The organism is Variovorax sp. RCC_210 (assembly GCF_041355175.1).
Taxonomy (GTDB): domain Bacteria; phylum Pseudomonadota; class Gammaproteobacteria; order Burkholderiales; family Burkholderiaceae_C; genus Variovorax.
Genome location: NZ_JBFUPJ010000007.1, coordinates 114,170 through 339,263 on the forward strand (window position 1 = coordinate 114,170; position 225,094 = coordinate 339,263).

General features: G+C 68.6%; 208 protein-coding genes and 5 pseudogenes (2 of these 213 cut by a window edge). 113 read left to right on the forward strand and 100 right to left on the reverse strand.

The annotated features are described in order from the left end of the window. The 7 genes from AB6807_RS20370 to AB6807_RS20400 all read left to right on the forward strand — a co-directional run. Positions 1–610, forward strand: the 3' portion of a protein-coding gene (locus AB6807_RS20370; protein WP_371085987.1) for an oxaloacetate decarboxylase. Its footprint begins 290 nt before the window's first position; the window shows 610 of its 900 coding nt (coding positions 291–900); its start codon lies off the left edge, out of view; the stop codon is at positions 608–610. A gap of 273 nt (positions 611–883) precedes the next feature. Beyond that, positions 884–1,843 (forward strand): helix-turn-helix domain-containing protein, encoded by a 960-nt coding sequence (locus AB6807_RS20375; RefSeq protein WP_371085988.1) that lies wholly within the window; start codon positions 884–886, stop codon positions 1,841–1,843. 19 nt (positions 1,844–1,862) lie between these two features. Next, positions 1,863–2,273 carry a RidA family protein gene (locus AB6807_RS20380; protein WP_371085989.1) on the forward strand — a complete coding sequence of 137 codons (411 nt, stop codon included), beginning with the start codon at positions 1,863–1,865 and terminating at the stop codon, positions 2,271–2,273. Beyond that, entirely contained in the window at positions 2,270–2,968 is a 699-nt protein-coding gene (locus AB6807_RS20385) for a DJ-1/PfpI family protein (RefSeq protein WP_116913121.1), read from the forward strand. The genes AB6807_RS20380 and AB6807_RS20385 overlap by 4 nt, the downstream gene beginning before the upstream one ends. Before the next feature lie 128 nt (positions 2,969–3,096). Next, entirely contained in the window at positions 3,097–4,098 is a 1,002-nt protein-coding gene (locus tag AB6807_RS20390; RefSeq protein WP_371085990.1) for a tripartite tricarboxylate transporter substrate-binding protein, read from the forward strand. Positions 4,099–4,106: 8 nt separating this feature from the next. Further along, the gene (locus tag AB6807_RS20395) at positions 4,107–4,916 is read left to right on the forward strand and encodes a creatininase family protein (RefSeq protein WP_371085991.1); all 810 of its coding nucleotides are present in this window, start codon (positions 4,107–4,109) and stop codon (positions 4,914–4,916) included. After that, positions 4,913–5,263: a DUF3817 domain-containing protein gene (locus AB6807_RS20400; RefSeq protein ID WP_371085992.1), complete on the forward strand. Its 351-nt coding sequence runs from the start codon at positions 4,913–4,915 to the stop codon at positions 5,261–5,263. Before AB6807_RS20395 ends, AB6807_RS20400 begins: the two co-directional genes overlap by 4 nt. A 35-nt stretch (positions 5,264–5,298) precedes the next feature. Here the strand turns inward: AB6807_RS20400 and AB6807_RS20405 are convergent, their stop codons facing one another. Together AB6807_RS20405 and AB6807_RS20410 are read right to left on the reverse strand one after the other, a co-directional pair. Beyond that, entirely contained in the window at positions 5,299–6,465 is a 1,167-nt protein-coding gene (locus AB6807_RS20405) for an ABC transporter ATP-binding protein (RefSeq protein WP_371085993.1), read from the reverse strand. A 35-nt stretch (positions 6,466–6,500) separates the two neighbouring features. Then, positions 6,501–7,280 (reverse strand): FadR/GntR family transcriptional regulator, encoded by a 780-nt coding sequence (locus AB6807_RS20410; RefSeq protein ID WP_371085994.1) that lies wholly within the window; start codon positions 7,278–7,280, stop codon positions 6,501–6,503. 143 nt (positions 7,281–7,423) lie between these two features. Between AB6807_RS20410 and AB6807_RS20415 the strand changes: the two genes are divergently transcribed. The 7 genes from AB6807_RS20415 to araD all read left to right on the forward strand — a co-directional run bounded on the left by AB6807_RS20415 (position 7,424) and on the right by araD (position 14,988). Then, positions 7,424–8,791, forward strand: a complete 1,368-nt coding sequence (locus tag AB6807_RS20415) for an extracellular solute-binding protein (RefSeq protein WP_116913127.1) — start codon at positions 7,424–7,426, stop codon at positions 8,789–8,791. An 11-nt stretch (positions 8,792–8,802) separates the two neighbouring features. Then, the gene (locus tag AB6807_RS20420; RefSeq protein ID WP_116913128.1) at positions 8,803–9,699 is read left to right on the forward strand and encodes a carbohydrate ABC transporter permease; all 897 of its coding nucleotides are present in this window, start codon (positions 8,803–8,805) and stop codon (positions 9,697–9,699) included. Then, entirely contained in the window at positions 9,696–10,523 is an 828-nt protein-coding gene (locus AB6807_RS20425; RefSeq protein WP_371085995.1) for a carbohydrate ABC transporter permease, read from the forward strand. The genes AB6807_RS20420 and AB6807_RS20425 overlap by 4 nt, the downstream gene beginning before the upstream one ends. 7 nt (positions 10,524–10,530) lie before the next feature. After that, positions 10,531–11,334 carry a shikimate dehydrogenase gene (locus AB6807_RS20430; RefSeq protein ID WP_371085996.1) on the forward strand — a complete coding sequence of 268 codons (804 nt, stop codon included), beginning with the start codon at positions 10,531–10,533 and terminating at the stop codon, positions 11,332–11,334. Between the two features lie 16 nt (positions 11,335–11,350). Further along, a complete protein-coding gene (locus AB6807_RS20435; RefSeq protein ID WP_371085997.1) occupies positions 11,351–12,346 on the forward strand; it encodes a Bug family tripartite tricarboxylate transporter substrate binding protein in 996 nt (331 codons plus the stop codon). A gap of 15 nt (positions 12,347–12,361) precedes the next feature. Further along, complete coding sequence (locus tag AB6807_RS20440) at positions 12,362–13,171, forward strand: aldolase/citrate lyase family protein (RefSeq protein ID WP_371085998.1); 810 nt, start codon at positions 12,362–12,364, stop codon at positions 13,169–13,171. A 68-nt stretch (positions 13,172–13,239) separates the two neighbouring features. Beyond that, the gene (gene araD / locus AB6807_RS20445) at positions 13,240–14,988 is read left to right on the forward strand and encodes an L-arabinonate dehydratase (RefSeq protein ID WP_371085999.1); all 1,749 of its coding nucleotides are present in this window, start codon (positions 13,240–13,242) and stop codon (positions 14,986–14,988) included. Positions 14,989–14,991: 3 nt separating this feature from the next. On the opposite strand, the gene AB6807_RS20450 is transcribed toward araD, so the two are convergent. Then, positions 14,992–16,041 carry a LacI family DNA-binding transcriptional regulator gene (locus AB6807_RS20450; protein WP_286515507.1) on the reverse strand — a complete coding sequence of 350 codons (1,050 nt, stop codon included), beginning with the start codon at positions 16,039–16,041 and terminating at the stop codon, positions 14,992–14,994. Positions 16,042–16,172: 131 nt separating this feature from the next. Between AB6807_RS20450 and AB6807_RS20455 the strand changes: the two genes are divergently transcribed. Genes AB6807_RS20455 through AB6807_RS20470 form a run of 4 tightly spaced genes read left to right on the forward strand, consistent with a single transcriptional unit; the run spans position 16,173 to position 19,722 of the window. After that, a complete protein-coding gene (locus AB6807_RS20455; RefSeq protein WP_371086000.1) occupies positions 16,173–17,111 on the forward strand; it encodes a 2-hydroxyacid dehydrogenase in 939 nt (312 codons plus the stop codon). 34 nt (positions 17,112–17,145) lie between these two features. Then, complete coding sequence (locus AB6807_RS20460; protein WP_371086001.1) at positions 17,146–18,117, forward strand: Bug family tripartite tricarboxylate transporter substrate binding protein; 972 nt, start codon at positions 17,146–17,148, stop codon at positions 18,115–18,117. Between the two features lie 14 nt (positions 18,118–18,131). Continuing rightward, positions 18,132–18,932, forward strand: coding sequence for an HpcH/HpaI aldolase/citrate lyase family protein (locus AB6807_RS20465; protein ID WP_371086003.1), 801 nt, complete (start codon positions 18,132–18,134; stop codon positions 18,930–18,932). Between the two features lie 10 nt (positions 18,933–18,942). After that, the gene (locus tag AB6807_RS20470) at positions 18,943–19,722 is read left to right on the forward strand and encodes a TSUP family transporter (protein ID WP_371086004.1); all 780 of its coding nucleotides are present in this window, start codon (positions 18,943–18,945) and stop codon (positions 19,720–19,722) included. Position 19,723: 1 nt separating this feature from the next. On the opposite strand, the gene AB6807_RS20475 is transcribed toward AB6807_RS20470, so the two are convergent. From AB6807_RS20475 to AB6807_RS20515, 9 genes are read right to left on the reverse strand one after another with little or no spacing between them, the layout of a single operon-like run. Beyond that, positions 19,724–20,899, reverse strand: a complete 1,176-nt coding sequence (locus AB6807_RS20475) for a mandelate racemase/muconate lactonizing enzyme family protein (RefSeq protein ID WP_371086005.1) — start codon at positions 20,897–20,899, stop codon at positions 19,724–19,726. A 39-nt stretch (positions 20,900–20,938) separates the two neighbouring features. Next, complete coding sequence (locus AB6807_RS20480; protein ID WP_371086006.1) at positions 20,939–21,988, reverse strand: tagatose 1,6-diphosphate aldolase; 1,050 nt, start codon at positions 21,986–21,988, stop codon at positions 20,939–20,941. A 6-nt stretch (positions 21,989–21,994) separates the two neighbouring features. Then, the gene (locus AB6807_RS20485) at positions 21,995–22,918 is read right to left on the reverse strand and encodes a sugar kinase (protein ID WP_371086007.1); all 924 of its coding nucleotides are present in this window, start codon (positions 22,916–22,918) and stop codon (positions 21,995–21,997) included. Between the two features lies 1 nt (position 22,919). Further along, positions 22,920–23,984, reverse strand: coding sequence for an ABC transporter ATP-binding protein (locus tag AB6807_RS20490; protein WP_371086008.1), 1,065 nt, complete (start codon positions 23,982–23,984; stop codon positions 22,920–22,922). Positions 23,985–24,004: 20 nt separating this feature from the next. After that, the gene (locus tag AB6807_RS20495) at positions 24,005–24,979 is read right to left on the reverse strand and encodes an alcohol dehydrogenase catalytic domain-containing protein (RefSeq protein ID WP_371086009.1); all 975 of its coding nucleotides are present in this window, start codon (positions 24,977–24,979) and stop codon (positions 24,005–24,007) included. Positions 24,980–24,990: 11 nt separating this feature from the next. Beyond that, complete coding sequence (locus tag AB6807_RS20500; RefSeq protein WP_286515492.1) at positions 24,991–25,803, reverse strand: carbohydrate ABC transporter permease; 813 nt, start codon at positions 25,801–25,803, stop codon at positions 24,991–24,993. Between the two features lie 11 nt (positions 25,804–25,814). Continuing rightward, complete coding sequence (locus AB6807_RS20505; RefSeq protein ID WP_371086010.1) at positions 25,815–26,684, reverse strand: carbohydrate ABC transporter permease; 870 nt, start codon at positions 26,682–26,684, stop codon at positions 25,815–25,817. 19 nt (positions 26,685–26,703) lie between these two features. Then, positions 26,704–27,435: an SDR family NAD(P)-dependent oxidoreductase gene (locus AB6807_RS20510; RefSeq protein WP_371086011.1), complete on the reverse strand. Its 732-nt coding sequence runs from the start codon at positions 27,433–27,435 to the stop codon at positions 26,704–26,706. A 4-nt stretch (positions 27,436–27,439) separates the two neighbouring features. Further along, positions 27,440–28,720, reverse strand: a complete 1,281-nt coding sequence (locus tag AB6807_RS20515) for a sugar ABC transporter substrate-binding protein (protein ID WP_165840490.1) — start codon at positions 28,718–28,720, stop codon at positions 27,440–27,442. 164 nt (positions 28,721–28,884) lie between these two features. Here AB6807_RS20515 and AB6807_RS20520 point away from each other — a divergent pair, with 164 nt between their 5' ends. After that, positions 28,885–29,907: a LacI family DNA-binding transcriptional regulator gene (locus AB6807_RS20520; RefSeq protein WP_371086012.1), complete on the forward strand. Its 1,023-nt coding sequence runs from the start codon at positions 28,885–28,887 to the stop codon at positions 29,905–29,907. Between the two features lie 119 nt (positions 29,908–30,026). On the opposite strand, the gene AB6807_RS20525 is transcribed toward AB6807_RS20520, so the two are convergent. The 5 genes from AB6807_RS20525 to AB6807_RS20545 all read right to left on the reverse strand — a co-directional run bounded on the left by AB6807_RS20525 (position 30,027) and on the right by AB6807_RS20545 (position 34,919). Beyond that, positions 30,027–30,713 carry a GntR family transcriptional regulator gene (locus tag AB6807_RS20525; RefSeq protein ID WP_116913147.1) on the reverse strand — a complete coding sequence of 229 codons (687 nt, stop codon included), beginning with the start codon at positions 30,711–30,713 and terminating at the stop codon, positions 30,027–30,029. Positions 30,714–30,844: 131 nt separating this feature from the next. Beyond that, positions 30,845–32,299 carry a dihydropyrimidinase gene (hydA, locus tag AB6807_RS20530; protein WP_116913148.1) on the reverse strand — a complete coding sequence of 485 codons (1,455 nt, stop codon included), beginning with the start codon at positions 32,297–32,299 and terminating at the stop codon, positions 30,845–30,847. A 25-nt stretch (positions 32,300–32,324) separates the two neighbouring features. Next, entirely contained in the window at positions 32,325–33,044 is a 720-nt protein-coding gene (locus AB6807_RS20535) for an amino acid ABC transporter permease (RefSeq protein WP_116913149.1), read from the reverse strand. A 52-nt stretch (positions 33,045–33,096) separates the two neighbouring features. After that, positions 33,097–33,927, reverse strand: a complete 831-nt coding sequence (locus AB6807_RS20540; protein WP_371086013.1) for an ABC transporter substrate-binding protein — start codon at positions 33,925–33,927, stop codon at positions 33,097–33,099. 95 nt (positions 33,928–34,022) lie between these two features. After that, complete coding sequence (locus AB6807_RS20545; RefSeq protein WP_286515484.1) at positions 34,023–34,919, reverse strand: dihydrodipicolinate synthase family protein; 897 nt, start codon at positions 34,917–34,919, stop codon at positions 34,023–34,025. A 105-nt stretch (positions 34,920–35,024) separates the two neighbouring features. On the opposite strand from AB6807_RS20545, the gene AB6807_RS20550 reads away from it, so the two are divergent. The 3 genes from AB6807_RS20550 to AB6807_RS20560 are packed head-to-tail and all read left to right on the forward strand — an operon-like array spanning position 35,025 to position 40,028. Continuing rightward, positions 35,025–37,991 (forward strand): FAD-dependent oxidoreductase, encoded by a 2,967-nt coding sequence (locus AB6807_RS20550; protein WP_371086014.1) that lies wholly within the window; start codon positions 35,025–35,027, stop codon positions 37,989–37,991. 5 nt (positions 37,992–37,996) lie between these two features. Further along, a complete protein-coding gene (locus AB6807_RS20555) occupies positions 37,997–39,274 on the forward strand; it encodes a M20/M25/M40 family metallo-hydrolase (RefSeq protein WP_371086015.1) in 1,278 nt (425 codons plus the stop codon). Between the two features lie 19 nt (positions 39,275–39,293). Continuing rightward, positions 39,294–40,028, forward strand: coding sequence for an amino acid ABC transporter ATP-binding protein (locus AB6807_RS20560; RefSeq protein WP_116913153.1), 735 nt, complete (start codon positions 39,294–39,296; stop codon positions 40,026–40,028). A gap of 78 nt (positions 40,029–40,106) precedes the next feature. Here AB6807_RS20560 and AB6807_RS20565 read toward each other — a convergent pair whose 3' ends face one another. Next, positions 40,107–41,492, reverse strand: coding sequence for an FAD-containing oxidoreductase (locus AB6807_RS20565; protein WP_371086016.1), 1,386 nt, complete (start codon positions 41,490–41,492; stop codon positions 40,107–40,109). Positions 41,493–41,606: 114 nt separating this feature from the next. On the opposite strand from AB6807_RS20565, the pseudogene AB6807_RS20570 reads away from it, so the two are divergent. The 6 genes and pseudogenes from AB6807_RS20570 to AB6807_RS20595 all read left to right on the forward strand — a co-directional run. Then, positions 41,607–41,700, forward strand: a pseudogene (locus AB6807_RS20570) (IS5/IS1182 family transposase); the annotation flags it as partial. 74 nt (positions 41,701–41,774) lie between these two features. Further along, entirely contained in the window at positions 41,775–42,464 is a 690-nt protein-coding gene (locus AB6807_RS20575) for a GntR family transcriptional regulator (protein WP_371086017.1), read from the forward strand. A gap of 75 nt (positions 42,465–42,539) precedes the next feature. Then, positions 42,540–43,334 carry a transporter substrate-binding domain-containing protein gene (locus AB6807_RS20580; protein ID WP_371086018.1) on the forward strand — a complete coding sequence of 265 codons (795 nt, stop codon included), beginning with the start codon at positions 42,540–42,542 and terminating at the stop codon, positions 43,332–43,334. Between the two features lie 24 nt (positions 43,335–43,358). After that, positions 43,359–44,771, forward strand: coding sequence for an amidase (locus AB6807_RS20585; RefSeq protein ID WP_371086019.1), 1,413 nt, complete (start codon positions 43,359–43,361; stop codon positions 44,769–44,771). Between the two features lie 68 nt (positions 44,772–44,839). Beyond that, positions 44,840–45,744, forward strand: a pseudogene (locus AB6807_RS20590) (transposase). A gap of 273 nt (positions 45,745–46,017) precedes the next feature. Further along, positions 46,018–47,307 carry an O-antigen ligase family protein gene (locus AB6807_RS20595; protein WP_371086020.1) on the forward strand — a complete coding sequence of 430 codons (1,290 nt, stop codon included), beginning with the start codon at positions 46,018–46,020 and terminating at the stop codon, positions 47,305–47,307. Here AB6807_RS20595 and AB6807_RS20600 read toward each other — a convergent pair. From AB6807_RS20600 to AB6807_RS20620, 5 genes are all read right to left on the reverse strand, one after another. Next, positions 47,304–48,437: a glycosyltransferase family 4 protein gene (locus AB6807_RS20600; protein WP_371086021.1), complete on the reverse strand. Its 1,134-nt coding sequence runs from the start codon at positions 48,435–48,437 to the stop codon at positions 47,304–47,306. The two genes, AB6807_RS20595 and AB6807_RS20600, sit on opposite strands and share 4 nt — an antisense overlap. 12 nt (positions 48,438–48,449) lie before the next feature. Next, positions 48,450–49,256, reverse strand: a complete 807-nt coding sequence (locus tag AB6807_RS20605) for a WecB/TagA/CpsF family glycosyltransferase (protein WP_371086022.1) — start codon at positions 49,254–49,256, stop codon at positions 48,450–48,452. 67 nt (positions 49,257–49,323) lie between these two features. Then, positions 49,324–51,705 carry a hypothetical protein gene (locus AB6807_RS20610; RefSeq protein WP_371086023.1) on the reverse strand — a complete coding sequence of 794 codons (2,382 nt, stop codon included), beginning with the start codon at positions 51,703–51,705 and terminating at the stop codon, positions 49,324–49,326. Positions 51,706–51,716: 11 nt separating this feature from the next. After that, complete coding sequence (locus tag AB6807_RS20615; protein WP_371086024.1) at positions 51,717–53,942, reverse strand: polysaccharide biosynthesis tyrosine autokinase; 2,226 nt, start codon at positions 53,940–53,942, stop codon at positions 51,717–51,719. A gap of 39 nt (positions 53,943–53,981) precedes the next feature. Further along, on the reverse strand, positions 53,982–55,079 hold the full coding sequence (locus tag AB6807_RS20620; protein ID WP_371086025.1) for a polysaccharide biosynthesis/export family protein: 1,098 nt from the start codon (positions 55,077–55,079) through the stop codon (positions 53,982–53,984). A 356-nt stretch (positions 55,080–55,435) separates the two neighbouring features. Between AB6807_RS20620 and AB6807_RS20625 the strand changes: the two genes are divergently transcribed. The 3 genes from AB6807_RS20625 to galE are packed head-to-tail and all read left to right on the forward strand — an operon-like array spanning position 55,436 to position 58,736. After that, positions 55,436–56,725 carry a hypothetical protein gene (locus tag AB6807_RS20625; RefSeq protein WP_371086026.1) on the forward strand — a complete coding sequence of 430 codons (1,290 nt, stop codon included), beginning with the start codon at positions 55,436–55,438 and terminating at the stop codon, positions 56,723–56,725. Further along, positions 56,719–57,711 (forward strand): glycosyltransferase family 2 protein, encoded by a 993-nt coding sequence (locus AB6807_RS20630; RefSeq protein ID WP_371086027.1) that lies wholly within the window; start codon positions 56,719–56,721, stop codon positions 57,709–57,711. The genes AB6807_RS20625 and AB6807_RS20630 overlap by 7 nt, the downstream gene beginning before the upstream one ends. Next, the gene (galE, locus tag AB6807_RS20635; protein WP_371086028.1) at positions 57,708–58,736 is read left to right on the forward strand and encodes a UDP-glucose 4-epimerase GalE; all 1,029 of its coding nucleotides are present in this window, start codon (positions 57,708–57,710) and stop codon (positions 58,734–58,736) included. The genes AB6807_RS20630 and galE overlap by 4 nt, the downstream gene beginning before the upstream one ends. A gap of 1,065 nt (positions 58,737–59,801) precedes the next feature. On the opposite strand, the gene AB6807_RS20640 is transcribed toward galE, so the two are convergent. Continuing rightward, positions 59,802–60,203 carry a DUF3693 domain-containing protein gene (locus AB6807_RS20640; protein ID WP_371086029.1) on the reverse strand — a complete coding sequence of 134 codons (402 nt, stop codon included), beginning with the start codon at positions 60,201–60,203 and terminating at the stop codon, positions 59,802–59,804. Positions 60,204–60,395: 192 nt separating this feature from the next. On the opposite strand from AB6807_RS20640, the gene AB6807_RS20645 reads away from it, so the two are divergent. The 21 genes from AB6807_RS20645 to AB6807_RS20745 all read left to right on the forward strand — a co-directional run bounded on the left by AB6807_RS20645 (position 60,396) and on the right by AB6807_RS20745 (position 70,768). After that, positions 60,396–60,578: a hypothetical protein gene (locus AB6807_RS20645; protein ID WP_371086030.1), complete on the forward strand. Its 183-nt coding sequence runs from the start codon at positions 60,396–60,398 to the stop codon at positions 60,576–60,578. Beyond that, complete coding sequence (locus AB6807_RS20650) at positions 60,575–60,760, forward strand: hypothetical protein (protein WP_371086031.1); 186 nt, start codon at positions 60,575–60,577, stop codon at positions 60,758–60,760. Before AB6807_RS20645 ends, AB6807_RS20650 begins: the two co-directional genes overlap by 4 nt. A gap of 214 nt (positions 60,761–60,974) precedes the next feature. Then, positions 60,975–61,163, forward strand: a complete 189-nt coding sequence (locus AB6807_RS20655; RefSeq protein ID WP_371086032.1) for a hypothetical protein — start codon at positions 60,975–60,977, stop codon at positions 61,161–61,163. Next, on the forward strand, positions 61,160–63,061 hold the full coding sequence (locus AB6807_RS20660; RefSeq protein WP_371086033.1) for a replication endonuclease: 1,902 nt from the start codon (positions 61,160–61,162) through the stop codon (positions 63,059–63,061). Before AB6807_RS20655 ends, AB6807_RS20660 begins: the two co-directional genes overlap by 4 nt. Next, on the forward strand, positions 63,045–63,191 hold the full coding sequence (locus AB6807_RS20665) for a hypothetical protein (RefSeq protein WP_371086034.1): 147 nt from the start codon (positions 63,045–63,047) through the stop codon (positions 63,189–63,191). Before AB6807_RS20660 ends, AB6807_RS20665 begins: the two co-directional genes overlap by 17 nt. 296 nt (positions 63,192–63,487) lie before the next feature. Then, the gene (locus AB6807_RS20670; RefSeq protein ID WP_371086035.1) at positions 63,488–63,982 is read left to right on the forward strand and encodes a hypothetical protein; all 495 of its coding nucleotides are present in this window, start codon (positions 63,488–63,490) and stop codon (positions 63,980–63,982) included. Continuing rightward, complete coding sequence (locus AB6807_RS20675; RefSeq protein ID WP_371086036.1) at positions 63,979–64,182, forward strand: hypothetical protein; 204 nt, start codon at positions 63,979–63,981, stop codon at positions 64,180–64,182. The genes AB6807_RS20670 and AB6807_RS20675 overlap by 4 nt, the downstream gene beginning before the upstream one ends. Further along, positions 64,166–64,810: a hypothetical protein gene (locus AB6807_RS20680; protein WP_371086037.1), complete on the forward strand. Its 645-nt coding sequence runs from the start codon at positions 64,166–64,168 to the stop codon at positions 64,808–64,810. The genes AB6807_RS20675 and AB6807_RS20680 overlap by 17 nt, the downstream gene beginning before the upstream one ends. A 255-nt stretch (positions 64,811–65,065) precedes the next feature. After that, entirely contained in the window at positions 65,066–65,905 is an 840-nt protein-coding gene (locus tag AB6807_RS20685; RefSeq protein WP_371086038.1) for a major capsid protein P2, read from the forward strand. Positions 65,906–65,932: 27 nt separating this feature from the next. Then, positions 65,933–66,409, forward strand: a complete 477-nt coding sequence (locus AB6807_RS20690) for a hypothetical protein (RefSeq protein ID WP_371086039.1) — start codon at positions 65,933–65,935, stop codon at positions 66,407–66,409. Then, positions 66,409–66,864: a hypothetical protein gene (locus AB6807_RS20695; protein WP_371086040.1), complete on the forward strand. Its 456-nt coding sequence runs from the start codon at positions 66,409–66,411 to the stop codon at positions 66,862–66,864. Before AB6807_RS20690 ends, AB6807_RS20695 begins: the two co-directional genes overlap by 1 nt. Then, a complete protein-coding gene (locus tag AB6807_RS20700; protein WP_371086041.1) occupies positions 66,861–67,214 on the forward strand; it encodes a hypothetical protein in 354 nt (117 codons plus the stop codon). Before AB6807_RS20695 ends, AB6807_RS20700 begins: the two co-directional genes overlap by 4 nt. Further along, entirely contained in the window at positions 67,211–67,738 is a 528-nt protein-coding gene (locus AB6807_RS20705) for a hypothetical protein (protein ID WP_371086042.1), read from the forward strand. Before AB6807_RS20700 ends, AB6807_RS20705 begins: the two co-directional genes overlap by 4 nt. Further along, positions 67,735–68,487, forward strand: a complete 753-nt coding sequence (locus tag AB6807_RS20710; RefSeq protein ID WP_371086043.1) for a hypothetical protein — start codon at positions 67,735–67,737, stop codon at positions 68,485–68,487. Before AB6807_RS20705 ends, AB6807_RS20710 begins: the two co-directional genes overlap by 4 nt. Beyond that, the gene (locus AB6807_RS20715) at positions 68,487–69,227 is read left to right on the forward strand and encodes an endolysin (RefSeq protein WP_371086044.1); all 741 of its coding nucleotides are present in this window, start codon (positions 68,487–68,489) and stop codon (positions 69,225–69,227) included. The genes AB6807_RS20710 and AB6807_RS20715 overlap by 1 nt, the downstream gene beginning before the upstream one ends. Continuing rightward, positions 69,224–69,418: a hypothetical protein gene (locus tag AB6807_RS20720; RefSeq protein WP_371086045.1), complete on the forward strand. Its 195-nt coding sequence runs from the start codon at positions 69,224–69,226 to the stop codon at positions 69,416–69,418. The genes AB6807_RS20715 and AB6807_RS20720 overlap by 4 nt, the downstream gene beginning before the upstream one ends. After that, positions 69,415–69,951, forward strand: a complete 537-nt coding sequence (locus AB6807_RS20725) for a hypothetical protein (protein ID WP_371086046.1) — start codon at positions 69,415–69,417, stop codon at positions 69,949–69,951. Before AB6807_RS20720 ends, AB6807_RS20725 begins: the two co-directional genes overlap by 4 nt. Positions 69,952–69,954: 3 nt before the next feature. Then, positions 69,955–70,137 carry a hypothetical protein gene (locus AB6807_RS20730; protein ID WP_371086047.1) on the forward strand — a complete coding sequence of 61 codons (183 nt, stop codon included), beginning with the start codon at positions 69,955–69,957 and terminating at the stop codon, positions 70,135–70,137. Beyond that, positions 70,134–70,301 carry a hypothetical protein gene (locus AB6807_RS20735; protein WP_371086048.1) on the forward strand — a complete coding sequence of 56 codons (168 nt, stop codon included), beginning with the start codon at positions 70,134–70,136 and terminating at the stop codon, positions 70,299–70,301. The genes AB6807_RS20730 and AB6807_RS20735 overlap by 4 nt, the downstream gene beginning before the upstream one ends. Continuing rightward, a complete protein-coding gene (locus AB6807_RS20740) occupies positions 70,298–70,465 on the forward strand; it encodes a hypothetical protein (protein WP_371086049.1) in 168 nt (55 codons plus the stop codon). The genes AB6807_RS20735 and AB6807_RS20740 overlap by 4 nt, the downstream gene beginning before the upstream one ends. Before the next feature lie 18 nt (positions 70,466–70,483). Then, a complete protein-coding gene (locus tag AB6807_RS20745; RefSeq protein ID WP_371086050.1) occupies positions 70,484–70,768 on the forward strand; it encodes a hypothetical protein in 285 nt (94 codons plus the stop codon). Here the strand turns inward: AB6807_RS20745 and AB6807_RS20750 are convergent. The 4 genes from AB6807_RS20750 to AB6807_RS20765 form a co-directional block, all read right to left on the reverse strand. After that, positions 70,765–71,112 (reverse strand): helix-turn-helix transcriptional regulator, encoded by a 348-nt coding sequence (locus AB6807_RS20750; RefSeq protein WP_371086052.1) that lies wholly within the window; start codon positions 71,110–71,112, stop codon positions 70,765–70,767. The genes AB6807_RS20745 and AB6807_RS20750 overlap by 4 nt on opposite strands. Before the next feature lie 178 nt (positions 71,113–71,290). After that, complete coding sequence (locus AB6807_RS20755) at positions 71,291–71,800, reverse strand: hypothetical protein (protein WP_371086053.1); 510 nt, start codon at positions 71,798–71,800, stop codon at positions 71,291–71,293. Beyond that, complete coding sequence (locus AB6807_RS20760; RefSeq protein ID WP_371086054.1) at positions 71,797–73,539, reverse strand: hypothetical protein; 1,743 nt, start codon at positions 73,537–73,539, stop codon at positions 71,797–71,799. Before AB6807_RS20760 ends, AB6807_RS20755 begins: the two co-directional genes overlap by 4 nt. Positions 73,540–73,791: 252 nt before the next feature. Then, a complete protein-coding gene (locus tag AB6807_RS20765; RefSeq protein WP_371086055.1) occupies positions 73,792–74,307 on the reverse strand; it encodes a hypothetical protein in 516 nt (171 codons plus the stop codon). A gap of 633 nt (positions 74,308–74,940) precedes the next feature. Here AB6807_RS20765 and AB6807_RS20770 point away from each other — a divergent pair. The 7 genes from AB6807_RS20770 (at position 74,941) to AB6807_RS20800 (ending at position 83,097) form a co-directional block, all read left to right on the forward strand. Next, positions 74,941–76,293: an EAL domain-containing protein gene (locus AB6807_RS20770; protein WP_371086056.1), complete on the forward strand. Its 1,353-nt coding sequence runs from the start codon at positions 74,941–74,943 to the stop codon at positions 76,291–76,293. 217 nt (positions 76,294–76,510) lie between these two features. After that, the gene (locus tag AB6807_RS20775) at positions 76,511–77,170 is read left to right on the forward strand and encodes a response regulator (RefSeq protein WP_371086057.1); all 660 of its coding nucleotides are present in this window, start codon (positions 76,511–76,513) and stop codon (positions 77,168–77,170) included. A gap of 5 nt (positions 77,171–77,175) precedes the next feature. After that, a complete protein-coding gene (locus AB6807_RS20780) occupies positions 77,176–79,656 on the forward strand; it encodes an ATP-binding protein (RefSeq protein WP_371086058.1) in 2,481 nt (826 codons plus the stop codon). Positions 79,657–79,732: 76 nt separating this feature from the next. Continuing rightward, complete coding sequence (locus tag AB6807_RS20785; protein ID WP_371086059.1) at positions 79,733–80,509, forward strand: helix-turn-helix domain-containing protein; 777 nt, start codon at positions 79,733–79,735, stop codon at positions 80,507–80,509. 128 nt (positions 80,510–80,637) lie between these two features. Then, positions 80,638–81,666 (forward strand): Bug family tripartite tricarboxylate transporter substrate binding protein, encoded by a 1,029-nt coding sequence (locus tag AB6807_RS20790; RefSeq protein ID WP_371086060.1) that lies wholly within the window; start codon positions 80,638–80,640, stop codon positions 81,664–81,666. 19 nt (positions 81,667–81,685) lie between these two features. Further along, entirely contained in the window at positions 81,686–82,606 is a 921-nt protein-coding gene (locus AB6807_RS20795; RefSeq protein WP_371086061.1) for a PhzF family phenazine biosynthesis protein, read from the forward strand. Continuing rightward, positions 82,603–83,097, forward strand: coding sequence for a RidA family protein (locus AB6807_RS20800; RefSeq protein WP_371086062.1), 495 nt, complete (start codon positions 82,603–82,605; stop codon positions 83,095–83,097). Before AB6807_RS20795 ends, AB6807_RS20800 begins: the two co-directional genes overlap by 4 nt. 34 nt (positions 83,098–83,131) lie before the next feature. Here AB6807_RS20800 and AB6807_RS20805 read toward each other — a convergent pair whose 3' ends face one another. Next, positions 83,132–83,404, reverse strand: coding sequence for a hypothetical protein (locus tag AB6807_RS20805; RefSeq protein ID WP_371086063.1), 273 nt, complete (start codon positions 83,402–83,404; stop codon positions 83,132–83,134). Between the two features lie 81 nt (positions 83,405–83,485). Next, the gene (locus tag AB6807_RS20810) at positions 83,486–84,316 is read right to left on the reverse strand and encodes a helix-turn-helix domain-containing protein (protein ID WP_371086064.1); all 831 of its coding nucleotides are present in this window, start codon (positions 84,314–84,316) and stop codon (positions 83,486–83,488) included. A 128-nt stretch (positions 84,317–84,444) separates the two neighbouring features. Between AB6807_RS20810 and AB6807_RS20815 the strand changes: the two genes are divergently transcribed. Further along, complete coding sequence (locus tag AB6807_RS20815; RefSeq protein WP_371086065.1) at positions 84,445–84,813, forward strand: nuclear transport factor 2 family protein; 369 nt, start codon at positions 84,445–84,447, stop codon at positions 84,811–84,813. A 60-nt stretch (positions 84,814–84,873) separates the two neighbouring features. Then, a complete protein-coding gene (locus tag AB6807_RS20820) occupies positions 84,874–85,395 on the forward strand; it encodes an N-acetyltransferase family protein (protein WP_371086066.1) in 522 nt (173 codons plus the stop codon). A 72-nt stretch (positions 85,396–85,467) separates the two neighbouring features. Here AB6807_RS20820 and AB6807_RS20825 read toward each other — a convergent pair whose 3' ends face one another. The 14 genes from AB6807_RS20825 to AB6807_RS20890 all read right to left on the reverse strand — a co-directional run bounded on the left by AB6807_RS20825 (position 85,468) and on the right by AB6807_RS20890 (position 112,267). Next, positions 85,468–86,229 (reverse strand): SDR family NAD(P)-dependent oxidoreductase, encoded by a 762-nt coding sequence (locus AB6807_RS20825; protein WP_371086067.1) that lies wholly within the window; start codon positions 86,227–86,229, stop codon positions 85,468–85,470. Positions 86,230–86,293: 64 nt separating this feature from the next. Continuing rightward, positions 86,294–86,614, reverse strand: coding sequence for a hypothetical protein (locus AB6807_RS20830; protein WP_371086068.1), 321 nt, complete (start codon positions 86,612–86,614; stop codon positions 86,294–86,296). 2 nt (positions 86,615–86,616) lie between these two features. Further along, positions 86,617–87,216, reverse strand: a complete 600-nt coding sequence (locus AB6807_RS20835) for a YbjN domain-containing protein (RefSeq protein ID WP_371086070.1) — start codon at positions 87,214–87,216, stop codon at positions 86,617–86,619. Between the two features lie 42 nt (positions 87,217–87,258). Then, complete coding sequence (locus tag AB6807_RS20840; protein WP_371086071.1) at positions 87,259–88,197, reverse strand: peptidylprolyl isomerase; 939 nt, start codon at positions 88,195–88,197, stop codon at positions 87,259–87,261. Beyond that, a complete protein-coding gene (locus AB6807_RS20845) occupies positions 88,194–88,961 on the reverse strand; it encodes a hypothetical protein (protein WP_371086072.1) in 768 nt (255 codons plus the stop codon). The genes AB6807_RS20840 and AB6807_RS20845 overlap by 4 nt, the downstream gene beginning before the upstream one ends. A gap of 13 nt (positions 88,962–88,974) precedes the next feature. Next, entirely contained in the window at positions 88,975–90,786 is a 1,812-nt protein-coding gene (locus tag AB6807_RS20850) for a putative porin (protein WP_371086073.1), read from the reverse strand. A 71-nt stretch (positions 90,787–90,857) separates the two neighbouring features. Then, positions 90,858–91,595, reverse strand: a complete 738-nt coding sequence (locus AB6807_RS20855; RefSeq protein WP_371086074.1) for an energy transducer TonB — start codon at positions 91,593–91,595, stop codon at positions 90,858–90,860. A 10-nt stretch (positions 91,596–91,605) separates the two neighbouring features. Beyond that, entirely contained in the window at positions 91,606–92,016 is a 411-nt protein-coding gene (locus tag AB6807_RS20860; protein ID WP_116913185.1) for a biopolymer transporter ExbD, read from the reverse strand. A 13-nt stretch (positions 92,017–92,029) separates the two neighbouring features. Then, positions 92,030–93,850 carry a DUF2341 domain-containing protein gene (locus AB6807_RS20865; RefSeq protein ID WP_371086075.1) on the reverse strand — a complete coding sequence of 607 codons (1,821 nt, stop codon included), beginning with the start codon at positions 93,848–93,850 and terminating at the stop codon, positions 92,030–92,032. A 65-nt stretch (positions 93,851–93,915) separates the two neighbouring features. Then, positions 93,916–95,412 (reverse strand): ShlB/FhaC/HecB family hemolysin secretion/activation protein, encoded by a 1,497-nt coding sequence (locus AB6807_RS20870; RefSeq protein WP_371086076.1) that lies wholly within the window; start codon positions 95,410–95,412, stop codon positions 93,916–93,918. Between the two features lie 488 nt (positions 95,413–95,900). Beyond that, complete coding sequence (locus AB6807_RS20875) at positions 95,901–109,685, reverse strand: filamentous haemagglutinin family protein (RefSeq protein ID WP_371086077.1); 13,785 nt, start codon at positions 109,683–109,685, stop codon at positions 95,901–95,903. A 170-nt stretch (positions 109,686–109,855) separates the two neighbouring features. Next, a complete protein-coding gene (locus AB6807_RS20880) occupies positions 109,856–110,857 on the reverse strand; it encodes a FecR domain-containing protein (RefSeq protein WP_371086078.1) in 1,002 nt (333 codons plus the stop codon). Positions 110,858–110,930: 73 nt separating this feature from the next. Further along, positions 110,931–111,491 (reverse strand): RNA polymerase sigma factor, encoded by a 561-nt coding sequence (locus AB6807_RS20885; protein ID WP_286515423.1) that lies wholly within the window; start codon positions 111,489–111,491, stop codon positions 110,931–110,933. Between the two features lie 11 nt (positions 111,492–111,502). Continuing rightward, positions 111,503–112,267: a secretin and TonB N-terminal domain-containing protein gene (locus tag AB6807_RS20890; RefSeq protein ID WP_371086079.1), complete on the reverse strand. Its 765-nt coding sequence runs from the start codon at positions 112,265–112,267 to the stop codon at positions 111,503–111,505. 232 nt (positions 112,268–112,499) lie between these two features. Between AB6807_RS20890 and AB6807_RS20895 the strand changes: the two genes are divergently transcribed. Beyond that, a complete protein-coding gene (locus AB6807_RS20895; RefSeq protein ID WP_371086080.1) occupies positions 112,500–112,916 on the forward strand; it encodes a hypothetical protein in 417 nt (138 codons plus the stop codon). A gap of 24 nt (positions 112,917–112,940) precedes the next feature. Here the strand turns inward: AB6807_RS20895 and AB6807_RS20900 are convergent, their stop codons facing one another. Next, positions 112,941–113,318 (reverse strand): hypothetical protein, encoded by a 378-nt coding sequence (locus AB6807_RS20900; protein WP_132749050.1) that lies wholly within the window; start codon positions 113,316–113,318, stop codon positions 112,941–112,943. Positions 113,319–113,434: 116 nt separating this feature from the next. Next, positions 113,435–114,145, reverse strand: coding sequence for a response regulator transcription factor (locus AB6807_RS20905; RefSeq protein WP_116913193.1), 711 nt, complete (start codon positions 114,143–114,145; stop codon positions 113,435–113,437). A gap of 88 nt (positions 114,146–114,233) precedes the next feature. Here AB6807_RS20905 and AB6807_RS20910 point away from each other — a divergent pair, with 88 nt between their 5' ends. The 4 genes from AB6807_RS20910 (at position 114,234) to AB6807_RS20925 (ending at position 118,472) form a co-directional block, all read left to right on the forward strand. Then, positions 114,234–116,300 carry a 7TM diverse intracellular signaling domain-containing protein gene (locus AB6807_RS20910; protein WP_371086081.1) on the forward strand — a complete coding sequence of 689 codons (2,067 nt, stop codon included), beginning with the start codon at positions 114,234–114,236 and terminating at the stop codon, positions 116,298–116,300. Between the two features lie 172 nt (positions 116,301–116,472). Next, complete coding sequence (locus AB6807_RS20915; protein ID WP_371086082.1) at positions 116,473–117,498, forward strand: tyrosine-type recombinase/integrase; 1,026 nt, start codon at positions 116,473–116,475, stop codon at positions 117,496–117,498. Positions 117,499–117,670: 172 nt separating this feature from the next. Next, positions 117,671–118,132: a hypothetical protein gene (locus tag AB6807_RS20920; protein ID WP_371086083.1), complete on the forward strand. Its 462-nt coding sequence runs from the start codon at positions 117,671–117,673 to the stop codon at positions 118,130–118,132. A 58-nt stretch (positions 118,133–118,190) separates the two neighbouring features. After that, positions 118,191–118,472, forward strand: coding sequence for a hypothetical protein (locus tag AB6807_RS20925; protein WP_371086084.1), 282 nt, complete (start codon positions 118,191–118,193; stop codon positions 118,470–118,472). A gap of 62 nt (positions 118,473–118,534) precedes the next feature. Here the strand turns inward: AB6807_RS20925 and AB6807_RS20930 are convergent, their stop codons facing one another. Beyond that, a complete protein-coding gene (locus AB6807_RS20930) occupies positions 118,535–119,257 on the reverse strand; it encodes an AAA family ATPase (protein ID WP_371086085.1) in 723 nt (240 codons plus the stop codon). Beyond that, positions 119,257–119,604, reverse strand: a complete 348-nt coding sequence (locus AB6807_RS20935; RefSeq protein ID WP_116913198.1) for a type II toxin-antitoxin system prevent-host-death family antitoxin — start codon at positions 119,602–119,604, stop codon at positions 119,257–119,259. The genes AB6807_RS20930 and AB6807_RS20935 overlap by 1 nt, the downstream gene beginning before the upstream one ends. Positions 119,605–119,812: 208 nt before the next feature. On the opposite strand from AB6807_RS20935, the gene AB6807_RS20940 reads away from it, so the two are divergent. Further along, the gene (locus AB6807_RS20940) at positions 119,813–120,043 is read left to right on the forward strand and encodes a hypothetical protein (protein WP_116913199.1); all 231 of its coding nucleotides are present in this window, start codon (positions 119,813–119,815) and stop codon (positions 120,041–120,043) included. Between the two features lie 18 nt (positions 120,044–120,061). Here AB6807_RS20940 and fetB read toward each other — a convergent pair whose 3' ends face one another. The 7 genes from fetB to AB6807_RS20975 form a co-directional block, all read right to left on the reverse strand. After that, on the reverse strand, positions 120,062–120,853 hold the full coding sequence (fetB, locus tag AB6807_RS20945; protein ID WP_371086086.1) for an iron export ABC transporter permease subunit FetB: 792 nt from the start codon (positions 120,851–120,853) through the stop codon (positions 120,062–120,064). Next, positions 120,850–121,509, reverse strand: a complete 660-nt coding sequence (locus AB6807_RS20950) for an ATP-binding cassette domain-containing protein (protein ID WP_371086087.1) — start codon at positions 121,507–121,509, stop codon at positions 120,850–120,852. Before AB6807_RS20950 ends, fetB begins: the two co-directional genes overlap by 4 nt. Positions 121,510–121,635: 126 nt before the next feature. Beyond that, entirely contained in the window at positions 121,636–124,119 is a 2,484-nt protein-coding gene (locus AB6807_RS20955; protein WP_371086088.1) for a PepSY domain-containing protein, read from the reverse strand. A gap of 10 nt (positions 124,120–124,129) precedes the next feature. Continuing rightward, positions 124,130–124,900 carry a hypothetical protein gene (locus AB6807_RS20960; protein WP_371086089.1) on the reverse strand — a complete coding sequence of 257 codons (771 nt, stop codon included), beginning with the start codon at positions 124,898–124,900 and terminating at the stop codon, positions 124,130–124,132. Between the two features lies 1 nt (position 124,901). Next, on the reverse strand, positions 124,902–127,412 hold the full coding sequence (locus AB6807_RS20965) for a TonB-dependent siderophore receptor (protein WP_371086090.1): 2,511 nt from the start codon (positions 127,410–127,412) through the stop codon (positions 124,902–124,904). A gap of 133 nt (positions 127,413–127,545) precedes the next feature. Next, positions 127,546–128,628: a FecR domain-containing protein gene (locus tag AB6807_RS20970; RefSeq protein WP_371086091.1), complete on the reverse strand. Its 1,083-nt coding sequence runs from the start codon at positions 128,626–128,628 to the stop codon at positions 127,546–127,548. After that, positions 128,625–129,131 (reverse strand): sigma-70 family RNA polymerase sigma factor, encoded by a 507-nt coding sequence (locus AB6807_RS20975; protein ID WP_371086092.1) that lies wholly within the window; start codon positions 129,129–129,131, stop codon positions 128,625–128,627. Before AB6807_RS20975 ends, AB6807_RS20970 begins: the two co-directional genes overlap by 4 nt. Before the next feature lie 202 nt (positions 129,132–129,333). Between AB6807_RS20975 and AB6807_RS20980 the strand changes: the two genes are divergently transcribed. Beyond that, positions 129,334–129,555 carry a hypothetical protein gene (locus AB6807_RS20980; protein ID WP_116913206.1) on the forward strand — a complete coding sequence of 74 codons (222 nt, stop codon included), beginning with the start codon at positions 129,334–129,336 and terminating at the stop codon, positions 129,553–129,555. Between the two features lie 32 nt (positions 129,556–129,587). On the opposite strand, the gene AB6807_RS20985 is transcribed toward AB6807_RS20980, so the two are convergent. After that, positions 129,588–130,028 carry a hypothetical protein gene (locus AB6807_RS20985; RefSeq protein ID WP_116913207.1) on the reverse strand — a complete coding sequence of 147 codons (441 nt, stop codon included), beginning with the start codon at positions 130,026–130,028 and terminating at the stop codon, positions 129,588–129,590. Positions 130,029–130,181: 153 nt separating this feature from the next. On the opposite strand from AB6807_RS20985, the gene AB6807_RS20990 reads away from it, so the two are divergent. Beyond that, complete coding sequence (locus AB6807_RS20990) at positions 130,182–131,111, forward strand: SMP-30/gluconolactonase/LRE family protein (protein WP_371086093.1); 930 nt, start codon at positions 130,182–130,184, stop codon at positions 131,109–131,111. A 23-nt stretch (positions 131,112–131,134) separates the two neighbouring features. On the opposite strand, the gene AB6807_RS20995 is transcribed toward AB6807_RS20990, so the two are convergent. Genes AB6807_RS20995 through AB6807_RS21035 form a run of 9 tightly spaced genes read right to left on the reverse strand, consistent with a single transcriptional unit; the run spans position 131,135 to position 140,116 of the window. After that, positions 131,135–131,950, reverse strand: a complete 816-nt coding sequence (locus tag AB6807_RS20995) for a helix-turn-helix transcriptional regulator (RefSeq protein WP_371086094.1) — start codon at positions 131,948–131,950, stop codon at positions 131,135–131,137. Positions 131,951–131,999: 49 nt separating this feature from the next. After that, positions 132,000–133,295: a hydroxymethylglutaryl-CoA reductase, degradative gene (locus AB6807_RS21000; protein WP_371086095.1), complete on the reverse strand. Its 1,296-nt coding sequence runs from the start codon at positions 133,293–133,295 to the stop codon at positions 132,000–132,002. Positions 133,296–133,308: 13 nt separating this feature from the next. Continuing rightward, positions 133,309–134,118, reverse strand: a complete 810-nt coding sequence (locus AB6807_RS21005) for an enoyl-CoA hydratase/isomerase family protein (protein WP_371086096.1) — start codon at positions 134,116–134,118, stop codon at positions 133,309–133,311. After that, positions 134,118–135,350 carry a CaiB/BaiF CoA transferase family protein gene (locus AB6807_RS21010; RefSeq protein WP_371086097.1) on the reverse strand — a complete coding sequence of 411 codons (1,233 nt, stop codon included), beginning with the start codon at positions 135,348–135,350 and terminating at the stop codon, positions 134,118–134,120. The genes AB6807_RS21005 and AB6807_RS21010 overlap by 1 nt, the downstream gene beginning before the upstream one ends. Then, on the reverse strand, positions 135,340–136,080 hold the full coding sequence (locus tag AB6807_RS21015) for an ABC transporter ATP-binding protein (protein WP_371086098.1): 741 nt from the start codon (positions 136,078–136,080) through the stop codon (positions 135,340–135,342). The genes AB6807_RS21010 and AB6807_RS21015 overlap by 11 nt, the downstream gene beginning before the upstream one ends. Continuing rightward, on the reverse strand, positions 136,080–136,838 hold the full coding sequence (locus AB6807_RS21020; protein WP_116913213.1) for an ABC transporter ATP-binding protein: 759 nt from the start codon (positions 136,836–136,838) through the stop codon (positions 136,080–136,082). Before AB6807_RS21020 ends, AB6807_RS21015 begins: the two co-directional genes overlap by 1 nt. Further along, on the reverse strand, positions 136,835–137,857 hold the full coding sequence (locus tag AB6807_RS21025; RefSeq protein WP_371086099.1) for a branched-chain amino acid ABC transporter permease: 1,023 nt from the start codon (positions 137,855–137,857) through the stop codon (positions 136,835–136,837). The genes AB6807_RS21020 and AB6807_RS21025 overlap by 4 nt, the downstream gene beginning before the upstream one ends. Continuing rightward, the gene (locus AB6807_RS21030; RefSeq protein WP_371086100.1) at positions 137,857–138,762 is read right to left on the reverse strand and encodes a branched-chain amino acid ABC transporter permease; all 906 of its coding nucleotides are present in this window, start codon (positions 138,760–138,762) and stop codon (positions 137,857–137,859) included. The genes AB6807_RS21025 and AB6807_RS21030 overlap by 1 nt, the downstream gene beginning before the upstream one ends. A 28-nt stretch (positions 138,763–138,790) precedes the next feature. Further along, positions 138,791–140,116, reverse strand: coding sequence for an ABC transporter substrate-binding protein (locus AB6807_RS21035; protein WP_371086101.1), 1,326 nt, complete (start codon positions 140,114–140,116; stop codon positions 138,791–138,793). Positions 140,117–140,390: 274 nt separating this feature from the next. Between AB6807_RS21035 and AB6807_RS21040 the strand changes: the two genes are divergently transcribed. Continuing rightward, positions 140,391–142,352, forward strand: a complete 1,962-nt coding sequence (locus AB6807_RS21040; protein ID WP_371086102.1) for a helix-turn-helix domain-containing protein — start codon at positions 140,391–140,393, stop codon at positions 142,350–142,352. Between the two features lie 63 nt (positions 142,353–142,415). Here AB6807_RS21040 and AB6807_RS21045 read toward each other — a convergent pair whose 3' ends face one another. Both AB6807_RS21045 and AB6807_RS21050 read right to left on the reverse strand, forming a co-directional pair. After that, entirely contained in the window at positions 142,416–143,630 is a 1,215-nt protein-coding gene (locus AB6807_RS21045) for an acetate/propionate family kinase (RefSeq protein ID WP_371086103.1), read from the reverse strand. Between the two features lie 99 nt (positions 143,631–143,729). Then, positions 143,730–144,602 carry a LysR family transcriptional regulator gene (locus tag AB6807_RS21050; protein ID WP_371086104.1) on the reverse strand — a complete coding sequence of 291 codons (873 nt, stop codon included), beginning with the start codon at positions 144,600–144,602 and terminating at the stop codon, positions 143,730–143,732. A gap of 129 nt (positions 144,603–144,731) precedes the next feature. On the opposite strand from AB6807_RS21050, the gene AB6807_RS21055 reads away from it, so the two are divergent. The 3 genes from AB6807_RS21055 to AB6807_RS21065 all read left to right on the forward strand — a co-directional run bounded on the left by AB6807_RS21055 (position 144,732) and on the right by AB6807_RS21065 (position 147,517). Further along, positions 144,732–145,175 (forward strand): VOC family protein, encoded by a 444-nt coding sequence (locus tag AB6807_RS21055; RefSeq protein ID WP_371086105.1) that lies wholly within the window; start codon positions 144,732–144,734, stop codon positions 145,173–145,175. A 118-nt stretch (positions 145,176–145,293) separates the two neighbouring features. Then, positions 145,294–147,267, forward strand: coding sequence for a diguanylate cyclase domain-containing protein (locus AB6807_RS21060; protein ID WP_371086106.1), 1,974 nt, complete (start codon positions 145,294–145,296; stop codon positions 147,265–147,267). Next, positions 147,245–147,517, forward strand: a complete 273-nt coding sequence (locus AB6807_RS21065; protein ID WP_371086107.1) for a 4Fe-4S dicluster domain-containing protein — start codon at positions 147,245–147,247, stop codon at positions 147,515–147,517. The genes AB6807_RS21060 and AB6807_RS21065 overlap by 23 nt, the downstream gene beginning before the upstream one ends. 35 nt (positions 147,518–147,552) lie before the next feature. Here AB6807_RS21065 and AB6807_RS21070 read toward each other — a convergent pair whose 3' ends face one another. Next, a complete protein-coding gene (locus AB6807_RS21070; protein WP_371086108.1) occupies positions 147,553–148,776 on the reverse strand; it encodes a DUF2252 domain-containing protein in 1,224 nt (407 codons plus the stop codon). Positions 148,777–148,963: 187 nt separating this feature from the next. On the opposite strand from AB6807_RS21070, the gene AB6807_RS21075 reads away from it, so the two are divergent. Further along, positions 148,964–149,293: a hypothetical protein gene (locus AB6807_RS21075; RefSeq protein ID WP_371086109.1), complete on the forward strand. Its 330-nt coding sequence runs from the start codon at positions 148,964–148,966 to the stop codon at positions 149,291–149,293. Positions 149,294–149,306: 13 nt separating this feature from the next. Here the strand turns inward: AB6807_RS21075 and AB6807_RS21080 are convergent, their stop codons facing one another. Then, the gene (locus AB6807_RS21080; protein WP_371086110.1) at positions 149,307–152,012 is read right to left on the reverse strand and encodes an ImpA family metalloprotease; all 2,706 of its coding nucleotides are present in this window, start codon (positions 152,010–152,012) and stop codon (positions 149,307–149,309) included. Between the two features lie 462 nt (positions 152,013–152,474). Next, positions 152,475–153,551 (reverse strand): ATP-dependent DNA ligase, encoded by a 1,077-nt coding sequence (locus AB6807_RS21085; protein WP_371086111.1) that lies wholly within the window; start codon positions 153,549–153,551, stop codon positions 152,475–152,477. A 119-nt stretch (positions 153,552–153,670) separates the two neighbouring features. Between AB6807_RS21085 and AB6807_RS21090 the strand changes: the two genes are divergently transcribed. Further along, complete coding sequence (locus AB6807_RS21090) at positions 153,671–154,453, forward strand: exodeoxyribonuclease III (RefSeq protein ID WP_116911145.1); 783 nt, start codon at positions 153,671–153,673, stop codon at positions 154,451–154,453. A gap of 195 nt (positions 154,454–154,648) precedes the next feature. Then, positions 154,649–155,101 (forward strand): hypothetical protein, encoded by a 453-nt coding sequence (locus AB6807_RS21095; protein ID WP_371086112.1) that lies wholly within the window; start codon positions 154,649–154,651, stop codon positions 155,099–155,101. 7 nt (positions 155,102–155,108) lie between these two features. Here the strand turns inward: AB6807_RS21095 and AB6807_RS21100 are convergent, their stop codons facing one another. From AB6807_RS21100 to AB6807_RS21120, 5 genes are all read right to left on the reverse strand, one after another. Beyond that, complete coding sequence (locus AB6807_RS21100; RefSeq protein WP_371086167.1) at positions 155,109–156,122, reverse strand: alpha/beta fold hydrolase; 1,014 nt, start codon at positions 156,120–156,122, stop codon at positions 155,109–155,111. A gap of 13 nt (positions 156,123–156,135) precedes the next feature. Continuing rightward, positions 156,136–156,591 (reverse strand): hypothetical protein, encoded by a 456-nt coding sequence (locus AB6807_RS21105; RefSeq protein WP_286515362.1) that lies wholly within the window; start codon positions 156,589–156,591, stop codon positions 156,136–156,138. Between the two features lie 157 nt (positions 156,592–156,748). After that, positions 156,749–157,420, reverse strand: coding sequence for a DUF6134 family protein (locus AB6807_RS21110; protein WP_371086113.1), 672 nt, complete (start codon positions 157,418–157,420; stop codon positions 156,749–156,751). Continuing rightward, positions 157,417–158,208, reverse strand: coding sequence for a DUF1295 domain-containing protein (locus tag AB6807_RS21115; RefSeq protein WP_371086114.1), 792 nt, complete (start codon positions 158,206–158,208; stop codon positions 157,417–157,419). The genes AB6807_RS21110 and AB6807_RS21115 overlap by 4 nt, the downstream gene beginning before the upstream one ends. Continuing rightward, complete coding sequence (locus AB6807_RS21120) at positions 158,205–159,251, reverse strand: cyclopropane-fatty-acyl-phospholipid synthase family protein (RefSeq protein ID WP_286515359.1); 1,047 nt, start codon at positions 159,249–159,251, stop codon at positions 158,205–158,207. The genes AB6807_RS21115 and AB6807_RS21120 overlap by 4 nt, the downstream gene beginning before the upstream one ends. Before the next feature lie 225 nt (positions 159,252–159,476). Here AB6807_RS21120 and AB6807_RS21125 point away from each other — a divergent pair, with 225 nt between their 5' ends. The 3 genes from AB6807_RS21125 (at position 159,477) to AB6807_RS21135 (ending at position 161,866) form a co-directional block, all read left to right on the forward strand. After that, the gene (locus tag AB6807_RS21125; protein WP_371086115.1) at positions 159,477–161,021 is read left to right on the forward strand and encodes a cryptochrome/photolyase family protein; all 1,545 of its coding nucleotides are present in this window, start codon (positions 159,477–159,479) and stop codon (positions 161,019–161,021) included. A 10-nt stretch (positions 161,022–161,031) separates the two neighbouring features. Beyond that, positions 161,032–161,409, forward strand: a complete 378-nt coding sequence (locus AB6807_RS21130) for a DUF3253 domain-containing protein (protein WP_371086116.1) — start codon at positions 161,032–161,034, stop codon at positions 161,407–161,409. Between the two features lie 187 nt (positions 161,410–161,596). After that, positions 161,597–161,866 carry a hypothetical protein gene (locus AB6807_RS21135; protein ID WP_371086117.1) on the forward strand — a complete coding sequence of 90 codons (270 nt, stop codon included), beginning with the start codon at positions 161,597–161,599 and terminating at the stop codon, positions 161,864–161,866. Between the two features lie 72 nt (positions 161,867–161,938). Here the strand turns inward: AB6807_RS21135 and AB6807_RS21140 are convergent, their stop codons facing one another. Continuing rightward, positions 161,939–162,850, reverse strand: a complete 912-nt coding sequence (locus AB6807_RS21140; protein ID WP_371086118.1) for a LysR family transcriptional regulator — start codon at positions 162,848–162,850, stop codon at positions 161,939–161,941. Positions 162,851–162,978: 128 nt separating this feature from the next. Here AB6807_RS21140 and msuE point away from each other — a divergent pair, with 128 nt between their 5' ends. The 6 genes and pseudogenes from msuE to AB6807_RS21170 all read left to right on the forward strand — a co-directional run bounded on the left by msuE (position 162,979) and on the right by AB6807_RS21170 (position 168,984). Next, complete coding sequence (msuE, locus tag AB6807_RS21145; RefSeq protein WP_371086119.1) at positions 162,979–163,572, forward strand: FMN reductase; 594 nt, start codon at positions 162,979–162,981, stop codon at positions 163,570–163,572. A gap of 47 nt (positions 163,573–163,619) precedes the next feature. Next, a pseudogene (locus AB6807_RS21150) lies at positions 163,620–164,617 on the forward strand (DUF1852 domain-containing protein). A 94-nt stretch (positions 164,618–164,711) separates the two neighbouring features. Beyond that, on the forward strand, positions 164,712–165,749 hold the full coding sequence (locus AB6807_RS21155; RefSeq protein ID WP_286515349.1) for a methionine synthase: 1,038 nt from the start codon (positions 164,712–164,714) through the stop codon (positions 165,747–165,749). A 158-nt stretch (positions 165,750–165,907) separates the two neighbouring features. Next, a complete protein-coding gene (locus AB6807_RS21160; protein WP_371086120.1) occupies positions 165,908–166,594 on the forward strand; it encodes a response regulator in 687 nt (228 codons plus the stop codon). A 92-nt stretch (positions 166,595–166,686) separates the two neighbouring features. Further along, positions 166,687–168,516 (forward strand): ATP-binding protein, encoded by a 1,830-nt coding sequence (locus tag AB6807_RS21165; RefSeq protein WP_371086121.1) that lies wholly within the window; start codon positions 166,687–166,689, stop codon positions 168,514–168,516. A gap of 144 nt (positions 168,517–168,660) precedes the next feature. After that, complete coding sequence (locus AB6807_RS21170; RefSeq protein WP_116911158.1) at positions 168,661–168,984, forward strand: hypothetical protein; 324 nt, start codon at positions 168,661–168,663, stop codon at positions 168,982–168,984. Here AB6807_RS21170 and AB6807_RS21175 read toward each other — a convergent pair. Further along, positions 168,974–169,276, reverse strand: coding sequence for a hypothetical protein (locus tag AB6807_RS21175; protein ID WP_371086122.1), 303 nt, complete (start codon positions 169,274–169,276; stop codon positions 168,974–168,976). The two genes, AB6807_RS21170 and AB6807_RS21175, sit on opposite strands and share 11 nt — an antisense overlap. Before the next feature lie 344 nt (positions 169,277–169,620). Between AB6807_RS21175 and AB6807_RS21180 the strand changes: the two genes are divergently transcribed. Together AB6807_RS21180 and AB6807_RS21185 are read left to right on the forward strand one after the other, a co-directional pair. After that, entirely contained in the window at positions 169,621–170,628 is a 1,008-nt protein-coding gene (locus AB6807_RS21180) for a LysR family transcriptional regulator (protein WP_116911159.1), read from the forward strand. A 9-nt stretch (positions 170,629–170,637) separates the two neighbouring features. Further along, complete coding sequence (locus tag AB6807_RS21185) at positions 170,638–171,102, forward strand: N-acetyltransferase family protein (protein ID WP_371086123.1); 465 nt, start codon at positions 170,638–170,640, stop codon at positions 171,100–171,102. A 31-nt stretch (positions 171,103–171,133) separates the two neighbouring features. Here AB6807_RS21185 and AB6807_RS21190 read toward each other — a convergent pair whose 3' ends face one another. Next, positions 171,134–171,475 carry a hypothetical protein gene (locus AB6807_RS21190; protein ID WP_116911161.1) on the reverse strand — a complete coding sequence of 114 codons (342 nt, stop codon included), beginning with the start codon at positions 171,473–171,475 and terminating at the stop codon, positions 171,134–171,136. 118 nt (positions 171,476–171,593) lie between these two features. Here AB6807_RS21190 and AB6807_RS21195 point away from each other — a divergent pair, with 118 nt between their 5' ends. From AB6807_RS21195 to AB6807_RS21215, 5 genes are all read left to right on the forward strand, one after another. Further along, positions 171,594–171,977 (forward strand): hypothetical protein, encoded by a 384-nt coding sequence (locus tag AB6807_RS21195; RefSeq protein ID WP_371086124.1) that lies wholly within the window; start codon positions 171,594–171,596, stop codon positions 171,975–171,977. Positions 171,978–172,027: 50 nt separating this feature from the next. Next, positions 172,028–172,561 (forward strand): sigma-70 family RNA polymerase sigma factor, encoded by a 534-nt coding sequence (locus tag AB6807_RS21200; RefSeq protein ID WP_116911163.1) that lies wholly within the window; start codon positions 172,028–172,030, stop codon positions 172,559–172,561. A 25-nt stretch (positions 172,562–172,586) separates the two neighbouring features. After that, positions 172,587–173,675, forward strand: coding sequence for a FecR domain-containing protein (locus AB6807_RS21205; protein ID WP_371086125.1), 1,089 nt, complete (start codon positions 172,587–172,589; stop codon positions 173,673–173,675). Between the two features lie 162 nt (positions 173,676–173,837). Further along, positions 173,838–176,315, forward strand: coding sequence for a TonB-dependent siderophore receptor (locus AB6807_RS21210; protein WP_371086126.1), 2,478 nt, complete (start codon positions 173,838–173,840; stop codon positions 176,313–176,315). 11 nt (positions 176,316–176,326) lie between these two features. After that, positions 176,327–177,493 carry a PepSY-associated TM helix domain-containing protein gene (locus tag AB6807_RS21215; protein ID WP_371086127.1) on the forward strand — a complete coding sequence of 389 codons (1,167 nt, stop codon included), beginning with the start codon at positions 176,327–176,329 and terminating at the stop codon, positions 177,491–177,493. A gap of 24 nt (positions 177,494–177,517) precedes the next feature. Here the strand turns inward: AB6807_RS21215 and AB6807_RS21220 are convergent, their stop codons facing one another. The 3 genes from AB6807_RS21220 to AB6807_RS21230 all read right to left on the reverse strand — a co-directional run bounded on the left by AB6807_RS21220 (position 177,518) and on the right by AB6807_RS21230 (position 180,630). After that, on the reverse strand, positions 177,518–178,573 hold the full coding sequence (locus AB6807_RS21220; RefSeq protein ID WP_371086128.1) for an NAD(P)-dependent alcohol dehydrogenase: 1,056 nt from the start codon (positions 178,571–178,573) through the stop codon (positions 177,518–177,520). A gap of 217 nt (positions 178,574–178,790) precedes the next feature. After that, positions 178,791–179,468, reverse strand: coding sequence for an NAD(P)H-dependent oxidoreductase (locus AB6807_RS21225; RefSeq protein ID WP_116911168.1), 678 nt, complete (start codon positions 179,466–179,468; stop codon positions 178,791–178,793). A 169-nt stretch (positions 179,469–179,637) separates the two neighbouring features. Beyond that, complete coding sequence (locus AB6807_RS21230; RefSeq protein WP_371086129.1) at positions 179,638–180,630, reverse strand: Bug family tripartite tricarboxylate transporter substrate binding protein; 993 nt, start codon at positions 180,628–180,630, stop codon at positions 179,638–179,640. A 148-nt stretch (positions 180,631–180,778) separates the two neighbouring features. Here AB6807_RS21230 and AB6807_RS21235 point away from each other — a divergent pair, with 148 nt between their 5' ends. The 5 genes from AB6807_RS21235 (at position 180,779) to AB6807_RS21255 (ending at position 186,633) form a co-directional block, all read left to right on the forward strand. Continuing rightward, positions 180,779–181,336 (forward strand): VOC family protein, encoded by a 558-nt coding sequence (locus AB6807_RS21235; protein ID WP_371086130.1) that lies wholly within the window; start codon positions 180,779–180,781, stop codon positions 181,334–181,336. Then, positions 181,329–182,864 (forward strand): bifunctional 3-(3-hydroxy-phenyl)propionate/3-hydroxycinnamic acid hydroxylase, encoded by a 1,536-nt coding sequence (locus tag AB6807_RS21240; RefSeq protein ID WP_371086131.1) that lies wholly within the window; start codon positions 181,329–181,331, stop codon positions 182,862–182,864. The genes AB6807_RS21235 and AB6807_RS21240 overlap by 8 nt, the downstream gene beginning before the upstream one ends. 18 nt (positions 182,865–182,882) lie before the next feature. Continuing rightward, positions 182,883–183,635: an IclR family transcriptional regulator gene (locus AB6807_RS21245; protein ID WP_371086132.1), complete on the forward strand. Its 753-nt coding sequence runs from the start codon at positions 182,883–182,885 to the stop codon at positions 183,633–183,635. Between the two features lie 67 nt (positions 183,636–183,702). After that, positions 183,703–184,566: a fumarylacetoacetate hydrolase family protein gene (locus tag AB6807_RS21250; RefSeq protein WP_371086133.1), complete on the forward strand. Its 864-nt coding sequence runs from the start codon at positions 183,703–183,705 to the stop codon at positions 184,564–184,566. 165 nt (positions 184,567–184,731) lie between these two features. Then, the gene (locus tag AB6807_RS21255; RefSeq protein ID WP_371086134.1) at positions 184,732–186,633 is read left to right on the forward strand and encodes a GspE/PulE family protein; all 1,902 of its coding nucleotides are present in this window, start codon (positions 184,732–184,734) and stop codon (positions 186,631–186,633) included. Between the two features lie 16 nt (positions 186,634–186,649). Here the strand turns inward: AB6807_RS21255 and AB6807_RS21260 are convergent, their stop codons facing one another. The 4 genes and pseudogenes from AB6807_RS21260 to AB6807_RS21275 form a co-directional block, all read right to left on the reverse strand. Continuing rightward, complete coding sequence (locus tag AB6807_RS21260; protein WP_371086135.1) at positions 186,650–189,148, reverse strand: DUF6351 family protein; 2,499 nt, start codon at positions 189,146–189,148, stop codon at positions 186,650–186,652. A gap of 146 nt (positions 189,149–189,294) precedes the next feature. Then, positions 189,295–190,107 carry a transporter substrate-binding domain-containing protein gene (locus AB6807_RS21265; RefSeq protein ID WP_371086136.1) on the reverse strand — a complete coding sequence of 271 codons (813 nt, stop codon included), beginning with the start codon at positions 190,105–190,107 and terminating at the stop codon, positions 189,295–189,297. A gap of 94 nt (positions 190,108–190,201) precedes the next feature. Next, positions 190,202–191,887 (reverse strand): annotated as a pseudogene (locus tag AB6807_RS21270) (IlvD/Edd family dehydratase); the annotation flags it as partial. A gap of 71 nt (positions 191,888–191,958) precedes the next feature. Beyond that, a complete protein-coding gene (locus tag AB6807_RS21275) occupies positions 191,959–192,645 on the reverse strand; it encodes an RraA family protein (protein WP_116911175.1) in 687 nt (228 codons plus the stop codon). A 93-nt stretch (positions 192,646–192,738) separates the two neighbouring features. Between AB6807_RS21275 and AB6807_RS21280 the strand changes: the two genes are divergently transcribed. Further along, on the forward strand, positions 192,739–193,455 hold the full coding sequence (locus AB6807_RS21280) for a FadR/GntR family transcriptional regulator (RefSeq protein WP_371086137.1): 717 nt from the start codon (positions 192,739–192,741) through the stop codon (positions 193,453–193,455). A gap of 58 nt (positions 193,456–193,513) precedes the next feature. Here the strand turns inward: AB6807_RS21280 and AB6807_RS21285 are convergent, their stop codons facing one another. Then, on the reverse strand, positions 193,514–195,145 hold the full coding sequence (locus AB6807_RS21285; protein WP_371086138.1) for a phospholipase D family protein: 1,632 nt from the start codon (positions 195,143–195,145) through the stop codon (positions 193,514–193,516). A gap of 238 nt (positions 195,146–195,383) precedes the next feature. Here AB6807_RS21285 and AB6807_RS21290 point away from each other — a divergent pair, with 238 nt between their 5' ends. Together AB6807_RS21290 and AB6807_RS21295 are read left to right on the forward strand one after the other, a co-directional pair. Beyond that, entirely contained in the window at positions 195,384–195,893 is a 510-nt protein-coding gene (locus tag AB6807_RS21290; RefSeq protein ID WP_116911177.1) for a guanylate cyclase, read from the forward strand. Continuing rightward, the gene (locus AB6807_RS21295; RefSeq protein ID WP_371086139.1) at positions 195,890–197,086 is read left to right on the forward strand and encodes an amylo-alpha-1,6-glucosidase; all 1,197 of its coding nucleotides are present in this window, start codon (positions 195,890–195,892) and stop codon (positions 197,084–197,086) included. The genes AB6807_RS21290 and AB6807_RS21295 overlap by 4 nt, the downstream gene beginning before the upstream one ends. A 66-nt stretch (positions 197,087–197,152) precedes the next feature. Here AB6807_RS21295 and AB6807_RS21300 read toward each other — a convergent pair whose 3' ends face one another. Next, the gene (locus AB6807_RS21300; protein WP_371086140.1) at positions 197,153–198,133 is read right to left on the reverse strand and encodes a LysR substrate-binding domain-containing protein; all 981 of its coding nucleotides are present in this window, start codon (positions 198,131–198,133) and stop codon (positions 197,153–197,155) included. A 116-nt stretch (positions 198,134–198,249) separates the two neighbouring features. Here AB6807_RS21300 and AB6807_RS21305 point away from each other — a divergent pair, with 116 nt between their 5' ends. The 3 genes from AB6807_RS21305 to AB6807_RS21315 are packed head-to-tail and all read left to right on the forward strand — an operon-like array spanning position 198,250 to position 200,277. After that, positions 198,250–198,807: a DUF4863 family protein gene (locus AB6807_RS21305; protein WP_371086141.1), complete on the forward strand. Its 558-nt coding sequence runs from the start codon at positions 198,250–198,252 to the stop codon at positions 198,805–198,807. A 2-nt stretch (positions 198,808–198,809) separates the two neighbouring features. Continuing rightward, the gene (locus AB6807_RS21310; protein WP_371086142.1) at positions 198,810–199,520 is read left to right on the forward strand and encodes a nitroreductase; all 711 of its coding nucleotides are present in this window, start codon (positions 198,810–198,812) and stop codon (positions 199,518–199,520) included. Positions 199,521–199,533: 13 nt separating this feature from the next. Beyond that, positions 199,534–200,277 carry an HD domain-containing protein gene (locus AB6807_RS21315; RefSeq protein WP_371086143.1) on the forward strand — a complete coding sequence of 248 codons (744 nt, stop codon included), beginning with the start codon at positions 199,534–199,536 and terminating at the stop codon, positions 200,275–200,277. Positions 200,278–200,286: 9 nt separating this feature from the next. Here the strand turns inward: AB6807_RS21315 and AB6807_RS21320 are convergent, their stop codons facing one another. Then, positions 200,287–201,516 carry a GGDEF domain-containing protein gene (locus tag AB6807_RS21320; RefSeq protein WP_371086144.1) on the reverse strand — a complete coding sequence of 410 codons (1,230 nt, stop codon included), beginning with the start codon at positions 201,514–201,516 and terminating at the stop codon, positions 200,287–200,289. A 149-nt stretch (positions 201,517–201,665) separates the two neighbouring features. Between AB6807_RS21320 and AB6807_RS21325 the strand changes: the two genes are divergently transcribed. Continuing rightward, on the forward strand, positions 201,666–202,094 hold the full coding sequence (locus tag AB6807_RS21325) for a DUF1801 domain-containing protein (RefSeq protein WP_371086145.1): 429 nt from the start codon (positions 201,666–201,668) through the stop codon (positions 202,092–202,094). A gap of 23 nt (positions 202,095–202,117) precedes the next feature. Here AB6807_RS21325 and AB6807_RS21330 read toward each other — a convergent pair whose 3' ends face one another. The 5 genes from AB6807_RS21330 to AB6807_RS21350 are packed head-to-tail and all read right to left on the reverse strand — an operon-like array spanning position 202,118 to position 207,299. Then, complete coding sequence (locus AB6807_RS21330; RefSeq protein WP_371086146.1) at positions 202,118–202,543, reverse strand: hypothetical protein; 426 nt, start codon at positions 202,541–202,543, stop codon at positions 202,118–202,120. Positions 202,544–202,551: 8 nt separating this feature from the next. Next, entirely contained in the window at positions 202,552–203,946 is a 1,395-nt protein-coding gene (locus AB6807_RS21335) for an adenylosuccinate synthetase (protein ID WP_371086147.1), read from the reverse strand. A gap of 7 nt (positions 203,947–203,953) precedes the next feature. Continuing rightward, on the reverse strand, positions 203,954–204,934 hold the full coding sequence (locus AB6807_RS21340; protein ID WP_116911185.1) for a VWA domain-containing protein: 981 nt from the start codon (positions 204,932–204,934) through the stop codon (positions 203,954–203,956). Between the two features lie 50 nt (positions 204,935–204,984). Then, on the reverse strand, positions 204,985–205,929 hold the full coding sequence (locus tag AB6807_RS21345) for a lipopolysaccharide kinase InaA family protein (RefSeq protein WP_371086148.1): 945 nt from the start codon (positions 205,927–205,929) through the stop codon (positions 204,985–204,987). 56 nt (positions 205,930–205,985) lie between these two features. Beyond that, a complete protein-coding gene (locus AB6807_RS21350) occupies positions 205,986–207,299 on the reverse strand; it encodes a hemolysin family protein (protein WP_116911187.1) in 1,314 nt (437 codons plus the stop codon). 23 nt (positions 207,300–207,322) lie between these two features. Between AB6807_RS21350 and AB6807_RS21355 the strand changes: the two genes are divergently transcribed. After that, positions 207,323–208,174: a symmetrical bis(5'-nucleosyl)-tetraphosphatase gene (locus AB6807_RS21355; RefSeq protein ID WP_371086149.1), complete on the forward strand. Its 852-nt coding sequence runs from the start codon at positions 207,323–207,325 to the stop codon at positions 208,172–208,174. Between the two features lie 54 nt (positions 208,175–208,228). Here the strand turns inward: AB6807_RS21355 and AB6807_RS21360 are convergent, their stop codons facing one another. After that, positions 208,229–209,713, reverse strand: a complete 1,485-nt coding sequence (locus AB6807_RS21360; RefSeq protein ID WP_371086168.1) for a M20/M25/M40 family metallo-hydrolase — start codon at positions 209,711–209,713, stop codon at positions 208,229–208,231. 234 nt (positions 209,714–209,947) lie between these two features. Here AB6807_RS21360 and AB6807_RS21365 point away from each other — a divergent pair, with 234 nt between their 5' ends. Next, entirely contained in the window at positions 209,948–210,865 is a 918-nt protein-coding gene (locus tag AB6807_RS21365; RefSeq protein ID WP_371086150.1) for a LysR family transcriptional regulator, read from the forward strand. Positions 210,866–210,881: 16 nt separating this feature from the next. On the opposite strand, the gene AB6807_RS21370 is transcribed toward AB6807_RS21365, so the two are convergent. After that, complete coding sequence (locus AB6807_RS21370) at positions 210,882–211,595, reverse strand: GNAT family N-acetyltransferase (protein ID WP_371086151.1); 714 nt, start codon at positions 211,593–211,595, stop codon at positions 210,882–210,884. 308 nt (positions 211,596–211,903) lie between these two features. On the opposite strand from AB6807_RS21370, the gene AB6807_RS21375 reads away from it, so the two are divergent. From AB6807_RS21375 to AB6807_RS21405, 7 genes and pseudogenes are all read left to right on the forward strand, one after another. Continuing rightward, the gene (locus AB6807_RS21375; protein WP_371086152.1) at positions 211,904–212,896 is read left to right on the forward strand and encodes an AraC family transcriptional regulator; all 993 of its coding nucleotides are present in this window, start codon (positions 211,904–211,906) and stop codon (positions 212,894–212,896) included. Positions 212,897–213,098: 202 nt separating this feature from the next. After that, the gene (gene ilvD, locus AB6807_RS21380) at positions 213,099–214,892 is read left to right on the forward strand and encodes a dihydroxy-acid dehydratase (protein WP_371086153.1); all 1,794 of its coding nucleotides are present in this window, start codon (positions 213,099–213,101) and stop codon (positions 214,890–214,892) included. Further along, on the forward strand, positions 214,889–215,815 hold the full coding sequence (locus tag AB6807_RS21385; RefSeq protein WP_371086154.1) for an NAD(P)-dependent oxidoreductase: 927 nt from the start codon (positions 214,889–214,891) through the stop codon (positions 215,813–215,815). The genes ilvD and AB6807_RS21385 overlap by 4 nt, the downstream gene beginning before the upstream one ends. Positions 215,816–215,827: 12 nt before the next feature. Further along, on the forward strand, positions 215,828–216,595 hold the full coding sequence (locus AB6807_RS21390; protein ID WP_371086155.1) for an SDR family NAD(P)-dependent oxidoreductase: 768 nt from the start codon (positions 215,828–215,830) through the stop codon (positions 216,593–216,595). Continuing rightward, positions 216,588–217,517, forward strand: coding sequence for an alpha/beta fold hydrolase (locus AB6807_RS21395; protein WP_371086156.1), 930 nt, complete (start codon positions 216,588–216,590; stop codon positions 217,515–217,517). Before AB6807_RS21390 ends, AB6807_RS21395 begins: the two co-directional genes overlap by 8 nt. Positions 217,518–217,552: 35 nt before the next feature. Then, the gene (locus tag AB6807_RS21400) at positions 217,553–218,935 is read left to right on the forward strand and encodes an MFS transporter (protein WP_371086157.1); all 1,383 of its coding nucleotides are present in this window, start codon (positions 217,553–217,555) and stop codon (positions 218,933–218,935) included. Between the two features lie 83 nt (positions 218,936–219,018). Next, positions 219,019–220,448, forward strand: a pseudogene (locus tag AB6807_RS21405) (PLP-dependent aminotransferase family protein). A gap of 34 nt (positions 220,449–220,482) precedes the next feature. Here AB6807_RS21405 and AB6807_RS21410 read toward each other — a convergent pair. The 5 genes from AB6807_RS21410 to AB6807_RS21430 all read right to left on the reverse strand — a co-directional run. Beyond that, entirely contained in the window at positions 220,483–221,361 is an 879-nt protein-coding gene (locus tag AB6807_RS21410; RefSeq protein WP_371086169.1) for an AraC family transcriptional regulator, read from the reverse strand. Between the two features lie 137 nt (positions 221,362–221,498). Beyond that, positions 221,499–222,203 carry a fumarylacetoacetate hydrolase family protein gene (locus tag AB6807_RS21415; protein WP_116911193.1) on the reverse strand — a complete coding sequence of 235 codons (705 nt, stop codon included), beginning with the start codon at positions 222,201–222,203 and terminating at the stop codon, positions 221,499–221,501. 144 nt (positions 222,204–222,347) lie between these two features. After that, entirely contained in the window at positions 222,348–223,301 is a 954-nt protein-coding gene (locus AB6807_RS21420; protein ID WP_371086158.1) for an ABC transporter substrate-binding protein, read from the reverse strand. A 14-nt stretch (positions 223,302–223,315) separates the two neighbouring features. After that, positions 223,316–224,326: an ABC transporter substrate-binding protein gene (locus AB6807_RS21425; protein WP_116911194.1), complete on the reverse strand. Its 1,011-nt coding sequence runs from the start codon at positions 224,324–224,326 to the stop codon at positions 223,316–223,318. Further along, positions 224,323–225,094, reverse strand: partial view of a class II aldolase/adducin family protein gene (locus tag AB6807_RS21430; RefSeq protein WP_371086159.1) — the 3' portion only. It continues 53 nt past the right edge of the window; only the last 772 of its 825 coding nucleotides appear in the window; its start codon lies beyond the right edge, outside the window; the stop codon is at positions 224,323–224,325. The genes AB6807_RS21425 and AB6807_RS21430 overlap by 4 nt, the downstream gene beginning before the upstream one ends.

Here is a 225,094-nt window from a genome sequence, read left to right on the forward strand (position 1 = left end):
CACCGGCTTCGGCAACGCGCTGAACGTGCGGCACGCGGTGCGCGTGCTGGAGCGCGCGGGCGCGGATTGCATCCAGCTCGAGGACCAGGTCAGCCCCAAGCGCTGCGGCCATTTCTCGGGCAAGGCCGTGATCGACACCGACGAGATGCTCGGCAAGATCAAGGCCGCCGTCGATGCGCGGCACGACAGCGGCCTGCTCGTGATGGCGCGCACCGATGCCGCGGCCGTGCACGGCTTCGAGGCGGCCATCGAGCGCGCGCAGCGCTTCAGCGAGGCGGGCGCCGACATCCTGTTCGTCGAGGCCGTGACGCGGGCCGAGGAAGTGCGCGCGATGCCCCGCCGGCTGGACAAGCCGCAGCTCATGAACATGGTGATCGGCGGCAAGACGCCGACCTTCGGCGCCGATGAACTGGGGCAGCTCGGCTATGGCTTCGTGCTGTACGCCAACGCCGCGCTGCAGGGCGCGGTGGTGGGCATGCAGAAGGCGCTGGGCGTGCTGCGGGATTCGCGGCAGCTGACGGAAGAAGGCGGGCTTGTCGCTACTTTCGAGGAGCGGCAGCGGTTGGTTGGCAAGCCGGAGTGGGATGCGTTGGAGCGGCTGTACGTGTAGGCGACGCAGGGCGGGAGCGCAAGGGTGAAGGGTGGAAGAGGTGGGCCCTTCAGGTGGCCTAGCTCTTGGTCGACGAGGGGCTCGGGCTCGACGGATCGTGGTTGTTCGCAGAAGATCAGCAATGCCCGCTCGGCAGTTGCGCTGCCGGAATCTGTAGTCGCCTGCCGGAATCCGGCATCGCCCCGCGCCGCATGCCCTAGCCTCCACAGGCCGTGAACCTCTGCGTGGTGCAAGCGGTGATCCAGCGGATTGTTGTCTTCACACGGAGAGACCATGCAAAGCAGAAGCTACCGAAGCGACTCCTTGCCCGAGGGCAACCGGATACTGAACAGCGAGTGGTCGCGCCACCGAGTCAGCGTTCAGCATGGGCAGTCGCTTCGGCTGCGTTTCTCGATCCGATCGATCACCCCGGCCATGTCGGTCAGTTCCCTGTGCTACGGGGCGCAGGCCGTGGTGCGCCCCGAGGAGCGCGCCAACGTGCTGCTGGTGCAGATGCCGCGCGCGGGCTTCGGCCTGGCGAGCTTCGACGACGCGAGCACGCCCATGGACGCGGCCCATTACGCCCTCATCGATGCCCGCAGCGTGGCGCAGGTGGTCTATGGGCGCGAGGCCGACATGCTGGTGCTGCGCGTGGCCATGGAGCGCGTGAACGCCCGGCTGGAAGAAGACCTGGGCTACCGGCCGGCCACGCCGCTGTCGTTCGCGCGCGGCATGGCGCGCGGTTCGCCGGCGTGGGCGGCATGGGAGCCGGTGGCCGCGGCGCTGGCGGCGGTGGAAGCCAGCGCGCTGGCGGATTTTCCGGCGCCGGCGATGTCGGCGCTCGAAGGCATGGTGCTGTCCACGCTGCTGCTCGCGCAGCCGCACAACCACAGCGAGGCGCTGTTGCGCCCGCAGCCCGCCATTGCGCCGCGCCATGTGCGGCGCGCCGAGGAATTCATTCACGCGAACCTGCGCCTGGCGCCGGCCACCGCCGACATTGCCGCCCACGCCGGCGTGAGCACGCGCGCGCTGTTCGACGGCTTTCGCCGCTTCTTGCAGACCACGCCCGCGGCCTACGTGCGCGCGGCGCGGCTGGCCGCGGCACGCGCCGACCTGCAGTGCGGCCACGGGAGCGTGGGCGACGTGGCCGCGCGCTGGGGCTTCCCGCACGCCGGGCACTTCGCGGTGCTGTACCGCCGCCAGTACGGCGAGGCGCCGGCACGCACGGTGCGAGCCCACTCCTGCGATTCCTGACCCTCCGAAAAACCTTGCCATGCACGCAATCACGCACATTCCCTCGCCCGGGCGTTTCAAGACGCCGCCGCTGTCGGGCGCCACGCGCTTCGGCGACCTGTTGTTCGTCTCGGGCACGCCCGGCTACCACGACGACGGCCGCATCGACGAGGGCGATTTCGTCGCCCAGTTCGACCAGGCCATGGCGGTGCTGGCGCAACTGCTGCGTGCGGGCGGCAGCACGCTGGGCGCGGTGCTGAAGGTGAACGTGCTGCTCGTGCGAGCCGAAGACGTGGCCGCCATGAACGCGCGCTATGCCGAAGTCTTCGGCCCGAGGCCATACCCTGCGCGGACCACCAGCGTGGTGCTGTCGCTGCCCGACCCGCGCATGCTGGTGGAGATCGAATGCACCGCGGTGGCCACGGCGTCGGCGGTGGAGGCCGTGCAATGAGCACCGCGCCTTTCCAGATCGGCATGCTGGTCTTTCCCGGCATGACCAGCCTCGACTTCGCCGGCCCGCTCGACGTGTTCGCCCGGCTGCCCGGTTCGCAGGTGCATGTGCTCGCGAAGACGCTGGAACCGGTGGTCACCGACATCGGCATGCGCGAGCTGCCGACGCTGCGCATGAAAGACGCGCCCGCGCTCGACCTGCTCTTCATCGGTGGCGGGCCCGGCGTCAATCCGTTGATGGAAGACGAGGAAACGATCGACTTTCTCGTTCAGCGCGCGCCGCATGCGCGCTGGATCACCTCGGTGTGCACCGGCGCGCTGGTGCTCGGGGCGGCCGGCCTGCTGCGCGGCTACAAGGCGGCCACGCACTGGACGGCCATGGAGGTGCTGCCGTACTTCGGTGCCGAGCCCGTGCACCGGCGCGTGGTGGTCGACCGCAACCGCATCACCGGCGGCGGCGTCACGGCCGGGCTGGACTTCGCGCTCACCGTGGCCGCCGCGTTGCACGGCGATGCCCACGCGCAGGCCATGCAGCTGGGCATGGAGTACGCGCCGCAGCCGCCCTTCGACACGGGCTCGCCGGCCACCGCACCCGCCGAGCTGGTGCAGCGCGTGCGCATGCAGGTGGCGAAGTCGACCGAGGCCCGCATGGCGGCGGCACAGCGCATCGCGCTTCGCCAGGGCTGGGCACGCTGATGCGCGCCTGATGCGCGCCTGAAATCGCTGCCGGCAACCGTCGGCGCCTGCCGGAACGCGGCGGGCCGTGTGCAGGCACCTCCTACGCTTCGAAGCACATGGCGCACGGTGCGCCGAGGAGTGTCTTCATGACGGTTGCATCGGGTGCGTTGCGTGGGTTGCGTGTGTGGTGTGCATGGGGTCGGTGGCGCCGGCTGGCTGCCGCGTGCGTGCTGGGGCTGCTCGCGGGCTCGGCGGCAGCCGAACCCTACAAGGGGCCCATCACGCTGGTGGTGGGCTACCCGGCTGGCGGGTCCGCCGACATCGGCGCGCGCATCCTCGCGGAGAAGCTGCCCGCCTTGCTGGGCCAGCCGGTGATCGTGGAGAACCGCGCGGGCGCGGGCGGGCAGATTGCCGCGCGCTACGTGAAGGCGGCTTCGCCCAACGGCTCGGTGCTGTTCTTCACCAACGGGCACACGGTCGTCACCGTGCCGCTGGTGCTCAAGGCGCCGGGCTTCGACACCCGGGCCGACCTGCAACCGGTGAGCCCCTTCGCCTCCTTCGAGCTGGTGCTGGCCGCGCATGCGAAGACCGGCGCGCACGACGTGAAACAGCTGGCCGCATACTTCGCCGCCAATCCCAGGGAGCGGAACATCGCGGTGCCGGCGCCGGGCAGCGCGCCCGAGTTCCTGGTGGGCCGGCTCGCGCAACTGACCGGCACCGACCTGCAGCCCATCGCCTACAAGGGCAGCGGCCCGGCCGTGCAGGACCTGCTGGGCGGGCAGGTGGCCGCCGCGGTCGTGCCGGTGAGCGACGTGCTGCAGTACCGCGCGTCGTTGCAGCTGCTGGCCGTGACGCGCAAGACCGCGCTGCTGCCCGACGTGCCCTCGTTCGCCGACGCGGGCATGCCCGAGCTCGCGGCTTCCGATTTCCTGGCGGTGTATGCGCCGCACGGCATGGCCGCCGATGAGGTGGCGCGCATCCACGCCGCGGTGCAGAAGGTGGTGGCCATGCCCGACGTGTCGCGGCGCATGCTGTCGTATGCGCTGCAGCCGCAGGTGGGCACGCCAGCCGACCTGGAGCGCACCTTCACAGCCTCGCAAGGCACGGTGCGCAGCCTGATGACGGCCGTGAACTACAAACCGCAATGAATGCCGCAATGAGTGCCGCAGTGGACACCGCAGTGGAGGCCGCACCGTCAGCCGCGCCAGGCCAGGCTCGCCAGACCCGCTGGGAACGGCTGAAGAGCACCGAGTTCGATCGCGCGGCCCTGGCGCGCACCGTGGCGGTCCTGCCCATCGGCTCCACCGAGCAGCATGGCCCGCACCTGCCGGTGGAGGTCGACAGCCTGCTGGTGACGGAGGTTGCGCGCCGCGCCGCCGAGCGCGCCGATGCCCCGGTGCTGGTGCTCCCCACGCTCTGGGTGTCGCTGGCCGAGCACCACATGCACAACCCCGGCAGCCTCACGCTCGACTTTTCCACGCTGCTGGCCTTCGTGCGTTGCGTGGTGCGGTCGTTGCAGCGCCAGGGCTACCGGCGCGTGCTGCTGCTGAACGGCCACGGCGGCAACATGGCGGCGCTGACGGTGATCGTCGACCTGCTGGGCGTCGAGCTGGCGATGCCGCTCGCAACGGCCACCTACTGGATGGTGGCCGCTCCGGCGTTCTCGCGCATTCTCGAGGGGCAGCCCAACCTGCTGCACGCCTGCGAGGCCGAGACCTCGATGGTGATGCACCTGCGCCCCGAGCTCGTCGATGCGGCCGCGGCCTGCAGCGTCGACGCACCGCCCACCGGTTTCCTCCAGGCCGGCGGCATGCACCGCTGGCGCAACATGGCGCACTGGTCGGCGTCGGGCGTCGTCGGCACGCCGCACCTGGCGTCGGCGCGCAAGGGCGCGCTGCTGCTCGAGGCCGCGGCCGACGCGCTGGCCGTGCACCTTGGCGATGAGCGGCTGTGGGCGCCCGAATGACGCATGGTGACGGCGTGGTGCGCGAAGACCGGGCCGGCCGTGTCCGTTGGCTGAAGTTGCTGCGTGGCCTGGGCCTGGCCGAAGGGGTCACGCTGGTCTTCCTGCTCGGCGTTGCCGTGCCCATGAAGCACCTGGCCGGTGCCCCGGGGCTGGTGTCTGCCGCGGGGCCGGTGCACGGGCTGGTGTTCCTGTGCTACCTCTGGCTTTCGGTGCGGGTCGCGCTGGCGGAAGGGTGGGGCTGGCGCTGGACGCTGCGCCTGTGCGGTGTCGCGCTCGTGCCGTTGGGCACCTTCTTCAACGACCCGTTCATTCGGCGCAGGTTGGACGAGATCGCCGACCCGGCTTGACCCGCGCCCTCCGCATGGCCGCGCGGGTCGGTCCGCTAGGCCGGCACTTTCCAGTTCGCTGTGGCGGCAGGAACCGTCGGGGAGCCGTTTTCTAGGACATGGCCGCCGTTTCCGGAATGTCCCTCGGCCACGAGCGCCTGCTCGTTGCCGTCGAAGAAATGCAGGGCCTCCGGCGCGATGGACAGCGTCAGCTGGCGCGGTACGTCTGTCTGGGTGCCCGGCGTAAGCAGCACCAGCTCGCCCAGCGATGAGCGCAGGTAGCAGAAAGCGCGGTCGCCCAGCTGCTCCACGGCCAGGGTCTCGCACCCGTCGAGCGCAATGCTCACCTGCCCCGGCGCCGGCTGGCCGATGCGCAGTTGCTCGGCGCGGAACCCCAGGGTCGCCACTTCGCCGTTCAGCCGCTGCGGCACCTGCAGCGTGACGTTGCCCATGCGCAGCAGCGTGCCGCCTTCATTGCGCTGCGCGGCATCGACCTTGAACAGGTTCATGCGCGGCGTGCCGATGAAACCCGCCACGAACAGGTTGGCCGGCGCGTGGTACAGCGCCAGCGGCGAGCCCACCTGCTCGATGCGGCCCTTGCGCAGCACCACGATCTGGTCGGCCAGCGTCATGGCCTCGGTCTGGTCGTGGGTCACGTACACCGCGGTGGCTTTCAGCGTGCGCTGCATGCGCGCGATTTCCAGGCGCAGCTTCACGCGCAGCTCCAGGTCCAGGTTCGAGAGCGGTTCGTCGTACAGGAACACCTCGGGCCGGCGGATCATCGCGCGGCCCATGGCCACGCGCTGGCGCTGGCCGCCCGAGAGCTGGCGCGGGTAGCGCTCCAGCAGCGGCGTGAGTTCGAGCGTGCGCGCGATGTCGTCCACGCTGCGCGCCTGCTGGGCCGCGTCGACCTTGGCCATGCGCAACGGGAAGGCCAGGTTCTGCCGAACCGTCTTGTGCGGATACAGCGCGTAGTTCTGGAACACCAGCGCGCAGCCCCGGTCTGCCGGCGGCACGTCGTTCATCACGCGCCCGCCGATCAGCACCTCGCCGCCGCTGGGCGTTTCCAGCCCCGCGATGATGCGCAGCAAGGTCGACTTGCCGCAGCCTGAAGGGCCGAGCAGCACCGTCACCTGGCCGTCCGGCATGGTGAGGTCGATGCCGGGAATGACCTCGACATCGCCGAAGCGCTTGCTGATGGATTGCAGTCGTATGTCGGCCATGTCGCGTGTGTCCTTTGGGGGCGTGTCGCCGGAAGTCAGCAAGAAGGGGGAAGGGAGGGCACGGCCGCGGCAGCGGCTTCCGCCGCCTTCGCCACGCCGCGCTGGATGTTCGACTCGGTCAGCCCGAGCAGTGCCTCCATCGCGCGGCGTGCCTCTGCGGGCTTGCGTGCCCAGATCTGGTCTAGCACGTCGCGATGCAGCGGCAGGCTCTTGCGCGGGGCACCGGGCTGGCGCGTCGAGAGTTCGAACGAGGTGCGAAGGGCCGCCTCGATGGTGGCGCCGAATGCCACGAGGAACGGGTTGCCGGTGGCGTTGAGGATGGCGCGATGGAACTCCAGGTCGGGTCCGGCGTAGGCCACTGCGTCCATGCCCGCGGCGTCCATCATCCGGTACGCCCGCTCGATGGCGGCAATGCTGGCGTCGGTCGCCGAAGCGGCCGCGATCTCGCAGGCCGCGGGCTCCACGATGCGCCGCAGCTGCATCAGGTGCCGCGCCATCTGCGCGCGGTCGTTGCCCGACCAGGTCCAGCGCAGCACGTCTTCGTCGAGCATGTTCCATTGGGCGTGCGGAAGCACGCGCGTGCCGGCCTTCTGGCGCGACGCGATCAGGCCCTTGGCCTTGAGCCGCGTCAGCGCTTCGCGCACCGAAGTGCGCGCCACGCCAAGCTGTTCGGCCAGTTCCACCTCGGTCGGCAACGCGGCGCCGTCACCCCATTCGCCCGCCACCACGCGGCGCGCCAGCGCCTCGGTCACGGCCAGGGGGCCGCGCCGCGAAGCGGTGGGTTGGTTTTCAATTTCTTCTTTATGGTCGGACATATTATTTTCGGAAATAAGCTTATCCCACCTGAATTGGCCCTTGGTTTCGGGTTATCCATGAGGAATTAGAATCTATTTGTCTGTCATATTCAACTCAAGCGCCAGCAGGCGATACCGATGATCCGGCAGAAAGAGACAAGACCATGAGCCTCCCGACCTCTCTCGACATCAACCCGCAACGCCGCCGCCTGCTGAAGGTGGCCGCCGCCAGCGTAGCGGCTGGCGCCGGCGGCACGCTGGCGTTTCCTGCCCTTGCGCAGGCCAAGCCGTTCGCGGGCGTGAAGCTGCGCGGCGCGGCCTACCAGCACGGCTTCTTCAACATCCTGCGCAAGTACATCCCCGAGTTCGAGCAACAGACCGGCATGACGGTCGACCTGCAGCTCTCGGCCTTTCCGGTCTACAACCAGCAGGCCGACCTGGAGCTGTCCTCCGGCGGCAATTCCTGGGACTTCTGCAACGTCACTTTCATCCTGGCCGCGCGCTGGGTGGCGGCGGGCCTGCTGGCCAACCTCAGCGACTTCACGGCCGACAGGAAACTCACGCCCGCGAGCTGGAACCCCGACGACTTCGTGAAGGGCGCGCAGCTGCCGTACCAGGACAAGGCCGGCAAGAACTTCGGCTTTGCATGGGAGGGCGGGGCGATGCTCATGGGCATCAGCCGCATGGACCTCATGAAGAAGCGCGGCGTTCAACCGCCCGCGACGTTCGACGAGCTCATGAAAGCGGCCGAGGCCATCCACGGGCAAGAGGGCGTGACAGGTTTCGTCAGCTCCAATCTGCACCATTGGTTCCTGCCGCCCTATGTGCAGGGCTTTGGCGGCGACCTGTTCGTGAACCCGCCGAGCGACATCAAGCCGGCGCTCGACAGCGCCGCCTCGGTCGCGGCGACCGACTTCTATTGCAAGTTGCTGAGCAAATACAGCCCCCAGGGCGTGCTCGGCTACACGGAAGACCAGGCGCGCTCGGCACTGATCGGTGGGCGCTCCAACATCTTCATCCACTCGTCGTCGTGGGTCAGCGCCATGCTCACCTCGCCCGACAGCAAGGTGAAGGACACGGCGCTCGTCACGCGCATGCCGGCCGGCCCGAAGGGTGATTTCCCGGCGTCGAACAGCCAGGGCCTGGGGATTCCCAAGAACGCGAAGAACAAGGAAGCCGCGTGGGAGTTCATCAAGTGGACGCTGAGCCCCGAACTCACCGCGCGCATCGTGAAGGACACGGGCCACCCCTCGATCTGCCGGCGCTCGGTGATCGAGAGTGCCGAATACAAGCGCATCAACACCATCAACGGGCAGGACCTCGGCAAGCTGTACCTCGAGGTGCTGGAGCAACCCGGCAAGACGAAGAACTACATGGCCTACCGCACGGTGAAGGAGTTCCCGCTCGTGGGCGATGTCGTCAACAAGGCCGTCGAGCGCGTGGTGTCGGGCCAGGTGCCGGCCGCCGAATCGATGAAGCAGGCGCAGGAGCAGGCCCTCTCGTCGCTGCGACGCGCTGGCGTGAAAGTCTGAGCCTTTCCACGATGCCAGCCGCTTCCTATGAAGGCCAGCGTCGCCGCTTCGTGCGGATGGCGATTGCGCCCAGCCTGCTTTTTCTGCTGGTGGTGGCCGGGCTGCCCACGCTGTTCCTGCTGGTGACCAGCCTCACGCCGGGGGCGCTGGTCAACCCCGGTTCCCTGGGCGATTTCTCGGAGCCGCTGCGCAACTACCAGCTGCTGCCTGGCGACGAGCGCTTCGTGGGCTCGCTGCTGGTGCAGGCACGGCTGTCTGTCTACACGGTGGTGCTCCAGGTATTGCTGGGCACGGGCCTCGCGTTGCTCGTGCATTCGGGGCAGGAGCGCTGGCAGTCGCTTCGGCACCTGTTCGTCATCCCGATGGTGCTGCCGCCCATCGTGGTGGCGGTGATCTGGAAGCTTATCTACACGCCCGACATCAGCCCCATCTACCAGGCCGCGCGCATGCTGGGGGTGGCGCTGCCGGCCATGACCACGCACGTCGACTTCGCGCTGTGGGCCATCGTGATCGCCGACACCTGGGAATGGGCGCCGTTCACCTTCCTCATGGTGCTGGCCGCGCTGCAGACCTTGCCGGCGGAGTACGTCGAGGCCGCTCGAATGGACGGTGCGGACGCGTGGCGCGTGTTCGGCCACATCGTGCTGCCCTATATCGCGCCCGTGCTGCTGGTGTGCACGTTGTTCCGCCTCATCGACAGCATCAAGGCGTTTCCTCTGATCTTCCTGCTCACCGGCGGCGGGCCCGGCTCGGTGACCGAGGTGACCAACTACTACGCCTACCTGGTGGCCTTCAACTTCGGCGAACTCGGCTATTCGAGCGCCATCACGGTGGTGCTGCTGGTGGCCACGGTGGTCATCAGCTGGGGCGCGATGCGCTTGAGCCAGCGCACGAAAGGTGCCGAATGAGCAAGCCTTCATTCAGGCGGCGCTGGCCGCTGGCGCGCTGGGCCGTGCCGCTGGTCCTGTTCATCATGCTGGTGCCCTTCCTGTGGCTGCTGCAGATGTCGTTCAAGCCGACGCCCATGATCCTGGAGTTTCCGCCGCGCATGTTGTTCATGCCCACGCTGGAGCACTACGTGGGGCTGTGGCAGGCGGGCTTTCCGGAATCCTTCGTCAACAGCCTCGTCACGAGCGTGGTGTCGACCTTGCTGGCACTGGTCCTGGGCATTCCGGCCGCGTACGCGCTGTCGCGATGGACGGGGCGGGGGCGCTTCGGCCTCGGCCTGGGCATCCTGCTCACGCGCATGGCACCGCCCATCGCCTTCACCATCCCGTTCTTCCTGGCCTACCGCTGGCTGGGGCTGCTCGACACGCGCACGGGGTTGATCCTCATCTACATGACCTTCAACCTGCCGCTGGTCATCTGGATGATGCAGCCCTTCTTCGACGCGGTGCCAGCCTCGCTCGAAGAGGCGGCGCTGATGGACGGCGCAGGCTTTGCCACCGTGTTCATGGAAATCGTGATGCCCATGGCCACGGCGGGCATCGCGGCCACGGCCATCCTGTGCTTCCTGTATGCATGGAACGACTTCTTCTTCGCGCTCATCCTGACGCGCACCGACGCGCGAACGGCCCCGGTGGCGGTGGTGAACTTCATGAACTACGAAGGCTGGGAGTGGGGCAAGATCGCCGCGGGCGGCTCGCTGGTGATGGCGCCTGTGCTGGTGTTCTCGATGCTGGTGCGGCGCTACCTGGTCAGCGGGCTCACCGCCGGCGCGGTGAAGGGCTGACGCGGTGGTGCCGGCGAACCTCAGCGGTGCCACGCGCCTCGTGCCCATCCTTGCGCACCCGGTCGATCATGTGCGCGCGCCGCGCTTCTACAACCCGGCCTTCGCGGCCGCCGGCCTCGACTGGTGCCAGGTGCCCATGGGCGTGCACCCCGACGACTTCGCGGCCACCGTGGCGCAGCTCGCGCGCGTGCGCAACCTGCAGGGGCTGAACCTCACGATCCCGCACAAGGCCGCCGCGCATGCGCTGTGCGCGCGGCTCGGCCCCGAGGCACGGCGCACCGGCGTGGTCAACACGATGCGCCTCGACGCAGACGGCCAGTGGTCGGGCGAGAGCTTCGACGGCGTGGGCTTCGTCGAGGCGGCACGCGCGAACGGCGTGCTCCGAACCGATGGCGCCGTGATGCTCGTGGGTGCGGGCGGCGCGGGCACGGCCATCGCGTTCGCGCTGGCGGCCGAGCGTGCGCGCACGATCCACATCGTCGACCGCGAGCCCGGGCGGGCGGAACAGCTGGTGGACGCGCTGCGCAAGGCCTTCCCGGGCATTGCCGCCGATACCGAGGCAAGAGGCATCGGCCAGGCCGCCCTCGCCATCAACGCCACCTCGCTCGGCCTGCACGAGGGCGATGCAATGCCCTTCGATGCCGCGCTGCTGCGCACCGACGCCGCGCTGTTCGACATCGTTGCCGCGCGCGACACCGAGCTCATGGGCGCCTGCGCTGCGCGCGGCCTGAAGGTCGTCGGCGGCAAACCCATGATCGATCACCAGATCGCCGCGCAGATCGCCTTCTGGCGCGGCGACCCCCCGCATTGAAAATCCAGGAGACCCCATGCTGAACAAGACCAACCGCCGGGCCGCCATGGCCCTTTCCGCCTTGGCCGTTGCGGCCATGGCGTTGGCGGCGAACTCCGCGCTGGCGCAGACGTATCCGGCCAAGCCCGTCACGCTGGTCGTGCCGCAGCCGGCGGGCGGCGCCGCCGACCAGTTCGCTCGGCCCTTCGCACAGTTGCTGTCGCAGCGCCTGGGCCAGCCCGTGATCATCGACAACCGGCCCGGCGCCAACGGCAACATCGCCGCCGCCTACGTGGCGCGCAACCAGGCAGCCGACGGCTACACCATCTTCTTCGGCTCGGTCAGCACGCTGGCCGTGAATCCGCATCTCTACAAGGCCACCGGCTTCGATCCGCTGAAGGATTTCCAGCCGATCACCCTCACCAATCAGACGCCCAACGTCCTCGTGGTCGGCGCGGCCACGCCGTACAAGACGGTGGCCGACGTGGTCGCCGCCGCGAAGAAGGCGCCGGGCACGCTGAGCTTCGGCTCGGCCGGCAACGGCAACACCATGCATCTCACGGGACTGCAGTTCGAGGCGAAGACCGGCACGCAACTGATCCACGTGCCTTACAAGGGCGGGCCTGCCGCGCTCAACGACGTGATGGGCGGGCAGATCCCGATGATGTTCCACAACCTCTCGGCCGTGCTCGGCCAGGAAAAGGGTGGCCGCGTGCGCGTGCTGGCCGTGGCCGACACGCAGCGTTCCAGGCTGTTGCCGAACGTGCCGACGATGGCCGAGGCCGGTGCGCCCGGCGTGGTGCAGCTGGCGTGGAGCGGCATGCTGGTGCGCAGCGGCACGCCCGCGCCCGTGGTCGAGCGCCTGCACAAGGAGATGGTCGAGATCCTGAAGGCGCCGGCCTTTCGCAAGTCCCTGGAAGAGCAGGGCTTCGACGTACTCTCATCGACACCCCAGGAATTCACCGACCGGCTGAAAGCCGACTACGCCGCGATGGCCGAGGTCATCAAGGCCGGCAACGTCCAGATCGACTGAAAGAACGAACACACCATGCCTGCACGCAACGCCTTCAAGCACGCACTCGCCGCCAAGATCCCGCAGATCGGCCTGTGGTCCACGCTGCCCGACCCCTACATCTGCGAACTGCTGGCCGGCGCCGGCTTCGACTGGATGCTGCTCGATGCGGAGCACACGCCCGGCGACCCGACCACCATGCTGCGCCAGCTGCAGGCGGTTCAGGCCGAGCGCGATCGCCCCACCAACGCCGTGGTGCGCCCGCCATGGAACGACACGGTGCTCATCAAGCAATACCTGGACATCGGCGCGCAGACGCTGCTGCTGCCCTTCGTTCAGACGCGCGAAGAGGCCGAGGCCGCCGTGGCCGCCACGCGCTATCCGCCGCACGGCGTGCGCGGCATGGGCGGCACGGTGCGCGCTTCTAAGTTCGGCCGCGACGCGAAGTACGTGGCCGAGGCCTCGAACGAAATCTGCGTGCTCGTGCAGGTCGAGACGGCCGAGGCGCTGGAGCGGCTCGAAGACATCGCCAATGTCGACGGTGTCGACGGCGTGTTCATCGGCCCTGGCGACCTGTCGGCCAGCATGGGCGTGGCTGGGCAGGTCAATCACCCGACCGTGCGCGCCGCCGTCGACAAGGCCGTTGCGCGCATCCTGGCGTGCGGCAAGGCGCCCGGCATCCTCATGAACGACGAGCCGCGCGCCCAGGAACTGCTGGACCTCGGCGCGCTCTTCGTGGCGGTGGCGAACGACCAGGTGCTGCTGCGCAAGACCGCCGACGACGTGGCCGCGCGCTTCAGGCAGCGCGGCGCGCCGAAGACGCCCGACGGGCCCGCCACCTACTGACCCGCACCCGATTTCCAGAGACCCCACGCATGCCCAAAGAAGACGCTCCCGCAAAGACAACGACGACCATGAACAAGAAGCCTCTCGACGAGCTGCGCAGCCAGCGCTGGTTCGCGAGCGACGACATCCGCGGCTTCGCGCACCGCCAGCGCATGCAGCAGCAGGGGCTGGCGCGCGAGGAGTTCATGGGCCGTCCCGTCATCGGGATCATCAATACCTGGAGCGAACTCTCTCCATGCCACGCCCACCTGCGCGAGCGCGCCGAGGCGGTGAAGCGCGGCGTGCTGCAGGCCGGCGGCTATCCGCTGGAGCTGCCTGCGCTGAGCCTGGGCGAAGTGATGGTCAAGCCGACCACCATGATCTATCGCAACCTGCTGGCCATCGAGTGCGAGGAGCTGCTGCGCAGCCTGCCCATCGACGGCGCCGTGCTCATGGGCGGCTGCGACAAGACCACGCCGGGGCTGATCATGGGGGCGCTGTCGATGGACGTGCCCGCCATCTTCCTGCCCGCCGGCCCGATGATGAACGACCGCTACAAGGGCCAGGCCGTGGGCGCCGGCACGCACACCAAGAAGTTCTGGGCCGAGCGCTCCGTCGGCAACATCGGCCAGGCCGAGTGGATCAAGCTGGAGGCGCACATGACGCGCACGCCAGGCACCTGCAACACCATGGGCACGGCCAGCACCATGACCGCCATTGCCGAGGCCATGGGCCTCACGCTGCCGGGCGCGATGAGCATCCCGGCCGTCGACTCGGAGCACAGCCGCATGTCGTGGCGCTGCGGCGAGCGCATCGTCGGCATGGTGTGGGAAGACCTGAAGCCTTCGCGCATCGTGACGAAGGCCTCGTTCCTCAACGCCGTCACGGCCTACATGGCGCTGGGCGGCTCCACCAACGCGGCGGTGCACTTGCCCGCGATGGCGGGGCGCGCGGGCATCGAGCTGACCATCGACGACCTGGATGCCATCGCACGCCGCGTGCCCGTGATCGCCAACCTCTATCCGTCGGGCGAGAAGCTGATGGAAGACTTTCACTACGCGGGCGGCCTGCCGGCCGTGCTCAACAAGATCGCGTCGCACCTCGACCTGTCGGCACTCACCGTCACGGGTCGCACGCTGGGCGAAGACATCGCGCAGTGGCCGTCGGAGGACGACGGCACCATCCTCGACCCGGCGGCGCCGCTGAAGCGGGGCACGCCCGAGTGCCCCGAGGCCGGCATTGCGCTGGCGGTGCTGCGCGGCAACCTGTGCCCCGACGGGGCGGTGATCAAGCCCTCGGCGGCCACGCCCGAGCTGCTGCGCCATGAGGGCCGCGCGCTGGTGTTCGATTCCAACGCCGACATGCTCGCCGCCATGGCGGATGACGACCTCGATTGCGACGCCAGCACCGTGCTCGTGCTGCGCAATGGCGGGCCCGTGGGTGGCCCGGGCATGCCCGAGTGGGGCAACCTGCCGATTCCCAGGAAGCTGCTGAAGCAGGGCGTGCGCGACATGCTGCGCATTTCTGATTCGCGCATGAGCGGCACGCACTACGGAACCTGCGTGCTGCACGTGTCGCCCGAGTCGGCCGTCGGCGGACCGCTGGCGTTGCTGAAGACGGGTGACGTGGTGCGCCTGGACATCGGCGCGCGCAGCCTCGACATGCTGGTCTCCGACACGGAACTCGCCGAGCGCCGCAGGCATTGGACAGCGCCCCCGCAGCCTTACACGCGCGGCTACACGAAGCTGTTCCAGCACGAGGTCACGCAGGCCCACCTGGGCTGCGACTTCCTGAGTCTGGCTGGCAACGCGCCGACGCCGGAGCCGCCGATCTACTGAGCCTCAGCGCACGATGCGCGAGCTGTCGCGCACGACGAGCCGGCAGGGCACGACGTGCAATTGCGGCGGCGCGGGCTTGCCTTGCGGCGCCTGCGCCATCAGTTCCAGCACGACGCGCGCGGCTTTCATGCCGATCTCGTAGGGCGCGGGACGCATGGTGGTGAGGGCAGGGTGCAGGCGCGCCGCGATGGGCGCGTCGCCGAAGCCCGACACGGCGCAGTCGCGTGGCAACTCGAGTCCGAGCGAGGGCGCCTGCAGGATCGCGCCGGCGGCCATGCTGTCGTTGGCGAACACGATGGCTTGCGCGCGCGTGCGTTTCGGCTCCTGCTGCAGGCGGTGCATCACCTCGGCGCCTGCTTCGAATTCATCGGCCGCCTCGGTGGTCGTGACGATGTCCACCTTCAGGCCGGCCTCGCGCATCGCGGACGCATAGCCCATCGAACGTTGCTGCGCGCGAAAGTCCTGCGCCACCGGACGCATCGCGAAGCGGATGCGCCTGGCGCCTTGCGCGATGAAGTGCCGCGCCAGTTCCACGCCCACCTGCTCGTGCGGAAACCCGACCTGGTGAAAAGGCCGCCCCGGCACCACGCCCCAGGTCTCGACGACCGGCACGCGCACCGCGCGCAGCAGCGCCTCGGTGTCGGGCGTGTGGTCGTCGCGTGTGACGATGAGGGCGCTCGGGTGCCAGCCCGCGAAGGCGCGCACCGCGCGCTCCTCGAGCTGCTGCGAATAGTCGGTGTTGGCCAGCAGCAGTTGCAGGCCGGCCGCGTCGAAGCCGTCGTTCATGCCGCGCACGAGGTCGGCGAAGGTGGTGCTGGCCGTGTTCTGCATCACCGCGCCCACCACGCGCCCCTGGCCCGAGGCGAGCCGGCCCGCGACCTGGCTGGGCACGTAGCCGGTGGCCGCGATCACCTCGCGCAGCCGCTCGCGCACGGCCTGCGACACCTTGTCGGGCGCATTGAAATAGCGCGACACCGTGATCGACGACACGCCCGCCAGCGCCGCCACGTCGTGGATCGTGTGGGTGGCCAGCTTGCGTCGTGGCGCGCGCACGCGCGGCTCTTCTGCGGGGGAAGCGGGGAGGGGTTTCTTCGGGGGCACAGGCATTGACTCGGGCGGCGCCGAACTATACATTCGAGTGCAATGTTAGCGGTAACATCCTTCACTCATACAACGCCGATCCGATGCTTCCTGTCCTGCTCGCCATCACGCCCTTTCCTGCAGACCTCCTCGAAAGACTCGCTTCCAACTACGAGGTGATCGCGTGGAAGGAAGTGGCAGACGGCCCGGCCTTCCTCGCGTCGCGCGGCAAGGAGGTGCGCGCGCTCATCACCAACGGCATGGTCGGCGTGCCGGCCGGCATGGCCGACCATCTCACAGGGCTGGGCCTTGTCGCCTGCAATGGCGTGGGCTACGACGCCATCGACATCGCATGGGCGCGCAGCAAGGGCATTGCCGTGTCGAACACGCCCGACGTGCTGTCGACGGACGTGGCCGACCTGGCGCTGGCCCTGCTGCTGGGCGTGTTCCGCCAGCTGCCGGCGGCCGACCGTTTCGTGCGCGACGGCGCGTGGCTGAAGGGGGCGTTTCCGCTGGCGCGACAGCTCGCGGGCAGCAAGATCGGCATCGTCGGGCTGGGCCGCATCGGCCGGATGATCGCGCAGCGCTGCGCGGCCTTCGACACCGTCGTGGGCTACAACGGCCGCACGCGGCAGCCGGGCGTGCCCTATGACTATTTCTCGACGCCGATGGCGCTGGCCGAGTGGGCCGACGCGCTCATCGTCGTCACGCCGGGAGGCCCGGACACCAGGCACCTGATCTCCGCGCAGGTGCTCGACGCGCTCGGTGCGAACGGCGTTCTGGTGAACGTGGCACGTGGATCGGTCGTCGACGAGGCGGCACTTGTCGAACGCCTGCAATCGAAGCGACTCGCGGGCGCGGGCCTCGATGTGTTCGCGAACGAACCCGGCGTGCCCGAGGCCTTGCTGTTGTTGCCGCACGTGGTGCTGACCCCCCACATCGCCAGCGCCACGGTACAGACGCGCCGCGCCATGGCTGCCCTGGTGCTGGACAACCTCGTGGCGTTCGCCGAAGGCAAGGCATTGCCCACCGCCGTCGACTGAGCTTTTGCCCCACGTACTGAAGGAGACGACAGACATGAAAAGACGATTGGCCATCGCAGCCTCTCTCGCATTCGCATCGGTGCTCACGGCCCGCGCCGAAGGCACCTTCCCCGACCATCCGCTCACGCTGGTCGTGCCCTACCCCGCGGGCGGCGTGGCCGACCAGATCGCGCGGCCGCTCGCGCAGGCGCTGGCGCAGCGGCTGGGCCAGCCCGTGATCATCGACAACCGCGCGGGGGCCAACGGCAACATCGGCTCGGCCTGGGTGGCGCGCAGCCAGCCGGCCGACGGCTACACCATGCTGCTGGGGTCCACCAGCACGCTCACGGTGAACCCCGCGCTCTACAAGTCGCTGGGCTACGACGTGTTGAAAGACCTGCAACCCGTCACGCTCACGCACCAGATGCCCAATGTGCTCGTCGTGGGGGCGGCCACGCCCTACAAGAACGTCGCCGATGTCGTGGTGGCCGCGAAGAAGAAGCCCGGCGACCTCGTCTTCGGCTCGGCCGGCAACGGCAACACCATGCACCTCACGGGCGTGGAGTTCCAGGACAAGGCCGGCGTGAAGCTCACGCACGTGCCTTACAAGGGCGGCCCGCCCGCGCTCAACGACGTGCTCGCCGGCCAGATCCCGATGATGTTCCACAACCTGCCTGCCGTCGTGTCGTACAAGAAAGCCGCCAGCGTGCGCGTGCTCGCGGTGGCCGACACCAAGCGCTCGCCCGTCATGCCCGACGTGCCCACCTTCGCCGAGGCCGGCGTGCCCGGCGTGGTGAACATCGTGTGGAACGGCATCCTGGTGCGCAGCGGCACGCCCGCGCCGGTGGTGGAACGCCTGAACAAGGAGATGCGCAGCATCTTGCAGTCGCCCGAGTTCCGCAAGCCGCTGGAGGCGCAGGGCTACGAGGTGCTGTCGTCCACGCCGCAGGAAATGGGCGCGCTGATCGCCAGGGACACACCCGCCATGGCCGCCGTGGTCAAGCAGGCCGACATCCAGATCGATTGAACCCCACACATCGCATGAACGACCCTCTTCACAACGCATTCCGCCACCGCCTCGCCCAGCCCGGCACGCCGTTGGGCACCTGGCTCATGTCGGGCATCGCCAGCACCGCCGAGGCACTGGGCCGCGCCGGGTTCGACTGGCTGCTGGTCGACCAGGAGCACGTGCCCATCGACGAGCGCGACACGCTGCACATCCTGCAGGCGCTGGCCGGCACGCCGGCCGCCGCCGTGGTGCGCCTGGCGGCCAACGACCCGGTGCTGTTCAAGCGCGCGCTCGACCTGGGCGCGCAGACGGTGATGGTGCCCTTTGTCGACAGCGCGGAAGACGCGCGCCGCGCCGTGTCGTATGCCAAGTACCCACCCGAAGGCATTCGCGGCTACGCGGCCGTGCACCGCGCCAGCGGCTACGGCACCGCGAAGGACTACAACGCGCGCGCCAACGCGTCGGTGTTCACCGTGATCCAGCTCGAGACCCCGCGCGCCGTGGCCGCGCTCGAGGACATCGCCGCGGTGAAGGGCGTCGACGCGCTGTTCCTCGGTCCTGGCGACCTGTCGGCCAACATGGGCCACATCGGCGACATCCTGCACCCCGAGGTGCAGGCCGTGATCGCCGACGTGGCCGCGCGCTGCCGCAAGATCGGCCTGCCCTGCGGCATCGTGGGGCCGACGCCCGAGGTGGTGTCCACCTTCGTCGCCATGGGCTATTCGTTCGTGGCGGTGGCCTCCGACATGGGCATGATGATGCGGCAGGCCACGGCCTTCATCCAGGCCATCCGGCCGAGCCTGGCGCGCGGCTTCGACAGCAGCGTGTATTGAAGCCGGGGTGGTGTCGGACCTGTATGCCCAGGCCGGCCCGGTGCTGGTCTTCATGCTGTGCGTGGCTTTGGCCACGTACACGCAGAACCTCACGGGCTTCGCCTTCAGCCTGGTCCTGCTGGGGCTGGTGTCGGTGTTGCATGTCGCGAGCGTGAGCGACGCGGCCAACGCGGCCATGGTGCTGAGCCTGGTGAATGCATGGACCTATTTCCGCGCACGGCCCGGCGTGGTGCCGTGGCGCCTGATGAAGCCTGCGCTCAACGGCAGCACGGTCGGCGTCATCGCCGGGCTGATGCTGCTGGCTTGGCTCAGCGGCAGCGCGGTGTCGTGGCTGCGCGGGCTGCTGGGCGTGTCGATCCTCGGATGCGCGGCGCTGCTGGTCTTGCAGGGCAAGCCGCTGGCGCGGGTGTCGGGGCCCTGGAGCTTCGGGCTCATCGGCGGGCTGTCGGGCATTCTGGGCGGGCTGTTCGCAAGTTCGGGGCCGCCCATCGTCTTCCACATGTACCGCCAGCCGCTGGACCGCGAGCTGGTGCGGCGCGCGCTGCTGTTGATGTTTGCATTCAACTCGCTGGTGCGGTTGGTGATCGTGCTGGCGGCGGGGCATTTCTCGCTGCGCTCGGCGCTGCTGGCCGCGTGCGCGCTGCCGGTGGTCTACGGCGCCACGCGGCTGCATCACAAGCTGCCCAACCGGCTGAAGCCCGAAACGCTGAAGTGGCTGGTGGGCGGCCTGCTGGCCGCCGCAGGCTCGACGCTGATCGCGACCGCGTGGGTTGCGATCGCTCAGGGCTGAATCAGACCCCGACCATCGGCACCTCGACCACGTAGCCCTTGCACGCGGCCAGGTCCGGCATCACGCCGAGACCGGGTTCGTTCGACAGCTGGACCCAGCCGTCGTTCACCTTGAAGTTGGGCACGGCCAGCAGCTCGCGCAGCGGATTCGGGTTCGAGTCGACCTCGACATAGCCCGGCCCGCCCACCGCCGTCTTCACATGCATCGACGCGACCAGCCCGATGCCCCCACCGAGCCAGTGCGGGCAATACCACTTGCCTGCCGCAATGGTCTGCTTCGCCACTTCGAGGCAACCGCTGGGCCCGCCCCATTTGCCGAGGTCGGGCTGGATGACGGCCATGCCTTCAGTGGAGATGAAATCGCGGTACTGCGCGAATCCGGCGAGGTTTTCTCCGCCCGCGAGCGTGATCGGCTGGCGCTGCGAGAGCTCCTTCCAGCGCAGCGCGGGCTGGTCGGCGCGCAAGGGCTCTTCGAGCCACAGCAGGTTGAAATCTTCCATACGCTCGCCGGCCTTGCAGGCTTCGTCGAAGTCCCAGGCCTGGTTGGCGTCGACCATCATCGTGGCCTCGTTGCCGAGTGCGTCGCGCAGCGTGCGCAGGTTGGCCAGATCGCGCTCGGCGCCGAAGCCGACCTTGAGCTTGAATGCGCGATAGCCTTCGTCGCGCTTTTGCAGCGCGAGCTTGTCGGGCTCCGTGGGGTTGAGGCCCGAGGCGTAGACCTGCACGGCCTGCGCCTGCGCCTGTGCACCTCCCAGGGCCTGCCACAGGGGCAAGCCCTGGCGGCGCGCATGCAGGTCCCACAGGGCCGTGTCGACGCCTGCGACGATCTGGTTCAGCGTGCCGTGTTCGCCGGTCTGCAACGCGAGCACCGCGAAGCGCTTCGTGAGTTCGTCGAAGCACTCGCGCGGATGCGACCACGCGCGGCCGGTGACGGCGGGCCTGCAATACGCCAGCGTCATGCGCGCGCGGTGCTCGGCCCCCACGGTCGGGAAGTTGCACCAGATCTCGCCCCAGCCCTGCACCCCGTCCGCGTCGGTGACGCGCACCAGCACGGCCGGGCGGTCGCGCATGATGCCGAACGAGGTCTGCACCGGCGGGTCGGCCGGTGCGCGGAACACGAAGACGTCGAGCCGTTCGACAGTGAAGGAGGTGCGTGGGTCCGTTGCGTTCGAGGTCATGCGTCGATTGTCATGCGCGTGGTTGCCCCGCGCACGTTGTCAGGCATAGGCGGCGCAGAACTCGCCTTCGGTCTTCATGCTGTCGAAGGCGCTGTAGTCTGCGTGCCAGGCGTTGCCGGCGCGCAGCGTGAGCGCTTCGAGCTCGGCCAGCGTGGCGCTGCCTTCGTTGCGAAGCTGCTCGGCGCAGCGTTCGAGGTCGGGAAAGTTCTGCAACGCGGCCCACCACACGGCGCGGCCCGCGAGAAAGCCATGCGCGCCGGCCGCGTAGGCGTACTCCATCACGCGCACGAACTGCGGCGAGGTCACGCCCGCGGACAGCATCACCCACGGAATGTTCGCGCCCTTGCAGATCGCGCCCATCTGGTCGAACCAGGCCTGGGCGGCCTTGTGGGCGGCGCTGCCGTCGCGCGCGGCCAGCGTGGCGCCGGGCAATGGGCTTTCGAGCTTGAACAGGTCGACACCGTATTCGGGCTTGGCGAACTCGCGCACGCTCTCGATGACCAGCTCCGGCATCTTCTCTGGCGACTCGATGTAGTCGACGGTGTGGCGCTCGCTCTTTGGAAAGGGGTACACGAGCAGCTCCAGCACGAGCGGAATGTCCCACTGGCGGCACTCTTCGCCGATCTTGCGCACGTAGTCCTTCTGGTGCGCGATGACGTCGGGCTCGGCGTCGGGCCGGTACCACGCCAGCACCTTCACGCCATCGCCGCCGGCGCGCTTGATTTTCTCGACGCTCCAGTCGTTGATCGAGTGCGAGAGCCGCCCGCCCGGCGTGTCGCGGAAGCGGTGGTCTTCCAGCGTCACGACGAGCCCGGTGTGCGCGGGCAGCTTCTGCAGCGCGGCCGGAAAAGCGTAGTTGGGGTCGAACAGCATGGCGCTGGCGTGGGCGCCGAGCGCATCGACCAGCGTGCGCTTCACGTTGGCCATGTCGGCGAACTTGACGTCGGCCGGCGCGATGCCCAGCTTGGCGCCGATGAGCTGCGCGATCGGCGGGCGCTGGTCGAGCGCGACCATGGTGAAGTGGCCTTCGGGCGTGGCCATGCGGCGCATGCCCCATTTCTTGCCGAGGTGGAGGGCGGGCGTGGTCATGGTGAGTTACTCCTGGATGGAATCGACGAGGGACATCGCGGTGGCGAAGTCGGGCACGCCGGCGCGTCCGCCGGGCCGTGTGCACTTGATTGCCGCCACCGCGGCGGAAAACTGAAAGGCGCGGCGCACGGGCCAGTGCGCACCGAGCGCAAAGGCCAGCGCGCCATGAAAGACGTCGCCGGCACCGGTGGTGTCGACGGCTTTCACTTCGAAGGCGGGCAGGGCGTGCCGGCCCGCGGCGTCGGCCCAGCGGATGCCGCGCTCGCCCAGCGTCACTGCGGCGAGCCTGCAGCCGCGCGAGAGGGCGAAGGCCAGCTGTTCGTCGACGTTGCGTGCGTCGGTGGCATAGCCCGCGAGCCCGGGCTCCGAGAACACGGCGTAATCGGTGCGAGGCAGCAGCTGGTCGAAGATGGCCGCGTCCGCCACGTCGCCGTCGAGCACGGTGGGCATGCCGCGTTCGCGCGCGGCACCGAACAACGCGAGTGCGCCTTCAGGCCAGCGCGGGTCCGCCAGCACGGCGTCGGCCTCGGCCAGCGCATCGAGTGGGAGCCATGCGGGGTCCGCGGGAAGGTCCGCGCCGCGAAAATTCACGATCATGCGTTCGCCGCGCGTGTCCACGACGATGCCCGACAGCGACGAGCGGGCGCCTGGAAACAGCCTGAAGTGCGACACCTCGACGCCGAGGGCGGCGAGCTGGGACTTCATTTCGTGGCCCGCGCTGTCGTCGCCTGCGCGCCCCCAGAACCGCACCTGGGCGCCCAGCCTGGCTGCCGCGGCGGCCGCGTTGGCGGCCATGCCGCCGCCGCCTTCACGCACATCGCTGGCGCGGGTCTTGCCGCCGCCGTGCGGCAATGCATCGACTTGCCACGTGATGTCCAGCGCCGAAAGGCCCAGGCAGATCACGCGGGGTGCGGGGCGTTGCGTCGTCATGTCATCCACCCAGCACGGCGCCGTCTTGCACATCGAACAGATGGCATTTGTGCACGTCGAATGCCAGCGTGATGGTGTCCTTCGGTCGCACCTTCAACTCGGGTGCGACACGCGCCACATGCCGCGTGCCGGCGCGATCGAAGTAGACCAGCGTGTCCGATCCCAAGGGTTCGACGACGCTGACCTGAACGCGCAGGCCGGGCGCATCGGCCGGCAGCACCTGCATGTGCTCGGGGCGAACGCCCAGCACCGCGGGACCGGTCACCCCCGCGCAAGGCGGAGGCATCGGGAACAGCGTGCCGTCGTCCATGCGCACGTTCGTGCCCTCGGCCTGCACGTTGAAGAAGTTCATCGTCGGCGAGCCGATGAAGCTCGCCACGAACTGGTTGGCCGGCGACTTGTAGACCTCTTCGGGCGTGCCGAACTGCTGCACCACGCCGGCCTTCAGCACCACGATGCGGTCGGCCATGGTCATCGCCTCGACCTGGTCGTGCGTGACGAAGATCATGGTGGTCTTCAGCTGCTGGGAGAGTGCCTTGATCTCGGTGCGCACTTCGCCGCGCAGCTTGGCGTCGAGGTTGGACAGTGGCTCGTCGAACAGGAACACCTTGGGGTTGCGCACCATCGCACGGCCCATGGCCACGCGTTGGCGCTGGCCGCCCGACAGGGCCTTGGGCTTGCGATCGAGGTACGGCTCGATGCGCAGCATGCCCGCCGCGCGGTCGACGCGACGCGTGATCTCGTCCCTGGGCGTGTTGCGCATCTCCAGGCCGAAGCCCATGTTGTCGCGCACCGTCATGTGCGGGTAAAGCGCGTAGTCCTGGAACACCATCGCGATGTCGCGCTGGGCCGGTGCCACGTCGTTCACACGCGTGTCGCCGATGTAGAGGTCGCCGTCGTCGATGGGCTCCAACCCCGCGATGATGCGCAGCAAGGTCGACTTGCCGCAGCCCGAGGGACCGACGAACACCACGAACTCCTCGTCGCGGATCTCCAGGTCCAGCGAGGGGATCACGACCACGTCGCCGAAGCGCTTGACCAGGCCTTTCAATCGGATGGACGCCATGCGTTCGCTTTCTTCTGTGCTCAGGCGAAAGCCAGCAGGGGCTTCACCAGTTCGCCGGCCACGAAGCGGCCGAACATCTCGGGCAGCTCGTCGATGCCGAACTGGGCGTCGACCAGCTGGCGATAGCGCTCCTTCTCGCCGCGCAGCAGCTCCACGTTCAGCGCGAAATCGCTCTTCGGGAAATAGAAGGTGCGCACCATGTAGAAGTCCTTGCGGCGAATGGCCTTGTTCTCCTGCACGGGCCAGGGCTTGTCGCTCTCGCCGATCAGGATGAGCACGCCGCGCGGCAGCACGATTTCCATGCCCAGGCTGCGCGCGGCATGGGCGCCGCTGCATTCGACGATGAGCTTGAAGCGCTTGCTGCTGTCGCCCACCGGATGACGCCTGGCGCCGAACGACTCGGCCAGCTGCAGCCGCTCTTCCTTCAGGTCCGACACGTGGACGTCGGTGTAGCCGAGGTTCTGCAGCGCGATGAGCGCGCCGATGCCCACCGGGCCGGCGCCCGTGACCAGCACCGGGCCCGTGGTCTCGGGCGGCACCAGCGGCTTGACGAAGCGGATGCCATGCGCGGCCGTGCCGATGGTGTCGAGCAGCAGCGGGGCGAGCTCGTCCTCGATGTCGTCGGGCACCGGCAGCAGGCACTGCTCGGGCACGCTCAGGAACTCGGCGTAGCCACCGGGGCGGTTCCAGCCCACGAGCACCGATTCGTTCAGGCACATCTGCGTGTCGCCCGCGCGGCACGAGTCGCAATGGCCGCAGTGCACGGGGATGTAGACCAGGCAGCGCTTGCCGTCGAGCGCATGGCCCGGTTGCTGCACCACGCCGAAGATCTCGTGGCCCGGCGTGATGGTCGCGCCGTTGAACCACAGCTTGGTGTCGGAGCCGCACAGCGCCGTGCGGCGCACGCGCAGCAGCACCTCGCCGGCGGCAGGCACGGGCATGGGCGCCTCGCCGATGGTGATGTTCTTGTCGCCATGAAAGATTGCAGCTTGCATTGTTGAGTCTCCTAGCCTTTGACCGCGCCCATGGCCAGGCCCGACACGAGCCTGCGCTGGACGATGAATGCGAGAACCAGCGGCGGAAGCGCGATGAGCGAGGCCGCCGCCATCAGCGCGCCCCAGTTCGATGCGCCTTCGCCGATGAAGTTGAACGACGCCGCGATGAGCGTCTTGGTGTCACCGTTCGACAGCACGAGCGCGAACAGGAAGTAGTTCCAGGAGAACACGAACGACAGGATCGACGACACGACCACGCCCGGCATGACCAGCGGCAGCGCGATGCGCCACAGGATGCGCGGCACGCTGCAGCCGTCGACCTGCGCACTCTCGAGCACGCTGCGCGGAATGTTGTCGAAGAAAGGCAGCAGCACCCAGATCACGATGGGCATGGTGATGGCCGCGTGCGTGAGGATCAGCGCCCAGTAGCTGCCGATCATTCCGGCCTCGCGGAACATCACGTACCAGGGCAGCAGGAACAGCGTGCCCGGCGCCATGCGCGCCAGCAGCGTGACCGTCGCCGGCCAGGTGATGCGCGTCCACGACACGGCGAACGCCGCGGGAATGCCCAGCACCAGCCCGATGAGCGTCGAGCCCACCGTGATCACCGTGCTGTTCCACGTGTAGTGCAGGAAGGGCGTGGTCCCGAACAGCGTGCGGTAGTTGTCCAGCGTGGGGGTAAACACCACCGTCGGTGGGTAGGCCGTCACCTCCGCCGAAGGCTTGAAGGACGAGAGCACCATCCACGCGATGGGCAGAAGGATCAGCACCGCCACGAAGGCGATCTGCACGAGGCCGAGGCGTTGCACGAGCTTGTCGTTCATGGCGTGGCTCCTCACCAGGCCACGCGCTTGCGCGCCTGGGTGAGCACCATGACCGCGCCCAGCACGATGGCCGACAGCGTGATCATCAGCGCGCTCGAATAGCCGATGTCGAACAGCTCGAAGCCCTTGCGAAAGCCGTAGATGTTCAGCGTGTTCGACGCATTGCCGGGCCCGCCCTGCGTGGTGATGTAGATGATGTCGAAGAAGCGCAGCAGGTCGACGCTGCGCAGGATGGCCGCCGTGACCAGCGTGGGCGCCAGCAGCGGCAGCGTGATGCGCCAGAAGGTCTTCCAGCGCGAGGCGCCGTCGATCTGCGCGGCCTCGTACACGTTGGGGGGCAGCGACTGCAGTCCGCCGAGCACGATGAGCGCGACGTAGGGCGTCCACTGCCAGGTGTCGATCATGGCGACCGTGGGAATCACCCACACGGGCGAAGCCAGCCAGTCGGAGCGCGGCAGCCCCACGGCCTGCAACAGGTAGTTGGCCGCGCCGATGGACGGGTCGAGCACCACCAGCCACATCATGCCCACCACCACGGGCGGCAGCACGAAAGGCGAGATCATCAGCGTGCGCACGATGCCCGACAGCTTCCTGGAGCCGTGCAGCAGCAGCGCGATCCACGTGCCCAGCACCAGCTGCAGCACCAGCGACAGCACATACAGCACGAGCGTGATCTTCAGGCCGTTCCAGAATTCGCCGTCGCCCGCCATCTCGACATAGTTCATGCCCCAGTTGAGCTTGGGCTTGCCGCCGAAGCTGTACGAATGCAGGCTGAACCACACCGTGTAGGCGAAGGGAAAGGCGATCATCGCGGTCGTGAAGATCACGGCCGGCAGGGAGAGAAACGCGAGCTGGCCGCGCGTGCCGATGGATTGGCTCATGGAGCTGGTTCTTTCTTCTTCAGCCCGCGAGGAAGCCGCCGTCGACCGCCAGCACCGTGCCGGTCACGTAGTGCGCGGCGGGCGAGGCCAGGAACACGGCGCTGCCCGCGATGTCGTCGGGCTGCGCCCACTGGCCCAGCGGAATGCGAGAGCGGATGCGCTCGTAGTGCGCCTTGTCCTGGCGGCCGGCTGCGTTGATGGCAGTCTCGACGTAGCCGGGCGCGATGGCGTTCACGCGAACGCCGCGCTCGGCCCAGGCCAGCGAGAGCGACTTGGTGAGCATCACCACGCCGCCCTTGCTCGCGCAGTACGCCGGAATGAAGGGCAGCGCCACGAAGGCGTTCATCGACGCCACGTTCACGATGCTGCCCTTGTTCTTTTCGAGCAGAGGCAAGCTCGCGTTGCACAGGCGGAAGGTGCCCGTGAGGTTCACGTCGAGCACGCGCTGGAAGGTCTCGATCTCGAACTCCTTGAAGCGCGCGAGGATGCCGGCGCAGTTGACCAGCGTGTCGAGGCGATCGAGACCGCCGACGAACGCGGCGACCGCATGGTCGTCGGTGACGTCGAGCGTGCGCAGGGTGAGCTGGTCGCCGGGTTGCAGCGAGCTGGCTTCGAGGGCCCGCTCGTCCACGCCGGTGGCGATGACGTGGCAGCCCATTTCCATGAAGCCACGCGAGATGGCGGCGCCGATGTCGCCGGCGCCACCGACCACCAGCACGCGGTGGCCTTCGCGGAAGTCGAAGACGGCCATCGGGTCAGTCTTTGGCGATCAGCGCGTCGAGCTGCTTGTCGGCGTCGGCGCAGGCTTGTGCGGGCGTCTTCTGGCCCAACAGCAGTTCGGTGGCGGCCTGGCCGATGAAGTCGCGCGAGGCCGGGTTCTGCACGATGGGGTAGCCGACTTCGGAAGTGCCGGTGCGGCTCAGCTCGTTGACGGCCGCGACCCATTCGGTGCGCACGGGCTGCTCGTCCATCCATGCCTTGTAGCCCGGCGACTTGGTGACGGCCGTGCGCGGCGGCGCCACGCCGTCGACCGCGAGCTTGGCCTGCACGGCGGGGCTGGTGGCCCACTGCACGAAGTACCAGGCGGCTTCCTTGTTCTTGCTGTGCGCCGACACCGACATGGTCCAGCCGATGACCGTCGGGTGCGAGCCGCCGGGGCCTGCGGGCAGCACGGCCACGGCCGTGTCCTTCAGGCGCGCGCCGCCGTCCATCACATTGCGCAGCTCGTTGGACGACTCGAATGCCATCGCGGCCTTGCCCTCCTTGTAGAGCGAGGAGATCTGATAGAAGCTGTAGTTGACGACGCCGGGCGGGCCGTAGTCTTTCAGCAGCTTCGAATAGAGCGCGAGCGAGGCCTGCCCCTCCTTGCTGCACAGCTGGGACTTGTTGTCCTTCATGTAGCTGCCGCCCATGTTGTGCAGGAACACGCTGTAGGTGAAGGGCAGGGCGGGCTTGAGGCCGCGCGAGACAAAGGGGGTGACGCCGGGCTCGCAGCTCTTGAGCTTGGCGGCCACGCCTTCGAGTTCGGGCAGGGTCCTGGGCAGTTGCACGCCGCACTTCTGGAACAGGTCCTTGCGGTAGTACAGCACCGGGCCTTCGACATTCATCGGGATGCCGGTGAGCTGCTTCTCGTAGGTCGCGTCCTTGAGCATGCCCGCGCTCATGTCCGCGAAGTCGTAGTCCTTGGCGCTGGCGGTCTTCACGAACTCGTTCAGGTCGGCATACCAGCCGGCCTTGGCGAACTGCATGCCTTCGCGCGAGGGGAGCGACATGAACACGTCGACCTCGTCGCTGCGCGAGTTCATCACCGTGACCAGGCGCTGGCGCATCTGCTGTTCCTGGTACGAGTCGACCTTCAGCGTCATGCCGGTTTGCGCCTCGAAGTCGCCCTTGTACTTCAGCAGCGCGTTGGCCACCGGGTTGTTGTTGGCGAGAAAGGTGATGGTCTTGCCCTGGTGCTTCTTCCAGTTGAAGTCCTGCGCATGCACGCCGAAAGCGCAGGTGGCCGCGACAGCGAAAGCGATGACTTGTCTCATGTCTTTGTCTCCTGTGAATGCCATGTAACCGTTTACAAAATTATCTGGACCATCGCAGAAGCTGTCAACGCGCCGGGATGGCTATCCGCGGGGAAATTGATAGGTGATTTCCCTTGAAATGCGATGAAAACGGCTACGTACCGCTTCCTGTAAACTGTTTCATCATGAAGCCAAAATCAGTGGGTATCCGCGACGTCGCCAAGCACGTGGGCGTCTCCACGGCTTCCATCTCGCGCACGCTGAACAACCCCGAATCGGTGAGCCCCGACCTGCGCATGCGCATCGACGCGGCCATCGAGGAACTGGGCTACATCCCCGACGCGGCGGCGCGCGCGCTGTCGTCGCGCCGCACGCGCACCATCGGCGCGATCATTCCCACGGTGGACAACGCCATGTTCGCGCGCGGCATCGAGGCGCTGCAGAGCTATCTGTCGTTGCAGGGCTACCTGCTGCTGCTGTCGACCAGCGGCTATGAGCCGGAAACCGAAGCGCGCCAGGCGCAGAACATGGTGAGCCGCGGCATCGACGGGCTGATCCTTCGCGGCGACATGCACACCGACGCGCTGCGCCGGCTGCTCGCGTCGCAGCGCATTCCGTTCGTGAACGTGGGTGTCTACCACCCGGACAAGCCGTACGCGTCGGTGGGAGGCAACAACGAGGCTGCGGCGTATCGCGCGTGCCGCTACCTCGTCGAGCTCGGGCACACCAAGGTCGGCATGGTCGCGGCGATTTCGTCGAACAACGACCGGGCGACGGCGCGCGTGTCGGGCGTGCGGCGCGCGCTGCAGGAAAGCGGGCTGGCGCTGCGGCCCGAGTGGTACATCGAAGTGCCTTATCACCTCGACGACGCAAGGCAGGGCGCGCGGTCGCTGCTGGCGTCCGCGCAGCAGGATTGGCCCACGGCCGTGGTCTGCGGCAACGACGTGATCGCCTACGGCGTGATGCTCGAGGCAGAGCGGCGCGGCCTCAATGTGCCCAACGATCTGTCCGTGATGGGGTTCGACGACCTGGAATGGAGCCGGCACCTGCGGCCCAGCCTGACGACGATGCACGTGCCGACGGACGAGGTGTGGACGCGGGCGGGGGAGTATCTTGTGAAGTCGTTGTCCGGCAAGGCTGCTGCCTTGCATCACGAGGTGGATGTGTCGCTCGTGGTGCGGGAGTCGACGGGCAGGCCGCGGCGCTAGCCGGCGTGCGCCCCGCAGATCACCGGAATCTTGTCATGTCGTTGATGCGCGCGACGGTCGCTTGCGTTCAGCCGGCCCTGTGCGCCTGAACAGCGCTTGCCTAGCGGATCGGTCCGCGCCTACTCGGTCAGCGCGCGCTTGACGTCTTCCTGCAGGCTGCGCAGGTGGTCGCGCATGGCCACGCGGGCGTGTTCGGCGTCCCTGGCGCGCAACGCCTTGATGATCTCGCCATGTTCGTCGTGGTTTTCCGGCTGCCGGTGCAGCGGGCTGTGCAGGCGGAACAACCGCGCATTGACGCGCAGCTCTTCCACCAGGCGCGGGAACACCACGTTGCCGCTGGCCCTGGCGATGAGCAGGTGGAACCGGTCGTCGAAATGCCAGTGCTCGGTTTCGCTGTGCTCGCCGGCGTTCAGCGACTGGATGTCTGCTTCCAGCGCGTCGATTTCGGCGTCGGTGATCTTGCCCACCGCCAGCGCGATCGCTTCGCACTCGATCACTTCGCGGGCGCGCATGCAGTCGAAGTATTCCTTGGTGCCCAGCGCGCGCACCGCGTAAGAGCGTGCATCGCGCCGCACCAGCAAGCCCTCGCCCGCCAACCGCACGAGCGCTTCGCGCATCGGGGTGCGCGAGATGCGCAGGTCGTCCGCGAGCCGGGCTTCCTGCAAGGGGCTGCCGGCCGAGATCTGGCGGTCGAGGATGAGCGTGCGCAGCCGCTCGTAGGCCTGCTCGGCCAGGCTGGCGGACCGCACCTCCAGGGGCGCGATCGTGATGGTGGCGGGCTGCGTAGGGCTTGGAAGGCTGGGCATGCGGAGAAGAGCGAAGGCCACGAAGGAGGCTGCAAACAAGGCCGCGAACAAGGCCTTAAAAAAGGCTGCAAGGCAGGCCGGATGGGGCGAAGGAGCTTAGCAGGGCCGCATCGCGGCGCGGCCCCACCGCGTCAAAGCCATTTGTCCAGCGGGTTGCCGTCGTTCGGGGCACGCGGCCGCAGGCAGGGCAGGAACTGGCCCGAGCCGGGTTCGGCCAGGAACTCGCCGTCCTGCCACACCACGCGCCCGCGCGAGACGGTCACGCCCGGCCACGCACGAAGCTGCATGCCTTCATAGGGCGTGTAGTCGACGGCGTGGTGGAGCATGCTGTTGGTGAGCAGCTTTTCCTGGCCCTGCGCGAACACGTCCCACACGACGAAATCGGCGTCGCTGCCCACGGCGATGGTGCCCTTGCGGGGGTACAGCCCGTACAGCCGCGCCGGGTTGGTGGCCGTGAGCTCGACAAACCGGTGGATGTCGATGCGGCCCTTGAGCACGCCCTCGCTCATCAGCAGCGGCAGGCGGGTTTCCACGCCGGGAATGCCGTTGGGAATGCGGTCGAAGGACGCATCGTCGCCGGCCACGCGCTTGCCGTCGCTGCCGCCCATGTTGAAGGGCGCGTGGTCGGACGAGAAGATGGTGAAGATCCCGCTCGACAACCCGTTCCAGATGAACTGCTGGTTGGCCTTGTCGCGCGGCGGCGGGCTGCAGATGCAGCGCGCGCCGTGCATCGGGTCGTCGGGGTCGATGCCCAGGTCCTCGGCGCTCAGGAACAGGTACTGCGGGCAGGTCTCCGCATGGATCGGCAGGCCGCGCCCGCGCGCCCAGTGAATCTGCTCGACCGCTTCGCGGCCCGAGACGTGCACGATCAGGATCGGCGTGTCGACGAGTTCGGCCAGCGCGATGGCGCGGTGCGTGGCCTCGCGCTCCACCGCCATGGGGCGCGAGCTGCCGTGGTAGCGCGGCGCGGTGAGCCCGGCGTCGAGCAGCTGCTCGGTGAGCCAGGCGATGCAGTCGCTGTTCTCGGCGTGGATCATCGTCATGGCGCCGTGCCGCCGCGCGGTGGCCAGCACGTCGATGATCTGGCGGTCGTCCAGCTTGAGGTCGTCGTAGGTCATGTAGATCTTGAAGGAGGTGTACCCCTTCTCGATCAGCGCGGGCAGCTCGCGCTGCGTCACGTCGCGCGTGGCGTCGGCCACGATCAGGTGGAAGGCGTAGTCGATCACGGCCTTGCCTTCGGCGCGGCGGTGGTAGTCGTCCACCGCCTCCTGGATGCTGTGGCCCTTCTGCTGCGCGGCGAAGGGCAGCACGGTGGTGGTGCCGCCGCAGGCCGCGGAGCGCGTGCCGGTCAAGAAGTCGTCCGCGAAGCGCGAGCCGTCGCTGGTCGGCTGGTCGAAGTGGCAGTGGCCGTCCACGCCGCCGGGCGTGACCAGCCGGCCGCGCGCGTCGATCTCGCGGTCGGCGCTGGCGTCCAGGCCTTGCGCAATGGCGCAGATGCGGCCGTCGCGCACGCCGATGTCGGCGGTGTAGCGGTCGCCCGCGGTGGCGATGTCGGCGTTGCGCAGAATCAGGTCGTAGGTGCTCATGAGGCGTTCTCCGGGGGCGTTCTTGCTAGCGCTGCTCGAGCGCCGGTTCGGCGGGCACCACCGGTGCGCTCGCGTTGCCGTAGGCACGGCCGTAGTGGCGCTCGATGCGCCGCTGGATGAAGTCCCACGCGGTGGTCATCAGCAGGTAGTAGATGGCGGCGACCACGAACAGCTCCAGCACCATGAACTTCTCCTGGATCAGCACCTGCGTGCGGCGCAGCAGCTCTTCCATGGAGATCACGGAGGTGATGGAGGTGGTCTTGAGCAGGCCGTTGATGCTGTTGCCCAGCGTCGGCACGATCAGTCGCATGGCCTGCGGCATCACGATGTAGCGCATGGTCTGCGCGCTGCTGAAGCCGACCGCGCGCGCGGCGTTGGTCTGGCCGGCGGAAATCGACTGGATGCCGCCGCGCACGATCTCCGCCAGGTAGGCGGCCTCGTTGAGGATCAGCCCCAGCAGCGCCGACTCGATGACCGACAGCTTCAGCCCCAGCTGGGGCAGGCCGGTGTAGATGATGATCAGCTGCACCAGCAGCGGCGTGCCGCGGAACACCCAGATGTAGAAGTGCGCGGGCCCCGCGACCCAGCGACGGCTGGACAGGCGGGCCAGCGCGAGCGCGCAGCCCACGACCAGCCCGCCCGCGATGGCCGCGAGCGTGAGCCACAGCGTGGTCACCGCGCCGCTGAGGATGTACGGATTGAACAGGTAGTCGACGAACCCCGACCAGCTCCAGCCTTGTCCCATGAATGTTCCTTGGTGTGCCCGATGGCGATGGCGATGGCGATGTCGGCGCGGCTCAGCCCGCCGGACCCTTGACGCTCACCGCGCCGTCGACGGCCTTGACGCCATACTGGTCGAACAGCTTCTGGAAGCTGCCGTCCGCCTTCATGTCGTTCATGACCTTGGCCACGGCGGCCGCGAGGTCCTTGTTGCGCGCGGCCAGCGCGACCGGCGTGGGGAACAGGCCGTGCAGCACGCGCTCGAAGTCGCCGCGCTTCTGGTACTCGGCACCCGTCGAGTCGATCGACAGGGCCACCTCGACCTGCCCGGCGCGCAGCGCCTGGAACGCCATGGCGAAGTTCTCGAAGGTGCGGATGGTCATGCCCTTCATGCCCTTGTCGGTGAGCTGCTTGTCGAGCTCGCGCGCCTTGCGCTCCTCGAAGCCGCCGAGCTCCACGCCGATGCTCTTGCCCGACAGGTCGTCCGGCTTGGCGATCTTCAGCGGGTTGCCCTTGGCGGTGCTGATGCTGATGGCCTGGTCTTCGTAGATGAGCATCTGCATCAGCTTGGCGCGCTCTTCCGTATAGAAGATGCCGGTGTTGATGACGTCCCAGCGACCGGCCTGCAGGCCGGGAATCATGGCCGAGAACTCGATGCGAACGTATTCGGGCGTGAGGCACAGGCGCTTGGCAATGGCCTCGCCGAGCTCCACGCGCATGCCCTTGAGCGCGCCGGTCTGGTCGACGAACTGCATCGGCGGCAGGGTGGGGTTGACCGACATGGTCAGCGTGCCCTTCTTGATGAGCGCCGAGTCCGGCACGGGCGACTTGCAGGCCTGCGCGTTCGCGGCGCCCGCGCAGAAAACGAAGAGTGCCGTTGCCGACGCGAGAGCGGGGAGCAGTTTCATGGTGGTGTCCTTGGGGAGTGAACGAACGAGGCGACGAGGTGAAACGTGAAACGTGAAAAGGGGCAGGGCAGGGCGGGGCGGGGGCGCGGTGGCGCTCAGGCGCGGATCGAGTCCAGCAGGTCGAGGCGCGCGAGGGCGCTGCGCAGGTCCGCGGCGTCGGCCTCGGGCAGGGGCAGGCGGGGGGCGCGCGGCTTGCCGACGGGCAGGCCCATCATCGTGAGCCCGTCCTTGGACGCAGCCACGTAGCGGTGGCCGCCGACCCAGCGAACGATGGGCAGCATCTCCTTGTAGAGCGCCAGCGCCGCGGGCATGTCGCGTTCGTCGGCCACCAGCTCGAACAGGCGTGCCGACATCTTCGGAATGAGGTTGGAACACACGGCCACCCAGCCCTGCGCGCCGAGCCAGAACGACTCGTAGCCGAGGATGCCGGCGAACACGGTCATGCGGTCGCCACACAGCTCGATGATGTCGCGCACGCGGGTCACCTCGAGCGTCGACTCCTTGATGTACCTGCAGTTGTCGATGCGCGAAAGGCGCGCCACCAGTTCGGGCTTGAGGTCGACGTTGGCGGTGGCCGGGTTGTTGTAGACCATGATCGGAATGCCGATCGACTCGCCCACCTTGCGGTAGTGCGCGAACAACTCGTCGTCGGTGGGCGTGCTGTAGAAGGGCGGAATGATCATGACGCCGTCGGCGCCCATGGTTTCCGCTTCGCGGCTCAGCCGCACGCATTCATCGGTCCACTCCGCGCCAGTGCCGATCAGCACGGGCACGCGTTTTGCAGCAGTGCTCACGCAGGTTTCGATCACCAACTGGCGCTCATCGGGCGTCAGCGACAGGAACTCTCCCGTGCTGCCCAAGGGGATCAGCCCGTGGATTCCCTCCTCGATTTGCCAATTGACCAGCTTCTTCAGGGCCGGCACGTCCACGTGCAGGCCGTCGTCGGTCATGGGGGTGATGAGCACCGTATAGGTGCCGCGGAACGCTGTCATGGGGCAGTCCTTGGAAAATCGGATGACGAAGTATACGTATACGTGTAGTATACGTATACATGCAATCGCGTCAACGCGGTTTCCGTTTTTCCCCCCCACCTGCACATGAGCGCCAGACTGACCCACCCCTCGATCGCCCCGGCCGGACGTCCCGTGCGCTTCTGGTACGACGGCCAGCCGGTGGACGGCCTGGAAGGCGAGACCATCGCTGCGTCTCTCGCGGCAGGTGGCATCAAGGCGATGCGGCACACGCGCGGCGGCGAGCGCCGTGGTCTTTATTGCGGCATGGGCGCTTGTTTCGATTGCCTGGTCACGGTGGACGGCCAGGCCAGCCAGCGCGCGTGCCTGACCAAGGTGGCCGACGGCCAGCAGGTGCGCTCCACGTTGCCGGCCGGCACGCCGGACGATCCGCTGCAGCCGCTCACGCCCGAGGCCGGCACGGAGCCCGCTCGGCGGCAGGTCGACGTGCTGGTGGTCGGGGCCGGCCCCGCCGGGCTCTCGGCGGCGCTGGCTGCGCGCGAGGCCGGTGCCGATGTCCTCGTGCTCGACGAGCGCCTGGAATCCGGCGGCCAGTTCTACAAGCCGCTCGCGCCATCCCATCGCGCAGCCACGCCGGCCGACCGGCAGTTCGCGCAGGGCCTGGCGCTGGCGCAGCAAGTCCGCGCCGCCGGCGTCACCGTCGTCCAGGGCGCGCAGGTCTGGGCCGCCTTCTCGCCGACGGAGGTCGCGGCGCTCATCGACGGGCGCGCCACGGTCGTCGAGTGCCGCCAGCTCGTCATCGCGCCCGGCGCCTACGAGCGCCCCGTGCCGTTCCCCGGCTGGACCTTGCCCGGCGTGATGACGACCGGCGCCGGCCAGACGCTGGCGCGCGCCTACCGCGTGTCGCCGGGGCGCCGGGTGGTCGTCGCGGGCAACGGCCCTCTCAACCTGCAACTGGCCGCGGAACTGATCGCCGGCGGCGCCGAGGTGGTCGCCGTGCTGGAGTCGGCGCCGCGCCCGTCACTGCGCCACTGGCGCCAGCTGCTGGCCGCCGCGCGCACCGCGCCGGACCTGATGGGCGACGGCTGGCGCTATCTGCGGCAACTGCGCGCGTCCCGCGTGCCGGTGCTGTGGGGGCACGCCGTTGTCGCGGCGCAGGGCGATGCCGACAGCACGAGTGGTCTTGCCCGCGTGGAGATCGCGCGATTCGACGCCCGCGGCCATGCGGTGCCGGGCACGACGCGCACGCTCGAGGCCGACACGCTGTGCCTGGGCTACGGCTTCGTTCCGTCCACCGAGCTCGCACGCATGCTCGGCTGCGCGCACCGTTTGGCCGACCGGCACCTCGGGCACCTGGCCACCGTCACGCAGCAAGACGGCGCCACCAGCGTGCCCGGCGTGTACGTGGTGGGCGACGGTGCCGACCTGGGCGGTTCTCGGGTCGCGCTGGCGCGCGGCACGCTGGCCGGCGCGGCGGTTGCGCGCAACCTGGGCCTGCAGGCGAAGGCATCGGCAAACCTGGCCGACGCGCCTGCGCGGCTGCATCGCGCGGAGTGCTTCCAGCAGGCCCTGTGGTCGATCTACACACCACCGCCCGTCACGCTGGCCGCGGTGCCGGACGACACCCTGCTGTGCCGCTGCGAAGAAGTCACCTTCGGGTCGGTGCGCGAGCAGATCCGCGCCGGCGCCGACACCCTGGCCGCCATCAAGCGCAACACGCGCCTCGGCATGGGGCGCTGCCAGGCGCGCTACTGCGCCGTCACCGCCGGGCGGCTGGTCGCCGAACTCACGGGCCGGCCGCCGGAGGTCGAGCAGTACTTCGCGCCGCGCCCGCCTGCCAAGCCCGTGCCGGCCGGCGCGCTCGGCTTCGAAAAGCCCGAATGGGGCGGCCACAAGCCCGCCATCACGCCCAACCTCGCGCGGCCGGTCGAGCACGCGCCCTTCGAGCCGCTGCGCACCGACGTGCTGGTGATCGGCGCGGGCGTGCTCGGCGCCTGCCTCGCCTACTTCCTGTCGAAGGCGGGGCAGGACGTCACGGTGGTGGACCGCGACGACCTCAACCTCCAGGCGTCGGGCGCCAACGCGGGCAGCCTGCATGTGCAGTTGCTGTCCTTCGACTTCGGTGCGAAGGCGCAGGAAGGCGGCGGTCCCGCCGCGGCTACGCTGCCGCTGGGGCCGATGTCGGTGCGCTTGTGGCAGGAGATAGAGGCCGACTGCGGCGAAGACCTCGAGATCAAGATCACCGGCGGCCTCATGGTCGCCGACAGCGAGGCCGGCATGCGCTTCCTCGAGTCCAAGGCCGCCCTGGAGCGCCGCCACGGCATCGACGCGCAGGTGATCGACGGCGCCGACCTGCGCCGCCTCTCGCCCGCGCTGTCGGGCGAGCTGCTGGGGGCCGAGCTGTGCCCCATGGAAGGCAAGATCAACCCGCTGCGCGCGACCTACGCGGTGGCGCGGCGCGCGCAGCAGCAGGGCGCGCGCGTGCTGCGCGGTTGCGACGTGCAGGCCATCGAGCGACTGCCGGGCGACGGCGCAGGCTACGTGGTGCGCACTTCGCGCGGCGTCATCCATGCCGGGCGCGTCGTCAACGCGAGCGGCGCGTGGTCGAGCGCCATCGGGCGCATGCTGCGCGTCACCATCCCGGTCAAGGGCGCGCCGCTGCAGATGATCGTGACCGAGCCCGCGCCGCCGCTGGTCAACCACCTGGTCGCGCATGCCGACCGGCATTTGAGCCTCAAGCAGGCGGCCAGCGGCGGCCTCATCGTCGGCGGCGGCTGGACCGCCGCCTTCCATGAAGACATGCGCCTGAACCGCGCCGTGCGCGACAGCATCGAGGGCAACCTGTGGGTCGCGCGCCGCGTGCTGCCCGCCGTGCGTGGCCTGCACGTGGTGCGCTGCTGGGCCGGCATGAACGTCAACATCGACGGCGCCCCCATCCTCGGCGAGGTGCCAGGCTGCCCCGGTTTCTACAACGCCGTCACTTCCAACGGCTACACGCTCGCGCCTGTTACTGCTCAGCTCGTCACCGAGCTGATCGTGCGCGGCCGCACCGACTTCGACATCACCCCCTTTCGCATCGAACGCTTTCTCTGACAGCCATGACCGACACGACCGACACGACCGACAACGCTCCCGCCTCCAGCCCCGCGCGCGACTCGCTGCGCCAGTTCATCGACGCCCACTTCGACGAGCAGGTGAGCACGCTCACCGAGCTGGTGCGCTGCCCTTCCGACAACCCGCCCGGCGACTGCGCACCGCATGCCGAGCTCACCGCCCGCCTGCTCGAGGCCATGGGCTTCGAGGTCGAGCGCCATGCGGTGCCCGCCGAGTACGCCGCCGCGCACGGCATGCGCAGCGTGACCAACCTGATCGTTCGCGAACGCTTCGGCGACGGCCCGGTCATCGCGCTCAACGCCCACGGCGACGTGGTGCCCCCGGGTGCCGGCTGGAGCGTCGACCCCTATGGCGGCGAAGTGCGCGACGGCTGGCTGTACGGCCGCGGCGCCGCCGTGTCGAAGTCGGACTTCACGACCTACGCTTTCGCGATGCGCGCGCTCAAGCACCTGGCCGCGTCGGGCACGCCGCTGGCCGGCACGGTCGAGCTGCACCTGACCTACGACGAGGAAACCGGCGGCGTGACCGGCCCCGGATGGATCTTGTCGAAGGGCCTCAGCAGCCCCGACTTCGTGCTCTCCGCCGCTTTCTCGCACCACGTGGTCGTCGCGCACAACGGCTGCCTTCACCTGGAGGTGTCGGTGCGCGGCACCTCGGCGCATGCGGCGCGGCCCGACACCGGCCACGACGCGATCGAGGCCGCCGCCACGCTGCTGCCCGCGCTGTATCGCTACCGCGACGGCCTGGCCGACCGGCCCTCGCGCACGCCGGGCATCACGCACCCGACCATGGTGGTCGGCCTCATCGCCGGCGGCATCAACACCAATGTGGTGGCCGACGCACTGAGCCTGCGAATCGACCGGCGCATCGTGCCCGAGGAATCGCCCGAGGCCGTCGAGGCCGAACTGCGTGAAGTGATCGAGTCGGCCTGCCGCGCGCTGCCCGGCATCTCGGTGGAAATCCGCCAGATCCTGCTGGCCCGGCCGTTCGCGCCGGCACCGGGTGCGGACGAGCTGGCCGCGCTGGTGTGCCGCGAGGCCAGCGAAGTGATGGGCAAGCCGGTCACGCCCATCGGCGTGCCGCTGTACACCGACGCGCGCCTCTACAGCGAAGCGGGCATTCCCACCGTGATGTACGGCGCGGGCCCCGAGTCGCTGCTCGAAGCCAACGGCCACCGCGCCGACGAGCGCGTGCCGCTGGACGCTTTGCGCAAGGCCACCCGCGTGGTCGCCAACACGCTGCACCACCTGTTGACGCGCTGAGGCGCACGGGAACAAAGCCATGATCGAAATCAGCCACGTCACCAAGAGCTACGGCGCCTTCCAGGTGCTGACCGACTGCAGCGCCGACATCCGCAAGGGTGAGGTGGTGGTGGTCTGCGGGCCCTCGGGCTCGGGCAAGTCCACGCTCATCAAGTGCGTCAACGCGCTGGAGCCTTTCCAGCAGGGACGCATCACGGTCGACGGCGTGTCCGTCGGCGACCCCAAGACCGACCTGAACAAGCTTCGCGCGCGCGTCGGCATGGTGTTCCAGCACTTCGAGCTGTTTCCGCATCTGTCGATCGAGGACAACCTCTCGATCGCGCAGGTCAAGGTGCTCAAGCGCTCGGCCTCAGAGGCCCGTACCGCAACCATGGCGTTGCTGCAGCGCGTGGGCATGCGCGCGCATTCGCACAAGTTTCCGAGCCAGTTGTCGGGTGGCCAGCAGCAGCGCGTGGCCATTGCGCGTGCGCTGGCCATGGACCCCGTCGCGATGCTGTTCGACGAGCCCACCTCGGCGCTCGACCCCGAAATGGTCAACGAGGTGCTCGACGTGATGGTCGGCCTCGCGCGCGAGGGCATGACGATGATGTGCGTCACGCACGAGATGGGATTCGCGCGCAAGGTGGCGAACCGAGTGATCTTCATGGACCGCGGCTGCATCGTGGAAGACTGCGCCAAGGACGAGTTCTTCGGCAACCCATCGGCGCGCTCCGACCGGGCGCAGCAGTTTCTTTCGAAGATCCTGCAGCACTGACGTCGAGGTTTTCAAAGCGCCGCCTTGCCACCAGGTCGCCGATGACATGGCGGCAAGGCGGTCACCGACCCTCGTCCGTCAGGGACCTTTTGCGTCGAGATCGAGCAGGACGGTAGGAATCAACTCGGACACCGTCGGGTGAATCGGTACAGCCCAGCGCAGCGTGTCGATCGTCTGGCCTGCGTTCATCATGTCCAGGATGCCGTGGATGGCTTCGTCTCCGCCCGTTCCCAGGATGGCCGCGCCCAGGATTTTCCGGGAGCCGGCATCGGCGACAACTTTCATGAATCCCTGGCTCTCGCCTTTTTCCACCGCGCGGCCGACGCGGGTCATCTGCCGCTTCGAATGCAGCAATTGCCGTCCGCTCTTCGCCGCCTCCGCGTCGGTCATTCCGACCCGCGCAAGCGGGGGATCGATGTACAACGCGTAGCCAGGCAGTCGCTGACTCAAGCGTCGATCGTCGCCGTCCAGAAGGTTGGCGGCGACGATCTCGAAGTCGTTGTATGCCGTGTGCGTGAAGGCACCGCGTCCGTTGCAGTCGCCTAATGCCCAGACACCTGGAACGTTGGTCTGCAGTCGGTCGTCCACCGTGATGTAGCCACGAGCGTCGACGGCGATGCCCGCCTGTGCCAGGCCGAGGTCGTCCGTGTTGGGGCGCCGGCCCATCGCAAGAAGGACGTGGGAGCCGACCACCGAGGGCGCGCCCTGCCTGCAATCGACGTGAACGCAGACGCCTGCTTCGTGCGACTTGAAGCTGATGCAATCTGCGCTGGTGCGTATCGCGATGCCTTCCGCCTCGAGGATCTCGCGAACCGTCTCTGATACATCGGGATCCTCGCGCGCGATCAGGCGGTCCGCGCGCTCCACCACCGTGACCTCGGCCCCGAACCGGCGGTACATCTGTGCGAACTCGAGACCGATGTAGCTTCCGCCCACGATCACCAGGTGGCGCGGCAGCGTTTCCAGCGCGACCATGTCGGTGTTCGTCAGAAAGGGAACTTCGTTGACGCCGGGAAGGTCGGGAACCACCGCGCGTCCGCCGACGTTGATGAAGATCTTTGGCGCTGCGAGTCTCTCGCCGTTGACCTCGACGACGTGCTTGTCGACGAACCGGGCGTGGCCCCGAACCAGCTCGACGTTGCTCATGCCAGCCAGCCAATCTTCATTGCCTTTGCGTGAGTCGAGGATCACCTTGCGCGCGCGGGCCGCCACTGCAGGCATGTGCATCGTGACAGGCGCTGCAACGCTGAAGCCGTAGTCGCCGCCGCGGCGCGCCGTGTGGGCCGCATAGGCGCTGGCGATGAGTGTCTTGGTGGGCTTGCAACCCGTGTTGACGCAAGTGCCGCCAACCAGATGGCGCTCGATCAGCACGACCTTTTGTCCCGCCGCGTTCAGACGCCCGGCAAGCGAGGGACCCGCCTGGCCGGCGCCAATGATGATTGCGTCCACTGCTCGTTCGGACATCGTGTCTCTCCTTCGTTTTCTGAAGACCTTGAGTTGCTGCCTTGGATATTCGTCGTGCCTCTGGCTCAACCGCACCGAATCTTCCCGCACTTTCGCGACGGAGGGGTATTTCGGGAGTGGCATTTCGGTATGAAGGCGCGCATCGGCGTGGACGCAGGCTCGGGGCCGGTTCACACGGGACACCACGGTGGCCAACGAGGCAGACGTGTGCCTGTGGGGGCATGCCAAAGTGGTGCACCAAACTGATGAATCAGTTGGCACGGGATCTGCTTGACCAGATGCATGCCAATACCGTCAGCCATCGACATCAGCGAACGCATCGTCAAGGCGGTGCTCGCCAGCAAGCTCGCCCCCGGCGCCCGCTTGGGGGAGCAGCCGCTGTGCGAGCTCTTCGCGGCCCCGCGCGCCGTGGTGCGCGAGGCGCTCACCACCTTGTCGGTGCGCGGCATCGTCAAAGCCAGCGCACGCCGCGGGTGGTACCTGGTGGAGCTTTCCTTCGAGGAAGCCGAAGCGGCATTCGACGCACGGCTGGTGATCGAGACCGGCCTCATGCGCTGCGCGAAGCTGCCGGGCGCCGCCGTGCTGAAGAAGTTGCGCGCACACCTGAAGACGCAACGTGCCGCCGTGGGCGGCATCGATGTCGGGCTGCGCAGCTTCCTGCTGGGGGACTTCCACGTGTGCCTCGCCGAATGCCTGGGCAACACCGTGCTCGCCAACACGGTGCGCGACCTCACGGCGCGCACCATGCTGATCGCCTCGCGCTACCAGTCGGACGAAGGGGCCTCGCACTCGTTCGGCGAGCACGTCGCCATCGTCGACGCGCTCGAGGCCGGGGACATGGCGCTGGCCGAGGAGCTCGTCTCGTCCCATCTGTCGACCTGGCAACTCAAGCTGCGCATGCCGGCCGAAACCGCACCCGATCCGCTGGCCGAGCTCCGCCGCGCGCTGGAGCCGATGACCGCGCTCGCCTGACCGATCGCTCGATGGTTCAGTCGCTCGACCCCCCGAATTTTCCGATGCCCTTTTTTTCAAACCCTGGAGAACGCCATGACGCCCACCCCACGCCGCCTTTCCCTTGGCCTGCTCGCCGCACTGGCATTGCTCGCCGCGGGCACCTCGCAGGCGCAGACCGCGCTGGATGCGATCACGAAGAGCAAGACCATCAAGATCGCCGTGCCCACCGACTTTCCACCCTACGGTTCGGTCGGCACGGACATGGCGCCCCAGGGCCTGGACGTGGACGTCGCGCGCCTCGTCGCCGCCAAGCTGGGCGCCAAGGCCGAGCTGCTGCCGGTGACCACCGCCAACCGCATTCCCTACCTGCAGACGCGCAAGGCCGACCTGGTGATTTCGACGCTCGGCCGCAATCCGGAGCGCGAGAAGGTCATCGATTTCACGGTGGCCTACTCGCCGTTCTTCATTGCCGTCTTCGGCCCCAAGGCAATGGCGGTCAAGACGCCCGCGGAGCTGGCCGGCAAGTCCATCTCGGTCACGCGCGGGTCGGTCGACGACGCGGAGCTGACCAAGGTGGCCCCGCCTTCGACAGAGCTGCGGCGCTTCGAGGACAACAACGCGACCATCTCGGCCTTCGTCGCGGGGCAGGTCCAGCTGGTGGCCACGAGCGCGCAGGTCGCGAGCACGATGATGACGAAGAACCCGCAACTCGGCAGCGAGTTCAAGTTCGTGCTGAAGGATTCGCCGAACTTCATCGGCGTGGCCAAGGGCGAGGACGCCCTGCGCAACAAGGTCAACGAGATCCTTGTCGAGGCGAAGAAGAACGGCGAGCTCGACAAGCTGTCGGTCAAGTGGCTGGGCCGGCCGGCCGGCGACCTTCCGCAGTAAGCGGCAGGCAAGCGGTCACTCGACGTGAGCGATCTGTGGCGCCTTGGCGCAACGCAACTGGCCGAAGGGTACGGGCAGCGTCGCTTCACGCCCGTGGATGCGCTGGAGGCCTGCCTGCGGCGCGCCGATGCCTGCGAGCCGGTTCTCAACGCGCTGGTGGCGCGCGACACGGCCGGGGCGCGGCGCGCAGCGGAGTCCAGCGGCCAGCGCTGGGCCGAGGGCAGGGCGCTCGGCCCGCTCGACGGCGTGCCGGTGAGCGTGAAGGACAACCTGCATGTCGAAGGACTTCCTACGTCGTGGGGCAGCCGACTGCTGCAGGGCTTTGTCGCAACGCATGACGAGTTGCCGGTGGCGCGGCTGCGCGCGGCGGGCGCGGTGCTGTTCGCCAAGTCGAACCTGCCGGAGTTCGCGATGCAGGGGTTCACGTCGAATGAACTGCACGGCACCACGCGCAACCCCTGGAACCCGGCGCTGACGCCCGGCGGATCGTCGGGCGGCGCCGCGGCGGCCGTGGCCGCGGGCATCGGCCCGCTGGCGCTGGCCACCGACGGCGGCGGCTCGATCCGCCGGCCCGCGTCGCATTGCGGCCTTGTCGGGTTCAAGCCGTCCGCAGGGCTGGTGCGGCGCGAGGGGGGATTGCCCGCGATGTTCCTCGACTACGAAGTGGTCGGCGGCATCGGGCGCTGCGTGCAGGACGTGCTTCACTTGGCGCAAGCCATCTCGGGCGCGGGCTTGCAAGCGAAGGCCGCGCACCCCGCGCGCCTGCTCTTCGTGCCGCGGTTCGGCGCCCACCCGGTCGACCCGGGCATCGCGGAATCGGTGCGCCGCGCGGCACAGGGTTTCGCCGGCCTGGGGCATGCGGTGGAAGAGGCGCCGAGCGTGGCCTGGTCGGAATCGATCAACGCGGTGTGGCCGATGCTCTCCAACGCCGGCCTTGCCTGGATGCTGGACCGCGCGCGGCAATGGCCGGAGTTCGGGCTGGGGGCGCACGGTTTGCCCGACCTGTCGCTTTGCGGCGCGGCCGCGCGAGCGAGCCGCGAAGCAGGCAGCGCGCTGGGCGCGGCCGCGCTCTTCGATGTGCTGGTGGAAGTGCGCGAGCTGCAACGCCAGCTGGACGCCGTTTTCGAGCGGTACGACTTCATCCTCACGCCCGCGACGGCCGCGCTGCCCTGGCCGTGCGACCAGAGCCATCCCGGTGAAATCGGCGGCCTGGCGGTGGGCTCGCGAGGACACGCGGTGTTCACGGCCTTCGCCAATGCGGCGGGCTTGCCGGCAATTGCATTGCCGAGCGCCAGCGTCGACGGACTGCCTGCGGGTTTCCAGCTGGTCGCAGCGTCGGGCCGCGACGTCGAATTGATGGCGCTGGCGCTGCAGTACGAAAGCGCATTTCCGTGGGGGCATATGTGGCCGTCCGTTCAGGGGAGCGCCGGGATCTAGGAGTCTGCGCGGCAGAACCTCGGCGCGCCGCGATGGCTGAGAGCGAGCCCTACGCGTAGATTGGGCAGATGAGCTATCAACCCTATGAACCGCAACAGCAGATGCTCCTGCGCGAGGCGTTGCAGGATTGGGTACCCGAAGCACCTGGCCTACTTCGTCGGTGATGCGATCTATGGGCTGAATCTGAGCGCATTCCGTGCACGCTGCGAGGCTGGTGGCTCGCGCAAGCAACTGCACGAGAACGGTCAAGCCCAATGCCGGGCGCCACAAGGCGATGAACTACGGCTACATGGTCAAGGCGGAGGGCGAACTCAAGGCACAGATCGCAGCCGTGTTCGTTCGAGCGAAGTCAACCGATGAAGCCGAACGCAATGAGCCGGAGCTTGATATCCCGGCAGAGATCGTGCGCCACCAGGATCGTCTGGATGCCATCGCGCAGGCGCGTGCCCGACCGGAGCGGCGCCAACGCGAGGCGGAACTCGAACGCGGACGCGACCCGACGACAAGCCCAGAGGCGGGCGCTACAAACGCGAATTCGGCGCGCCCGAAGACAAGACGCAGGACAACTTCACCGATCCCGACAGCCGCATCATGAAGCGCGCCGGCGGCGGGCACAGGTGCCGCAGCAAGTGCTGGCCGATACGGGTTACCGTTCGGAGCGCGTGTTCGAGGTACAGGCCGACTGCGGCACTCAGTTGGTCGTCTCATTGGATCGAGAAGACAAGCCGCAACTGCGCTTCGATCCGAAGCGCAACCCGCGCACGACGCAGATGGCGGCCCTGCTTGCAGCGAACAGGGCAATGCGGCATATCGAAAGCGCAAGTGGATCGCCGAGCCGCCCGATGGATGGATCAAGACCGTGCGTGGGCTCCGCCAGTTCAGCTTGCGAGGCCTGCATCGCGTCGCGGCCGAATGGAAGCTCGTGTGCCTGGCCTTGAACCTGCGAAGAAGGTGCACCCTGCAGGCCGGTTGAGATCGGCATCGCCACATACCCGCGCGCTCCTCGCCCCAAGCACCGCCTCGCCCTCCAGCCTTGCGTAGCTTCGCGGCAGTTGCCTGCTACGCAGGTTCTGTCGAGGGCGCCGCGAAACTTCTGCCGCGTGGCCTCCTAGGCCAAGGGTCTGTCGCCAGCATTTGAGCGTCCAGCCCGGTGACGCGCTCCGCGTCGATATTTTTATCTCGTGCGTGAGTGTTCCGAAAATAGAATCTGAACGATGCGTAGCTCGCGATCAGCTCAGCATCGCCAATGCACAACGAACACTCTTCCACTCCGTTCCACATCAGGACAGACCTACTCGCAAGTCTTGCGTTGTTCTGTCTCTTGGCGTTTGCGGTACTGTCGCCAGTTTTCACCGATGGGTCGGTTGCTGGAGTTGAGGCGGCAGGGGAGGGGAACCTGTTTCGCCAGCTGGTGTACATCTCGATTTTCGGGATAGCACTCGTCTGGGGAAGACCGGTCGGCGTTCCCTGGCGTCTGTCTGTCATCCCTGTGAGCATTCTTTTGACGCTCGCGTGGTGCGCTCTCAGCATCGGATGGGCCATCAACCCATCGGTCGGCGCGCGTCGGCTGTTCCTGACTGTCATCGTCGTTGTCAGCACGTTCCTGCTGGTCGATCGAAGCGGCTATGTGCGAACGCTGAAGTTGGTGAGGGTGTTGATGGTGCTGGTGCTGTTGGCGAATTACGTGGCTGTGGTGGGTTGGCCGGACTGGGCGATCCATCAGGCCACCGAGGCGGACCCGAGCGTCGTGGGCGCCTGGCGTGGTGTTCTGCAGCAAAAGAACTTTGCCGGCGCTGCCTGCTCGCTCACTGTCCTTTTCTTCCTGCTGGACGCGCGGGAGGTCCGAGCCGTCGTCCGGTGGACGGTCATTGCCGCTGCTGGCTATTTCCTCTTCCGAACAGAGTCGAAGACCTCGATGGCATTGCTCGCAGCCAGCGCGGTGGTCGGATTGGTATCGCTGAGGTACGACGTGCGCTACCGCAATGTGCTATTAGCGGTCGGAGCGGTGCTGGTCCTGCTGATCGCCTTTATCGTCCCCGCATATTGGGCCGACATCGTCGCGCCTTTTGCTCGCGAAGACACGCTCACAGGCCGGGTCCAGATCTGGCCGCCTCTTTTTCAGTTCTGGCGCGAACACTGGTTGCTGGGTTCCGGCTTTGGATCTTTCTGGAACATCGGGTTCCCTGAGCCTATCGCTGCATACACCGGAGGCTGGGTGGCCCAGATCACCAGCGGGCACAACGGGTTCCTCGACCTGGTTGTGCAAATCGGACTTCCCGGGCTTTTGCTGGCACTGTGTGCCGTGATCGTTGCGCCTATGCGGGTATTGCTGACTGACGCCGGTCTGGACCGTTCGAGGCGCAGCCTGCTGACAGCGCTAGTGGTGTTTGGTGTCGGGCACAACCTCACCGAATCCAGTCTGTTCGACCGCGATGCGGCGGTGCACGTGTTCCTGATGCTTGCCATCGCGTTGCTGGCTGTTGAGACACGTTCGGCATCGGCGCCTGCCGATACGCTGGCTGGAGCGACTGCCTAGCCGATGAAAGAGTCGTGGTGGCTCGTCGTGCCATCGAGCATGCGCATCTCCGATGCGTAGGTCGAAAGCATTTCCTCGACGGACGGGTACATGCTCCCAAGCTTCTCAACTCGGCTGCGCAACTGTTGACGTAGCGTCTCATCGAAGGCGGCGCTGCGGATGGCATCACCGATCTGCTGAGGCGATGCAGGGTCGCAAAGCACCGCTGCCGACGACCCATCCGGCAGTCCGACAGCTTCCACTTGCGCCGGCACGCGGCTCACCACGAGGACGGCGCGTGCCGATACGGCCTCCAACAGCGCCAAGCTGTTGCCTTCGTAAAAACTGACCTGAACAAACACGTCGGCGGCATGCAGCAACTCGCCGACATCGGGCCTGCTCACCGTTCCAAGCAAATGGACGCGCTCGCCGAGGTCGCGGCGCCGAATCAATTCCTCGCAGGCCTCGCGTTGCGGTCCGTCGCCAGCCAAGACCAGCTGGACGCCATCTACCGCAACGATGGCCTCGATCACACCCAAGACGTTTTTCTCTTCGGAAAGACGACCCAGCATGAGGACCATGGCACCGTGCAGCGGCACGCCGAAGCGGCGCTTGATGACTTCTGGCGCATGGCTCGATGCACTGATTGGCGTTACCCCGTTGCGGATCACACGCAGACTTTGCCGATAGCGCGTGGGATGCTTGTCGAACGATTGCGCGACCGAGTTTGACACGCAGAAAACCCTGGCATACATGCCGACGGCTCCCGCCATCCTGTCCAGCGCCCGTGCGACCCTGCCATGAGTGACGTACGGGTTGTGGTGCGTGGCGACAGCCTTGCCTCGGCAGACCGTGGCAGCCACGGCACTCAGTACGTTGGCCAAAGGCATCACACCGAGGACGACGCTGGACTTGCGATGGCGGGTGAGTCGCAGAAAGCGACTTGCCGCGCCCAGCAATGACATCGCTCCACCGCCAGCGCTTAGCACCTCGATCTGCGGGCGGGGATCGTGGTCAGCGCCTTTTTTCAGCGCCACGATCGAGCACGTATAGCCCAGAGAATCGAAGTGCGCTTTCAGCGCGAAGATGTAGTCGAGCGTCCCGCCTTTGGACGAGTGCGTGGTCAGAAAGACGATGGAGGGCTTCGACATGGCGTGGTCTCTTCAGTGGCGGTAGTGCTTGAGGCGGCGAAACCGCTGCGAACTGGTGTCGTAGGTCTTCGTGAGAAGGTGGTAGGCGGCTAGCGGGTTCGTAACCAGATAGCGCCCTCCCAGTCGCACGGGTTCCTTCATTGCGCGGTGCAGCCATTCCAGTCCGGCTTGTCGCATCCATTGGGGCGCGCGCGTGACCGTGCCGGCGCAGTGGTCGAACAGGCCGCCGCAGGTACGGATCCAGGTGAGCCCCTTCAGCCGCTCGCGGTTGCGAATGGCGAAAGCTTCTTGATAAGGGCTGCCCAAACCGACCCAGAGCACGTCCGTGTCCAGCGCGCGGATTTCTGCGCAGATGGATTCCTCTTCCTCTGGCTTGAAGTACCCGTGCCGCAGTCCAACGATGTCGAGCCCATCATGGATGGCGCGCAGGTTGTCTGCCGCGCGAAGCGCGATGCCGGGTTTACCGCCCAGGAAATAGAACTTCAGGTCATTCCTGATCGCTGCCTGTGCTGCGTCGTGAATGAAGTCCGTGGTTGCCACGCGTTCAACTAACGGACTCTTGCACAGCAGCTTCGTGGCAAAGATGAGCGGCATTCCATCTGCATCGACGATGTCCGCCTGAGTGATCAGACGCCTGAACGACGGTTCTGCATGGAATCTTGCAATGACGTAGCCATTTGACGATGTCACTACACGTGGATGCGTCAGGTGTCCTCGCGCGACCTCGCTGTGGTCAGCGAGCATCTGAACGGCCATCTGCGTACGGGTTCGCCGTATGGTGACGATGCCTCCGACCACCAGGCTTTCTGAAATTAGCATCTGAGTTCTGTGGGTGAGGCGCGCAAGGCTGGAGTGCTCTTGCGCGCGGGGTCAAGAAGGCTCGCGGTCACTGGACCGCCACACATTCGTCGTTGGCTGCGAACTGGTACGGCACCGGGGTGCAGGGCGCCGGCTCACCGTAGGCCCAGCCCGAGCCCTTGAATCCGAGGTAGACGCGGCCGAAGCGGTCTGGATCGCCTTCGATCACGGTCACCTGGTCCAGTGACCCGACGGGAAAGCCACCGACGCGCTGCCAGCGCCCGGCGTCATCGACGGAGCGCCAGATGCCATAGCGGCCGGCCACACGTCCAGCAAGAAAAATTGCGGGGTAGGCCGCGCCCGCGGCGGCGCGTCCAAACGCTACGTCTTCCACCTGGTCGACGCCGTCGAGGGCGGACCACGAAGCGCCGCCGTCGCGCGAGCGTCGCAAGCGTGTGTCGAAGGGGCTGTAGACGCCCGAGGTGAAAAAGAGGTGACCAGCATGGCCAGGCACAGCCCGCAACTTGGCGCTTTTGGTGCTGTACGGCGCGATCTCTCCCACGAACGCGCGCTTCCATCGAGCGCCGCCGTCGTCGGACACCCATAAACCCGCCAGCGCGGCGTTGTAGCCGTCGCCGCTATGCACCAAGTAGAAAGTGCCGCTTTGCTCGCGATCGGCCGCCAACGTCTTGCGGTGCAAATGGAACGCAGAGTGCGAACCTGTCAGGGGTAGAACCTCACCGGGCAATGTCACGCGCGACCAGCTGGCGCCGCGGTCTCTGGAATAGTAGGGCGAACGATTGAACGAAGGTGCCCAAACGATGTTGGTGGTGTCGCCTGCGGACACGGCGATGGAGCCGAAAGACATGCGCCAGGGGTCGGACGGCGCAGTGCCTGGCGGCTGAGGCAGCCTGGCGAATCGGTACCAGCTGCGGCCGCCGTCCGTGCTGTAGCCGGCCAATACCGCGTCTCCGTCACCCGAACAGCAGCCAGTGCGGGTGTCGGAGGCATTGGTTGCCAGAAAGAGGGGATCGGCCGGCGACCACGCCACCTGCTGTGCCGCGATCAGCACGCGTTCCTTGGGACCGTATCCGGTGGAAAAGGTGTCGAGATCGCCCTTTACATGAATCCCAAAGTCCCACGCGGCGAAAACCGCTGCCCTGCCTGCAGGCTTGATGACATCGTTGGCCACGAGCTCTTCGATTCCGCGGGTCTGGCTGACCCACTGGATGCGCTTCGGCGTGCCGGCAGTATCCGCGTAGTAGACGCCGGTGCCCGTGCCAGCCCAGAGCCGGCCGGGCACCCGGGCGTCGAACTGCACGTGCGCCATCGCAAAATAGGACTTGTTGCTCACGTGCAACCAAGGCGGATCGCCCACGCCGACCTCTGAGCGATGTTTGAGCTCGCTCCAACGGCTGCCCAGATTGCGCGAGACAAAGCTGCGACCACCTTCATCGAACACATACACATGCGACGAGTGGTCATCAATGGCCAAAGTGGTGAACGCGAGCGCAGGTAACTCGGCTGTGTTCGAAAGTTGGCTCCAGGCGCCATCCCGGTAGCGCCACAGCGAGCGCGACGTACGGTCCACGCCAAAGAAGGTGCCGTCTGGCGCGAAGGCACCTTGGCCGAGTTGACGGGGGCTGTCTTCCGAGCTGTTCGGCAGGCGCGAAAAACTAGCCCCTTTGTCACGGGAGATGTACACGCCTTCGCCTGGTATCGCAGCCCACACGGTGCTGGCCTGCAACCCAGCATCGGGAGCAAACCAGAGCACGCCGCAGCCACCCTCTGCTGCCGGCTGACCTGTGGGGGGCGCTCTGCCTGCTGGCAGCGTCACCCGTTGCCAGTGCGCGCCGGCATCGGTCGATCGCCAGACGCCGCCTGCGGGTGTGGCGAACAGGACCAGGTCGGCGTTTGCGGGGTCCACTGCCATGAAAGGCCCGCTGTCGCGATAGGGGCTGTTGGGATCGAACTCGACAGCGGTCGAGCCCAGAGGTGCTGTCTTGACGAACCGCGCGCCTCGGTCATCAGAGCGGAGCACACGGCCTTTGAACGCCATGAAGATTCGCTCGGGATTCGAGGGCGCCACCACCACCTCGAAGACGCCGTCATTGGCGGCATTCTGGAAGTGCAGGTCTGCCGGCATGCTCGATGCGGTCACCAGTTGAGTCCAGCGGTTCCGATCGGCCAACCAGAGATAGGCGCCGTACACATCGGCACGTGCCACGCGCGTGGCGCTTGTGCGGTCCGCGCTGAGTCCTGTGATGAATCCGCCACCACCGATTGCTACTGGCTTCCATCGGTAGCTTTCGGGCGCCGAGATGTCGGCCAACGCCGGCACAACCGCCCAGCACGACAGCAGGCCCAGGCATGCAGCTGCGCGTACACGTGCAAGCGACGCGGCGAGCCACGTAAGTGCACAGCGCAGCGTGACGCGCGCGCTGGCAGTTAGCGTCGACAGGGCGCGCACGCTGGCAGGCCTCAGGCGCGCTCGGTGCCGAGCAGCAATGGGGATTTGACTGGGCCTCTTCGGTAGGAGGCGCCATAGGCCACGTCGGTCGGCTTTGCGTCGTTGAACACGAGCCCGGTGAGGGGGGTGCCGCTTTGCTGAAATCGCTGTTGCGTTTCAAGCAGTTGCCGGACACTCGTCACGCCGCGGCGCGCCACGCAATAAACCAGGCCGACATGCTTCGCGATGATGAGCGCGTCAGCCACCGGGAGGGTGGGGGGCGTGTCGATCACCACGTAGTCGAAGCGACTGGACAGCTCGTTGAGCACGAGCGAGAGCGCATCGGTGGCGAGCAGGTCGGCTGGATGGGTGCGCAAGCTGCCGGTCGACATGAAGTGCATCGTCCCAGCGACATGCTGCGTGGCGTCCTCCAGTTTCATTTCTGACGTGATGGCCTCGGCCAGTCCGCCCGCGCGCTCGCGTCCAAAGTACTGGTGAAGGGTGCCGCCCCGCACGTCAGCGTCGATCAGCAGGACGCGTTTGCGAGAACTGGCGATCAGTGCGCTCAGGTTCGCCGCCACGAACGACTTGCCTACCCCAGACGTCGGGCCGACGATGGCGATGATGTTGTTGGGCGCGTTGCGGATCGAGAAGTCGATCGCCGTGCGGAATGTCCGCAGGCTTTCCATGGCGCCAGTCTCCGACGCGTTTTCCGCCAGCAAGTGCAACCGGGGGTCCTTGCGCGTTGCGGCCTTCAGCAGGCGTACTTGCAAGGCGCTGTGCGGCACCACGGCGGTGACGGGCAGGTCGATGGCTCGAGCCAACTCGTCGCGGTCGTCGATGGTGTTGATGAAGGAATTCCGAAAGAGTGCAGTGAACATCGCCACCAGCAGTCCCGCCACGGCAGCTGCTGCCGCGATCAGCTTGCGGTTGGGTTTGACCGGTGTGGTGGGGATCACGGCGCTGTCGATGAGCCGGGCGCTGCCGATGCTGCTGGCTTTGGCCAGCCTCAGTTGCTGAGCCGTCGCCAGCAACGAGGAGTAGAGATCCGTATTGACCTTGACGTCTCGGGTCAGCTGCGCGGCGTCCTGCTCCGTCGCAGGTATTTTCTTCAGCTTCTCGTTCAGTGAGGCGATCTCGGCCGCGCCCGTGCGGATCTGCTGATTGACTGCCTCGACAAGGGGGTTCTCGTTCTGGTAGCGCGTCAGCAGTTCGTCGCGCCGCTGGCGCAACTCGACCATGCGGACCTGCGACTGGACCGACAGTTGGAGCGCTGCCTTGACTTCCTCTGCGACATCGACTGTGCCCCTGTTATTGCGAAATGCGCTGTATCGCGCTTCCGCCGTTTCGAGCGAAGTTTTCAGGCCTGGGAGCTGGCTCTCGACGAAGGCGAGCGATCGCTCGGCATCTTCAGATCGCAGGCTGACGTTCTGCTGCAAGTACTGACGTGCAATCTCGTTCAGGATGGCCGCTGCTGCGTTCGCCTCAGGGTATTGCAGGCTGACCGAAATGATGCCGGAGGCCTTGTTGTTCTCGGCAACGACGAGGGCCTTCTGTAGCTTCTCGACGGCGTCCACCCTGGACGTTCTCTTCAGCACGAACTCTGCGCCGGGGCGCCCCTGGATTTCGTCGATCTTCAGGATGACTTCGCCTTCGGGAATCTGCAGCTGCAGCTGTTCGCCTACGCGGGCGCGCCCATAGACGTGACCACCATACTGAAGGTTGTAGGTCCCTGGCGCCTCGGCCTGGACGACAAAGGCCTTCTTCGTCATGGACGCCGGCACGTCGAACCGTTGCACAGCAATCGACTCGCTGCCCCAGGTGGTGCCGCCATAGCCGAACAGCCCCGGCTGCGAGAGTTCGGGATTGTGTTCCGCCACGTACGCCCCAACCACCGGCAAGCGCTTCGGTGCAGCTTCGATGTAGAGGCGGAACGCTTCAACCGCCCCCGTCACAACGGCGCGTGAGCGCAGCAGCTCGAGCTCGGACGTCGCGGCTGTCTTGAGCTCGAACAGGCCCGACAGATTGGCCGGTAGATTTTTCGGCGCCGCATCACCAAGGTCGACCTTGATGAGGAGGTTTGCCTGGTAGACGGGCGGCACCAGCATCGCAACGACGCAGCCGGCCGCGAAAACCAAGGCCGTGATGCCGCCCACCATCCATTTGCTTTGCCAGAGCACGCGCGCGACATGACCCAGGTCAAGCAGATCGCGTGCAGGCTGCGGCCGAGCGCCGCCGTCTTGAGAGGAACGCTTCATGGTCGGAGTCCGGTCATTGAGTTCATCGGCCGGTGCGACCTATTTCGTCGTGTTGACGTTGTAGTAGGAGGCAGTAGCGCTCGCTGCATTCGGCAGGATGAGCGACATGATCCGGTTGAATCTGGCGAGCCCGGAGGCGTCGACGAAGACGACATCGCGCGGCGTGAGCTGGAATTCGTCAGCGAGCGCCAGCGCGACAGGTGACTGCGCATCCAGGTTGTAGACCAGGGGCGTCTTGCTATTGGCGTTGCGTACCACGTAGACCTGTGTGCCCGCGGCGCTCAACTGGTTGAGCCCTCCGGCTTCACCGAGTGCCTGCGTGAGCGACATGCGACCATCCACCAGCGGCAGGGCCTTTGGTGCGTTGACTTCGCCCAGTACGTAGACCTTGTTCTCGTCGCGGCTGCGCACGCGAACGACGTCGCCGTTGGCCAGTACCACGGACGAAGGGCTGATGCCTTGGCGCACCAGCAGCGGCAAGTTGATCGTGCGGGTCACACCTCCCCGGCTGACGGCGATCGCGCTCTGGTCGGCCATGGGAAGCAGGCCGCCGGCACGCGTGATCGCCTCCAGCAGCGTCATGGGGACGTCGTCGATCGCCTGGTTGCCGGGTGTCTTCACCTCTCCGTCAACATAGACCTTCTTGCTTCTGAACGACAGCACCCGCAGCGTCAGATCTGGTTTCTTGATCGACTTGAACAGGCGGGCAGAGAGTTTGTCCCTGGCCTGTGTCTCGGTGAGGCCGGCCATCTCGATGCTGCCTACGTAGGGAAATTGGATCTGGCCGTCCTGATCGACCACATAGGCGGCTGGCGTCTGCGCGCCGTTGGTGCTCGACAAAGCCTGTGCGCCGGTCGTCGCAATGTTGAGTTCGGGATAGTTCCAGACGAGCACGGACAGCAAATCACCCTTGCCGATGACGTACGAGGCCGGCGCCTTGACGAATTCGCTGACATCCTGCTTTGCCGCGAGGTCCCGCGCGTTTTGCTCTTGCGCAATGAGCTGGGGCGAGATCATCTGGACAACAGGCTGAACCTGGGCGGTGTCGCTCGTTGTCGGACGCTCGCCGTTGCCGATCCGCATCCCCGACTCCATGTTCGCGCAGGCCGCCATCGCGCACGACGTGGAGATGATCATCAAAAGGCGGGCTGTGCAGAGCAAGACGTTCCTTCCTGGATTGGCGGTAGCGGTGCGTGCGCGCCGGGCGGCTGGCCGGTTGCCACAAGCGTGGATCTGTCCATCGACCACTGAATCGGCCATCGAATCTATCGTGACTCGCCGCTTTCAGTAACCTATTAGTTGACGTTTTGAAGACATTTCAGCAGAACAGCGCTTTGGAGCGTATGTTCACTGAGACGTCGTGCGAGAACGCGGAACTAATCGCAGTATTAGGAATAATGTACGCGTTTCATTCGTTTTGTGAAACGTTTGGATGTACTATCGCGCCGATCTTCAGCCACGAGGCGCCTCCTTGACCACGGTTGGACCCGTCCATGCCCCCGTTGCTCGACTCCAGGATTTCGCGCTACCTCCTCGCCGCAGCCGGCCCTGTTGCTTCGGCCGGCGCCCAGTTTGCGCTGTCGGTAGTGCTCCTGCACTCTTTAGGTGCGGAGGCTTTCGGGGCGTTTTCGTTTCTGCTGGTCGCGACTCAGTTCGGAGCAGGAATCACGGGCGCACTTTTCTGTGCTCCGCTGCCCTTGCTGATGTCGATGAAGGACCACGCCGCTCGTGACGGCGACGTCAGATCGCTTTTCGCCGCCAATGGGCTCGCTGCAGTCGTTTCTGCCACCGTGTTTTTAACGGCAGGGCTCGCTGTCGGAGTAGGGTGGGACGCCTCGCTCCTGTGCGCCGGCTTCGCGGCTTCTTCCTCGTTGCGATGGTTTGCCAGGACGCATGCGTATGCCTTGGGTTTTCCGCTTCGCACGACCGCTTCCGACATCACCTACAGCGCGGCTCTGCTCTTGGGTGTCGTGGCCGTGTGGATGGCCCCGCAGCACGCACTTGCAGCGGCGTTCGGCGCGCTCGCTCTCAGTGCCGTCGCGGGTCTGCTGCCATTCGGGGGCAGCTATTTCCGGAGCCAGTTCGCGGACCTGAGGCCGCGTGACCTGCCTGGTTACCTGCGCATCTGGCGCCAGCATTCCGGGTGGTCGCTGCTCGGCGTGCTGACCACCGAAGCCACGGCCAACGCCCATGTGTACATCGTCACCTTTGCCTTTGGCGCGACCGCCTTCGCCCCTCTGGCCGCGAGCGCCTTGTTGATCCGGCCGATCAGCGTGGTCATCAACGCGCTTACCGAGTTCGAGCGGGCGCAGATGGCGCGCCAGATCGGTGCAGGTGCGCGCGGATCGGCCATTGGATCGTTGCGGGTTTTCCAGTGGGCGCTCATCGCCACGTGGGTGGCCTCAGCGGCAGCGGCAGCGCTACTGTTCCTGTTCGCACCGAGGCTGCTTTTCCCCGAGCGTTACGACCTCTCAGTCATCGCGGCCAGCGCGGCACTCTGGCTCGCAGTCGCCGGCGTGCGCGCCGCCCGCACGCCGCACGGCGTGTTGCTTCAGGCAGCGGGAGAGTTTCGGGTGCTCGCATGGGCCAGCGTCATCTCGTCTGTTGGCTCCATTGCGGCGGTGACGGCCCTCATCTGGCTGAAAGGCCCGCTCTGGTCGATTGCCGGGATTTTGTTTGGGGAGTTGCTGATCGCCGCCTGGATCTGGCGCGCGGTGGGTACGTGGATACGCGGAACGGGCAATGCTGGCAATGCGCCAGCCAAGGAGCACGGCTCATGGTGACGGTGGGAATCAAGGCGCTCAACGAGGAGGCGAGGATCGCAGCCGCCCTCGAACATGCATTGCGCGCGGTGGCCCCGTTCGACGGCGTCGTGGTGCTGGCCGACAGCGGCTCCACCGATCGGACGCTGGAGATCGCCAGCAAATACCCGGTGCGGGTGGTGCAACTCGCCGACCACTCGCAGCGCTGTTGCGGCGCCGGTGCGCAACTCGCGTTCCAACATGTCGACACGGAGTTTTTCTATTTGCAGGACGCGGATATGGAGTTGGATGCGACGTTCTTGCCAGAAGCTATCGACTTCCTGCGGGCTAACGCGCAGGTGGCGGGAGTCGGCGGCCATGTGAACGAACGCATCGTCGAAGGTGAGGAGTTCCAGATTCGGGTCAGGTCCGCGCATGCCGAAAGCCATCGACGGCCTGGCTTTGTCGACCGACTCGACGGAGGCGGCCTGTACCGCGTCGAGGCGATCCGGCAGATCGGATATTTTGCAGACCGGAATCTGCACGCATTCGAAGAGTTCGATCTGGCAGCCCGACTCGAAAGCGCCGGTTGGCGGCTTGCACGGCTGGATCGCACGGCGGTCGACCACTTCGGACATACCATCGGCGGCTACACGCTCATGCGTCGGCGCATTCGCTCGGGCTACACACGCGGCGCTGGCGAAGTGCTGCGGGCCGCACTCGGCCAGGCGCACTTTGGCGTCGTGGTGCGTCGGCTCAGCCATCTGCGAAACGCGACCGCCGTCATCTGCTGGTGGGTGCTGCTGGTGTTGAGCGGCATCTGGCAGCCGCTCGCGCTGGTTCCGCTGGTCCTGGTTCCCGTTGGCGTCCTTGCATACCGTCGCGGATCTCTTCGCCTGGGCATCTACTCCTTCACCTACTGGAACGTGGGCGCCTGGGGACTCCTCTCGGGCTTACTGCGCCGCCGCGTGCATCCCCGTGAGCCACTGGGCGCGCGGGTCATCACCGGCGCCGGGGGGCTCTCATGATTCTCGTGACGGGAGGTGCCGGATACATCGGCTCGCACACGTGTGTCGCGCTGGCCCGCGCGGGCCGCGAGTTCGTCATCGTCGACAACTTCTCGAACAGCGATCCCGGCGTTGGCGACCGCCTCGCGCATATCCTCGGGTTCAGGCCTGAGATAGTGCAGGGCGACATCCGGGATGCGACCTTGCTCGACTGGTTGTTCGCGAGCCGACCTATAGAAGCGGTACTTCATTTTGCTGGACTCAAGTCAGTTGGCGAATCTGTCGAACTGCCTCTGGACTACTTCAGCCACAACGTGACCGGGACGCTCTGTGTGCTGAAGGCCATGCGACGCGCGCAATGCTGGACCTTTGTGTTTTCCTCTTCAGCCACGGTATACGGAGAGGCAGGGGACATGCCTGTGAATGAGGACATGCCCCGTGGCGCAACCAGCCCCTATGGGCGCAGCAAACTGTTCGTGGAAGAGATGCTCGATGACTTTTCACGAGCCGACTCTTCGTGGCGCATCGCCAAGCTGCGCTACTTCAACCCTGCCGGTGCCCACGAAAGCGCACTTATCGGCGAGCGGCCCAATGGAGTCCCGAACAATCTCATGCCCTACGTCGTGCAGGTGGCTGCAGGAGACCGTCCTCTGCTGCGCATCTTTGGCGGGGACTACTCGACACCCGATGGAACTGGTGTACGCGACTTCATCCATGTCATGGACCTTGCTGAAGGCCATGTGTCAGCGCTGGACTATCTGGCGTCGTCGAACGATGGGATCGTAGTGAACCTGGGTACGGGCAAAGGAACTTCCGTGCTTGAGATGGTGGCCGCGGTCGAGCGCGCGAGCGGCAATGCGGTACCTTATGAAATCGTAGGTCGTCGACCAGGAGACGTCGCCTTGAGCTTCGCGGATGTGACCCGTGCGCACGTTCACTTCGGTTGGCGTGCAACGCGAGACATCAACCAGATTTGCCGCGACGCATGGAGTTGGCAGTTGGCTGCATCGAACCAAGCTCGGCAAAGCCGGAGAGAATTTATCTGACGAAGTCGAATCAGTACTGAGGAGCTGTATGTCCAAACCAGCTAGCCAGCATCGACAATTTCCTGCGTGCTGCCGGCGGGGGGGAAGTGAAGCAGAGGCGGTCAGTGCTCTCCTTTGGGTGACATTTTGCGAGTTCATTGAGCTGCAGGTGGCTAGTGGGTGACAGGTTGGTACGCCACAGCAAACTGACGCGCTAATTTCCTAGCCGTTTCTCCAGTGTCCACAACTCGGCTCTTGGCGTTATCAGGGTGGAAGCCAACAAGGTAATGTCCACAAGTCCACAACCCAATCCGACGAGGCGTTCCTTCTCAATGAAGATCAGCACTTCTCGAAGGCTTGCTTGCTGCATGTGCTGTAGACGCTCCAAATTAGCGAGGGTCTGCGTTCGCGATGGTGGAGTTCCGCACGCTAGCTCTCCGAGCACCATCGGATGTATCCGCACCTGAGGAATGAAATCTGGTCTGCTTTTCGCAACCTCGCGGCCGCTCGCCCAAGATCGCCATCGAGTTCCGTTTCGAGCGTCAGCCTGTGTGTTACTTCGCTCGTGACCTTTCGACGGTTGTTTCGGTTGATACCTCGGTCTGGGTCAACCATTTCCGGCGCAATAGCGCCGCTTTGGTCCAAATGCTGCTTTCGATCAGATGCGGTCCGCCACTGCCGCGCTGTACTGGCAGATGTATTGCCGGAGTACGAGCGATCACGGAAGAAAGGGGAGAGTCGTACTCATAAAAAGCCGCCGGAGTGCGACTTATGGCTGCATGGCCGGCCTTCAAAAGCAACAGAACCGCATGCAAGTGGGACTCATTGCCGGAATAGTGGGCAGAGGCCTCAGCGCCGTCCGTCCGCGACGTAGAGGGGCTAGCGATCTCTTCAAGAGCGTGAACGGCCTCTTGGTCGGTTCAAAGCCTTGTCATGAAGTCGGAGTGTCGCGGCTTGCCCGAGGCCCAACAAGCCAGGGGCAGATGCGAGATGTTCTCAAAATAGGCAACGAGAGTTGTGTTGACAACCAAATTGTTTATGTTCTGCTAGCTACAGATCGGCCAATTTCGCCGACAACAAATGAATTTAGAATTTAACATAAGATTCAGAGCCCGGGCCGTTTCCACCGTAGGGGAGGGTGGAAGCCATTGCGCCTTGAGGGCTCGGTGCTCCGAAAAGCATAGCGGCGCCCAGGGCCATCATGACAGCTGCGACGGCATGCCGCAGCTGCTGCGCCATGCGAAGCCAAAGCTGTTTTGCGTCGGGAGTCTTCGCGCGTGCGGCGTGAAGTTCTGCAATGACGCTCAGCGGGTCCTGCTGGGCCATCTCGGCCAGCTTGGCCGCGATCAGGTCATCCGGGCTGGATCGCCCTGAACGCCAGTTCGTGACGGCGGTGGGCACAACGCCCAGTTCCTTTGAAAGCCTGTAATCGCTCTCGATGCCTTGCGCTTTTTTGGCTCGGTCGAGTAGCTGTTTCGTCGTCTGCATGGTGCCCACCTCGTACGGGAAATTCCCGCGATTCCCGTAACGTACGGCAAAACCCTTGAGCCATCAATGCTCATGGGCCTTGTGTACTCAAGACCCGTGAGGTATCGTCCGGCCGCCGCGGCGGGTTTTTTCTCCCTCCCACCTCGATCCGTCGCGGCCTTCTGATCGAGGGGGAGGGTAGAGGTGGGCTCTATGCAAAGTACGGTAAAGGCGGCGGCCGGCGTCCGGTGGGTCGGCTGCAACATGTGCGACTGGTCGGGCTGGTCCGACGAGTGCGAGCAGGACGGCTCTGTAGCGAAACAGGGCGACTTGTGCCCCGAGTGCTTCTCCACCGTCGCGGAAGCGAGCGACAGCGAGATGGGCGGCGCCGAATGAAAACGACCGTCAAGCTCGACAACCTGCGCGCACTCGTCATCGAGCCGCAGGGCGAGGGCGTCAAGCTCTCGATTCGCGTTGGTGCTGTCGTGGTCGGAACGATGGTGCTCGACAAGAACGCCGTTGGCGCCGTGCTCTCCGGCATCGAACACGCTGGCGGCCTGCCGGCGTCGATGCTGTGAGCGCCGGCGTGCCGGTGGTCCCGGCAAACCTGTTTATCGCGGACGTGATCGAGGCAACGGGGGAAGTTTTCGAGCTTCCCCCGCTGCTTCGGCCCGGTCGCCCGAGCATCGTTGGAGTGACCGGACGCACGGTGTGCGGCATCCGCATGAACGGTGCGGTGTGCATGGCGCCCATGGGCACCCGCTGCTCTGAATGCTCGGCGCGCGGGCTCACGTGAAACAGGCAATCGTGGCGCCGCAGTTCGGCGTGTGGTCGTCCCTGGCGCCGCTGACGGACAACCCGGCCGCACAGCCGCCCAAGCCGGCGCCGTGCGTGCTGGCGCATCTGCGCATCCTGCGCAATGAGGCAAACGCCCGGGCCGTCGCCCAGGTGAAGCGCGCTCCCCACGTCTGGCGCCTGTGAGCCTCGAAAGCTACCTCGATCGGTACGACAAAACCCGCCTGCGGTGGGTGATCGATCGGTTTCCGCTTTCGTGGCAGGCCAGGCTTACAAAGTCCCTCGAAAAGCTGTCGGACCTCAACTACTACCGCTGGAAAGAGCGCGTCTTGCAGCTGACGGAAGCGGAGCGCGCCGGCCTGCGCCCCGACGCCACGGACGCGGATATCTGCGCGGCGGCCGAGCTGACCGCGAACGACTTCGCGCGCCGCCTGCGCCACATGCGCGCCATTGCGGAGCGCAGCGAAGGGCATGCCCCCATGCGCGTGCGCTACGGCCCGGGCTGGGTGGGCCTGTGGCTCTCGCATCAGGCGCGTGCGCTGATGGAGGCGCGCGGCATGCTCGACCTGTGGCCGGCCGGCCCCACCGTCACGCGGGCTGGCGCGGTGGCGCGCATGGCGTGCGCGCGCTGGTGGCGCCGCACGCTGCGCAAGCTGCACGCGCGCACCGTTGAGGCCTGCGCCATCGGTATCGGCCTGGTGGGCAAGCATGCCGGGCTCTACGCGAGCGATGAGGCCGTACGGCGCCGCGCTGGCCAGAACGCGCGCAATGCCGCGTCCCTCGAATCCGTCACGGCCGTGAACGACCTTGGCCAGTCGCGCACGCTGGCCGAGCTGGCGGCCACCGGCACCGCGAACAAGGCGATTCGGCGCGTAGAGCTGCTCACGCGCATAGCTGGTTTCGAACTGATCGCGAAAGACCTCGGACACGCTGGCTGCATGGTCACGATGACGTGCCCGAGCCGGTTCCACAAGAAAACAACCCGCAAAGGACGCGTGTATGACAACCCACGATATGACGGCTCGACCCCTGCTGAAGCGCAACGCTATCTCTCTCTCGCTTGGGCTCGATTCCGATCTGCCGCGGCTCGCAGCGGCCTGGACCTTTACGGCTTCCGAATCGCAGAACCCCAGCACGATGGGACACCGCATTGGCATTGCCTGCTGTTCTTCCGTGAGGGGCTTTTTGGAGACTTGTCCGAGCTGGTCCGGCGCTATTTCCTTGACGCTGATTCCCCGGACGAACCGGGCGCGCAAAAGCACCGCGTTGACTTTGAGCTGATCGACTGGGCGAAGGGCTCGGCGGTCGGCTACGTCATCAAATACGTGTCGAAGAACATCGACGGCCACGGCGTGGGCCTCGACCTGTTCGGCAATGACGCGATCACCAGTTCGCAGCGCGTGGAAGCCTGGGCCTCAACGTGGCGCATTCGGCAGTTTCAGCAGATCGGCGGCGCGCCCGTGGGCGTGTGGCGCGAGCTGCGCCGCATCAACCCGGAGAACATGAGCGAGCACGCGCCCGAAGCGCTGCGCGTGGCGGTGTCGGCCGTGAACGCCACGGGCGAGCCAGGCATGCAGGCCATCGCCTGGAAACGCTATATCGCAGCGCAGGGCGGCATTGGTTGCCCGCGCGCCGCCATGCGCATGCGGCTGCTGAAGGGCGAGCGCAGCATGGCCGATGCCGGCAGGGTGGGGCGCTACGGCGAGCCCGTGCCGGCGCGGCAGCTGGGCGTCGATGCGCACGGCGTGCAGCTGTTTCGCAATCACATCCACGTCATGAACCCGGCCGCGCCAGCGTTCGAACGGAAGCTATTCGCGTCCGTCGAATCGGAGCGCTGCACCTGGGTCGTGACCCAAGGGACGAAGGATGAGGCGCAGCGCGCCGCCGCGTCCGTATTCGAGCGCAGCGGCGAAGCCGCGAGCACTCGGATTCATGTCAATAACTGTACGCACCGGGACCTCTCGCGAGTCAGTGAGTGGGCCCCCGTTCGTGAGTACAGGCCCAGATTGCGGCGCTTTGCCGCAAGACCGAAGCCACCGGCACCCGTGGCGCTACAGGAAACCGAAGATGACAACCCCTACTGAGCACAGTGAAGCCGATCAGGCCCTGATCGATGAGCTGAAGCGCATCGAAGAAGAAGGCCCCCACGCCTCCGACCCGCGCACGCCCGCGGTCGATCTGGCCCGCGCGCTGCGCGCCTGGTTCGAAGCCTAAGTCGTGGCCGCCGAAAAGATCGGCGACGGCAAGTGCCCGCTCTGCGCGGGCGCTATGCGCGTCTCCCTGTCGAAGAACGGCCTTGCGGTCATGACGTGCAACAGCTGTAACTGCCAGCTGTTCGCGCGATCGGGCCGCTCGGATGAGCTGCTACGCGCCTGTATCACTCGGGCCGCCAACGCGCCCGAGCTGGCGCCCGCACCTACCCCCGCACCAACGCCCGTTGCGCCTGCTGCGCCCGCGGCACCCGTGCCCGCTCCCGCGGCGCGGAAACCTTTCGGAATGTTCACATGGCCTTGACCAACACCCCCGACGTGACCGACGTAGTTGCGAAGCCCGCGGGCGGCGCCGCGCCGGAAAGCCTCGACAACATCGCGCGTGAGGCCGACATGCTCGACACGTCGCCGGAGCGCGAAGCCCAGGCCGGCCAGGTCGCGCAAGCCGAACAGGTCACGGCCAACAACGAAAGCGAATTGCTCGTCACGCTTCAGGCGATACGCGCGATGGCGTTTCCGATGTTGGCCATGGTCACGGACGAACAGCGAATGAACGCGCTGGCCGGCGTGTGGAATGACGGCGTGCTCGGCGCCTCGGCCGCGGCCGGCGCGGCCGTGCTGGAAAAGCACGGCTGGACCATGGGTTCGCTCATGGGCGACTACGGCTGCTACGTCATGTTGGTGGCCGCGCTCGCGCCGCCCATCGTGATGACGAAAAAGATTCTGGAAGCGCCGAAGGAAAAAGCTCGGGCCCCAGCACCGACGCCGGCCCCGACGCCCGGCGCGCCGGCATGACGTGCGCGCTGAATGACTCGGAGCTGTGCCTTGTGGCTCTGGTGTTCGGATTGATCATGCTGGCGGTGCTCGGGCTCGCTGTCTACGCGGCTTGGCTGGGGTGGCGCTACGACCTTTTCAACCTCGGCGGGGCCGCGCCGGCTCGGCCGCCGCTTGCCGTGCGCAAGGTGAGGAGGGGGCGCCATGGACAACAGCAATAAGCCGAGCCTGCGCCTGTACTGCGGCGCGACAGGCTCGGGCAAGGGCGTCAGCCTGCGCGAATACATGCGCGGGCTGCGCCCTGCGCGCCTGCTGGTGTGGGACCCGCTGGGGGAGTACGGGGACCTGGTGGCGGTCACCACGTCGAACCTTGGCGATGTGGCGCGCCAGGCGAAGGGCAAGGCCTTCAAAGTCGCCTACTACCCGGGCCCGGACGCTCGTACGTACGATGAAAAGTTCGCGATCTTCTGCCGCATCGCGTTCGCGGCCGGCCGCCTGGTCATGCTGGTGGAAGAACTCGCGGATGTGACGTCTCCCACGCATGCGCCGATGGCCTGGCGCCAGTGCACGAAAAAGGGCCGGCACGCGGGCTTGCAGATCGTCGCGGCCACACAGCGGCCGGCCGATATCGATAAGCACTTTCTCGGCGGCTGCACGTACATCCGCTGCTTCACACAGCGGTTTCCGGCTGACCGCAAGGCCATGGCCGGCGCCATGTCTGTGCCGGTCGCCGATATCGAGGGCCTGCACACCATCGAGCAGGGCAACGTGACGGTGTTGAACTGGATCGAGCGCGATTTCCGTACCGGAAAAACCACTCGCGGCAGCAAAAAAATGTCCGGAAAGTGAGTGAGCTACGTAGGCCCTACGTACGGGCCTCGGCGCTATGTGTTGTACGGGCCGCTGGGTGGTAATGGCGGCTCCTTCACCTCACCATTCACAGGACCGCAAATGCAAAGCAAGCTCAAAGACGCGCTGATGACCACCGCTGTCGTTCTCGCAACGATCTACGTGCTGAACAAGGTTTCGTTCACGCGCAACGTCGTGCAGACCGCACTGGCCTAAAGCCCGTCGCCTGCCCCTCAACCCTCAAGGAAACACGCGATGACCCGCAAGGTACAGCTGAACCAAATTCAAAACGTCGGCCCGGTGTCGCGTGCAACCATCCGTCTGCCCCTGGGCATGACGTACAACAAAATTGTCATCTTCACTGCAGGCAACATCACCGCCGCGCTGCTGTCGAACATCGTGCTCAAGGTCAACGGCTCGGAGCGCCTGCGCTGGAAGTCGTACGCCCAGCTGGCCGCGCGCAATGCCTACAACGGCAACGCCACCGACGCCAACGTGTTGGAGCTCGACTTCATGGAGCGCAACGGCAAGGACGAGGCCTCGATGACCCTCGGCGCCTACGCGGCCACCGCCGAAGCCGGCGTGCAGGACATGACGATTGAATTCGACATTGCCACGTACACCGTGACGGCTGCATCGGTCATCAAGGCCGTGGCCGAAGTGGACGTGCCGAGCGCAAACCGCCTGATCGTGCGCAACCGCTTTTTCCAGAAGACCCTGGCCGGCGCCGTCGAAGAACAGGTCATCATTCCTTTCGGCCTGAACGGCGAGCAGCTGAAGCGCATGTACGTGTTCGGCACGCTGGCCAACATCGACACGATCCGCGTGCGCCGCGAGGGCGCCGACGAGTACGAAGCGCTGACGCAGATCCAGAACGAATTTTTCGAGAAGACGTACGGCAAGGTGCCGCAGGCCGGCCTGTTCGTCGTGGACTTCACCGAACACAACCTCATGGGTCACATGCTCAACACGGCGAACATCAACGTCGGCGGCAAGTCGATGCCCATCCAGAACCTGGACATTCGTCTGAAGACGCTGGCCGCGGGCACGTTCGATATCTACACCGAATCGATCACGCTGAACGACCGTCCCTGATCGTCGGCACCAACAAAAGGAGCTGATATGGCATGGGGATTTGGGTCGCAACAGACCGACTATTTGGGCCTTGCGGGAACTGACGACCTCTCGGGCGGCGTCTTTCAGACGCTGGGCGCCTACGGCGGAAACCAGGTGAGCCTGGACGAAGCTCGCGACGTGGCGAACGGTTCGTATGACTACGTGAACGGCAGCGCCGGCAGCGGTGGCATCACCTCGTTCTTCATGCCGCGCGATGCCGTCGAACAGGCGCGCATGGGCGCCGGCTATCCCGACAACGGAAAGTCCTGGGACTGGAACGCGGCGACGATGGGCGTTTCTCGCCTGATCGACAGCGCGAGCCGGGCCTACGCCGTGGCGAATGGCGGCCTGGCGCCGACGTACGCGGGCCAGAACGGGCTGACCTACCAAAACGGCCGCCAGGTGCGCTCGCTGTCGGTGGGCTCCAACCTGCTGCCCCTGCTGCTGATCGGTGGCGCGTTCCTCCTGCTGAGCAAGAAGTAATGGCCGGCGAGCTGTCCGGCGCCGCACAGGGCGCGGCCATTGGCACGACGATCATGCCCGGCTGGGGCACGGCCATCGGCGCGGTGGCCGGCGCCTTCATGGGCGGCACCAGCGGCGGCAGCGCCAGCGGCGGCGGGGCCTCGGCCACACCGCAGGCTACGCAAGCGGCGGTGTTCGGCTCTGGCCTCGATGGCTCGGGCTGGCAAGTCATCCTCGGCAACAACAACAACGCCACGCTCGACAACCGCCAGGACAAGACCATTCGCAGCGAAGGCCCGATTGCATCGGCCAACCCCAGCGCGGGCGCGAAAAGTCCGTACGGCAGCTACTACGACGATCCCTATGCCTCCGGTGGCCTCGGGCTCGATTCGCTGGGCCTGGGCGGCGTGCCGCCCATCGTCTGGCTGGTGCTTTTCGGGGCCGTCGCGTGGAAGCTGTCCAAGTCCAAGAAGTGACCGCGGCCGATGCCGCGGCCACCATGCGCGCAGCGGGGCTGCGCGCGCCGCTCGCTTGCGATACGCCCGAAGGCATCGCGGCGCACGGCCAGTGCTTCGAACTGCGCACGCCCGCGGGCGTCGGCGTGTTCGTGGCGCGCGTCAAGGGCGAGGTGCTGTGGATCGATGGCGCAGGCTCGCGCAGCGGCGCGGGGCTGACGGAAGTTGGCCTTGCCCTGTTCGATGAAATGGCGAAGCGCTGCGGCTGCACGCACGTGGCCTTCGAAACGCGGCGCGTGGGCCTGGTCAAAAAATCGAAAAGCGCCGGCTACAGGGTGGCCGGCTTCATCATGAAAAAGGCGGTCGCATGATCTTCAAACGCTGGGAGCGCCGTCACTGCGCGGACCCTCTCGAAACGCGGCTCTACAAGGGCGGCGGCGGTGGATCGAGCGCTTCGCTTTCGACTACCACTGTCAACCAAGACAGCCGGGCGGTGCTTCAGGATGCCGTGCAGGTCGGCAGCGGCTCGACGGCCACGGTCAACATGTACAGCGCCGATGCCGAGGTGCTGAAGACGCTGGCGGGCACGCTGCCCGATGCCGTCACGGCCCTGGGCCAGATGAGCGCCACCACGCTGCGCGACGTGGGCGGCGCGGTCGTGAACCTGAATAAGGACAGCATCGCGGCGAACTCGAAAGCCTGGGACAGCACCTTGCAATTCGGGGCGAACGTGGTCGACAAAATGATTGACCAAATGTCCGAAGGCTACGCGCTGGCCGGCAAGGCGGTGGACAGCTTCACCCCCACCGAAAACAAGAACGCCGATATTGGCAAGTACGCCATGTTGGCCGCCGCGGCGGTCGCTGCGGTCGTGCTGCTGAAAGGCTCCAAATGATCGAAATTCTGAGCGGCACGTGGGCGGCCGGCGAAACCAAGACGTTCCATATCAACGGCCAGCGCCTCGAAATTCTCGATGCGCAATACGCTCTCGACGTGTACCTCATGGACAAGTCCGGCGCGCAAATGTCGATCATGAAGAACAGCGAGGCGTCGTTCTTCAGCCAGCCGAAAGAGGGCTTTAACTCGCTGCAGATTTACAGCGCGCAAGCGCAGTTCATCCGCTTCTTCGTCGGTTCGGGTGACGCGGGCACGCGGCGCATTTCCTCGACGGTGCAGATCATCGACGGCGAACGCGCGCGCGCTCTCGCCGGTATGGCGTTCCTTGCCTCCACCTATCAGGCGGCCGTGGCGGCCACAAATTCGTACTGCCAGGTGTTCAATCCTGCGGGCTCGGGTCGAAGGGTCATCGTGAACAGCGTGACCATGTCTAGCAGCCTGACAACGCCCGTGAGTCTCGGTTTTTCGACCAATGTGCTAACTGGCGACGTGACTTCGGGGCGCAGTAGCAGCCGACTCTCCGGGTCGCCGCTGGGCGTGGCGCTGGTGAAGACTCAGGCAAGCGGCGCGGCGCTGCTGACGGGGAATCTCATGTTCAACGTGAATTTGCCGGCCGGCGCGCCCGTGCTGTTTCAGCCGAAGGGCGCGCCGCTGATCGTTCTGCCGGGATACAGCTTGATGGCGTTTGCCAACAACGTGAATGTTGACCTGACGGCCTCTTTCGAATTCACGGAAGAAGTCATCTGATGAGCAGCGCCCGCGTCCTTGTGTCGTTCGCAGTGCTGGGCCTCGGCGCCCTGGCGCTCGCGGCGTACGCGCGCGGGCAGCACACCAACGCGGAATTCGAAGAGGCGCCCTCCGACAGCGGCGGCGCGTGGGGGTCCTTCGATCCCGGCGCCTGGATCGATGCAGCGTTTCCCATCGATGACATTTCCCAATCTATCGCGAACCTCGGCAGCGAGGTGGAAGCCATGACACAGCAGCCCTCCGGATTCAGCATCGATGCGAACGTGCGCGCGTTCCTCGAAACCATCAAGCAATGCGAGGGCACCGCGAACGCTGCGGACCCGTACCGCGTCTGCTACGCCTACCGGCACACCGTGCAGGACCTGTCCGACCACCCGGCCGTCACGGGCGAATGGCGCGGCGAGACGCTGCCCCCAGCGATGTGCGCGGCCTCGGGCTACGGCCCGGGCTGCGTGAGCACGGCGGCCGGCGCGTACCAGTTCATCAAGCCCACATGGCTGAAGCTCAAGGCCAAGCTCGGGCTCTCCGACTTCGGCCCCGCATCGCAGGATGCGGCGGCGGTGCAGCTGCTGCGCGACTGCGGCGCCTATGGCCGGCTGGCCGTGGGGGACCTGGCCGGCGCCGTGCGGAAGGCCTCTTCCCAGTGGGCCAGCTTGCCGGGGTCGACGGCGGGGCAGGGTGGCCGCTCCATGGGCCAGGTGCAGGCCTGGTACGGCGGCTTCGGTGGCGGGGCCGCATGAAGCAATCCGAACTCCTGATCGTGTGCGCGGTCGCTGCGGCGGCCGGCTACTACTTCTGGAAAGTCAAGCCGGCCGCAACGCCTGCGGCGCCCGCCGTGCCGTCGCCGGCCGGCGCGCAGCTGCAAGCGCAGGTCGGCCAGCTGCAAGCGGAGATTGACGCGGCGAAAGCTGTCGTTCCTACCCCCACATGAAACTGAACACCGACACCAAGGTCATCATCGCGGGCGTGCTCGTGCTCGGCGTCGGCGCCTGGTATGTGCAGCGCCAGGCGCGCGCCGCGGCAAGCGGCCTTGTCGACGGCGTCGCCGCCTCGTTCGATGGCCTGTACACGAGTCTGGCGGGCGGCCTGGGCGGCGCCTGGGATTCCGTGGGCAACACCATCAGCGGCGTGGGCACCAGCATTCGCAGCGGCGGCGACGCGGTTGCGTCCGCGCTGGGTGTGCAAGGGACCATCGATCCGGTGACGGGCGACTACGTGCCGTACGGTGCGCAGCCCAACGCGCCGCCCGGCAAGCCTTACAACGTGCCGTGGTATCTGGGTGGTGGCCACTCAGACATTTTCAGCGCGGACGGAACCTATCTCGGCCCGGGCGTGTGGGGCTCCACCGCCACGCGCCAGGCCGAACAAGCGGACGTGCGCCGGCTTGACAACGCCATCGCGGACGGCAGCTATCAGGCGCCGCGGCCGTGGTGGTCCTATCTCACCCTCAACATGGCAACCTGACCAATGGACATTCTTCTCAAACGAATTCGCGAGCCCTCCACCTGGGCCGGTATCGCCGCGCTCGGCGCACTGTTCGGCCTGCCGCCCGACACCATCAGCCTCGTGGGGCAGGTGGCCATGGGCGTGGGCGGCCTGGCCGCCGTCGTGCTGGCCGAGAAGAAGCCGGCCGAGAAAAAGCCATCGTGAATTCGCCCGAACTGCTGGCCGTGTGCGCGGCCTCGATGGTCGGTAGCGCGCTGGCGGTTTGGGGCGTGGTGCGCCATGAACTGCACAGCATGCGCGCCGAGATTCAGCGGGCGCATGCCCGCATCGACGTGTTGCCGCATGCGCGGCCTGTGGGGGTGAAATGAAAGCCTGGATTCCGACGCTGCCTGAGATTGGCCGAGAAACCATCATCATCATGGCCGGCGCGCTGATCGCGGCCCTGGTGCTCTCGCGCATGCCCAAGGTGCGCGACTTCATCCAAAGCAACACCGCTTTCGGCGGCTGTAACTGCGACAAAGAGGCGGCCTAGGTCCCATAATCGGCGGCCATGAAAACCGCCTGTTTACTCGTTGTCGCCGTCGCCCTTGGTGGGTGCGCCACATCGCGCACGATCACTGGCCAAGACGGCAAGCCGGTTCACAAAATCTCGTGTGACGGGGCAGTGCAGAGCATCGACGCATGCTATGAAAAAGCCGGTGAGCTGTGCGGCAGCGCCGGCTATGACGTGTTGAATCAGGGTGGCGATGCCACCCCCTTTTTCTTCGCCTCGGGGAACTCGTTTTCGTCGGGCGCCGTGATCACTCGCACGGTGTTCGCGCGCTGCCGGACCTAGACCGCGTACACGGGCGCGTTCGCGCTGCCCCAGTCGTATTCCGTTTCGAGCCGGGCCACCACGCCCGCCAGGCGCTCGCATTCCCGTTTCCATGCTGCGGCCTCGGCCGCGCTTTGCCGTGCCGCGTTGAAGGCGTCGGCCTCGATGTGCTGCACGCCGTAGAAGCTTTCCCAGTAGAGCGCCAGCTCGATGGGCCGCGGCGCGGCGCCACGTGCCCGCCAGCGCGCGAACGTGCGCGGGCTGACACCTAGGTAGCGGGCCAGCGCTTCAGGCCTGTGGGCGCTGGCCTCGATCAACACGCTAAGCGCCGGCAGCGAGCGGGGCGCGCGGAAAAGCTGTTGCACGGTTGTCCCTGTTGTTCTTCGTCGGTGTGGGAGAACTTTGGTTTGCAACAAACCGTAACGCAATCCCATGAACAAGCGACTTACCGCCGCGGCAGATTGCAGCTATTTCGCGAAGAATGCGGCGTGTGCGGCATTTAACATAAGATATCTTGTGTTAGTTCATTCGCAAGCCTACCCGCTACTTCGCAGGCATCGACATGATCAACTGCCCCTGCGCATCGCGCACCAACGTGCCATTCGATTTCATGACCGGCGGAGCCGTCCCGGTCTGCACCGGCACGGAAAGAACGCTCCTGCGAGTGCCTTGCGACGTGAAGACATGCAGATAAAACAGCCCCTCGCGTTCGCTCAGCAGAATCACCTTGGCTTCGGTTCGCTTGCCGGTCGGCAAGATCAGCGTCCTGTCCCCCTGGATGGACAGGCCGGGTTCGGTGCTAAGCGTCACGGAGGCGCCATTGGCGTTGGTCACACCTTCGAACACCAGTGCGACGGAGATCGTGCGTCCGACTTGCGATACACCGTCGACGCGGTAGCTCACGCTGACCCCGGAGCCGTTTGGCTTTTCCGGTGCTTGGGTCATGGCCGCCGGCGCAGCATTTGCCGCGGGCGTCGCTATTGCGAACGTTACCGCGATCAACGTGACCGCGGCAGCGACGGCACGGGCGCATGTTTTCTTCATTGTGTTCATCTTTGGTTGATGGTGAGGTCGAAGCACGCCTCGGTGCGGCTGATGTCATGAACGGCGACGAGATAGTCGCTGCCCGAGGTCAACTCGACGAGCACGGTCGGCGAGTCGCCGCGATTGAACTTTGAAACGCGGCCGCCCCGGAAGAAGTCGAGATCGAGGTTCGCTCCGGCGCTCTTCGTCGCCAATGTCCACGCATACTCGTGTTTTCCGGCCGGCGCTGGGGCCGCGGTGAAGTGGAAGAACCTGAAATTGCCAATCTTGTTGTCCGTGCCGCCAACGTTGCTCAGGCAGGCCGACTTCACAATGCCGACCTGCATTTCGACATGCATCGGCAGAACGCCCGGCACCGCCGGCAAACCGCCTGCGTTTGTTTCCAGCAACCCGAAGGGGTCGTTGGGCGCGTCGTTGATTTGCTGTGCGCGAAGCAATGCAGCCAGCGCGGGCGCATTTGCCGGAGCGAGCGCATTGAATGCGGCCGCAAAGGCGTGGATGGTCGTGAAGGCGGTGCCGCCTTTAAGCCGTTCGCTGATCATCGCGTCATGGATCGGCTTGAACCCGACCCGGTCGTTCAGCATCCAGAAGATCCACTGCACCGACTGCTCGCTGTACCAGCCCGTGTTGGCCGTGGGCGCTTCCCGAAGATCGAACGTGCCGCCGCTGCTTTGCGCCGGGCCTGACGAATCCGTGTAGTTGCTGCGCCCGAGTGCAATGCCCGACCAGCCGTTGCCCCAACCTTCGGAGAACGCCAGGCGGGCGTCCAGGCGATCGCCGTCTTTGTGAGAGCCGCCGATCGAGTCGTTGCGGCTGAACGCGGACTGGTAGTAGTGCCCCCATTCATGAACGATGACGTGCGCATCGAACTCGTCGGTATCGCCGTTTTCCTCGCCGAGCACGTAGATCACCGAACCTGTGGGTTGGCGTGAATGGTGGCTGATGCCGATCTGCCCGAGCGCCTTGTCGCCAGGCGCCGCGCGGTTGTTGATGCTCCAGAACACCTTCAACGCCGGAAACTGCGTCGCCGGCGCAACCGACACCACCTTCAGCATGGCGGTGTAGATCGAGTCCATGACTGCGAACGGCGCCGCCGCGCGAGGCCCGGTGTAAGACTCCGTGCCCCAGCCCGACGCTGCGTGCACGTTGTGCGTCGACGCCGCGTTGCCTGAAGAGAACACGGCGGAACCCACCGAGTACAGGGCATCGCTTTTGGTGTTGTCGCTCACCTTGACGTCCCAGCCCGGACTCGCGGCGGTGCCAGCACGGACGGCTTGTGCCTGTATGCGCACCTTCATCGACGTCCGCGCGGGCACAGGCACCGTATAGGCCCCTTGATCGTCGGTGGTCGTGCTTGCGAGCAATGCGTCGTTGGCATCGACTACCTGGACCGATGCGCCTCGCACTGGCTTGGCGACCGTGTCGGCATAGACCAGCGGACCTCGGACGTTGGGTACGAAGTCATAGGTGGCTTTGCCGCTCAACGTGACGCTGCTGACGACCGGTTGCGCTGGCGTGGGCGGTAGAGCCACAGGTGTCGGAACAGGCTGCGGCGTCGGAACAGGCTGCGGCGTCGGAACAGGCTGCGGCGTCGGAACAGGCTGCGGCGCGGGAACGGGCTGGTCCGCTGTAGCGACTTCTTGGCCGGCAATCGGCGCTAGCGAAGCAGCCGGCGTCGATTCAGTCGCAACCGGCAGCACCGCCGGAGCCGGGTCGGACGCAGAAGCCACCGCCTGCGGCGCCGTCATCGGCGCAAAGGTTGCCCCACCCCCACTGTCCCCTCCTCCGCATGAGGCCAACGAGACAACCGCACCCGCAATAAAGAGCGTGGCACGCCACCTGAACCCCACCACCGTGGCCACCGTTGGCTTTTTCCTCACGTGATGTTCGAACGACGCAGACCTGTCTTCCATACCCACTCCCCTGCCAATTTCAAGTTTGAATTTCTGTTCGCCACCGATGCGGCCGATGCGTCCGTCGAGGCGATGCGCTCCGGCAACTCAGGAGAACGAATGGGCCACCGCTTCGGCACGCGCGTGCATGCGTGCTGTCGGCTGCGCGAAGGCGTTTGAATGCGCATGGGCATGCACCGGCGAGCGATGCGAAGCGTTCAGCGTCGGCTGTTGTTCCCGGGCGCGCTGCAGCAGCGCCTGCATGCGAAGGTCGAGTTCGATGTCGCGCCCGTTCAGCACCGAAAAATCGAACAGCGGCGGCGGTTGAAAGTGCTGGCCCGGCGCGATGTGCGACATCCAGTCGAGCGCGTCGGTGAGCAGGAAGGTAGGAATGCCGAGTGCGCGGGACACGGCGGACAGGCAGTTCCACGTCAGGAAGTCTTCGTCCACCAACAGGAGCAGGTCGAAACGCTGACCTTTGCCCAAGGCCGCAAGCAGCTCAGACGGGCCGGCGAACAGCACGGTGGCATAGCCCCATTGCTCGAGCTTGCTGCGCAACTGCAGTCGCTGGAGTTCTTCGCTGTGGACAAGAGCCACGACAGCCGGAGCGCGCATTTCGGTCATTGGGTAATTTCGCAAGGCGCCCTGACGGGCAAGAGTTGGCAAAGGATGACTGGGTTGAAAGTTATTTTTCAACTGCCAATCGAAAATTGGATTTCAGACCTTTTGGCAAAACCACATTTCTAGAAATTCAGATTTCTCTTAAAGCAGCTGTCAAATCGGGCTTTGCTCGAGGTTTTAGTCAATCGTTTAAAAATTCACGCCACTCGGCTTTGCCGTCTGTGAATTTTTTCGACGATCTCGTCGTTGCCTCAGTCCTCTGATCCGACCCTTTCGATCCCTCAGTGCGGACCGGACTCTATTTCGGCGACTTGATTTCCAGAATAGGACTGCTCCTAAAGGCAGAAATCGCTGGGGCGCCTTGGTCGTGCCGATTTTTGTTCGTGAGAAATATCACAACCCGCCAAATGCATTGGCGCCATCCCCAAGCGGACTTTTCCCAGCGCTTCCCTGCTACGGAGCGCCGCCAACCGACTTGCGCGCGAACACGCCATCGAAAAAGCAGGGCCACCCGAATGGGACGAATCCTGTCCCACCAAATCCTCTTAAGCGCGGGGCCTTTTAGTCCTACTCTTATTCCTGCATCGGTTTCACGTCGATAAAGTCCCGCCCCGAAGCACACCAACGAGAAACAAATTGACACTTACCAAGGTCGGCGCGGCCATCCGTTTCCAGAAACTCCGAATGCTTGTGCTGAGCCGCGAAGGGCGCGTGGCGCGCCAGATCGGCGCCAACCTCGAATGCCTGGGTGTTAACCACCAGGCGCACGCCGCGACCTTGGCCGAATGCGCATCGGAACTGCTCGCGCGAGAAACCGAAGTGGTCGTTGCCGAGATTCATTCGGACTACAGCGACGGGCTGATGCTCCCCGGGCTCCTCAGGGAGCTGAACGCAACGGGCAGACTCAAGCGCATTCCGCATGTCCTATGGACCGGGGAAGCCGCCGGCCAGGTGGATGGTTCGATCTCGGGTTTTCAAGATTCCGTCGCGGACGCCCTCGCCCCGCAGGCCTGGGATCACACGCTGAACGGCGTCTCCGTGAGCGCCCTTGTCTCCCACGCGCGGCTGGCGCTGGCGGTCGGCATCCAGGTGCAGATCGCGCCTGATAGCCGCCTCGAAAGCCTGGAGGCCGGCTTGGGCAACCTGCTGGACTTGCCTCGAGTTGCACAACCCGTGCACACGCCCTCGGCCTCACGCAGCATCCCCACCGAAGACGACGTGGTGAGCGCCCTGACCTCCGGCGATGGCCTGCGCGTGGTGTTCCAGCCGCAGTACGACCTGGTGAGCCGCGCTGTGGTGGGCGCCGAGGTGCTCATCCGCTGGAAGCACACCCGTTACGGAGAGATTCCGCCCGCGGTGCTGATCCCCATGGTCAATCGCCTCGGGCTCGACCTGCTGCTGTTCAGCTACATCGAAAAGCGCGCCATCGAGACCTTGCTCGCGCTGGACAAGGCCGGCATCGACATTCCGTTGGCCGTGAACGCCTCCGCCAAGACCATCTGCACGCCCGGCCTCGCTGAACGGCTGGCCGGCAAGATGAAGCGCGCCGGGCTGCCGGCCCGGCGCCTGAAGATCGAGCTGACCGAAGAGTTCACCTCGGTCGACGAGCTCAGCCTGTCGGCATCGCTGACCGCGCTGCGTGGCAGGGGCATCCAGGTGTCGCTCGATGATTTCGGAGCCGGCTCGGCCACGTTGGCGCTGCTGTCGCAGATGCCCTTCGACGAGATGAAGATCGACGGCACGTTGGTGCGTGCGGTGGCGCTCACGCCGGCGTCGCGCGAGATCATTGCCGGTACCGTCGCGCTGGCGAGGTTGTTCAACCTGCGGCTGGTCACCGAAGGCATCGAAGACGAAACGACCATCGCGCTGCTGTGCCAGCTCGGCTGCCGCGTCGGCCAGGGGTACGCGTTGGCGCGGCCCATGGAGAGCGCGGACTTCATGAGCAGCACGGCCATCGCGCAGGCGCTCGAGGCCCACCTGCCCGCCTAGCCACGCGCCTCACGCCCGTTCGGCTCGCCCTCGCGTCCTGCTCCCGCATTCACCGAAGTCATCGCGAAATCCAGGATGCACCGCGGCCTCGGGCGCGCAGCGAAGAAGCGCGCTCCATGACGAAAAGTTCCACAATCACCACGCGGCCCCGCTGCCAGCTGCAGCCGCCCCGACCGCGCAACACCGGGCTGGCATCCGGATTCCAGGGTCTACATACATGAAACGCCTGCGCATTGCCTTGCTCGACGACCACGCCGTGGTGCGGCACGGACTGGTCAGCCACCTGGCCGGCGAATCCACGGTCGATGTGGTCGGCTCCTACGAGAACAGCCGCGAACTCATGCGCGGCATGGCGCAGGCGCCGGCCGACATCCTGCTGCTCGACTTCTCGCTGGGTCGCGACGAACTCGACGGCGTCTCGCTCATCCGCGCGCTGCGGGCGCGCTTTCCGGACTGCAGCATCCTCGTGCTCTCCGCCCACCACGAACCCGCCACGGTGTCGCTGGCCTTGCGCGTGGGCGCGCGCGGCTTCGTGGGCAAGGACGAGGACATGACCAGCCTGATGCGGGCCATTCGCGCCGTGGCGTCCGGCGCCATCTATCTGAGTGCGGAAATGTCCTATCACGTGGCCGACGCCACCACCGCGAGCGGCGAGGCCAGGAGCGCTGCGGGTGACGACGTGCTGCAGCAGGCATCGCTGTCGGTGCGCGAGCAGGAGGTCATTCGCTGCTACCTGGCCGGCATGACGGTCACCGAAATCGCCGAGAAGTTCAGCCGCAGCATCAAGACCATCAGCGCGCAGAAAGCCACCGCGTTTCGCAAGCTGGGCGTCACGTCGAACAACGGGCTGTTCAAGATCATGAACAAGCTGGAGTAGCCGCGGTGCCCTTCTGGCGCGGCATTCGCGTTCTGCTGCTGCCGGTGCTCCTGCTGATGGCGTGCATGGCCGGCGCCGACGATGGCGATCGTGTCGACGAAGTGCTCGGCGCGCCGAACTTCACCGCCGAGGAGCGCGCCTGGATCGCCCGGCACCCCGTGCTTCGCGTGGGCGTCATCGCCGACCTGCAACCCATCGAGTACATGGAAGACGGCCATCTGCATGGCCTGTCTGCCGAGTACCTGGCCCATGTGTCGCGCAAGACAGGCTTGCGCCTCGACTACAAGCCCTACGGCAGAAAAGACGCCACTCGCTTCGACGATCTGCTCGCGGGCAAGCTCGACCTGCTCTCCGCCGTGCGCATCAACGGGCCCGAGGGCATCGACCGGCGGCTGGTCCACACGTCGGCTTACCTCGACACCACGGCCGTGGTGGTGACGCGCAAGAAGCAGGTGCTCATCTCGAAGATCGGCGACCTCGACGGCATGACGGTCACCTTGCCGAACCTCACCCGCTACAAGGACGTGATTTCCGCCAAGGCACCCGACGCCCGGCTCGTCGACGGCGGCGCGGCGCTGACCATGCTGCGGCAGGTGGCCACCGGCGAGGCCGATGCGGCGGTCGCGACCGAGGCCTACCTGCTGCCCTTCGTGAACCGCGAGTTTTCCGACCAGCTGCAGGTGTCCGGCGTGCTGACCGAAATCACGACCGAGATGGCCATGAGCCTGCGCACCGACCAGCGGGTGCTGCACGCCATCGTGCAGAAGGCACTGGCCTCGATGAGCGCCGACGAGGTTCGCACCGCGCGCGCCAGCTGGCTCCGGCACAACGCTTCGCTGCACTTCACGCTGTTCGACATCACCGACCACTATCCCCACGAGGTCGGCCTGGTTCTGCTCCTGGTGGTGCTGCTGGCCGCCATCGCGTTCCATACGCAGCGCCAGCGCCGGCGCGCGGAATTCAAGGAGCGCGCCAAGGCCATCTTCCTGGCCGTGATGAGCCACGAAATACGCTCGCTGATGAACGCGGTGCTCGCGGCCGTCGAGCTGCTGCGCCGCACCTCGCTCGACCGCCGGCAGCAGCACTTCGCGCGCCTGGTGCACAACGGCTCGAACACGCTGCTCTCGCTGGTGACCGACCTGCTGGACATCTCCAAGCTCGAAGCCAACCGCGAGTGGATCGAATACGTACCGGTGAACATCGCGACGCTGGTGCGCGATGCGGTCGACCTGCACCTGCTGCGGGCCAGGGAGAAACACATTTCCCTGACCTGGGAGGGCGATGCGAACCCGCCGCTGCTGATGCTCGACGAGGTGCGGTTGGGGCAGATCTTGCGCAACCTAGTGTCGAACGCGATCAAGTTCACCGAGACCGGCGGCGTGGCGGTGAGCTTCAGGGTGTCGAACGGTGACGCGGGGCCCAAGGCACGGATGCCCCCGCAGATGCAGCTGCACGTGGTGGTGACCGACACGGGCATCGGCATCACCCCGCAGTCGCAGCAGACCCTGTTCGATCCGTACGTGCAGGCGAAGGACAGCCACAAGCGCTCCGGCGGCACGGGCCTGGGCATGTTCATCTGCCGCGAGTTGCTCAAGCTCATGAAGGGCACGATTTCGGTGAGCAGTGAAACGGGCAAGGGAACGCGCATCGCGTTCAGCTTGCCAGCCGCGCTCGCCACGGTGGCCAGCACGGCCTCGCAACCAGAGGCCATGCAGGCGATGGCCGAGGCCCCCGAGGCCGCTCACCGCGTCGCGCCGCTGGCCGCCGGCCCGTTGCGCACGTTACGCACGCTGCGGGTGCTGGTGGTCGAAGACACGCCCATCAACCAGGCGGTGCTGAAAGATCAACTCGAAGGCCTGGGCTGCACCACGGTGATCGCCAGCAACGCGGCAGAAGGAGTGCTGCGTTTCGAACAAGGCCCGCACGACATCGTGCTGATGGACTGCGACCTGCCCGACCAGGACGGCTACGCGCTGACAGCCCGTCTGCGCGGCGTGGAACAGCAAGCCGGGTGGCCGCGCTGCCCGGTCATCGCGATCTCGGCGTTCGACGATGCCACGCACATCGAGCGCTGCTTCGAAGCGGGCATGGACGGTGTGCTGAGCAAGCCCATCGCCCTCGGCAAGCTGCAGGACACGCTCGAGCTGTGGAGCGGCGCGACGCTCTCCTTCGTCGCCCCGCTGCCCGCCGGCAAGCGCACGCTCGACGGCCCCTGGATCGCGCAGTCGCTCGAGCACGACCTGCATGCGCTGCTCGAAGCGGCAGCGCTGGGCGACATCGACGCCGCGCGCCGCGCTGCGCACCGCCTGCACGGCGCCACACTCGGCATCGGCTGGTCCGCGGTGGCGCAGGTGGCCGGCGCGCTGGAACAACTGCTGCGCGACGGCACGCACTGGGACGCCCTGCGCACGAGCACCCTGCAGGCGCTGGTGCGCAGCTTCAGGACGACCGCTTTTCCCGCACCGCCGGCGGCCGGCGTCCGATAATCGCCGGCCGGGCATCGACTGCCCACCCGTCTTCATCCGCCTGCACCTGCCCTCTTTCGCCCTCGGAGGCCGCCCCGTGACGCCACGTGCCCATCTGTCCCCCAAGCTCGCGCTGACCGCGCCGCGCGGCTTCGCGTTGCGCTACAGCGGCCAGTCGCGCTACCACTGCGACTGGCACCAGCACGACTGCGCGATGCTGCTGTGGCCGCAGACCGGCGGACTGAAGACGGCGTGGATCGACGACCCGTCCGGCGCCGCGGCCGACCGCACCGGCAGCGCGCAGCTGTCGCGCTCCATGGCCGTCCTGCTGCCGGCGGCCACTGCGCACAACACCCGGGCCAGCACGCAGAAGCAGCGCCACGGCGAGCTCTACCTCGCACCCGAAGTGCTCAAGGGCCGCGGCAGCTTCGGCGCGTTTCGCCTCGACGGCGCCACGCTGGCCATGCTCGACGCGCTGGTGTCCGCCACGCTCGACCCGCGCAGCGCCGAGCCGTTGGTCGACGCCATCGTCATGCAGATCGCCGTGGGGCGCAGCCTGCCGCTGCTGCCCGACGCCGCCCCGCCCTCGCTCGGGCAGCGCATGGTGCGCCGCTTCGGGCTGGCGCTGGAGTGGGACCAGCAGGTGCCGCTGGTCGACGCGGTCGCGTGCGAGCTGGGCGTGTCGCAGCGGCAGCTGCAGCGCGCCTGCCTGCAGGAGTTCGGCGCGTCGCCCATCGACGTGCGCCGCCGCCTGCTCGCGGCGCGTGCGCGCGAGCTGATGGCGCAGGGCCAGACGCTCGCGCAGGCCAGCCTGCAGCTCGGCTTCGCCAGCAGCGGGCACCTCGGCCGGCTGCTGCGCGCCATTTCGCATTGAGGCACTGAAGCGCTGGGCCGGCGGCCTCTCGAAGCTTGTCGCTTCCTGGATCGGCCGCTGTCGCGTTCCGGTTCGTGCCCGGCGCGGCGTTTTCCTAGCATCGGCCCACACACCCCTGGAGCCGATTCATGCATGGACTTTTTCAGCGTGCCGCCCGCGTGGCCGCAGACCGTTTCGCACCCCGTTTTGCCGCCCGTCTTGCAGCGCTGCCGCTGGCGCTGCTCGCCCTTTCGGGCGTGAACGCCTTCGCGCAGGACTGGCCCACCAAGCCGATCACCGTCATCGTCCCCTTCCCCGCCGGCGGCGGCACCGACCTGGTGGTGCGCTCGGTGCAGGTGGCGCTGCAGAAGCAGCTGGGCCAGCAACTGGTCATCGACAACCGCGCGGGCGCCGGCGGCACCATCGGCTCGGGCATGGTCGCGCGCGCCAACCCCGACGGCTACACGGTCGGCATCGCCACCACCAGCACGCACGCCGTGAGCACCGGCGTCTACAAGAAGCTGTCGTACGACCCGGTCAAGGACTTTGCCTACGGCGGCCTCATCGGCACCTCGCCCTACGTGCTGGTGGCCAACCCGCAGCTGAAGGCGACCGACATGAAGTCGTTCGTCGCCGCGCTGCGCGAGCGGCCCGAAGGCGCGAGCTTCGCGTCGGTCGGCGCCGGCACCGTGTCGCATTTGCTGGGTGAGAAGTTCAAGGATGTCGTGAAGGCGCCAAAGTCGCCGCTGGTGCACGTACCCTACCGCGGCGCCGCCCCCGCGTACACCGACCTCATCGGCGGCCAGGTGCAGTTCATGTTCGACAACCCGGTCGGCCTGGCGCCCTACATCCACGCGCACAAGCTCACGGCCATCGCCTCCACGGCGCCCGACGCCTTGCTGGTCGGCGTGCCCACCTTCGCGCAGGCCGGCGTGCCCGGCTTCGACCAGACGCTGTGGTACGGCTTCGCCTTTCCGAAAGACACGCCGCCCAAGGTGGTCGAGAAGTTCAACCGCGCGCTCGCCGCCGTGCTGAGCGACCGCGCCGTGGCGGCCGACCTGGCGTCCAAGGGCGTGAGCGCGACCCCCGGCAGTTCCGCGGCCATGCAGGCGACCGTGGCGCGCGATGCGCCCTTCTGGCGCGGCATTGCGCAGGCGGCCGGCGCCACGGCGGACTGAGCCAGGGAGCCCGCACGACATGAACATGAGCGCTCAGCAGCCTTCCCCAACGCGCGATGTCGCAGGCATCCGCGTCTTCGTCAACGGCCCCCGCGGCGGCAACCCCGTGCCCCTGGTGCGCCACGCCGCGGGCATGACCCCTGCCGACATGCAGGGCGTGGCCCGGCGCCACGGCCACGAGTCGGCCTTTGTCTTCGAGTCGAACGAGCCCGGCATCGACTGGAAATTTCGCTTCTTCGTGCCCAACCACGAAATGGAGATGTGCGGCCACGCCACCGTCGGCGCCCTGTGGGCGCTTCGCGAATGGGGCGAATGGACCACGCCCACCGCGCGCATCCGCACCCTGAGCGGCGTGGTCGACGCCCGGTGGGACGCGCAGCGCGCCCGCGTGTGGATCTCGCAGCCGAAGGTACGGCTGTCGGCGGTCGACGCGCACTTCGGCGATCGCGTCTGCCAGGTGCTCGGCGCGCAGCAGCCGGCCGGGCACAACCCACCGGTCGTCAACGCCGCCACCAGCCGCGTGAAGACGCTGGTGCGCCTGCCCGGCATCGCCGCGCTCGATGCGCTGGTGCCGGTGCTCGGGCAGGTGGAGGCCGCGTGCGCGGCCATCGATTCGACCGGCCTGTATCCCTACGCGGTCGAAGCCGGCGCCGATGGCGCCCCGGACGGCGCCCCGGTCGTAGCCGCCCGCCTGTTCCCGCGCTCCTCGGGCTACCCGGAAGACGCGGCCACGGGCATTGCCGCGGCCGCGCTGTGGGGCTACCTGAGCAGCACCGACGCCATTCCGGTCGGCACGCCCGACGCGCCGGTAGTCACGTCGATCCGCCAGGGCGAAGCCATGGGCAGCCCGTCGGCCATCGACCTGCAGGCGCGCTTCGGGGCGCACGGCGAAGTGGTCGGCTGCTGGCTCAGCGGCGCGGTCGAATGGGCGGCGCTGTGAGCGCGCTCACCCCCGAGGAGCGCCTGCGTTCGGTGGGCCTGGTGCTGCCGCCGGCGCCCACGCCCAAGGGCAACTACGCGCCCACCTGCGTGGTGCCGCTGGCCGGCGACAGGCATTGGGTGCACGTGAGCGGCCAGACCTGCCGCATCGACGGCCGCGCGCTGGCCGGGCGTTGCCGTGACGACCGCGACATCCTCGAGGCCACGCACGCCGCGGAGGTGGCCGCGCTCAATGCGTTGTCGGCGCTCGCGGGCCTGCTGGCGGCGGCGGGAGGCCTGTCGAACGTGGAGCAGATCGTTCGCGTGCGGGGGTATGTGAATGCCGATGCCGACTTCGGCCGGCACAGCGCCGTGCTGGACGGCGCATCGAACGTGCTGGGCGTGGCCTTCGACGGCCACCGCCCGCCGGCGCGCACCGCGGTGGGTGTGAGCAGCCTGCCGGACGGCGCGTGGGTGGAGGTGGAGCTGGAGGCCGTGGTGCGCATGGGGTGACTGTGCGTCGGCTCCGGCTTGCTACCCACCCGCTTCAGTCTTCGGACTCTTCCTCGTCGTCGTCTTCTTCCGTTTCTTCGGCGCGGCGAACCGTCACGAAGTTCTCCGCGTCTTCCACGAAGGACAGCGCCTTGCCGTCGGGCGCCATGCCGCGCACTTCGGTCTGCGGGCCGTCGCCGTTCTGGTAGTCGACCGACACCAGCGCGAAGCAGGCCAGGGCCTCTTCCATCTCGCCGTCGTCACCGCCGTCGTACACGGCGACCCAGCCTTCGGCGGGCATGATTTGCAGGATCTTCACTTCTTCCATGGGTTCTTTCGGGGCTTCAAAAAACGTTGCGGCGTGCAGGATATCCGACGCAAACCCGCCTCCGACGGCCGTCGCATTGACTTACTTTCGCGCGTTGCCAGCGGCCTTGCCTTGGCAGTCGCTTCGTGCCTCCCGCTCTTTCGCCGCCGCCCGCACCACCCTCTCCGTGAACGCATCCGCCGGATGCATCACCTCCAGCGCGATTTCCTGAAGCGTCACGTCCACCGGGCTGCCGAACACCGTGATGGCGCTGATGAACGATAGCCGGCCGATGGACGTGTCGATGTCCAGCGTCATCGCGGGCCCGCCGGTCGATTCGTCCAACGGCGCCATGCCGCCGGGCCAGGCCAGGGCCTCGCGCAGCAGCGCGCCCAGGCCGGGGTCGCCGGTCAGGTCGAACTGGCGGCGCATCTGCACGACGAAGTGCGAGCGCCATGCCGCCAGGCGCTGCACGCGCGGGGCCATGCCCAGCGGGTGCAGCATCAGGCGCACCACGTTGGTCGGCGCCTGCAGCAGCGATGCGTCGATGCCCTCGTACATCGCCGGCACGCCGCCGTTGCTGCGCACCACGTTCCAGTGCCGGTCGATGACGAAGGCCGGAAACGGCCGGTGCCGCGCGAGCGTGACGTCGATGATGGCGCGCACCGGGTCGAACGACGGATGCTCGAAAGGTCGCTGCTCGAACACCGGCGCGAAGCCCGCGGCGGCCAGCAGCACGTTGCGCTCGCGCAGCGGAATCTCCAGCTCCTCGGCCAGCCGCAGGATGAGTTCGCGGCCCGGCTGCGCACGGCCGGTTTCCACGAAGCTCAGGTGCCGCGTCGACACCTCGGCCTGCAGCGCCAGCGCCATCTGGCTCAGCGCGCGGCGCTCGCGCCAGCCGCGCAGGCGTTCACCGAGCTGAAAGGAAGGCATCGGGGCTTGGTCGTGCATCGGCGCAGCATAGGCCAGGCGCGCCCCGGCGTCATGACGTGCAGGTAATCGACGCTAGGGGCCCCGAGGCGCACAGTGGCGGCCTCCCCTGTTTTTTGAAAGACCCCGCCATGCCCATACCCGAGACACTCGAACGCTTCATCGCCCTGGTCGAAGCCGACGCCCATGCCGAGGCCGTCGAGGCGTTCTACGCGCCCGATGCCGCGGTGCACGAAAACCAGTCGCCGCCGCGCATCGGGCGCGACACGGCCATCGCGCGCGAGCACGCCATCCACGCCAAGGCCCGCGCGATGCGCTCGCACTGCGTGCGGCCCGCGCTCGTGCAGGGCGACCACGTCGCGATCCGCTGGGTGTTCGAATTCGAGTGGCTCGACGGCACCGCCACCCGCATGGAAGAAGTGGCGTGGCAGCGCTGGGAGGGCGAGCGCCTGGTGGCCGAGACCTTCTTCTACGATCCGGCGCAGAGAACGCCGCGCTGAAAGCCCCGGGCGTTCTGCCGAACACCTTTCTTGCCGCAGACGCATTTCAAGACGCATTTGATGAACCCGGACGAACGCTTTCACATCCGCCGCCTCACCCCGCACGACGCCCCCGCCTTCCAGGCCTTGCGCTTGTCCGCCCTTGTTCAAGAGCCCACCGCCTTCGGCTCCAGCTACGAGGAAGAAGAAAACCTCACGCCCGAGTCCGTGGCCGCGCGCCTTGCAGTGCACGCGGACAACGGCGTCTTCGGTGCCTTCGACGGCGACACGTTGTGCGGCATGGTGGTGCTGCGGCGCGAGGGCATGCGCAAGCTGCGGCACAAGGGAATGATCTTCGGCATGTACGTCGCGCCCGAGGCGCGGGGCCGTGGCGTGGGGCGCGACCTGCTCCTGCAGGCGCTTGCGCTGGCACGCTCGGTGACCCGGTTGCGCCAGGTGAACCTGGGCGTGAACGCCGGCAATGCCGCCGCCATCGCGCTGTACGAGTCGCTGGGCTTCGAGATCTTCGGCAGGGAGTCTGGAGCGTTGAAGGTCGGCGAAGACCTGTACGACGAGCTGCACATGTGCTGGCGAATCAGGTGAAGCGCAACACGTGAAACGCGGCGGGGCTCGGGACCAGGACCAGGACCGTGCAGGTCCTGCCCGCCGCAGGCCCTACGTCAGGTTCAACCCACCGTCCGACAGCAGCACCTCGCCCGTCAGGTAGTCCGAGTCGACCAGCATCGCCACCGCGTGGGCGATGTCGTCGGGCGTGGCGGCCCGGTGCATGGGCGCGCGGTCGCGCCACAGCGCCTGTGCCTGCGTCCAGTCGGCGGTCAGCGGCGTGTCGACCAGCCCGGGCGCGACGGCGTTGACGCGAATGTCCGGCCCCAGCGACAGCGCGAGCAGCCGGGTCATGTGGTTGAGCGCGGCCTTGCTCACCGCGTACGGAATGGACGCGCCCTTGGGCCGCACGCCCGCATGCGAGCTGATGTTGACCACGCTGCCCGCCCGGCGCCGCCGCGCGGCTTCGCGCAGCGCCGGCTCGACCAGCGTGACGAGGTGGAACGGCGCCACCACGTTGACCTCGTGCAGTTCGTGCCACACCGCCGACGTGGCGGCGGCAAGGTCGCCGTGCGCGATGACCTTGCTGATGCCGGCGTTGTTGACCAGCACGTCGAGCTGGCCCCACGCGGCGAGCGCCTCGTCGACGAGGCGCACCCGGTCGGCCTCCACCGCGAGGTCGGCCTGCACGTACACGGCCTGCCTCATCTGCGCGGCCATGGCGCGGCCGGTGTCGGCGGAGCTGCGCGAATGGAGCACGACGGCGTAGCCCGCGTCGCCGAGCCGGCGCGCGATGGCCGCGCCGATGCCCGACGTGGAGCCGGTGACCAACGCGACACGCAGCGCGCCGTCGGTTGTCGAATTGACGTTCATGTGGAAGATCCCGAGCTGGTTGCGCCCGGATCGTGCCAGAACTCGCAGGGCCGCCCTGCCCTCTTCACTCGCCGTCGCCTGCCGCCCCTTCATGCACGTCATGCACGTCATGCACTTCATGCCCGGCATGACCTGCATGACCGGCATGCGCGCGACGCGCCGCGCTGAGCTCCGCCATCGAGATGTTCAGCTCCGCCATGGTCTGCGCCAGCAGCGCGAGCAAGGCGGCGCGCTGCTTCTGCCGCACGGTCTCGGCCCGGCGTGCGCGCTGCGCCTGCCGCCCGGTGGCCGTGATGGCGCGGGTGGTCGGCGAGTCGTGGATGTCGGCGGGCAGCACGAAGCGCGCCCCCGCCGCCGTGCCACCGCTGCGATGCGTGGCGCGCATCGTCAGGCGGCCGCTGCTTCGCCCTGGGCCGCGGCCGCTGTGTTCGCGGCCGCAGTGTTCGCAGCCGCTGCGTTCGCAGCCGCTGCGTTCGCAGCGTCGGGCCGGGTCTCGGAGGCCGGGCCGTAGTTGCGCAGGTGCAGGAAGAACTCGCCCATCATCTGCATCCACAGGCGCACGGCGAAGGCCAGGTAGGCGGGGCTTACACCGCCGGCCACCACCACGTCCATCTCGAGCACGACGAAGTCGCCGTGCTGCGCCACGCGCGCGAAGCGCTTGGTGCGGTGCCATGCGGCGAGCACGGCCTCGGGCAGCGTGCCGCCCTGCACGTGCAGCGGGCAGCTCAGGGTGAAGTCGGTGTACTGCGTGGTGGTCACGGGGTTGCCCCACAGCACCTGGAAGCCGATGCCGTGGCTGGCGCTGTGCAGGCGCACCACGCCGTCCTGCTCGATGGTGGTGACGGCGGCACCGGCGGCCTTGATGGCGTCGGACACCTGCTCGGGCGTGACGGCGTCGAGCATGTCGGGAAGCGTGTCGGCTTGCGTGCCGGCAAGGGGTGCCGTGGCGATGTCGTCGGCTGCTGCAGGCGTCGTTGTGTTGTTCATGGTTGGCCCTGTGTGTCTGTTCGTGTGTGTGGTTGGAATGGATCAGTTCGTCTTTTTCAGCGCGGCATCGAGCGCGGCGGCATCGATGCTCAGCGCGGTGGCCGGCGCCACCTGTGCCAGGTAGGCCTGCACCAGCTGCTGTTGCCGCTGCTGGCGCAAAGCGGCCTGCAGCTGCGGCTTCATTTCTTCGAGCGTGGCGGTGCGCGCCGGGGTCACGTCGAGCAGCTTCACGACATGAAAGCCCGCCTCTGACTGCACGGGCTCGCTCACCTGCGCGGGCTTGAGCCGCGCGATGGTGTCGCGCAGCTCGGGCAGCATGCGCGCGAGCGGCAGCGTGTCGACCTCGCCGCCGCGTTCGGCGCTGCGCTTGTCCTGCGAGCTGGCGCGCGCCACGGCCGCGAAGTCGCCGCCGCGGGCCTGGCGCGCGAGCTTGCCGGCCTCGTCGCGCACCTTGGCGATGGCGGCGGTGCCCTTGTCGGGCGTGGCCAGGAAGATCTGCGCCACGCGGTAGGCGGCCGGCAGGTTGTAGCCGGTCTTGCCCTGCTCGTAGGCGGCCTTGACCTCGGCGTCCGAAGGAAAGCCCGCGGGCACCTGGCTCACCGACTCCAGGTAGCTGGTGCTGACGACGCGCGCGGCAATCTCGCGCGTGGCGGCGTCGACCTTGGCCTTCACCTCGGGCCGGTCGGCCCAGCCCTTGGCGCGTGCGTCACGCAGCACGGCCTCGCTCAGCAGGCGCTGGCGCAGCCAGCCGTCGAGCGTGGCGCGGTCGGCCTTGACGGCGGCGCGCTCGGCTGCGGGCAGGGTCTGCAGCAGTTTCTCGACCTCGTCCTGGCCGACCGTGACGTCGCCGACGCGCGCCACCACGGCATTGCCGGGCGTGGCGACGGGCGCGGGCGCCTGTGCATGGGCCACGCCGACCGCGCCGACGGAAGACGCCAGCACCACGAGCGCGGCGGCCGACGATGACTGGAAGCGCTTCATGGCTTGTCTCCTGCAGTAGGTGCAGCAGATGCAGCGGGTGCTGCGGCTGCGGGTGCAGCAGCCGGTGCCGGCGCCCCCACCGCGCGCACGTCGAACTTGCTGTCGTACAGCTTGTCGCCGTACTGCTGCGCGATCTGCTCGAACTTCACGCGGCTCTGCGCGGCGAAGGGCTGGCGCGATGCCAGCACGCTGCCCACGTCCATGGTCTCGTAGGCTTTCAGTATTTCCTGGCCCACGGCATAGAGCTGCGTGTTCTTCGCCTCGCACTGCGTGAGGGCGGTGCGCTGCAGGGTGGCTTCGGCGGCCAGGCGCTGGCGCTCGGTTTCGGAGGCGCGCGCCATCTTCAGCAGCTCGTCATACGCATTGCGGTACTGCGCGATCTGCGCGGTGGCCTTCTCGCCGGTGGCCTGCGCCTGCTGGCGCAGTTGCAGGCTGCCGGCGTTGGCGGCCTCGCGCGCCTGGCGTTCGGCCGCGAGTTGTGACTGGCTCTGCGCCAGTTCCTTCTTGAGCGCGTCGACGTCCGCCTTGGGGGCAGCCGCAGTGGCCTGGCCGGCCGCTGTGCCCGTGGCACCCGTGGCGGGCTGCCCCGCCTTCAGCGCCGCGAGTTCGTTCTGCGCCTGTTGCAGCTGGGTGGTGGTCGCGCGCAGTTGCGCGCGAAGCCGCTCCTCCATGCTCTGCCCGCCGGCCTGCTGCGCGTGCACTGTGCCGGCGGTGGCCGCCAGCAGCGCAAGCAGCAGCGCCGGGACTGTGTTTCCTCTGGACACGGCTGGCTCCTTCTTAGAAACGCGCATTGAATTCAAGCTGCAGGGTGTCGATGGCCTGCGGCGGGCCGTAGACCTCCTTCGTCGAGATCCAGCGGCCGGTGAACCACATGTTCTTGTCGATCGCGTACGAGCCGCCCAGGAAGTAGCCGCGCGCATTGGTGCCACCGCCGTGGAAGGTGGAGTCGTTGTAGCCGTCGGGCATCGCGTCGGGCTCGATGCGCTTGTAGCCGGCCAGCACGTTCCAGTCGCCGCGCGCGGTGGGCGCCGGCTTGCCGTACGTGGCCTGCACCATGTAGGCGTTGCCGCCGCTCTTGAAGTCCGACTGGCCGGTGCCACCCGTGGCGCCGAAGTTGTTCACGATGGCGCCGCGCAGGCCCGCGCGGTTCCAGATGTCGCGCGAGTCGTAGGCCGTGTTCTTCACGAAGTTGGCGTCCAGGCGCAGGTTGTTGCCCGCCACCGCGGTGTCCCAGCGCAGGTTCAGGTCGATCAGGCGGAACTTAGAGGCCAGCCCCACGTACTGCGGCTGCGGCGTGCCGGCCGGGTTGAGCGGGTCCAGCGAGATGTCGCGCAGCAGCATGAGCGTGTTGCCCTTCTGCATGAACGCCGGGCGCGACCAGTCGGTGCTGCAGCCGTCGGCGCCGGCATACAGCGCGCAAGGTTGCGAGACCTGGCCGCTGATGTTGCGGAAGTTGTAGTACGCCAGCGCGCCGCGCACGCGGTTGTCTTCGTCGATCTTCCAGTCGGCGCCGAACTGCGCGCCCAGCAGCCACTTGTTCTCGCTCTTCATCTTGGTCTGGCTGCGGCTGGGCGCGTTGTCCGAGGAGTATTCCAGCGGAATCAGGCCCAGCGTGCCGAACAGCGACAGGTCGCGGTTGGAGGCCAGCTTCTTCTCGAACTGCGCGGCGATGCCGTCGAAGTTCAGGTCGTTCGAATACAGCAGGTCGGTCGACATGAACGGGTTGCCGAAGCGCCCCGCCGTCACGGTGAGCCAGTCGACCGGCTTGTGCGAGATCCACATCTGGTCGAGCCACACGCTCTTCTTGCTCAGGCCGCCGCCCAGCGTCTGGGTGGTCGACACGGGGCTCTCGTCGCTGCCCGAGGCCAGGCGCACGCCGGCCTTGGTGTTCTCGGTGAGGTCGGCGTACACGCCCAGGCGGGCCCGCGCGCGGAACAGGTTGCGGCGGTCTTCGCGGGTGTTCAGGATCGAGGGCAGCGCCAGGTTGGTGTTGGGGTTGACGTCGTAGCCCGAGCCCTTGTTCAGCTCGGCCCAGTTGATCTCGATGTTGCTGTTGTTGCCCGCGTAGCCGCGCGACTCGTTGCGCACGCGCACGTCGCCTTCCACGCGGATGCGCTTGCTCCACTCGGGCGTTTCGTTGGGCGCGGCCCAGCCTTCGTCCTTGGCCTGCGCCATGACCTGGGCCTTGACCTCGTCGCGGATCTGGTCGCGCACGGTCTGCGAGATGTAGGGCACGCGCACGTCGCCGGCTTCGAGCCGCACGCCGCCGGCCGAGCCCGCGGCCACTGCCGACGCCGCGGTGGTCGATGCCGCCATGCGCTGGGCCTGCTGCGCGGCCACCTGGGCGGCCATGGCCTCGGTCTGGGCCTGGGCCAGCAAGGCCTCGCCCACGTCCTTGGCCAGGGTGCCGCTCTGGATCAGGCCGCGAATGAGCTTGACCATGGCGCTGTCGGTGGTGCTGGCAGGCGCCGCCTGCGCGGCGGCGTTGCCCGCCGCGAAGACGAGCGCGCAGGCCGCGGCCGCGGCGAGCGCGCATTGGCGCAGGGCCGGCAGGGTGCCCCGTTGGGAGATGTTCTTGAGATGGTTCATCGCTTCGTTCACAGGATTGAATGGGACCGTGCCAGCCGGCCTGGCCGGCTTGGCGGAGGGTTCGGGGTGCTTCATGGCCGGCGCCCCTTCATGGACACGCGCATCGGAAAGCGCAGCGACGCCGGCGGCTTCTCGTCCACGCGGTCGAGGCCGCGCAGCAGCGCGAGCACCGCCTCGTCGATGTCCGGCGTGCCGGTGCCGCGCACCAGTTGCACCCGGATGGTCTTGCCGTCGGCGCCCAGCCACAGGTCGATCTGGATGTCGTCGAACACCAGCTGGCGTGTGCGCGGGTCGCGCGACAGCGCCTGCTGCAGCAGCGTGGACACATAGCGCGCGTACGAGCCGCTGCCCAGGCCGCCACCGGCGCCGGTGCCGCTCATGCCGCCGCCGCTGCCGGCCTGGATGCCGAAGGCGTCGTTGCCGGCCTGCGCGGCGCTGTCCATGGTCACGGGGTCGCCCAGGTCCTTCGAGGGACTGGGGGGCGTGTCGTCTTTCGGGGGCTCCAGCGGCTCGACCGGCTTGGGCTCCTTCTCGACCACTTCGGGCTTGACCTTTTCAGGCACGGGCTCCGGCGGCTTCTCGGGTTCGGGCGGCGGCGGCGGTGGGGGCGGCAGCATCAGCATGGGCGCGTCGGCCACCACGCGCCGGGTGCTCGCGGTGTCGGCCAGCAGGTGCCACACCAGCGCCACCAGCGCGGCGGCGATCGCCAGGCCGATCGCCCACCCGCCCCAGCGCCGCCACAGCCCGGCCGGGCGCTGCGCGACCGTGCGGTGCGTGGCCGGGGAAGAACTCGCGTCGCGAGGTTTCACTCTGCGTTCCTCACTTCTGCTTGCCGGTCACGAGGCCGATCTGGTTCAGCTCGATGCGACGCAGCAGGTCGAGCACGTCGACCACCTTCGCGTACTGCACGCTGGCATCGCCGCGCACGATCACGGGGAAGTCGGGCGACAGCGCCTTCTCGGTGCGCAGGCGCTCCTCGAGCTCGGGCAGCGTCACCGGGTAGGCATCGAGAAACACGTTGCCCGCGTTGTCGATGGTGATGGCCTTGGTCTTGGGCTTCTCCAGCGCCACCGAGGCGCTGGCCTTGGGCAGGTCGACCTTGATGCCCGGGATGCTGGCGTTGCTGGTGAGGATGAAGATCACCAGCACCACCAGCAGCACGTCCACGAAGGGCGTGATGTTGATGCCGCCGGTGCGCCTGCGCGGCGCGAACTTGGCTGGGGTTGCCATGGCGGTGCGCTCCTCAGGCCCGTGCCGAAGCCGTGGGCAGCGTGCGGCCTTCGCCCTGCTCTTCGGCCAGGCGCGTGACGAACTCGTCGACGAACACGGCCATGTCGGCGGTGATGGCGTCCGAGCGCGAGGCGAGCCAGTTGTAGCCGAACAGCGCCGGAATCGCGACGCCCAGGCCGGCGGCGGTACACAGCAGCGCGGCCGCCATGCCCGGGGCCACCGAGTTGATGTCCACCGCGCCGGCCATGGCCGCCACGACGAACACCAGCATGATGCCGATCACGGTGCCGAACAGGCCCACGTACGGCGCGCCTTCGATGGTGGTCGACAGCCAGTTCATGCGCTTGGACATGCGCTCGATCTCGCGCACCATCACGCCGTCCATGGCGGCGCGGATGGCGCCGATGGTGGCGCTGGACACCGCGCTCAGGTCGTAGCCGCGGTCATGGCGGCGGCGCATCTCGTCCACCGCCACTTCGTACAGGCGCCACAGCGACGAGTCGGCGCGCACCTCTTGCGGCACCGTGTTGTTGGTGGCCAGGCGGTCCAGCGGCGCGCCCGCGGCTTCGCGGAAGTGCTCGATGAAGGTGGTGTTGGCGCGCGCGGTGGCGCCGTAGTGGCGGCCCTTGGCGATCATGATGGCCCACGACACGGCCATCATCAGGCCCAGCAGGCCCACCACGATCCACGCGTCCAGCGGCATCGCGGCCAGGATGAAGCCGAAGTGACTCTTGCCGGCCTGCTGCTCGTCGGGGCCGAACACGGTCAGGCGAGACTCGGCGCCTTGCGAGACGGCGTCGGCCAGCAGCAGCGCGTCGGTGCGCGCGACCTTCGACAGGCGCACTTCGTCGATGGCACCGGTGAAGGGCGCGAAGGTTGCAGCGGCTGCAGCAGCCGTGGCAGTCGCGTTGGCGGCCGGGGCCGGGGCAGCGGCCGGTGCATCGGCGCCGATGGCGGCGGCCGTGTTCATCGCGGCCAGCTTGGCAGCCACCGACACCGTGGGGCGTCCACCGACGTACAGCGCCACGCTGTCGCCCTCGGCCTTCACCGCGATGTGCGACCACTGGCCGGCCTGCACCGGCTGGCCCGGCGTGCTGCGCTGGCCGTTGACCTGCACGAAGGGCACGCCCTGGTCGATGCCCACCACCAGTTCACCCGCGCCGTCGCGGCGGGCGTAGATGGCCTGGCGCGCACCGAGCTGGTCGGGCTTGATCCATGCCGAGAAGGTGAGCGTGCCGCCGGCCTGCACGGCCAGCGACGGCGTGGCCGGCAGCATGAGCGCGCCGTTGCCCAGCTGCGCGCCCTTGCCGATCACGGTGCCTTCCACCGGCACGACCGCGGTCTGGCCGTTGTTGGCGTAGGCGGTGGTGTCGCGCGGCGGCACCGCGCCTTCGGCGAAGTGGTAGACCAGCGTGTAGTCGGGGTCGAAGCTGCGCTGGCCGTTGCCCGAGGCCGGGGCCTTGGGGTTGCCGTAGTACATCCACAGCTTCTGCGGCGTGCCGGCCGACACGTTGGGCACGTCCACCCACACCAGCGCAATGCCCAGCAGCGGATCGAACTGCTCGATCTGGTGGTTCAGCACGGTCTTGTCGTCGGCCGCCACGAAGCGCAGGTCGGCGCCGGTCTCGCTCACGCCTTCGAACTTGAAGTTGCCGGTGTGCAGGCGCACGAGCACGGGCACGCGCCCGGCATCGCTGCCGATGGCGCCGGCCTGCGGACCGCCGTCGATGGTGACGGGCTTGCGGTAGGACCACTCGGGCTGCCACCAGGCGTGGGCCAGGCTCGGCAGGAGCGTGCTCAGCAGCGTGAGCACGATGAAAAGAATGCGTCGCATGACAGGTTCTCCGGAAAACTCGTAGAGAGAAAAATTGAAAAAGAAAAAGGCCGCCAGCCGCGTCGTCAGTAGTTCGCGGTCAGGCTGAAATTCACGTTCGCGTCGTGCCGCTTGGTGCGCGGGCCGTCTTTCAGCGGGTAGCCGAAATCGACCCGGCCCGAGAAGTACTGCCCCACCTTGAAGGTCGTGCCCACGCCCACCGACGCGAGCTGGAACTTGTCCGCCTGCTCGGGCAGCGGGCTCTTCAGGCGCAGCCGCGCGGCATCGACAAAGCCGTACACGCGCCAGCCCTCGACCCCGCTGCCCAGGAAGGTGAGCGGCTGGCTGCGCAGTTCGAGCGAGCCGACCACGCCGTAGTCGCCGGTGGCCTCGGCCGAGAGGTAGCCGCGCACCGAGTTCATGCCGCCGCCGGCGATCTGCTCGCTGGAGACCAGCGGCGAATCGGTCATTTGCGCGTTCACGCGGAAGCCCAGCTGCTGGCCGCCGTCGAAGGTGTGGGTGCCGTTGACGTCGGTCTTCAGCACCATGAAGCTGGGCGACGACTTGTAGCGCTTGTAGTCGAAGGCGGCCCAGTCGCTGCCGTACTTGAACGAGCTGCTGGTGCCCACCACCAGCGACAGGCCCACGCCGTACTGGCTCTTCTCGGTCTGGCGCAGGCCGGTGTAGGACAGGGTGATGGGCGCGTACTTCAGTGGCACGGTGTCGCCCGTGCCCTTGAGCTGCAGCGCTTCCTTGTTGTTCTTGAAGTCCACGCCCAGGCTGAAGGCGTGCCACCAGTTGCCCGCGTTGGGCAGCGTGTAGATGGCCTTCACGCCCACCGAGTGGCCCTTGCCCAGCACGCTGGTGCCGCCGACGGTGGCCACGTTGCTGTCCGACGTGTAGGCGTTGGCTTCCAGCGCCCAGTTGGTGCCGGCGAAGGGCGCGTTGTACGAGGCCGAGAACACCTTGGTCTGGCTCAGGTCCTGCGGCGCGCCGAAGAAGCTGATGGAGGCGCTGTGGCCCATCTGCCAGAGGTTGTCGTGGCCCAGCGAGGCGCTGGCGCGCAGCTTGCGCGTGTCGGCGCTGTAGTCGTTGTTCAGGCCGACGCTGGCGCGCCAGGGGCTGCTGTCGTCGACCTTCAGGTCCACGTCCATCGTGCCCGGCAGGCTGCCCTGGCGCACCAGCGGCATCACCTGGCGCTTGGGGCCGCGGTTGAGCGCGGTGAGCTCGGCCTGTGCCTGCGTGAAGTTGGGCACCCCGCCCTCCTTCAGCGCGGGCACCTGCTCGCGCACGTCCAGCGGCGAGTTGTACTCGGCGCCCACCACGCGCACGCGGCCCACGCGGGTCTCGTTGACCTGCAGGAACACCACGCCCTGCGTGACCTGCTGTTCGGGCAGGTCGACGTACACCGACTGGTAGCCCGCCGCCTGGTAGACCGCGAGCAGCGCGTCGCGCGCGGCCTCCACGTCTTTCAGCGTGCGCTCGGGGCCGAGGAAGGGCGTGACCGCCTTTTCGATGGCGCGTGCGTCGAGCACGGTGTTGCCGCGCACGATGTATTCGGCGATGTCGACCTTGCGGGTCAACTCCGGCGTGGCAGCCGGTGCCGCGGGTGTCGCGGCGGCCGGTGCAGCGGGTGCAGCGCTCGCCGCCGCTGGCGGATTCGCAGGGGGTGCGGAGGGCCCGGAGGCCTGGGCAAGGGCCGCTCCCTGGGCGCCCATTGCCATCACTGCCAGCCACACCGCTCTCCAGCGTATCGGTGGGCCGTTCTTCTTCATTTCATGCATTTACAGCTCGGTTCTCAAAGATGAAGCTCGCTTGGCGCGTGCTGACAATGACAAACATCCATCAGCACTTGCTTACGTATCTCTAGACGGGCCACGCGCGCGGCGACTGCCGTTTGTCACGAAAACTTCATCAAGAAAATGGGGCGTGGTCAGGTGCCACTGTTTTGCGGCGCATAAGAAGAAGGGCCTCCGCATGGGAGGCCCTTCGTTTGTGACGCGGCGATCAAATCAGCGCGGCGCGGTGCGCGGATCGACGCGGCTTTCGATGGCCGCTTTCCTTGCCTCTGCTACTGCTTCAGCGCACGCTGCTCGCCCGGCGTGAGCGACTGCCGCTGCGCCGCCGTGAGCGTGCCCGCGCCCAGCACCTGCACAACGCCGTTCGGGTCGTAGGCCGCGCGCGCGTCGCGGTCCTTCGGCGCGCCGTTGTTGCTCGAACCTGCGCCGCCGCCCTCGCCTTCGTTGCCGAAGCCCAGCACGCGCACGGTGAACACCGAAGGCAGCGCCTGGCGTTGCGCCGTGCGCTCGCGCTGCAGCACGTCCTGCGCGGCGGAGGCGGCCTGCGATGCGGCGGCGCTGGCGTTGGTGAGCGCGCCCACGTTCACCGCCGCGATCGTCGGAATGCCCACCGACTGGCCCTTGACCTGGATGTTCTCCGCGTTCACCACGCGCAGCGCCGCCAGGTTCACGTTGCCCGACACGCGAATGCCGGCCTCGCCCGCGTCGATGGTGCCCAGCGGGGCGATCAGGTCGATGTCGCCCGGCGGCACCTCGGGCAGCGGGTTCAGCGTGGCCAGGCCCGCGCCCGTGTTGGGCGTGGTGGGCGACAGGCTCACCAGGCCCACGTCGTCGTAGGCGCGCCGCTGCGGCGTGTAGACCACGGTCGACTTGGAGCCACGCCCGGCGTTGATGTCGCCCTGCGCCGACCACGCGAAGATGTTGCCGCCGAAGGTGGTGAAGACGCGGCTCTGGCCCAGCAGGATGCTGCCGTTGGAAAAGATCTCGATCTCGCCCGCGCCCTGCGTGAGCACGCCCGAGCCCTCGCCCGGCACGAAGCCGCCGTCCACGCCCACCAGCGTGCGCCCGCCCGGCACCATGAGGCGAATGTCGCCGCCGAAGTCGGTGTGGACGCCCGCGTCCTGCACCTCGTAGTGCGGCACGTTGTAGCCCGGGCTGCCGATGGCGACCCACTCCGCCTTCGAGATGTACTTCACACCGGTCTTGGGCCGCGTCGTGAAGGTGCGGTCGACGTAGTTCTCGTAGTACAGCGCGCTGCTGAACATGGTGAGGTCGCCCTGGTAGTCGATGGCGCGGCCCTGCGCGTCGTGCGTGGGAAACAGCGTGGCGATGGCTTCGCGACCGCGCAGGTAGCTGCCCTCGCGCGGGCCGCCCGCGGCGTTGTACTCGCGGCCCGCGGCCTTCAGCTCGGCGTAGTACACCGGGCGCAGGAACGCGCGCTGCTGCTCGGCCGGCAGCGCCGCGAAGAAGGCGCGCGCGTCCATCGACGCGGCGTCGAAGCGCAGGCCCAGGCCGTTGCGCTGGCCCTCGCCGAAGCGCCCCTCGAGCCAGTTGACCAGGTGCAGCTGGCTGGCCAGGCCGTATTCGCGGCTCAGGTCGCGGTTGGGGGCTCCGCCGCCACCAGCACCACCGCCGCCGGCGGACTGCTCGTGCGCCTGCTCGATCTCGGCCTGCTTGCCCGCCAGGTAGGCCGGCGCGCCGGCCTCGTCGCCGCCGTAGCCGAACTGCGCCTTCAGCCAACCCGCCAGCGTGAGGCGGTCGCTGTACACCGCCACGGCCTTGCCGGGCTGGTCCGCCAGCGGCTGGCCGGCGGCGGCCTGGTTGGCCGGGTCGAGGTAGCGCGCCGCAAAGGCCGCGTAGTCCGGCCCGTTGCGCCCCACGCCCGCGGCCACCACGATGCCCGCGCCGCTGCTGCGGTCGCCCGGCGTGATGTTCGCGACGGCGCCGGTGCTCTTCAGCTCGGCCTTGTCGGCCATGTACACGTCGCGCCCCGCCGTCACTTCGAGCAGGCCGGGGCCCGCCACGTAGAAGGTGCTGTAGCGCACGTCGCGCCCGGCCTGCACCACCGACACGTCGTCGGGGTTGTTGTGCACGATCAGGTTGCCGCGCGAGCTGCCCTGGTCCACCGTGATGGGCTTGAGCGGCGCGCTCGCGTCGGCGCGGTTGATTTGCGTGGTCCAGCCCAGGGCCTCGACCGGCGCCGTGTCGTACTCGCCCAGGCCGCTGCCCGCGTTGACGATGTCGCGCCCCGCGCGCAGCGCCACCGGGCCGCCGCCTTCGTACCAGGTCGGCAAGGGGCCGGGGATGCCGACCGAGCTGCCTGATCCGCGGTAGACGATGGAGCCGGTGCGCACGCCGATCACGTCGCCTTCTAGCGCATAGAAACGCGCCGGCTGCTGCCCTGTCGCGCCGTAGCCCGAAGCGCTCGGCGACTCGAGGCTGAACAGCGGATACCGCTGGTTGCCCTCGCCGGGCCTGAAGGTGTCGACGAAGACGCTGGCCGGCAGGCCGTCGGGGCTCACGTTGCTGAGCTTGCGCACGCCGAACCAACTGCGCTCCAGGCTCCCGCTGAAGCCCGGGTTGAACGGGCTCGGCAGGCCGCGCGGGTCGGCGCCCGACTGCGTGAAGGCGTAGCCACCGGCATAGATCGAATCGCCCGCCATCAGCTCCAGCTGGCCCGCGCCCTCATGGGTGAATTGGGGCCCCACGGGCGAAGGCGCCAGCATGACGCCCACGGGCGATTGCACGGCCTTGTTGCTGCCGTCGACCGCGCCGGTGATCGAGTTGCCATAGAACAGGCTGCCGCTGGCCGCGACCGCGCGGAACATCGAGGGCACCACGTAGCGCCCGTCCGTGGCCTGGCCGTCGCCGCGAAAGCGCTCGCCGACGATGGCGCTCGACGGCGCGAGGTTGCCGCCCGCGGCGAACAGGTCGATGGCGCTGGCCGGCGTCCACAGCGAGAACCAGCTGTAGCCGTCGCCCTCGCGCCGCACGCCTTCGCCGACGAACGGCGTGCCGTTGTTGAACTGCGCGACGCGGCCCGCGTCGCCCACGCTGCCCAGCACGAGGTCGCCGCGCGTGTCGATGCGCACCGCCGCGTCGCCCGTCACCAGCAGCGGCCCGCCGCCGGCGATGGACGAGGTGGCGGTGTAGACCTGGTAGGCGCGCGACTCCTCGGGGTCGGCGCGGTCGAAGCGCAGCTCGATGCCGCCGACGGAGCCGGCCTGCACGCGCAATGCGCCGCGCAGGTTGACGAAGGTGCTGTTGAGGTCCTGCCGGCTGCCTTGGTACAGCGACTGCGGCGTGGGGTTGTCGCCGATGGGGAAGGCACGCAGCTCGACCACCGGATTGAGCCCGCCGCCGATGCGAACGTCGAGGTCGCCGCCGCCGGTGAGGCTGAGCTGCTGCCGGTCGGCCGACACGCGGCCCGTGCCGGCCACCACCAGGTTCAGGCCGGTGCTGCGCGACACGAAGCTGCCGGCAAGGTCCATGCGCCGGGTCAGCATGCCGGCGTCGCCGCCGGCCTCCAGCACGAGGTTGCCGCCGCCGAGCGTGCCGATGCCGGTGAAGCCGGTCATGTACGGCTGCGTGCCGAACAGGTTGTATGCCGTGCTCGCGCCGGGCACGTAGCTGCCGAAGTTGATCCACCATGCGGTGGGCACGCCCTCGCTGCCGGCCACGGCGCTGCCGGTGCCCTGGCGCCACAGCCAGTTGCCCACGTCGGTGCTCGCGGGCATCGGGCGCACCGGGCCGATGGCTTCGGTGCGCGCCTGGGTCGGCTTGCCGACGAGGTCGCCGCGCACGTCGCCCTGCGCGCGCACCAGCACGTTGCCGCCGTGCTCCGGATACCACGCGCGGTACAGGCTTTGCGCACCGCCGTCCACGAAGGCCTCGAAGGCCGTGCCGTCGGGGCCGAGCACGCTGCCGTCGACCTGGGCGCGTGGCAGGTTGTACGCCGCGGCGACACCCTTGGCCTGCGTGCCGGCGGTGTACACGCCGTAGGGCGAGCTCATGGTGAAGTCGCCGCCCGAGAGCAGGTCGAGGTCGCCGGTGCCCGTGCGCAGCACGCTGAAGAGCTGCTGCGTGGCCGGCACCGGCACGGTCTTGGGCAGGGAGCCGAGCGGCGCCCAGGTCACGAGGTTGCCCAGGCCCATGTCGTTCAGGCTCAAAAGCGCCTCTTCGCCGCCCCACTCGTCGACATCGATGAGCGTGCCCGGCGCGGCGCCGATCTGGTTCTGCGAGTCGCCCATCCAGTAGTAGTTGCCCGCCACGCCCGGTATCGGCGCCTGCAGCACCAGGCCGTTGCCCATGCCGTAGTGCGTGTCGGCCATCAGCAGCCGGCCGTTGGCGCCGCGCGGGCGCAGCGCGCGGGTGTCGGCGGCCTGCGTGTCGGCGCCCGCCACCAGGCGCATCGACCACGACTGCGAGCCCTCGGCCAGCATCGGCGCCAGGGCGAGGTTGCGTCCCTGGTTGCCGTTGGCGTCGGCCGGGCGCAGGTTGACGAAGTCGACGTCGCCGGGCAGCTTCACCAGGGTCTCGGCGGGCACTATCGCGCCCCTGGCCAGCTTGAGCGAGCCGGCCAGCACCACGCCGTTGACGGGCACGTCGGGCAGGCCGTCGCCGTTGTAGTCGGGGCTCGGGGTGTCGTTGATGGCGCCCGGGGGGAACGGCAGCGGCACGCCGGCCGGCCAGGTCATGGCCGCGACGCGGGCGTCGCCCGGCAGGCGGTTGCCGGCGTCGAGCTTCATGCCTGTGCGCAGCGTGACGGCCTGCGCCAGCACGCTGCCCGCCGCATGCAGCACGTTGCCGGCCGCGTCGCGCACCGCGCCGCCGAGCACCGTGCCCGCGGGCAGCACGAAGTCCTGCGAGAGCGTGGCGGTCGTTGCCAGCACGGTGCCCGCGCGCAGGCTCATGGCCTGCATGGGCAGCGCGTAGTTCAGCGTGCGGCCCGGCTGAAAGAAGGTACCTTCGGCCAGCTCGGCCATGCCGCCGCGCGGCACGACCACGTCGCCGCCCCAGGGCACGCGGCCCTTCACCAGCACCCAGCCGCTGTCGCTCGGCGTGGGCTGCAGCACCGAGGTGTCGAAGCCGTCGGTGATGCTGCCGTACACGCTCAGGTTGCCGCCCGCGCGCAGCACCAGCGCACCGGCCTCGCCCGAACCGTAGGTGGCGGTGAGCGGCGTGCGCGGATTGACGCTCGCATAGCGGTGGCCCGACAGGTCGATGTCGCCGTCGATGTGCAGGTCGCCGTCGGGCGTGGCGCTCGCGATGACCACGCCGGGGCGCAGGTGGAAGGCATCACCGTAGGCGCGCAGACCGGCGAGCCGGGTGTTCATGAGGTTGCCGTTGGCCAGCACGTTGGCCATGAAGGCGGTGCTGTCGCCATGCTTGGCGTCGAGGTAGGCCTGGTCCACCACCTGGTACGCACGGCCGTCGGCGGTGGCGTCGGTGCCGTAGGCGGCGTCCTTGTAGGTCCACGAACCGTTGACGGTGACGGCGCGCGCGCCGTCGATGCGCAACTGCCCGGTCGCGTCGATGGCGATGTCGTTGCCGCGCGCGCCGCCGATGCGCTGCGCGTTGAGCTCCACGGTGCCGAAGGACTGCGGTATGCCGTTCGTAGCGTTCGTGCCGTTCATGCCGTCGGTGCCGGCGCGCAGGTCCATGCGCGCGCCGCTTTCGAGCACGAGGCGCCCGCTGCCCGCGTCAATCTCGATGACGGCGCGGTTGGGCGCCTCTATCACCTGGCCGTAGCTGTCCACGCGCAGCACGCGGCTGTGCGCGTCGAGCAAGGCCGCGCCGCCGATGTGCACGCCGTCGCGCGCTGCCAGGCGGATGCTGCCGACCTGCTCGCCGCTCGCGTCCACCGTGCCGTTGACGGCCAGCCGGCCGCCGTCGACCGACACGCTGATCTCGCGCGCCTTGAGTTCGTCGCCCAGCACCAGGTCGCCCTGCTTGAGCTGGAAGCTGCGGCTGCCGAACACGCCGCCTTCGTTCAGGCGGCGGTTCAGGCCCGTGAAGTCCTCGATGCGCTGGCCGCGAATGTCCGCGCCGCCGGCCGCATACGGCACGCGCGTGCCGCCTGCGTCGTAGCCGCCGCTGCTGGCGCCCGCGATGGCCCCGAGCAGTTCGATGGTGCCCGCGCCCTGACCCGCGCCTTCACCCACGTTCTCGGCCAGCGCCAGCACCGTGAGCTTGCCCGCGCGGTTCTGCTCGGCGGACATGTCGATGCGCGATCCGGCCGACTGGCGCACGTCGCCGGCGCGGCTTTCAAGAATGACGTCGCCGCCCCAGCTGTACTTGGGCACGTCGAAGAAGTCGATGCGTCGGCCAGACAGGTCGATCTGCGCGCCGTCGCCCAGCCGCAGATCGCGACCGGCCGAGGCCGTGAGCTTGCCGCTGGGCAGCGCGATGCGGCTGTCGAGCGAGAGGTTGCCGCCGGCGTCCAGGCCGATCTCCGCGCCGAGCGCGTCGGCCAGCGCCTGGCCGGACAGCGCGGGCGCAATGCCGCCGGCCGGGGCCGACAGCACGATGTCGCCGCCCGCCTTGATCTTGTTGACCGAGCCGGCCTGCCCGGTGAGCAGCGGCGCCTGAATGCGCAGGTTGCCGCCGCTGAAGGCGTAGCCCTTGAGCGCCTCGTCCCATGCGCCCTGCGACTGGTACACCGACAGCGAGCCGGTGTGGTTGGCCGTGATGCGCTCGCTGGCGTTGAGCACCACTTCGCCGAAGCCGAGCACCAGCCGGTCCGCGCCGTGAACCGTGTCGGGCCGGCTGCTTGGGCCGTAGCCGAACTCGATCTGCCGGGCGTCGATCTGCAACCGCCCGCTGCCGCTGCCCGCGCCGCCCGCGGCCACGAGGCCCGGCGACGTGGCCGAGCCGTTCCACACCAGGATGTCGGTGCGGATGCGTGCCAGCGCATCGGCGCCGCCCGCTCCGTAGAGGGCCGGCGCGGTGAGCACCAGGCGCTCGAGCGACGAGCGGCCGGTGACGGGGTCGATGGTCGAGAGCTCGACCGAATCGTGAAAGTTGACGGCGTCGCGCGCGGTCAGCACCAGGTTTTCGAGCGCGGGCGCGCCGCTGGAGGTGTCGCCGCGCAGCAGGCGGTCGAGAATGCCCTGGTTCAGCTTCAGGCCCGGGGGCAAGGCGTTGCGCGCGGCGGCGTCGGCCAGCGCGGCCTCGCTGCCGACGTTGATGCCGCCCACCGACAGCACCAGGTTGCGCGTGCCGTAGCGCGAGGCGTCGCGCAGCTCGAAGCTCTGGTCGGTCGAGGCCGCGATGGTGCCTTCGGAATAGAGCTGCGTGATGCCATGGCACAGCGAGCCGGTGGCGCAGGCCCCGATGTCGATGCGGCCCGCGCCCGTGTCGGGCGAGCCGCTGAAGCTGGGCGCCAGCAGGTCGAGCCAGCCGTTGGACACCGCCAGCACGCCGTTGAAGCCGGGCGCGTACACGAAGCCGTCCTTCGAGTCCCAGGCCGCGCGCCCGCGGCCCAGCGTGTTGATGCCCGCGCCCTGCTCGACGACGATGGCCCCCTGCTTGTCGTTGGTGACCAGAAAGACCTCGCCCGCGCGCAGCACCGCGCCCGCGCGCAGCACGATGTCGGCGGCGGCGGTGGCAAAGCCCGCGACGTTGGCGCGCTGCGAGGTGCCCGTGTAGTCGGTGAAGTCCACGCTGGGCAGCCCGCCGATGCCCAGGCGCGGCGCGCCGATCGCGTTGAGCGCATCGGCATTGACCGAGATGCCGTCGAACCCCGGCGTGCGCGTGGCGCCGTCGGGCAGCACCTCGTAGCGCACGCCGCCGCCCACCAGCAGCGTGCTGCCGCCGAAGCCGCCCTCGCCCGGCGTGTAGTCCACCCGGCCGGCGAAGCGCAGCGCGGGCGCATCGCCCAGGGCGCCTCCCCTCTCGGGCGTTGCGAAGTCGAAGCGCAGCATCTTCGCGTCGCGCTCCAGCATCGGGCGCGGCACGCCGAGGCGCTGGGCCTGCGCGATGGCGAAGCCGGCGTAGGAGGTCTCGTTGTATTGCGAGTAGCTGCGCAGCGTATCCGCCGGCGTGAGAAAGACCTGCGTCGGCAGCGCGTCGTGCACGGCGGTGTTGGCCGTGCCCAGCTGCGCGGCGGCCGCATAGGAGCCGTTGCGCATGGGCACCGTCACGCCCGAAGGCGGCAGGCTGGCGGCCAGGCCGTTGAGCTCCACGCGGAACGCGCCGGGCAGCAGCGCGAAGGTGGACGGCATCAGCGTGTAGGTGCCCGCGGGCAGGCCGGGCACGCCCGCGCCGATGGTGATCTGCCGGCCCAGCGCCGGATCGCCCGCGCCGTGCTCGTTGACCAGCGGCGCGTAGCTTGGCTGCGCGCCGGGCACGATGGCGTACACCGGGTTGGTGGCCAGCCCCGGCAGCGTGAAGGTGCCGCGCGCGGTGGTCTGCACCAGCGGGTTCATGCGCGCATCGGTCGAGCCGCCGCGGCCCGCGAGGAACGCGGCACCGGTGAGTTCGCCGCCGCCGCTCAGGTCGAGCACGGCGCCTTCGCGCACGTTCACCGCATGGGCGGACAGCGTGACCGAGGGGTCGTTGCCGACGCCCTTCCACGCCACGTCCTTGCCGTCGTGCATGTAGCTCAGGCCGTCGAGCGTGCCGCCATACGGCATCGTGAGGCCGTTGGCGCTGACCGAGGTGACGCCGCCGGGCAGCAGGTTGACCTCGCCGGTGCGCGAGTCGCCCCCGACGGAGCCCAGCGTGATGTCGCCCAGCGGCGCGCGCAGCACGCCGCCCTGGTTGACCACGGCCGCGGCGAAGCTCAGCCGGCCGAACACCGAGTAAGGCTGCGCGGGCAACGGTGCCGAGGGGTCGCTGCGCTCGATGGTCAGGCTGCGCGCAGGGTCGAACTCGCGCACCAGCGTGCCGTAGGAGTCGACGCCACCGCGCTCGCCCACCATGAAGCTGCCGCTGTCGTTCATCGCGGGGTAGATCTGCGACGCCGCCAGCGTGAGGTTGCCCGGCGTGTAGAAAGTGGCCGCCTGCGACAGGCGAAGGTCGCCGCCGGAGCGCATCGCGATCTGGTCGAAAGCCAGGCGCTCGACCGCCAGCGGCGTGCTTGCGTTCTGGATGATGGTGCCGCGCGCGCCGGTGTTGACCACGCCGACGATGTCGATCAGCTGCGCGTCGAGCGACAGGCTGGAGCCTTCGTCCACCAGAGGCAAGCCGAGCGCGCCGCCACCCGCGCAGCCGTTCTTCGAGCCGCGCACGGGGTTGGGCATGATGTAGTTGTCGGCCTGCGTGCGTGTGCTGCCGGCCAGGCGGATGTATGGCGCGGCAAGCCTTACCTGCGCACCCGCCTTGGCACCTTCGGCCAGGTCGATGGCGCTGGCTGTCACGCGCAGGCTCTGGCCCATGCGCAGGTCGATGTCGCCGTCGAAGCTCACCAGGCCGTTGGCCATCAGCGACAGGTTGCCGAAGCCGCCGGCGGCAATGCGGTCCACGCCGATGCGGGCGCGCCCGTAGGCCAGGGCCGTTTCGCGCTCGCCGGCCTTCAGGTTGCCCGAGAGGCCGCTGTCGCCTTGCGACTGCGCCAGCACCAGCTCGCGCGGCACGCGCACCGCGTCGTCCACGTTGATGCCCTTCAGGTCCTGGCTGCCCACCACGCCGTAGTTGGGTGTTTCCAGGCTCAGCGCCAGCGTGCCGCCCGCGGCGCCACTGCCCGCGGAGCCGCCCGCCGCCGCGCGCAGGCTGCCGTCCAGGAACAGGCCGCGGTACGAGGCCAGCGAGATCACGCCGCCGTCGCTCGCCACCTCCACGCTGCCGCGCCCGGGCAGGTCCAGGTTCGCCGAGGCGCCCGAGGCATCGAGCCGCGCGCCGGGGCGCACCACCACGAAAGCGTCAGCGGCATCGACCTGGCGCGCGTCGGCGACGTAGGCCGCGCCGATGTCGATGCGCCCGCCCTTGCCCACGCGGCCATAGACGTGGCCTTTCGCATCGACCGCCGTGTCGGCGCGGCCGGCGGCGTCGAGCACGGCGTGCTCGCCGATCCAGATCGACGTGGCATTGGCCGCGCCCGAGGGCCGGTTCACGTCGTTGCCGGTGCCGAAGCCGCCCGGCAGCACGCCGATGCGCCCGCCCCACGCGTTGAGCGTGCCGTCGATGGTGATCTGCGCGTTGCCGGTGAGCGTGAGCGCGCGGCCCGGATCGACCGAGACCGCGGCGCCCTCGCCCACCACCAGCGGCGCCTGGCTGTAGACCGAGCCCGCGTTGAGCGCCAGGTCGGCGCCGGCGCGCTGCGTGAGCACGCCCTTCAGCGGGTCTTCCTGCCACAGCGGCGGCAGCCAGCGCTGCAGCACCGCCGACGGGTCGGCACCCGTGGGCGTGGCGCGCGCCGCGGCCGGGTCGGCGCGCAGCACGGGCATGGCCACGTCGATGCGCGCGCCGCCGGCCACCTGCACGCCCTGCTGGGCGCTCACGCTGTAGCGCGAGAAACCGCTCTGGAACAGGCGGTCGTCCAGCACCAGCAGCGGCTTGACCGCCACGTCGACCGGCAGCCGGTTGCCCGCCATCATCAGCGCGCCCTCGGCCAGTACCACGTCGCGCCCGAAAGCCGTGCCCGCGGCCACCGTGGCGTTGTAGTCGGCCACCGGCATGCCGTTGGGGAACGCGGCCGCGGGCACCACGTAGCCCGGCGCCATCTTGCCGCTGATGTTGACGAGCTCGGTGCCGGCCGGCACGGTGAAGCCGCTCAGGTAGATGCTGCCGCTCTTGCTGTAGACGACCACGTACTCCCAGGCCACGGTCGCCTGCGGCACCACCCAGGCGGCGGGCAGCGTGTAGGAGCGCGCGTCGGAGAACACCGGCATCGACTTCAGCGCCTCGCCCGGCGCCACGGTGTTGGCGACGTAGCTGAAGTCGTCAGGCAGCACGGTGCCCGCCGGAATGCGGAAGGCCTCGGCCAGCGTGAGGTGCACCGGCACGGCTTCGCCCGCCGTCAGCCGGCCCGCGTTGGCGAGCACGCCGCCGCCAATGGCGACGCCGATGCCGGTGTCCACTGTCAGCGTGCCGCCGCCCTTTACGCCGTGGCCGCGCAGCTCGCCATCGAGCAGCAGCCCGCCGGTGCCGCGGCCGTCGCTGTCGTACTGGTTCGAGCGCAGCGCGATGTCGCCGCCGCGCCCGCCCAGCACCGAGGCGTCGGCCATCAGCGCCGCGCCCGACGAGGTGTCGATCACCGAGCCCGCATGCAGCCGCACGTCGCCGGTGCTGCTGATGGCCACGCTGCCGCCGTTCACGTACGGCAGGCCGGCGATGTCCGCGGGGTTGCCGCGCAGGTTGCTCCACAGGCCGCGCGTGTCGAGCATGACGCCGCCCTGCACGCTCACGCCCGGCGTATAGCCTTCGCGCTTCACCGTGGCAATCGGCTGGTCGAGCCAGTTCGTAGTGCTGCCGGCCTGCAGCCCGCTCACCATGTTCCCCAGCGCGATGCTGCCGCCGCGCGCCGAAAGGTTGGCGTTGATGTCGACCTGCGTCGCGTGCAGCGCGATGGCGCCGCCGTTGCTCACCGCCACGTCGGCATCGACCGCGATGCCGCCCGTGGCATAGGCCTTGAAGCCGCCCAGGTGCAAGCCATTGAGCCAGCCGGCGTCGAGCCTGATCTTGCCGTTCAGCGCCTCGGGCAGCGCGTCTTCGAGCTTCAGGTCCTGGGCAACGGACGATGCCGCGGAAGGTGCCCCGCCGATGTCGATGCGCTCGGCCAGCGCGCTGGGGGTGTCGCGCAGCATGCCGGTGTCGGTGTTGAACGACGGGCGCAGCTGGCCGATGACGAGCTGGCCCGCGCGCGGCGCCGCGGCCTGCGACTGGCGGTAGCCGTCGAGCGCCGCGTCGGGCGCGTTGCGCTGGCGGTCGCCCTGGAACACGGTGGCCGCGACGTCGCCTTCGAGCACCGCCGAGGTGGTGCCGACGATGACGCGGCCCGCGTCGCGGCCGAAGGTGTAGCCGTTTTCCAGCCGCTCGCGCGCGCCGATCAGCGGGTTGTAGAAGTACTCGGTGGTGTTCTTGCCCCAGCGCTCGTGCGGGTTCTCGAAGCCGCGGTACACGCCGCTGTACAGCAGGTCGCCCGGCGCGCTCGCCAGGTTGTAGAGCCGCCCGTCCTTGCCCATGAGCCAGCTCTGCTTGATGACGCCGGTCTGCACGTCCACCGAGCCGCCCGACACGTTGATGGCCGAGCCCGCGCGCGTGACCAGCTCGCCGCCGCCGAAGGCCACGGTGCCGCCCGAGGCGGCCCATTCGCCGATGCCGTGGCCGTCGGTGTTGAGGTAGCCGCCAACCTCCAGCAGCCCGCCGCCGGTGTACCAGCGCTCGGTGGTGTAGCCGTTGGTGCCGGCCGGCACGCGCACCAGGTAGCGGCGGTCGACCCACAGGGTGGCGTTGTTGAGGTTCTTGCTGTCGCGGTTGCCCGGCGCATCGCGCTGCTCGTTGCCCTGGACATTGACCTCGACGTTGTTCGACGCCATGGCCACGCTCACGCCCACCGCGCCCGCCACGTCGATGGCCGCGCGCTCGGCCAGCTGGATGCGGCGCGCGGCGTTCACGTTCACCTGGCCGCCGGTGGCCAGCGTCATCGAGTCGGGCTCGAAGGCCACGTCGCCGCTCGATGCGATCTGCACCAGCGACTGGTCGCGGCGGTTGTACACGCCGTCGGACAGGTTCGCGGACTCCTTCAGCAGCGCGTCGCGCTGCACGTCGAGCGCGCTGGCGCTGCTGCTGTCGAGCAGCACCGCGCTCACGCTGCCGGGTGCCAGCGTGACGCGAGAGTCGGCATCGCCGGCGGCGTTCAGGTGCAGCGTGCCGCGCGTGGTCACGCTGGTGCTCGACACCAGCACGCCGGCCTGCTCCACCGTGTGGCCGGTCAGCGTGATGTCGCCGGTGAACGCCTGGATCAGCCCCGAGTTGGAGACGCGGCCCGCGCTGCTGTCCTTCAGGCGCAGCGGGGTGACCTCGTTGCCGCGCGTGCTCGACTGCTGGTTGCTGTCGGTGCCCATGCCCTTCTTGATGACGAAGCTGTCGCCCGCCGCGAGCAGTGTCTGGCCGCCGGGCGTGGCGATGGTGCCGTGGTTGTGCGCCTCGCGCCCGGCCAGCAGCACATAGCCGCCGCCCTCGGTCACGGTCTGCGGCTTGCGCGTGGAAATGCGCGCGCCGGCTTCCACCACCACATCGGCGGTGGCGTTGCCGTTCGACGACGCGGTGGACGTCACGTTCAGGTCGTTGGCCAGCGTGGGCACGAAGCCTGTGCCCAATGCCTGGCTGTAGAGGCCGCGCTTGAACTGCGCGTCGGTCATGCCCACGGCCGACGCCAGCAGGTTGCGCGTGTCGACCTGGCTGCTGCCGCTGAAGACGATGCCGTTGCGGTTGACCACCATGACGGTGCCCTCGGCCTGCACCTGCCCCTGGATCTGCGAGGGCCGGGCCTTGGGGTCGTTCACGCGGTTGAGCACGGCCCAGCTGGGCTGTTGCTCGAACTTCAGCGTGGTGTTCTTGCCGACGTTGAAGGTCTCCCAGTTCAGGATGGCCTTGTCCGCTGTCTGCGTGACGGTGACCACGGCGCGGCCGCCTTCCTGCGAAGGCACCGGCGTGTTGGCGTTGGCCCAGCCGGCGGTGAGGCTCTGGGTGTCGACCTTCAGGCCGCCTTCGGCGAGCCCGTCGGGCACGCCGCCCTGTCCGCTCTCCAGCGCCGCGCGGCGCGCCGCCTCTTGCGCCGCCTGTTGCGCCGCGATGCCGCGCGCCGCGATGTTCAGGTTGCCGATGGAGTGCTGCAACTGCTCGGCCGCGCGCTGCTGCTGCGCCTGCGGGCTCGTGAGCGTGGACGCGGCCACGCCGTTGGGCAGGCGCCCGGTGGCCACGGCCGTGTTCTGCGCCATGTTCTTCTGCGCCATCCACGCGCCGCTGAAGGCTTGCTGCGCGTGCGCGCCCTCGGCCGTGGCGCCGGCGGCGAGCATCAGCGCAATGGCGTGTACCAGCGGCGTGAGGCGCGCCTGCGGAAAGAAGAAAGAAGGGTTCGGATTGCGCCGGGACACCGTGCTGCTGCGTTGCATGCGGACTTCCATGGGTTCGTGTTTCATTGCTCGAATCGATGCCACGAAGCACGCGCCCGGAAGGCGAGCGACCCGTGGTCTACCGAGCTATGACAGCGAAGCGGCGGCGGGACTGCACCATGTCACGAAATCTTCATGAAGCGGCCGCGACCGCCCAAGGGCACGCAGGTTCACGCGCGGCCCCGCCCCAGCAGCACGATGCCGCCGGGCAGCTCGGTGAGCTCCGCGCCGTACACGTCGCGCACCAGGAAGGCCACGTCGTCGAGCCGGTCGATCGAGAAGCTCGCCTGCACCTTGCTGCGGCCCAGCGCCTCGCTGGTGATGACCAGCCGGCCGTGGCGGTAGCGGTTGACCTCGGCCACCACCTCGGCCAGCGGCACCTGGTTGAACACAAGCTGGCGCCGCCGCCAGGCGCTGACGATGCCGGTGTCCACCGCCGCGACGGGGCCCAGCCCGGCGGTGCCGTAGCGCAACTGGCTGCCCGCGTCGAGCTGCGTGCGCTGCGCGCCGCGGGCCACTTCGACGTGGCCCGCGAGGCAGGTGACGCAGACCTCGCCGTCGAGGTTGCGAATGTTGAAGCGCGCGCGCAGCGCCGACACCGTGCCGCCCGCGGCGCTGACCTGCACCTGCGCGGCGCCGGCCGCGTCGGCGAGCACCTCGGCCTCGCCGGCCAGCAGCTCGAAGGCGTCGCCTTTTCCGGCACCACCACTGCCGACACGGTCTGCGCTGCCGGTGCGCTGCATGTTGATGCGCGTCTGCGTGTTCATCTGCAGCACGGCGCCGTCGCCCAGGGCCACCTCGCGCTGCTCGCCGGTGGCGGTGTGGTAGTCGGCGCCCCACTCGGCCACGGAGGTCCACAACCCCAGCGGCGGCGACACCGCCAGGTAGGCCACGGCGGCCGCCGCGGCGCCGCCGAGCAGCGCGCGGCGCCCTGCTACACGCGAAGGCACAGGCACAGGCAGGCGCTGGCGCGCGACGCGCTCTTCCTGCTGCTGCACGCGCAGCGCGGCCGGCGCCATGGCCTGCCACACCTCGCGCGCTCGTGTGAAGGCCTGGGCGTGCAGGCGGCTTTGCGCGCACCAGCGCTTGAAGGCGCGCGCGTCGTCCTCGGTGGCCTGGTGCGAGCCGAGCCGCACCACCCAGGCCTGCGCTTCGCGTTGCAGGGTCGTCATCGGTTCACCTCGTGCGGGGTCGGCAGGGCTCGCGGGGCCAGCCGGGCCATCGGAGCCTTTGGATCGGGGTTCTTCAACTGCCATCACGCTTAGACTGTTTTCCCGCCCCGGGACCGAAGCGCTGCACAAAATCCCGGCCCAGCCGCTCGCAGCAATGCTCCAGGCCGGCGCGCAATTCCTTCTCCACCGTGCGCACCGACACGCCGTAGCGTGTGGCGATGTCCTTGTGCGGCATTTCGTCCACGCGCGCCGCGTAGACGATGGCCCGGCGGCGGCGCGGCAGCTCGGCCAGCGCGCGCTCCAGCGCCTCGAGTTCGTTGCGGGCCTCGGCACCGCGGGCGGGGTCGGCCATGTCGTCGGCCATGTCGTAGAGCTCCTCGACCTCGCCCACGCTCAACAGGCGCGCGTTGCTCTTGCGCTGGTCTTCGGCCACGTTGAGCGCAATGCGGAACAGGTAGGCCGAGGGGTAGCGCACCGCGTGGCGCACGGTGGTGTTCTCCACGCGCAGGTAGGCCTCCTGCAATGCGTCGTTGGCCAGGTCTTCGGACCCCAGGCGAATCTGAAGGTGCTTCCTGAACTGGGCGTAGCGCGCGAGAAACAGCGCGCGCAGCGAAGCCCTGATCGAATCCGGCATGCGCGCGGCCCTCAGCGTGCGCGCAACGGCGCGCGCGACACGTAGGGCCGGCAGTCGCGGCCCGGGTCGGGGCGCGGTGTCAGCAGGATGGTCAGGGGCTGCGCCAGCGTGGGCGGCGGCGGCGCGTCGAGCGCCAGCGCGCGCAGGCTGGCCAGCACGGCGCTGTCGCGCTCGGGAATGCCGCTGCCTTCGAGCAGGCGCGTGTCCTCAACAAGGCCCTGCGCGTCGATCCACAGTTGCAGCCCGAGCCGGAACCGGCCGAAGGCGTCGGGCTGGGCGATGCACAGCACGCGGGTGATGGAGCGTTGCAGCACCTGCGCATAGGCTGTCTGCGCGGCGGCCTGCGCCACCTCGGCGGCGCGCGCCGCGCGGGCCTCTTCAGCGCGCGCGCGGGCTTCCACCTCGGCGGGTGCGGCCTGCGTCTCGGGCATGAGCGTGAAGGCGTCGGCCGCGCTGTAGCGCGCGACCAGGCCGGTGCCGTCGAGCATGCGGCGCAGGGCCTCGCGCGGCGCGAGCTCGCCGTTGACGGCGGCGGCCTGCTTGCCAGCGGTGAGGCTGCTGGCCACCAGCACCGAATGGCCGGTGATGCGGCCGAAGCGGGCCAGCGCGCTTTCCAGCGGCTGGGCCTGCAGGTCGAAGTACAGCGTGCCGGCGCTCAGCTCGCCGGAGGCGGCCACGCCCTGCGCGGCGGCCAGGCGGGCGCTCATCATCAGTGCGAGAACGAAAAGACACCAGGGCAAGGTCGGGGCGCCGCCGGGTGCGGAATGGCGTGTCATGTGGCGGAGCTGGTGGCGGGAGGGCCAGAAGGGCCAGGAGGGCGGAAGCAATGCAGCGCCTGCGGTCGCCCGCACTCCGCCTGTCTCCGCTCCTGTGGTGTTTGCGCCGAAGGCTAACGGCGGCGCGTGACCGACATGTGACGCCGGGGCATGCAGCGCCGCACTGTCGTCTACAGGTCTTCACCGTGACTTGCGATGTGGCTAGCATGCGCCCCCACGGAGGACGGTGCATATGAAGAACGGTTGTGGGCGGTGGCTGGCCTGGGCTTGCGGGCTGGGTATTGGCCTGGGTGCCATCTCGGGGGCCTTTGCTCAACAGGTGACGGACGACGCGACGGACAAGGTGGCCAGCGCAGCGGCCGACACCCAACCCGTCTGCGCGGAGGTCACCGTCAACGGCGTGCGCACGCCCTCCTACGAATGCCTGACGCAGAAGCTGCAGCCCAAGGCGCCGCCGCAAGGGCCGGACGGCGCGCAGCCCGCCCAGCCCGGGCTGGCTTCCGAAGCCATCGTGCTGCGCCCGTCGAACCAGCTCGGGCTGTTCAACCGCGCGGCGACCAGCACGCGCATGGGCAACACCTTCGGCACGTCGGTGTATCCGCAGCGGCCGCCGCAGGTGCAGCCTTCGTTGCCCGTCGGGCCGCGCTGACCTGCTGGCGCGTGATTTCGGGTTTCAGCGCCCCGGCGAACGCAGCACGGACGACTCGAGCACGCGCAGCTGGTAGGCGATCTGGTGGAGCTGCTGGGCCACGGTGAGCGTGGCGTTGGCGGGGCCGGTGTAGTGCATGGCGCTGGTGCGCGCCGCGTGCAGCTCGCCCTCCTTGCGCCTGCGCGGCCTGAGCGACGGCTTGCGGCGCACCAGGTGCATCAGCGACTGCACGGCCACGAAGGCGTCGTCGGTGGCGTCGCGCACCGCGGCAAGGGCCAGCTCCAGGTCGATGTCCCGCTGCAGCATCGCCTGCTCGACGAGGCCCGGCTTGTGCTTGCTGTTGTGGTTGTTCTTGGCTGCAACGCGCGTGCCTGCCGCGGGCGGCATTTTTTCTTTGAACATCAAGGCGCTGGCTCCTGACCCCATCCGTTTCACCGCCGGGCAGGTTAAGCCGAAAGACAACGTCGAAACTGAGCGTTTCTGAGCGCCGTGTCTCCTGCGGGCCTGCGGTCGCGCCCTCAGGGACGGATCAGCGCCCTGGCGTGAAAACAGTAGCCGGCATTGCGCGCGGTGTTCAGCGGCAGCGTGAGCCCGGTGGCCTCGCTGACCTTGCGCCGCAGCCGGCGTATCTGCGTGTCGAGGCGGCGCTGGTCGTAGCTGAGAAAGTGCTCGCCCAGCGCGGTCACGATCTGCTGGCGGCTGGCGATGTCGCCGGCACCGCGCATCAGCTCGTGCAGCACCGTGAGGTCTTGCTGCGACAGCGCGATGGGCGAGAAGCCCGGCGCCGACAGCCGGCGCGCGCCCAGCTCCAGCACCCAGGTGCCGGCCGGCACCGCGGCGGCGGTGTCGCCGAACTCCCCGGGCTCGCCGAGCCGGCGCGACAGCGCGGCCAGCGTGGCCGCGAGTTCGTCGAGGTCGGCGGTCTTGGGCAGGTAGTAGTCGGCGCCGATGTCCAGCCCCGCGACGCGGTCGCGCGCACCGCCGCGCGCGGTGAGCACCACGATGCCCAGGCGCTCGCCGCGTTCGCGCAGCTCGCGGATCAGCACCAGCCCGTCGCCGTCGGGCAGGCCCAGGTCGACCAGCGCGATGCCGTGGCGGCGCGGATCGTAGCGGCGCCTGAAGCCCTCGAGCGAGCCCTCGGCGTCCACACGGTAGCCGTTGCCCGCGAGGAACTCGCTCAACTCTTCGCGAAGCACGGCTTCGTCCTCCAGCAGGATCACATCACGCATGGGTGCAGGGTAGGGACAGGTGGCAATGTGAATCTGAGAATTTCTGAGCGCGCGGATTCTAGGCGGGCCACACCGATAATCCGCGCCGATGAAATGGCTTGCCTGGTGTCTTCGCGTGTGCGGCTTGATGGCCGCGGTGGCTCTCCATGCGGCGCACGCCGCGCCCCTGCAACTGGACCCGCGCGCCAGTGTCGACAGCCGCGGCCACCTGCGTGTGCTGCGCGACCCCGAAGGCCGCCTCGATGCCGACGAGGCCGCCGCCGCCACGGGCTGGCAGGCGATGTCCGGCGCGGTGAACGCGGGCTTCACCACCGACACGCTGTGGGTCCGGCTGGAGGTGCAGCGCCCCGCCGACGCGCCGGACCGGTGGCTGCTGCAGTTCAACAACGCGCTGCTCGACGACGTGCGGCTGTACCGCCGGGAGCCCGCTGGCGCACCCGGACATTGGCAGTTGATGCAGCGCGCGGGCGAAGACGCCGGCCGCGCCAGCTGGCCCGTGGACGCGCGCAACGTGCAGCTGCCCCTGCTGCTGGAGAGCGCGGAGCCGACGGCGCTGCTGGTGCGCCTGCAGACCAAGAACGCCATGTCGACCACGATCGGCTTCGCGACGCCCGAGGTCTATGGGCGCGCGGCGCGGCACGAGTACTTCTGGTACGGGCTGGGGTTCGGCTTCGGCTTTCTGCTGATCGCGTTCCACTCGCTGTTCTGGCAGATGACGCGCGACCGGCTCAGCGGCTGGTACCTGCTGTACGTGAGCATCGCGCTGATGGTCGAACTGCTCACCGCCGGCATCGCGCAGCAGATGCTCGCGATGCCGGTGTGGCTGTCGGACACGGCGCTGGGCCTGTGCATTTGCTGCGCTGTGGCGATCGGCATTCGCTTCTCCGCCATGCAGCTGGGCGCGGACGTGCGCTGGCCTGTCGCCACCCGCCGCGTGCAGCACGCGGTGACGATGCTGTGCGTGGTGGCCGCGGCCCTGGTGCTGGGCGGGCACAACGGCCCGGCCATGTTCGCGGTGCAGTCGACGGCCATGCTGAGCATCGTGTGCCTCCTGGCCGCGGCGCTGTGGCTGCTGCGCCGCGACCAGGGGCAGGCGCGCGCGTTCCTGCTGATCTTCGGCATCTACTACGCGGGCGTGCTGGTGAGCTTCCTGCGCAACATGGGCTGGCTGCCGGCCAACGCGTGGACCAACAGCGCCGCCGCCCTGGGCACCCTGCTCCACATGCTGCTGATGAGCACGCGCCTGAGCCGCCGCTACGACCAGCTGCGCCGCGACAAGGAGGCCGCGCAGGCGCGCGTGATGCAGATGGTCGGCAGGCACAACGACCAGCTCGAGGAAGAAGTGCGCCGGCGCACCGTCGACCTGCGCGAGGAAATCGCGCGGCGTGAAAGGCTCGAGGTCGACCTGCGCGCCGCGCTGGAAACCGAGCGTCGCGCCAAGCAGTCGCAGCTCGACTTCGTGGCGATGGTGTCGCACGAATTCCGCACGCCGCTGGCCATCATCAGCACCACCGCGCAGCAGATTGCCCGCAACCTCGACGCGGCGCGCGAGAAGACGCTGGCGCGCTGCATGAACCTGCGTGGCGCGGTGCAGCGCATGTCGGCGCTGGTGGAGGAATACCTCACGGCCGACCGCATGGACGCGGGGCACGCGCACTTCCAGCCGCGCCACTGCGAGCGCGACGAGTTGATGGAGCTGTTCGAAGACCTCGCCGCCGACTGGCCCGACGGGCGCATCGCGCTGCGCACGCACGCGCTTCCGGCCCGGCTGATGTGCGACCCCGGCTTGCTGCGGGTGGCGTTGCGCAACCTGCTGGTGAATGCGGACCGGCACACGCCCGAGGGCGGCGTAATCGGGCTGGACGTGGGGACGGATGTTGCAGGGGATAAGGCGGGGGACGCGTCGGGGGATGGGGGCGGCACCTTGCGCATCGGCGTGCACAACCCGGGCGACGCGATTCCCGCCGACGAGGTGACGCGGGTGTTCGAGAAGTACTTTCGCGGCCGCAAGGCGGCGCAGTCGCCCGGTGCCGGGCTGGGGTTGTACCTGGTGCATCGGATCGCGCAGCTGCATGGCGGCGATGTGCGGCTGGACAGCGCGGGGGAAGACGGGCGGGTTCGTTTCAGCGTGGCATTGCCGGCGGGGCGGGACTGATTCGGGGCGACGTGCTTCTTCGGTGGCACGGCATTCGTGCCCTGCGATGACTGGCGCTAGATCACCTTCGTAAATACACTAACGGGAGACGCTGGCGCTATTGCAAGACAAACCCGTGGCCGATTTCTGCCCTCCAGAATCCAGAACGCAGGCCGTTAGTGTATTTTCCGATATGGACACCCTCCCCCTCTTCGCACGGCACACCGACGAAACCCATCGACTCGCGTTCGATCGCTGGCTTGCGGACCAGCGGTCCGCCGGTTCGCTGCGGCAAACGGGCTCCATCGCGGTCTACCGCGACATGTGGGGCAGCTTTGTCGCCTGGTGCCTGGGCCAGTCGCCGGCCGTCGACCTCGACACGCTGGACATGCGCGACCTCGAGGCCTTCCAGGCCGCGCGCTACGGCATGAAGGCCGCCGACCAGTCGCTGTCGCCGCGCCATGCATTGCGGCTGCTGCGGCTCATCGACCGGGTGCTGCGCCACCACGCAGCGGAAACCGGCGAGCCGCCGAACACCGCGGCCGCCGACTGGATCGCGGCGCACCCCGACATCCGCTATGCCGAATCGGCCCAGTCCGACCCGCTGCCCGACTTTCTGTCGGTGACCGAAGCACGTCGGCTCATCAGCTTTCTTTCCGAAGCGCGGCCGCGGCCCGGCCTGTCGGGCCCACGGCGCGACGCGCACCGCGCCTTCAGCTGGCAACAGCTGCGCAACCGCACGGCCGTGGCGCTGCAACTGGGCGGCGGGCTGGCGCCCGGCGACGTGCGCGCGCTGACCCTGTTCGCGCCAGTGTCCGCGGGCGGTCGGGTGCGCGACCGGCCCTGGAAGCTCTCGGTGCCGGGCAACGGCAACCTGCCGCCGCGCGAAACGCCCATCGCGCCCTGGGCCGGCGAGCTGCTGCAGCACTGGCTGCAGGTTCGCGCCGAGGCCCGCATCGCCGGCGACCACCTGCTGCCCTCGACCCTCAGCGGCAAGCCCTGGAGCAAGGAGGCGCACTACAAGGCGGCGCGCGCGGTGCTCGAGGAGGCCGGAGTGGAAGCCGCCGATGGCGGCTCGTTCCGGCTGCGCCACACCTTCGCGCTGCGCCAGCTGCGCCGCGGCACGCCGACAGAGCAGGTGGCGCGCTGGCTGGGCATCGACCCGGAGGCGATGAACAAGTACAGCCGCGTGGTGGTCGGGCCGGCCGATGTGATCTGAAGCGCGGGAAGCGTGGGAGGCGTGGGAAGGGCAAGGGGGAAAAAATCGAAGAGGCTCGGTGCATTCAGCAGCGCGGGCGACGGCCCTTTGAGTGCTCCTCCTACGGCTTCGGCCGCAGGCGCCGGTAGGGTTGGATGCTTCGAAACCGCAAGCTTGCCAACGGCACAGACCCATGAAATTTTCCGCTTCCCGCTCCCTCGTTTCCCGCACCTTGTTGCTCGCCGGCGTTGTCGCACTCGGTGCATGCGCCAGCAATGCACCCACCGCGAGCACCGCATCGGGGATCGACAACCAGCCCGACCCGACCATCCTGCTGGTGCCCGTGCGCATCCAGGACCCGGCGCTCGCCTCGGGTTGCTGGGCGCAGTTCTATTCCAAGCGCGACTTCCAGGGCGACTTCGTCACGCTGGTCGGCCCCGCCCAGGTGCAGAGCATGGACAAGGGAACCGCCAAGCAGCTCAAGCGCGACATCGACAGCGTGAGCGTCGGCCCGCGCGCCACCCTGGAGGTGTACGAGCACGCCATGTTCAAGGACCGCACCGTGAGCTTCGCCCCCAACAGCCGCGAAGGCGGCCTGGTGCGCAAGCTGGGCTTCGGTGGCCGCATCGAGGCGATGAAGCTGTCCTGCAGCTGACCGCGCAGGTCGCAGGTCAAACTGGAAAAGCTGGCATGAAGATCGCAATGCCTTCTTCATGCTTACCTCCATCCAGAAAGCCAGCATCCTGCGAAAGAACGGCTTCGCGGTGCCGGATGCCCCCGCTGAACCAGAGCCGCTCGTGACGCCAGCGCCCGCCGCCTCGGAACAGGGCCCTGCCATGCAGGCCTGGCACCGGGCGATCGAGGCGCTGTTCGCGAGCTACGCGGCGGCACGCGCCGCGAAGAGCCTGCGCGACGCGCAGGAGAAAAGCCAGCTCGAGTGGTTGCGCCAGATGGCCAACGGCGGCGCGCCCCGGCTTCGAACCCATCGCGCCTGATCGAGCGCCTGTTCAAGCGATCAAGGCTTGCCGCGCCGCCAGGTGCGGGGGTCAGCTCTTTTTCATCGCCCCAACTCCATGGCCGCCTGGACCACAGGCCGCGCCCAGTTCGGTGTCGCGGCCAGCGCCGCCACATCGTCCGGCATCGGAAAAATCACCTCTCCCGCTTGCATCTCCAGCACCAGCACCGGATCGTCGATGTCGCCGCCGGGTGGTGCCTCCGCGCTGTTGTCGAACACCTGCAGCTGCGCCAGCTTCGGCAGCAGCTGGACCAGGTTGGCCCGCGACGCCACCCAGCGCTCGCGGATCTTGGCCTCCGGAATGTCATGACCGCCGCGCGTCACCCTGGCGCGCACCCGGGCGATGTGCTGCTCGGGCGAAGACAGCCCGCAGAAGATCATCAGCACGTCGTGCGTGGCCGACGCACCGGCGAGCAGCGCGGGAATGGTGTTGGCGCCCAGCGTGGTCTCGAAGGCGTAGTTGGTGCCTTGCGCAATGGCCGCCTCCAGCCGCTCGCGGCCCAGGTTCCATGCGCGGGCGTTCGCGTCTTCGGGCGTGAGACCGAGCTGCGCGATGAGCTCGCGGGCGAAGGTGTCGGGGTTGAACCAGCTCAGGCCGTGGTCGGCGAGCAAGGCGCCGCCGACCGAGCTCTTGCCCGCCCCGTTGACGCCGGCCAGCACCAGGATGAAGGGACGGGGCTTGGGAGCCGTGCGACTGGCGCGAGGGGCTCGATCAGTGCGCGCGGTGCGCGGGTTGCGCGGGACAGGTGCCTGGGCCGCCGCCATCAGAAGCTGTCACCCGCCTTGGGACGGCGCCCCAGCTTGCCCTTGGCCGCGAACAAGTTGCCCACCTGCTGCGCCGCGCCCGGTTCCTGGAGCGCGCCCAGCCGCGCGTCGAAGCGGCGGCCGAGCTCGTCGAGCACCGACTGTTCGCGCGCCTTCACCGCCTGTGCGTCTTCCACCAGCTGGTTGTAGGTGGCCGCGGTGAGCAGCACCATTTCGACCGTCGAATGGTTGGTGACCGCCACGCTGCCGGACTCCTGCACCTGGCGCACAACCTCGCCCCAGCGGTTCTTCACGTGGGAAGCGTTCTGACGCGGCAGTTCTTCAAGGTTGCGCAAGATGGCTGACATGGGGTGCTCCTTTTGAAGCCATTATGGCAAAAATAGCCAGAATGGACAATTTGGGGCGCAGCACCCGATTCCACCCGGTTCCAATACGGCGGCACGGCTGTTCGCGCGGCCCGATCTCCCACGCCACGTCGCGGCCTCGGCGCACGCCGGCAGCACCCGCCTGGCGCCAAGGTTTTCCCAGAACCAGAGAGGGCTACATGCGAGCGAAATGCCTATCGAATACCTGCTGGAAATCGAGAATGCGCCATTTCCCTTTCGCGTCGACGAACCGGCCGCGATCAGGTACATCGCGGTGTTGAAAGCGGTCGGGCTGGTGGAGGCCGAGATCTATCCGCCACTCGACCTGTGCGCGCGCTTCGGCGACTACAAGCTGGCCGTGGTCTCGGGCATCACCGCGCAAGGGCGGGAAGAGCTGGGCCGGGAATGGGCGATGGCCTGAGCCACGGAGTTGCCCGCTTCAGCTCAACCGGTCGGAGCGCAGCCGCTGGCGCTCGTCGGTCATCGAGCGCGCCGCCATGTACACCGCGCCCGCAGCCGCCAGCCCCCCCGCGCCGGTCAGCAAGAACAGCAACAGGATCTGGTACTTGGCCGCCTCGATCGGGTCCATGCCCGCCAGCAGCTGCCCGGTCATGATGCCCGGCAGCGTGATGATGCCGGCGGCCGACATCTGGTTGACGATGGGGATCATCCCGCGGCGAATCGACGAGCGAACCAGCTCCGCCAGCGCCTGGTGAATGGTCGCGCCGAGCGACAGTTGCGCCTCGATGCGCGCACGCCCTGTGGTCACGCCGTCGAAGAAGCTGTCCAGGCCCAGGCTGGCGGAGTTCAGCACGCTGCCCAGCACGATGCCCATCAGGGGAATGGCATAGCGCGGATCGAACCAGGGGTGCGGCTGGATGGCCGTCATCAGCGCCAGCACCACCGTCGCCACGCTCGACACCCCCACCGCCGCCGCGCCAATCGCAAAGTTGCGCCCGCCCTTCAGCCGATGCGAAGGCCGCACCGCCACCTCGCGTGCCGCCGCCAAGATCATCAGCACCACGATGGTGAGCGTCGCGGCCGGCGAGGCCGCAGCGAACGCGAAGCGCAGCACCAGGCCCACCAGCAGCAGCTGCACCACCATGCGCGCGGCCGCCCACAGCACCTGGCGGTGCAAGCCCAGGTGCAGCACCAGCGAGGCGCCCGCGTTCAGCAGCACCAGCAAGGTGGCGAGCACCAGGTCGGTGGCGTCGAGGTGAATGGTGTTCATGCGGCGTTCACCTGCGGATTCGGTTGAAGTTGCTGTACCAGCCGGCCCTCGACCATGTCGAACCGGCGGTGCCCGATGCGCTGCGCCTGCTCCACCGAGTGCGTGACCATCAACACCGCCAAACCCGCCGCAAGCTGGCGCCCCAGCAGCGCCTCGACCGCCAGCGTGGTCGCCTGGTCGAGCGAGGCGGTGGGCTCGTCGAGCAGCAGCACGGCGGGCTTGCGCGCGAGCGAACGCAACAGCGCCAGCCGCTGGCGCTCGCCGGTCGACAGGCGCGCGATGTCCGCTTGCAGGATGTCGACAGGCAGCCCCACGTCGACCAGCCAGCCCGCGAGCTCGTCGCGCATGTCGTCGGGGAAATGCCCGGCGACGGTAGGGCCCCACCACGCGGGCTCGGCCGCCTGGTAGATCACCCGCCGGCGCCATGCGGGGCCGGAACCGGCGTTGCGGTCGATGCCGTCGAGCAGCACGGTGCCCTCGCCGGGGTCGAGGTCGGCCACCAGCCGCAACAGCACGCTCTTGCCCGACCCCGATTTGCCGAGGATGCAGATGCACTCGCCGCGCTGCGCCTGCAGGTCGATGGCCGGGCGGCCCCGCGTGCTGAGCTGGCGAACCTCGAGAAAGGGCGCCGAGGCAGAGAGCGATCGGTCAGGCAAGGGAACGGATGAAGCAAGGGGCCGCGGTTCGGTCATCGAGAGGAGCGCCTGGCGGCTGCGGCGGGATGGGCTGCGGATGCTACCCGCCATGGCCCGACCCAGTGGGGCACTCCAGTACCTCCGCGTCTAGTACACGTCCCGGCGGTAGCGACCCTCGGCGATCAGGTCGTCGAGCGCCGCGCGCCCCAGCATGTGCGCGAGCGCGGCATCGACGCCGCCGGCCATGCCGCCCAGGCTGCCGCACACGAAGACCACGGCGCCATCGCCGATCCAGCGGCGCACATCGTCCGCCGCGGCGCGCAGCAGGTCTTGCACGTAGATGCGTTCGGGCTGGTCGCGCGAGAACGCGAGGTCCGCGCGCTCGATGCGCCCTTCGGCCTGCCAGTGCGCCACCTCGTCCATGAAGAACCCGTCGTGCGCGCGCTGGCGCTCGCCGAAGAACAGCCAGTTGCGGCGGTGCCCCCGCTCCACGCGCGCGCGCAAGTGCCCGCGCAGGCCGGCATAGCCCGAGCCGTTGCCGATGAAGATGCAGGGCCGGTCATCCGCCACCAGCTCGAAGCCGGGGTTGGCCAGCAGCCGCAGGTCGACTTGCGCCGCCAACGGCGCCTGCGCGGTGAGCCAACCCGAAGCCAGGCCGAGGCCGCCCGCATGGCGCGCCTGCCGCACCAGCAGCCGCAGGTGCCCCTCGGTGCGCACCGATGCGACCGAGTAGCGCCGCGGCGCTACGCCGGGCGCGGTGCGCACCTCGACCAGCGCACCCGGCTGCCAGTTCGGCATGTCGTCAGCCGTGGCCTTCAGTTCGATCTCGTAGAGCGGATGGCCCAGGCTGCCCGCGTTGAGCAGGCGGCGCGACGAGAGCGTCCACGCCGCGAACGGCTCGGCCTCGGGCGCGTCGGTGAACGCGAGGCCATCGGCATCGCCCAAGCCGTCATGCGCACCGGGCCGCGCGCCGCGCAACGCGCCCAGTTGCCGCCGCCACAAGGCCAGCGCACCGGCATCGACGTTGTCCACCTCGACCATCGGGAACAGCGACTGCGCGCCGGCCGCGACCAGCGCATGGTCGAGCGTGTGGCCGAAGCCGCAGAAGCGCTCGTAGTGCCGGTCGCCCAACGCCAGCAGGCCGTAGCGCAGGTGCGCCAGCGTCTGGTTGCCGGCCTGCGCGAGCCGCTGCGCAAAGCGCCGCGCCGCGTCGGGCGGGCCGCCCTCGCCAAAGCTGCTGGCCACGATCAGCAGGCGCTGGTGGCTGCGCAGTTGCTCCGGGTCCAGCCGCGCCATCGATGCCACGGTGACCGGCAGCCCGGCCGATTCGAGCGCGGCGGCGCTGCGCATCGCGATGCCCTCGGCGGTGCCCGACTGGCTGGCGAAGGCGACGAGCACGCGCTCGGGACCTGACCCCGCGCCTGTGTCTGCGGCTGTGTCCGGCCGCGTGGTCAGCGCCAGCGCCGCCCGCTCGGCGCGCACCGTGCGCTTCTTGCGCCGGCGGTCCAGGTACAGCAGCCAGCCGGTCACGGAGAACACCGGCAGCATCAAGGCGGCCAGCGTCATCACGATGCGCCCCGACAGGCCGAAGTAGGTGCCCATGTGCAGCGGGTAGATGGCGGCCAGGAAGCGCCCGCCGGCCGACTTGGCGTCGTGCCGTTCGTCTTGCGCCACCTCGCCGCCCGGCAGCTTCACCGTCATGCGGTTGCGCGCGCGCTCGTGCGCGGGCGCCATGTCGAGCCAGGTCAACAGCACCGACGGCGCCGCGCCCGAGGGCACGCGCAGGATGACCTCGCTCCAGCCGCCCGTCCGGCGCGCGCGCTTCTCGAAGGCGGCCCAGGCGGGCGCGACGTCCACCGCCGCGGCGTCATCGCGCGCCATGTTCCGCGCCATATTGCGCACGCCGGGCGCCGGGCGTGCCTGCTGCGCGGCCACGCGCGGGTAGCCCGCCCATGCGTCCACGCGGTCGCGCAGCCCGTCGAAGGCCCAGTACAGCCCGCTGGTGGTGAACACCACGTACATCAGCAGCGCGACGGTGCCCATCACCGAATGCAGGCCCCACAGGAACGAGCGCCCCTTCAGCGCGGGGTCGAAGGTGAGCCAGGCGCGCCAGTCGCCCACGCGGCGCGGCCAGCGCAGATACAACCCCGACAGCGACAACAGCAGCAACCCGCTGGCCAGCACGCCGGCGGCCACGCGCCCGGTTTCGCGCGGCAGCAGCAGCCAGCGGTGCAGCGACTCGACCCATTCGAAGAACGCCGCGCCCGCCAGCGGCGGCAGCGCCGCGCCCGTGTACGGGTCGACATACACCGCCTCGCCGCGCCGCTCGCCCTTGGGCGGCGCGAAGATCACGCGCGCCGCCGCGCCGGGCTCGGCGAACAGCGCGAGCGTGCCGACCTGCCGCTCGGGCCAGGCCTGCCGCACGGCGGCGAGCAGCTGCGGCGGCGCCAGCACCTGCCGTGCCTCCTGCACCGCCACATGGCGCCCGTGGGGGTTGAGCGCGTCGATGATCTCCTCGCGAAACGACAGCACCGCGCCGCTCAGGCCGATGACGATCAGCACCGTGCCGGCCGTGATGCCGATGAACCAGTGCAGTTGGAACCAGAGCTGGCGCAGCGAGGGAAATTTCATCTGATTGTTTTCAGCGGATGCCGACGGCCCAGTCGACCGCCGCGTCGAACAGCAGCCGGCCCGCGGGCGAAAGGTTGGTGAAGGTCTCGTTGCCGAGGAAGAACAGCACGCGCCGCGCGGGCGCGAGCGACTCATAGTCCATGGTGGCGCCCTTCTCGTAGCCGAAGATCGCCGCCTTGTCCGGCTGGCCGTACAACGTGGCGATGGTGGTGGCCCCGAGGCCGGGCCTGCCCCAGCTCATGCCGGCCTGCTTGGTGTACACGTTGGTCACGCCGGCGGGCAGCCCCGCGGCCATCGGGTGCGGCGCGTTGACGAGCCACACGTAGCGCTCTTTCGCGGCCTCGCCGAAGTCGGTGTCGTGGCGCTTGCCGGTCATGGCGAGGTCGTCGAGCAGGTCGTTTTCCCAGGTGAGCAAGGGCACCGGGAGCTGCCGCCACGCCGGGCTCACGTCTTTCGCGGCGACGGTGGACGAAATGACGACCAGGTCGGCGCCGCTCGCCACCGCCGGCGCGGCCGCCTGGTCCTGCAGCGCGACGGCGAAGCCGCGCGACTCGAGGTGGGCCTTGACCTTCTCGTCGACCGGCAGGCTGGGGCCGTCGCGCTGCACGAGCAGCACGACCTTGCGGCCCTGGCTCGCGGGCTCGGCCGCCTGCGCGGTGCCGAGGCCGAGGCCGAGGCCGAGGCCGGGTTCAAGCGCACCCACGAGGCCGCACGCGGCCAGCAGGACCGCGGCGCGCCGGGTGAAAAGGAGCGCGCTGATGGAGCGGATGCGTCGCGTCATCTCAGAACTCGAAGGTAGTGAGCAACGACACCTGACGCGCATCGCCCATCGAGATGAAGTACGTGTTGGCGGCCGACGGGTAGTAGGTCTTGTCGAACAGGTTCTTCACGTTCAGCTGGAACTTCACCTTCTTGCCGTACAGCCGCGTGTCGTAGGTGGCGAAGGCATCGACCGTGGTGTACCCGGGCAGCTCGAAGCTGTTGGCCGAATCGCCCGCGCGCTTGCCCACGTAGTGCGCGCCCGCGCCCACGCGCAGCCGCCCTTCGCTGCCGAGCACCTGCCCGAAGTCGTACACCGCCGAGACCGACGCCGTCTGTCGCGCCACGTTCCACAGCCGGTTGCCGGCGTACAGCGGGTCTTCGGTGGTCTTGGCGTCGATGTAGGCGTAGCTGGCAATCGCGCTCCAGTTCTTGCCCAGCTGGCCCGCCACGTCCACTTCCAGGCCGCGCGAGCGGGCGGCGCCCGAGGTGCGCCAGTCGGTCAGCTTGGTCACGTCGTTGAACTGCGAGACCAGCACGTTTCGCTTGCGAATGTCGAACAGCGCCACCGTGCCCGTCAGCCCGCCGGGCATGTCGATCTTGGCGCCCATCTCCCACGACTTGGCCTCCTCGGGCTTCACCGAGGCGTCGAGCACATAGCCGCTGGAGAGCGGCGCGATGGTCGAGGCCGGCTTCAGCGACTGCGTGTAGCTGCCGTACAGCGACACCGTGTCGCTCCACTTGTAGATCAGCCCCACGCGCGGCAGCACCTTGGAGCCGTCGGTGTCGGTGTTCACCTTGAACGGGCGCCCGCGCCCCGCCAGCTGGCTCCAGGCCTGGTAGCGCAGCGCGGCCACGGCGATCCAGCGGTCGCTCAGGTGAATCGAGTCCTGCAGGAACAGCGACTGGTTGTGCAGCCGGTCGGTCTGGTCGCTGTCGCTGGCGGACACGGTGCTCGACGGCGCCTCCAGCCCGTACACCGGAAAGATGTAGTTGAAGGTGCGCGTGGTGGCCTGGCGCAGCAGGTCGGCGCGATAGATGCGGCGGTACTCGGCGTCCCAGCCGAACTGCAGGTCGTGGCGCATGCCGCCCAGCTCGACCGTGCCGTCGACGTAGGCGGTGGCGTAGCTGTCGGTGCTGAGCGCGCCGTGCGTGGCGTCGTTGCTGCGCGCCAGTGTGCCGCGCGTGGTGTTGATGCCGTTCACGCGCAGCTGGTTGGCGTCGTACGCCTCGCGGTTGTAGCTGAGGTTCACGTGGCCGGCCCAGCCGCCGCCGAACTGGTGGTCGACCGAGAGCTGCGCCAGGTGCGTCTCGCCGGTCATCTCGTTGAAGGGCTCGTCCAGCCGCTGGGTCTTGGGCAGCGCAAGCGGGCGCTGGGTGCGCGGGTCGAGCGCGGTGCCGCGGTCGAACGGGGTCACGTACTTGCGGTACTCGTACCAGAACACGGCCTGCGTGTCGTCGCCGTACCAGGCCAGCGAAGGCGCCACCAGCGTCTCGCGGTGCTTGCCGAAGTTGCGCCAGTAGTCTTCGTCCACGTGGTCGACCACGAGCCGGTACGCCAACCCGTTCTCGCCGATGGGGCCGGTGGTGTCCAGCGTGGCGCCGCTGCCGTCGCGCCCGCCCGCGTAGCCCGAGCCCAGCAGCGACAGCGCGGTGCGCTGGCGCAGTTGCGGCTTCTTGCTGACCACGTTGACCACGCCGCCCGGGTCCATCAGCCCGTACAGCAGCGACGACGGGCCCTTGAGCACCTCGACGCTCTCGGCCGCCGCGTTCATGCCGCGGCCCTGCACCAGCGGCATGCCGTTGTGCATGATGGAACCGTCGCGGTTGCCGCCGAAGCCGCGCTTCATGATCGTGTCCTGCGTGCTGGCCAGGGTGTTGCCCTGGTTGATGCCGCTCACGTTGGCCAGCGCGTCGTCGATGTTGCGCGGACGCTGGTCGCGAATGACCTGCGCGGGCACCACGTTGACCACCTGCGGAATCTCCAGCACCGGCGCAGTGGTGCGCAGGGTCGATGCATCGGGCGTGGGCTGGTAGCGGTCGTCGGCGTCGGTGGGCACCGGCGCCGCGCGCGCCACCACGCGCACGGCGGGCAACGTGCCGTCGGCGTCTTCGCTGTCGGGGGTGGCGGCGGTGCCGACGAGCGGCACGGGCATGGCCTTGCGCAGCGTGAACTCGCCGGCGCCACCCTCCACCGCTTCGAGCCCGGAGCCCGACAGCAGCGCGGCGAAACCGGCGCGCACCGTGTAGCTGCCTTGCAGGCCACCGGACTTCAGGTCCCGCGTGCTGGCCGGGTCGAACGACAGCGCCACGCCGGAGGCGGCGGCGAAGCGGCCGAGCACCGAGGCCAGCGGGCCGGCGTCGATGCGGTAAGCCTTCGCAGCGGCAGCACCGACGGCGGCGCCCGTGGCTCCGGTGGCACCGGTGGCCGGCTCCGCGGCGTGCGCCGCGAGCGGCATCGCCAGCGCGGCCGCCAGCAGGTACAGCGCCTTTCGTACAGGGGTGGGGGACAGGTTCAGCTTCGGCACGGGCATTCGGGTTTCCTTCGGCAGGGAGGGCGGGCCCATGGCGCAAGCGCCATGGTTCTGAGAGGTAGGCCGAACGAAACCGGAAAAGATGAAAGGTGCTGGAGAAAAAATTCGCAATTCAATCGAAACGGTGGCGCGATCAGGCCGGCACCAGCGACACCCAGTAGCGCGTGACGCTGCTCGCGCGCACCGGAAACGCCCGCGTGAGCACGGCCAGCGCCTTGTCGGTGTCGTCCAGCGGAAAGGCGCCCGACACCTTGATGTCGGCCACCGCCGGGTCGCACACCAGGCGACCGCGCCGGTAGCGCGACAGCTCGGCCACCACGTCTTCCAGCCGCCAGTCGTTGACCACCAGGCTGCCCTGCGTCCAGTCGACGGCCGCGGCATCGGCGGCGCGCGGCGCGTCGACGCCGCTCGCGCCGAAGCTGGCTTGCTCGCCGGCGCGCAGCGTCACGACCTGGCCCGGCCGCTGCACGGGGCGCAGTTCCACCGCGTCTTGCAGCACCGTGACCGTCGTGCGCTCACCCTGCGTGCGCACCGTGAAGCGCGTGCCCAGCGCCAGGATGCGGCCCTGCGCGGTTTCCACCATGAAGGGGCGCGCGTCCTTGCTTGCGGGGGCGCGGGGTTTCGCGGTCTCGACCAGGATCTCGCCGTCGCGCAGCGTCACCAGCCGGCGCGAAGCGTCCATGGCCACGTCGGCCGCCGAGCGCGTGTTCAGCATCAGCCGCGAGCCGTCGGCCAGCAGCACCGAGCGTTGTTCGCCGGTGCCGGTGCGGTAGTCGGCCAGCCACGCGCGCCAGCCGCCTTGCATGCGCTGCACGCCCACGGTGTCGGCCACTTGCCAAGACAGGTACGCCAGCGATCCGCCCGAGGCCAGTACCGCCAGCCCACGCAGCACGCGGCGCCGGTCGATGCGTTCCGGCCGCACGGCGCGCAGCGTGGGCGCGGCGATGTGCGCAGGCACGCGCTGCAGCGTCGTCTGCATCGCCGTGAAGCGCTGCCACGCGCGCTGGTGGTCGGGGTGCGCGCGATGCCAGCGCTGCCAGGCCTCGCGGTCGGCCTCGGTCGCCTCGCCGGAGCACAGGCGCGCGTACCAGGCAATCGCCTGCCGGCGGACCTCGGCATCGGCATCAACGTCGACCAGCGGGCGCAGGGCGATGCCGCCGTCGATGTCGCCGTGGATGCCGCCATCGACGCCGCCGTGTTCGAAGGAAGCCTTCACGGCGCCAGCAGGTAGCAATGCTCCAGCGCCTTGAGCATGTAGTTGTTCACCGTGCGCACCGTCACGTTCAGTCGCCCGGCAATCTCGCGGTAGGTCAGCCCGTCGAGCTGCGACAGGATGAATGCCTGGCGAATCGGCGGTTTCATGCCGTCGAGCATCGCGTCGATGGCGGTGAGCGCTTCCAGCACCAGGGCCCGTTCTTCAGGGGACGGCGCCTGCGGTTCGGGCAGCGCGGCCAGGGTCTGCAGGTAGGCGCGTTCGAGCGCGCGGCGGCGGTGAAAGTCGACCACCAGGCCGTGCGCGATGGTCGCGAGGTAGGCGCGCGGTTCGGTCGCGGCCACGGGCTCGGCCTTGCTCATCACGCGAACGAAGGTGTCGTGCGCCAGGTCGGCCGCGTTGTGCGAGCAGCCGAGTTTCTTGCGCAGCCAGCCATGCAACCACCCGTGGTGGTTGCTGTAAAGCGATTGCACTTCGTGCTGCAACACGAACTCGGCGGCCGGCATGGGTTCTGCACGCAGCGGGCACTGCGTCTTAATAAGAATGGTTCTCATTGTAGCGAACCGGAGCGCCGAGCCGTCGGCTTTGCCCAACACCACGTTCGCCCAGTTCGCGGGCGCCGGATGTAGCTTCATGTAATTTCTTCGCACGCGCGCACGACCGTTGCGCCTACAAGAACGCCCGTGCCTCCGTGGAAAACTCGCGCCCATGCCGGAGACACACAACCTGGACCAGAACGGCCTCGCAGCCTTGGCCGCCGAATGGCGCCGACGCGCGCTGCGGGGCGATCACACCGCCCGTGGCATCGCCCATGCGCTGGAGGTCGAAGTGCGGCGGCTCACCGGGTCGCGTGCCGCCCCCGCGCACGACCTCGACACGCGCCACCTGGAGCTGCGCCAGGCGCGCGGCCCGTGGTGGAAGCGCTGGTAAGCGTCGCCCCCCCCGATCCCCGCCAAAGAATTTCAGTCGTCCACGCCTTCTAACGCACGTGCGTAGGAGGCCGCTTCGGCCGGCGTCATCGCATCTTCGAGCGCCGCGAGTTCGAGCCGCTCGAAGTCGTGCGCGATCCACTCGAACATGTGCGAACGCGGCATGTGCTCCAGGTCTTCCCCATCGCACCAGGGCTGCAGCCGCGACGGCGCACTGCTCAGCAGAAAGCGCAGGTACAACGCACGCGCGATGCGAACCGCAGCCGCCCGCTCAGGGTCTTGCAGCGCATGCCGGCAAGCGGCCAGCTGCTGCTCGCAAGCCGCCAATCGCGCCTGCGCCTGCGCGCACCCATGCGTGCCCACGTCGAGCGCGCGACATCGCGTGTCCTGCATGCGATGAAATTCGCACAGCACGCGCGCGTAGGCATGCTGTTGAAGAAGAAGAAGCGTGCGGTCCAGAAAACTCTCTTGCATGGTCAAAAGATATGAAGGTTTGCCGGCCGCCGCAGGCGTAGGACTTGGCGCAAAAAAAGCGCGCGACGATCCCCACGGCACCAAGGCCCGAGGGCAAACTCGCGACACGACCGCCCTCTTCCTAGCCTTCGTTGCCACTCCAGGAGCCCCTCGATGCGCATCCGCGAACTCGCCACCGGCCTGCAATTTCCCGAAGGCCCGATCGCCATGGACGACGGCTCCGTACTGCTCGTCGAAATCGCACGCGGCACCCTCACGCGCGTGCGCGCCGACGGGCTGGTGCAGGTGGTGGCCGACCTGGGCGGCGGCCCCAACGGCGCGGCCATCGGCCCCGACGGCGCCGTCTACGTGTGCAACAACGGCGGCTTTCGCTGGCACACCGAGGCCGACGGCTGCCTGCGCCCGGTGGGCCAGGCCGACGACTACTCGGGCGGCCGCATCGAGCGCGTCGACCTTTCCACCGGCCGTGCCGAGCGGCTGTACGACACGGTCGAAGGCGGCGCCCTGTGCGGCCCCAACGACATCGTGTTCGACGCGCACGGCGGCTTCTACTTCACCGACCTGGGCAAGACACGCGAGCGCGACATGGACCGCGGCGGCCTGTTCTACGGCCATGCCGGCGGCGGTGCCGCCCACGCCATCGCGCGGCCGGTGATGACGCCCAACGGCATCGCGCTGTCGCCCGACGGCCAGACGCTGTACTACGCCGAGACCGAAGGCGCGCGCCTCTGGGCCTTCGACATCACCGCGCCCGGCCGCGTGCGCAAGGACGGCTGGCCGTCGCCGCACGGCGGCCGCATGCTGTGCGCCTCGCCGGGCGGGCATTACCAGCGCTTCGATTCGATGGCGGTCGACGCCCTGGGCAACCTGTGCGTGGCCACGCTGCTGCACGGCGGCATCAGCATCGTGTCGCCCGACGGCGGCAGCGTCGAGCACGTGCCGCTGCCCGACCGCTACACCACCAACATCTGCTTCGGCGGGCGCGACCGGCGCACGGCCTACGTCACGCTGTCGGGCAGCGGCAGGCTCATCGCCATCGACGACTGGCCGACGCCGGGGCTGGCGCTGAACTTTGCGACCTGAGTGCGTCGGCCCGCACTGCACGCTCAGCCCGCGTCCACCCCTTTGCCACCCAGGTAGTGCTTGGGCGTCTTGCCCATCACGCGGCGGAACATCGCGGTGAAAGCGCTCGGGCTCTCGTAGCCCAGGTCCATCGCCACCGTGGTCACGGGCCGGCCCATGGCAAGCCAGCGCAGCGCCTCCATCAGCTGCAGCTGCTGGCGCCACAGCGTGAAGGTGATGCCGGTCTCGTCGCGAAAAAGCCGCGTCAGCGTGCGCCGGCCCAGCGCGCCGTAGCGGGCCCAGTACGCCAGGTCGCCCTCGCTGCCCGGCTCTTCGAGCAGCTTTCGGCAGATGCGCAGCAGCCGCACGTCGCGCGGCATCGGCACGTGCAGCGGCGCGCGCGGAGCCGCGCAGATCTCGTCGAGGATGAGCCGCATCACGCGCCCGTCGCGCCCCGCCTCGTCGTAGAGCAGCGGAATCTCGGTGGCGTCGATCACCAGCTGCCGCAGCAGCGGCGACACCTCGATCACGCAGCACTCGCCCGGCAGGCCGGGCGAGGCGTCGGGCTGGATGTACAGCGACCGGTTCGACACCGGCTGCCCGCGCGCATGCATCTCGTGTTCCACCCCGCCGGGCACCCACACCGCGCGGTTCGGCGGCACCAGCCAGGCCCCGGTGGCCGTGTGCAGCGTGAAGGTGCCCTTGACCGCGTACGCGAGCTGCGCGCGCGGGTGCGAATGCAGGGGCACGATCAGCGAAGGCTCCGGCTCGTGCTCGATCACGATCATCGACACCGGCCGCGGAATGGACTGGTACGCGTGGAAGGTGTTGGTGCGCATCATGTTGTTCGGCCTTTGCATCGTGGGAACCTGAACCAGAGCACCAACGCGCCGCCGCCGGGCAAGGCGTTCAGGCCGTGGCCTTGCCGCGCAGCGCTTCGAGCAGCGCCACCGCGCGGTCGGTGCGCACGTCGTGCTCGGCCGCGAGTTGCTTCGCCACCGCATCGATCTCGTCGCCCGTGGCACCAGCCACCAAGGCGATGTTGCGGGCGTGCAGCGCCATGTGGCCGCGCTGGATGCCTTCGGTCGCCAGCGCGCGCAGCGCGCCCAGGTTCTGCGCCAGCCCGACGGCCACGGCCACTTCGCCCAGCTCCTGCGCGGACTTCACGCCGAGGATCTTCAGCGACAGCTGCGCCAGCGGGTGCGTCTTGGTCGCGCCACCCACCAGGCCCACGGGCATCGGCATCTCGATGGTGCCGACCAGCGCGCCGGTCTTGTCTTTCTCCCACGTGGTGAGCGAGGTATATCGCCCGCTGCGGCAGGCATACGCGTGCGCGCCGGCTTCCACCGCGCGCCAGTCGTTGCCGGTCGCGACGATCACCGGGTCGATGCCGTTCATGATTCCCTTGTTGTGCGTCGCCGCGCGATAGGGGTCGACGGCTGCGAAGGTGTACGCATCGAGCACGCCCTCGACGATTTCCTCGCCGCTGCGCTCCTTGGTCTTCAGCACCTCGGGCGTCAGCCGCACGCGGGCGCGTGCCAGGCGCAGGTCGGCCAGGTTCGACAGGATGCGCAGGCGCACCGTGCCGCCCGTGAGCTTTTCAACGAGCGGGGAAACAGCCTCGGCCATGGTGTTCACGGTGTTGGCGCCCATGGCGTCGCGCACGTCGACGATCAGGTGCATCACCACCATCGCACCGCGCGCGGTGTCGGGGAACACGTGCACCTCGATGTCGCGGCAGCCCCCGCCCAGGCCGATCAGCACCTTGTCGCGGCTGTTCGCCACTTCCAGGATCTGGTCGCGTGCGCGCAGCAGCGCCTGCCGCGCACCGTAGGGGTCGCCCACGCCGAGCACTTGCACCTGGGCCCGCATGATCGGCCCGGTGCTCGATGCCTCGAAGCCGCCGCCTTCACGTGCCAGCTTGGCCATGAACGAAGCGGCGGCGACCACAGAAGGCTCCTCGACCACCATCGGCACGAGGTACTCGCGGCCGTTGACGAGAAAGTTGCCAGCCACGCCCAGCGGCAGCTCGAAGGTGCCGATGACGTTTTCGATCATGCCGTCCGCGCGCGACAGCGCCAGCGCACCGGGCGTCTGCAGTAGCGCGATGTCGTCGGCGGTGAGGCCGGCCGCGGTCGCGAGATGGTCGAGGCGCTGCGCCGGCGTGAGGGCGCGAAAGTTGGGAAGGCGGGAGTCTTGAACCATGTGATGTCCTGAATCAACGGGTGGATGAAGGGGTGTCCGAAGACGAACCTGAATGAGCAGCTGCCGCGGAGCGGTCGCGCGACATGAAGCGGCGCAGCCCGTCGCGCGCTTCCTCGCTGGTGAAGGCGCGCTGGCCGAGCACGGCCTCGCGGCGGAAGGCTTCGTCGAACGGCAGGTGGCCGAGCGTGAGCGCCGCCTCCTTGATGACCGACACGGCCACCCGCCCCTTCTTCGCGATGCCGCGCGCATACGCGAGTGCCACCGCCTCCAGCTCGCCGGGCGGAACCACGCGGTTGAGCAGGCCCATTTCGGCCAGCCGGCGCGCGGGAAAGCGCTCGGCCGTGAGCATCAGCTCCATGGCCAGCGCGTACGGAATCTGCCGCACCAGCCGCACCAAGGTGCCGCCGGCCGGCGTGAAGCCCATCGAGGCCTCGGGCAGCGCGAACACCGCGGTTTCGGACGCCACGCGAATGTCGGCGGCCAGCATGATCTCGAAGCCGCCGCCCATGCACAGCCCGTTGATGGCGGCCACCACCGGCTTGTGGAAGCCCGCCTGTTTGATGTGGGCGCCGTCCCATTCCGAAATGTCGAAGCGGCCTTCGGCCAGCGCGGGAATCGATTCGCCCAGGTCGGCGCCCACGCAGAAGGCGCGCTCCCCGTTACCGCCGAGCAGCACCACGCGCACCCGCGGGTCGTCGTTGGCGCGCACGAAGGCCTGCGCCAGCGCGTCGTACATGGCGAGCGTGAGCGCGTTGAGTTTTTCGGGCCGGTCGAAGCGCACGTGCGCGATGCCTTCGTCGTCCACCGCGTAGGTGATGCCCATCAGATGACCCCCTCGGCCACATAGCGGTCGTAGTCGGCTTCTGCAACCTGCAGCCAGCCCTTCAGCACGACCTCGTTGTGCTCGCCGAAGCCCGGCGCGCTGCCGACCGCGCGCGCCGGCGTGGCCGACAGCTTCATCGGACTGCCGAAGGCCTGCACCTGCGCGCCGTCGACCTGCGTGGGCACGAACATCTCGCGCGCCTTCAGGTGCGGGTCGGCCACCACCTCGGCGATGGTCTTGATGGGGGTCACCGGAATGGTGTCGCCCGCCATGGCCTCCAGCTCGGCCTTGGTGTGGCGCGCGCACCAGCCCTGCACGATGGGTTGCACGCGGCGCGCGTAGGTGTGCGCGTCGAAGCGCTTTTCCATGCTGTCGATCTCGGGGTCTTCCAGCAGCGCGGGCTCGCCGAAGATGCGGCACGCCTCGCGCCAGAACTTGTCGGTGTAGGCACCGAAGAACACGAAGCCGTCCTTGCACGCGTACTGGCCGTAAGGCCGCACGAACGGATGGTCGTTGCCCAGCGGCTCGCCGACCACGCCGTCGACCGTGTAGTTGACGACGGCGTGCTCCGTGAGCGTGACCACCGCGTCCTGCTGGGCCACGTCGACCCACTGCCCTTCGCCCGTGCTGCGCGCGTGGATCACCGCCGACAGCGCGGCAATGGCCGCATAGAACGAGGCCGACAGGTCGCCGATGATGGTGCCCACGCGCAGCGGCGCCTTGCCCTTCTCGCCGTTGATCGACCACAGCCCGCCGGTGGCCTGCGCGCTGTTGTCGTAGGCCGGGCGGCGCGAGTTGGGCCCGGTCTGCCCGAAGCCGCTGATCGACACGTACACCAGCCGCGGGTTGACAGGCTTGAGCGCCTCGTAGCCCAGCCCCATGCGCTCCATGGTGCCGGGGCGGAAGTTTTCCACCAGCAGGTCGGCCTTGGCCACCAGCTCGCGCAGCAGCGCGCGGCCCTGCTCCGACTTCAGGTCCAGGCTCACGCCCAGCTTGTGGCGGTTGTATTGCGCGAAGAAGGCGCTGGCCTTGCCGCTGTCGCCCTGCACGAAGGGCGGAAAGGTGCGCACGTAGTCGGGCTCGGCGGGGTTCTCGACCTTGATCACCGTGGCGCCCAGGTCGGCCAGCATCATGGTGCAGTAGGGCCCGGCCACCACGCGGGTCACGTCGATTACCACCAGGCCGCGCAACGGCCCCTCGCCGAGCGGCAGCGCCATCGTTTCAGTACTCACTTGTGTGTTCTCCATGGGATGCGGGTGCGGTCGCTCGGTGATGTGCGGCGTGGGTGGCATGAATGGTCTGGGCGTCAGCCTCGGAGACCGCGCCGCGCTCGATGTACAGCGTGCGGCTTTGCACCGCGTCGAGCAGCGACGCGTTCGACTCGGTCACCACCACGCACAGCCGCGGGTGCGATGCGCGCAGGGCGCGCAGCGCGTCGCCGTACTGGCGCGCCAGCGCGGGCGCCAGCCCCTGGAAGGGCTCGTCCAGCAGCACGAAGCGCTCGCCCACCATCAGGGCGCGCGCCAGCGCGACGATCTTTCCCTGGCCGCCGGACAGCGCCGCGCCCGAGCGCGCGAGCATGGGCTCCAGCTGCGGCACGCTGGCCAGCACGGCGTCGATGCGCTTGCGAATCTCGGCGCTCGGCAGCCGCAGCACCTCGCAGGGCAGGCAGATGTTCTGCTGCACGCTCAGCGTCGGCAGGATGACGCGGTCTTCCGGCGCGTAGCCGAAGCCGGCCGCGGCGCGCCGCGACGCGGGGCTGCGCGTGATGTCTTCTCCGTCGAGCAGCAGCCGGCCCGAGCGCGGCGCCACCAGGCCCATCACTGCGCGCAGCAGCGTGGTCTTGCCCGCGCCGTTGCGCCCCACCACGGCCACCGTCTGGCCGGGCGCGAGTTCGAGCTGCACCCCGCGCAGCACCGAGTGGCCCGCCAGGTCGATGTTCATGGATTCGATGCGCAGCATCAGCGCTCTCCCAGCACTTCGCGACGCACCAGCGCGTCGGCGAACACCTGCGCGGGCGGCCCGTCGGCCGCGATGCGCCCGTCGATCCACGCGGCCACGCGCGTGGCGTAGCGGCGCACGATGTCCACGTCGTGCTCCACGAACCAGCTCGTCACCTGGCGCTGCTGCAGCGCATGCATCAGCGTGCGCATCACGCCGTGCTTGTCTTCGGACGACACGCCGCTGGTGGGCTCGTCCATGATGACCAGCTTGGGCTCCAGCATCAGCGCGATGCCCACGTCGAGCAGCTTGCGCCGGCCCTCGGGCAGCACCAGGGTCGGGTCGTCCGCATGGTCCGCGAGCTCGACCAGCTCCAGCATCTCGGACACGGCGCGCTGGTCGGCCGCGCGCGACAGCGAGGTCCAACGCGACAGCCGCCCCTGCCGGCTGACCGACGCCAGCTCCAGGCACTGGCGCACCGTGTGGTCGAGGAACAGCTGCGGCAGCTGGAACGACCGGCCCACGCCCAGCCGCGCGATCTGCCGCGGCCCCTTGCGCGTGATGTCCTGCCCCTCGAACAGCACCCGGCCGCTGCTGGGCTTGATGTAGCCGGTGCAGATGTTGATGAAGGTGGTCTTGCCGGCACCGTTCGCGCCGATCACGGCCAGGTGCTCGCCGCGCGCCAGCGAAAAGTCGATGCCGTCGGCCGCGGCGATGCCGCCGAAGCGCAGCGTGAGCGCCTCGGTGCGCAGCAGCTCGGGGGTGTGCGTGGCGCTCATCGGGCCTCCTTCATCGTTGTCCGGGTCAACGCAGATGTCGACGAGGCTGCCTTGCGCGCGGACGACGTGGGCATCGCGGCCTTGCGGGCCCGCCGGCGCCAGCCGACGATGCCCTGCGGCGCGAAGAAGATCACGGCGATCAGCGTCACGCCCAGCAGGCTCTGCCATGCGTCGGTGAACCAGGCCGCGGCGGCCAGCTTGATCAGCTCGAACACCGCCGCGCCCAGGAAGGCGCCCACGGCGTGGCCCGAGCCGCCCAGGATGGCGATGAACACGTACTCGCCCGAGCGTATCCAGTAGCCGCTCTCGGGCGTGACCAGGCTCTGCACCAGCGCCAGCAGCGCGCCCGCCAGGCCGACCAGCCCGGCGGACAGCACATAGCCCTGCGCGAGCACCGAGCGCGCAGACAGGCCGATGTATTCGAGCCGCGTCTCGTTGGTGCGCATGGCCACCATCACCTGGCCCGCGCAGGAGTCGAAGTAGCGCTGCACCAGCCACGCGACGCCCACCGCCAGCACCAGTGCCAGCACCAGCATCGCCAGCTCGAACTGGCCGCGCTCCAGGGCCATGCCCAGCAGCGTGGGCCGCTCGAAGCGCAGGCCGTCGGTGCCACCGGTCCATGCGTAGAGCTTGCCGGCCAGCGAGAACAGCACCATCGACAGCCCGAGGTTCAGCATGCCGAAGAAGATGCCGCGGTAGCGCGACACAAAGGCCGCCACCAGCGCGCCGACCACCACGCTGGCAAGCACGCCCGCCGCCACCGCGAGCAGCCCGTCGACGCCCGGAAAGGCGCGCACGGTAAACGCCGCCGCATAGCCGCCGATGGCCGCGTACATGGCATGCCCGAACGACACCTGGCCCGCGCGCATGAGCACCGTGAGCCCGAGCGCCGCCAGGCCGAAGCACAGGAAAGTGATGATCGGCATGCGCGACCAGGGCCACGCCCAGCCGGCGCCGAGCAACAGCAGCACGGCGAGCGCCACGCCCGCCACGGCAGTGAAGGAGGATGAAGCGCGCATCAGATCCTCCGCGCCACGGTGGCCGAGAACAGCCCGTGCGGGCGCACCAGCAGCACCGCCACCATCATCAGGTAGGGCATCACCACTTCCAGCTCGGGCAGCGTGTACACCGCGAGCGAGCGCGACATGCCGATGAGCACGGCGGCCACCAGCGCACCGGTGATCTGCCCCAGCCCGGCAGTGGCGATGACGGCGAACGAGGTCACGATCATCTCGGCCCCCAGCCCCGGCACGAACGAGGTCATGGGCAGCGACAGCGCACCGCCCAGCGCGCCGAGCACGCCCGCCAGCGCGAAGGTCAGCGTGCCCACGCGCGCCGCGTTGATGCCCAGCGCCGTCGCCACTTCGCGGCGGTGGATGACCGCCACGATCTGCCGGCCCGCCACCGAATGCTTCAGCAGGAACTGCAGCCCCGCGTAGGCGAGAAGCGCCACGCCGGGAATGAACAGCAGCTGGTAGTTCATGAAGGTCACGCCCAGCAGCTCGGTGGTGCCCAGGCGCGTCGCGAGGTCGCCCGCGTTGACGGGCGTGGCGCCCCACAGCATGCGCTGCACGTCCTCCAGCACCATGAAGGCCGCGAAGGTGACGAGCAGTTGCAGCACCGGGTCGCGGTCCTGAAAGTGGCGCAGCAGGCCGCGCTCCAGCAACGCGCCCAGGCACCCGCCCACCACGGCGGCGGCGACGAACAGCGCGGCCACCAGCACGAAGGTGGACGCCGTGTGCGGCAGCAGCCAGCCCAGCAGGCTGGCCGCGCTGTAGCCGCCGAAGGCATAGAGGCTGCCGTGCGCCACGTTGATGACGCCGAAGACGCCGCAGATCAGGGTCAGGCCCAGCGAGATGAGAAACAGCAGGCCCGCGTACGACAGGCCGTCGACGGTGGCGAGCAGGAAAAGAGTCGGGTCCATGAACGGTCGGCGTCTCGTGTGTCCGGGCTCAGTCGCCCACGCGCCGGATCTGGCTGCTGTTGATCAGCGCGGGCTTCAGCGTCTTCACCCATTCGGCGGACTTCTGCCCCACCGGCGGCGCCACGATGTCGGCCGGGTAGAAGGTCAGTTGCTTGGCCACCGGGAAGGGCTGCGATGCGTCCTTGGCCGTCACGCCGTACAGCTGGCCCTGCAGCGCCTGGCCGTCCTCGCGCAGCCGGATGGGGCGCGAGAGCCCGCGGTATTCCAGCTTGCGCAGCGTGGCCGCGAGCTGGTCGGTGCCGGGCCACTGGCCCTTGTTGTCGGCCAGCGCCTGCTTGTAGGCGCCGGTGGCGGCCTTCAGTGCCTGCACCATGTGGTACACGGCGAAGTTGGGGTAGGCACCCGTGCGCTGCTTGAACTTCTGCACGAAGGCGCGCGCCTCGGGGTCGTTCATGAACTCGGGGTCGGCGAAGTAGCCGTCGCCCACGAAGCCGACGATCACGCCCGGGGGCACCGCGTCGCCCAGCCGCTCGAGCGACGAATCGGCCAGCGGCAGCACGAACTGCGAGCTCTTCAGCAGGCCGCGCTGCGAGGCCTGGCGCAGGAAGGTGTCCAGGTCGCCGCCCCAGGCGGTGGACAGCACCACGTCGGGCCGCAGCGCCTGCAGGCGCGTGACCTCGGTGGAGAAGTCGGACGCGCCGAACTTGGGGAACAGCTCGGCCACGATCTTCACGTCGGGCTTGAGCGCCAGCAGCGTGTTGCGAAAGATTTCCCACGAGTCGCGGCCCCAGGCGTAGTCCTGGTTCACCACGGCCAGGGTCTTGAAGTCGGGCCTGGTCTTCAGCAGGTGCAGCACCGCCGCCACCATTTCCATGGTGCCGTTCGGCCCGGTGCGGAACACGTACTTGTAGCGGCGCTCTTCCAGCACCTTCTCGGTGGAGCACTCCCACAGGATGTTGATGACCTTCAGGTCTTCGGCCACCGGTGCCAGCGCGTTGCAGTAGCCGCTGGAAATGGCCGAGAGCATCAGCTTCTCGCCCGGCTCCTGGGCCAGGCGGCGGTATTCGGAAAGGAACTTGTCGGCGCCCTGCCCTTCGTCGATCCAGGTCGGGCTCAGCCTGGTGCCGTTGATGCCGCCGGCGGCGTTGAACTCCTCGATCCACATGTCGGCCGCGGCCTTGGCGGGCGCGCCCAGCACCGAGGCCGGGCCGGTCATGAAGGTGCTCATGCCGAGCTTGATCTCGGCCGGGCGCTGCGGCGCGGGCTGGGCGGTGGCCGTCGTAGCCGTGACAGGCAAGGTGGCGAGGGCGAGCAAGGCCGTCCCCCACGCGATGAGTGTGGCAAGCGATTTCACTGGGTTGTCTCCTGTGGTCTCCCACTGTTAATGTGCGAGTGCATGAATCATGTCGGTCGCGTTGCCGATCGCCTATGGCGCATCCACACACTTGTTTCGCTGCCTTATGGGTAGTTCGCACATCACCGGTGCAGCCCGGCTTTCAGCGTCAGGGTTTGCACCGAGCTTTGGTGCCCACGGGGCACATCGGGAGAAGTCTTTGAACACATCGGACCCTGTCGCGCACCTGGGGCGCGACCTTGCGCCGGGCGAGCTCCAGTCAGAGCTACTCGCCATGCTCCAGCGCAACGCCAGCGCGCGCGAGTTCGACGAGATGCTCGAGCGCGTCGAGGCCACGGTGAGCGACCCCGCGCAGCGTTCGCTGCTGGCCGGCAGCATCCGCGCGGCCGTGGCCGTGTGCGAGCAGCAGGCGCTGCAGCAGCGCCGCGAGCGCGGGCTGCTGGTGGTGCTCGAAAGCGCGCACGACCTCACGGCCATTCGCGACCTGGAGCTGGTGCTGCAGGCCATCGTGCGGCGCGCGCGGCAGATCTTTTCGGCCGACATCGGCTACCTCACCAACTTCGACCGCGTGCGCAACGACTTCTACATTCGCGCGACCGAGGGCGCGATTTCAGAGCGCTTCAAGAACGTGCGCGTGCCGCCCGAGCACGGCATCTGCGGCCATGTGCTCAAGCACAAGACGCCGTACCACAGCAGCGACTACCTCACCGACCACGGCTTCGCGCACGAACAGGGCATCGACCTGGCCATCAAGGACGAGGGCGTGCAGTCGCTGCTCGGCGCGCCGCTGATGGTGGGCAACCACTGCATCGGCGTGCTGTGCATCTGCGACCGCCAGCCGCGACGCCATGCGCCGTGGGAGGTCGCGATGCTGTCGACGCTGGCCGCGCAGGCCGCCGTGGCCATCGAGAACGCCCGCCTGTTCCAGGAGGCCCAGGTGGCGCTGCAGCGCGCCAGCGACGCCAACGCCTCGCTGCACCGGCAGGCCGAAGAGATACAGACCGCCGCCGAGGCGCACGAGCAGATGACGCGGCTGGTGGCGCGCGGCTGCAGCGTGGTCGACATCCTGAACATGGCCGCGTCGATGCTCGGCGTGCACATCGAGCTGCTCGACGAGGCCGAGCGGCCGACCCACCGCGCCAGCGTGGCGCCCGCGCACCTGGCGAGCGGGCTGGTCGCGCTGCTGGAGCGCACGCAGGTGCAGGACGCGGTGCACGGCACGCTGACCGAGGGGCGGCGCAGCGGGCGCTCGCACGAGATCGAAGGGGCTGACGGCATCGACGACGGCGCCGAGCGCCATCTGCGCGTGGCCGCGCTGATGGGGGCCGACCGGCTGCTGGGCGCGATGCTGATGCTGTCAGACCGCGCGATGAGCGCCACCGAGATCCGCACCTTCGAGCGCGCCGCCCTGGTCGCGGGCGTGGTGCTGCTGTCGCAGGAGCGCAGCGAGCGGGTGGTGAGCGGCGAATCGGCCGCGGCCATCCGCGCGCTGGTGAGCTGGCAGCAGGAGTCGCTGGCCGCCCTGCAGCTGCGCACGCAACCGCTGGGGCTGGACCTGGGGCTGCCGCTGCGCATGGTGGTGCTGGGCGTGGAAGACCGGCACATCGAGTACGCGCTGCGCCGCATGCGACCGGGCGTGGCGCGCGGCACGCTGCTGGAGGAGTGCGAAGGCTTCATCGTCGCCATCTGCCCCGAGACCGCCTTCGAGGCGCTGCGCGCGGCGCTCCAGGCCACGCTGCTGGCCGACGCGCGGCTGGACGCGGTGGGCGTCGGCTCGGCCACGCTGTCGCAGGTCGACGGGCTGCCCGACTGCTTTCGCGCGCTCAAGCGCGGCATCGACATCCTGCGGGCGCTGGGGCGCTCGCACGAGCTGGTGCCGGAGGCGACGCTGTCGATGTATTCACTGCTGTTCGAGCACCGCCGCGCGGCGGATGTCGCGGGCTTCATCGAGGCGACGGTCGGCGACCTGGTGCAGCACGACCAGCGCCGCGGCACCGACCTGGCCGGCACCCTGCTCGCCTACCTGGAGCACGCGCAGAACGCCAAGGCCACGGCCGACTCGCTGCAGATCCACGTGAACACCTTGCGCCAGCGGCTGGAGTCCATCGACAACCTGCTGAGCGACTGGCGCCAGGGCGGGCGCTTTCTGGAGCTGCACGTGGCGCTGCGCATGCACATGCTGCGCCGGACGGTGCATTCGCCGGCGCGGCCGGCGAGCGTGGGCGCGGACCACTGAGGCCGCAAGCGGCAAGCCGCTGATGCCCTGGCGGGCGCAGCGCCCCGAACAGGCGCCGCCCGTTCAGCCGGCGTGCAGCATGCGCGACGTATGCCGGGCGATCACGGCTTCTTCATCGGTGCGCAGCACCCACGCGCTCACCGGGCTTTCGGCGGTGGTGAGCCGCAGGGCGCCGCCGGTGCTGCGCTTGCTGTTCGCCGCCGCATCGACGTTCACGCCCAGCCACTCGCAGTCTTCGAGCACGCGCTCGCGCAGGGCCGCGTCGTTCTCGCCGATGCCGCCGGTGAACACGATGGCGTCCACGCCGCGCAGCGCGCCGGCCAGCAGGCCCATGTGCTGCACCACCTGCTCCGCGAAATGCGCGATGGCCTCGGCCGCGGCGGGTTCGGCCGAGGCCTGCAACGCGCGCATGTCGCTGGACACGCCCGACAGGCCGAGCAGGCCAGACTCGCGGAACAGCAGCTTCTCGACCGCGTCGGCCGACAGGCCGCGCGCGCGCAGCAGGTACAGCACCACGGCCGCGTCGATGCTGCCGCAGCGCGTGCCCATGGTCAGCCCGTCGAGTGGCGAAAACGTCATCGTCGTCGCGACCGAGCGGCCGTGCGCCATGCCGCACATCGACGCGCCGTTGCCCAGGTGCGCGACGATCACGCGCTTGTCGGCCAGCGCGGGCGCAAGGCCGGCGAACTGCGCCACGATCGATTCGTAGGAAAGGCCATGAAAGCCGTAGCGCCGCACGCCCGCGTCGTGCAGCGCGCGCGGCAGCGCGAAACGGCGGTTGACCTCGGGCTGCACCGCATGAAAAGCCGTGTCGAAACAAGCCACCTGCGGCACGCCGCCGAAGGCCTTCATCGCCGCGCGCACGCCCGCCAGGTTGTGCGGCTGGTGCAACGGCGCGAGCGGCTCCAGCTTGGCGAGCGCGTCGAGCAGCGGCCCGTCGATGCGCACCGGCGCCACGAAGTCGGTGCCGCCGTGCACGATGCGGTGCCCCACCGCCGCGATGCGCTCGCTGGCCGCCTCGTGCGCATGCCATTCGAGCAACGCAGCCAATGCACCCTGGTGCGAGGCCTGCGCACCGGCCAGCGGCTCGTCGAGCAGCGATTGCCCTTGCGCGTCGTGCACGCGCAAGCGCGCCTGCAGCCCCGCGCCCAGTCCGTCGGCCTGGCCCGACCAGCGCGCCGAGGGCAACGCGCCGTCGTCACCGGGGTGGGCCGCATCGAACAAGGCGACCTTGATGGACGAGGAGCCCGCGTTGAGCGTCAGCAGCGAATCGGTCATGGGTTCAGGCGTAGTGCGTGTCGAGGCATCGTAGCGGCTCGAAAGCCCGTGGCTATGACGGCGCCCGCTTCACTCCACGCTCTCCTCCCCGGGCTCACGTCAGCCCGGGCTCGCCTCGCACACCAGCTGCGCCAGCAGCCGCGCCGCCGGGCTCATGCTGCGGTTGCCGCGGTGCACCAGCCCGACCTCGCGGTGGAAGGTGTGCGGCCCCAGGTCGATGGCGCGCACCCCGGCCGGCCAGCGCCGGTGCGTCGCGGTCTGCGGCACCAGCGCCACGCCCAGGCCCCGGGCGACCAGCCCCACGATGGCCTCCAGCTCGTCGACCTCGCACACGTCGCGCACGCTGAGGTGCGACGCCCGCAGGAAGCGATCGACCTGCCGCCCGCCGAAAGACACGCGGTCGTAGCGCACGAAGGGCTGGCTCGACAAGATTTCCGCCCAGTCGTCGCCCGCCACGTGCCGCGGCACCAGCAGCCTGAACGGCTCGCGCAGCAGCGTGGTCCAGCGCAGGTCGCCGTGCATGGAAAACGGCGGCCTGATGATCAGCGCCATGTCGAGCTCGCCCGCATCGACCTGGTCGGCGAGCCCCATCGACACGCCCGGCACCACGCGCGTGCGCGCGCCCTCGCACTGCTTGTGGAAGCGCGCCAGCACGTCGGGCAGCATCGAGCGCTGCACCGACGCGATGGCGCCGATGCCGATGACGCGCGGGTCTGGTGCGTGCGCCGCCGCATCGGCACCCAGGTTGCCGTACAGCCGCACCAGCTCTTCGGCCTGCGCCAGCGTGTGGCGGCCCGCGTCGTTCAGCTGCGCGGAGCGGCCGGTGCGGTCGAACAGCGCAAAGCCCAGCTCGGCTTCCAGCCGCTGCATCTGCGCGCTGACGGCCGCCTGCGTGAGGCCGATCTTGTCGCCTGCGGCGGAGAAGGTGCCCTCGCGCGCCACGGCGATCAGGGTCTTGAGCTCCCGAATCATTCATCAATCCTTTCGATGCTCGAGACAAATATATATTGATTTTATTTTTGCTCCGAGGCTTCTACGATTCGGGCCGAGCCAGTCGCTTCACCTGGTTCTTCCGATTCATCCACAAGAAAGCCCACGCCCATGAAGGCCCCCGCCTCGAACCCCGACATGCTGTCCCCGTTCCATCTCGCGTTCCCGGTGCACGACCTGGCGCTGGCGCGCAAGTTCTACGGCGAGACGCTGGGCTGCCCCGAAGGCCGCAGCTCGCCCGAGTGGATCGACTTCAACTTCTACGGCCACCAGATCGTGGCGCACCTCGCGCCCGAGGCCACGGGCACGGCGCAGCTCAACGCGGTGGACGGCCACGGCGTGCCGGTGCGGCACTTCGGCATCGTGCTGCCGATGGCCGAGTGGGAGGCCGCCGCCGCGCGGCTGGAGGCCCACGGCACCGAGTTCGTCATCGCGCCCTACATCCGCTTCAAGGGCGAGCCGGGCGAGCAGGCGACCATGTTCTTTCTCGATCCGTCGGGCAATGCGCTGGAGCTGAAGGCGTTCTCGGACATCGGAAGGCTGTTCGCGAAGTAGCAGCCCCGGGAGCGGAGGTCGAAGGCCGGCCAAGCGGGCCGGGCGGGTCAGGCGGAGGGGGCGCCGGGGGCGACGACAATCTGTCGCTCCTACCCACCACTCGCTGCACATCCGGATGATGTTCCGCCTCCCCCGCCATGCGGGCCTTGCGCTCGCATGGCGCCTGTTCCAGGCACCTGCATTTGCTGCATTCGCATCGGCACTTGCACTGACCCTGGCCCTGTCGCTGTTCCTGCCGACCCAGGCCGCCGCCCAGCCGGCCGGCGCATCCGGTGCGCAGGCCACACTCACGCCCACCCCCACGCCCACGTTGCAAGGCCCGCTGGAACCGCTGCGCGTCTCGCGCCAGCCCCAGGGCCTGCCGGCCGTGCGGCACCTGCAGTTCTTCGAGGACACCACGCGCGCCCTCGGCATCGAGCAGGTGCGCACCCCGCCGCAAGAGGCGCGCTTCACGCTGCCCGACGATCCGCTGCGGGGCAAGGAGTCGGACCGGGTGCTGTGGTTCAAGCTGCAGATGCAGCTGGCCGACCCGGGCGACGCCGCCGACGCGCAGCGCGACTGGCTGATGCTGGTGCCCACCGTGTCCACCCATGACCTGCGCTTCTACGGCCCCTTCGACGCCGACGGCCATGCGCTGGCCGAGCCCGTGGTCACCGGCATGCGCCACCCGTGGGCGACCCGGCCCGCGGCCTCCGAGCAGATGGCGTGGCGCTTTCGCCTGCCGGGGCCGGGCACGTACACGGCCTACTTCCGGGTGGAATCGACCTTCGCGCGCATCTACGACGTCAGCATCTGGGAGCCGGCCGACTACCTGCAGTCGACGCAAGACAAGCGCATGTTCGACGGCGTGAGCTACGGCCTGCTCATCGGCCTGATGGTGTACGGCCTGGTGCTGTTCCTGGTGTTCGGCGAAGGGCTGTACGCCTACTACATGCTGTCTTGCGCCTGCGGCCTGCTGGCGCTGGGCAGCATCAACGGCCACGCCCTGCGCTACCCCTTCGCGCACTGGCCCGAGGCGGCCGGCATCGCCTACACCGCGGGGCCGGCGCTGTGGGCCATCTGCAAGCTGCAGTTCGGCCGGCGCCTGCTGCGGCTGCGCCACTTCGCGCCGCCGCTGGACCGGCTGGTGCAGGCCTTCACGCTGACGCTGGCGCTCGCCATTCCGTACGCGCACTGGGGTTCCCACCCGCTGCTGACCTTCAGGCTGGTGCAGCTGTCGGTGGTGGCCTCCACGGTGGTGATGGTGGTGGGCGCGCTGGCCGCGATGCGGCGGCGCTACTGGCCGGCGGTGCTCTACTTCTTCGGCGTGGCGCTGCTGCTGGCCGGCGTGGGCACCATCGTGCTGCCGAGCTGGGGCTGGACCACCTGGGCGCCCAACCAGATGAACGTGTCGCAGGGCGCGCTGGTGGCCGAGCTGGTGGTGTTCGCGGTGGCCATGGCCTCGCGCCTGCGGCTGGTGCTGCGCTCCGAACAGGCGCTGACCGCGCGCACGCAGCAGCTGGTGGAAGCGCTGGGCACCGACGCCCTCACCGGCGCCACCAGCCGCACCGGCCTGGAGAGCCGCGGCGAGGAATGGCTGCGCGAAGGCCGGCCGTTCGCGCTGATGCTGCTCGACCTGGACGGCTTCAAGGGCGTGAACGACGCGCACGGCCACGCCGCGGGCGACGCCGTGCTGCTCGCCACCGCGCAGCGGCTGCGCCAGCAGCTGCGCGCGGACGACGTGGTGGCGCGCCTGGGGGGCGACGAGTTCGCGGTGCTGGTGCTGGGCAGCCCGTCGCGCGACACCCTGGCGGCGATGGCCCAGCGCATGGTCGATGCCTGCGCGATGCCGGTGGACTTCGAAGGCCGCCCGGTGTCGGTCGGCATGAGCCTGGGCATTGCCCGCCAGCCGGAAGACCGCGCGGGCCAGGATGGCACGCCGGGCGACACCCTGGCCGCCCTGCTGCGCGCGGCCGACCGCGCGATGTACCACACCAAGCAACAGCGCACAGGCCCGGCCTTCACTTTCGCGGCAGACCTGGCCGATCTGGCTGGCACGCAGGCGCAGCGGCCGGTGCAAGAATCGCTTCATGAGCGACACGCCACGCAGTGACCCGGCCGGCCCGACGCAACGCCCCCCGCGCCCGCACAGGCCCGGCTGGCTCCCCGACGTGGCCACCGCGCGCTGCACGGGCTGCGGCTGGTGCGTGGCCGCCTGCGACCTTCACCTGCTGAGCCTGGAGGTCACGCAAGGGCGCAAGGCCTCGGTGCTGCACGACGCCGAGCGGTGCACCGGATGCAGCGACTGCGCCGTGACATGCCCGTTCCACGTGATCACGATGCGCAAGGGCCACGCGGCCTGAAGCGAGAGCCCGCGGGCTCGGGTTCTGGCTCGGGCTCAGGCCCCGATGGCCTTGGCGTCGTAGGCCTCGCTGTACGCCTTCCAGTCCTTCTCGACCTGCGCGGCGCATTGGTGGGCCGCCGCCAGCAGGTCGCCGCGCCACGACGCGGCCGAGCCCCCGAAGTCGATCAGCGCATCCGCGATGGCCGAGCCCTGCCGGCCCGCGCTGCGCAACTGCGCCCACGCCATGAGCTGCCCCATCTGGCCGATGACGCCGCCGATCTGCGCCAGGCTGCTGCGGCGCACGTCGAGGTTCACGCGGTCTTCGCTGGGCTGCAGCCCGCGCAGCACGTAAGACGCATCGCCCTTGACTCCCACGTCGGCCGCCACGACCGGTTGCAGGAACGCCATCGACACCGCCTGCATCCGCCGCTGCAACGCCACCACCCGGTGCGCCTGCGACGGCCAGGCGGGCTGCTTCAGCGACAGGTGCGGCGCAAGCGACGACGGCAGCGCCTGCTTCAGGTCGAGCAGGTAGTTGGCGTCGGGCGAGCCCTTGCCTTCCACCAGCACGATGTAGCGCTCCACCCCCAGGCTGCCGGTGCCCGCGATGCGCCGCGCCACGTCGAGCACCTTGAAGAAGCCCGGCTTGTCCTGCGCGGCGGCGAAGCTGTCGACGAGCTTCACGACCTTGGCGCGCGCCTCGTCGCTCGCGGCCAGCGCGTGCTTGCCGTCGCAGCGAATGACGCGACCGTGCGCCTTCTTGTCGGTGCGCTTGTCCAGGAAGGCCGGGCGGCTGCGCGCCTTGAGCGTGTCGAGCAGGTCGCGCACCAGGCCGTCCGCCGTGTCGCGTTCCACCCAGCGGGCCTTGCCGAGCACCAGCGCGGCCGCATAGGCATCGAGAAAGGTGCCGCACAGCGCCTGCGCGTCGGCGGGCGTGGCGCGCAGGGCGTCGCCCGCCACCAGGATGCTCGACAAGAAGCGCACCAGCTCCCACGTGACCGGCGCGAGCGCGGCTTCGTCGAAGTCGTTCAGGTCGAAGTACACCAGCCGGTTGTCGCCCTTGTAGCTGCCGAAGTTCTCCAGGTGCGCGTCGCCGCACAGCCAGCCCGCGGGCGCCTTGGAAAACAGCGCGTCCGGCGGCAGGCGGTCGTAGAACAGGTGGCAGGTGCCGCGCAGGAAGACGAAGGCGTTGCCGCGCAGGTTGGCGTACTTCATCGCCAGGCGCTCGGGGTCCCGGCCGGCGTTGAAGGTGCGGATGGTGTCGACGACGTTGGGCATGGGGGGTTCTCGCTTCGGGCACGCGCGGCGCGCGGTGCATGTCGCGTCGATTCTGCGGCAGGACCGGCGGCTGGAGTACGGCGCATCCGGCGCGCGATGGCGGTGCAGACCTACAAGCGACCGGGGGGCGAGGCCCGATAACTCTCGTCGCCCCCCACCCCTTCTATCCTGACCGTTCAGACACACCATGCCCGAAGAACGCGACCCTGCCCTCGCCGCCTGGATGGCCGCCGAAAGCGCCGCCTACACCGCCATCCACGCGCTCTACCAGCGAACGCAGGGAGGCCGCTTCAGCGCCCCCGACGCCCGCATCGAGCAGATTGCCCGGCTGCGCAAGGAGGCGGACGTGCGCTTCGCCAGCCTGTGGGGCGCGCTCGGCACCGCGGCCCAGCCGCGCGTTGCCGGTGCTGTTACCGCTTCGCCCGAGCCGGTGCGCGCGGTGGCGATGGGCCAGCTCATCGAACTGCGCTCGCGGGCAGCCGCGGAGCCGGTGGAAAAGCGCCGAAGCCTGGGCTGAAGCCCGCGGTCGCTCAGAACGGCCAGACGGGGTTCGGGCTGGTCATGTCGATGCGCACGACCGTGCCGTGGTCGTTGGTGACGCGGTTGGCATAGAAGCGCGGCGTTTCCTTCGCGAACCCGTAGCTGTCGACCTGGGCAGCCGCCGCGGCGGTATAGCGCACGCCCCACAGGTCGAACATCGCGCGCTGGTCTCTCCGGGTGATGAACGACAGCGTGATCAGAAGGTTGTCGTTGCCGTCGACCGAGGGCCGGTCGGCATAAGTGCTGTAACCCAGGCGGTCCTTGTAGGTGGCCCAGTCGCTTTTCTCGAACTGGCGCTGGTGCAGGTACAGCAGCGTGAAAAGCTCCCACCCGCGCGCGGGGTCGCCGGTGCGTTCTTCCCAGTAATGCACCCACTGCACGTAGAAGGCCATGCGCTCCCCGTTCTGCACGGCGTAGGCGTCCGAGCCCCAGATTCGCTGGTAGGCGCCGCCGACCTTGTCGCTTTCGGCGCTCGCGGCCTTGATCATGTCGAAGGCCGAGCGGTAGTTGACCCGGGCGTCCTCGTCGTTCCCGCCCAGCTCCCTGTAGATGCGCCACTTCTTGTGCAGCGGGAACATGTTGTTCGACACCTCGCCGCTGCGCCCGGCGTACACGTTCAGCATGCCCTTCTGCAGGTTGTGCCCCAGCTCGTGGCTCTCGCCCCAGCCGCGCGGCCCCACGCCCCAGCTCTGGTCGTAGGGGTTGCCCGAGCAGCCGGCGCCGCAGGCCGCATACGCGTCGGCGTTGATGTGCTGCACGCCCGGGCCCTTGTGCCACGCGTCGCTGGTGCAGTCCCATTGCTGGCCGGTGCAGAAGGCCTGCACCGCGGCTGGCAGGCCCTTGCCCGCGAGGCGGAAACCCGCGAGCGTGTACGCGTCTTCGAAAAACAGGGTGCGCAGCTCCGAGATGTAGCGGACCAGGTCGCTGCTGTAGCCGCCGGCCTTCAGCGCTTCTTTCATCTTGTCGACCCGCGTGTGGATCTCCACGCCGGCCAGCTTGATCTCGGCCCAGTCGAACGCCCCCTGGTTCAACGCGGCGACGAACGCCTGCGCATCGGCGCTGCGCGTCAGGTCCAGGAAGGGGTGCTGCGCCACACCCCGCAGGCGCAGGCGCACCACCGCGCCGGCCTGCGCACCGCTGTACGAGAGCTGCAGCGTGCCGCCATAAGGGCTGGTCACCTGCAGCGGCCGGTTCACGGTGAGCGCCATGGCCGGGCTCGCCAGGAAGCGCGGGCGGTCGTACGAAGTCCACATGCGCGTGGAGCCGCCGCGCTGGGTGTTCAGGCGCAACGCGACGCGGGCCCCGCCGGCGTCGAGCACTTCGGCGGTGAGTGCCTTGCCCGGTACGGCGAAGCGGCCGACGGCGGTGAAGCCGCTTTCCGCCGGCAGCGTCAGCTCGACGACCTCGTCGGCCGAGGACACCGCGAGCCCGGCCGACCCGCTGCCCATGAAGCTGCCCAGGTCCGGCTGCGCCGTGCCCGCGGGGCGCGCGTACGCGACCAGGCTGTCGGCCACCGCCGCCTGCTGGAACGCCTGCGGCTGGCGGGCCTTGTCGAGCGGGTATTTGATCTGCTGCCGAACGACGTCGGCCCACAGCGCGGCGAGGCGCAGCACCAGCGTGTTCGGCGTGGCGAACAGGCTGCGGCCGTTGCCGCTCAGCGTGTCGACCTGCGAGCGCAGGCTGTTCGCCGGGTCCAGCAGCTCGGCGTTCAGGCCGGGGACACCGCTGCAGTCGTCGCCCGCGCATGCGCTCCAGTCGTAGTCGGTGCGCCATGTGTTCGCGGCCATCTTGCCGAGTAGCGGCAGCACGGCGTCGAACGGGTCCAGCAGCTTCTGGTTCACCGACGCGCCGCGGCCCGCGGCCACCGAGTCTTCCGAAAAGTAGTTGCCCGAATAGCCGTCCGACTTCAGGCCCATGCCGGCCAGCATCTGCTGCCCCGACTCGCTCACGGCCCATCCGTTGGTGTGGAGGTAGAGCACGGGCTTGCCGGCCGCGAGCATGGCGCCGACATGCGCTTCGAGATCGGGCGCCGGCGCCACGCCGGAGCCGACGATGAGCAACTGCGCGCCCTGCACGCACCCCGGCGTGGCCATGAAGTCGCAGGCCGCGCTGCTGGCGCGCACGCCCGCCTTGGCGAGGCCCGCGGCCGCGCGGCGCGTGTCGATGCCGGCCAGCCCGACCACCAGCGGCTCGGGCAGCGCGGCATCGGCATCCCCTTGCACCAGCCAGCTCAACAGGCGCTTGAAGACGGGCGCATGGGCCAGGTTGCTGCCGCCGTCGAACTGCGCCAGCACATCGGTGCCGTAGCCCGCCGCGCGCCCCGCGGCTGGCGTGGCCAGACTGGCAAGCATCTGCCCCTTGTCTCCGACCACCAGCGGCTGCGCCGCCTCGCCCGAGATCGGCATGACGAGCTGGCTGCTGCGGCCGACCTGGTATTCGCTGCTCGCGTTGCCGTAGATGCTGGCGGCCCGATCTCGCTGCGCGTCGGCGATTTGCCGCGCGGTCTTGCGGGCGCAGAGCGCCAGCGGCGCGGGGTCGGTCAAGCCCGTGGCATCGCCCGTCTGCACGGCCTTGTCGATCTCGGGCGCGCAGAAAGAAGGAACGATCACCGGCGGCACCACCGCGTCATCGGGCGGGAGCGGAACGGGGTCCGCCACGTGGGCAGCGTCCGGCGGCGCGTCGGTGCCGGTGGCCATGCCCGGCGGAACGAAAGCGACCCCGCCCTGCCCGCCACCACCGCCACCGCCACCTCCTCCACCACATCCCGCCGCAAGAAAAGCACACAGCGCCAGCGCGCTCCAATACCGAAGACCGAGTCTCATCGTTCGAAAATTCCAGTGGGCGAACGAGGCAGGCGTGGCAGTGCCAGGCGGGCGAAAACGCCGCTGGGCGCCACCGATGGATTTCCTCCAGTCCCTCGCTCTTCAAGACCTGGCACCGGTGCCTGTCGCGTCTCCGCCCGGTGCTTTTTTGTTGGCTCTGCGCGGCCTCGCGCCATCGAATGGCGGTCGGCGTTTTTGTGCAGATTTGTGAAGATATGTCAAAAATTGCAGATGGCCAACGGCATTTGCTTCGGCGTCGTCGATGCCCCGCGCCGATGGAAATGAAAGTACGCAGCAGCGCGCAGTGGCTGTTGCGAAATTGCCGACGAAGCGACCCTACGCGCTGAACACGCGCGCCAGTTCGTACGGCGGCGCCACCTCGAGCTGTGCGTAGGTGCATTCGGCGGGCGGCTTGTCCGCGCGCCAGCGCAGGAAGGTGGTGCCGTGGCGAAAGCGCCGGCCCTGCAGGTGGTCGTACTTCACCTCGCACACACGCCCGGTGCGCAGCGGCACCCACGACAGGTCCTTGCCCGAACTCCAGCGGCTCTGCGCTCCGGGCATGCGGTGCGCATCGTCGTTGGCATCGCTCGCCCAGCCTACCCACGGATGGCCTGGCAGCGCGCGCTTGCGCAGCGGCGCCAGTTCCTTCGCCAGGTCCTGGCGCGCCTGCATGCCGAACGACGACGTCATGCCCACGTGCTGCAGCACGCCCGTGTCGTCGTACAGCCCCAGCAGCAGCGAGCCGACCGCCTCGGGCCCGCCCTCGACCGTGCTCTTGTGCCAGCGCAGTCCCGCCACCACGCAGTCCGCCGTGCGCACATGCTTGACCTTGAACATCGCCCGCTTGCCCGGCTGGTACGGTGCATCGGCGGGCTTGACCATCACGCCGTCGAGCCCGGCGCCCTCGAAGTGCCGCAGCCAGCGCGCGGCGAGCGCGCGGTCGGTGGTCATGGGCGTGAGCCGCAAGGGCGGCCGCGCCTCGGCCAGCAGCGCCTCCAGCAGCATCCGGCGCTCGGCCTGCGGCCGCGCCATGCAGTCGACGCCATCGAGCCGCAGCAGGTCGAAGGCCACGAAGGCGGCCGGCGTCTCGGCGGCCAGCCGCGCGACGCGCGAGGCGGCGGGATGCACGCGCTGCTGCAGCGCGTCGAAGTCCAGGCCTGACGGCGTGGCGACGACGATCTCGCCGTCGAGCACGCAACCGGCCGGCAGCCATTCGGCGAACACCGCGTGCAGGTCCGGAAAGTAGCGGTCCAGCGGCTTGGCATCGCGGCTCTGGATGCGCACGCCGCCCGCGTCGTGGAACACGATGGCCCTGAAGCCGTCCCACTTCGGCTCGAACAGGAAGTCGCCGCTGTCGGGCAGCCGCTCGGCCACCTTGGCCAGCATCGGCAGGATCGTCCGGGGGGTTTTCATCGGCCAAGAAGATGCGTTGTCCGACGCGCGGCGGGAAGGCGAAGGCCGGAAGATGGCGACATCCTTTTTCCACTGCTTCCGGTCCGGCTTCCGGTTCCGGTCCCTGCATTGCGCATGTGATGAAGATCGCCACCTTCAACGTCAACGGCATCAACAGCCGGCTGGAGCGCCTGCTCGAATGGCTCGCCGAGTCGAAGCCCGACGTCGCCTGCCTGCAGGAGCTGAAGTCGCCGAACGACAAGCTCCCCATCGATGCGATCCACTCGGCCGGCTACGGCATCGTCGCGCACGGGCAGCGGTCGTGGAACGGCGTCGCCATCCTGGCGCGCGGGCGCGAGCCCATAGAAACCGGCCGCGGCCTGCCCGGCATGGAAGCCGACCCGCAGAGCCGCTACCTCGAGGCGACGGTCGGCGGCGTGCTGGTCGGCTGCCTCTACCTGCCCAACGGCAACCCGCAGCCGGGCCCCAAGTTCGACTACAAGCTGCAGTGGTTCGAGGCCTTCAACAAGCACGCGAAGAAGCTCTTCGCATGCGGCCTGCCCGTGGTGCTGGCCGGCGACTACAACGTGGTGCCCACCGACGCCGACATCTACAACCCCGCGTCGTGGCGCGACGACGCGCTGCTGCAACCCGAGAGCCGCGCAGCCTTCGCGCAACTGTCGAAACAGGGCTGGACCGACGCCGTGCGCGCCTGCCACCCCGGCCGCGTGCCCTTCACCTTCTGGACCTACTGGCGCAACCGCTTTCCGCGCGACGCCGGGCTGCGCATCGACCACCTGATGCTGAACGCCGAGCTCGCGCCCATGCTGCGCAATGCCGGCGTGGACCGCGACGTGCGCGGGCGCACCGGTGCGAGCGACCACGCGCCGACATGGGTGGAACTGGACGTGCCGACGGCCTGAAGCTTGAAGGGAAAGCTCGACTGGAAAGCGCTGCCGGCGCTGCGCGCCAACACGCGGTCAGCGAAAAGTTTCACCCTTTTCACCATTTGCACGCTTGTATATTCGCCCGGCCGACAAGGCACGAAGGCGCCGTCTTCCGCGTGAAAACCGTGGCAGTCCGCGGCGCCGCATCCAGAAAAATCCAGGGCGAATCCCATGCATCCCATCCAGAAAAAAGCCGGCAGCCTCGCTGCCTTCGTTCCCGCGTTTCCGCTGCTGGTCGCGGCCGCCTTTTGGCACGCCGGCGCACAGGCCGACGAGGCCGCGCCGGTACAGAGCTACAACGCGGTCGTCGCGGCCTACAAGGCCGACCCGCAGCAGGCCGCGAGCAAATACACGCAAAAGCGCCTGGCGTTCAGCGGCCGCGTGATGCGCATGGGCAGCGACGCGGGCACCACCTATTTCGGCGCGGTGACCGACGACGGCGCGCAGTTCGACACCCACTTCGCGGTGAGCGACCAGGAGGCCTTGAAATCGAAATTCACCGGCCAGAAGATGACGCCGTTCCAGCTCTCGTCGAGCCTGGTGTTCGAATGCCTGAACGAAGGCTTTCAGGCCAGCGCGCTGGTGCCCTCGCCCAAGCTCGTTCAGTGCCGGCTGGTGAAGTGAAGCGGGGTCACGGTGAAGCGGGCCCGGGGCTGAGCGCGCGCACCTGCCGCACCACGGACAACACGGCGTCGACCACCGCATCGGGCTCGTCGAACTGAATGTCGTGGCCCGCGTTCGGCAGCAGCCGGTGCGTGCCGCGCGTCGACCATGTGGCGATGTCGTCGTGCATCTGCTTCCACAGGGCCTGCACCTGCTTGCCCTGCGCCGGCGTGATCTTCATGCCGTGCAGTTCGCCCTCGGTGTAGGGCGCCATCGCGGTGAGCACGACCAGCGGGCGGTCACCCAGTTCTCGGAATGCGCCGGCTTCGGCCAGCGTGCGTTCGGTGGCGTCGCTTTCGGCCAGCTCCGTGCGAAACGACAGCGGCGCGAAGGCGCGGATGGCGGCCACCTCCTGCTCGGACTGGTGCGGCATCCGCGGCAGCAGCCGGGGCGCAGCCACCCGCAGCAGGCCCGTCCAGCCCAGCCGCAGGAACAGGCGCGACAGCGGCGATCGCTTTTCCACCATGTAGTGCGCCACACGCGCCGCCTGGTCGGGATGCGAAGGGTCGACCAGCACCAGCCCCGCCACCTGCGCACCGTAGTAGCGCGTGAAGCTCACCACGTACGGCCCGCCGATGGACTGGCCCACCATCACGAAAGGCCCGCGCTCGCCGGCGGCGGTCAACGCGGCGTGAAGGTCTTGTGCCACCTGCTTGGCGCTGGAGGGTTCGCTCGACGGGTCGCTCCACATCAGCCCCGCGCGGCTGTACGCGCAGGCCCGCGTGTGCGCCGCCACCTTCGGCTGCACGGCCGACCAGTCGAGCGCGCCGGCCACGCTCTGCCCCGCTTCGAACACCACGGTGGGTGAGCCGCTGCCGCGGCAGTCGAGCTGGATGCGGCGCCCGCCGATGTCGACCATGCGCCCCGGCGGTGGAAAGTCGCGCGCGGCGCGAAAGCGCCCGACCTGTTCATAGGCCACACCCACCAAGCCCGCGAACACGGCCAGCCCGACGATCACCGCTGCGCCCAGGCCGATGCGCATGGCCACCGCCGCGTCAGACGGGCGGAAACTGGAAGATCAGCTCCTGCAGCATCGAATGCACGACCGGCGGCGACCAGAACGGGTCGAGCGTCTTGTCGCCCAGCGCGGGAATGCCGTTGCGCCAGCAGCGCCAGGTGGCGTGCACCTCACCTGTTTCGATGTTGCCGGTGAACACCACCTCGTTGAGCCGCCCGCCCTGCGCGCCCCAGCGAAAACCCACGTGGGGCGGCGCGTCGCGGTTCAGGCCGCCAAGGCCCTCCTCGCGGTCGACGTAGCACTCGGCCGCGTCGCCCAGCTTGGCGTCGATGTACGCGGCGAACTCGCAGAACACCGGGTAGGCCAGTTCGTTGAGGCGCTGCGCCATGCGCCGCGCCCGCCGGGTGCGGTCGGCCACGTCGGTGTCTTGCCGGGGCTCCAGCAGCCTTGCGTCGAAGTAGCTGTCGAGCAACTGGAATTTCGAACCGTTCATCGCTTCCCTTTCGGCAGTGCAGGTATGCAGGTCATTGCTTATAGGCAGAACAGCTGAATGCAGCCTGTCTCCGACGGCAGGCGCAGCGCTTTACATGGCCGGAACCATGAAATATTTCACAAAGCAATAACTATGCAAAACAAATGCAAGCCGTTGGCTACTTGAGCCGATAACTGAGCTTTCGGTTCCCGCCCACCGTCGAGTCCAGCCCCAGCCATTCGCCCTGGGCGGAATACCAGACGTCGATGGGCTGGGCGTCGGTGGCAATGCGCCAGCGCGTGGCGGCCACGGGCTGGCCGCGCACCTCGACGGTGCCGCTGCCCGCGCGGCTGACCTGCACCGCCTCGAACTTGCCGCTTTGCGCATTGAGCAGCTTGTCTTGCGTGCGGATGGCGGGGTTCCAGTACGCGAAGCTCATCACGCAGCCTTCGAGCGATTGCGTGCCCTTGGGCGTGGTGACGGCCAATGCGTTGTCGCCGGCGGCCTCGGCGTTCACCTTCTCGGGCGTGCCGTCGTCGTCGGTCTTGGAGCTCAGGCGCTTCAGGCAGTCGCCGCGCCAGGTCTCGGTGGCGTTGTGCTGGTAGCGGTACACCGTCACGCCCAGCAGCTTGACGGCGAAGCGCGCCTCGCTCGTGAGCTTGCGCTCGTCGCCCGCGGTGGCCAGCGCGAAGCGGTGCTCGCCAATGGGTGAATCGTCGAGCAGCACCCGGAAATTCCATTCGCCGTCGGCCGGCCCGGCGGCCGAGGCGGTGGCCGCGTCGTTCGAGAGCGCGGCCAGCGCCGCCAGTGCCAACGCCGATGCCGGCCGCCAGTGCTTGTTCGCTCTCATGACGTCTTGCGGTTGCTGCGCACCGGGCCCGGCAGAAAGGCGTTGGTGCGCGCGATGTAGTCCCGGTACGCCGGGCGCCGCTCGCCGATGTCGCCTTCGAGCATGTGCACGCCCGACACCTTCAGCAGCAGCCAGGTCATGAGCAGCGGCGACACCACGCTCCACGCCCCACCCCACCCCGGGCCGCCGACGGCGACGAGCCACAGCCCCCACCACACGCAGCATTCGCCGAAGTAGTTGGGGTGCCGCGTGTAGCGCCACAGGCCGCGGTCCATCACCTGGCCCTTGCTCGACGGGTCGGCCTTGAAGCGCGCCATTTGCGCGTCGCCCACGGCCTCGAAGAAGGTGCCGAACAGCGCCAGCGCGATGCCCAGCGCGTCGAGCGCGCCCAGCGGCCGCAGGGCCGCCATGCCCGGCAGGAACGGCGCCGACACCACCCAGGCCAGCACCGCCTGCAGCGCGAACACCAGGTACAGGCTCCTGAACCCGAAATTCGGCTGGTTGCGCGCGCGAATCGCCTGGTAGCGCCGGTCTTCGCCGTGGCCCCAGTTGCGCCAGGTGATGTACAGGCACAGCCGCACCGCCCAGGCCGCGCCGATCACGGCCATGCACAGGCCGCGCACCGTCTGCACCGGCAAGAGCGCGAAATAGACGATGCCCGCGCCCACGATGCACACCGGCCACATGCGGTCGATGAGGCTCGCGTCGTGCCTCACCAGGCTGGCCACCCAGGTCAGCAGCGCCAGCAATGCCGTCAGGGCCAGGCCTGCAAGTGCGACCCCCGTCATGCCGCGCGGCGCTCGAACAGGTAGTGGCTCACCCACCAGCGCTGGCCCTGGTCGAAACCGAACAGCTCCGCCACCGACATGAAGAACAGCCGCCAGCGCGTCCACCAGATGTTGGCCTCCGCCCCGTAGGTGGCCTGGAACAGCGGGCGCAGCGTGTCGCGGCGCTCGTCCATGTTGCGCAGCCAGGCCTCGGCCGTGCGCTGGTAGTGGCTGCCTTCCCAGCGCCAGCGGCGCAGCAGCCGCAGGTCGTCCTGGCAGTGCAGGGCCAGGTCGTCGCTGGGCATCATGCCGCCGGAGAAGAAGTACTTGCTCATCCAGTCGCTGGGGTCGCGCACCTCGAAGGGGTACGGCGCCTCCTTGTGCGCGAACACGTGCATGAAGAACCTGCCGCCCGGCTTGAGCCAGCGCGCCACGTTGGCGAAGGCCTGCGGCCAGTTGCGCAGGTGCTCGAACATCTCGACGGACACCACGCGGTCGAAGCGCTCGTCGGTGTCGAACACGTTGATGTCGCGCGTCAGCACGCGCACATTGCGCAGGCCCCGCAGCGCCGCCTGCGCCTCGATGTATTCGCGCTGCGAATTGGAGTTGGACAGCGCCGTGATCCGGCTGCGGGGGTAGTGCGCGGCCATCCACAGCGTGAGCGAGCCCCAGCCGCAGCCCAGCTCCATCACGTCCTGCCCGTCGAGCAGGCCGGCGCGCTCGCAGGTCGCGGCCAGCGCGGCGGACTCGGCCTCTTCCAGCGTCTTAGTGCCTTCGGGCCAGTAGCAGCTGCTGTATTTGCGGTGGTTGCCCAGCACTTCGCCGAAGAATGCGGCCGGCACCTCGTAATGCTGTTCGTTGGCCTTCTCGGGCAGCGGCGCCAGGTTGGCCTTGCCCATGCGGGCGACGAAATCCTGCGTCAGGTCGGCCACGGCCAGCGCGTTGCCGGCCTGCAGCTCGTGGAGGCGGTCCTTCAGCAGGCGTCGGATGCCGCTGCGCACGACCGTGTCGGGCACCAGGCCCTTCTCGACCCAGCGAATGGCAAAAGAAATGTCTTGCGGCATGTCGGTTTTCCTCGTTGGGGCACGTCGATGCGCGTGCCACAGGCACCTGTACGCGGCGGGATGGGTTTTGGATGAGCCCGGGCCATTGTGGACGCCCGGCTCCGGTTGCGGAATGCTCCGTTCCGGCCGAATTCAGGGGTTTGTCAGGGCTTTGGCGCCCGCTTCGCGCCCCCGGCGGCGCTCTGCGCCTATGCTGGCGTCCCGCAATTTCACTCATGCCCGCTCATGCGCAATCTGGTGGTGGTGCTGGGCGACCAGCTGAGCCTTGCCAGCGTCGCCTTCGAAGGCTTCGACGCCGCGCAAGACCGCGTGTGGATGGCCGAGGTGCCGCAGGAATCCACGCACGTGCCCAGCACCAAGATGCGCACGGCCCTGTTCCTCTCGGCGATGCGCCACTTTGCCGAGGCGCTCACCGCGCGCGGCATGCCCCTGGACTACCTGAAGCTGGGCACCCACGGCTTCGACTCGCTCGCGGACGCCTTGACCGACGCACTGCAGCGCCATCGCCCCCGCGCGGTCGTGATGGTCGAGGCCGGCGAATGGCGCCTGGAGCAGGCCATCGCCCAAGCCTGCCAGGCATGCACCGCCGCCGGCGTGCGGCTCGCCGTGCGGGACGACCTGCACTTCATGGCCTCGCGCGCCGAATTCGCCGAGCACGCGCAGGGCAAGCGCCGCCTGGTCATGGAGACTTTCTACCGGCAGATGCGCGTGAAGCACCGCGTGCTGCTGGACGACCGCGGCCAGCCCGAAGGCGGGCAGTGGAACTTCGACCACGACAACCGCGGCGCCTTCGGCCGCGAGGGACCGGGCATGCTGCCCGCGCCGCCCTCGTTCCCGCCCGACGCCCTCACGCGCGAGGTGCTGGCCGACGTGGAGGCGCACTTCGGCGAGCACTACGGCAGCGCCGCCGCGTTCGACTGGCCGGTGACGCGCGAGCAGGCGCTGGTCGCGCTGAACGACTTCGTCGCCTTCCGGCTGCAGGACTTCGGCCGCTTCCAGGACGCCATGTGGACCGACGAGCCCTTCCTGTACCACGGGCTGCTGTCGTCGTCGCTGAACCTCAAGCTGCTCGACCCGCGCGAGGTGATCGACGCAGCCGTGGCGCAGTGGCGCGCCGGCGCCGTGCCGATCGAATCGGTGGAAGGCTTCGTGCGGCAGATCCTCGGGTGGCGCGAGTTCATGCGCGGCGTGTACTGGTGGCGCATGCCGAAGCTGCTCGAAGCCAACGCACTGAAGCAGCACGAGAAGCTGCCCGACTGGTACTGGACCGGCCAGGTCGGCATGAACTGCATGCGCCAGGCCATCGGCCAGACCTTGCGAACGGGCTACGCGCACCACATCCAGCGGCTGATGGTCACCGGCAACTTCGCGCTCACCTTCGGCGTTGCGCCGGCGCAGGTGCATGCGTGGTACCTGTCGGTGTATGTCGACGCGGTGGAATGGGTCGAGCTGCCGAACACCGTGGGCATGTCGCTGTACGCGGACGGCGCGCGCTTCGTGACCAAGCCTTATGCCGCGGGCGGCGCCTACATACGGCGCATGAGCAACTACTGCGACGGCTGCCGGTACAAGCCCGGCACGCGCAGCGGCGAAGGCGCTTGCCCGATGACGGTGATGTACTGGGACTTCGTGGCGCGGCATGAAGCCATGCTGGAGAACAACCCGCGCACGGTGATGATGACGCGGAACCTGCGGCGGTTCGGCGCGGACGAACTGGCGGCGATCAAGGGCACCGCGGCTGCGATGCGCGAGCGGCCGGAATTGCTCTAGGGGGCTGTCGATGAGCGCTGACGTGCCTGTTCCTGAGCCCGTGACGGATGAAGCGATCGAGCGGATGGTTTTTGGCTTGCTGGGCCAGCGGGACGCGGACTCGTCCATTTGCCCCTCGGAGGTTGCGCGGGCGCTGGCCGGCGATGAGCACGCCTGGCGCAAGCTGATGCCCGAAGTGCGCCGCGTGGCCGCGGCGTTGGCGGCCAAGGGCGCGTTGCGGGTGACGCGGGGTGCGGAAGAAGTCGACGCGACTTCGCGAGGGGGCCGGTTCGTTTGCGTCGGGCGAAGTAGCGTGTGGTTCACGGCGCTTTTTTGCGGATCAGGCACCGAGTTGCCGGATGGATGGAGTGCCCCATTTTTCCGAAGTTACTCACTTGAGCGCAGATAGATCGGTGGCTCGAACCACTGTCTCACTCAAGCCGAAATTCGTTCGTTTCCGTCTGTTCCACCTTGAAAGTAAACGGCTAAAGTGCGGCACCCCGAGCCGAGACCGGCGTCAGCTGATGGCCAGGCAATAACCAAGGGCAGCAACCCGCCATGAGCGGACCCCGTGACAACGTGAAGGACGATGACGAATGGCGGCGAAGCAAGCCTTCTTGATGGCATTTGGCTGTGCAGTGGCCGTGCTCGCACTGTTTGCAGTGCTGGCGATCGTTGGGTCGCTGTTGGTCGCCGCGATTCTTCCAAGGGGACATCCGTTGGGAGACCAACTGAGAACGTTTGCCTCCCAGGTCCCGAGCCTGGCTGTTCATGGCGCCATGTGGGTCCGAATGCTCATTGTTGTAGGCGGGATAGGTCTGCTGGTGGTATCGGTTCTGCTGACCGATCCGGCTTTTCACTTCTAGCAAGGCGTTCTTGCGGGCGTGTGCTGGCGTGTCGGCAAGCAGGCACAGCCCAGTTCCCCGCAAGCGCGGCGTTCACCCCTTGGCGCCTTGCGCTATCGCGGCAGCTGGCTGGCGCGCCAGTTCGATGAAAGCCCGCACGTAATCGATGGCGGTGTCCGTCTCGCGCGCCCCAAGAAAGATCTGCTTCGCGATGCCGCGCATGCCCAGCCGCACAGGCACCACGTCCATCCTGCCCGCGTACTCTTCGACCAGCCAGCGCGGCAGGGCCGCCACGCCGCGCCCGCTGGCCACCATCTGCAACATGATGTCGGTGGTCTCGATGGCTTTGTGGCGCTTGGGCGTGACACCGGCCGGCAACAGGAACTGGTTGTAGATGTCCAGTCGCTCGACGTCCACGGGGTAGCTGATGAGCACTTCCTGGGTCAGCTGCTGCGGCTTCACGTACGCCGCCGAAGCCAGCGGATGGCCCTTGGCCACCACCAGCACCTGCTCGTAGTCGAACACGGGCTCGAACTTCAGGCCCGGCTTGTAGAGCGGGTCGGGCGTGACCAGCAGGTCGATCTCGTAGCCGAAGAGCGCGCCGATGCCGCCGAACTGAAATTTCTGCTTCACGTCCACATCCACGTCGGGCCACGCGGCCAGGTAGGGTGAAACCACCTTGAGCAGCCACTGGTAGCACGGGTGGCACTCCATGCCGATGCGCAGCGCGCCGCGCTCGCCCTGCGCGAACTGGCCCAGCCGCTCTTCGGCCAGGTCCAACTGCGGCAGCACGCGGTTCGCCACCGCCAGCAGGTACTGGCCGGCCTGCGTCAGGCGCAGGCTGCGGCCTTCGCGCAGCCAGATGTCGGTGCCCAGCTGCAGCTCCAGCTTCTTCATGCTGTGGCTCAGGGCCGACTGGGTCAGGTTCAGCACGCCCGCGGCGGCCGTCAACGACCCCTGCTTTTCGACCTGCTGGACGATGCTGAGGTGGATGCGCTCAAGCATTCGAATGAATTCCGCTCATGGATTGGTGAAATAAAACCATTTTACTTCATCGACCCCCCCTCCATACCATCCGTCTCCATTGGTCGTTTGCCTTCCTAGGAGCGGCCCTGGAACAGATGAAAGAAAAAATGACACGCCCCCTCCGTCTCGTCGCAGTTTCCGGCGGGCTGCAACGCCCTTCCAGGTCAGCAGCCCTGGCTGAATACCTGATGGACCTGATCGCCGACGAAGTGCCGTGCGAACAGCGCCTGGTCGAACTGGGCCAGCTCGCGCCGCGGCTTGCCGGTGCGGTCTGGCGCAGCCACCTGCCCGACGCGGTGGAACGCGAACTTGCGGCGGTCGAGCAAGCCGACGTCTTGGTGGTGGCAACGCCGGTTTTCCGCGGCTCCTACACGGGGCTGTTCAAGCACTTCTTCGACTTCATTCATCAGGACGCCCTGATCGACAAGCCTGTGCTGCTGGCTGCCACCGGTGGCAGCGAGCGCCATGCCCTGGTCATCGACCATCAGTTGCGACCGCTCTTCAGCTTTTTCCAGGCGCGCACGTTGCCGCTGGGCGTCTACGCGACCGACACGGATTTCGTCGATCACCGCCTGCAAAACCAGGCCCTCATCGCGCGGGCTCAACTCGCGGTGCAACGGGCACTCCCGTTGATCGAACTGGCGCGCCACGCCAAGAGCGCCTTGGCCACGGAAGTGGTCAATGACGTGGTCGAGGCCTGAAACAAGAACCGTCTTCTCTCTCAAAAAAATCAGGTCACCAGATCGCAATGAACAACGAACTCAGCTTCAACCTCAAGAGCATTCTTTTCGATGAGAACTACCAACCATCGGACAGCACGCGCATCACCACCAACTTCGCGAACCTGGCCCGGGGACAGAGCCGGCAGCAGAACCTGCGCAACACGTTGAAGATGATCGACAACCGCTTCAATGACCTGGCGTATTGGGACAACCCGGCGGGAGACCGCTATGCCGTCGAGCTCGAAATCATCTCCGTCGAGATGAGCATCGATGCCGAGAACAGTGATGCCGAGACCCGCAACACCGCATTCCCGCTGATCGAGATACTGAAAACCTGCATCCTCGACAAGAAGACGAACAAGCGCATCGACGGCATCGCGGGGAACAATTTCTCGTCTTACGTGCGCGACTACGACTTCAGCGTGCTGCTGCCGGAATACAACGCCCATCGCGCGGAATTCAGCACCCCGGACGACTTCGGCGACCTGCATGGAAAGCTCTTCCAGCAATTCGCCAATTCGAGCGTCTACAAGGAGCGTTTCGGCAAACCGCCGGTCATCTGCATCAGCGCCTCGACCAGCAAGACCTATCAGCGAACCGGAAACCGGCACCCGGTGCTGGGTGTCGAGTACCAGCAGAACGAACTGTCCTCGACCGACCAGTACTTCGCGAAGATGGGCATGCAGGTTCGCTTCTTCATGCCTCCGAACGGCGTTGCGCCATTGGCTTTCTACTTTCGCGGCGACCTGCTGGCGACTACACCAACCTGGAGTTGATCGGCACCATCAGCACGATGGAAACCTTTCAGCGCATTTACCGCCCCGAGATCTACAACGCCAATTCAGCGGCGGGAAACCTCTATCGACCGAACCTGAAGAATCAGGACTACTCGCTGACGCAGATCGTCTACGACCGGGAAGAGCGCGGCCAGCTGGCCGTGAAGCAAGGCAAGTTCGCGGAGGAGCATTTCATCAAGCCCTACAAGAACGTTCTTGAACGGTGGGTTGCCGATTTCGCGATCTGAGCTTTCCTCCGAATACTTCTCTGCAACAGCGCGTCAGCCAGTGGCTGCTCGCCATACCGATTTTTTTCATCTTCGATTGAACAGGAAACTCCAGATGTTTGAAACCTCCATTGCCGGCAGCCTGCCGAAGCCCGCCTGGCTGGCTGAAACCAACAAGCTCTGGCCTCAGTGGATGGCCGAAGGCGATGCCCTTCGCCAAGCCAAGGCCGACGCGACCCTGCTGTGGATCAAGGCCCAGGAAGACGCGGGCCTGGACATCGTGTGCGACGGCGAGCAGTCGCGCCAGCACTTCGTGCACGGCTTTCTCGAGCAGGTCGAGGGCATCGACTTCGAGCACAAGGTGAAGATGGGCATCCGCGACAACCGCTACGACGCGATGGTGCCGCAGGTGGTGTCGGCCCTGCGCCTGAAAGGCCGCGTGCATGCCTTCGAAGCACAGCTGGCGCGCGCGCACACGAAGAAGAAGCTGAAGTTCACCCTGCCGGGCCCCATGACCATCGTCGACACCGTGGCGGACCGCTTCTACGGCAGCGATGCCGAAGGCAGGGTGAAGATGGCCTTCGCCTTCGCCGAGCTGCTCAACCAGGAAGCGCTGGCGCTTCAGGCCGACGGCGTGGACATCATCCAGTTCGACGAGCCCGCTTTCAATGTCTACATGAAGGATGCCGCCGACTGGGGCGTGCGGGCGCTGGAGCGGGCGGCGCAGGGCTTGACCTGCACGACGGCGGTGCACATCTGCTACGGCTACGGCATCAAGGCCAACACCGACTGGAAGAGCACCCTGGGCGACGAATGGCGCCAGTACGAGGCGGTGTTCCCCGCGCTTGCCCGCAGCAGCATCGACCAGGTGAGCCTGGAATGCATCCACTCCCATGTGCCGCCCGACCTGATGAAGCTGCTGGCCGGCAAGGACGTCATGGTCGGCGTGATCGACGTGGCCAGCGACGTGATCGAGACCCCCGAGGAAGTGGCCGACACCATCGGCCGGGCGCTGGAGTTCGTGCCGAAGGAGCGGCTGTTCCCCTGCACGAATTGCGGCCTGGCGCCGATGGCACGCGACGTGGCGTGGCGCAAGCTGAAGGCGCTGGCGGAAGGCACGAAGCTGGCGAAGGAGCGGCTCGCTGCGGCGTGACGCCCACGCGGTCGCCGCACCAGGTCAATCGCCTGGCAACGCGATGGCCGCGTGCCTATCGCCCCCCGGCGTGCTTGGCGATAGCGCTTTAGCGGCATGTCCTTTGGCACAGGCGCAAGGGAAAATTCCTGTCAGAGTAGGTCTCACAAGGAGCTGCGATGACCACCCGTGTCCTGATCGTCGAGGACGAGCCCGAGTTCTTGCGGCGGTTTTCGGACGCGGTGCTGCGCGACCCTGCGCTGCAGCTCGTGGCCGCGGTTTCCACCGGCATGGACGGCAAGGCAATGCTCGACCTGCACGCGCCCAACGTGCTGCTGGTCGACCTGGGGCTGCCCGACATCGGCGGCGTCGAGGTGATCCGCCACGCCGCCGCGCACCAGCCGGACTGCGACGTGCTGGTGGTCACCATGTTCGGCGACGACGCCCATGTGGTCGAGTCGATCGAGGCGGGTGCCACCGGCTACCTGCTGAAAGACGCGTCGCCCGAGCGCGTGGCCACCAGCATCCACGAGATCCTGGCCGGCGGCGCGCCCATCAGCCCGGGCATTGCCCGGCGCATCCTCACCCGGTTCAGGCTCACGGTACGGCTCGAGCCGGCGCCGGCCCCACCGCTGCAGCAAGCGCCCCCAGAGCCGCTGCCGGACGCCCGGGCATCACCGCTGACGCCGCGTGAAACCGAACTGCTGCGCCTGACCGCCAAGGGGCTGACATTCGATTCGATTGGCGAGCTGCTCGAAATTTCGCCGCACACCGTGGTCTCTCACGTCAAGAAAATCTACCGCAAGCTGGCCGTGCACTCGCGCAGCGAGGCGGTCTACGAAGCCAGCCAGCTGGGCCTGCTGTGAAGTCTGAAGGGGCCGCCAGCGCATGGGCGAACGCGCGGTTTAGCCGCCCCTGGATACTGCGGCTCGCCACGCTCCTGGTCGCGGCCCTGCTCATGGCACCCGGGCCGCCGGCACTGGCGCTCGACCTGGCACGCATGCAGGCCCTGGCCTCCAGCGAGGCGAGCCCGCCCGCACCCGACAGCGCCTGGACCGACGTCGCGCTGCCCGGACCCGTAGCGCCAGCGCCCGGCCTTTCGCGCGGCGGCGCCGTCTGGTATCGCGCCACCTTCGAGGCGCCCGCGCTCGGCGAGCGCGACGGCAGCTGGGCGGTGTACCTGCCTTACCTCTACGAAGGCGGCCAGGTCTGGCTCAACGGCACGCAGGTCGGCGAGGTCGAGGAAGACAGCAGCACCGTGCATGTGCGCTGGGAGCGGCCCCACCTGATCTCGCTGCCGCGCCAGATGCTCCGCGCGGGCGACAACGTGCTCGCGATTCGCGCGGCCGCCGCGACCGCCTCCGGGTCGCAGCGCTTTCCGGTCGTTTCGGTGGCGCCGCGTGCCGAACTGCTGCCGGTGCACGACCGGCGACTCTTCTGGGTGCGCACGCTGCCCGAGATCACGGTGGTGGTCTGCCTGCTGATGGCGGTCATCGTGCTGTGCATCTGGTGGCGCCGGCGCAGCGAGGTGCTGTACGGGCTCTTCGGGCTTGCGTCAGCGCTGTGGGGCGTGCGCACCCTGACCTTCGTGATCGAACGCATGCCGTCGCACTACTGGCACCTGTGGCGCACCGTGTACCTCGGCGCCACGGGCGGCTTCGTGGTGGTGCTGGCGCTGTTCTCGATGCGGCTCGCCGGCATCGAGCGCCCCTGGCTGCGCCGCGTGCTGCTCGGCTACTGGTTGCTCGGGCCGGGCTGGCTGCTGCTGGCCGGGCCGCAGGGCGAGCCGCTGGTCAACCGGTGGTGGAGCGCGGGGTTGATTCCCATCGGGCTGGCGATTCTCGCGGTGTCTATCCGCACGGTGGCCAGGCAACGCACGCTGGCCGCCGCGCTGATGCCGATGGCGCTGATGATCGCCGTGCTCGCGGGCGTGCACGACTACCTGATCGCCTGGGACGACGGCGCCCTGGCCCAGCTGCTGCCGCACTGGGTCGGCAAGCGCATCTTCCTGCTGCACCACGCGGCCAACCTGCTGCTGCTTTGCATGGGCGGGCTGCTGACCGCCCGCTTCATCCACACGATGGACTCGCTCGAAGAGCTCAACCGCACGCTCGAAAGCCGCGTGGCCGACCGCGAAAGGCATCTGGCCGAGAGCTTCGCGCGCGTGGCGCAACTGCAGCGCCAGCATGCCGTTTCGCAGGAGCGGCAATCGATCATGCGGGAGATCCACGACGGGCTCGGCTCGCGCCTGTTCACCTCGCTGTCGCGGGTCGAGCGCGGCGACATGAGCGAGCGGCAGATTGCCGACGTGCTGCGCGACTGCATCGCCGACATGCGCATCGCGCTCGATGCGCTGGCGCCCGATGCGGGCGACTTCCGCACCGCGCTGGGCAACTTCCTGTTTCGGTGGCAGGCGCAGCTGGAAGAGGCCCGCGTCCAGCCTTCGTGGACCATCGATGTGCCCGACAGCGCCGCGGAGCTGTCCGCGCAGGCGTCCCTGCAGCTCTTGCGCATCGCGCAGGAGGCGCTGACCAACGTGCTGAAGCACGCGCGCGCCCATCGCGTGCGCGTGCAGCTGCGCCAACATGGCGAGCTGCTCGAACTCGAGATCGTCGACGACGGCGAGCCGGCCCGTAGCACGTTCGATCCCGCGCCCGATGCCGGCGGTCGCGGCATCGCCAACATGCACGCCCGCGCGCGGCAGCTCGGCGCCTCGCTCGAGGTGGTCCACAGCGCGACGGGCACCCGCGTGCTGCTGCGGGTGCCGTTCGCAGCCCATCGGGCCTGAACCCAGGGCGTGCAACGCCGCGCCTACGGCATAGGTCGTAGGGCGTTCGGCGTAGCGCCGACACGGCATTCCCGGCACGCCACGCCTTGCCTAGAGTCGGCGCACGCGTTCAGCAGGCGCGCAACACTCCAGGGACCGCAGTCGATGCAATTTCACGCTTTCGCCACCGCCGACGGGCAATTGCTGGCCCTGATCGGCTGGCTCTACCTGTTGACCAACGCGGCCCGCGTGCTGACCTACATCCCCCAGATCGTGGTGGTCTGGCGCTGCACCGACGGCGCCGTCTCGGTCTCGCTGCTGACCTGGGGTTCGTGGGTGCTGTCGAACGTGACGGCGACGGTCTACGCGGTGTTGGTGGTGCGCGATGCGTTCTTCGTGGCGATCTCCCTGGTCAACCTGCTCGGCTGCGCAGCGGTGGCGGTGATTGCCGCGCGCCGCCGGGCGCAGTGGCGCGCCGTCAGGCGATGAGCGGTTCGCCCTGCCCCACGGCCGCACGCAGCGACTGCACCGCCGCATCGGCCGTTTCGATGCGCCGGTGCAGTTCGTCGTTGACCAGCCCGAACAGCGCGCTGAGTTCGCTGCGGCTCGGGCTGAGGTCTTCGCTGTCGTTCACGCGTTGCGGGTCGATGAGTTTTTCGAGGCACGCGTAGGCGCGCTGCACCACGTGCAGGCTGTCGACGTCGTCGCAGGCCTGCAGTGCGAGCGCCTCGGCGCGGGCGGTTGCCGAAGAAGATTCGGGGGTCGGGGGAACATGAGCCATGAATGGCCTCCAAGAGGTGCGGTTTACTGAAACCGCCGCTCCCGAGTCCAATCGGAGGCGGCAGCTCGACGGGTTGGACTACCGGGCACCTCTTGCGAGAACCGGCCGGGCTTGCGCCCGCCCGTCGAGCCGCCAAAACTTGGGGCACGAATGACAAAGCCGCAAACCTTGCGGGTACTGCGGCTTTCGTCGCAGAGATGCTTCAGGAGTCCAATCCCGGTCGCGCCTTTTTTTGACGCGACGGCGGCAGTATAGCCACGCACCCCCGCCGCTTCGCGCGCCGAAAACCACCCATTCCCCGACGAAAGACCCCAGCGCCGGAAGCTGGAACAATCCGCCCACTTATGGACGGCCTCGACCTCATCAAAACCTTCCGCGAAGTCGCGTTCCGGCGCAGCTTCTCCCGCGCGGCGATCTCGCTGGGCATGTCGAAAGCCACGGTCAGCCGCTACGTGGCCGAGCTTGAAACGCGCAGCGGCGTGCGCCTGCTGAACCGCTCCACCCGCTCCCTGAGCCTTACAGACGCCGGCCAGGTGCTGCTGGAGCGCAGCACCGAGCTGGTGGCCATGGCCGAAAGCACGCTGAACGACCTGCAGGCCCACGGCTCGCACCCGCAAGGCCGCCTGCGCATGAGCGCGCCGCACGGGCTCATCGCGGGCTGGCTGTCGGACGTGATCGCCGAGTTCATCAAGCGCTACCCCGAGGTGTACGTGAGCCTGGTGTTCACCAACGACAACCTCGACCTGATCGAGGAAGGCATCGACATCCACCTGACGGGCGGGCGCATCGACGACATGAACCTCATCGTGCGCCGGCTGGTGCAGTTCGACATGGTGGTGTGCGCGTCGCCCGCGTACTGGTCGCAGCGCGGCATGCCGCAGGTGCCCGAGGACATGGGCAAGCACGAGGTGCTGAGCTACTCGTCGATGCCCACCACGCACCTGCCCTTCGAGACCGACGGCAAGCCGCACGACGTGGCGGTGCACAGCCGCATGGAGGCCAACGACGCGGTGGCGCTCATCGAGCTGGCGCTGCGCGGCGTGGGCGTGGCCTATGTGCCGGAGCCGCTGGCGCAGTCGCACCTGGAGCGCGGCGCGCTGGTGCCGGTGCTGCGCGACCACATGCCGCACGAACACTGGCTGTACGCGGCTTACTCGCAGCGCCGCCACAACAGCGCGGCCATGCGCGCGATGCTCGACTTTCTGGAGCAGTCGATGGGGCCCGATGGCGACAACCCGGTGCTGCCGCCGCTGCCGGCGTCCACGCGCGTGCAGCCGCCTGCGTGCGCGCTTTCAAAGGTGCAAGAGGTTGCGAAGGCCACTGCGTCGGCGGCACGAACGGGCACACGCTGAGGCACGCATATGACGACGTCCACCCTCTCGATTCGCCCTCCCGTGCCTGCCGACCTTGCGGCATGGAAGCCGCTATGGGCCGGCTACAACGCCTTCTACGGCCGCGAAGGCGCCACCGCGCTGCCGGATGAAATCACCCAGGTCACCTGGCAGCGCTTCTTCGATGCCTACGAGCCGGTGCATGCGCTGGTCGCCGAGCGCGACGGCCAGCTGGTCGGGCTCACGCACTACCTGTTCCACCGCAGCACCACGCGCATCGAGCCGACGTGCTACCTGCAGGACCTGTTCACGCTGCCGTCGGAGCGCGGGCGCGGCGTGGGGCGCCAGTTGATCGAGGGTGTGTACGCGCACGTGAAGCGCGCGGGCGGGCACCGCGTGTACTGGCAAACGCACGAGAGCAACACGGCCGGGCGCACGCTGTACGACAAGGTGGCCACGCACGACGGGTTCATCGTGTACGGCACGCTGGTCTGAACGACCAGCTAGATCAGGTCGTTCAGCTCGATCAGTACTTGATGGTGACCCCGGCCTTCACGCCGTTGTTGGCCTTGCCGTCGGACGACACACCGCCCGTGAGCGACACGTTGCCGCCCGTGCTCGCACCCAGCGAGTAAGTAGGCCGCGGCGTGGAGGTGTCGGTGCCGATGTAGGTGCCGCTGCCGTCGGGGCGCTGCACGCCGACGGTCGCGCCGTTGACGGTGGCAGCCTGCTCGGTGGGGTTCACGTTGGGCGCCACGTACACGGTGCCCTTGTCGTCGCTGTCGACCGGGAGCTTGATCGGCTCGGCCTGCACGAGTGCGCTGGCCGCAGTCAAACCCAGCGAAGTCACAAGAATCAATTTACGCATCGCTCGATGCTTTCGCAGGGCCCGCGCGAACCGCGTAGGACGCAAGGAGATTCGGGCGGGGAACTGCAACTGCAAATATCAAAGACTATGCTTTGACAAATTGCCAAGGATGCCGCTGATGGACACGCCTTCTCCCGACACTGTTCTCACTCCCCCTGCCCCGCCGCCCGGCCCCTCGCCCGAAGCCCTCGAGCGCATGCTCGCCGCCGGCCGCGACGGCGCCCTGCTTCGCATGAGCCTCGCGCTCGCGTACCACCGCCGCGAAGACCCGCGCACCGCGCTGCTGCATCTGGAAAAAGCACTGGCCTTCGACGCCGACTTCACCGCCGCGCACCGCTTGCAAGGCCTGGTGGCGCTGGAACTCGGCGACTCGGCGCAGGCCGAGGCGGCCTTCACCAAAGGGCTGGAAGTGGCGCAGCGGCGCGGCGAGATGCAGCTGGTCAAGGAGCTGACCGTGCGTTTGCGTCGTGTTGCCAAAAGGCTTAACGCCTCAGATAATTGAGAGCAATTCTTATTTAGACAGCCGAGCCATCGCCCGGCCCTGCGCGGATCGTGAACCCCCCGTCCCTTGCGTCTTCCCTTCCAGCCGAGTACCCGGTCGAGTCCCTGTATGCCGAGCACCATGGCTGGCTGCAGGGCTGGTTGCGCCGCAAGCTGGGCAACACTTTCGACGCGGCCGACCTGGCGCACGACACCTTCGTTCGCGTGCTGGGCAAGAACGCCGGCGAGCACATTCGCGAGCCCCGCGCTTACCTCACGACGATTGCCGGCGGGCTGCTCGCCACGCACTGGCGCCGCCATGCGCTCGAGCAGGCCTGGCTGGCCACGCTCGCCGCGCGCCCGATGGCGATGGCGCCCTCGCCCGAAGAGCGCTTGCTGATCCTGGAAACGCTCGAGGAAATCGCCCGCCTGCTCGACGGCCTGCCCGCCCAGGTGCGCGAGGCGTTCCTGCTCTCGCAGCTCGACGGGCTGAGCTACGCGCAGATCGGCGAGCGGCTGGGCATCACCGTCAACGTGGTGCAGAAGGCCATGACGCGCGCGCTGGCCCATTGCTACAAGGCGATGTACCTGCCGGCAGCGAGCTGACGCGCATCAAGCGGAATTGCTTCGGATGAGCGCACGATTTCCCTCGCCGGCCAATGGCGGCAACGCGGCCAACACAGCCAACACAGCCAACACAGCCAACACGAGCGATACCTTGCCAGACGCCATCGTCGAGCAGGCCATCGGCTGGTACGTGCGCCTGGCCTCGGGCCTGCGCGATCCGCAGGAGCAGTCCGCCTTCGCGCGCTGGCACGACCAGCACCCGGACCATGCGCGCGCCTGGCAGCGGCTGCAGTCCATGGGCCAGCAGTTGCGCGGCACCTCGGGCACCGTCGAGCCGGCGGTCACGCGCGCCACGCTGGGCCATGCGGCTTCGTTGTCGGCGCGCCGGCGCACCTTGAAAACGCTGATGTGGATCGGCGCCGGCGGCACCGCCATCTACCTCGTGCAAGACCAGCTCCTCTGGCGCAGCCAGCTCGCAGGCGCATGGGCCGACGTGCGCACCGCCACCGGCGAGCGCCGCAGCATGGTGCTGGCCGACGGCAGCACGCTGCTGATGAACACCGGCACCGCGCTCGATGTGCGCTTCGACGCGGGCGAGCGCCGGCTGGTGCTGCACCGCGGAGAAATCATGGTCGCGACCGCGCACGACGCGGCCCGCCGCCCTTTCGTGGTCGCCACGCGCGACGGCACGCTCACGCCGGTGGGCACGCGCTTCACCGTGCGACGCGACGAGCCCGCGGACGCGGCCGCCGGCTTCACGGCACTGGGCGTAAGCGAGGGCGCGGTCGAGGTCCGCACCGCCAACAGCACCGGCTCGGGTTCCGCCGCGACCCTGGTGCGCGCCGGGCAGCAGGCCCGCTTCACCCGCGAGCGCGTCGACGCACCCGAGGCACTGCGGGAGGCCAGCCAGTCCTGGACCGACGGCACGCTCACCGCCGAAGGCATGCCGCTGGCCGAGTTCATTGCCGAACTCGACCGCTACCGCCCCGGCCGCCTGCGCTGCGACCCCGAGGTGGCTGGCCTGCGCATCACCGGCGCCTGGCCGCTGGACGGCAACGACCCGACCGAGCGCATTCTCGAATCGCTGGCGCGGCGGCTGCCGGTGAAGGTGACGCGGCTCACGCGGTACTGGGTCACGGTGTCGGCGCGCTGAAGTGCGGATGCGCTGAAACGTCTTTACAAATAAACCAGCAGATAAACCGGCAGATTTTTCGGTCTCGTGCGGCTTTGCATGCAGAAGCCAGGCGGGACGACTCTTTTTGCGTGCTTGCCAAGCCACTGTCCAACACAAGCACCAGCAAAAGGAATCTGCAACATGGCGGTCGTTCGCAACCGGTCTTTCTCCCCCCTAATGGCCACCCGCGGGCGGCACCGGCTGTCGCCCGTGGCGCTGGCTCTGCTGTGCGCCACGCTGGGCAGCGCAGCCGGCCTGGCCAGCGCACCCGCCTTCGCGCAGGGCGCGGCCGGTGAGGCGCGCCGCAGCTTCGACATTCCGGCCGGCACGCTCGACCAGGCGCTGAGCCGCTTCGGCCGGCAGGCCGGCGCGCAGATCGCCGTCAACGCCGAGTTGACGAGCGGCCTGCGCAGCCCCGGCGCGAGCGGCACGCTGAGCGTGAACGACGCGCTGCGCTCGCTGCTGGCCGGCACCGGCCTGGAAGCGGTGCGCGACGCGAGCGGCGAATACACCCTACGCAAGAACACCGCCACGCCGGCCCCATCCGCAAGCAGCACGGGCAATGCCGGCGACGCCGCGCTGCCGCCCGTCACGGTCACCGCGAACTCAGCCGTGCCCGGCGACCTGCCGCAGCCCTATGCCGGCGGGCAGGTGGCGCGCGGCGGCCGCGTGGGCCTGCTGGGCGACCGCGACTTCATGGACACGCCGTTCAACCTCATCACCTACACGGCGCAGGTCATGCAAGACCAGCAGACGCGCACGGTGGCCGACATTGCGGACAACAACCCGTCGTTTCGCGCGATCTACCCGGGCAACGACGCCATGACCGACTTCGTGGTGCGAGGCAACAAGGTGAAGGCGCTCGACGCGGCCTATGGCGGGCTCTACGGGCTCATGTCGCCCGGCGTGGAGTCGCTGGAGCGCATCGAGCTGCTGTCGGGCGCCAACGCGCTGCTCAACGGGCTGGGGCCCATCGGCGGCGTGGGCGGCAGCATCAACCAGGTGCCCAAGCGCGCGGGAGACGCGCCGCTCACGCGGCTGACCACGGGCTACGTGTCCGACGCGCAGTTCGGCGTGCAGGCCGACGTGGGGCGCCGCTTTGGCCAGGACAACCGCTGGGGCGTTCGCTTCAACGGCGTGTACAGCGACGGCGACACCGCGACCGACCGCCAGAAAAAGAAGGTGGCCATGGGCGCGCTGGCGCTCGACTACCGCAGCGACCGGCTGCGCCTGTCGGCCGACCTGGGCGCGCGGCGCAACGACAGCGACTCGCCCTCGCGCACCACCTTCCTGGCGGCCGGCTTCGTGCTGCCCGCGCCGCCGCGCTCGGGGCGCAACTGGCAGCAGCCCTGGTCCTACGACAACACCAACTCGCGCAACGTGGCGCTGCGCGGCGAGTTCGACATCACGCCCGACCTCACCGCGTTCGCCGCGGCCGGCGGCTCGCGCTTCGAGGAGTCGCAGCTGTTCTCCAACTCGCAGCTGCAGTCTTCGGCCGGCAGGCTGCTGCAGAACCAGGTGTACTGGCCGCTCTACCGCAACAGCTCGACGGCCGAGGCCGGCATGCGCGGGCGCTTCGACACGGGCCCGGTGCAGCACCGCTGGACGCTCACCGCCTCCACGCTGCGCGTGCGCAACGGCATCCTGCTGAACACGCTGGCGCAGACCAGCACCAACATCTACACGCCGGTGTTCATCGGCCAGCCGAGCATCGCGGGCCTGCGCGGGCCCGACGCGGTGCCGCAAACGGGCTCGGCCGACATCTCCGGCGTGGCCGTGGCCGACACGCTGTCGATGCTCGACGACCGCGTGCAGCTCACGCTGGGCGTGCGCCAGCAGAAGGTCAAGTCGGCCAACTTCAGCGCCACCACCGGCGCCACGTCGTCGAGCTACGACAAGTCGGCCACCACGCCCGGCGTGGGCCTGGTCGTGAAGGCGAGCCGCAACGTGTCGGTGTACGCCAACTACATCGAGGGGCTGCAGCAGGGGCCCACGGCCACGGCGGGCTCCATCAACGTGGGGCAGATCTTTGCGCCCTACGTTTCCAAGCAGTACGAGGCGGGCGTGAAGCTCGACTTCGGCGGCATCGCCACCACGCTGGGCGTGTACCAGCTGAAAACGCCCAACGGCCTGACCAATGCGAGCACCCGCATCTACTCGGTGGACGGCGAGCAGCGCACGCGCGGCGTGGAGCTGAACACCTTCGGCGAGGTCGTGCCCGGCGTGCGGCTGCTGGGCGGCCTGGCGCTGGTCGATGCCAAGCAGACCCGCACGGCGGGCGGCACCAACGACGGCCGGCAGGTCACGGGCGCGCCCAAGGTGCAGCTGAACCTGGGCGCCGAGTGGGACGTGCCTTCGGTCGCCGGGCTCACGCTGTCGGGCCGCGCGATTCACACCGCATCGCAGTACGCCGACACCCTCAACGCGCAGTCCATTCCGCGCTGGACGCGCTACGACGTCGGCGCGCGCTACCGCACGACCTGGGCCGGCACGCCGACCACGCTGCGGCTGAACATCCAGAACCTGCTGAACAAGAGCTACTGGGCCTCGGCCATCGACGGCTACCTGGTGCAGAGCACGCCGCGCAGCATCCAGCTGTCGGCCGCCTTCGACTTCTGAGCGGGCGCGCCATGTCCGCCCTGCGCCTTCGGCGCTGGCAGTGGGTGCACCGGTGGAGCAGCCTGGCCTGCACGGTGTTCCTGCTGGTGCTGTGCCTGACCGGGCTGCCGCTGGTGTTCCGCGACGAGCTGGCCGACTGGGCTCGCGGCGACACGGCGGCGGCCGCGGAGGCGCGGAGTTCGGTCGGTCCGGTCGGCTCGGCCATTGCAGACCTGGACGCGATGGTCGACACCGCACGCGGGCCCGCGGGTCTCTTCCCCGGCCACACCGTGCGCTGGATCAGCCTGGAAGACGACCGGCCCGAAGTGTGGATTGCGCTCGCGCCCTCCTACGCCGCGGACCGCAAGCTCAACCGGGTGCTGAAGTTCGATGCGCGCACGGGACGCGTGCTGCCGCCTGCGGCGCAGAGCGCGCCCGGGCGCATCACGCTCACCGGCGTGCTGCTGCGGCTGCACAAGGATCTGCTGCTCGGCCTGCCGGGCGAACTGTTCCTCGGTGCCATGGCCTTGCTGGTGCTGGCGGCCACTGTGTCGGGCGCGGTGCTGTACGCCCCGTACATGCGCAGCCTGGCCTTCGGTACGGTGCGAAGGCAGCGCGGCGCGCGCATCCGCTGGCTCGACGTGCACAACCTGCTCGGCGTATCGACGCTGGCGTGGGTGGTGGTGGTCGGCGCCACGGGGGCGATGAACGAGCTTGCCGATCCGCTGTACGACCGGTGGCGCGAGCACGCGCTGGCCGATGCGCTGCGGCCCTACAAGGGGCAAGAGATGCCCACGCAGCTCGCCTCCGTGCAGGCGGCGGCGAACGCGGTGTCGCAGGCCATGCCGAACACGCGCATCCGCAGCGTGCGATACCCCGACGAAGCGCTGGGCAGCCCGCACCACTACCTGGTGTGGGCCATCGGCCAGACGCCTGTCACCTCGCGGCTGTTCACGCCCGCGCTGGTCGACGCGCGCACCGGCGCGCTGGTGCTGCTGCCGCCCGCGCCCTGGTACCTGACGGCGCTGCAGCTGTCGCGCCCGCTGCATTTCGGCGACTACGGCGGGTTGCCGCTGAAGATCATCTGGGCGCTGCTGGACGTGGTCGCCATCGTGGTACTGGGCAGCGGGGTGTACCTGTGGTGGGCACGGCGGCGGCAGCGGAGCCGCACCGCACCGCACAAACTCATCGGGAAGTGACCTGACCTGACCCGGCGTGAAAGCTCAGGCCGCCACGGTCGCCATGTCGATCACGAACCGGTACTTCACATCGCTCTTGAGCATGCGCTCGTAGGCGTCGTTGATCTGCGGCATCGCGATGGTTTCGATGTCCGACACGATGCCGTGCGCGGCGCAGAAGTCGAGCATTTCCTGTGTCTCGGCAATGCCGCCGATCATCGAGCCCGCGATGCGGCGGCGCTTGGTGATGAGGCCGAACACGCCCGGGGACGGGTGCGGCGTGCTGGGCGCGCCCACCAGCACCAGCGTGCCGTCGAGCTTGAGCAGCTGCACGAAGGGGTCGAGGCTGTGCGAGACGGCCACGGTGTTGATGATGAGGTCGAAGCTGTTGAGGTGCGCGGCCATTTCGCTTTCGTTGCGCGACACCACGACCTCCTTGGCACCCAGGCGCCTGGCGTCTTCGGTCTTGCCGGGCGAGGTGGTGAACAGCACCACGTGCGCGCCCATGGCCGCGGCAATCTTCACGCCCATGTGGCCCAGCCCGCCGAGCCCCACCACGCCCACCTTGGAGCCGGGGCCGGCCTTCCATTGCCGCAGCGGCGAATAGGTGGTGATGCCCGCGCACAGCAGCGGCGCCACGGCGGCCAGCGACTTCTCGTCGTGCGAGATCTTGAGCACGAACTTCTCGAACACCACGATGTGGTCCGAGTAGCCGCCCAGCGTGTTGGCGCGCGACACCTGCTCCTGGCTGTCGTAGGTGCCGGTCATGCCGTTGTCGCAGTACTGCTCCAGCCCGTCGTTGCAGGGCTGGCAATGCTGGCAGCTGTCGACCATGCAGCCGACGCCGACCAGGTCGCCGACCTTGAACTTCGACACGTCGGCACCGACGGCGCGCACGCGCCCGACGATTTCGTGCCCCGGCACGCAGGGGTAGGCGGCGGGGCCCCACTCGCTGCGCACCGTGTGCAGGTCGGAGTGGCACACGCCGCAGTACAGGATGTCGATGGCCACGTCGCGCGCGGCGGGCGCGCGGCGCTCGAAGGTGAAGGGCGCCAGTGGCGTGGTGGCGGACCGGGCCGCGTAGGCGTGGGCAAGCGTCATGGGAGTGCTCTCTTCAGAAGGGGAATGAACGGTGAATGAACCAGTGAGCCAGAGGGACGAGAGCCTGTGGCGGCCCGTGGATGCGGTGTCCCTGCACGGTTCATTCTGACGACACGCGACGCCCCTGACCAGCCGGCCGGATGCGCGTTCGCCGACAAGACGTGCGCATGAATGCGCGCGGGCGCCCGACAGGGCGCCCGCGCAAGGGTTTCCGCCCTCAGACTTCCGTCACGAACTGGTCACGCGGACGGCGCACCTTGGTGAGGTTCACCAGCCAGTCTTCGTCGGCCACGCGGTAGCCCACGGGCAGGATGGCAACGCTGCGCAGGCCGCGCGCGCGCAGGCCCAGGATGTCGTCGAGCGCGGCGGGGTCGAAGCCTTCCATGGGGGTGCTGTCGACTTCTTCGTGCGCGGCGGCGATCAGCGCCGCGGCCAGGCCGATGTACGCCTGGCGCGCCGCATGCGCGAAGTTGACCTCGCTGCCGCGCTGCGGATAGCTGCCCAGCAGCATGGCGCGGTAGTTTTCCCAGCCTTCGTTCTTGATGCCGCGCACGGTGTTCGTCAGGTCGAACATGTGGTTGATGCGCTCGGCCGTGTAGTCGTCCCATGCCGCAAAGACGAGCAGGTGCGAGCAGTCGACGACCTGGCCCTGGTTCCACGCGATCGGCTTGATGCGTTCGCGAACCGCCGGGTCGGTCACCACGAAGATCTCGAAGGGCTGGAGGCCGCTGGAGGTGGGCGCCAGGCGCGCGGCCTCGAGGATGCGCTCGATCTTCTCCTTCGGAACCTTGCGCGTGGCGTCCATTTTCTTGGTCGCGTAGCGCCACTGCAGGGTGTCGAGCAGCTTGGCTGCGCTGGGTTCGTCGATGCCGGGGTTGGTAGAAGTGTTGGACATGGATCGTTCAGTGTTTGAGTGGAAGGTCGGGCGCGCAATGCGCCCGCCCCGGATTCTCAAAGCCTTTGAACGGGGCGATGGGGTCGCCGCGGCGTTACTGGGTTTCCGCGGTGGAAACAATCGGGGGGTGCAACCCGCTGCGCCTGGCGCCGCAAGCGCCGGTGCCCGCTCAGTCCATCTTCACCTTCGCCTCCTTGATCACCTTGCCCCACATGGCCCGGTCGGCGTTGATGAACGCGGTGAACTCGGCCGGCGTGTTGCAGCGCAGCTCGCCCCCGTAGTCGCGCCACTTCTTCGCCAGTTCGGGCGACTGGCAGGCCTTGTGCATGGCGGCGCTGAGCTTTTCCAGCACCGGCTTGGGCGTGCCCGCGGGCGCGAGCACGCCCTGCCAGGCGATGGGTGCGTAGTCGGGCAGGCCCACTTCGGCGAAGGTCGGCACGTCGGGAAAGCTGGGGGCGCGCTCCTTGCCGGTGATGGCCAGCAGCTTGAGCTTGCCCGTGTGGATGTTGCCCGCCGCGGCCGGCAGGCCATCGAACATGAGCTGCACCTGCCCCGCGATCAGGTCCGTGTAGGGGCTGCTGCTGTTGTAGGGGACGAGGTTGGTCTTCACGCCCGCGGCGTTGTTGAACCACACGCCCGACAGGTGCGAGTAGCTGCCGATGCCCGCGGTGGCCACCGCCATCGAGTCGGGCTTGGCCTTGAGCGCGGCGATGAGCGCGCGCGCGTCCTTCGCCTCCACGCCCGGCGTGGCGATGAGGCCGGTGTTCAGCACGCCCAGCAGGCTGACCGGGGCGAAGTCTTTCTCGGCATTGAAGGGCAGCTTGGAATACAGGTGCGGCACCACCGACAACGAACTGGTCGTGCCGATGTACAGCGAATAGCCGTCGGCCGGCGCCTTGGCCGCGACCTCGGTGCCGATGATGTTCGACGCCCCCGGGCGGTTCTCCACATAGAAGGTCTGGCCCAGGATCTTCGTGAGCTCGGCGGCGATTTCTCGCGCGTTCGCGTCGGGGCCGCTGCCCGCGGGGAACGGCGCAATGATGCGCACCGCCTTGCTGGGGTAGTCGGCCTGCGCCGCCGCGCCGGTCGCCACGGCGCCTGCCGCCGCCAGCACACCCAGGGCCAGCCAGCGGCGGGCCGGCATCTTCTTCGGAACGTTCATCGGTTTGTCTCCTGTTGATCTTGCGTGCCGTTTGCACGAGCCCGAATGATAGTTAAACGTGCCGTATTGTCAAAATACGATAATTTGAATATAATTTCTTCAACGCAAGGCCGATGGACGGCACGCTTTATCGCCAGGAGACATTCAAATGACCGACAGCAGCCCGTCGAACCTGCAGTTCAGCCACATCGGCCTGTATGTGACCGACCTGCCGCGCATGGCGCGCTTCTACAAGCAGGCGCTGCGCTTCACGCAGACCGACGCGGGCGACCTGGGCACGGTGCAGCTGGTGTTCCTGAGCCGCGATCCGCGCGAGCACCACCAGCTGGTGCTGGCCACCGGCAGGCCGGCGGACCTGGGCTTCAACGTGGTCAACCAGGTGTCGTTCCGGGTGCCCGACATCGCCACGCTGCGCGGCTTTCACGACCGGCTGCTGGCCGAGGGCGCGAGCGACATGCACCCGGTGACGCACGGCAACGCGGTGTCGGTGTATTGCCGCGACCCCGAGGGCAACCGGCTGGAGCTGTTCATGGACACGCCCTGGTACTGCGAGCAGCCGCTGCGCGAGCCGGTGGACCTGTCGCAGCCCGACGAGGTGATCCTTGCGCGCGCCGAAGCCATCGCCAAGCGCTTTCCAAGATTCATGAGCCGCGCGCAGTGGCAGGCCGAGGTGGCGCGCCGCATGCAGGAAGACCAGCGTGGTTGAGCCACTGCCCATGCACGGCATGTACGGCACGCATGGCACGCATGGCATGCACGACGTGGCGATCGTCGGGCTGGGACCCACCGGCGCCACGCTGGCCAACCTGCTGGGCGCGGCGGGCCTGTCGGTGGTGGTGCTGGAGAAGGAAGGCGCCGTGTTCCCGTTGCCGCGCGCCATTCATTTCGACGGCGAGGTGCTGCGCATCCTGCAGGCGGCGGGGCTGCGCGAGCAGGCGCTGGCCATCGCGCGCCCCGGGGAGCAGGGCATGCACTTCGTCAACGGCGCGGGCGAGACCATGCTCATTCGCGGCGGCAGCGCGGCGCTGGGCCCGCACGGCGGCGCGAACAACTACTACTTTCACCAGCCCGAACTCGAGGCGGTACTGCGCGAAGGCCTGGCGCGCTTCGCCAACGTGGACGTGCGGCTGCGCAGCGAAGTGACGGCCGTGGCGCAGGACGCGGACGGCGCCACGCTCGAAGTGCGCGACACCGGCAGCAACCTTGCATCGACCGTGCGCGCCCGCTACGTCGTCGGCTGCGACGGCGCCCGCTCGCCGGTGCGCCAGCACATGGGCAGCCCGATGATCGACCTGGGCCTGCGCCAGCCGTGGCTGGTGTTCGACGTGGTGCTGCAGCAGCCGGTCGACCTGCCCACGCACACCGTGCAGCACTGCGACCCGGCACGGCCCATGACGTACTGCAACGTGGTCGGCGACCGGCGGCGCTGGGAAATCATGGTGCTGCCCGGCGACGACCGCGAGGCGCTGGTGCAGCCCGAATCGCTCTGGCGCCTGGTCGCGCCGTGGGTGCGGCCCGAGCAGGCGCGGCTGGAGCGCGCGGCCATCTACACCTTTCACTCCGTCATCGCGAGCGACTGGCGCCAGCGCCGGCTGCTGCTCGCGGGCGACGCCTGCCACCAGACACCACCGTTTCTCGGCCAGGGCATGTGCGCGGGCATTCGCGACGCGGCCAACCTCGCCTGGAAGCTCGAAGCCGTGCTCGCGCGCCAGGCCCCCGATGCGCTGCTGGACACCTACGAGTCGGAGCGCGCGCCGCATGTGCGCGCGCTGGTCGAGCTGGCGGTGCGGCTGGGCAACATCATCCAGACCACCGACCCCGCGCTGGCGGCCGAACGCGACGCAAAATTCTTGGCTGGTCAGCCGGAAATATTCGAGCTGCCGCCGCAGATGTTGGGTGCCGGCGCGTTCGACGCGCAACCCGGCTCGCAAGCGGGGCGCCCATTTCCTCAGCCCCGCTTGGCAGACGGCCGACTGCTTGACGAATTGCTAGGCCGGCGCAGCGCGGTCATCGGCCGCGGCGATGTACTGGCTGCCGCAGCCCCTGCTACCGTCGAGCGCTGGCAACGCGCCGGTGCGCTGGTCATCGACCAGCCCGAGGCACCGCTGCGCGACTGGCTCGCTGCGCACGCGGCGCAAGCGGTGATACTGCGGCCCGACCGATATATCGTCGGCGTCGCGCGCACGGGGCACGATCTGGATCGCATCTCGCAACACCTCCCCGTCGCGCCATGACATCCTGGAGGAATTGGCGTGCCGGAAAAATCAATGTCCAGCCTGGGCCGCATGCTGGGCGTTCTCGACCTGTTCGACGACACGCACCTGACACGCACGGCGGACGACATCTCGGCCGCGCTCGAGGTCTCGCTGCCCACCGGCTACCGCTATGTGCGCCTGCTGCTGGAGGCGGGCCTGCTGCAGCGGGTGGAAGACTCGCACTACGCGCTGGGGCCGCGCATCATCCTGCTCGACCACTACATCCGAAAGGCCGACCCGGTGCTGCGCGAAGGCATTCCGGTGATGCGCGAGCTGGTGGCCGCCACCGGCTTCGACTGCGTGGCCTCGGGCCTCTTCGGCATGCAGGTGCTGGACACGCACCGCGAGATGGGCGGCGCGCCGGCGGCGCTGGCCTACGGGCGCGGCCGGCCGCGCCCGCTGTTCCAGGGCGGCGCGCCCAAGGTGCTGCTGGCCACCTTCGCGCCGGCGCAGCTGCGCAAGGTTTTCGATGCCCGTCACGACGAGCTCGTGCGCTGCGGGCTGCCCGCCGAATGGAGCGAGTTCCGCCGCCACTACGCGGCGATCCGCAAGGCGGGCCACTACGTGTCGATCGGCGAGCTGGAGCCGCAGCTCGCGGCGGTTGCAGCCCCCATCCTGAAGGCCGACGGGGGCGCATGGGGCGCCGTCTCTCTCGTCTTCGACACCGCGCGCCTGTCCATCGTCGATCTCGACAAGATGGTTCAGCTGATCACCGAGGGCGCCTCGCGCATTGGGGGTCGGCTGGCGTAGATTTTTCTCGACCACCCTCCTCCATTTCCTCCTCCCTCTCTTCCTTCACGGACACCAGGCACAGACCATGAAACTCATCAGCTACCAACACAACGGCACCGACAGCTACGGCGCGCTCCTCGGCGATCGCATCGTCGACCTGCGCGCGGTCTTCGGCGCGCGCGCGGTCGACCTGAAGGCGCTCATCGCCGCGGGCCTGTTGAGCGAAGCGGCCGCCGCGGTGCAGAAGGCCGACGCAACTGCCACGGCCTCCACCCTCGCGCTGGGCGACGTGCAGCTGCTGCCCGTGATTCCCAACCCCGGCAAGATCGTGTGCGTGGGCCTGAACTACGGGGAGCACGTGCGCGAGACCGGCCGCGAGATCACCGAGCAGCCCACGCTCTTCCTGCGCGTGGCCGAGTCGCAGGTGGCGCACGGCGAGCCCATCGTGCTGCCACCCGAATCGAGCAAGCTCGACTACGAGGGCGAGATCGCCATCGTCATCGGCCAGGGCGGCCGGCGCATCTCAGAGGCCGACGCGTGGAAGCACATTGCTGGCTACGCCTGCTACAACGACGCCACCTTGCGCGACTGGCAAAGCGCCACCCCGCAATGGACCGCGGGCAAGAACTTCTGGCGCACCGGCGGCTTCGGCCCGTGGCTGGTCACGCGCGACGACATCGCCGACGGCCAGGTCATGACGCTGGTCACGCGCCTGAACGGCCAGGAAATGCAGCGCACCACCACCGACAAGCTGATTCACAGCATTCCGCGGCAGATTGCGCACATCTCGGCCTTCATGCCGTTGGCCGCAGGCGACGTGATCGTCACCGGCACGCCCGGCGGCGTGGGCGCCAAGCGCACGCCGCCCGTGTGGATGAAGGCGGGCGATGTGGTGGAGATCGAGGTCGATGCCATCGGGATCCTGCGCAACGGCATTCGCGCGGAATAGAGATTCGCGCCGCGCGGAGGGAAACGGCCCCTCTTTTCGACTGAGAACTTGCGTACTCCCCGCGTCGCTTCGGTGGCACGTTCGCGTGCCTCGCCCTACGATGCAGCATCGGCGCGCCCTTTTCTGGCGCGCCACGCTCACGCAATCACGTCAGGAGAAGAGCCCATGTCCCCCATCGAAGTCGTCATGCCGGAACAGCTGCTGCGCGCCATCGAAGCCCAGAGCCGCATGCCGATCGCCCGCATCGGGGAGGCGCTGACCTCCCTGGGCATGGTCAGCCAGGAACAGCTGCGCGCCGGGCTCGCGCAGCAGCAACGCCAACCCAATGTGCCGCTGGGCGAGACGCTGGTACGCATGGGCATCGTCACGCAGGGCCAGCTGCAGACCGCGCTGGTGCGCAAGATGGGCTACCCGCTGGTGAACCTGCAGGCGTTTCCCGCGGGCGCCGAGGCGCTGCGCAAAGTGAGCCACAGCGTGGCGCGGCGCCTGCAGGTCATGCCGCTCATGCTGCACGAGGGCCGCCTCATCGTGGCCATCGACGACCCCATCAGCCGGCATTCGGCGCTCGACGAGGTGGAGTTCATCGCGCAGGCGAAGGTCATTCCCGTCATCGGCCAGTGCCTGGACCTGGACAGCGTGCTGCACGCGGCCTACGAAAAAATCGGCGATGCCGCCGGCGGCGCGGGCGGCGCGTTTGCCGCCAACCTCGACCCGAGCCGCCCCATCGAGTTCGACATGGCCGGCACCACCGAGCTGCTGCAGACGCTGGAGCGCGAAGGCCCCGCCGCCCCCACGGCCGAAGCACCCATCGAGCAGTCGGACAACTCGCTGGTGCGCATGATCAACAGCATGATCATCGAGGCCCACCGCGAGGGCGCCTCCGACATCCACATCGAGAGCTACCCCGGCCAGGAAAAGACGCGCATCCGCTTCCGGCGCGACGGCCTGCTCTACACCTACCTGGAGCTGCCGCCCAGCTACCGCAACGCCATCGTCGCGCGCGTGAAGATCATGTGCGACCTGGACATCAGCGAAAAGCGCATGCCGCAGGACGGCAAGATCAACTTCGCCAAGTACTCGCCGCAGCACCGCATCGAACTGCGCGTGGCCACCATTCCGACCGCCAACGGGCTCGAAGACGTGGTGATGCGCATACTGGCCTCGGCCAAGCCCATTCCCATGGCGCAGCTGGGCCTGTCGCCGAACAACCTGGCGCAGCTGACGAAAGCGGTCGAGCGGCCCTACGGCATGGTGCTGTGCGTGGGCCCCACGGGCTCGGGCAAGACGACCACATTGCACTCGGCGCTGATGCAGATCAACACGCCCGAGCGAAAGATCTGGACCGCCGAAGACCCGGTCGAAATCACGCAGACCGGCCTGCGCCAGGTGCAGATCAACCCGCGCATCGACTGGACCTTTGCCAAGGCGCTGCGCGCCTTCGTGCGCGCCGACCCCGACGTGATCATGGTGGGCGAAATTCGCGACGAGGAAACCGCCAAGACCGCCATCGAGGCCTCGCTGACGGGCCACCTGGTGCTGTCGACACTGCACACCAACAGCGCCCCCGAAACCGTGACCCGCCTGCTGGACATGGGCATGGACCCGTTCAACTTCGCGGACTCGCTGCTCGCCGTGCTGGCCCAGCGGCTGGTGCGCCGCCTGTGCACCCGTTGCACCACGCCCACCCCCGCGAGCGCGGAAACAGTGGAGGTGCTGCTGGACGACTACATGCACGCCTTTGCCGCCGAAGAAAAAACGCCGGCCCACCGCCACGCCGTGCACGCCGACTGGCTGCGCCGCTACGGCCACGACGGCAAGCTGCACAGCCACGCCAGCACCGGCTGCAAGCACTGCGGCAACACCGGCTTCAAGGGCCGCGTGGGCGTGCACGAGCTGATGGTGATGTCGAAGACGCTGCGCCGCCTGGTGCAGACCGGCGCCCGCGCCGAAGAGTTGCAGCAGGCCGCCTTGCAGGAAGGCATGCGCACGCTGCGCCAGGACGGCATCGAGAAGGTGCTGGCCGGGCACACCAGCATCGAGGAAGTGCGCGCGACCAGCAACGTCTAGCGGCAGCTTCCGGCCATCAGGAACTTGCCGGGCGCGCGCCGAGCGGCTTGCCGCCGGCACCGGCCCTGAAGGTCAGCGGCGCCGCCGTCTCGGCCTGCCCCACCCCCGGCTTGCTCCAGTCGCACACGCCCTGCGGGAACGCGGCCTGCAGGCGCGACCACTGGCCGGGCGAGAAGGTCACGGGCGCGTAGTCGGCGGCGGCCAGCGGCTTGGCCTGGCACTTCAGGATGTCTTCCGCGAGCGGCCCGCCAGCCACCTGGCGCGGCGAGCCGTGCGGCAGCAGCACCGGGTCGGCGTCGCAGGTTGCGGTGTTCAGCACCTTGGTGGAGAACGTGGTGTCGGCCGACAGGTAGCAAAGGTCCGACGCGGCAACCGGCTTGGCGGCGGCCACTTGCTGCTGCGTGCGCTCCGCGTTCGTCCAGTCTTTCGGGCTCGACGCCACCAGGCCGGTGAGCCACGCGTCCATCGCAAGGAACGACTCGACCGCGATGGTGGGCGGCACGCCCGCCGGGCCGAAGCGCCACAGCGCATGGTTCGCGTGCCCGCCCGTCGCCGCGTCGATGCGCGCGCGGTGCGAGTAGCTGCGCCAGTACTGGTGAATGCCGAGCTGCCCGATCGGCAGGTTGTAGGTCTCGTCGTAGGCACGCAGGTCGATGGTCGCGACCTTCGCCAGGTTGCCGCCCGGCGACACCAGCCCCGCACGGTAGGCGATGGCCAGCGAGTCGGCATCGGCCACGGCGCGCGCGGTGGAGAAGTTGCCGTCGGTGTCGGCGCTGCCGATCTTCTCGTTGAGCGTGACGAACTCCTCGGTCGAGATCGCACCCGACTTCAGCGCCTTCAGCCCGTACTGGATGCCCACGTTGTCCAGGTTGTTCAGTGCGCGCATGCCGCTGGGCGCCAGGGCGTTGGTGGTGGTGCCGTAGACGCTGGCCGCGCCGTCCGCGATGCCGCAGCGCGGCCCGGTGGGGTTGCTCACGGGGTCGTACACCACCGAGGCCGGCAGCTGGCAGTTGTTGGTCGGCGCGCCGCTCGGCACGATGGCACCGGTGGCGTTGTCCGCGACCGCCGTCGGCGTGTAGTTGCCGGCTTTCAGCAGGCCGCCGAAGAAGGTCAGCCAGCCGTGGCAGGCGGTGTGGTCAAGGTGCCCGTTGATCGCCGTCTTCTTCGCGTTGACCTGCGCCGGGGTCGCGCCCGCCTGCAAGGCCGTCCATGCCGGCGACTGGTAGAAATTGACGAGCTGCACGCAGTCCATCACCTCCATCGCGGTCGACTCGGAGTCGGCGAAGTCCACGCCGAGCTGCGTGCCGTCGATCACGCCCGGCAGCAGCGAGGCCACGCTGTTCTGGTTGATGGCGCCGCCCGACTCGCCGTTGCCCATCATGTAGACCACCTCGCCATAGCTGTCGATGATGTGCTCCTTCATCATCAGCGTGGTCTCGGCGACCAGGTAGCGGTTGCCGTTGAGCGCGGAGTCGGTCAGGCTGTTGTCGACCACCATGAAGCCGCGCGACAGCGCCGCGTCGTTGGCCCAGTTCTGGGCCGAGCGGAACTGGCGCCGCGGAAACCCGGTGCCGCTGCCGAACGAATACACGACCTTGCGGTTCCACTGCGGCTGGGGCGCGGTCGCGCTCCAGGCGCCCGCCGTCGGGTCGAACAGCACCGCGATGTCGTAGATGCCGCGGTTGACCGTGCCGCGCTCCACCCGAACGATGTAGGGCACGCTCAGCCCGGTCGACGTGGTGGCGCCCGCGACCGCCGAGGCGGCCGTCTTGCCGGGCAGGTACGGCTGCAGGCACGAGTTGGCCGGCGTGGTCGCCACCGCGCCCGCGGCGGCGGGGCTCGGGTCGGGCAGCACGAACGAGCAGCCGCCGTCGCCCGCCGACACGGTCACCGGCGTGAGCGTGCGATAGAACAGCTTGAACTCGGTCGCGATGTTGCATTGCGCGTCGGTGGCCGCGGTCGAGAGGCCGCTGGCATTCGACGAAGGCGTTGCCCCGGTGCCCACCGTGGGCTCGGGCGTGGCGCAGACGAACGGCAGGGCCTGCGTGCTCGACAGCACCGGCCCGCCCTTGGGCGCGTTGACCACCGTGAGCGTGGCCTCGCGGCTGAGCCTGGTGCTGGCCTTGAGGGTGTTCGACCCGACGACCAGGCCTGTCGCAAGCCCGGTGATGCGGCCGTCGGCGCGCTTGGCGAAGGCGCCGGTGATGTCGGCGCCGTTCAGCGTCACTTTCAGGCCGGTGGCGTCGCCGCCCTCGGGCACCAGCTCGACCAGCACATCGCCGCCGCTGACCAGGTCGGCCCGCGTCGACAGCGTGCGCACGGCCATGCCGCCGTTGGGGGTCGCGGTGCCGTCGCCACCGCCACCTCCGCCGCCCCCGCCAAGGCCCCCGATGAACCCGCCCCCGCCGCCGCCCCCGCCGCAAGCGAGAAGCAACAGGGACAGGCCTGCCGTGGTGCCGGCAAGCAGCGCCTGCCGGGGAATGCGTGCCTTGGGCATGCGCGTCGATGTGTTCATGTGTTGTCTCCAGTCTCTATGGACGAAGACATTCTTGGACTGCGAGGTGCGCGCGGCCCTATCCCGGCAGCGCCATTCGCATGACTTTTCAGACGCGCGAGGGTTTGCCCTCGGGTCTTGGATCTTTGGTCCTGGGTCTGTCCGGCTCAGGAATTGGGCAACGCCGGAAAGTCGGTGCCCAGCCACTTCTGGTACAGCTTGTTCAGCTCCCCATTGGCCTTGTTGCGCACGACGAAGTCGTCCACCGCCTTCTTCAGCTCCGCCTGGCCCGGCCGCAGCACGATGCCCATGACCTGCTGGCGCAGCACCATCTTCTGTTCGTAGGTGTCCGCCGGTGCGCGCTTGGCGATCTGGGCGGCCACCGTGGTGGAGCAGCCGATGGCATCGACCTGACCGGAAAGCAGCGCCTGCATGGCCGAGGCGTCGTCGTCGAAGCGGCGGATTTCCGTGCCCTCGGCGGCCAGGGCCGTCAGCGCGACGTCCTGCGTGCTGGCGCGTGCCACGCCCAGGCGCTTGCCCTTGAAGTCGGCGGCGGTCCTGATGTCGGCCTTTTTCGCGCCGTAGAGCACCACCGAGGCGGCCGCGTAGGGGATCGAGAAATCGACCTGCTTCGCCCGCTCGGGCGTGATGGCCAGCGAGGCCACCAGCACATCGACCTTGTTGGTCAGCAGGAAGGGAATGCGGTTCGGGCCGGTGACCGGCACGATGTTGGCCTTGACGCCCCAGTCCTTGGCCAGCAGCCTGGCCACGTCGGCGTCGTAGCCGTCGGGCTGGTTCCTGGCGTCGGTAGTGCCGTAGGGCGGAAAGTCGACCAGCATGCCGATGGTGATCTCGCCCTTCTTCTTGATGTCGGCCACCGACTGCGCCGAGGCGAAGGGGGCGAACACGGTCAGGGCGGCGCCAAGACCCAAGGTTGCGAGGGCTGCCATCGCGGTGCGGCGGGTGGTGGTACGGGTCATTGGATGTGTCTCCTGATTCAAGAATGAAGCTGACAAGAAAAGAAACGATGCCAGCCGTGGCTGCGGGGTGCGGGGGTCGTTGGCCGGTTCGGGCTCAATGGCTCTCACGCGGCACCGCGTGGCCGCGGCACCCCACGAGAAAGTCGAGGTCGGCGCCCTTGTCGGCCTGCAGCGTTCGCTCCACGTGAAGCGACTGGTAGCCGCCCTTCATGGCGGGCTCGGGCGCAGTCCATGCGCTCCTGCGCCGCGCGAGCACCTCGTCGGACACATGCAGGTGCAGCCGACGCGCAGGCACGTCGAGCTCGATCTCGTCGCCGTCCTCCACCAGTGCCAGGGTGCCGCCCACGGCGGCTTCGGGCGCCACGTGCAGCACCACCGTGCCGAAAGCGGTGCCGGACATGCGCGCGTCGGACAGCCGCACCATGTCGCGTACGCCGCGCGCCAGGAGCTTGCGCGGCAGCGCCATGTTGCCCACCTCCGCCATGCCCGGGTAGCCCTTGGGACCGCAGTTGCGCAAGACCATGACGCAGTGTTCGTCGATGTCGAGCGCGGGGTCGTCGACGCGGCGCTTGTAGTCCTCGATGGTGTCGAACACCACGGCGCGGCCCCGGTGGCGCATCAGCTCCGGCGAGGCGGCCGACGGCTTGATGATCGCGCCGTCGGGCGCAAGGTTGCCGCGCAGCACGGCAATGCCGCCGTGGGGCGTCAGCGGGTTGCCGACGGGCCGGATCACCTCTCGGTCGAAATTCTCCGCGGGCTCGATGTTCTGGCCGACGGTGCGCCCGGTCACGGTGAGCGCGCCAAGGTCCAGCAGGTGCGCCATCTCCTTCATCAGCGCCGGCAGTCCGCCCGCATAGCAGAAGTCTTCCATCAGGAAGCGGCCGGAGGGCATCAGGTCGAGCAGGGTCGGCATGCCCTGCCCCCAGCGGTCCCAGTCTTCCAGCGTGAGCGGCGTGCCGATGCGCCCGGCAATCGCCAGCAGGTGCACGACCGCGTTGGTCGAGCCGCCGATCGCGCCGTTGACGCGCACCGCGTTGGCGAAGGCCTCGCGCGTCAGGATGCGCGACAACGCCAGGTCTTCATGCACCATCTCGACGATGCGCCTGCCCGTCATGCGGGCCAGGCGCGATCGGCGCGCATCGACCGCCGGATAGGCCGCGTTGCCGGGCAATGCCACGCCCAGTGCCTCGACCATGGAGGCCATGGTCGAGGCGGTGCCCATCGTCATGCAGTGGCCGGGCGAGCGCGACATTGCGCTTTCTGCGGCCATGAAGTCCGCGCGGCTCATCACGCCCGCGCGCACGTCTTCAGAAAAGCGCCAGACGTCGGTGCCCGAGCCGATGTCCCGGCCGCGAAACTTGCCGTTGAGCATGGGCCCGCCGGAGATCACGATGCTGGGCAGGTCGCAGCTCGACGCCCCCATGAGCAGCGAGGGCGTCGTCTTGTCGCAGCCGGCCATCAGCACCACGCCGTCCATGGGGTTGCCGCGGATGGCCTCCTCCACGTCCATGGACGCGAGGTTGCGAAAGAGCATGGCCGTCGGCCGCAGGTTCGACTCGCCGCAGGAGAAGACCGGGAACTCCAGCGGCACGCCCCCTGCGTCGAGCACGCCGCGCTTGACATGCTCCACGAGCTCGCGGAAGTGCGCGTTGCACGGCGTGAAGTCCGAAAAGGTGTTGCAGATGCCGATGACCGGGCGACCGTCGAAGGCGTCGTCGGGCAGCCCGCTGTTTTTCATCCAGCTGCGGTGGATGAAGGCGTCCTTGTCGTCCCCGGCGAACTAGGCCGAGGAGCGAAGTACTTTCTTCATGGTGGCGCCGGCTTGGCCGTTCTTGTCCTCTTTGTCTTCGTTCACATGACTCCGAACGTCTTGAAAGCCTCGACCGTGCTCATGCCGTTCTGGATGGCCTTGCGCACGCTGCTTTCCGTGGCGGCCTTTTCCAGCGCGAGGCTGATCGCCTCTTTCTCGGCCTCCCGTGGAATGACCAGCACGCCGTCCTGGTCGCCGAAGACGATGTCTCCCGGGCGAACTCGGACCCCCTGGATTTCCACCGGCACGCGGTAGTCGACCACCTTGCCGCGCGGCCCCTGGTCCTGCGAGTAGCCGCCGAGCGAGAACACGGGCAGGCCGAGCTCGAGCACTTCGGTCGTGTCGCGGGAATAGCCGTCAAGCACCGCGCCGGCCGCCTTCAGGTGCATGGCACGCGTGGTCATCAACCCGCCCCACAGCGCGAACTGCGGGGCCGAGCCCGTCGCGACGTACACCTCGTTCGGCGCAAGATCGTCCAGCGCCTGGAACAACAGGCCGAAGGCCTGCTGGCTCAGCGGGGACTTGCCCTGCGGCTCGGCGCGGGCGAAGCAGTTGGTTTCCAGCACGGGCATGGCGCGGCCCGCCACCACCATCGAGCGTTCGACGGGCTTGATGGCCGCCGGCAGGAACTGGTGCAGGTAGCCCATCGTGTCGAGGATGTCGCCCACCACCGCGGGGAACAGGCGCTTGCGCATCAGGCCGAACAGCTCGTCGTCGTCTTTCCACATGGCTTCTTGTCTCCTGCAAAAACCGCGAATTGAACGCGGCAAGCAGCGAGCCCGCAACCTGTCCGCCTGTACGATAGGTCAGGGAGACACCACATGACCGCACACCCTTTTGTTCCGGGCCGGCTGGAGCGCAGCTCCCTGGCCGAGCAGGCCGTTCAGAGCCTTCTGCAGTACATACAGGACGCCAAGCCCAGCCCCGGCTCCACCCTGCCGTCGGAGGCGCGCCTGGGCGAGCTGCTGGGCGTGAGCCGCACCGTCGTGCGCGAGGCGCTGAGGACGCTCAAGGGCATGGGCGTCGTCGAAATCGCCAACGGCAAGAGCCCGACCATTCGCCGGGACCTGGACGCGTCGGCGCTCGGCATCTATTTTTCGCGCGCGCTGCAGGTGCTCGACAACTCGACGGAAGACCTGATGGACGTGCGCGCGAGCCTCGAAGGTCGCGCCACGGCATTGGCCGCGCTCAGGCGCACGCCGGCGCAACTGGCGCGCATGTCCGACCTGGTCGTACAGATGCAGGCGCAGCTGCGCCATCCATCGGTCTATGCGTCGCTCGATACCGAGCTGCATGTGGAAATCGCGCGCGCCAGCGGCAACCTGCTGCTGTTCCAGATGATCGGGTCGATCCGGGCGTCGCTCGAGTCGCAGTCGCGCCAGGGCATGGAACGGCGAAAGACGGACGAGAGCCTGCAGCAGGTCCAGGACGCCCACATGGAACTGGTCGAGCTGATCGGCAACCGCGACGCGGACGGCGCGTCCCGGTGCATGCGCCTGCACATGGAAAGCGCGCTCGAAGTGCTTCAGGCGGGCTGAGCCCCTGATGCAATGACGCACTGACGCACTGACGCGCCGGGCTCGACGCGGCCCGCCGCTACAGCTCGTCCACCGGAATGAACGGCGCCATCAGCCGCAGCCTCAGGCGCTGCCACGCAGTGGTCTCCGGCGGTACGTCGTAGGCGGTTTCCTTGCCGTCGTTGTCCTGCTCGACCCATTCGACGCCCTTGCCGCTGGCGTCCAGCCGCAGGCGGTAGGAGCTGCCCGCGTCGGCAAAGCCCTGCAGCTGCTGCGCCATCTCGGGGCTGTCGATGATCAGGCCCAGCTCGGTGTTCAGTCGCGCCGAGCGCGGGTCGAGGTTCATCGAGCCGAGGAACACCTGCTTCTGGTCGACGATGCCGTTCTTCATGTGCAGCGCGCCGGTGCGGTGGCCGAAGATGCCGAGCTTGCCGCGCTTCACGCTCAGCGTCGGGCTCAGTTCGTAGATGCCCACGCCGGCCTTCAGCAGCTCGTGGATGTGCGGCCAGTAGCCCACGTACACCCACGGCTCGTCGGTAGAGGCCAGCGAGTTGGTGAGCAGCGTGACGCTCACGCCCTCGGCCTGCGCGCCGGCCAGGCTGGCCACCGATGCGTCGGACGGCACGAAATACGGCGACACCATCTTGATGCTGCTGCGCGCCGTGCGAAACCAGCGGATCACGCCTTCGGTGACGGTGCCCTTCAGCGAGTTCTCGCGCTCGTTGAGCCCCTCGGTCTTGCTGAGCGGGTCGAACAGCACGCGCGCGTTCGCCCACAGCAGCGGGCTCAGGTCGCGCTCCGCCAGCTCGAAGGGCAGGTTCATCATGGGCACCAGGTCCAGCGGCAGCGACACGGGTTCGTCGGGCTGCGGGTCGTGGATTTTTCCGTCGGCCGGAATGCGCGGCGCCTGCGGCGGTTTGGCGTCGGCCACCAGGGTGTCGAACTTCTGCAGCAGCTGCGCGGGGGTGAGCGCGGTAGAGGCGATGCGCGCCACGGGGTAGACGACCTCGCTGTTCCAGTAGTGGTCGAACTCGTCCGACAGGTCGCGCACCACGGGGCCGGCCGCGAACACGTCCATGTCGACGAAGTTGCTGCCCGCGGCATTCATCACGTACTCGTCGGCCATGTTGCGCCCGCCGGCCACGGCGGCGGCGTTGTCGGCCACGAAGAGCTTGTTGTGCATGCGCCGGTTGATGCGCGCGAAATCGAAGCCCGAGCTGACGAAGCGCGTCAGGTCGCTGCCGCGCCCGGCCGGAAACGGGTTGAACAGACGCACCTGCACGTTCGGGTAGCTGGCAAGGGCCAGCAGCAGGTCGTCCTCGCCGGTGGTGTAGAGGTCGTCCACCAGCAGCCGCACGCGCACGCCGCGCTCGGCGGCGTCGCGCAGCGCGCCCATCAGCGCGCGGCCGGTGTTGTCGCCGGCCAAGAGGTAGTACTGCACGTCGAGGCTGCGCGTGGCGAGCCGGGCCAGTTGAATGCGGGTGTCGAAGGAGGTCGGGCCATAGGGCAGCAGGCGAAAGCCCGAGCGCCCGTCCGGCGGCAGCACCTTCTGCGTGAGCTCGCCCAGCGGGGTGGCCGCGTGGTCGGCGACGGCCTGCGTGGGCGGCTCGGGCACGGGGGGCGGCAGGCTGGCGCAGGCGGTCATCAGCGCGCACAGCACCAGTGCCAGCACGGCCGGCAGTGAGCGGAACAGCCGGGACAAACGGGACAAAGGAGATGAGCGGGGCCCAGGGAAACCGGGCGCGCCTGGCATGCATGCAGTCGTCATTTCTCACTCCCGAATCGGTTGCCGGGCCATCCCGCAGCGGGAGAGTCCGGGCGAGAGTATGGCGCGCTCGACTTCAGGTGAAAATCGACCGCCGCCTCGAAGCATCTCGCCCGAAGGCCCGCGCCATGGCAAGCCTGCCGGCGCAGCGGACCGAAGAGCGCCTTTTTTCGTGAACCGACCCATGCCGACTTCAAATACGCCCGCCGTCCACCCTCCCGAGCGCAGGCTCGACGAAATCGCGGACGAGGTGCTGTCGCTCATCCAGCAGCAGGCGTTCGCGCAGGCGCTGCGCGAGCTCAATGCCAGCGTGCCGCACCGCTACACCGCCATCTTCAAGGTCGTCGGCGACCGGGTGCGCAACGTGCTGCTGTTCGACAAGCGCGGCGAGCCGCTGCCGCCGCCTTTGTCCGACTTTCCCCTTGCGGACAGCTTCTGCCAGTTCGTGCTGCGCGACTCGTTCCTGCACGTGGACGATTCGCTCCAGGAGCCGATGCTGGCGGGCAGCCCCTACCACGGCGTCATCCGTGCGTACCACGCGGTGGCGCTGACCCTGCTGGGCGCCGAAGTGGTGGGCACGCTCGCCCACTTCGACCCCGAGCCCCAGACGCTGGACCCGGCGCACTTCGGCCTGCTGGTGCTCGCGTCGCGCACGCTTCCCGAGCTGCTGGTGGCCTCCGAGGCCTGGCAATGAGCGACATCGACGCGACCTCGACCTCGACCTCGCGCGACCTCGTCGATGCCTGCACGCAGGCCTCGCTGGCGCTGCTCGAAGCCAACCTCACGCCGCACGGCATCCTGGCCGCCAGCCGCACCGAGGCGGCCGTGGCGCGGCGCTACACGCGCATCTTCGGGCGCGACGCCGCCATCTGCGTGATGGCCATGTGCGGCAGCGGCGTGCCTGCGCTGGAGCAAGGCGCAGTGGCCAGCCTCGACGCGCTCGCGGCGCAGCAGGCGGCCAACGGGCAGATTCCCAAGTACGTGGACCCCGAAGGCCAAGACGCCGATTTCTGGTACCTGGGCTGCATCGACGCCACGCTGTGGTGGCTGATTGCGGTGGACCACGTGCGCCGCCACGGCAAGGTGGGTGCCACGCACTGGCGCGAAGAGGTTGCGCGCGCCATCCAATGGCTGCTGGCGCAGGAGCACCAGCACTTCAGGCTGCTGCAGCAGAACGAGGCCAGCGACTGGGCCGACATCATGCCGCGCTCGGGCTACGTGCTGTACACCAACGCGCTGTGGTACGACGTGAAGCGGCGCTTTGCGCTCGACCACGCCGAGGCCACCCAGCACCACTTCAACCACCTGTTCAACCCCTTCCAGCGCGACCTGCCCGAGTACCACCGCGCGCGCCTGCTGCGGCACTACGCGCGCCGCGGCCGGCGCGACCCGGGGCTGTACCTGAGCTTCGTCAACCTCGCGGTCGTGGGCGACGAGGGCGATGTGTTCGGCAACGTGCTGGCCGTGCAGGCCGGCCTGGCCGACACCGAGATGGCCCACCGCATCGTGCAGACCGTGGACGCCGCGCGCGCCAGCGAGCCCTACCCCGTGCGCGTGGTGCTGCACCCGCTGTCGCAGCAGCACGAGCTGTGGCGGGCGTACATGGGCAGGCACCAGCAGAACATCGTGCACCAGTACCACAACGGCGGCATCTGGCCGTTCGTCGGCGGGTTCTGGGTGATGGCGCTGGCCAAGCTGGGGTTGCACGCGCAGGCCCGGCCGGAGCTGGTGCGGCTGGCGCAGGCGAACGCGCTGGACGACTGGCGCTTCACCGAGTGGTTCCACGGCCGCACGCTGGCACCGATGGGCATGGCGGGGCAGAGCTGGAACGCGGCGACGTTCTTGCTGGCGAAGCGAGCGCTGGAGGGGCGGGAGGCGGGGTGGTGACTGACTGGTGACCGGTGACCGGTCGCCGAGCTGTTTGCCGAGCGAGGCTCTTGCAACCGGCCCGCGCTACGCCAGCGCCTTCGCGGTCACGCTGGCCGCCTTCGCCACCATCTCACGCAGCCAGGCGTGCCCCGCGTCATGCGCATGGCGGCTGTGCCAGATGGCCTGCAGGGTCGACGTCCGGGGCTGGTAGGGCAGCGCCCGCCGGACCAGGTCTCCGTTCTTCGCGAGCGCCACCGCCAGCGACGCGGGCACGATCGACAGCATCGAGGTGTCGCGAAGCAGCGCCGGAATGGCGAGCGCGTGCGGCACGGTGAGCCGCGTGCGCGGCGCTTGCGCCACCGCGGCGAGCGCCGCTTCGAGCGCCTGCCGGTCGAACATTTCCGACTGCCGCGCCAGGCCCCGCTCGACGATGAAGCCTTCCACCGCGCCCTCCTCCTGCCCGCCGACGGACAGGGTGACCAGCGGGTACCGCGCCAGGTCGTTCAGCGTGAGCTTGCGGCGGGCGGCGGGGTGGCCCTTTCGCATCAACGCCGCCTCGCCCTGCGAAAACAGGGTCTGCGCGTCGAGCCGGGGCGGCACCTGCGCAAAGATGCCGATGGCGAGGTCGATGCGGCCCAGGTCGATCTGCTCGGCCAGGTCCAGCCGCGTGGACGGGCGAACGACCAGGTCGACATGCGGCGCCACCTGCTGCAGCGCGCGCGACAACGGCACGACGATGACCTCGGTCACATGGTCGTTCGCCGCGATGACGAAGCGGCGCGTCGACGTGTCCGCGGAAAACGCCTCCGCGCCCAGCAACGCCTCGATCTGTCGCAGTGAATCGCGCAGGCCCGGCGCCATCGCGTTGGCCCGGCCGGTCGGCACCATGCCCTTGCCCGTGCGCATGAAGAGCTCGTCGCCCACCAGCTCGCGCAGCCTGCGCAGCGCATGGCTCACCGCCGACGGCGTGAGGTTGAGCCGCTTGCCGACCAGCAGCAGGTTGCGGTCCTCGTAGACGGCCTCGAACACCTTCAACAGGTTGAGGTCGATGCGACCGATGCCCATGGCGTCACCTCTTTGCAAACTGAATGCTGTGCATTGTGCGGCTGAAAAACCATCGTTTCCATTCAGTTCGGGTTGCGACCATCATCACGTTCAACCACCCGAAGCAGAACAAGACCATGACGAACCAGACCCTCATTCGAGACATCCGAGACAAGGAAGCGCTCATCGAGCGCTGCATTCCCTTCCTGCAGGAAGTGAAGGACATGACCGCCGGCACCGCCGTCGAACACTGGTTGAACCAGACGTACGGGCCCGGCAGCGCCCTCTACCAGGCCCTGGCGCGCCTGGCGGTGAAAGGCGTGGAAGACGGCTGGGCGGCGAACGTCGAAGTCGACGGCCCGGCCTACCGCCGCAGCCGCATCGCGGAGCCTTCCGAGCGCACGCTGCACTTCAGCATCACCGCCGTCTACATGGACAGCACGGCCAACCGGCAGGGCCACCCCGACCACCGCTTCCGGGGCCAGTACCACGGCCATCCCTATGGCGAATTCAACATGGTGATTCCGCTGGACGCCGGTGCCGCCCTGAACGGACCGAGCGGCTGGTGCGCCGGCGGCTGGACCGCCCCGCCCCCGGGCAGCCACCACTATCCCGAGGCCAGGGGCGGCGCGGTGATCGCGCTGTTCTTCCTGCCGTCGGGCCGCATCTCGTACGACCACGCGCCGCAGGAGTAGCCATGGCCCCCACGACAAGCGACTGGTCCCCGCAGGACATTGCCAGGTGCGTTTCGTCCGTCATGCGCGCGCGGCGGTCGGTTCGCGCGTTCAAGCCGCAGCCCTTGCCGCGTGAACTCGTGCAAGAAATTCTGGAAGACGCGGCCTGCGCCCCGAGCGGCGCCAACATCCAGCCCTGGCGGGTGCATGTGGTCAGCGGCGCGGTGAAGGACGAGCTGGCCAGCGCGCTCGTCGATGCATTCCGTGCCGGAAAGGCGACCGCGCCCACGCACTTCCCTGCGCCGTTGCCGGCGCTGTTCCACGCCAGACTGCTCGACTTCGGCGCGCGGTACTACGGGTCGCTGGGCATCGATCGCGACGACGCCCCGGCGCGCATGCGCCAGACCGAGCGGAACTTTTCATTCTTCGGCGCGCCGGTGGGGCTCATCTTCAGCATCGACCGCAGGCTGAAGCCGCACAGCTGGATCGACCTCGGGCTCTTCGCGCAGAGCGTGATGATCGCCGCGAAAGCGCGTGGCCTGGACACCTGCCCGCAGGTGGCCTTCGCGCAGTTCCACGACACGATCGCGCCCCGCCTGCACATGCCGCCAGAGGAAATCACCGCCTTCGGCATGTCGATGGGCCACGGAGACTCGGCGGCGCCCGTGAACCAGGCCGGCATGCCGCGCGAACGCGCCGACGGCTTCGCGCGGTTCCTCGGCTTTGCACACTGACAAGGAGAACACCATGACGCTCGACCACATCGCAGGCGTGCGCATTCCGGACAGCCGACTCGCGCGCGAAATGACACAGCTCATTCGCGACACGGAGAGCGACCTGCTCTTCCACCATTCGGTGCGGGTCTATTGCTGGGCTGCGTTGACGGGAACGCGAACGGGCTTGAAGTTCGACGCGGAGCTGCTCTACGCCGCGTCGATGTTCCACGACATCGGCCTCAGCGCGCGCTACGAGAACAGCCAGCTGCGCTTCGAGGTCGACGGCGCGAATGCCGCGCGCGATTTCCTCAAGCGCCACGGCATCGGCGACGCCGACATCGAGACAGTCTGGAACGCGGTGGCGCTGCACACCACGCCCGGCATTCCGCAGTTCATGCGCCCCGAGATCGCGCTGGTGCAGGCGGGCGCCGGCATGGACGTCGCCGGCCGCGGCTACGACCAGTTCACCGATGCGCAGCGCGAAGCGGTCGTCGCGGCCTTTCCGCGCGAAGCGGACTTCCAGCACGGGATCATCGATGCCTTCTACCAAGGCATGAAGCACCGCCCGGACAGCACCTTCGGCACGTTCAACGACGACGTGCTGGCGTTCAAGGACCCGCAGTTTCGGCGGGTTGATATCTGCAGCGTCATTCTTGGGTCGAGCTGGAACCGGAGGATCGAGCCGGCAGGCAGCTCGCCTGCCCATGTTCACTCGGCGGGCTGCGGTCACGGTGTCGTGGCCAGCCCTGGCAAGTCCGCGGACGAACAGCCGTAGGCGTGGTCGTCAGGCCGCGGCCCGCACATCGCGCTCAGCCGCCGCGTCTTCCTCCCACACCACCACCCGGTTGCGCCCCTGCCGCTTGGCCTGGTAGAGCGCCTGGTCGGCGCGCATGTACAGCAGCTCGGGAGACAGGCTTGCCGCCGTCGCGGTCTTCGCCGCCTTCCGTCCGTGGCGCTCCGGCGCCAGCATGGCCACGCCGAGCGACACGGTCAGCTCGAAGACCTCGTCGTCGGCGAGCCGCACCGGCGTGCCGGCCACCGAACGGCACAGGTAGTCGGCCACGCTGAGGGCGCCAGCCAGGTCGGTGTCGGGCAGCAGCACCGCGAACTCCTCGCCGCCGAGCCGGGCGAACACGTCGGCCGAGCGCAGCCGCGCCTGCACGCGCCGGGCGAAGCCCTGCAGCACCAGGTCGCCGCTGCGGTGGCCGTGCAGGTCGTTCACGCGCTTGAAGTGGTCCAGGTCGAGCAGCAGCAGCGCCAGCGGCTCGCCGCTGCGGTGGCTGCGCGCGACCTCGTGCGTGCACAGCGGGTCGAAGCTGCGGCGGTTCAGGCAGCCGGTCAGCGCGTCGTGGCTGGCCAGGAACTCCATGCTCTTGGCGGTGCGCTCCAGGCACGCCAGCACAAAGCCCATGCCGCTGCCCAGCAATGCCAGAAAGGCCAGCAGCACGACGATGCCCTGCCCCACGCTCGACTGGAAAAAGCTCTGGTACTGGTCAGGCATCAGCCCGGCCTGCACCGAGCGCCCGGCGTGCGCCACGCTCAGCAGCAGCATGGTCCAGCCCACGGCGCGCATGGTGCTTTCGGCATGCCAGGCATGGCGAAACACGTGCAGCGCGATGGCGCCCGACAGCAGCATCATCACGCCCGAATAGACCATCGAGCGCGTGCTCACGGGCCACGCCAGCAGCACCGGCGCCGCCACGATGGCCGCGACCACCAGCCCGGTGACCCACTTCGGCGTGGCCTGCTTGCCCACGAACAGGTAGATCGCCTGGTTGAAATACAGCATGCCGCACAGCACCAGCGGGTTGCCGACCAGCGCGGCCACCCACTCGGGCAGCACCAGCCGCGACAACAGGGCCACCATGCCGGCCAGCAAGAAGACGCAGCCCTTGGCCCAGAGCGCCAGCGCCCGGTCGGACTTCAGGCGCCGGCGCACGAGCACCAGCTGCCATGCGAACAACAGATAGCCCAGCCCCAGCGTAAGCATGAGCGTGGGAACGTCGAGTTGCATGGGCGGGTGGCAAGCGGGGGGACCCGCATTTTAGGCAAGCCGTGTGACGCCTCCCGGCGGGCGCCGGCTTGCGACGGTGTGGGCGCCCGCCGTAACATCGCCCGCCGAATCCGCACGGCGGTTCCTGCGGAGCCCAGAAAGACGAGACCATGACGAAGCCCCCCGCGAGCGACGCCCAGCCGGCATCGACGCTCATCACCGAGAAGATCGCCGACCTGGCGGACTGGCGCGGCGCCACGCTCGCGCGCATGCGCAAGCTCATCCAGCAGGCCGACCCCGACGTGGTCGAGGAATGGAAGTGGATGGGCACGCCGGTGTGGTCGCACGACGGCATCCTGTGCACCGGCGAAACCTACAAGAGCGTGGTAAAGCTGACCTTCGCCAAGGGCGCGTCGCTGAAAGACCCGGCGGGCCTTTTCAACGCGAGCCTCGAGGGCAACATGCGCCGCGCGATCGACATCGCGGAAGGCGTGGAAATCGACGCGACGGCCTTCAAGGCGCTGATACGCGAGGCCATCGCGCACAACAGCGCGGGCAAGTCAGCCGCTGCGAAAAAGAAGGCGAAGCCGAAGGCTTGAAGACGCCCTGCTTCGCGGCAGGTTCAAAGGCCGGGCCACACCTGCACCAGCCCCACCAGGTGCACCACGCCGAACCCGACACAGATCAGCGAGCTCCATACCCAGAAGGCGCTCAGCCGCTCGCGGGCAAAGAAGAAAAGCGCCAGCGCCGCCAGCCCCCGCACCAGGTACACGCCGGTGATCGCGGGCAGCACGATGCTCAGCAGCGGCAAGGGCTGCAGCACGCCGGCGCCCGAGAGCGCATACGCCGCCCAGACGCCGAGCACGCTCGCAATCACCAGCGTGACGATGGGCGGGTACAGGTGCCCGGCCGCGGCGCCCGAGGCCATGCGCTCCCCCGCGCCGAAGAAGCGGTACCACGCGGGCCCGCCGAACACGATGCACACGTGCAGCAGCGCCGCGATGGTGCTGAGCGCGGCGCCGACGATCAAGGGAAGGTTCCAGTTCACGAAGTCTTTCATCGACTCGGCGACACGCCGAGGGGTTGCAGCGCGCGCACCGTGTCGCGCGTCGGGCCGAAGGCACCGTAACGCACCCGCAGGCCGCTGAGCGCTTCGACGCACTCGATCCATTCCCGCGGTGTCGCGATGGTGCCGGGTTCGTACAGCGGCTGCGCGGCGAGCAACTGCTGCGTCAATGCGTGTTGATGCGCAAGGTCGGGCGCGGGGCAAAGCGGCAAGGAATCGATGCGCGAACCGTCTGCACCGTCTGCACCGTGATAGCCAGCGCACCACCGAAAGCCCCCGCCTTCGACGGCGTCCAGATGGCTGGCGACCAGCCCGTCGAGCGGCCCCACGGCTTCGAGCGCATAGCGCAGCAGCACCGCATCGGGGTGACCGCGCCGGAACACGCCCTGCCAGCCTTCGTCCGCGTTGTGCGGCTCGGGCAAGCGGGCATCGAGCGCGCGGTCGTGCGTGGGTAAGGGGCCCGCGCCATGCCGCGTGAGGTAGCTGCGCAGCACGCCCAGGTGGCGCACGCCGGCACCGTTGCCGGTGTCGATGCCGACATCGCGCAGCACGGCCTCGACCGCGGCGGTCGAAATGGTGCTCCAGGTGGTGTGAGGATGAAAGCCGCGCCACTCGTCGAGCAGCACGCCCTGCGCGCCCTCGAACACCACGGTGCCGGGGCGCGCGAGGCGCTCGGCGATGCGGTCCGGGCTGGCGGGCGGCGACTGCGACAGGCACGGCGCCACGGCGGCTAGCCAGCGCCGGGAAAGCGAGCCGTCCTGCAGCATGGCGCGTTCCTGCGCGGCATCGGCATGCGAAGGCGCCGTGGCCGCGAACTCGCGCAAGAGCGTGGTGCGCTGCGCCTCCAGCTTGTCGAGCGCGCGGGCGGGGCGTGTCAAGTCGCCGTAGTGCAGCGCCTCGTCGGGCGCGGCAAGCGCATGCCGCACGGTCTCGCCCACGCCCACGCCACAGCTGCCATGCGCGCCCTGCCCGCGCGCCCATTCGCGCAGCCGGCCAGCCGCCTGATGGAACGGCGTGGTCACGCGGCAGCGCGCGTCGATCAGCAAACGAGAGAAGGCATCGTGCACGCCGGCCTGGCGCAGCGCCGCTTCTTCGACGCGCAGCGCGGTGGGGTGCACCACCACCGGGCTCGCCAGCACGGTGCCCACGCCCGCGTGGAAGCTGCCGGCGCCGAACTGCGAGAAGGTGTGGTGCCGCCGACCGGGTTCACCTGCTCGAACGTCCACCACCACGTTGTGCCCCGCCTGCGCGCCGCCGTTGAAGCGCACCACGGTGTGGGCCTGCAGCGCGCCGCACAGGTGGTCGGTGAACAGCCCCTTGCCGCAGTCCCCGAAGCCCAGCCCCAGCAGCGAGACGTAGCGCGTGGCGGGTGCGTCGGCGCTCACCGGGTCATCAGCCGAACAGCCGCTTCCACCACGACGAGCGCGGGTTGGCGGCGGCCGTGGCCACGGCCGGCGGCGCGCGGCGCGATGCGCCCGGGTCGAGCAGCGCGGCGTACGCGTCCAGCGCGTGCAGCACGCCGCCCACGCGCTCCTTGGCCATGCCGGTGCCGCTCATCACGCCGGCCAGCGCCTCGAGGCTGGGCACGGCCTTTTCAGTGAGGGCGACGATGCCCGCCGCCACGGCGCAGGCGTCGTCGGGCGAGTCCATGCAGATCACGTGGTCGCCCAGCAGCTCGCGCCAGCGGCCTTCGCAGCGGCGGCGGCGTTGCGCGTCGGGAATCAGGAAGAACAGGTTGGTGGTCTCGGCCGCGGCGGCGATCACCTCTTCGATGGGAATGTCCTCGTCGAGCTTCTCGCCGATGAGGCCCTCGATCTGGTGGCGCGACACGGCGGGGTACGGCAGCTCGTCGCCGGTGACGAACAGGTAGCCGCGCTTCTTGCGCTTGACCCAGCAGTCCATGTCGGTGTGCTGCGCCATGACGTAGAAGGCCAGCTCGTAGCTTTCTTCGCCGCTGCCGCCACCGCCGCCCTCGAGGTAGCTCCAGGTGAGCCACTGGTCCATGAGGTTGGCGGTCGACTCGAACTGGCCGACCTGCAGCGGCGCGCTGTCGGAGGTGGCGTCGCCGATGGCCATGAACATGAGCTGCGGGTCGGGCACGCCGCAGTCGGTCAGCAGCTTCATGAAGTTGGGCAGCTCGCGGCGCGCCAGGGTCTGCGGAATGTCGCCCATGGAGCCGGTGACGTCGAGCGCGAACACGATGCCCAGCGAGTTCGGATGGTCGGCGTTGTCACGCGACTCGCGCACCTTGAGCCCCTGCGGGTTCATCAGCGCATGCGTGTTGCGCTGGGTGAAGACCTCGGAACCGGGCTTGGCGGCGCGGTCGGCAATCAGCGCCGTGTGAGCGGCGTGCGAATAGTTTCCGTATCCCATGAAAGACCTCCTTTGGTGGCTCTGCTGTAGCTCTGTTGCAGCTTTGTTGTTCAGGTGCCGGCGCGCGGCGCGGGGTCGAAGGGCACGAACCTCGACGGCCCGAAAGCCTCGGTCGACGCGGCGGAAAGCGCCTGCTCGATGCCCTGCGCGCCCAGGCGCTGGCATGCGGCGGCGTCTTCGCTGCACTGGCGCAGCAAGGCGGCCAATGGCGCGGGGGTGCGGCTGCCCACGCCGGGCTCGCCGGCCCCGCCGCCGTCGAGCACGGCGCGCACGGTCCATGCGGCCTGCATCAGGTCGCGCACCACGGCGCCCGTGTGCGCCGCGCCGGTGGCGTGCTGTGCGCGCGACCAGCCGATGAGCAGCACGCCGTGGTCGCGCGGGTGCACCAGCGCATGCGCGGGCGACAGGTCGCGGTGCGTCCAGCCGGCGCCATGCACAAAGGCCAGCACCTCGAGCATGCGGCGCCACAGCCACACGGCGTGGCGCGGGTCGATGCCCTGCGGGTTGGCTTGCTGCACGTCTTGCAGGCTGCCCCAGAAGCCGGTCGGGTGGCGCAGCACCAAGGCCTGGCGGGCACCGTCGCCCAAGCCCCCGGCCACGCCCGTACTCACACCTGTCCCCACAGGTTGCGGCAGCCGGCGCGTGAAGTAGGCGGCGCCCGCCACCGACAGCTCCTGCAGCGACTTCAGCACGGCGGCTTCGCGCAGCAGCACCTTGTCGGCGGCGGTGTCGCGCGCCAGCTTCAGCGTGACGCGTTCGGGCAAGGCGCCCAGCCGTTCGGCCAGCAGCACCTCGCTGTGTTCGCCGGTGGCCAGCGGCGCCAGCACGCGGTAGCGGGCACCGCGCCAGGTCAGGATGCGCCCACCCGGCACGTCGGCATTGGCGCGGCGCAGCGCGGCGCGAAAGCTCTCGCGCTCCACGGTTTCCGTGCCGCGCACGATGGTGGCGCCGCAGTAGCTGCAGTTGACGGTGCGCCAGCGGGCGGCACGCGGCAACGGCGCGGAGCATTGGGGGCAGCTGAGTGCGAGCAGCGACAGCATCGGCCCGCGCCCTAGTCTTCGCGGGCCAGCGAGGCCGGGTCGGGCGAGGCCAGCACGCGGTCGATGCGGCGGCCTTCGAGCTCGACGATCTCGAAGCTCCAGCCGGCGCAGTCGATCTGCTCGCCCACTTCGGGCAGGTGGCCCGACACCGACATCAGCAGCCCGGCCACGGTGTTGTAGCGCCCGCGCTCTTCCTCGGGCAGCTCGCGAATGCCCAGGCGCGCGCGCAGCTCCGACACGGGCATGAGCCCGTCTAGCTCCCACACGCCGTCGGGCCGCTCGCGGGCCCAGGCGTCGGTCTGCATGCCGGGCTGCAGCTCGCCGGTGATGGCCTCGAGCAGGTCGCGCGGGGTCATCAGGCCCTGCACCACGCCGTACTCGTCGACCACGAACACCAGGCGGCCCGCACGCTCGCGGAACTGCTCGAGCAGTTCCATGCCTGTGAGGGTCTCGGGCACGAACACGGCGGGCGTCGCCTCCTTGCCGAGCGCGCCGGCGTGGGCGGAGCCCAGGCGCAGCAGGTGGGCCACGCTGATCACGCCGACCACGTCGTCCAGCGAGTTGCGGCACACCGGGTACCACGAATGCACGAGGTTGAGCGCGGCCGCGTCGGCCACCTTCTGCAGCGCCTGCTGCACGGTGAAGGAGGCGTCGAGCCACTCGATGTCGGCGCGCGGGATCATCAGCGACGACAGGCGCCTGTCATCAAGGTGAAACACATTGCGCACCATCTGGTGCTCGTGGTGCTCGATGACGCCGGCGTCCACGCCCTCTTCGAGGCTGGCCGAGATTTCTTCCTCGGTCACGTGGCGCGCCGCGTTGGCGTCGATGCGCAGCAGCTTCAGCATGGTGGCCGTGGCCCCCGCCAGCAGCCACACGAAGGGCTTGGCGCCCTTGGCCAGCCCGCGCATGGGGCGCGACACCCAGCGCGCCACCGGCTCGGGGTAGAGCTGGCCGATGCGCTTGGGCACCAGCTCGCCGAAGATGATGGTGAAGAAGGTGATGCAGGTCACCACGCAGGCGGTGGACACGATGCTGGCCGTGCCCGCGCCCATGCCCACGGATTCCATCCACACGGCCAGCGGCGCCGCGAAGGCCGCCTCGCCGACGATGCCGCTGAGCATGCCGATGGAGGTGATGCCGATCTGCACCGTCGAAAGAAACTGCGTGGGCGACTCCATCAGCTTCAGCGCGGCCACCGCGCCGAGGTCTCCCGTTTCGGCCAAAGCCGCGAGACGTGCGCGCCGGCTGGTGGAAAGGGCCATTTCGGACATTGCGAACAACGCGTTGAGCGTGGTCAGCAAGGCCAGGAGGAAGACATCCATGAACTGAGGGAGAGAATGAGGGAATGGCACTTTACTTGATTGGCGACCTGCAAGGCTGCGACGCCCCCCTCGGCCGGCTGCTGCAAAAGATCGATTTCTCCCCCAGCCGCGACACCATCGTGCTGCTCGGCGACCTGGTGAACCGGGGCCCCGATTCGCTCGCGGTGCTGCGCCGCGTGCAGGGCTACGGCGCCGCCGCGCAGAGCCTGCTGGGCAACCACGACCTGCACCTGCTGGGCGTGGCGCACGGGGCGCGCAAGCCCGGCCGCAAGGACACGCTGGCCGAACTGCTTGCCGCGCCCGACAGCGAGGCGCTGCTCGACTGGGTGCGTCAGCAGCACATGGCGCTGCACATGCGCATCGGCACCGGCGACCTGCTGATGGTGCATGCCGGCGTGCTGCCGCAGTGGAGCGTGGGCGACACGCTGGTGCTGGCGTCGGAGGTCGAATCGGTGCTGCGTGGGCCGGCGCTGGGCGAGTTCCTGATGACGATGTACGGCAACGAGCCCGCGCAGTGGAGCGACACGCTCACCGGCAGCGCGCGGCTGCGCGCCATCGTCAACGCACTGACGCGGCTGCGCTTCTGCTCGGCCGAGGGCGTGATGGAGTTCGATGCCAAGGACAGCGCCGCCACAGCGCCCGAAGGCTACATGCCCTGGTTCGACGTGCCCGGCCGCAAGACGGCCAAGGCCACGGTCGCCTTCGGCCACTGGTCGACGCTGGGCTGGCTCTCGCGGCCCGACCTGCTCTCCACCGACACGGGCTGCGTGTGGGGCGGCTGCCTGAGCGCGGTGCGCATCGGCGCGACGCTGGAGGAGCGGGAGCTGATCCAGGTCGAGTGCGAGCAGTCGCAGAAGCCGGGCAAGGCCGGCTGAGCCATGACGCCGGGCGCGGCCGGCTGAGGCAGTTGGGACAGGGCCAGCGCAGCCTCAGAACGGCTGCGTCACCAACCCGTACACCGTGCGCACGCCGCTCACGTAGTTGCCCATGCGCAGGTTCTCGTTGGCTGCGTGCTGGTTGTTGTCGGCGTTCACCAGCGGAATGATCGCGAAGGGCACGGGCAGCACGCGCACGATCTCCGCCGTGGGCACGGTGCCGCCCATCATGCGGATGCGCACCGGCTCGGGCTGCGTGCCGAAGGTGCCGGTGAGCGCCTTGTAGGCCCACTGCCCCACGGGCGAATCGATCTGCGAGCCCGCGGCGTCGCCGCCCTCGCTCTGGTAGGAGAAGCTGGCGAGCTTGTCGTAGCGCGCGCGGTCGTCGTCGCTCGGCTCGCCCTTGACCAGGTGGTAGCCCTGGCGCTCGATGTGCTTCTGGATGAGCTGGCCCAGGTAGGCCGGGTCGGAGTCGGGCGTGGTGCGCAGGTCGAGCTCGGCCACGGCCTTGTCGGGCACGATGTTGGCCACCTTGTCGCCCACCGACGCCGCGGCCATGCCGCGCACGTTCAGCGAGGGGTACTGCATGGCCTCCTGGTAGTTGGCGCCGACCTTGTCGGTCTTTGCGATGCCCAGGCGGCGCTTGAGCGCGGCCTCGTCGTCGGGCACGGCGGCCATGATCTTGCGGTCGGCCTCGGCGATCTTCACGCGGTCGTAGTAGCCGGCCACAGTCACCCGGCCCTCGTCGTTCTTCATCGAGGCCAGCAGGTTGGCCAGGCGCTGGGCCGGGTTCGGCGCGTAGTTGCCGTAGTGCCCGCTGTGCAGCGGCACCTTGGCGCCGTACACCGTGAGCGCGGCCTTGGCCGCGCCGCGGTTGCCGAACACCAGCGTGGGCCGGTTGGTGGCGTGCATGGGGCCGTCGTGGATCACGATGGCGTCGCTGCGCAACAGCTCGCGGTGCGCCTGCATCACCTTGCTGATCGAGGGCGAGCCCTTTTCTTCCTCGCTGTCCAGAATGACCTTCACATTCACCGCCGGTTGCGCGCCGCCGGCCTTCAGCGCGTCGATGGCGGCCAGCATCATCATGATCGGCCCCTTGTCGTCGGCCGACGCCCGGCCGAACACGCGCCACTCGGGGTCCAGCGGGCCACTGAAAAGCGGCGCCGAGTCGATTTCTTCCCACCCGCCGTTGGCCGCCTTGCGCTTGAGCACGGGCGTCCACGGGCTCTTCTGCGCCCACTGCGCGGGCACGACCGGCTGGCCGTCGAGGTGCATGTAGAAGAGCACCGTCTTGCGCGACGGATCGGCCCCCGGGTACTCGGCGTAGAGCATCGGCTTGCCGTCGTTGGGCAGTTGCTGCGTGGTGAAGCCGCGCTTGCGAAAGGCCTGCTCCAGCCAAACGACGTTCTTGCGGATGTCTTCCGGCGCGATGGCGTCGTTGGGCAGGGACAGCAGCTCGAAGTACTCGCGGTAGGTGGCCTGCGCGTGGCGCTCGGCATCGGCGGCGGACAGGTCGGCGGCGCTGGCCGCGGTGGCCATGCACGCTGCCGCGACGAAGGCCAGTGGGAGCAGCGAGAAGGGGCTGCGCGAGAAGGGGCTGCGCGAGGTTCGGGGCTGGAGTGGCATGGGTGTGGGTCCGCTTGTGCGATGGTTCGGCGACAGTTTGGTGACAGTTCGGAGGCAGTCTAGGCAAAGCCGTGCCTTTGAACAATTGCCGATTTTTCGGGATATCTTTGCGTTTTATGCAACGCAGCCAGCCTGCACTCCGCCGCCATGACGTCCCATCGCCTGCAGGAAACCTCGCTGCGCTACTTTCTCGAGGTGGTGCGCAGCGGCTCGCTGACCGAGGCGGCCACGCGCCTGAACGTCAGCGCCTCGGCCATCAGCCGGCAGGTGGCCATGCTCGAGGAACTGCTGGGCGTGCCGCTGTTCGAGCGCCGCCCGCGCGGCATGGTGCCCAGCGCCGCCGGCGAGCTGCTGGCCGCGCATGCGCGGCGCGGCGCGCTGGAGGCCGAGCGCGTGGTGTCCGACATCCAGGGGCTGCAGGGCCTGCAGCGCGGGCATGTGCGCATCGCGTGCTCGTCGGGCTTCGCCAACGAGTTCCTGCCGCAGGCCATCGTCGCCTTTCGCGCGCTGCATCCCGGCATCCAGTTCGAGCTGAGGGCCTGCGACCCTGCCGAGGTCACCGAGGCCGTGCTGCTCGGCAACACCGACATCGGCCTCACCTACAGCCGCGCCGCGGTACAGGGCGTTCGCGTGGCGCACCGCCAGACGGCCTCGGTGTTCGCGCTGATGCGCCCCGACCATGCGCTGGCCAGGCACCGCAGCGTGACGCTGGCGCAGATGCTGCCCTTTCCCATCGCGCTGTCGGGGCCCGACACCACCGTGCGCCAGTTGTTCGACGTGGCCTGTGGCAACCGCGGCGTGGTGTTCGAGCCCGCGCTGGTGACCAACCGCTTCGAGGCGCTCGCCAACTTCGTGCTGCACGGCGGCGGCCTCGCGATTGCCGGCGAGATCACCGTGCGCGAACGCGTGCGGCGCGGCGAGCTGCACGCCGCGGAAATTCGCGAGCGCGGCATGCGCGACCGCTCGGTCGAGCTGCAGACCCTGGCCGGGCGCACCTTGCCCGAGGTGGTGCGCGCCTTTCTCGACTTTCTGTGCGAGGCGCTCCCCGCGCCCGCCGCGAAATAACCCGGGGAGCTCAAGCTCAGGACGGCAGGCGGAACTTGTCCAGCGACATGCGCTGGCGGCCCTGCGCATCGAAGTTCTCGGGCGACAGCCAGCGCTCGAAGGCGGTGCGCAAGGCCGGCCATTCGCGGTCGGTGATCGAGAACCACGCCGTGTCCCGGCTGCGCCCCTTGTAGACCACGGCCTGGCGAAAGATGCCTTCGAACTGAAAGCCCAGCCGCAGCGCCGCGCGCTTGGAGGGCTCGTTGAAGTTGTCGCACTTCCACTCGTAGCGGCGATAGCCCAGCGTGTCGAAGGCGAGCTTCATCAGCAGGTACTGGGCTTCGGTGGACATGGGCGTCTGCTTGAGCAGCGGCGAAAAGGTGACGCTGCCCACCTCGATGGCGCCGTGCGTGGGGTCGATGCGCATCAGCGCCAAGGTGCCTACCGCCCGACCGCTCTGGCTGTCGACCACGGCGAAGTGCATCGGGTCCGCGCTTTGGGACGCACGCTCGACGTAGGCGCGTGTGCTCTGCAGGTCGGCCGGTCGTTCGACGAAAAGGTAAGTCCAGTCGCGTCCATCCGGCGCCTGCGCGTAGGCGGCGTGGAGATCGTCGGCATGTGCGGCCGCATCGAGCGGCACCAGCGTGCAGAAGCGCCCTTCCACCGGTTGGCGCGGCGGCAATGCGCGCGGCGCCCAACCGGGGACCTCGGGGCCGATGGACTGGCCGAATTCGTTGTGGCGCTCTGGCATGCGGGTGTCTTTCGAAACAGCTGGAGGAACGGTGCGGGAGCACGTAAAGTAACTCGCACGTGGCTCTATTGAAAGTACCACGCGATGCAATTTTCATGGAGCCACGGCAGGCCGCGAGCGCGACGGATCTACCGCATGCACCCACGGAAGCACGCTGCCGTCACGAACTGCGCTCGGCGCGGGCGTAACGCTTCGCGGCTTTGCAGCGGGCCTGCCTGTCGCCATAATCGCCTCCGCCGCCAATTCAGCGCAGGCCACCACGGTCACCGATGCGCGCCGGCACACCCGCTGCACCTATGCCCTCGCCCATGCCTTCAAACCCCTGGAGCGCCGTCGTCGAGGGCTTCAGGCCCGAACACGTTGCCATCACGACGCGCTCCCGAGACGAAGCGATTGCCCGGCTGACCGGCCAGCTGAGCCCCCACCGGATCACGCTCATCGGCGAAAGCGACGCGTTCTCCGCGCGCTTTCTTACTGCCAACGACCTCGCCGGGCTCCAACTGTCCACGCTGGCATTCGGCACGGAAGTCGAACTCGAGATCGCAACCTCGGACGACCACCTCCTGGTAACGGCACAGGTCGAAGGGCACAGCGCGATCGCGTCGCAAGGATTGCGCGCTCAAGGCGGCCCCGGGTTCATCGTGATCGACTCGACGCCGCAGCCGGTGGTGAAGCAGTTTTCCGCCGACAGCTATCGCATCAACCTTCGCGTGCCCCGCACTCGCCTGGACGATGCCTGGGCGAGCCTGACCGGAACCCGCGTGGGCGCGCCGCTGATCTTCCATCCGTTCGTCTCCGACACCGGCGTGCGCCAGCATTGGCGGTCGCACTTGCGGTTGCTGATGGACTACGGCCTGCAACCCGACCGGGTTCCCGCACGGCAGGCCGAAGTGATCACCGAGTCCGTCATCATGGCGCTGCTGATGGAGTTTCCCCACAACTACAGCCGTCGCCTCGAGGCGCCGACAGCCAGGGCTGGAGCGCATGCGCTCGAGAAGGCCACGGCTTTCATCGACGCGCTCAAGCACGAGCCGCTGAGCCTCGAGGCGATCGCGCGCGAATGCGGCATCAGCGTGCGATCACTGTGCGACCTTTTTCGCCGGGAGCACGGCACCTCGCCCATGAGGTATGTCGCCGAGGCCCGCCTGCAGGCCGCGCGCCGGCTCCTGACGGGTCGCAAGGAAGGCCTGACGGTGGCCGAAGTGGCCACGGCCTGCGGCTTCTCCGGCTTCGGCCGGTTCTCGGCGCTCTACCGCGCGCGCTTCGGCGAGTTGCCCTCCAGGACGCTCGCGCGCCGCTGAACCGCGGTTGTTCGGCCGCGCCCATGTGCCTTCAAGGCTGCTAGGGAAACCACCGACGTTGCGCCGCCGGATCTGCACATCGCCTTGCCATTTCCGGATAGATGCCGCTGCCTGCCCTGGCGATGATCGAGCCGCCTCGGAGCAGTGCGCCGGTGGCACCTACATCGGAAGACAGGACAAGGATGCGATCCAGCAACGCGAGATGAGCGAAGAGAAGGCAATTCAAGGCGCGCAAGGTGCGCAAGACGTGAAAGACGCGAACAGCCCGCGGGGCTTGCCGCACACGGCACCGCCCCACAGGCTCCGATCCAGAACCATGCACGAGGGCGCGCTGCGCGCACCGACCCGCGCATTCCTACGCGCCATCGGGCAGGACGACGATGACATCGCCGCGGCGCATGTGGGCGTCATCCACACGGGCGGCGAGATGAGCCCGTGCAACACGACGCTGCGCGACCAGGCGCAGCATGCGAAGGTCGGCATCTTCGCCGGCGGCGGGACGCCCCACGAATGCCCCGTGGTCTCGGTCTCCGACGGCCTGTCTGTCGCTCACCCGGGCATGCGCTTTTCGCTCGTGTCGCGCGAGCTGATCGCAGACAGCGTGGAGGCCACGGTGCGCGGTCATCAGTGGGACGGCATCTTCGGCCTCGGCGGCTGCGACAAGAACATGCCCGGCCTTGTGATGGGCATGGTGCGCTGCAACGTGCCGGCCGTGTTCATGTACGGTGGCAGCGCGCTGCCCGGGCGCAACGGCGGGCGCGATGTGAACATCGTGGACGCGTACGAAATGATCGGCCAGGTCATTGCGGGCCGCGCCAGCGAACAGGAACTCGAGCAGATGAGCCGCGACTGCCTGCCCACGGCGGGCGCCTGCGCGGGGCAGTACACGGCCAATACCATGGGCATGGTGGGCGAAGCGCTGGGGCTGAGCCCACTGGGCTCTTCCATGGTGCCGGCGGTGTATTCGTCGCGCGCTCCCATGGCGCGTCGCGCCGGCCGGGCATTGATGCGATCGATACTGGGCGACGGCCCGCGTCCCCGGGACATCATCACGCGCAAGTCGCTGGAAAACGCGTGCCTCGTCGTTGCCGCCACAGGCGGATCGACGAACGCGCCACTGCACATTCCGGCCATCGCCCACGAGGCCGGCATACGGTTCACGCTGGACGATGTCTCGCAAGTGCTCGCACGCACCCCGCTGATCGCCGACCTGAAGCCGGGCGGCCGGTTCCTGGCCAAGGACGTGTACCACGCGGGCGGTGCGCCGGTCATCCTCAAGGCACTGCTGGACGGTGGCTACCTGCACGGCGACTGCATCACATTCACCGGCCGGACCCTTGCCGAAGAGCTGGGCGGCACGCCGGAGCCCGACGGCGAGGTGGTCCGCCAGGTGGACGACCCGATCGCTCCGACCGGCGGTGTCGTGGTACTGAAAGGCAACCTTGCGCCGGACGGCGCACTGCTGAAAGTCGCGGGCCTCCGGCGGCTGCAGCATCGCGGCCCTGCGCGGGTGTTCGAGTCCGAAGAGCACTGCCTGCAGGCCGTGCAGGCAATGGACTACGCACTGGGGGACGTGATCGTCATTCGCGGAGAAGGCCCCAAGGGCGGCCCCGGCATGAGGGAAATGCTGGGAATCACGGCGCTGCTGTACGGCCAGGGGGCTGGAGAAAAAGTGGCGCTCGTGACCGACGGTCGCTTCTCGGGCGCCACGCGCGGCATGTGCATCGGCTACGTGTCGCCCGAATCCGCATCGGGCGGTCCGCTGGGCCTGCTGCGCAACGGCGACATGATCGATATCGATGCACGGGCAGAGATCGCCATGCTGCGTGTGGAAGTCGATGACGCCGAACTGGCAGCCCGCCGGCAGGCGCTGGCAGCTCGCGGCCTCGGCCAGCGACGTCGCCTGGGCGGCCTGCTCGAAAAGTATGCGGCGGTGGTCGGACCCGCGAACCTCGGCGCGCTCACGCACAGCGGTGTGCCGAAGGACGAACTGTGAACTTCGGCTTCATCGGTGTCGGCGACATGGGGCTGCCCATGGTGCGCCACCTGCTCGCATCGGGACACTCCTTGAGCGTGTGGAATCGCTCGGCAAACAAGCTCGCGCAGCTGGCCGGACTGGGCGCGCGCATCGCCGGTTCGCCGGCGCAGCTGATGCATGGCTGCGACGTGATCGGCCTGTGCCTGACATCGCACCACGCCGTGGAAGAAGTGTGCTGCGGCAGCGAAGGGCTTTTCAGCAAAGCCGAGTCCCGCCAAGCAGCACGCCCTGCGGCCATCGTCGACTTCTCCACCGGTTCGCCCGAAGCAGCCCAAAAAATGGCTGCCCGTGCACAGGCGCTCGGCATCGGCTGGGTCGACGCACCCGTCAGCGGCGGACCACGAGCGGCAGCAACCGGAGAACTCACGGTGCTTGCGGGCGGCGAGCCGGCGGCCGTGGAGGCGGCATTGCCCCTGCTCCGGGCGGTGGCGGCCCGCCTCACGCACCTGGGGCCACCCGGCAGCGGCCAGACGACAAAACTGTGCAACCAGTTGATCGTCGCCTGCAACGTGCTGGCCATCGCGGAGTCCGTCGCGCTCGCCAGGAAAGCCGGTGTCGACACGACGCTGCTCGCATCGGCGCTGCAAGGCGGGTTCGCGGATTCCAGGCCCTTGCAGATCTTTGGACCCCGCATGGCCGAGCACGCCTTCGAGCCGAGGCTCGGCGCGATCAGCCTCATGGAAAAAGACGTGCTGCTGAGCGCGCACATGGCGGATGCGCTGGGCGCCGTCACCCCCATGCTGGCGCGAGCGCGGGAACTCTTCGCGCGCGCCAGGGAAACACAGGAGATCGAGCCAGAGGGAGACTTGTCCCAGGCCGTTCTCCTTTTCGAACAGCTCGCGGACGGACCCCTAGCGTCCGCCGCACAACCTTCACGTTGATCAAGGAACCGAATGGACACAGAGTCAGAGCGCAAGGTCGTCGTCGTCACCGGCGGCGCATCCGGAATCGGCGCGGCCTGCGCCAGCTACTTCAGCGAAAAGGGCTGGCGCGTCGTCGTCAACTACTTCCTCGAATCCGAGCACGAAGCGGCGCAAGCGTTGGCCCGGCAAAGCGGCGGCATCGCGGTGAAGGGAGATGTCAGCGCGGACGCGGACTGCCGTCGCCTCGCCGCCAGCGCGCACGAAGCCTTCGGCCGAATCGACGCCCTGGTGAGCAGCGCCGGCACCACCCGGCTGGTGCCCCATGCCGACCTGGACGCGCTGACGATGGACGACTTCATGAAGACCACCGCGGTCAACACCGTGGGCCCGTTCCAGATAGCGCGCGCCTGCGCGCCGATGCTGGCGGATTCGGGCAACGGAGCCATCGTCATCATCTCGTCGTACGGGGCCATCTATGGCACCGGCTCGTCCATTGCGTATGCCGCGTCCAAGGGCGCGACCAACACCTTGACGATGTCCCTGGCGCGCGTGCTCGCGCCCAGGATCAGGGTGAATGCCGTGTGTCCGGCGCTTGTCGCCGATGGCTTCGTGCAGCGCCTGGACCCCGCGCTCTTCGAAGCACGCGCGGCGCATCAGGTTGCGCGCGCGCCGTTGCAGAAGGTGGCAAAGCCCGTCGAAGTCGCGGCCGATGTCTTCTGGCTGGCAACGGGCGCATCGCTCATCACAGGCAGCGTGTTCTCGCTGGATTGCGGCCTTCATCTCAATGGCGATGGCTGAAACACACCTGCAAGCAGCGCGAGCCGACGACGCACCCCAGGGGCTGATCGACGGGTTCGAACGCCGCCGCCTTCCGGGCGACGGCGTCACCATCGACGCGCTGGTCGGCGGCTCGGGTCCGCCCTTGCTGCTGCTGCACGGCTATCCGCAAACCCGCCTGGCCTGGCGCGCGGTGGCCTGCGAGCTCGCACGGCATTTCACGCTCGTGATTCCAGACCTGAGAGGCTGCGGCCGCTCGGACAAGCCGCCGGACGACGCCGGGCACCAGACCTATTCGAAACGCCGGATGGCCCGCGACCAGATGGCCACGATGGCGGCGCTGGGGTTCCAGCGGTTCTTCGTCGCGGGCCATGACCGCGGGGGCCGCGTGGCGTACCGGCTTGCGCTGGACCATCCCGACGCGGTCGAGCGGCTGGCGGTGATCGACATCGTTCCGACCGCCGACGTGTTCGAAGGCACAGCCGCCTCGGCGATGGCGCTCTTTCACTGGAGCTTCCTCGCCCAGCCCCATCCGCTGCCGGAGCAGTTGCTGGAGGGTCGCACGAACGAGTTTCTCGCGCACCTTTTCAGCCGATGGACGGCGCCCGGCTTCGCGTTCGAACCGGTCTCGATGCACGACTACCTCGAGTGCTTTCGAGACCCGGCCACTGTCCACGCGACGTGCTCGGACTACCGCGCGGCGTGGGCCGTAGACAGGCACCACGACCTACAGGACCGCAATGCGAACCGAACGATCGGCCAACCCCTGCAAGTGCTGTGGGGCAATCACGGCACGGCGGACGCGACTGGACCGATGCGGATCTGGAACGCATGGGCGGCGCACGCAAGCGGCCAGGCGATTCGCGCCGGACACTTCGTTCCAGAAGAGGCGCCGACCGAGACTGCCGCGGCGCTGCGCGATTTCTTTTCAGCAACTCGATAACAACTTGCCGGTTCGACCCGGCGACAGGAGACACGATGAACAACATTAGGCGCGCCCCGCGCGGCGACGCGACGGCGATCACCAAGGAACACAAGAAGGTGCTCGCCGCGACGCTGATCGGCACCTCGATCGAGTGGTATGACTACTTCATCTACGCCCAGGCGGCCGGCCTGGTGCTCGGCCCCATGTTCTTCGGCCCCTTCGCCAAGTCGAACCCGTCGCTTTCGCAGATCATCTCGTTCGCCACCATCGGCATCGCGTTCCTGTTCCGCCCGCTCGGCGCCGTCGTCGGCGGCTACCTCGGGGACCGCTACGGCCGCAAGGTCAGCCTGATCCTGACCCTGGTACTCATGGGCGCCTCGACCGCGCTGATCGGGTTGCTGCCGACCTACGCGCAGGCCGGCATCTGGGCGCCGGTCATGCTGATCCTGCTGCGCGTGCTGCAGGGCTTCTCGGCGGGCGGCGAATGGGGCGGCGCCGCCCTGATGGCGGTGGAACACGCGCCGGTGAACAAGCGCAGCTTCTTCGGCTCCTTTCCGCAGATCGGCACGCCCATCGGCATGATCGTGGCGACGCTGGTCCTGCTGCTGTTCACCGGCGTACTGACGAACGAGCAGTTCCTCGACTGGGGTTGGCGCCTGCCCTTCCTGTTCTCGATCCTGCTGATCGTGGTCGGGCTGGTGATCCGGCGCTCCGTGGAGGAATCGCCGGTGTTCAAGGAAATGCAGCTGCGCCGCAAGCAGTCATCGGCACCGCTGAGCTACCTGATGCGCCATCACTCCCGCGAAGTGGTGCTGGCCGCGCTGATATTCATGGCCAACAACGCGGCGGGCTACCTGCTGATCGCGTTCTTCATCAGCTACGGCCAGAAATCGCTGCACCTGCCCGCCATGACGATGCTTACGGTGTGCACGCTGTCCGCGGTAGGCTGGCTGGTGTTCACCATGCTGGGCGGCTGGCTCGGCGACAGGCTCGGGCGCGTGCGCACTTTCCAGGTCGGCTATGTGCTGCTGGCCGTCTGGGCGGTACCGATGTGGTGGCTGATCGACACCGGCAACCCGCTGCTGTTCTTCGTTGCCGCGGTCGTCATGGCGGCCGCCCTCGGGCTGTCGTACGGCCCGCAGGCCGCGCTCTATGCGGAGATGTTCCCGGCCAACGTGCGCTATTCGGGCGTGTCGATCGGCTACGCGCTCGGTTCGATACTGGGGGGCGCATTCGCGGCAAGCATCGCGCAGTGGATCATCTCGACGTACGGCCAGTCGTACCTGATCGGCGTGTACATCGGCGCCCTGTCGGTGATCTCGTTGGTCGCCGTGTCGATCGCCAGGCCCGCGGTGGGCGGCGACCTGAACGCGGCACCTGAAACGGACCGGCACGGCACGGGCACGCCCCCCCTGGGCGCGCGACGCGGCACCTGAGCGCAACCTGAAGCGGCCGATGCCTGGCGTCCTCGGCCCTGCGTGACGCGGTCGTCGCACCGGGCGTCGCTAAAGTGGAAGGCATGTTTCAACTGACGCCGGACATCTTTTCGCCGCGCAACGCGGGCTCCATGCAGCGCCAGCTGTACGACCGGCTCAAGCGCGCCATTCTCGACGGCAGCCTGGCGCCCGGCAGCCGCCTGCCGGGCTCGCGGGCGCTGGCCGAGTCGCTCGCCATCTCGCGCAACACCGTCACCGCCACCTACGAGCACCTGGCCGCCGAGGGCTATGTGCAGCCCGACCGCCAGGGCACGCGCGTGACCGAACTGTCGGCGCCGCGCCTGTCGTTGCTGCGCCCGTCACGGCCAAGCGCCTCGCAGCGATCAGGCCCACCGCCTCCCGCGCCGACGCGGACGCCGCGCTGCGCCCCGGCGTGCCCGCGCTGTCGCACTTTCCATTTGCCGCATGGCGCGGCGCGCTCGACCGCGCGATCCGCGGCGCGGGCGCCGCCGCGCTGGGCTACGGCGACCCGCTGGGCGAACCGCCGTTGCGCGCGGCCATTGCACGGCACCTGTCGGTGGCGCGCGGCGTGCGCTGCGAGCCGCGGCAGGTCGTCATCGCCGAAGGCGCGCAGGAGGCCATCACGCTGTGCGTGCGGCTGCTGTCGAACCCCGGCGACACCGGCTGGGTCGAAGACCCGGGCTACCGCGGCGTCAAGGCCGCGATGCACGCGGGCGACCTGCGCGTGGTGCCGTTGCGCGTCGACGCCGAGGGCCTGTGCGCGAGCGCGCAAGACTGGCGCAGGCACCCGCCCCGGCTGGTCTACACCACGCCCTCGCACCAGTACCCGACCGGCGCGGTGCTGGGCATCGCGCGCCGGCTGGAGCTGATCGCGCGGGCGCGTGAGCACGGCGCCTGGATCATCGAGGACGACTACGACAGCGAGTTCCGCCACACCGGCGAGCCCATCGGCGCGATGCAGGGGCTGGTCGACGACGCGCCCGTGCTCTACGTGGGCACCTTCAGCAAGACCATGTTTCCTTCGCTGCGGCTGGGTTTTGTGGTGCTGCCCGCGCACCTGGTGGCGAGCGTGCAGTCGCCGCTCGAAGAAATGCTGCGCGGCGGCCACCGCTACGAGCAACTGGCCATTGCCGACTTCATCGAGAGCGGCCAGTTCAGCCGCCACCTGGGCCGCATGCGCCGGCTGTACCGCGACCGGCAGCAGGCACTGCGGCAGGCGCTGCACAAGCACCTGAAGGTGCCGCACGAAATCGAAGGAGGCTACTGCGGCCTGCACCTGACGGTGCGGCTGCCGGAGCGCTTCGACGACCGCAAGATCGCCGCCGAGGCGCTGCGCCATCGCATCGCGCCGTCCGCGCTGTCGGGGTTCGCGATGCAGCCGCTTCCCGCGGACAACGGGCTGGTGCTGGGCTACGGCAACACGTCGGCGGAGCTGTTCGAGCCGCTGGTGAAGCGGCTGTCGCAACTGGCGCGGGCCTGCGAACGCAGCTAGCCGTGCGCGCCGTCAAGCGTCGCTTCGAACCCGGTCAGCCGCGCGTGCCCACCACGTGCTCGCGCCGGAAGTTGCGCGGCGTGGTCCCCACCCACTGCCTGAACCGCCGGTTGAAGTAGGCCTCGTCGGTGAAGCCGCACTGGTGCGCAATCTCCCGCACCAGCAGCGAGGTGGACGACAGCAGTTCCTTCGCGCGCTCGATGCGCCGCTCGGTCACCAGGTCGGTGAAGGTGCGGTCGGTTTCCTTGCGCAGCAGGTTGGCCAGGTAGTTGGGCGAGAGGAACGCGGCGGCGGCCGCGTCGGTGAGCGACAGCGGCTTGTCGAGGTTGTCGCGCACGTAGCGCACCACGCGCTGCAGGGCGTCGCGCTGCGAGGTCTTGCCGTTGTGCTGCAGCGAGAGCCGCATCAGCGCCTGTTCCTGGCGCATGCAGGCCAGCCCGATGACCTGCTGCACGATGCCGCGCATCGCGATCTTCGCGCCGAAGTTGCGGCCGGTGTTCAGCGCGTGCAGTTCGTCGAGCCAGCCGCGGATGCGCGCGAAGTCGGCCTCGTCGAAGGCGAAGTCGACGTACTCCTGGAACAGGAAGGGCGCGAGGTCGGGGTGCCGCGCGAGCGACACGTCGTCCAGGTCGAGCGCATCGACCTCGAGCTCGGGCCAGAGAAAGCGCTGGTCGAAGTTGACGATGCAGTACAGCGCCTCGGGCGGATGCGGAATCACATGCACCCGGTACGGCAGCACGAAGCTCAGGTGGCGCGGGCCGAAGGGCCGCACCTCGCCGCCGATGGCCTGCTGCGAGCTGCCTTCGATGCCGACCTGGATCTGGAAGTAGGCGTGCCGGTGCGGCAGCGTGAGCTCGTTGCGCGCGCCCTGGAAGCGGATGTCGAAGTCGAGGTGGTCGGCACGCTCGTGCATGCCGTAGGTGCGCACGGACGTGGCGGCAGAAGACGCGGAGGAAGAAGGAGATGAAGAAGAACGCATCGGGGCTGGCGTGGCTGCGGGCTGCTGCCCGCGAGCGTACGCCAACTTGCCGGCCGCCCGGCGCGGGAGGGTCAGACGACCACGACCTCCAGCACGCCCACGCCTGCCACGGCGCCGCGCATGCGGTCGCCGCGCTGCACGGCCGCCACGCCGGCGGGCGTGCCGGTGAAGATCAGGTCGCCGGGCTGCAGCGTGAACAGGGTCGAGAGGTAGGCGATGGTGTCGGGCACGTTCCAGATCATGTCGGCCAGGTCGCCGACCTGGCGCTGGGCGCCGTTCACGTCGAGGCGAATCTCGCCCTTTGCGGGGTGGCCGGCCTTGGCCACGGGCACCAGTTCGCCACAGGGTGCGGAGCCGTCGAAGGCCTTGCCGGTGTCCCAGGGGCGGCCCATTTTCTTGGCCTCCCCTTGCAGGTCGCGGCGGGTCATGTCCAGGCCCACGGCGTAGCCGTAGACGTGTTCGAGCGCGGCGGAGGCCGCGATGTTCGACCCACCGGTCTTCAGCGCCACCACCAGTTCGATTTCATGGTGCACATCGTTCGACAACGATGGGTAGGCAAACTCGCCGCCGTCGGCCACGATGGCGTTGGCCGGCTTCATGAAGAAAAACGGCGGTTCGCGGTCAGGGTTGTGCCCCATCTCGCGTGCATGTTCGGAGTAGTTGCGGCCCACGCAGAAGATGCGGTTGACCGGAAAGCGCGCACGCTCGCCCTGGATGGGCAGCGAATGGACGGCTGCGGGGGGAATGGCGTAGGAGGTGTCGGTGGCTGAAGTCATGCAATGACTCTATGCACTGGCTCTGGCTTCTCAGCGGACGCATCTATGCGTGTCTTGGACTCAGCTACGGTTTTATTGTTGTGCGCTGTTTGCCGTTGCTGTTCGGGACGGGTGAACAGGCCGCCCTGAAACGCAACGCGCGGCTTAGCCCGCCACGCCAAACCCGGTATCGAAGGTCCCCTTGACATCCAGCGGCTGCTTGATGAGCCCGACCTGCCGGTAGAAGTCCGCCGTGCCCTGCTGGTCCGCGATCACCTGCGCATCGATGGCCACCCACTTCTGTTGGCGACGTTCGAACTGCAGCTTCGCGGCCTCGGGCGGAATGCCGATGATGCGGGCCAGCGCGGCCGAGTAGGCGTCGACGTTGCGGTACGACCAGAGCTGCGCCTTCACCACGCGCTGCAGAAAGTCTTGCAGCACCGGGCGCTTGGCGGCGATGGCGCTGTCGGTGGCCGCCAGGTAGCTCAGGCCCGGCAACAGGCCGCGGCCGCTGACCAGCACGCGCGCATGGTTGCTGACTTCGGCCAGCGCCGTGTACGGCTCCCAGGTGGCCCAGGCGTCGACCGAGCCTTGGGTGAGCGCGAGCTTGGCGTCGGCGGGGGCCAGGAAGCGGATGTTGACGTCGTCCGGCTTGAGCCCCGCCGCCGTGATGGCCTTCAGCGTGACGTAGTGGCCGATGGAACCGCGGTTGGTCGCGATGCTCTTGCCCCGCAGGTCGGCGGCGGTCTTCAGCGTGGAGTCGGGCCGCACGAGCACCGCCGTGCCGTAGGAGTCGGAGCGGTTCGCGCCGATGGCTTTCACGCGCGTGCCGGCGGCCAGCGCGAAGATCAATGGTGCGTCGCCGATGGGGCCGGAGTCGACCGCGGCGGCGTTCAGTGCTTCGGCCAACGGCGCGGCGGCCGGAAACTCCGACCACTGGATGTCGTAGCCGAGCCCCTCGAGGCCGCCCGCCGCCTCGAGCAGCGCGCGCAGGCCGCCCTTCTGGTCGCCGGCCTTGAGCACCGGGCGGCCCTGCGCGGCGGCCCAGCCGGGCAACGCCACCGAGGCGGCGACCGATGTGCCGTGGACGAGAAAGTGTCGGCGTGAACTGAAGGTCATGGATGTTTCGCTGCTCATGCAAGGGGATCGAAAGACACGTGTTCCGCGAAGCGGACCGGGTCGGTGCTTTTCTTGAGCACGCCCACGCCACGGAAGTCGCGCGCGTAGAACTCCACCTCGTCGCGCAGGTTGCGGCCCAGCGGATGGTGGTTGTGCGTGAGCGTGCCGAGCAACGCGCGCAGGTCTTCCACCGCCACGTTGGGCGAGTACTTGGCGAAGAGCTTGGCCGATTCGTTCGGGTTCTCGGCCACGTAGTCGGAGGCCTGCGCAATGGCGCGCACCAGCGATGCGACGGTGGCCTTGTCCTTGCGCACCAGCTCGCCGCGTGCGCCGACGATGCAGCAGACCTTGTCCTTGTATTCGCCCGTGAGGTTGCTCGCCACCTCCACGTACGCGCCCTTGTTGCGCTTCTCGATCAGGTAGATGTTGGGGTCGCCGTCGGCAATGGCCTGGATCTCGCCCTTCTTCACCGCAATGTCGAGCAGGTCGGCCGGGTACTGGCGCCAGGTGACGTCGCGGTCGGCGTCGATGCCGTGCTTGGTCAGCAGGATCGAGAAAAAGTTCTTGCCCGGGCTGGTGATGTCCGACACGCCGATGCTCTTGCCCTTCAGGCTCGCGATGTCGGTCACGCCCGCGCTCTTCGCGCCCACCAGCCGCACGCAGCCGCCGTGCGAGCTGCCGACGATCTTCACGTCGAAGCCCGACTCCAGCGGCTTGAGCCAGCGGTGGATCATGCCCACGGCCGCGTCGGCCTTGGCGGTGGCCAGCGACTCCAGCAGCTGGTCGGTGGAGCCGGTGTAGTTGATGAGGTCGACCTGCAGGCCGTTGCGCTCGAAGTAGCCGCGCTCCTGCGCCACCACCACGGGCGACAGGCAGAACGCAGCGGCGTTCCAGGCGAAGGTGAGCTTGCGCGCCTGCTGCGAGAAAGCCTGCGACGCGATCAGCCCGCCGGAGGCGACCACGGCGGCGGCACCGCCTGCGCGCAGCACGCCGCGCCGTGAAACGAGCGGGGTGCGTGCGTTCACAGCAGCAGCTCCGGCTCCGCCTCGACCAGGCCTTGGTACAGGCTGTCGAAGGAATGGATGGCGCCTTCGGGCCCGCCGATCTGGCTGTGCGTGTGGCGCGCGGTGGCTTCGTCGATGGGCTGCGGCTTGCCGGCGGCTTCGGCCAGCAGCTGCGTGTGGCAGGCGTTGTCCAGCGCGATGTACCACCAGGCGGCGGCCTCCACCGTGGGGCCCGCGGTGAGGATGCCGTGGTTCTTCAGGATGGCGCCCTTCTTGTCGCCCAGCGCCTGCGCGATGCGGTCGCCCTCGCTGGTGTCGACGACCATGCCGGTGAAGTCGTCAAACAGCGCCACGTCGTCATGGAACACGCAAGCGTCTTGCGTGAGGGTGTCGAGCTTGCGGCCCAGCGTGGACCAGGCCTTGCCGTAGGTCGAGTGCGTGTGGGCCGCGGCAATGATCTTCGGGTTGTGCTCGTGGATGGCCGCGTGGATGGCGAAGGCGGCCTTGTTGAGCGGCCGGTCGCCGATGACGGTCTCGCCCTTCGAATTGACGAGCAGCAGGTCGGACACCTTGATGCGCGAGAAGTGAACGCCCAGCGGGTTGACCCAGAAGTGGTCGGTGAGCTCGGGGTCGCGCGCGGTGATGTGGCCGGCCAGGCCCTGTGCGAAGCCGAAGCGCGCGAACAGCCGGAAGGCACCGGCCAGGCGCTCCTGGCGGTGGCGGCGTTCGGCCTGCACGGTGGGGCGCGGGGGAACGGGGTCGAACCAGTATTTCTGCTGGGGGTTCGGG

What these genes read in the sequence shown, in the direction of transcription:
- AB6807_RS20675 (WP_371086036.1), top strand. Translation starts at nt 63,979, where the DNA reads ATGACGTGCGCGCTGAATGACTCGGAGCTGTGCCTTGTGGCTCTGGTG.
- AB6807_RS20960 (WP_371086089.1), bottom strand. Translation starts at nt 124,900, where the DNA reads ATGACGCGACGCATCCGCTCCATCAGCGCGCTCCTTTTCACCCGGCGC.
- AB6807_RS21155 (WP_286515349.1), top strand. Translation starts at nt 164,712, where the DNA reads ATGTTTGAAACCTCCATTGCCGGCAGCCTGCCGAAGCCCGCCTGGCTG.
- AB6807_RS21325 (WP_371086145.1), top strand. Translation starts at nt 201,666, where the DNA reads ATGACGAAGCCCCCCGCGAGCGACGCCCAGCCGGCATCGACGCTCATC.
- AB6807_RS20730 (WP_371086047.1), top strand. Translation starts at nt 69,955, where the DNA reads ATGGACATTCTTCTCAAACGAATTCGCGAGCCCTCCACCTGGGCCGGT.
- AB6807_RS20710 (WP_371086043.1), top strand. Translation starts at nt 67,735, where the DNA reads ATGATCGAAATTCTGAGCGGCACGTGGGCGGCCGGCGAAACCAAGACG.
- AB6807_RS21420 (WP_371086158.1), bottom strand. Translation starts at nt 223,301, where the DNA reads ATGACCTTCAGTTCACGCCGACACTTTCTCGTCCACGGCACATCGGTC.
- AB6807_RS21175 (WP_371086122.1), bottom strand. Translation starts at nt 169,276, where the DNA reads ATGGCTCATGTTCCCCCGACCCCCGAATCTTCTTCGGCAACCGCCCGC.
- AB6807_RS20955 (WP_371086088.1), bottom strand. Translation starts at nt 124,119, where the DNA reads ATGAAATTTCCCTCGCTGCGCCAGCTCTGGTTCCAACTGCACTGGTTC.
- AB6807_RS21230 (WP_371086129.1), bottom strand. Translation starts at nt 180,630, where the DNA reads ATGAACGTTCCGAAGAAGATGCCGGCCCGCCGCTGGCTGGCCCTGGGT.
- AB6807_RS21040 (WP_371086102.1), top strand. Translation starts at nt 140,391, where the DNA reads ATGCTCCAGCGCAACGCCAGCGCGCGCGAGTTCGACGAGATGCTCGAG.
- AB6807_RS21105 (WP_286515362.1), bottom strand. Translation starts at nt 156,591, where the DNA reads ATGAACGGTTCGAAATTCCAGTTGCTCGACAGCTACTTCGACGCAAGG.
- AB6807_RS20535 (WP_116913149.1), bottom strand. Translation starts at nt 33,044, where the DNA reads ATGGGACAAGGCTGGAGCTGGTCGGGGTTCGTCGACTACCTGTTCAAT.
- galE (WP_371086028.1), top strand. Translation starts at nt 57,708, where the DNA reads ATGATTCTCGTGACGGGAGGTGCCGGATACATCGGCTCGCACACGTGT.
- AB6807_RS21100 (WP_371086167.1), bottom strand. Translation starts at nt 156,122, where the DNA reads ATGCGCATCGGCCTGGGCGCAGCGGTGATCGTCGGGCTGGCCGTGTTC.
- AB6807_RS21310 (WP_371086142.1), top strand. Translation starts at nt 198,810, where the DNA reads ATGGCCCCCACGACAAGCGACTGGTCCCCGCAGGACATTGCCAGGTGC.
- AB6807_RS20395 (WP_371085991.1), top strand. Translation starts at nt 4,107, where the DNA reads ATGAGTGCCGCAGTGGACACCGCAGTGGAGGCCGCACCGTCAGCCGCG.
- AB6807_RS20935 (WP_116913198.1), bottom strand. Translation starts at nt 119,604, where the DNA reads ATGTCAGCCATCTTGCGCAACCTTGAAGAACTGCCGCGTCAGAACGCT.
- fetB (WP_371086086.1), bottom strand. Translation starts at nt 120,853, where the DNA reads ATGAACACCATTCACCTCGACGCCACCGACCTGGTGCTCGCCACCTTG.
- AB6807_RS21110 (WP_371086113.1), bottom strand. Translation starts at nt 157,420, where the DNA reads ATGAGAGCGAACAAGCACTGGCGGCCGGCATCGGCGTTGGCACTGGCG.
- AB6807_RS21295 (WP_371086139.1), top strand. Translation starts at nt 195,890, where the DNA reads ATGAGCGACATCGACGCGACCTCGACCTCGACCTCGCGCGACCTCGTC.
- AB6807_RS20965 (WP_371086090.1), bottom strand. Translation starts at nt 127,412, where the DNA reads ATGCCCGTGCCGAAGCTGAACCTGTCCCCCACCCCTGTACGAAAGGCG.
- AB6807_RS21160 (WP_371086120.1), top strand. Translation starts at nt 165,908, where the DNA reads ATGACCACCCGTGTCCTGATCGTCGAGGACGAGCCCGAGTTCTTGCGG.
- AB6807_RS21355 (WP_371086149.1), top strand. Translation starts at nt 207,323, where the DNA reads ATGGCACTTTACTTGATTGGCGACCTGCAAGGCTGCGACGCCCCCCTC.
- AB6807_RS20580 (WP_371086018.1), top strand. Translation starts at nt 42,540, where the DNA reads ATGACGCCCACCCCACGCCGCCTTTCCCTTGGCCTGCTCGCCGCACTG.
- AB6807_RS21165 (WP_371086121.1), top strand. Translation starts at nt 166,687, where the DNA reads ATGGCACCCGGGCCGCCGGCACTGGCGCTCGACCTGGCACGCATGCAG.
- AB6807_RS20520 (WP_371086012.1), top strand. Translation starts at nt 28,885, where the DNA reads ATGAAGCCAAAATCAGTGGGTATCCGCGACGTCGCCAAGCACGTGGGC.
- AB6807_RS20930 (WP_371086085.1), bottom strand. Translation starts at nt 119,257, where the DNA reads ATGGCGGCGGCCCAGGCACCTGTCCCGCGCAACCCGCGCACCGCGCGC.
- AB6807_RS20540 (WP_371086013.1), bottom strand. Translation starts at nt 33,927, where the DNA reads ATGAAACTGCTCCCCGCTCTCGCGTCGGCAACGGCACTCTTCGTTTTC.
- AB6807_RS20495 (WP_371086009.1), bottom strand. Translation starts at nt 24,979, where the DNA reads ATGCAAGCTGCAATCTTTCATGGCGACAAGAACATCACCATCGGCGAG.
- AB6807_RS21030 (WP_371086100.1), bottom strand. Translation starts at nt 138,762, where the DNA reads ATGGACCCGACTCTTTTCCTGCTCGCCACCGTCGACGGCCTGTCGTAC.
- AB6807_RS20760 (WP_371086054.1), bottom strand. Translation starts at nt 73,539, where the DNA reads ATGACGGCGCCGCAGGCGGTGGCTTCTGCGTCCGACCCGGCTCCGGCG.
- AB6807_RS21065 (WP_371086107.1), top strand. Translation starts at nt 147,245, where the DNA reads ATGAGCGACACGCCACGCAGTGACCCGGCCGGCCCGACGCAACGCCCC.
- AB6807_RS20885 (WP_286515423.1), bottom strand. Translation starts at nt 111,491, where the DNA reads ATGCCGGATTCGATCAGGGCTTCGCTGCGCGCGCTGTTTCTCGCGCGC.
- hydA (WP_116913148.1), bottom strand. Translation starts at nt 32,299, where the DNA reads ATGAGCACCTACGACCTGATTCTGCGCAACGCCGACATCGCCACCGCG.
- AB6807_RS20605 (WP_371086022.1), bottom strand. Translation starts at nt 49,256, where the DNA reads ATGCTAATTTCAGAAAGCCTGGTGGTCGGAGGCATCGTCACCATACGG.
- AB6807_RS20595 (WP_371086020.1), top strand. Translation starts at nt 46,018, where the DNA reads ATGCACAACGAACACTCTTCCACTCCGTTCCACATCAGGACAGACCTA.
- AB6807_RS20840 (WP_371086071.1), bottom strand. Translation starts at nt 88,197, where the DNA reads ATGAAGCGCTTCCAGTCATCGTCGGCCGCCGCGCTCGTGGTGCTGGCG.
- AB6807_RS21130 (WP_371086116.1), top strand. Translation starts at nt 161,032, where the DNA reads ATGAGCGCTGACGTGCCTGTTCCTGAGCCCGTGACGGATGAAGCGATC.
- AB6807_RS21190 (WP_116911161.1), bottom strand. Translation starts at nt 171,475, where the DNA reads ATGCGTAAATTGATTCTTGTGACTTCGCTGGGTTTGACTGCGGCCAGC.
- AB6807_RS20455 (WP_371086000.1), top strand. Translation starts at nt 16,173, where the DNA reads ATGCTTCCTGTCCTGCTCGCCATCACGCCCTTTCCTGCAGACCTCCTC.
- AB6807_RS21365 (WP_371086150.1), top strand. Translation starts at nt 209,948, where the DNA reads ATGACGTCCCATCGCCTGCAGGAAACCTCGCTGCGCTACTTTCTCGAG.
- ilvD (WP_371086153.1), top strand. Translation starts at nt 213,099, where the DNA reads ATGAGCGAAGAGAAGGCAATTCAAGGCGCGCAAGGTGCGCAAGACGTG.
- AB6807_RS21205 (WP_371086125.1), top strand. Translation starts at nt 172,587, where the DNA reads ATGAGCGCACGATTTCCCTCGCCGGCCAATGGCGGCAACGCGGCCAAC.
- AB6807_RS20485 (WP_371086007.1), bottom strand. Translation starts at nt 22,918, where the DNA reads ATGACGACGCAACGCCCCGCACCCCGCGTGATCTGCCTGGGCCTTTCG.
- AB6807_RS20895 (WP_371086080.1), top strand. Translation starts at nt 112,500, where the DNA reads ATGAAGAACGGTTGTGGGCGGTGGCTGGCCTGGGCTTGCGGGCTGGGT.
- AB6807_RS20680 (WP_371086037.1), top strand. Translation starts at nt 64,166, where the DNA reads ATGGACAACAGCAATAAGCCGAGCCTGCGCCTGTACTGCGGCGCGACA.
- AB6807_RS20900 (WP_132749050.1), bottom strand. Translation starts at nt 113,318, where the DNA reads ATGTTCAAAGAAAAAATGCCGCCCGCGGCAGGCACGCGCGTTGCAGCC.
- AB6807_RS20375 (WP_371085988.1), top strand. Translation starts at nt 884, where the DNA reads ATGCAAAGCAGAAGCTACCGAAGCGACTCCTTGCCCGAGGGCAACCGG.
- AB6807_RS21080 (WP_371086110.1), bottom strand. Translation starts at nt 152,012, where the DNA reads ATGGCCACCGGCACCGACGCGCCGCCGGACGCTGCCCACGTGGCGGAC.
- AB6807_RS20545 (WP_286515484.1), bottom strand. Translation starts at nt 34,919, where the DNA reads ATGACAGCGTTCCGCGGCACCTATACGGTGCTCATCACCCCCATGACC.
- AB6807_RS20715 (WP_371086044.1), top strand. Translation starts at nt 68,487, where the DNA reads ATGAGCAGCGCCCGCGTCCTTGTGTCGTTCGCAGTGCTGGGCCTCGGC.
- AB6807_RS21250 (WP_371086133.1), top strand. Translation starts at nt 183,703, where the DNA reads ATGAAACTCATCAGCTACCAACACAACGGCACCGACAGCTACGGCGCG.
- AB6807_RS21280 (WP_371086137.1), top strand. Translation starts at nt 192,739, where the DNA reads ATGACCGCACACCCTTTTGTTCCGGGCCGGCTGGAGCGCAGCTCCCTG.
- AB6807_RS20685 (WP_371086038.1), top strand. Translation starts at nt 65,066, where the DNA reads ATGACCCGCAAGGTACAGCTGAACCAAATTCAAAACGTCGGCCCGGTG.
- AB6807_RS20490 (WP_371086008.1), bottom strand. Translation starts at nt 23,984, where the DNA reads ATGGCGTCCATCCGATTGAAAGGCCTGGTCAAGCGCTTCGGCGACGTG.
- AB6807_RS21415 (WP_116911193.1), bottom strand. Translation starts at nt 222,203, where the DNA reads ATGACTTCAGCCACCGACACCTCCTACGCCATTCCCCCCGCAGCCGTC.
- AB6807_RS21375 (WP_371086152.1), top strand. Translation starts at nt 211,904, where the DNA reads ATGCCTTCAAACCCCTGGAGCGCCGTCGTCGAGGGCTTCAGGCCCGAA.
- AB6807_RS20415 (WP_116913127.1), top strand. Translation starts at nt 7,424, where the DNA reads ATGAGCCTCCCGACCTCTCTCGACATCAACCCGCAACGCCGCCGCCTG.
- AB6807_RS20835 (WP_371086070.1), bottom strand. Translation starts at nt 87,216, where the DNA reads ATGAACAACACAACGACGCCTGCAGCAGCCGACGACATCGCCACGGCA.
- AB6807_RS20990 (WP_371086093.1), top strand. Translation starts at nt 130,182, where the DNA reads ATGCGCATCCGCGAACTCGCCACCGGCCTGCAATTTCCCGAAGGCCCG.
- AB6807_RS20690 (WP_371086039.1), top strand. Translation starts at nt 65,933, where the DNA reads ATGGCATGGGGATTTGGGTCGCAACAGACCGACTATTTGGGCCTTGCG.
- AB6807_RS20620 (WP_371086025.1), bottom strand. Translation starts at nt 55,079, where the DNA reads ATGATCATCTCCACGTCGTGCGCGATGGCGGCCTGCGCGAACATGGAG.
- AB6807_RS20390 (WP_371085990.1), top strand. Translation starts at nt 3,097, where the DNA reads ATGACGGTTGCATCGGGTGCGTTGCGTGGGTTGCGTGTGTGGTGTGCA.
- AB6807_RS20565 (WP_371086016.1), bottom strand. Translation starts at nt 41,492, where the DNA reads ATGTCCGAACGAGCAGTGGACGCAATCATCATTGGCGCCGGCCAGGCG.
- AB6807_RS20795 (WP_371086061.1), top strand. Translation starts at nt 81,686, where the DNA reads ATGAACATGAGCGCTCAGCAGCCTTCCCCAACGCGCGATGTCGCAGGC.
- AB6807_RS20850 (WP_371086073.1), bottom strand. Translation starts at nt 90,786, where the DNA reads ATGAACCATCTCAAGAACATCTCCCAACGGGGCACCCTGCCGGCCCTG.
- AB6807_RS21045 (WP_371086103.1), bottom strand. Translation starts at nt 143,630, where the DNA reads ATGACCGATTCGCTGCTGACGCTCAACGCGGGCTCCTCGTCCATCAAG.
- AB6807_RS20665 (WP_371086034.1), top strand. Translation starts at nt 63,045, where the DNA reads ATGACAACCCCTACTGAGCACAGTGAAGCCGATCAGGCCCTGATCGAT.
- AB6807_RS20765 (WP_371086055.1), bottom strand. Translation starts at nt 74,307, where the DNA reads ATGACCGAAATGCGCGCTCCGGCTGTCGTGGCTCTTGTCCACAGCGAA.
- AB6807_RS21015 (WP_371086098.1), bottom strand. Translation starts at nt 136,080, where the DNA reads ATGCTGCGCATCGAATCCATGAACATCGACCTGGCGGGCCACTCGGTG.
- AB6807_RS21120 (WP_286515359.1), bottom strand. Translation starts at nt 159,251, where the DNA reads ATGCCGCAAGACATTTCTTTTGCCATTCGCTGGGTCGAGAAGGGCCTG.
- AB6807_RS20740 (WP_371086049.1), top strand. Translation starts at nt 70,298, where the DNA reads ATGAAAGCCTGGATTCCGACGCTGCCTGAGATTGGCCGAGAAACCATC.
- AB6807_RS21265 (WP_371086136.1), bottom strand. Translation starts at nt 190,107, where the DNA reads ATGACCCGTACCACCACCCGCCGCACCGCGATGGCAGCCCTCGCAACC.
- AB6807_RS20465 (WP_371086003.1), top strand. Translation starts at nt 18,132, where the DNA reads ATGAACGACCCTCTTCACAACGCATTCCGCCACCGCCTCGCCCAGCCC.
- AB6807_RS21060 (WP_371086106.1), top strand. Translation starts at nt 145,294, where the DNA reads ATGTTCCGCCTCCCCCGCCATGCGGGCCTTGCGCTCGCATGGCGCCTG.
- AB6807_RS20650 (WP_371086031.1), top strand. Translation starts at nt 60,575, where the DNA reads ATGAAAACGACCGTCAAGCTCGACAACCTGCGCGCACTCGTCATCGAG.
- AB6807_RS20640 (WP_371086029.1), bottom strand. Translation starts at nt 60,203, where the DNA reads ATGCAGACGACGAAACAGCTACTCGACCGAGCCAAAAAAGCGCAAGGC.
- AB6807_RS20385 (WP_116913121.1), top strand. Translation starts at nt 2,270, where the DNA reads ATGAGCACCGCGCCTTTCCAGATCGGCATGCTGGTCTTTCCCGGCATG.
- AB6807_RS21370 (WP_371086151.1), bottom strand. Translation starts at nt 211,595, where the DNA reads ATGCCAGAGCGCCACAACGAATTCGGCCAGTCCATCGGCCCCGAGGTC.
- AB6807_RS21350 (WP_116911187.1), bottom strand. Translation starts at nt 207,299, where the DNA reads ATGGATGTCTTCCTCCTGGCCTTGCTGACCACGCTCAACGCGTTGTTC.
- AB6807_RS20630 (WP_371086027.1), top strand. Translation starts at nt 56,719, where the DNA reads ATGGTGACGGTGGGAATCAAGGCGCTCAACGAGGAGGCGAGGATCGCA.
- AB6807_RS20425 (WP_371085995.1), top strand. Translation starts at nt 9,696, where the DNA reads ATGAGCAAGCCTTCATTCAGGCGGCGCTGGCCGCTGGCGCGCTGGGCC.
- AB6807_RS21235 (WP_371086130.1), top strand. Translation starts at nt 180,779, where the DNA reads ATGACCGACAGCAGCCCGTCGAACCTGCAGTTCAGCCACATCGGCCTG.
- AB6807_RS21115 (WP_371086114.1), bottom strand. Translation starts at nt 158,208, where the DNA reads ATGACGGGGGTCGCACTTGCAGGCCTGGCCCTGACGGCATTGCTGGCG.
- AB6807_RS20500 (WP_286515492.1), bottom strand. Translation starts at nt 25,803, where the DNA reads ATGAACGACAAGCTCGTGCAACGCCTCGGCCTCGTGCAGATCGCCTTC.
- AB6807_RS20420 (WP_116913128.1), top strand. Translation starts at nt 8,803, where the DNA reads ATGCCAGCCGCTTCCTATGAAGGCCAGCGTCGCCGCTTCGTGCGGATG.
- AB6807_RS21005 (WP_371086096.1), bottom strand. Translation starts at nt 134,118, where the DNA reads ATGGGCATCACCTACGCGGTGGACGACGAAGGCATCGCGCACGTGCGC.
- AB6807_RS21180 (WP_116911159.1), top strand. Translation starts at nt 169,621, where the DNA reads ATGGACGGCCTCGACCTCATCAAAACCTTCCGCGAAGTCGCGTTCCGG.
- AB6807_RS21140 (WP_371086118.1), bottom strand. Translation starts at nt 162,850, where the DNA reads ATGCTTGAGCGCATCCACCTCAGCATCGTCCAGCAGGTCGAAAAGCAG.
- AB6807_RS20915 (WP_371086082.1), top strand. Translation starts at nt 116,473, where the DNA reads ATGGACACCCTCCCCCTCTTCGCACGGCACACCGACGAAACCCATCGA.
- AB6807_RS20480 (WP_371086006.1), bottom strand. Translation starts at nt 21,988, where the DNA reads ATGACCACGCCCGCCCTCCACCTCGGCAAGAAATGGGGCATGCGCCGC.
- AB6807_RS20475 (WP_371086005.1), bottom strand. Translation starts at nt 20,899, where the DNA reads ATGACCTCGAACGCAACGGACCCACGCACCTCCTTCACTGTCGAACGG.
- AB6807_RS21410 (WP_371086169.1), bottom strand. Translation starts at nt 221,361, where the DNA reads ATGCACGAGCGTGCCGACCACCTCGACTTCGACATCCGCTTCCAGGGC.
- AB6807_RS21320 (WP_371086144.1), bottom strand. Translation starts at nt 201,516, where the DNA reads ATGCAACTCGACGTTCCCACGCTCATGCTTACGCTGGGGCTGGGCTAT.
- AB6807_RS20515 (WP_165840490.1), bottom strand. Translation starts at nt 28,720, where the DNA reads ATGAGACAAGTCATCGCTTTCGCTGTCGCGGCCACCTGCGCTTTCGGC.
- AB6807_RS21360 (WP_371086168.1), bottom strand. Translation starts at nt 209,713, where the DNA reads ATGGCCACCGCGGCCAGCGCCGCCGACCTGTCCGCCGCCGATGCCGAG.
- AB6807_RS20615 (WP_371086024.1), bottom strand. Translation starts at nt 53,942, where the DNA reads ATGAAGCGTTCCTCTCAAGACGGCGGCGCTCGGCCGCAGCCTGCACGC.
- AB6807_RS20775 (WP_371086057.1), top strand. Translation starts at nt 76,511, where the DNA reads ATGAAACGCCTGCGCATTGCCTTGCTCGACGACCACGCCGTGGTGCGG.
- AB6807_RS20695 (WP_371086040.1), top strand. Translation starts at nt 66,409, where the DNA reads ATGGCCGGCGAGCTGTCCGGCGCCGCACAGGGCGCGGCCATTGGCACG.
- AB6807_RS21000 (WP_371086095.1), bottom strand. Translation starts at nt 133,295, where the DNA reads ATGGTTCAAGACTCCCGCCTTCCCAACTTTCGCGCCCTCACGCCGGCG.
- AB6807_RS21315 (WP_371086143.1), top strand. Translation starts at nt 199,534, where the DNA reads ATGACGCTCGACCACATCGCAGGCGTGCGCATTCCGGACAGCCGACTC.
- AB6807_RS21020 (WP_116913213.1), bottom strand. Translation starts at nt 136,838, where the DNA reads ATGAGCGCCACGCACACCCCCGAGCTGCTGCGCACCGAGGCGCTCACG.
- AB6807_RS20555 (WP_371086015.1), top strand. Translation starts at nt 37,997, where the DNA reads ATGACCGACACGACCGACACGACCGACAACGCTCCCGCCTCCAGCCCC.
- AB6807_RS20725 (WP_371086046.1), top strand. Translation starts at nt 69,415, where the DNA reads ATGAAACTGAACACCGACACCAAGGTCATCATCGCGGGCGTGCTCGTG.
- AB6807_RS20645 (WP_371086030.1), top strand. Translation starts at nt 60,396, where the DNA reads ATGCAAAGTACGGTAAAGGCGGCGGCCGGCGTCCGGTGGGTCGGCTGC.
- AB6807_RS20825 (WP_371086067.1), bottom strand. Translation starts at nt 86,229, where the DNA reads ATGAACGTCAATTCGACAACCGACGGCGCGCTGCGTGTCGCGTTGGTC.
- AB6807_RS21225 (WP_116911168.1), bottom strand. Translation starts at nt 179,468, where the DNA reads ATGTCCAACACTTCTACCAACCCCGGCATCGACGAACCCAGCGCAGCC.
- AB6807_RS21340 (WP_116911185.1), bottom strand. Translation starts at nt 204,934, where the DNA reads ATGGGATACGGAAACTATTCGCACGCCGCTCACACGGCGCTGATTGCC.
- AB6807_RS21260 (WP_371086135.1), bottom strand. Translation starts at nt 189,148, where the DNA reads ATGAACACATCGACGCGCATGCCCAAGGCACGCATTCCCCGGCAGGCG.
- AB6807_RS20560 (WP_116913153.1), top strand. Translation starts at nt 39,294, where the DNA reads ATGATCGAAATCAGCCACGTCACCAAGAGCTACGGCGCCTTCCAGGTG.
- AB6807_RS21290 (WP_116911177.1), top strand. Translation starts at nt 195,384, where the DNA reads ATGCCGACTTCAAATACGCCCGCCGTCCACCCTCCCGAGCGCAGGCTC.
- AB6807_RS20865 (WP_371086075.1), bottom strand. Translation starts at nt 93,850, where the DNA reads ATGCGACGCATTCTTTTCATCGTGCTCACGCTGCTGAGCACGCTCCTG.
- AB6807_RS20380 (WP_371085989.1), top strand. Translation starts at nt 1,863, where the DNA reads ATGCACGCAATCACGCACATTCCCTCGCCCGGGCGTTTCAAGACGCCG.
- AB6807_RS20755 (WP_371086053.1), bottom strand. Translation starts at nt 71,800, where the DNA reads ATGAACACAATGAAGAAAACATGCGCCCGTGCCGTCGCTGCCGCGGTC.
- AB6807_RS21085 (WP_371086111.1), bottom strand. Translation starts at nt 153,551, where the DNA reads ATGAAAACCCCCCGGACGATCCTGCCGATGCTGGCCAAGGTGGCCGAG.
- AB6807_RS21135 (WP_371086117.1), top strand. Translation starts at nt 161,597, where the DNA reads ATGGCGGCGAAGCAAGCCTTCTTGATGGCATTTGGCTGTGCAGTGGCC.
- AB6807_RS20925 (WP_371086084.1), top strand. Translation starts at nt 118,191, where the DNA reads ATGCTTACCTCCATCCAGAAAGCCAGCATCCTGCGAAAGAACGGCTTC.
- AB6807_RS21275 (WP_116911175.1), bottom strand. Translation starts at nt 192,645, where the DNA reads ATGTGGAAAGACGACGACGAGCTGTTCGGCCTGATGCGCAAGCGCCTG.
- AB6807_RS20815 (WP_371086065.1), top strand. Translation starts at nt 84,445, where the DNA reads ATGCCCATACCCGAGACACTCGAACGCTTCATCGCCCTGGTCGAAGCC.
- AB6807_RS20810 (WP_371086064.1), bottom strand. Translation starts at nt 84,316, where the DNA reads ATGCCTTCCTTTCAGCTCGGTGAACGCCTGCGCGGCTGGCGCGAGCGC.
- AB6807_RS20400 (WP_371085992.1), top strand. Translation starts at nt 4,913, where the DNA reads ATGACGCATGGTGACGGCGTGGTGCGCGAAGACCGGGCCGGCCGTGTC.
- AB6807_RS21075 (WP_371086109.1), top strand. Translation starts at nt 148,964, where the DNA reads ATGCCCGAAGAACGCGACCCTGCCCTCGCCGCCTGGATGGCCGCCGAA.
- AB6807_RS20600 (WP_371086021.1), bottom strand. Translation starts at nt 48,437, where the DNA reads ATGTCGAAGCCCTCCATCGTCTTTCTGACCACGCACTCGTCCAAAGGC.
- AB6807_RS20625 (WP_371086026.1), top strand. Translation starts at nt 55,436, where the DNA reads ATGCCCCCGTTGCTCGACTCCAGGATTTCGCGCTACCTCCTCGCCGCA.
- AB6807_RS21305 (WP_371086141.1), top strand. Translation starts at nt 198,250, where the DNA reads ATGACGAACCAGACCCTCATTCGAGACATCCGAGACAAGGAAGCGCTC.
- AB6807_RS21390 (WP_371086155.1), top strand. Translation starts at nt 215,828, where the DNA reads ATGGACACAGAGTCAGAGCGCAAGGTCGTCGTCGTCACCGGCGGCGCA.
- AB6807_RS21055 (WP_371086105.1), top strand. Translation starts at nt 144,732, where the DNA reads ATGAAGGCCCCCGCCTCGAACCCCGACATGCTGTCCCCGTTCCATCTC.
- AB6807_RS21195 (WP_371086124.1), top strand. Translation starts at nt 171,594, where the DNA reads ATGGACACGCCTTCTCCCGACACTGTTCTCACTCCCCCTGCCCCGCCG.
- AB6807_RS20940 (WP_116913199.1), top strand. Translation starts at nt 119,813, where the DNA reads ATGCCTATCGAATACCTGCTGGAAATCGAGAATGCGCCATTTCCCTTT.
- AB6807_RS21070 (WP_371086108.1), bottom strand. Translation starts at nt 148,776, where the DNA reads ATGCCCAACGTCGTCGACACCATCCGCACCTTCAACGCCGGCCGGGAC.
- AB6807_RS20830 (WP_371086068.1), bottom strand. Translation starts at nt 86,614, where the DNA reads ATGCGCGCCACGCATCGCAGCGGTGGCACGGCGGCGGGGGCGCGCTTC.
- AB6807_RS20910 (WP_371086081.1), top strand. Translation starts at nt 114,234, where the DNA reads ATGAAATGGCTTGCCTGGTGTCTTCGCGTGTGCGGCTTGATGGCCGCG.
- AB6807_RS21095 (WP_371086112.1), top strand. Translation starts at nt 154,649, where the DNA reads ATGCATCCCATCCAGAAAAAAGCCGGCAGCCTCGCTGCCTTCGTTCCC.
- AB6807_RS20985 (WP_116913207.1), bottom strand. Translation starts at nt 130,028, where the DNA reads ATGCAAGAGAGTTTTCTGGACCGCACGCTTCTTCTTCTTCAACAGCAT.
- AB6807_RS20745 (WP_371086050.1), top strand. Translation starts at nt 70,484, where the DNA reads ATGAAAACCGCCTGTTTACTCGTTGTCGCCGTCGCCCTTGGTGGGTGC.
- AB6807_RS20860 (WP_116913185.1), bottom strand. Translation starts at nt 92,016, where the DNA reads ATGGCAACCCCAGCCAAGTTCGCGCCGCGCAGGCGCACCGGCGGCATC.
- AB6807_RS20905 (WP_116913193.1), bottom strand. Translation starts at nt 114,145, where the DNA reads ATGCGTGATGTGATCCTGCTGGAGGACGAAGCCGTGCTTCGCGAAGAG.
- AB6807_RS20550 (WP_371086014.1), top strand. Translation starts at nt 35,025, where the DNA reads ATGAGCGCCAGACTGACCCACCCCTCGATCGCCCCGGCCGGACGTCCC.
- AB6807_RS20410 (WP_371085994.1), bottom strand. Translation starts at nt 7,280, where the DNA reads ATGTCCGACCATAAAGAAGAAATTGAAAACCAACCCACCGCTTCGCGG.
- AB6807_RS21025 (WP_371086099.1), bottom strand. Translation starts at nt 137,857, where the DNA reads ATGCGCGCTTCATCCTCCTTCACTGCCGTGGCGGGCGTGGCGCTCGCC.
- AB6807_RS21395 (WP_371086156.1), top strand. Translation starts at nt 216,588, where the DNA reads ATGGCTGAAACACACCTGCAAGCAGCGCGAGCCGACGACGCACCCCAG.
- AB6807_RS20525 (WP_116913147.1), bottom strand. Translation starts at nt 30,713, where the DNA reads ATGCCCAGCCTTCCAAGCCCTACGCAGCCCGCCACCATCACGATCGCG.
- AB6807_RS20790 (WP_371086060.1), top strand. Translation starts at nt 80,638, where the DNA reads ATGCATGGACTTTTTCAGCGTGCCGCCCGCGTGGCCGCAGACCGTTTC.
- AB6807_RS20440 (WP_371085998.1), top strand. Translation starts at nt 12,362, where the DNA reads ATGCCTGCACGCAACGCCTTCAAGCACGCACTCGCCGCCAAGATCCCG.
- AB6807_RS20805 (WP_371086063.1), bottom strand. Translation starts at nt 83,404, where the DNA reads ATGGAAGAAGTGAAGATCCTGCAAATCATGCCCGCCGAAGGCTGGGTC.
- AB6807_RS20705 (WP_371086042.1), top strand. Translation starts at nt 67,211, where the DNA reads ATGATCTTCAAACGCTGGGAGCGCCGTCACTGCGCGGACCCTCTCGAA.
- AB6807_RS20435 (WP_371085997.1), top strand. Translation starts at nt 11,351, where the DNA reads ATGCTGAACAAGACCAACCGCCGGGCCGCCATGGCCCTTTCCGCCTTG.
- AB6807_RS21215 (WP_371086127.1), top strand. Translation starts at nt 176,327, where the DNA reads ATGTCCGCCCTGCGCCTTCGGCGCTGGCAGTGGGTGCACCGGTGGAGC.
- AB6807_RS20575 (WP_371086017.1), top strand. Translation starts at nt 41,775, where the DNA reads ATGCCAATACCGTCAGCCATCGACATCAGCGAACGCATCGTCAAGGCG.
- msuE (WP_371086119.1), top strand. Translation starts at nt 162,979, where the DNA reads ATGACACGCCCCCTCCGTCTCGTCGCAGTTTCCGGCGGGCTGCAACGC.
- AB6807_RS21400 (WP_371086157.1), top strand. Translation starts at nt 217,553, where the DNA reads ATGAACAACATTAGGCGCGCCCCGCGCGGCGACGCGACGGCGATCACC.
- AB6807_RS20820 (WP_371086066.1), top strand. Translation starts at nt 84,874, where the DNA reads ATGAACCCGGACGAACGCTTTCACATCCGCCGCCTCACCCCGCACGAC.
- AB6807_RS21170 (WP_116911158.1), top strand. Translation starts at nt 168,661, where the DNA reads ATGCAATTTCACGCTTTCGCCACCGCCGACGGGCAATTGCTGGCCCTG.
- AB6807_RS21255 (WP_371086134.1), top strand. Translation starts at nt 184,732, where the DNA reads ATGTCCCCCATCGAAGTCGTCATGCCGGAACAGCTGCTGCGCGCCATC.
- AB6807_RS20920 (WP_371086083.1), top strand. Translation starts at nt 117,671, where the DNA reads ATGAAATTTTCCGCTTCCCGCTCCCTCGTTTCCCGCACCTTGTTGCTC.
- AB6807_RS20510 (WP_371086011.1), bottom strand. Translation starts at nt 27,435, where the DNA reads ATGGCCGTCTTCGACTTCCGCGAAGGCCACCGCGTGCTGGTGGTCGGT.
- AB6807_RS20505 (WP_371086010.1), bottom strand. Translation starts at nt 26,684, where the DNA reads ATGAGCCAATCCATCGGCACGCGCGGCCAGCTCGCGTTTCTCTCCCTG.
- AB6807_RS20995 (WP_371086094.1), bottom strand. Translation starts at nt 131,950, where the DNA reads ATGCAAAGGCCGAACAACATGATGCGCACCAACACCTTCCACGCGTAC.
- AB6807_RS20875 (WP_371086077.1), bottom strand. Translation starts at nt 109,685, where the DNA reads ATGCAACGCAGCAGCACGGTGTCCCGGCGCAATCCGAACCCTTCTTTC.
- AB6807_RS21090 (WP_116911145.1), top strand. Translation starts at nt 153,671, where the DNA reads ATGAAGATCGCCACCTTCAACGTCAACGGCATCAACAGCCGGCTGGAG.
- AB6807_RS20405 (WP_371085993.1), bottom strand. Translation starts at nt 6,465, where the DNA reads ATGGCCGACATACGACTGCAATCCATCAGCAAGCGCTTCGGCGATGTC.
- AB6807_RS21050 (WP_371086104.1), bottom strand. Translation starts at nt 144,602, where the DNA reads ATGATTCGGGAGCTCAAGACCCTGATCGCCGTGGCGCGCGAGGGCACC.
- AB6807_RS20720 (WP_371086045.1), top strand. Translation starts at nt 69,224, where the DNA reads ATGAAGCAATCCGAACTCCTGATCGTGTGCGCGGTCGCTGCGGCGGCC.
- AB6807_RS21125 (WP_371086115.1), top strand. Translation starts at nt 159,477, where the DNA reads ATGCGCAATCTGGTGGTGGTGCTGGGCGACCAGCTGAGCCTTGCCAGC.
- AB6807_RS20890 (WP_371086079.1), bottom strand. Translation starts at nt 112,267, where the DNA reads ATGACACGCCATTCCGCACCCGGCGGCGCCCCGACCTTGCCCTGGTGT.
- AB6807_RS20975 (WP_371086092.1), bottom strand. Translation starts at nt 129,131, where the DNA reads ATGCCGGCCGCCGAGTTCGTGTTGCAGCACGAAGTGCAATCGCTTTAC.
- AB6807_RS21185 (WP_371086123.1), top strand. Translation starts at nt 170,638, where the DNA reads ATGACGACGTCCACCCTCTCGATTCGCCCTCCCGTGCCTGCCGACCTT.
- AB6807_RS20460 (WP_371086001.1), top strand. Translation starts at nt 17,146, where the DNA reads ATGAAAAGACGATTGGCCATCGCAGCCTCTCTCGCATTCGCATCGGTG.
- AB6807_RS20980 (WP_116913206.1), top strand. Translation starts at nt 129,334, where the DNA reads ATGCCGGAGACACACAACCTGGACCAGAACGGCCTCGCAGCCTTGGCC.
- AB6807_RS21210 (WP_371086126.1), top strand. Translation starts at nt 173,838, where the DNA reads ATGGCGGTCGTTCGCAACCGGTCTTTCTCCCCCCTAATGGCCACCCGC.
- AB6807_RS21300 (WP_371086140.1), bottom strand. Translation starts at nt 198,133, where the DNA reads ATGGGCATCGGTCGCATCGACCTCAACCTGTTGAAGGTGTTCGAGGCC.
- araD (WP_371085999.1), top strand. Translation starts at nt 13,240, where the DNA reads ATGAACAAGAAGCCTCTCGACGAGCTGCGCAGCCAGCGCTGGTTCGCG.
- AB6807_RS21220 (WP_371086128.1), bottom strand. Translation starts at nt 178,573, where the DNA reads ATGACGCTTGCCCACGCCTACGCGGCCCGGTCCGCCACCACGCCACTG.
- AB6807_RS20880 (WP_371086078.1), bottom strand. Translation starts at nt 110,857, where the DNA reads ATGACGACCCTGCAACGCGAAGCGCAGGCCTGGGTGGTGCGGCTCGGC.